The organism is Plantactinospora endophytica (assembly GCF_016862915.1).
Classification (GTDB): Bacteria; Actinomycetota; Actinomycetes; order Mycobacteriales; family Micromonosporaceae; genus Plantactinospora; species Plantactinospora endophytica.
This window is the reverse complement of the sequence record NZ_BONW01000021.1, coordinates 1-230,686: the sequence shown is the minus strand read 5'-3', so window position 1 is coordinate 230,686 and position 230,686 is coordinate 1. Positions and strand designations below refer to the sequence as shown.

The window sequence follows — 230,686 nt, the reverse complement described above, 5'->3', positions numbered from 1 at the left end:
GGTCGCCGCCCGATGAGTAACGTGGAACTGGCCGGGGTCTCCCGCTGGTACGGCAACGTGGTGGCCGTCAACGACGTGTCGATGAGCCTCGGCGCCGGGGTGACCGGGCTGCTCGGGCCGAACGGTGCCGGCAAGACCACCGTGCTGCACATGATGGCCGGGTTCCTGGCCCCCTCCAAGGGCACGGTGAGCCTGGACGGCGAACCCACCTGGGGCAATCCCGAGGTCTACCGTCGGCTCGGCCTGGTCACCGAGCGGGAGTCGGTCTACGACTTCCTCAGCGCGTACGAGTTCGCGCTGGCCAGCGCCCGGCTGCACCGGCTGCCCGACCCGGAGGCGGCGGCCCGGCGGGCGATCGAGCTGGTCGAGCTGACCGAGGCGCAGGACCGCCGGATCGGCACGTACTCCAAGGGCATGCGTCAGCGGGCCCGGGTCGCCGCCGCCCTGGTGCACGACCCGCAGGTGCTGCTGCTGGACGAGCCGTTCAACGGGATGGACCCGAGGCAGCGGCTGCACATGATGGAGCTGCTGCACTCGCTCGGCGCACAGGGCCGGACGATCCTGTTCAGCTCGCACATCCTGGAGGAGGTCGAGCAGGTCTCCGGCACCGTACAGGTGATCGTCTCGGGCCGGCTCGCCGCCTCCGGCGACTTCCGGACCATCCGGCGGCTGATGACCAACCGGCCGCACGTCTTCGCCGTGCAGTCCAGCGACGACCGGCGGCTGGCCGTCGAGCTGATCGGCCAGCCCTCGGTGAACGGGGTGGACGTCACCCGGGACGGGCTGACCGTCCGGGCCGGCGACTACGGCAGTTTCACCCGCGCCCTGCCGAAGATCGCGCTGGCCTCCGGCATCCGGGTACGCCGGCTGCTGCCCTCGGACGAGTCCCTGGAGAGCGTGTTCTCCTACCTGGTGGAGGCGTAGATCCCAATGACGACTGTTTCCTGGATCACCGCGCGCGGGCTGCTCGGGCGGCGCCGGTTCCTGCTGCTCTTCCCGCTGCCGGTGCTGCTGGTCGGGCTGGCGGTGCTGTCCCGGGCGGCCGGCGTCGCGTCGACCGAGTGGGGTCTGCCGGTCGTACACGGGCTGGGTCTCGGTGTGGTGTTGCCGGTGACCGCGCTGATCGTCGGCACGGCGGTACTCGGTTCCGAGATCGACGACGGGACGTTGCTGCACATCCTGACCAAGCCGCTGCCCCGGTGGCAGATCGTGCTGCCGAAGCTCCTCGTGGCGGCCGGGGTCACCGCGCTCACCGTCGCCCTGCCGCTCTACGTCGCCGGGGTGCTGGTCGAGTCGGTACGGTTCGGGCTCGGCCTGGCCGCCGCGGGTGCGGTCGGCGCACTGGCGTACTCGGCGTTCTTTCTGGCACTGAGCCTGCTGACCCGTCGTCCGGTGCTGCTCGGCCTGGTGTACGTGCTGATCTGGGAGGGCCTGCTCAACAACATCGTCAGCGGTACCCGGGTGCTGTCGGTGCAGCACTACGTGGTGACCCTGACCGATCGGATCGCGCCGACGGCACTGCTGGACGGCTCGGTGTCGCTGCCGGTGGCGATCGTGATGAGTGCGGTCTTCACGGTCGGCTTCACCCTGCTGGCGATCCGCCGGCTGGGTACCTTCAGCGTGGCCGGCGAGACGAGCTGACCGAGGGGCAGCGGCGGGGCCGGCTCACCGAGCCGGCCCCGCCGCCGTCGCGGCTACGCGAGGCCGAAGAAACGGGCGATGCCCCGGGCGTGCCCGACGGCGAGCGCCTGCCGGAAGTCCGCGCGGGCGAGCAGCGCCGCGTCGGCGGCCCGGTCGATGAAGAGGTTCTCGGTGAGCATCGCCGACATCGCGGTTTCCCGGAGTACCTGGAAGTTCGCCGTCTTCTGGCCACGGTCGGTGACCGCGCCGACGGTCCGCGCGTTGCTGAGCACGGCCGCGTGCACGTCGTCCTGTAGGCGCTGGGTCGCGGCGCCGGCGGTGGGGAAGATGTAGCTCTCGAAGCCGGTGCCGCCGCCGGCGTTGATGTGGATGCTCACGAAGACGTTGGCGCCCCAGGAGTTGGCGTCGCTGCTGCGCGAGCTGAGGCTGCGGGTGACGTCCGTGGTGCGGGACATCCGGATCGAGACGTCCCAGTTGGTCTGTAGGACGGTGCGGGTGCGCAGCGCGATGTCGAGGGTCAGGGCCTTCTCCTGGAGGCCGTTCCCGACGGCGCCGGGGTCGGTCCCGCCGTGGCCGGGGTCGAGGTAGATCTTCGGCGGTGCGGCCTGGGCGGGGCTGGCGAGCAGCGGCGCGGTCGCGATCCCGGCGACTGCGGCCAACAGGGTGCGTCTGCGCATGAGGGGTACGCCGGACATGGGTTCCTCCCGGGGGGTGGGTGGGCGGACGATGCCGAACCACGGGTGGTGGAGACGGTGGGGGTTGCCGTCTCGTCGCGCGTCCGGGTAGAAACGCCACGACCCCGTCACCGATGGGCGAGGGGCCGATAATTTTCACTGGGCGGCGCGATGGCGTAGATTTTCGACATCAGGTGCCGTCTATGTCAAGCCCCGACCTCTGCGATCTCGGTCCGGCTGTCGGAGGATCCGGCGGGCCGACGGCGATCGGGACGCGCGAACGGACCGGGGGCGGGATTCCGCCCCCGGAGGCGGGGACCACCCAAGCCGCCCGGTCCCCGCCCCAGCCCCCGTGCTACCCCTCCTCGGTCATCGGCGACTCGCCGGGCAGCGGAGTACGCCCGAACACGATGCGGGCGTACGACTTGAAGTTCAGCGGGATCCGGATGCCGACCGAGCAGTTGCCGTTCGCGGTGCAGTTGCCGGGCGACTCGATGGTCTCCACCTCCGCGTCCGGACCGGTTTCCATGAAGACCACCCGACCGACCCGCTCCGCCGGTACCGGGGCGACGGTGATCTCGATGTCGAGCCCGTACTTCTTCAGTTCGGCCTGGTAGCGGGCGGGATCGGCGATCGGGTCCACGATCGTGACGACGATGTACTCGGCCCCGGGGACGATCGAGAGCGCGACCGGCCGCAGCGACGGGGCCGGGCTCGCCGGCCCGTTCGACGCGGCGGTCGGCGGCCCGGACGGGGCGACCTGGGTCAGTTCCGGGCTGGCCGGGTCGCCGGGCAGGGCGAGGGCGACGACCGCGACCAGCGCACCGAGGGCGGCCACGGTCGGCACCGCGAAGGCGAACCGGCGACCCGCGAACCAGGACCCGGGCCGGCGGGGGATCCGGACCGGTGCCGGCTCGGCGGTCGACGTCGTCATGATTATCTGAAGCAGCTCCCGCGCGACCGGCCCGTCCGGTTCCCAGGCCGAGTCGGCGACGTGGTGCTCCGGGGCCAGCAGCCGGATCAGCCGGTCCTGCTCGTCGTGGTCCGTCATGGTGTTCTCCCCGGTCATCTCGTCAGCGACGGCTGGCGCAGTGCGGCGGCGAACCGTCGCCGGGCGCGGTGCAGCCGGATTCGGGCGGCGTTCGCCGAGCAGTCGAGGACCACGGCCAGCTCGTCGGCGGCCAGCCCCTCCCAGGCCACCAGCCGCAGCAGTTCCTGGTCGGCCTCGGACAGGGACCGGAACGCCCGTCCGACGTCGTCGGGCACCTCCGGCGCGACGACCTCGGTCCGGGCGAGTTCCTGGCGCAGCCGCGCCGCGAGGTCGGCCCGGCGCCGTACGCTCCGGTGGTGGTTCGCCAGCATGTTGCGGGCCACCCCGAACAGCCACAACCGGCCCTGGTCCGTCGGGATCTCGTCGATCCGCCGCCAGGCGACGAGGAAGGTGTCCGCCACCACGTCGGCCGCGGCCTCCGGACGGTCGCACCGGCGCAGCGCGAAGGCGAGCAGGTCCTGGTAGCAGGCCCGGTAGAGGGTTTCGAACCTGGCGGCGGCGACGTGCGCGTCGTCGGTGGACGGAGTGGGTGCGGCGCGGGCCAACGGAACTCCCTCGGACGGTCCGGCGCCGGGCGGGGATGCCCGACACCGGAAACATGTCCGCGTGTCGTCGGCTATTTCAGCCGATTCTCTTCCGCGTCGTCACCGAACGCCCGCGCCGTCGGCTCAGCCGGTGTTGCGCATCCCGGCGGCGATGCCGTTGACGGTGGTGAGCAGGGCCCGCTCCAGGGCCGTACCGTCGCCGGGGGCCCGCCGGCCGCCCGGTGCGGTGGCCACGGCCCGCCCGGCGGCACCCGAGTCGCGGTACTGCCGCAGCAGCGCCACCTGGAGGTGGTGCAGCGGCTCCAGGTAGGTGTCCCGGACGGCGAGGGTGCGTTGCAGCACCGGGGAGTTCTCCAGCAGCGCGGGGGAGGCGGTGATGGCCAGCACCTCCTGCTTGGTCAGCTCGTACTCCGCCTCGATCATCTGGAAGATCGGGTGCAGCGGCTCCGGGACCAGCGTCTCGACGTACCGACGGGCGATGTTGAGGTCGGTCTTGCTCAGCATCATCTCGACGTTGGACAGGAACGTGCCGAAGAAGTGCCAGGCGCGGTGCATCTCGGCGAGGATGTCGCCCATCCCGGCCTCCCGGGCGGCGGCCAGTCCCGTCCCGACCCCGAACCAGCCGGGGACGATCTGCCGGGTCTGGGTCCAGCCGAAGACCCACGGGATAGCACGCAGTCCGGACAGCCCGGCCCCGGTGTTCGGCCGCTTCGCCGGGCGGGAGCCGATGTTGAGCGCGCCGAGCAGTTCGGTCGGGGTGGAGGCCCAGAAGTACGCCGGCAGGTCCGGGTTCTCCACCAGCGAGCGGTACCGCCGGTAGGCGGCGCCGGAGACCACGTCCATGGTGGCGTCCCAGCGGTCCAGCGCCTCGGCGGGCTGCCGGGGCGTGGTGTGCAGCAGGGTGCTCTGCAACACCGCCGCCAGGGTCAGCTCCAGGTTCTCCCGGGCCAGCGACGGCAGCGTGTACTTGTCGGAGATGACCTCGCCCTGCTCGGTCACCTTGATCTCGCCGTCCAGCGTGCCGTACGGCTGGGCGAGGATCGCCTCGTGGGTGGGGCCGCCGCCCCGGCCGACCGTACCGCCCCGGCCGTGGAAGAGCCGCAGCCGTACGTTGTGCCGGGCGGCCACGTCCCGCAGCGCCCGCTGCGCCCGGTGGATGGACCACTGCGAGGTGGTGATCCCGGCCTCCTTGTTGGAGTCGGAGTAGCCGAGCATCACCTCCTGCACGTCGCCCCGGGCCGCCACGATCGCCCGGTACGCCGGCAGCGACAGCATCTCGTCGAGCAGTTCGCCCCCGGCGTCCAGTTCGGCCGGGGTCTCCAGCAGCGGCACGAAACCGACCCGGGCCCGCCCGGTGTGCACGTCGACCAGCCCGGCCTCCCGGGCCAGCACCACGGCGGCGAGTACGTCGTCCACGCCGAGCGTCATCGAGATGATGTACGACTCGATCACCTCGACGCCGAACCGTTCCTGCACCTCGCGGATGGTGCCGAAGACGTCGAAGGTCTTCCGGGCCGGCTCGGTCAGCGGAGTGTCCATGGTGGAGAGCGGGCGGCGGCCGGTCAGCTCCTCGGCCAGCAGCTTCGTCCGCTCGGTCCGGCTCAGCGCCGCGTAGTCCGGCACCTCGCCGACCTGGTGGTAGAACTGGGATAGCACCACGTGGTGCGCCTCGGCGTGCTCGCGGATGTCCATCGTCGCCAGGTGCGGCCCGAACGCGGCGACGGTGCGGATCGCCGAGGCGAGCCGGCCGACGGCGGTGAGCTGGCCGGAGTTGCGGGCCAGCGAGGCGCGCATCAGTTCCAGGTCGGCGAGCAGGTCGGCGGAGCCCCGGTAGTCCCGCCCCGGCACGTGCGCGGTGCCCTGGTTGAGCCGACGCCGGGTGTTGGCCAGCTTGGCGCGTACGCAGCGGGCCTTGAGTCGGTATGGCTCCTCGGCGTTGACCCGGCGGAACCGGGGGGCCACCTCGGGCAGCGCGTCCAGGTCCTTGGCGAGGCTGGCGGAGAGGTCGAGGCTGACCCCGCGCAGCCGGCGGGAGACCGAGATCTCGTTGATCAGCGCCTCCATCGCCGCCTCGGTCGCCTGGATGCCGTGCTCGTACTGGATGAGCAGCACGTCCCGGGTGACCTGCGGGGTGACGAACGGGTTGCCGTCCCGGTCGCCGCCGATCCAGGTGCCGAAGGTCAGCGGCCGGGCGGTCGGCGCTGTCTCCACGCCCAGTCCGCGCAGCGTGTCGGCGAGGTCGTCGAGCACCTGCGGGGCCGCCTCGGCGAAGAGGTCGCGCAGGTAGTAGATGGCGTTGCGGGCCTCGTCGGTCGGGTCCGGCCGGTCCAGCCGGAGTTCGTCGGTCTGCCAGAGCAGGTCGAGCAGTTCGGCGAGGCGGCGGCTGGCCGGGCCCTCGTCGCTGGCGCCGTAGAGGATGGCGGCGGCGGCCTCGGCGTCGAGTTCGTCGGCGACGGCGCGCAGCTTGGAGAGGATCGACCGGCGGGCCGCCTCGGTGGGGTGGGCGGTGAAGACCGGCCGGACGGAGAGCCGGCGGGCGACCGAGGCGATCTCCTCCGGCGGCACCCCGCGCTCCCGGATCAGCCGGGCCGCCTGGTCCAGCCAGCCGCCGTGCGTGGCGCGCTGCCGGCGCAGGTCGCGGGAGCGGTGCACCTGCTCCGTGATGTTGGCCAGGTGGAAGTAGGTGGAGAAGGCGCGGGCCAGTTTGGTGCCGGTGGTGACGTCCATCGCGCCGAGCCGCCGGGCCGCCGCCTCCGCGTCGTGCCGGACCAGGGCGCGGACCTCCTCGACCAGGTCGAGCAGGGGCGGGCCCTCCTGGCGGGCGAGGGTCTGGCCGAGGAGCTTGCCGAGCCGACGGATGTCGGCGCGCAGCGCGGCGTCGGGGCCGTCGTGATCATGCTGGTCGGTCACCGTGCGCTCCTTGGTCGAGTACGGAGGACAGCGTTGTCCGACACAGTGGATGTTATCGGCGGGCGGTCCCGGAACGCTAACGAGGCCCGTGCCGAACTGGCGGGCGGCGGTACTGCTTAGAGCCTATCCCGTACCGGCAAAACGTGCGTTATGTCGAGTTTCGGACGCTGCCGCGGATGATCGTTAGTTTGCTCACGCCCCACCCCCGCGCCCGCTCCCGGCTAGCCTGACCCGCATGTCCGCGCCGTCACCCGGTCCGACCCCGCACTACCCGCCGAAGCCCCGCCCCGGGGACCGGGTCGCGGTGGTCTCCCCGTCCGCCGGTCTGCCGGGCCTCTTCCCCGAGGTGTACGAGCTGGGCCTGCGCCGACTGCGCGCCGAGTTCGACCTGGTCCCGGTCGAGTACCCGACCACCCGGGCGACGGACGCCGGCCCCCGGGACCGGGCCAGGGACCTGACCGCCGCCTTCGCCGACCCGTCGGTCACGGCGGTGCTGGCCACCATCGGCGGCGAGGACCAGATCACCGTCGTCCCGCATCTCGACGACGCCGTGCTGCGGGCCAACCCGAAGCCGTTCTTCGGCTACTCGGACAACACCAACCTGCTGGCCCACCTCTTCGACCTGGGCATCGTCGCCTATCACGGCGGCTCGGTGATGGTGCACCTCGGCCGGGGCGGCGCGGCCCATCCGGTGACCGTCTCCTCGCTGCGTACGGCGCTGTTCGGCACCGGCTGGCACGAGCTGACCGAGGTGGCCGAATACACCGACGAGTCCGGCGACTGGCGTGACCCGGCCGGGCTGGACCGGGCCCCGACGATGTTCCCGGCCTCCGGCTGGTCCTGGTACGGCCCCGAGCGGCTGGTCGAGGGACGGATCTGGGGCGGCAACCTGGAGGTGCTCTCCTGGCTGCTCCGGGCCGGCCGGATCGGCCCGAGCGGGGCGTACGCCGGCTGTGTGCTGGTGGTCGAGACCTCCGAGGAGCTGCCCCCGGACGTCGAGGTGTACCGGATCCTGCGGGACATGGGCGAGCGCGGACTGCTCGGCGGCTTTCCCGCCGTACTGGTCGGCCGGGCCAAGGCGTGGGACCTCGCCCGCCGGCACACCCCGGCCGAGAAGCGGGAGTACGCCGACGCGCAACGGGCCGCCGTGCGCCGGGCCTGCGCCGAGTACGCCCCGGACGCCGTACTCGTCTTCGACCTGGAGATCGGGCACACCGACCCGCAGTTGATCGTCCCGTACGGCGGCGAGGCCCGGGTCGACGCGGCGGCGAGACGGATCAGCGTCCGCTACTGACCGACGATGTACTCCCGCGACTCCGGAAAGAGCGCGGCGAGCCGGGGCAGCCGAAGGTCGCTGCTGGACGGCCCCGCCGGGTCGTCGGACGACGGGTCCTCCCGCTCGTCCGCCTCCTCGACGGCATCCCAGAAGTCGTCGTCGCCGGTGACCTGCTTGTACGCCCGGTATGCGGAGGCCTGGAAGAACTCCATCAGCAGCGCGTGATGGTCGACGAGGCCGTCGACGATGCCCCGCACCAGCGGATGGTCGGCGAGGTTGTCCGGATCCGCCACGACCCGCTCGTGCCAGCTCCGCCCGAGCCCCACCATGCCGGCGCAGAAGTCGGTGAACGAGTCGTCGCCGCAACCGTTGAAGATCAGGCAGGCGGCCGTCAGGGTGCGGTCGGCGGAGACCTGGTCCTGGAGTTCGCTGAACCGCAGCTCGAAGGCGACGATCTCGTCCGGGGGGAGTTCGGCCAGTCGTGCGGTCAGCGCTGCCCCGAGAACGTCGTCGAGTTCCTCCCAGGACGTGTCGACGCCGGCCCGCACCGACTCGATCAGCTCCCAGCATCGATCCATCTCCATCGGCGGATTATGGCAATCCGGTCCGACATCCGGGGTACCGGCGCGCGGCGGGCGGATCAGCGGTCGGCGGCCTCGACGGTGCGCTGGATGCCGTCGAGCAGCAGCCGCAGCCCGAACCGGTAGGCGTCGGCCATCGCGTCGGGGGTGTCGACGAACCCGTCGGCCAGCCAGATCCGGTTCATCGCCGGGTGGCGCGCGACGTCGAAGTGCTCCGACCAGAACGAGTCCCGGTCCGACCACCACTCGTCGGTCGACTGCCCGGTGACCCGTTCGAGCTGGTCGGTCTCGGCCCGTTGCCGGGCGGACGCGTCGACGAAGGTGACGATCGCGTTCGCGGCGGCGACCGTCTGCCGGGCCGGCAGGCCGAGGCCGGCCAGGGCCGCCAGCAGGTACTCCTGCTGGGCCAGCAGCCCCGGTCCGAGCGGCGGTCGCACGGTGGAGACCTCCCGCAGCCACGGGTGGCGCAGGTACGTCGCCCGGGTCCGGTCGGCGTACAGCTCGATCCGGGCCCGCCAGTCCGGCGGAGGCGCGTCGTCCGGGCCGGGCAGCTCGCGCTCGGCCAGTACACCGTCCACCATCAGGTCGATCAGTTCGGCCTTGCCCGGGACGTAGGTGTAGAGCGACATCGTGCCGACGCCCAGTCCGTCGGCGACCCGGGCCATCGACATGGCGGCCAGCCCGTCCCGGTCGGCCACCGCGATCGCGGCCTGCCGGATCTGCCGTACGGTCAGCCGGGGCGGCCGGCCCCGGGCGGGTCTTCCGGTGGTGCCGGCGGCGGCCGGCGCCGGCTCGGCGGTCCAGAGCAACGCCAGGGTCCGGCGCGGATCCCCGCCGCCGCTGCGCTCCACCGTCATCGTCCGCCTTCCGTCGGGTACGGTCCGAATGCTACTTCCCGTACTCGATACGCGAATGACTGGACGCCTGCCGCGAACGACCGGACGGCTGGCCGCCGGGCGGATCCCGGCGCGGATCTCCCCCGTCGGAGCGCTGGTCGGAGCCGCTCCGTGAGATCCGTGCCGGGATCCGCCGACTGCGGGGGGTCAGGTCGCCGACCCGAGCAGGAACCGCCGGACGGCCTGGTCACCCTCGGGATGCCGGCCCTGGATCGAGTGGCCCATCCCGGCGATCACCACCAGTTCGCCCCGGGGCGTACGCGCCGCCTGCTCGATCGCCCACTCCACCGGGGTCGACAGGTCGCGATCGCCGTTCAGCAGCAGTACCGGCATGGTCAGGGTGCGTCGCGGCGGTGGCCGGTTCGGCCGGGACGGCGGCCAGTGCAGGCAGGTCGAGATAACTGCCTGCTCGGCCGCGACCTCGCGGGGAAACGGCCAGACCTGGCTGGCCGGAATCCGCCGGATCGCCCGGTCCAGCGCCTTCGCCCGCCTGCCCAGCGGGGCCGTCGAGTCGCCCCACGGGGCGTCGGTCTGGTCGGCGCAGATCGTGGCCGCGTGCAGACCGGCGCTGTACTCGGCGAACGGGATGTTCTCGCCGCCCTGGAGGTCGTCGATCGCCGACATCAGCGGCTCCGGGGTGCCCTGGGCGGCCAGGCGCAGGAAGAGCAGCACCGGATAGAAGGTCTCCCCGGTCAGCTTCGGATCGACGATGCTGGCGATGACCAGGAAGTCGAAGATGCCGACGGCGTTGCCGTACCGGCGGATCGTCTCGGCGACGTCGGCCGCCGGATCGTAGCCGCAGGACTGCTCCTGGCACGCCGTACGCAGCACCTGGGCGACCCGGTGCAGGCTCGGCAGGTACAGCCCGTCCAGGGTGTCCTGCGGCACCACCGAGTCCAGCACCATCCGGACCACCCGATCCGGGTACGTCAGGCCGTACTGCTGGGCGACGAAGGAGCCGTACGAGACGCCGTCGAGGGTCCACCGGGCCACGCCCAGGGCCCGCCGCAGGTCCTCCAGGTCGGCCACGGTGTCGGCGGTGGTGTAGAAGTGGCGGGTCTCGCCGAGCAGATCCGCGCACTTCCGCACCGCCTCCGGGGTGGCCGGGGTGATGTCGGAGGAGCCCACCTCGGCCTGGAGTTCGGGGCAGTCGATCCCCGCCGGTCCGGTACCGCGCTGGTCGATCATCACCAGCCGGTAGTCGTCCATCAGGTAGCGGAACCGGGGGACGAGCCGGGGCAGCAGGCCCGGCCCGGGTTGTCCCGGACCGCCGGAGAGCAGCAGCAGAGTGCCCCGGGGAGCCTCGGCGTTGTCCGCCGCCGCCACCCGCAGCCGCAACTTCCCGGGGGTACGCCCCCGGCGGTCCAGCGGCACCGTCAGGTCGGCGCAGGTGAACCCGGCCGCCTCGGCGCACGGGCGCGGATCGGTCAAGCCCGGACGGTCTCCGCCGACGGCCGCATTGACGACTGCCGCATCGACGACCGGCGCACTGACGACCGGCGTACCGGCGGCCGGCGGGCCGGTGTGGGAGGCCGCCGCGACGGGCGACCCGGTGACCAGTACCGCGAGCAGTCCGAGCAGGGCGACGCCGGATCGCGCACGCCGTCGGACGAGATGTCGGTCTCGCATTGGTGCCTCCTATCGGGGTCGCCCCATGCTCGCGCCGGCACCGGTCAGTCACGTTGAAGATCTGTGCTCACTTGCCGCCGACCTCGGTGGTGGCGAGGATCCGCCGGAGCTGTGTCGGAGAGTGGCCGAGTTGTTGCCGGAGGGTGCGGGTCAGGTGGGACTGGTCGGCGAAGCCGTGTTCGGCCGCCAGGCGGCGCAGGCTCTCCACCTCCCCGCCGGCCAACGCGGTCAGCACCGCCCGGGTCCGGACCTGGTTGCGGTACGCGGTCAGGCTCTGCCCGGTGGTCCGGTGGAACACCCGGCTCAGGTGGTGGGGCGAGCAGTTGACCTCCCGGGCCAGCTCGGTGAGGCCCAGGGTGTAGCCGCCGCCGCTGATCACCTCGCGTACCCGGTCGGTCAGCCGGCCGTGGGCGGCGAGGGTGGCCGGACGCCGCCCCACCGCCCGGCCCAGGTCGTCCCCGGGCCGGGTCGGACCGTCGGCGAGCAGGCTGCCGAGCAGCCCGTGCACCCGCTCGGTCAGCTCGAAGCCGTCCACGCCGCGCAGGGAATCCGCGACCAGGGCGCGGTGCCGGAGGTCGACCTCGACGGGGAGCCGTCCCTCCCAGCCGGCGCTGGTCAGCCACCGTTCGCCGTCCGGCCGTTCGGCCAGTACCTCGGTGTCGATCTCGATCGCTGAGTAGCTGTCGCCGCAGCCCAGCGGGTGCGAGATGGTGAGATCGTCGGAGGGCTTCAGGAAGAGCGCCGAGGTCGGATCGACGAAGCGTTCCCGCCCGTTGAGCCGGCGCAGGTAGCCGCCGGAGCGGGCGAGGTGCAGGGTGAAGCTGTCGCACGGCCGGGCGACCGCCCAGCGGGGCTCGGTGTTGAGGCACCGGACCTCGTAGAAGCCCATTCCGTCCGGGCAGCCCAACCAGCGCATCCGGGCCTGCACCCGGCCGTCGGCGGCCCGCACGTCCCTGAAACCGGACATGGCGTCTCCTCCCGAGCGGAAACGCCCGAGCCTCGCCGGCCGGTTGTCGCCCGGCGGCTGCCGGAAACGGCACTTCCGGGATGCTCGGCGAGCTGACGCAGCGGGTTGGTGTCGACGGGGCAGGTCAGGCGTCCAACCGGGGAAGGCGCGGACCGGAAAGCCGCCCATCCCTCGACCGGTGGCGGTACGGCGGTGAACCGGAACCCCGCTACGCCGGCCGTCGGGCCCGGGGTTGTCGGGCCCAGGAGATAGGCTTGGCTCCGGTGTTGCGAAGGGGCCCTTCCACCACCAGCGGCGGTACGCGGCAGCGGCGGCAAGAAGGGGCCTTTCCCCACCTCCCGAACCCCCCACCCGAGTCGGGCGCGGGGCGATTTCCGTGTGCCCATCTGCTGCATTCCGCAAGGTTGTGATCTGCGTGCTCACCGGTCTGCTCACTGCCGCGCTCCGCGACCCCGCACTGGCCCGGGCCCGCTCGTTGGCTCGCACCGGCGGGGCGGACGCAGACGGCCTCGATCTCACCGCCCCGCCCGCGCTGCGACCGTTCCTGGTCGCCGCCGTGGCGGCCGGCGACGAGGCGGGCGGCGCCGGGCGCCCCGTGCTCGCCGTCACCGCCACCACCCGGGAGGCCGACGACCTGGCCGCCGCGCTGGGCAGCCTGCTGTCGCCGGAGCAGGTGGTGGTCTACCCGGCCTGGGAGACCCTGCCGCACGAGCGGCTCTCGCCCCGGTCCGACACCGTCGGCCGGCGACTCGGCGTACTCCGCCGGCTGGCCCACCCCGACCTCGACGAGCACGCCGGTCCGGTACGGGTGGTCGTCGCCCCGGTCCGCTCGGTGTTGCAGCCGCAGCTCAAGGGGCTCGGCGACCTGGAGCCGGTACGGCTGGCCGTCGGCGCCGAGGCGGAGCTGGAGGAGACCGCCCGCCGCCTCACCGACCTGGCGTACGCCCGGGTCGACCTGGTCACCAAGCGCGGGGAGTACGCCGTCCGGGGCGGCATCCTGGACGTCTTCCCGCCCACCGACGAGCACCCGTCCCGGGTCGAGTTCTGGGGCGACGAGGTTGAGGAGATCCGCACCTTCGCCGTCGCCGACCAACGGACCATCGAGGCGGTACCGGCGCTCTGGGCACCACCGTGCCGGGAACTGCTGCTCACCGGCCCGGTCCGGCGCCGCGCCGCCGAGCTGGCCGAGCAGCACCCGGAGCTGGCCGAGATCCTGGACAAGCTGGCCGAGGGGATCCCGGTCGAGGGGATGGAGTCGCTGGCTCCGGCGCTGATCGGCGCGGACTCGCTCGAACTTCTGCTGCACTGCATGCCGGCCGGCAGCCACGTGCTGCTCTGCGACCCGGAGCGGATCCGGACCCGGGCGCACGACCTGGTGCGTACCTCGGCCGAGTTCCTGGAGGCGAGCTGGGCGGCAGCCGCCAACGGCGGCCAGGCTCCGGTCGATCTCGGCGCCGCCGCCTTCAAGACCCTGGCCGAGGTACGCGGCACCGCCGCGACCCTCGACCAGCCCTGGTGGTCGGCATCGCCGTTCGGCCTGGTGGAGGCCGCCCCTGGGCCGGGCGTGACCGTCGAGCCGTGGGCGGTGGAGCCGGAGCCCGAGGTGACCGTCGTGCCGGACACCGGCGAGTCGGTGGCGCTGGCCGCCCAGCCGGTGCCGCTCTACCACGGCGAGACGGCCCGGGTGGTCGACGACCTGAAGCGCTGGGTCGGCGACGGCTGGGGCGTGGCGCTGGTCTTCGAGGGGCACGGGCCGGCGCAGCGCGCCGTCGAGGTGCTCCGGGACGCCGGGCTCGGCGCCGCGCTGACCGAGGACGTGCCGGCACCGCCCGGCGTCGGCGAGCTGGTCGTCACCTGCGGCTCGCTCAACCACGGCTTCCTGGACACCGCCTCCCGGATCGCGGTCGTCACCGGCAACGACATCACCGGCGGCCGGGGCTCGTCGACCCGGGACATGCGCAGGATGCCGAGCCGGCGGCGCAACACCATCGACCCGCTGGAGCTGCGGGCCGGCGACTACGTCGTGCACGAGCAGCACGGCATCGGCCGGTACGTCGAGCTGGTGCAGCGCACCGTCAACGGCGCCGACCGGGAATACCTGGTCATCGAGTACGCGGCCAGCAAGCGCGGCCAGCCCGGTGACCGGCTCTTCGTCCCCACCGACCAGCTCGACCAGCTCTCCCGTTACGTGGGAGGCGAGGCGCCCACGCTGCACAAGATGGGCGGCGCCGAGTGGCAGAAGGCGAAGGCGCGGGCCCGCAAGGCGGTCAAGGAGATCGCCGCCCAGCTCGTCCAGCTCTACGCCGCCCGGAAGGCGTCCAAGGGGCACGCGTTCGCCCCGGACACCCCGTGGCAGCGGGAGCTGGAGGACGCCTTCCCGTACACCGAGACGCCGGACCAGCTCGCGGCGATCGAGGAGGTCAAGCGGGACATGGAGCAGTCGATCCCGATGGACCGGCTGATCTGCGGCGACGTCGGGTACGGCAAGACCGAGATCGCGGTCCGGGCCGCGTTCAAGGCGGTGCAGGACGGCAAGCAGGTGGCGGTGCTGGTGCCGACGACCCTGCTGGCGCAGCAGCACTACAACACCTTCGCCGAGCGGATGGGGCAGTTCCCGATCCAGATCCGGCAGCTCTCCCGGTTCCAGACGCCGAAGGAGGCGGAGCGGACCCTGGAGGCCGCCGCCGACGGCAGCGCGGACATCGTGATCGGGACCCACCGGCTGCTCCAGGCGGCGACCCGGTTCAAGCAGCTCGGCATGGTGGTGGTGGACGAGGAGCAGCGCTTCGGGGTGGAGCACAAGGAGCACCTGAAGACGCTGCGTACCGCCGTGGACGTGTTGACCATGTCGGCGACCCCGATCCCGCGCACCCTGGAGATGGCGATCACCGGCATCCGGGAGATGTCCACCATCGCCACCCCGCCGGAGGAGCGGCACCCGGTGTTGACCTTCGTCGGGGCGTACGACGACAAGCAGGTCGCCGCCGCGATCCACCGTGAGCTGCTCCGCGACGGCCAGGTCTTCTACCTGCACAACCGGGTCGAGTCGATCGACAAGGCGGCCCGGCGGATCCGCGAACTCGTCCCGGAGGCCCGGGTCGCGGTGGCGCACGGCCAGATGGGCGAGGACGCCCTGGAGAAGGTCATGGTCGGCTTCTGGGAGAAGGAGTACGACGTCCTGGTCTGCACCACGATCGTCGAGTCCGGCATCGACATCCCGAACGCCAACACGCTGATCGTGGAGCGCGCCGACCTGCTCGGCCTGGCCCAGTTGCACCAGATCCGGGGCCGGGTCGGCCGGGGCCGGGAGCGGGCGTACGCCTACTTCCTCTATCCGCCGGAGAAGCCGTTGACCGAGCACGCGCACGAGCGGCTGGCCACCATCGCCCAGCACACCGAGCTGGGCGCGGGCATGTACGTGGCGATGAAGGACCTGGAGATCCGGGGCGCCGGCAACCTGCTCGGCGGCGAGCAGTCCGGGCACATCGAGGGGGTCGGGTTCGACCTGTACGTCCGGATGGTCGGCGAGGCGGTGCAGGCGTTCAAGGGCGAGCGGCCGGAGGAGGAGGTCGACATCAAGATCGACCTGCCGGTCGACGCGCACCTGCCGCACGACTACATCGGGGTGGAGCGGCTGCGCCTGGAGATGTACCGCAAGCTCGCCGAGGCCCGGGACGCCGCCCGGCTGGCCGAGGTGGTCGCCGAGATGACCGACCGGTACGGCGAGCCGCCGGAGCAGGTCGGCAACCTGGTGGCGGTGGCCCGGTTCCGGCTGCTGGCCCGGTCGTACGGGCTGAGCGACGTCTCCGCCCAGGGCAAACATGTCCGGTTCGGGCCGCTGCCGCTGCCGGACTCGAAGCAACTCCGGCTCAAGCGCTACCACCCGGACGCGGTCTACAAGTCGGCCACAGACCAGGTGAGCGTGCCCCGCCCGACGACCCGGCGGATCGGCGGCGAGCCGCTGCGCGACCAGGCGCTGTTGGAGTGGTGCGCCCAGCTCCTCCGCGACGTACTGGGTGACCCCGTGCCGGCGGCCGGAAGCGGTGCGTGAGAGAGTGTCGAGCATGCAGCGTGCCCGTCGTCTGGCGTCGATCGCGGTCATTGCCGTCCTCGGCACCACCGCCCTCTCCGCCTGCCGGTCCGACTCCAGCGTCGCCGTCTACCTGGGTGACAAGAAGATCACCGAGGACGAGGTGACCTCGGTGCTGGACGACGTCCGGAGCAAGGTGCCGCCGGGTGGTCACGAGCCGGGCGCGACGCCCGCGCCGGACGCACCCGAGCTGAAGGCGCCGACCCGGGTCCAGGTGGTCGGCACCCTGGTGATGCGGGAGGTCTGCCTCAAGCTCGCCGCCGACAAGGGCTTCAAGCCGTCGGAGCAGGCCCCGGTCGAGCAGGTCGCCCAGGCGACCGGGCTGCCGGCGGACTCCCGCTACGTGCGGCTCTTCTCCGAGCTGGACGCCTGCCGGGCCGGCATTCCGGTGACCCAGCCGGTGGCGCCGACCCAGGAGGAGCTGATGGACGTGGTGGCCCGGGGCCGGGTCGCCGGGGTGATCCCGCCGGACGCCAAGGACGGCGAGGCCGGCCAGCAGCTCGACGGGGACGTCCTGCGCCGGGCGCTGGCCATGCGGAACACCCTGGTCGAGGCGCTGGACCAGGCCGACGTCACGGTCAACCCGCGTTACCGTCCGTTGGAATACCCGGTGCTGACCTTCTCGGACAGCAGCCCGGCGCTGGTCATCCCGATCGGTCCGAGCGGCTCGGACACCGTGGTCGACGCCCGCTGACCGGCGCACCTGTGATCAGTCCGTGTTGACCTTGCCGTCGACCAGTCCCGCCGGCCGATGAACGAGACCCTGCCCGGCCCGGCCGGCCGGATCGTGCTGCTGGTCACCTCGCCCCGGCTGCCGGCCGGGCTGCTGACCGCGCCGGCCTGGGACGCCGTACGGAACCATCCGGTGCTGGCCGGCGCGGAGAGCGAGCTGGCCACGGCGGTACGCGCGGCCGGCGCCGAGGTGAGCGTCACCGCCACTCCGACCGCCGACCTGCTGGCCACGGTCGCCGCTCACGGTACGGCGATCTGGCTCGCCGGCCCGGCCGGTGACGAGGACCTGGCCCGGGAGTTGGGGCTGCGGCTGGCCCGGCAACCAGGGCTGGCCGAGCTGGAGCTGATGTACGGCTCCTGGGATCCGCCCGGCGCCCGGCTGCTCGACGCGGTCGCGGTGATGGACCGGCTCGCCTCGCCCGGCGGCGACCCGTGGAAGCGGGCCCAGACTCACGCCTCACTGGCGCAGTACCTGCTCGAAGAGTGTTACGAGGCGTACGACGCGATCGTGGCGGACGATCTCGGCGCGCTCCGCGAGGAGCTGGGGGACGTGCTGTTGCAGGTGGTGCTGCACGCCCGGCTGGCCGAGAACCTGCCGGAGGACGAGCGCTGGTCGGTCGACGACGTGGCCGGTGGGCTGGTGGCGAAGATGGTCCGGCGTAACCCGCACGTCTTCGCGGACACCGAGGTCGGCGGCATCGACGAGATCATCGAGAACTGGGAGCGGATCAAGCGGGAGGAGAAGCCCCGGGTCTCGGTACTCGACGGGGTCGCGCTCTCCCAGCCGGCGCTGGCGCTGGCGGCGAAGGTGCTCCAGCGGGTCGCCCGGTCCGGGCTCGACCTGCCGCCGCCGGAGCCGCCGGCCGGGTCGGACGAGTCGACCCGGCTGGGTGCCGGCCTGCTGGCGACGGTGGCCCGGGCCCGGGTGGCGGGGCTGGACGCCGAGGCAGCGCTCCGGCGGGCGACGCTGGACTACGCGGCCACGGTCCGCGCCGCCGAGCGGGATTCCACGCCGCCGTCCTGAGGACGACGTACGGCTCCGGCGCTCTTCCACCCCGACGCGGGTCGATGACCTCGCCGACCGCGCGGTTCGTCGTACGAGACCGGGGCGCTGCCGGGCCGGCTCGTCGAGTTCGACCATGGCGTCGATCCGGTCGGCCCGGAACAGCCGCATCGCCGGCCGCTCCGCGAGTGGTTTCCGGCGCACTTCCGGCAGTTGCTGGCCAACGCCTGGCCGCCACTGTGCCGGCTGCGCGACCAGCTCGACGCCGGCTGGGTCAGCGCTTCGGCCGGAGGCTGTCGACGCGGGCGACCGACTGGTCGATCCGCTGTTCGGTGAGCCGACCGGAGCGGACCAGCCGGACGACGCTGTCGACGGTCCGGCTGACGACGTTCTGGTCGTACTCCTGCTGGTTGCCGAAGACCAGCAGGTCGACGCCGGCCTCCAGGGCCAGCGCCACCGCCTCGTCCCGGCCGAACCGGCTGGTGACCGCCACCGCCTGCATGTCGTCGCTGACCACCGGGCCCCGCCAGCCGAGCCGACCGCGCAGCAGGTCGGTGACGACCGCCCGGGAGAGCGAGGCCGGCCGGTCCGGGTCGAGCTTCCGGTTGAGTACGTGGCCGACCAGTATCGAATCGGCCGTGCCCTTGGCGATCAGCTTCTGGAACGGTTCGAGTTCGGTTTCCCGCCAGGTGTCGGTGACGTCGACGGCGGTGAAGTCGGTGTTGCCGGTGGCGCTGCCGAGCCCGGGGAAGTGCTTGAGCGAGGTGCGGACCCCGGCGACCCGGTGCACCCGGACCTCCTCGGCCGCGTTCCGGACCACCACGTCCGGGTTGGCGGAGAAGCTGCGTTCGAGCTTGCCGACGGCGGGACTGTCCGGTCGTACGTCGAGGTCGACGACCGGTGCGTAGTTGAGGTTGACGCCGATCGAGGTGAGGCTGTGCACCAGGCCCTCCGCCCAGGCGCGGGTGGTCGGGACTGAGTCCGCCCGGCCGATCTCGGCCTCGGACTTCGTGGCCGGGAACCCGTTCTCGGGGTTGAGTCGGGCGACCCGGCCACCCTCCTGGTCGATCGAGACGAGCAGCCGGCCGGGCGACGCCTGCTTCAGCGCCTTCACCAGTGCGGTGACCTGGCCCGGCGAGCTGATGTTGCGTACGGCGTCGGTCTTCAGGTCGCGGTCGAAGAGGATGACGCCGCCGAGCCCGTCCCGGATCGCCTGAACGACCCAGTCCGCCTCGGCGGCCTGCTGACCCCGGAACCCGACCACCAGCAGGCTGGCGATCCTGCGGCGCAGCGCGGCCTCGTCGCGCCGGGCCGGTCCGGCCGGCCGGGACGGGGTGGCCGCGAGCCGGGCCGGGGTCCGGCTCGAACCGCAGCCGGTGGTACCCGCCGCGACCGCGGCCGAGCCGAGGCCGGCGAGCAGCAGTCGGCGGGTGAGGTACGCGTCCGTCACCCGATCCACGCTACGGTCGGTGACCAGCCCTGCGCGGCACAATGCCGGCACCGGGGCGGGGACCGTCGCCACCGCCGTCACCGTCACCGCCGCCACCGCCACCGCCGCCACCGGCACCGCCGCCGATCCGGCCCGGTGGCTCCCGCTGTCCGGTCCGGGCAGCGGGGGCGTCCCCGGCCGGGGCGCGGTCCCGACGACGGCCGGCGCCGAGGCCGACCGCGATGCCGACCGCCGCCACCAGTACTCCGGCGGTCTGCCCGGGGTCCGGCAGCCGGCCGGCCTGGACCGCCGCCGTGAGCAGGGTGGCGATCGGCATCACCCCGACGAGTACGCCGGCCCGCTCCACGCCGAGTTTGCGCAGTCCGGTGAACCAGGCGAGGAAGGCGACCACGGTCATCATCGCCGCCAGATAGCCGAACGCGGCGGTCTCGGTGCCGGTGGGCAGCCGCAGTCGGCCCAGTTCACCGGCCGGGATCGCCGCCACCAGCAGCAGCGGTACGGCCAGCGCGCAACTCCACGCCGCGACGCGTACCGGCCCGAGCCGGGGGAGTACGGCGGCGGCCAGCAGCGAGAAGGCGATCTCGCCGCCGAACGCCCCGAGCGAGGCGACGATCCCGATCGCGTCGGCCCGGCCGCTGCCCTGCACCAGCGCGGTTCCGGCGACGACGATTCCGGCCGCCGCGACCAGCCGGACCGCCGGACGGCGTCCACCGGTGAGCGGACCGAGCAGGGCGAGTCCGAGCGGCGCGGCGCCGATGAAGGTCCCGACCACGGCCGCGTCGGCGTGCGGCAGCGCGACCAGGATGCAGGCGTTGAACCCGGCCATCCCGGTGAGCGCGAGTGCGGTCAGCATCACCAACTCGCGCCGGTTCGGTCGGCCGGGTGGGGGCGTGCCGCCGGCCAGCAGTCCGGGGAAGCGCCGGACCAGCGCGAAGAGTACGGCGGCGGCCAGCGCGTACCGGGCCGCCTGCCCGGTGAGGTGCGGATAGTCGAGGACGAGTTGGCTGATCGAGACGGAGCTGCCGACCAGCACCATCCCGCCGAGGCAGAGCAGCACCGCGACCGGGTTCGAGACGTTCACCGGACCGACGCTAGGGCGCTATTGGTCCGGATCACAGGGCCAAACAAGTGGCCGATGACAGGGCCATAGTGTGCCGCGCCGCCGGTTCGGTCGGTGGTTCGAGCCGATGTGCCGGCCGACGGATCGGAACTGATCGTCTAGGTTTGCCCCATGCCACCATTCGTCCCACTCGCCGAACGGATCGTCGACGCGCTGCTGGCGAGCGACCCCGAGCTGGCCTCGTCGGTCGGCGAGCACGGTTTCGACGACCAGTTGCCGGACCGCTCGGCGGGCGCGGTGGCCGGCCGGGTGGCGATGCTGCGGGACGCCGCGCACGCACTCTCCGAGGTGGACGCCGAGGAGTTGGCGACACCCGAACGGGTCGACCACGCCGTCCTCACCGCGCTTGTCGACCGGGGCATCTTCGAACTGACCGAGGTGCGGGCGCACGAGTGGAACCCGCTGGTGCACAACCCGGCGCCGCTGCTGCACGCGCTGCTGGCCCGGCCGTTCGCCCCGGCGGAGGTACGGCTGGCCAGCCTCGCCGGGCGGCTGGCCGCCGTACCGGACGCGTTGGCGACCGCCCGGGCCGTGCTCGGCGACGTGCCCCGGGTGCACGCCGAGACCGCCGTCGGGCAGTTCGAGGGTGCCGCGACCCTGGTCCGGACGCAGGTACCGGTTCTGCTGGCCGAGGCACCCGGGTTGCGGGACACCGTCGAGCCGGTTGCCAAGGCGGCGATCCGGGAGCTGACCGGGTTCGCCGAACGGCTCCGGGCCGGCCTGCGCGACGACTCCGGGCCGGGCCGCGATCCACGGCTGGGCCGGCGACTCTGGGAGGCGCGGCTCTGGCACACCCTGGACACCGAACTCGGCGCCCGGCAGGTGCTGGAATCGGCCTGGGCGAACCTGGACCGGGTGACCGAGGAGATCCGGGCGGCGGCGGTCGAGCTGGTCGGTGGTCCGGCCTCCGACGAGACGGTACGCCAGGCGCTGGCCCTGCTCGCCGACGAGCACCCGGACAACTCCTCGGTGGTGCCGCTGGCCCGGGCCACCCTGGACGAGGTACTCGACTTCGTCGCCGACGCCGACCTGGTGTCGCTGGTGGACGACGCCTGCGTGATCAGGGAGATGCCCGAGCACGACCGAGGCGTCGCGGTGGCGTACTGCGACGCGCCGGGGCCGCTGGAGTTCGCCGCCGTGCCGACGTACTACTGCATCGCGCCGACCCCGGCCGACTGGTCGGCGACCCGGGTCGAGTCGTTCTTCCGGGAATACAACGACCACATGATCCGCAACCTCACGGTGCACGAGGCGGTGCCGGGGCACTTCCTCCAGTTGGCGCACGCCCGGCGCTACCGGGGCAGCAGCCGGGCCCGCGCGCTCGGCCACTCCGGACCGTTCATCGAGGGCTGGGCGGTCTACGCCGAGCAGGCGATGGCGCAGCGCGGGTACGGCGGCCTGGCGGTGCGGTTGCAGCAGCTCAAGATGCAGCTCCGGATGACCATCAACGCGATCCTCGACCAGTTGACGCACTGCGAGGAGCTGTCCGAGGCCGACGGGCTCGCCCTGATGACCGGGCGGGGTTTCCAGGAGGAGGGCGAGGCGGCCGGAAAGTGGCGCCGGGCCCTGCTCACCTCGACCCAGCTCTCCACCTACTTCGTCGGCTACCACCAGGTCGCGGAGATCGCCGCGCGCCGGCCGGACGGGGTGCCGGTACGCCAGTGGCACGACGCGATGCTGGCGCACGGCTCCCCGGCGCCGCGTCACCTGCCGGCCCTGCTCGGCCTCGACGACGAGTACGACCTGGCGTAGCGGAAGCCTCGGCCGTGCCGACCGTACGGCCACGAGGAGCCCTCCGAGTCCGTCCAGCCGGCGCCGGCCCCGGGTTCCGGGATCGGGCGCCGTGGCTCCGGGACCGGCTGTCGGGCCGTCAGGCGGGAGGCTGGCCCTCTGCGGCGCGCCGGTCGACCAGCCCGGCGCCGGCCGGCAGGTCGAAGGCGCTGCTCTCGACCGCGTCGCGGTAGCGGCTCAGCGCCATCTCCAGTTCGGTGCCGTCGAGGGTGCCGGTGAAGCTGCCGAGGGCGCCCTCGCTGGTGATGCAGGCGTCGAAGTTGACCGCGGGCGCGTCGCTGAGCTGGTTGACCTCCACGCAGGTGGCGTGCCGGCCGGCGACGGTGGTGTCGTACTGCCGGATCGCCGCGTCCGGGTCCAGCGCGGCGGCGGTGAGCAGGCCGATCACCACCGGCGGGGTGACCAGGCCGCGCTTGTTGACCTCGGTGAAGATGGTGACCGACGGCTTGGCGTTCGCCGCCGGTGGCGCGGTGAGCGTGCAGGTGGGTTTCTTCGTGCTGGTGTCGCAGGCCGTGGTGGCGTCGGCGGTGACCGTCAACTTCCCGCCCGGATAGGTGTACGCCGCCCGCAGCGGGTCCTGGGTCTGCGAGATCGACGCGTTCTGCCCGCCCGGAAGCTGGTAGTCGGCCGAGTAGGTCAGCTCGTTGGACCGGTCGAGCCGGGCGGCGAGGTCGTTGACCAGATCGGCCCGGCCGATCACCCGGCCGGCGTCGTCGAGGGTCTGGCACCCGGAGATCGTCAGTACGGAAATGATCGCCCCCGCGAGTACCCGGAGTGAGATCGACACAGCCGGCATGGCCCACAGCCTTCACGATCGGGTCAAGCGCGCGCAAACCGGTTCCCACGTACTGTGAAAGTGATCCGCAAATGTCGGATAGCCGGACGGTCGGGCGCCTTGCCCGGAGGTGCCGCCCGGAGGTAGCGCCCGGAGCCCCGGGCCCGCCCGATAGGCTGCCGTGCGGGAGCCTGCGCCGCACCGTCGCGACGGGGACGGACCGCCATCGGCTATCCGATGGATCGACTTCACACTCTGAGGAGCAGGACAGTGGCCACCATCGAGGGAATCGTCGCCCGGGAGATTCTCGACTCGCGCGGCAACCCGACCGTCGAGGTCGAGATCGGGCTGGACGACGGTACGGTCGCCCGTGCCGCGGTGCCGTCCGGCGCCTCCACCGGAGCCTTCGAGGCGATCGAGCTGCGCGACGGCGACAAGGACCGCTACAACGGCAAGGGTGTCGAGAAGGCGGTCGCCAACATCGAGGACCGGATCGTCGACCAGCTCGTCGGCTACGAGGCCAGCGAGCAGCGGCTGATCGACCAGAAGATGCTGGACATCGACGGCACCGACGACAAGTCGGAGCTGGGCGCCAACGCCATCCTCGGGGTCTCGCTGGCGGTGGCCAAGGCGGCGGCGTCCAGCGCGGAGCTGAGCCTCTTCCGCTACCTGGGCGGCCCGCACGCGCACCTGCTGCCGGTGCCGATGATGAACATTCTCAACGGTGGCGCGCACGCCGACTCCAACGTCGACGTGCAGGAGTTCATGATCGCCCCGATCGGCGCGCCCTCGTTCCGCGAGGCGCTGCGCTCCGGCGCCGAGGTCTACCACGCGCTCAAGTCGGTGCTGAAGAAGAAGGGCCTGAGCACCGGCCTCGGCGACGAGGGCGGCTTCGCTCCCGACCTGCCGACCAACTCCACCGCGCTGGACCTGATCGCCGAGGCGGTCGAGAAGGCCGGCTACCGGCTCGGCACCGACATCGTCTTCGCGCTGGACGTGGCCGCGACCGAGTTCTTCGACGACGGGGTCTACACCTTCGAGGGCGGCACCAAGACGGCGGACGAGATGACCGCCTACTACCACAAGCTGGCCGACGACTACCCGATCGTCTCCATCGAGGACCCGCTCTCCGAGGACGACTGGTCCGGCTGGGCCGGGCTGACCGCCTCGGTCGGCGACCGGGTCCAGATCGTCGGCGACGACCTGTTCGTCACCAACCCGCAGCGGATCGCCCGGGGCATCGCGGAGCAGACCGCGAACGCCGTACTCGTGAAGGTGAACCAGATCGGTTCGCTGACCGAGACCTTCGAGGCGGTCGACATGGCACACCGGGCCGGCTTCAAGTGCATGATGAGCCACCGTTCCGGCGAGACCGAGGACACCACCATCGCCGACCTGGCGGTGGCCACCGGCTGCGGCCAGATCAAGACCGGTGCGCCGGCCCGCTCCGACCGGGTGGCGAAGTACAACCAGCTCCTGCGGATCGAGGAGGAGCTGGCCGACGCGGCGCGGTACGCGGGTACCAGCGCGTTCCCGCGTTACCGTTCGAACTGACGGGTCAGCCTTCGGGGGAGGGGTGCGACGGCGATGACGCAACGCCGTACGCCGAGCGGGCAGGGCCCGGCTCGACGGCCGGACCGTGGTGGCCGGGCCGGGACGTCCCGGACCGGCCGGACCTCGGGTCGGGACTCCGGGTCCCGGGCCGAGCCACGGCAGGGCCAGGCCCGCTCCTCCGGAGCTTCCCGGACGACCGGTGCGACCCGGGCGTCCGGCATCGGGCGGGGCGCCGACGGGGCCCGGTCGGGCAGTCGGCCCGCGGCGGCCCGCCGGACCGTCGCCGCCCGGACGGTCAAGCGGACGTACGCCCAGCACCCCCGGCGCTACACCGGCCGGGTGACCGTACTCGTCGGGGTGCTGATCGCGTTGGCGCTGGCGTACACCTATCCGGTCCGGGTCTATCTCAACCAGCAGTCCGACATCGCCCGGATCGAGGCGGCCCAGCAGGCGCAGCGGGAACTCATCGGTGACCTGACCGAGGAGGCGGCGCTCTGGGACGACCCCGAATACGTGAAGATCCAGGCGAGGGAGCGGTTCTACATGGTGTTGCCCGGCGAGGCGCCGCTGGTGGTGCTCACCGACCAGAAGGGCGCGGCGCGGGACGCCGGAGTCGACCCCAGCGCCGCCGAACGGGCCCCGGTGCCCTGGTACGACACCCTCTGGTCCAGCGTGCAGGCGGCCAACGAGCCGGATCGGGCCGCCCGGTGAGCCGTTCCGACGCGGTCGGCGTACCCGCTGCGGGTGATCGTGCAGGTGCGGAGCCGGCGGCGGCCGGCGTGCCGGCACCGGTGCGGGAGCCGGCCACCGAGGCGGACCTGGCGGCGGTCGCGGCCCAGCTCGGCCGGACTCCGCGCGGCACCCGGGCGGTGGCGCACCGTTGCCCGTGCGGCCGGCCCGACGTGGTGGAGACCACCCCACGGCTCGCGGACGGCACACCGTTCCCGACGCTGTTCTACCTCACCTGTCCCCGGGCGGTCGGCGGGTGCAGCCGGCTGGAGTCCGCCGGGGTGATGCGCGAGATGCAGGAGCGGCTGGCCACCGATCCGGAGCTTGCCGAGCACTATCTCGCGGCGCACCGGGACTACCTGGCCCGGCGAGAGGCGATCGGCACCGTACCGGAGATCGACGGGATCTCGGCCGGCGGGATGCCGGGCCGGGTGAAGTGCCTGCACGTGCACCTCGGGCACGCGCTGGCCGCCGGCCCCGGCGTCAACCCGTTCGGCGACGAGGTGCTCGAACTGCTCGAACAGTGGTGGGCCGACGGCCCGTGCGTCGAGCCGGTCGAGTCAGCCAGGTCAGGCGAGCCGGCCTCCTCGGCCACGTCGGGCGAGCCGGTCGAGTCAGCCAGGTCGGGGGAGCCGGCTCCGTGACCGGCGACGACGTGCCGGCCCCCGACGACGTGCCGGCGCCGGTGCCGGGCGAGTTGGTGATCCGGCGGGCCCGGACCGCAGACGTACGCGGCATCCGGGACCTGATCGACACCTACAGCCCGGAGCGGCGGCTGCTCAGCAAGGCCACCGTCACGCTCTACGAGGACGTCCAGGAGTTCTGGGTCGCGGTCGACCCGGCCGACGGCACGGTGGTCGGCTGCGGTGCCCTGCACGTGATGTGGGAGGACCTGGCCGAGATCCGGACCGTGGCCGTACACCCGGCGCACCGGGGTCGCAAGATCGGTCAGCGGATCGTGGCGGAGCTGCTGACCACCGCGCGCGAGCTGGGCGTCGCCCGGGTCTTCGTACTCACCTTCGAGACCCGGTTCTTCGCCGCCTTCGGCTTCGTCGAGATCGACGGGGCGCCGGTGCCGCAGCCGGTCTTCGAACAGTTGCTCCGCTCGTACGACGAGGGTGTCGCCGAGTTCCTCGGCCTGGAACGGGTCAAGCCGAACACCCTCGGCAACATCCGGATGCTGCTCCGGCTCTGAGCTGCTTCCGGGGCCGCCCCGACGCTGGGTAACTTCCGCGCCCGCGCCGAGTCCGACGGCGTATGGCGACCACTCCGACGACGTAGGGTGAAGATCGTGACGAACCGGGTGGCCGCGATCGACTGCGGCACGAACTCGATCCGGCTGCTCGTGGCCGACCTGCCGGATCCGTCCGCCGGGCCGGAGGCCGAGCTGGTCGAGGTGGTCCGGCGGATGGAGATCGTCCGGCTCGGCCAGGACCTCGACCGGACCGGCCGGCTGGCGCCGGAGGCGCTGGAGCGGACCCGGCTGGCCCTGGTGAGGTACGCGACCTCGATCGAGTCGCTGGGCGTGGCCCGGGTACGCATGTGTGCCACCTCCGCCTCCCGGGACGCCTCCAACGCGGGCGAGTTCCGGTCGATGGTGGTGGACACGCTCGGCGTCGAGCCGGAGGTGGTGACCGGCGACGAGGAGGCCCGGCTCTCCTTCACAGGTGCCGTACGCGGGCTGGGCGCGGACGTCCGGGCGCCGTACCTGGTGGTCGACATCGGCGGCGGGTCGACCGAGTTCGTGGTCGGCGGGCAGCCGGCCGGCGGCGGTGCGGCGACGGTGGACGCGGCGGTGTCGATGGACATCGGCTGTGTCCGGATGACGGAACGGCACCTGCACGGCGACCCGCCGACGCCGGACCAGTTGGCGGCGGCCGAGGCGGACATCACGGCGGTGGTGGACCGGGCGCTGTCGATGGTGCCGGGACGGGAGGCGGCCACCCTGATCGGGCTGGCCGGCTCGGTGACCACGGTCGCCGGGATCGCACTGGGCCTGCCGGAGTACCGCCCCGAGCGGATCCACCACGCCCGCATCCCGTACGCCGACGTGGTCAAGGTGACCGGCGACCTGTTGGCCCGGTCGTCCGCCGAGCGGCTGACCATCCCGGTGATGCATCCGGGTCGGGCCGACGTGATCGGTGCCGGTGCCCTGGTGCTGAAGATCATCATGGAGCGGGCCGGGATGACCTCGGTGATCGCCAGCGAACGCGACATCCTCGACGGCATCGCCTACAGCCTCGTGGGCGCCTCGGGTTAGCCGTTTGCGCTGCACGGCGCCGGTATGATTTCCATATGGTCACCACGGTCAATCTTCCGGACGAACTGCACGAGCGGCTCAAGCAGCTCGCCGAGCAGGAGCACCGCTCGATGAACGCCACCATCGTGGTGGCGCTGGAGGAGTACGTCTCGGCGCACCACCGCCGCGCCCGGGTGCGGGATCTCGCCCGGGACGTCGCCGAGCGCGATGCCGAGTTGCTGCGGCGGCTGGCGGAGTGATCGTCTACCTCGACGTCGACGACCTGATGGAGATCGCCTCGGTCGTGCTGGCCGAGCCGCCGCAGGTGCGTGACCCGGGTCTGCTCTCGTCGGCGGTGGTCCGCCCGGCCACGGTGGCGTTCGGGCAGGAGGCGTACCCGGACCTGTGGGCGAAGGCCGCCGCGCTGCTGCACTCGATCTGCATGAACCACGCGCTCATCGACGGGAACAAGCGGCTCGCCTGGGCCGGCGCCCGGATCTTCCTCGCGCTCAACGACGTACCGTTGCGGGACGTCGACGTGGACCAGGCCGAAGCTCTGGTGATGTCGGTGGCGAGCGGCGCGACGACCGAGGTCGGCGACATCGCCCGAGAGCTTCGGAAGCTGTACCTCTGACCCTGCCGGCCTGATCTCTGGCGCAGCACGGCGTCTGCTCTGATGTTGCCGGCATCGTCTCTGGCACTGCCCGCGTCGTCTCTGGCACTGCCGGCGTCGTCTCTGGCACTGCCGGCGTGGCGAATCCGGCCATCGGAACCGCCACGCCGGCAGCCGGCTATCGCGCCCGCAGGACGACGATCTCCGGGTGGCTGCCCGAGAGGCTGATCGGGTGGCGCCCCCGCACCGTCAGTCCGGCCGCCGCAGCATCGGGCACCTGACCGTCCACATCGGAGACGAGCAGCACCGCCCGGCCACCCGGCCGCAACACCCGGCGCAGTTCCACCCAGAACCGGTACCGCCGCTGACGCAGGATCCCGGCGAACGGCACCTGCCGGTTCCACGGCGGGTTGGTGACCACCAGGTCGACCATCCCGTCAGGCAGCGGAATCCGGCCGGCATCCGCCACCAGCCAGTCGATCGGGGTGTCCCCGCCGTTGTCGGCGGCGATCGCCACCACCCGCCGGTCGATGTCACTGCCCACGATGGACAGTGTGCGACCGGAGGCCGCCTCCATGGGGATCGTCCCGGCCCCGCAGCACGGGTCGAGGAGCAGATCGCGGTCGCGCGGCCCGGCGAGCCGGACCAGCGCGGCGGCCACCGGCGGGTGCAGGCTGCCCGGCCGGGACATCCGACGGTACGCCCGGCGGTGCAGCGGCCGGTCGGCGATCCGTAACGCCACCAGGGCCCGGTCGTCGACGACGGTGACCCGCCAGGACAGTCCACCCGGCGGTGGCGCCACCCCGTCCCGCCGACTGTGGTACGGCAACCCGAGCGCGGCGGCGAGCGGCTCGCCGACCACGTCCTCCAGGTCGTACCGGGTGTAGTTGCGCCGCCCGAGGAACGACGCCGACACGTCGACACCGGAGATCGGGCGGTCACCACCGCAGCGGCGCCACCCGGCCAGCAGTTCCGACAGCGGCAGTGCCGTGGCGGCCTTGCCCAGCATCCGCAGGTCGGCCCGACCCCGGCCGATCCCGTACACCACCGTGCCGACCAGGAACACGTCGTCGGCGCAGCGCAGCTCCAATATCTCCGGGCCGGGATCGTCGGCATCGAACCACACCTCGCGGTGCCCGACACCACCGATCCGACCCAGTCCCAGTGTTGCAATCTCGTCGGCCACCACCGGCTCGATGCCCCGCACCGTACGCGCCAGCAGGCGCGCGGCCGTCACGACGCGACGACGGTGCCAGGACGCGGTGTGGCCCCGGCGCGCGTACGCACCGGCAACCGAAAGATCATCCGATCTTCTCCCACGTCGCGACTCGGGGCGACGCGTCGCCGCCCCGCATCGCTGGCGAGGGGTTGTCCGCAACCCGCCAGCGGTCGCGTCAGGCGAGGAAGAAGAAGTTCATGGGGCGCAGCTTAGCAACACCGCCGGTCGCCACGCGTCCGGGATCCTCACCACGGGGACGGGTCGCCGGAACATCGCCAGGTCGGGCTCGCGGACCGGGCGCAGTCGTACCGATGGGGCCATCGTCTCCTCCTGCTCTCCCGCCGCTCGATCCTCGGCTCAGTCGGCCGATCGCGGATCCGGATAGGTCACCCCGCTGAGCCGCTCCGACACCTCCCAGAACCGGGCCGCGTCCGCCTCGTCCAGGGCTCGGGCGGGAACGCTCGCCGGGGCGGGTCCGCCGTGGAGTTCGCCGAAGCCGTCCGGGCCGTAGTAGCCGGCCCCTTCCGCCGCCGGGCTGGTCGCGGCATAGACCGTGGGCAGGGCGCCGGCCGGGATTTCCTGCCACACCCACGGTACGAGGTAGAGCAGCCGGTTGCGGATTCGGTTGAGTCGCAGTGAGCGCCCGCCGTGCGTCGGCCCGGTGACCTGGAGGTTGGTGATGGTGGCACCCGGATGCGCGGCGTTGCTGAGGATTCCCCACCCGCCGGCCGTACTGCGCCGCTGGAGTTCCCGGGCGAAGACCAGCATGGCGAGCTTGGACAGCCCGTAGGCGAGTACGCCCTGGTAGCGGCGTTCACCCTGGAGGTTGTCGAAGTCGAACCGGCCGAACCGGCTCATCATGCTGCTGACCGACACCACCCGGGCGGCACCGGCGGCGCGCAGCAGCGGCAGCAGGTGACCGGTCAGCGCGAAGTGCCCGAGATAGTTGGTGGCGAACTGGAGTTCGAGCCCGTCCTCGGTGAGCGCCCGGCGGCGCGGCGCCATGATCCCGGCGTTGTTGACCAGGATGTGCACCGGCCGACCCTCCTCGACCAACCGCGCGCCGAGCGCCGCGACGCTCGCCAGCGAGGCCAGGTCCAGGTGCCGGAGGCTGACTCTCGCGTCGGGTACCTCGGCCCGGATCTCGGCGAGTGCCTTGTTGCCCCTGGCCTCGTCGCGTACCGCGAGGATCACCTCCGCACCGGCCCGGGCGAGCCGGGAACTGGCGCCGAACCCTATCCCGCTGTTGGCCCCGGTCACCACCGCGAGTTTGCCGGCAAGATCTGGTACGTCGATGTCAGGGCTGCGATGCGGCATCCGACCAGTATCGACGGTAGCCGGTGTCCACGGGAGAACCCGCGCGCGGCGGAGCCGCACTACCTCCCGCGCAGACTGTCGAGCTGGGTGCACAGACGGGGCGCCGAGGTGGCCGGGCGCGTGGGCGCACAGGCGGGGCAGCTCGACAGTCTCGCGGAGAGGGTGTGTCTACTCCGGCGGTCGCTCCGGTTCAGGCTCGTCCGGGCACCCCGACAAGAAACCCCCGCCACCCGGCAGGACGAAACGTCAACGTGGCACCGTCCCGATCCTTGCTGTCCCGCACCAGCACCGCGCCGGGCAGGTTGACCGCCACCTCGACACAAGCGCTCTGGTTGCTGCTGCGGGTGCTCTTCCGCCAGGTCAGGATCGTCGGCTCAGTCGTCGACAGCCTCCCTGATGACGACGGCGAGCAGGTCCTCGGAGGCTTCCTGACTGAGCGCCAGCTCCACGAGCCCCTGCCAGCCGCCGATTCAGCGGCAGCGGTGGTCGCTACTCGAAATCCGGCCGGGACGCCACGCGGGACAATTCCCCGTCCGTCGGTGACTACGCCGACGGGACGCCGAACCCGACGCAGCCGCTCGTGGGCGGCTCCGGATCGTTGACGACGGCGTTCACCAGCAGCGCGTGACAGTGCGCGACGGTACGCAGGTCGTCGTCGGAGAGCCGGTCGAGAATCCGACGCATCTTCTCCGCACCGGCCGTGACGAACCGGTCGATCAGATCGCGTCCCGGCCCGCTCAGCTCGATCCGGCGTACCCGGCGGTCGTGCGGGTCCTCGTGCCGGGTGACCAGACCCTGCGCGACCAGCCGGTCCACCATGCCGGTCATGGTGGCCAGGCTCACACCCATTGCCGCGCTGAGTTCCTGGCCGGCGATGCTGCCGTGGGCCGAGAGTAGGAGCAGCGTCTTGAGCTGCGGCAACGTCAGGTGGAGCGTGAACAGCGGATTCGCCGGGTCGTTGGCGAAATGGTGCTGCATCTCTCGTTGCGTCTCCATGATCTGGGCGATGAGATCGTCACGGCCACTCATCGGTTCCTCCAGCGCACGGGGACGGCGGCAACGGTTGGCCGCGACGCGGCGGCCACGCCTCCAGGGTCAGCGGAGGCTATCAGGCGGGCACCAGCCCCAGAATACTTCGCTACATACGAACTGTTAGTGTCGACCTAACTTAATCTACGGGGAGAAGGAGCGAGCCGCATGTCCGTGGCCGTCCAACCTGACGCCGAGAGCGACAAGCTTGATCCAGGCGTCCTGAAAGTCGCCGGCGTGGTGGTGCTCGGCGTCATCATGTCCATCCTCGACGTCACCGTTGTCAGCGTCGCGCTGCCGACCTTCCAGCGCGATTTCGACGCCAGCTACGCCACCGTCGCCTGGACGATGACGGCGTACACGTTGGCGCTGGCCACCGTGATCCCGATCACCGGCTGGGCCGCCGACCGGTTCGGCACCAAACGCCTCTACCTGCTGTCCGTGGTGCTGTTCCTCGGTGGTTCGGTGCTGTGCAGCATGGCCTGGGACATCGGCCCACTGATCGTCTTCCGGGCTCTCCAGGGGCTCGGCGGCGGCATGCTGATGCCGCTCGGCATGACGATCATGACCCGCGCCGCCGGCCCGCACCGGGTCGGCCGGGTGATGGCCGTGCTCGGCGTACCGATGCTGCTCGGCCCGATCGGCGGTCCGATCCTCGGCGGCTGGCTGATCGAGGCGGTCTCCTGGCACTGGATCTTCCTGATCAACGTGCCGATCGGCGTCGTCGCCTTCGTCCTCGCGCTGCGGGTGCTGCCCAAGGACGAGCCGCACCCCTCCGAGTCGTTCGACTTCCTCGGCATGCTGCTGCTCTCGCCGGGTCTCGCGCTCTTCCTCTACGGCGTCTCCTCCATCCCGGAGGCCGGCACCGTCGCCGCCGCCAAGGTGCTGGTCCCGGCGATCGTCGGCCTGGGCCTGATCGTCGCGTTCGTCTTCCACGCGCTGCGCAAGGACCATCCGCTGATCGACCTCGGGTTGTTCAAGAACCGCAACCTCACCATCTCGGTCATCACGATGACGCTGTTCACCGTGGCGTTCATGGGCGCGATGCTGCTGCTGCCGAGCTACTTCCTCCAGGTGCGCGGCGAGGGCACCCTGAACGCCGGACTGCTGCTCGCCCCGCAGGGCATCGGCGCGATGCTCACCATGCCGATCGCCGGCCGGCTGACCGACCGGATCGGTCCCGGCAAGCTGGTGCTCGGCGGCATGGTGCTGATCGCCCTCGGCCTCGCCCCGTTCACCCAGATCACCGCCGGCAGTTCGTACCCGCTGCTGCTCGGTGGGCTGTTCGTGATGGGCATGGGGATGGGGATGACCATGATGCCGATGATGTCGGCGGCGATGGCCAGCCTCACCCACGCGCAGGTCGCCCGGGGCTCCACGATGATGAACATCGTCCAGCAGACCGCCGGCTCGATCGGTACCGCCGTGATGTCCGTGATCCTCACCAACCGGGTGCTGGAGAGCCAGGCCGCCACGGCGTACAGCGCGGTGACGCAGGGACAGGTGCCGCGTGACCAGGTGCCGCCGGAGGTGCTGGTGCAGGGGCAGTCGGCGCTGGCCGACGCGTTCGGCCAGACGTACGTGATCGCGCTGGTGCTGATCGTGCTCTGCGTCGTCCCGGCACTGCTGCTGCCGCGCAAGCGGATCGAGGCCGCGACGCCGGAGTCCGGCGAGGTGCCGGTACCGGTGCCGATGCACTGATCCCGACCCCTGCGGTTCCGCGACGCCCTTCCGCCCGACGACGGCGGGAGGGCGTCGCGGCTTTTCAGTACATCGTTCACTGAGTTCAGCGTTTGCTGTATCGTCGTGGACGTGGCGACGTTGACGTACGGGCAGGTTCTCGCGCGGTTCGGCCACGCGCTCTCCGACCAGACCCGGGCCCGGCTGCTGCTGGCGCTGCGCGACGGGCCGGGCTATCCGGCCGAGCTGGCCGACCTGCTCGGGGTGACCCGGCAGAACCTCTCCAACCACCTCGCCTGCCTGCGCGGCTGCGGCCTGGTGGTGGCCGTGCCGGAGGGCCGCCGGACCCGCTACGAACTCGCCGACGCACGGCTCGGGCACGCCCTCGGCGACCTGCTCGGCGTCGTACTCGCCGTCGACCCGGCCGCCTGCCCGGACAGTGCCGACCGGGGCTGCTGCTGATGACCACCCCGATCCTGCTCGGCCCGGTCGGGCCTCCGCCGGCCCGCCGGGCGGTGCTGGTCCGGCGGGTACGCCTGCTCGTCGCCGGCACCATCGCCTACAACGTGGTCGAGGCGGTGGTGGCGATCGGCGCGGGTACCGTCGCCTCGTCGACCGCGCTTGTCGGATTCGGGCTCGACTCGGTGATCGAGGTCTCCTCGGCGGCAGCGGTGGCCTGGCAGTTCAGCCGCCCCGACCACGAGCGCTGGGAGCGGCCCACCCTGCGGGTCATCGCCGGCTCGTTCTTCCTGCTCGCCGGCTATCTGACCGTCGAGTCGACACTGGCGCTGCTCGGCGCGCACGAGCCGGACCACTCGACCGTCGGGCTCGTGTTGGCCGCGCTCTCCCTGCTGGTCATGCCGGTGCTGTCGCTGGCGCAGCGGCGTACCGGTCGGGAACTCGGCTCGGCCACGGCGGTCGCCGACTCGAAACAGACCCTGCTCTGCACCTACCTGTCGGCGGTGCTGCTGGTCGGCCTGGCGCTGAACTCGCTGTTCGGCTGGGGCTGGGCCGACCCGGTCGCCGCGCTGGTCATCGCCGCCGTCGCGGTACGGGAGGGCCGGGCCGCCTGGCGCGGCGACGCCTGCTGCGCGACCCCGGCCACCGGCCTCGCCACGAGCGGCTGCACGCCCCCGGCCACCGGCGTCGCCGGGAGCGGCTGCGCCGACGACGACTGTGACTGTGGAACCGTTTCCGGGAAGGAGTCCTGATGGCCTGGCTGGCGTTCGTCGTCTATCTGGTGGGGCTGGTGACCGCGTTCGGGGTACGCACCTGGCTGCACCGTCGGGCCACCGGGGACAGCGGATTCCGGCGCCCACCGGTGCCGTTCGGCGGTACGCAGTGGTGGGCGCAAGAGCTGTTCGGTGCCGCCCTGCTGCTCGGTCTGGTCGCCCCGGTGCTGACCGCCACCGGGCTGCTCGGCCCGGTCGGCTGGCTGGACCGGCCCGCCGTGGCGGCGGTCGGGCTGGTGGCGGCGCTGGCCGGCTGGCTCGGAGTGCTGGCGGCGCAGTCGGCGATGAGCGGCTCGTGGCGGATCGGGGTGGATCCGGAGGAGCGGACCGCGCTGGTCACCGGGGGGATCTTCGGACTGGTCCGGAACCCGATCTTCACCGCGATGGTGGCGATGGTGGCCGGGCTGACCGCGATGGTGCCGAACTGGGTCCAACTCGCCGCGCTCGGCTGCCTGGTCGGCGCGGTCCAGTTGCAGGTGCGGGTGGTCGAGGAGCCGTACCTGCGCCGGACGCACGGTACGGCGTACGCCGACTACTCCGCGCGGGTCGGCCGGTTCCTGCCACGGGTCGGCTGAGCCGCTGCCGGGCGGAGGTCAGGCGGTGCGGAACAGGTCGGCCCGGGACTGCTCGCGGGGTTCGTGCTCGTCGCGGGACCACCACCACGCGTAGCTGATCGCCCCCGGCCGGGGCGTGGCCAGCACGATCCGGGCCACCAACGGCCCCTCGTACGCGGTGAAGTGCCCCGGCGACCGCTGGGTGAAGCGGACCATCCCGGGTAGTTCGAGGCTGGCGACGTGCAGTTCGAGTCGACCGTCGGCACCGAGGACCAGCACGCTGTGCTCGACGTGCCGCAGTCCGTCGCTGTCGTTGGTCGCCTCGTAGTCCAGAATGGCGGCACGCCCGTCGAGGCCGGCGCTGACCAGCATCCGCGCCACGAACGGCCCGCTCTCCGGGCCGTCGCCCCGGCCACGGTAGACCCCGGTCGCGGCGGTCAGGCGGCGCAGTACGTCGGTCTCGGCGGGCACGGCGACACCGTACCGCCGCCCCGCCAGGCCAGCGCCCGGCCGTCGACGGGTGCTGCGCTCGCGCCGCGCTACTGCCTCGTTGACGGTACTACGCATTGAACAGTAGTATCGGTGACGTGGACACGACCCAGTTGCTCAAAGGCGTGCTGGATCTCGCCGTGCTGGCCGTGCTGAAGGACGAGGACGGCTACGGCTACGACATCATGCGCCGGCTCCGTTCCGCCGGTCTCGACGAGATCGGCGACGCCTCCGTCTACGGCACGCTGCGCCGGCTCTTCCAGGCCGGCCTGCTGACCACCTACGTGGTGCCCAGCGAGTCCGGCCCACACCGCAAGTACTACGCGCTCAACCCGGCCGGGCGGGACCAACTCCTCCGCTCCGGCAAGATCTGGCGGTCCTTCGCCACCACCATGGACACGCTGCTCGACGACAAGGGGATGGCGGCATGACCGTGACCGAGCAGGAGATCGCCCGGTACGTCGGGCAGGTCCGCGAGGCGCTGGCCGACCTGCCACCCGCAGTCCGCGACGACCTGCTCGAAGACCTGCCCGAGCACCTGACCGAGGTGGCCGCCGAGGCGGACGGGTCGCTGCACGAACGGCTCGGCCCACCCGAGGCGTACGCGATGGAGCTGCGCACCGCCGCCGGGGTCAGCGCGCCGTCCGCCACGCCCAACCTCGACCAGCGGATCAGCGCGGCGGTACGCGAGGGCTGGGCGCGGATCCGGGTCGCCGACGACCGGCTCGGCCCCGTGCTTGGATACACCCGGCTCAGCGACTTCCTCCGGCTGCTCCGCCCGGCCTGGTGGATCCTGCGCGGCTACCTGGTCGCGATGCTGTTCACCGTCGTGCTGACCGGTACCTCGTTCGGGCTGCTGCCCCGGCTCGGCGGTAGCGGCCTGGCCGCGCTGCTGCTGCTCGCCGTGACCGTCACCGGGTCGATCTGGCTCGGCCGCCGCACCGAGCGGCTGGGCAGGCGGCCGAGGCTGGTGCTCAACGTGACCGCCGCCCTGCTGGTCCTGTTCGGCCTGGCCGGCTTCGCCGAGTTGGACGGCCGGGCCGGCGGTGGCGGCAACCCCGTCCCCTACGAGCAGGTCTACACCGACCAATACTCCGGGGTGCAGGACGTCTACGTCTACGACAGCCAGGGCCGGCTGCTGGAGGGCGTACGCCTCTTCGACCAGAACGGCCAGCCGATCCGGCTCGGCCACCCGTGGTGCAGCGAGGCGCAGGAGCGCTACCAGACCATGCCGGAATACAGCGACCCGACGCGGCTGCCGTACCCGTTCTGCCCGGAGGGTGCGCCGTTCCGGTTCGGTCCGACGACTCCGCCGACCCCGGAGCCGGCCGCCCCGACGGCCACGCCCGGAGAGTTCGGGCCGTCGGCCACCCCGGGCGGTGCGGCGCCGACCGCGACCCCGAGCGCCGTCCAGGGGCGCGGGCCGGCTCCCACCCCCACCCCGACCGACTAGACCGCGAACCCCGCTCCCCCGGGGGCGGTCGACGACGTGGCGTACACCTCCGCAACAGGAGGTGTACGCCACGTCGCTGTTGGCTTCCGTCGCTCCGTCGGGCGTGGCAGGCTACCCGCACACCCGGCACGCAAGACCCGACCATCGGACTTGGGTCGGAAAAACTGTGCGACCAGCCAACGATGACTGACCGACAGGAGGGCCACCGATGGGCGAGATGGTGAGTTACCGGAGTAACGGGGGGACCAGCGAGGGCTATCTGGCGCTGCCGGCCGGCGGCGCCACCGGTCCGGCCGTCATCGTCATCCAGGAGTGGTGGGGACTGGTGCCGCACATCACGTCGGTCGCCGACCGGTTCGCCGAGGCCGGTTTCGTGGCGCTCGCCCCCGACCTCTACCACGGTGCCTCCACCACCGAGCCCGACCAGGCCGGCAAGCTGCTGATGGGGCTGGCCATGGACCAGGCCGCCCGGGACATCGCCGGTGCCGCCGACTACCTGGTGGAGCGGCCCGAGGTGACCGGCGACACGGTCGGCTGCGTCGGCTTCTGTGCCGGCGGCAGCCTGGCGCTCTGGTCGGCGACGCTCTCCGACCGGATCGTCGCGACCGCCGGCTTCTACCCGGTACTGCCCTGGGAGCGGATGCGTCCCGAGTGGTCGGACTACGCCGGCAAGGCCGCCGTCATCCACTGCTCCGAGGAGGACGGCACCTCGGCGGCGGACGGGGTCAAGGCGGCCCGCGCGGCGATCGAGGCGGCCGGCGGCGACTGCGTCACCCACGACTACCCGGGTACCCGGCACGCGTTCTTCAACGACGACCGGCCGGAGGTCTTCGACCAGCGTGCGGCGGCCAGCGCCTGGGCCCGGACCCTCGAACTCTTCCGGTCCCGACTTGGCTGAACCGGCCCGACCGGACGACCCGGCCCGGCAGCCGCACGGCGGACCGGGCCGGGTTTCGCGTACCGCCGGAGAGGTGGCCGGCCGCGCGGCGCGGGCGGCCGACCTGGCCGAGATGGACGGCGCGGTCGCCCAGTGCTTCGCCTGCCCCCGGCTGGTCGCCTGGCGGGAGGAGGTCGCCACCGTGCGCCGGGCCGCCTTCCGCGACCAGGAGTACTGGGGACGACCGGTACCCGGCTTCGGCGTCGCCGACGCCCGGATCGCCATCCTCGGACTGGCCCCGGCCGCACACGGCGGCAACCGGACCGGCCGGATCTTCACCGGCGACCGGTCCGGGGACGTCCTCTTCGCCGCGCTGCACCGGGCCGGCCTGGCCAACCAGCCGACCAGCGTGGCCGCCGACGACGGGCTCGCCCTGCGGCACACCCGGATCGCCGCCGCCGTGCGCTGCGCGCCGCCGGACAACAAGCCGACCCCGGTCGAGCGGGACACCTGCGCGCCCTGGCTGCACCGGGAGATCGACCTGATCAGACCCACCCTGCGCGTCGTGGTCACCCTCGGCGCGTTCGCCTGGGCGGCGTGGTGGCCGGTGCTCCGCCAGGCGTACGGTGTGCGCCCGCCCACCCCGCGACCCGGCTTCGGTCATGGGGCACACTGGTCCGGGAACGACGCCGTACCGCAGGTGCTCGGCTGTTACCACGTCAGCCAGCAGAACACCTTTACCGGGCGGCTCACACCGACAATGCTGGACGACGTGTTCGCCCAGGCCCGGCGCCTGGCCGGGTTGGACGACTCCCGCTAGACGGCTCAGGGGGGCGGTGCGATGACCGACGGGCGCTCCGACCGTGCCCGCCCGGCACCGCAGCCACCCCGGTCCAGCCTCACCGCCGGCCTGCTGCGCACACTGTGGCCACTGGCCGCCGTCGCCGGGCTGCTGGCGCTGGCCGCGCTCGCCGCCGGACACTCCTCGATCGGGTTCACCCGGGTCGACCCGCCGGCCGACATCGTGCCAACCTTCGAACCGCCGGAACAGCCTGTCCCGGCGGAGTCGCTGGCCAGCGCCGAGCCGGGGCCGTCCGGCAGCTACCTGCCCGAGTGGGTCCCGTACGTCGGCACCGTGCTCTGCACCGCCGTGGTGCTGGCGGTGGTGGTCGCGCTGCTCTGGGCACTGGCCCGGGACCTGCTGCGCCGCCGCCGGGGACTGGCCCGCCCCGGTGCCCGCAAACTCCGCTCCGCCGAACAGACGGCGGAGGAGGTGGTCGCCGCGCTCGACGCCGGCCTGGTCGAACTCTCCGACACCGACGCCGACCCGCGCAAGGCGGTGATCGCCTGCTGGGTACGCCTGGAACAGGCCGCCGCTGCGGCGGGCGTCGAACGCCGGCCCGGCGACACCCCGACCGACCTGGTCACCCGGCTGCTGGGCGCCGGCCGGCCGGTCAGTGCCGACGTGCTGGCCGCGTTCGCCGACGTCTACCGCGAGGCCCGGTACGCCACGCACACCGTCGACGAGCGGATGCGTACCCAGGCCCGGTCGGCGCTGCACCGGCTGCGTACCGAACTGACGGCGGGGGTGACCGGGTGAGCGGCTCCAGCGCCAGCATCTTCGACCTGCTCGAAGACGAGGAGGAGCAGGCGCCCACGGACGCTCCCCGGCGCGGTGGCGTACGCGGCTGGCTGCGCATCGGGTTCGCCGCGGCCGGGTTCGCCGCTGCGGTCGTACTCGGGCTGCGCATGGTCGGGATCGGCGTCTCGGCCCCGGCGGTCTTCGCCGGCTTCCTCGCCCTGCTGCTGTTGCGCCGGCTCGCCCGGAGCCTCGCCCCGCCGCCACCGGTGCCGATCCGGCTCCAGCGACCCGCCGATCGGGGCGAGGAGGACGGCAGCTACGACTGGACCGTCCGGGACGCCCTGGGCAGTTCGGTCAGCCGCTGGGAGACCAAGCTGGCCTGGTCGCAGGGGGAGCCGGAGCGGTTCTCCCGGGCGGTGCAGCCGGTGCTCGGCGAACTCGTCGACGAGGTGCTGCGGCAGCGGCACGGCGTCGACCGGGCCACCGATCCGGAGCGGGCCCGGGCGTTGCTCGGCGAGCCACTGTGGAACTTCATCGACACGCCTCCCAAGCGCACTCCGGCGCCGCGCGACATCGCGGCGATCGTCGCCCAATTGGAGAAGCTATGACAGACGCGGAGCAGGTCAGCACGTTCGACGTGGGTCGGCTGGCGCAGGCCGTGCTGGACCAGGTCGGCACGGTGGTGGTGGGTAAGCGGGACGCCCTGGAGCTGGTACTCGCCGGCATCCTGGCCGGCGGGCACGTGCTGCTGGAGGACCTGCCGGGGCTGGGCAAGACGCTGACCGCGCGCTCCTTCGCCCAGGCGCTCGGGCTCGACTTCCGGCGCCTCCAGTTCACCCCCGACCTGCTGCCCGCCGACGTCACCGGCTCCTTCCTCTACGACCAGCGCACCGCCGACTTCAGCTTCCGGGCCGGGCCGGTCTTCACCAACCTGCTGCTCGCCGACGAGATCAACCGGACGCCGCCGAAGACCCAGGCGGCGCTGCTGGAGGCGATGCAGGAGAAGCAGGTCTCGGTGGAGGGCGTCACCTACCGGCTCGACCCGCCGTTCCACGTGATCGCCACCGCCAACCCGATCGAATACGAAGGGACCTATCCGCTGCCGGAGGCGCAGCTCGACCGGTTCCTGCTCCGGGTCTCGTTCGGCTATCCGGGCGCCGAGGAGGAGTGGGACGTGCTCCGCCGCCGGATGGCCCGCCGCCAGGAGGAGGCGGAGCTGAAACCGGTGGTGAACGCCGGAGTACTCCGGGGCATGCAGGCGGCCCTGGAGAACGTGGTGGTGGAGGACTCGATCGGCCGCTACATCGTCGCGCTGACCGCCGCCACCCGGGAGCACGCTTCCGTGCTGGTCGGCGCCTCGCCGCGTGGCTCGCTCGCGCTGCTGCTGCTGGCCCGGGCGATCGCCGCGTTCGCCAACCGCGACTACGTGATCCCCGAGGACGTCAAGGCGGTGGCGGTGCCGGTGCTGGCGCACCGGATCACGCTCCGCCCGGAGATGTGGCTGCGCCGGGTCGACCCGTCGTTCGTGGTCAACGAGGTGCTGGAGACCACTCCCGCCCCGGCCAGCGGCGCCCTGCCCAGCTACGCCGCCGGGCCTGCCGGGGCACGCTGACCGTGGGCACCTCCGGACCGACCCTGCGACCCGCCGTACCCGGGCAGCGCACCGCCGCGCCCCCGGCCGGGCAGTCCTGGGCGGGGCCGGTGCCGGACTGGGTGTCCACCCGGGCCCTCGGCCGAGCGGTGCTGCTCACCGGGCTGTTCCTGGTGGCCGGTGCGCTGCTCGGCCGGGCCGACCTCGTCGTGCTGGCCGCCCCCTTCGCGCTCGGCACCGCGTACGCGCTGCGGCGCCGGCCGGAGCATCCGCCGGAGATCGCGATCGGGGTCGACGACACCAACCTTGTCGAGGGAGCCGGGCTGGTCGGCGGGATCAGCGTCGGCAACCGCGACGACGTCGGGTACGACCTGGTGCTGGTCCGTACCGTGGTGTCGTCCTGGCTGCGGATCGACGAGGTGCTGTTCGCGCCCGGCGGTGCCGGGGCCGACGGCGCCGTACCGGCCGGCGGGGACGGACGGCGGGACGCCACCGACCGCCCGTACGGCTTCACCGTGCCGGCCGGCACCATAGCCGACCTGGAGTTGCGCGGTGCGACGCTGCGCTGGGGCCGGCACGCGATCGGGCCGGCGGCGGTCCGGGCGATCGCCTGCGACGGCCTGCTGGCCAGCCAGACGGTGCTCACCGACGCCCGCGCGGTGCCGGTCTACCCGGTGACCGAGCCGTTCGACGCGGACGAGGCGATGCCCCGGGCCGCCGGCCTGGTCGGCGGGCACCGGTCGCGGCGCCCGGGCGAGGGCGGCGAACTGGCCGGGGTACGCATCTTCGGGCCGGGGGACCGGCTGCGCCGGATCGACTGGCGGGTGTCGCTGCGAGCCCGGCAACTGCACGTGGCGGCGATGCTCTCCGACCGGGACGCCGAGGTGGTGCTGCTGCTCGACGTACTCGCCGAGGCGGGCCGGTCGGGCGGGATCCGGGGCAGCGCCTCGGTGCTGGACACCTGCGTCCGGGCCGCCGCCGCGATCGCCGAGCACTACCTGCACCGGGGCGACCGGGTCTCGCTGCTCGAATACGGCCCGTCGGCCCGCCGGCTCCGGCCGGCCACCGGCCGGCGGCAGTACCTGACCCTGCTGGAGTGGCTGCTCGACGTCCGGGTCGAACAGTCTCCGCACGAGCCGTACGACCAGGTCTTCGGTCCGCAACTGCTCTCCTCGAACGCCCTGGTGGTGGTGCTCACCCCGCTGGTGGACGCCCGGTCGGCGGCGATGCTGGCTCGGCTGGCCCGGTCCGGCCGGTTCGTGGTGGCGGTGGACACCCTGCCGCCGTCGGCGGTGCCGCCGAAGCGGGGGCAGTGGACCGAGATCGCGCACCGGCTCTGGCGGCTGGACCGGGAGATGACGATCGGGCAGCTCCGCGAGCACGGGGTACCGGTGGTCACCTGGGCCGGGGCGGGCAGCCTCGACCTGGTACTCCGGGACGTCGCCCGGCTCGCCTCCGCGCCCCGCCCGGCGCTGCGGTGAGGGCCGCCGTGTCGAACGGAGAGACGCCGTGCTGAACCGGGTCAAGGAGATGTACGCGGCGATCGGCCGGATCACCCTGGTGCCGCTGCTGGTCCGGGGCGGCGTCTTCGGCTGCGCGCTGGTGGCGCTGCTGCTGGCGTACCCGGAACGGCCGTCCGACCCCCGGCTGCTCGGCCTGCTGGTGGTGGCGGCGATGGCGCCCGCGGTCGCGCCCCGGCGGAACTGGCCCACCTTTATCCTGCTGGCCGCGGCCGGCGCCTGGGTGGCGGCCACCGGCTGGTACGACCAGCGGGTCGAGCTGTGGCGGCTGCTCGCCCTGGCCACCTTCCTCTACCTGACGCACAGCCTCGCCGCGCTCGCCGCCCTGCTGTCGTACGACGCGGTGATCGCCCCCGAGGTGCTGGCCCGGTGGGTGGCCCGGGCGCTGGGGGTGGCGCTCGCCTCGGCGGTGCTCGCCGTGCCGCTGCTCGCCCTGGACGGCCGGTGGGGCGACGAGAACTTCGTCGTCGTACTGCTCGGCGGGCTGGCCCTGGCCGTCGCCGCCGCCGCACTGCTCGGCTGGCTGTTCCGACGCAGGTAGCGCCCGACGTTCCGGCGGGGAACCGGCCGGTGTTCCGGCGCAGGTAGCGGTCGCTGCGGCGCCGGGAACCGGTCGGAGTTCCGGCGTTCGGCGGCGCCGCTCGGCAAGATCGGTGCAAACTGGGGTAACGCGGCTCACCTGGCGTCCTCAGTCACAGAAGGGGGCATCTGGCCCGCATCCCGGGGCGGCGGGGGGAAAGATGGAGACGTGAATCCGCAGCGGATCCTTGTGGTGGGCGCCGGTCACGTCGGCCTGTACGCGGCCCTGCGCCTGTCGAAGAAGCTCCGGTCGTGGGAGGCCGAGGTCATCGTCGTCGACCCTCAGCCCCACATGACGTACCAACCCTTCCTGCCCGAGGCGGCGGCCGGCAACATCTCCCCCCGGCACTCCGTGGTGCCGCTCCGGCGCGAACTGCGCCGCTGCACCATCGTCGCCGGTACGGTCACCCGGGTCGAGCACGACCGGAAGACCGCGACCGTGCAGCCGATCATCGGCCCGGCCCGGGAGATCGCGTACGACCACATCGTGGTGGCGCCCGGCTCGGTCTCCCGTACCCTGCCGATCCCCGGGCTGGCCGAGCAGGGCATCGGGTTCAAGACCATCGGTGAGGCGATCTTCCTGCGCAACCACGTGCTGGACCGGTTGGACGTGGCCGCCGCCACCACCGACCCGGACGTCCGGCGCTGTGCGCTGACCTTCGTCTTCGTCGGCGGTGGCTACGCCGGCATCGAGGCGCTGGCCGAGATGGAGGACATGGCCCGGGACGCGCTCAAGTACTACCCGGAGCTGAAGCCCGGCGACATGCGCTGGGTACTCGTCGAGGCGACCCTGCGGGTGCTGCCCGAGGTCGACCGGGACATGGGCGCGTACACGGTGGCGCAGTTGCTGAAGCGGAAGATGGACATCCGGCTGGAGACCCGGCTGGAGTCCTGTGTGGACGGACTGGTCCGGCTCTCCGACGGGGACAGCTTCCGGGCCGACACCATCGTCTGGACGGCCGGGGTGAAGCCGTCGCCGATGTTGGCCCAGACCGACCTGCCCCGGGACGAGCGGGGCCGGGTGACCTGCCTGCCGACCCTCCAGGTGGTCGACGGCGACCAGGTGGTCGAGGGGGCGTGGAGCGCCGGTGACTGCGCGGCGGTGCCGGACCTGACCGGCCCGCCCGGTGCGTACTGCTCGCCGAGTGCCCAGCACGCGGTGCGGCAGGCGGCCCGGATGGCCGACAACATCCGGGCGGTGCTCCGGGGCCGGGCGCCGGTCAACTACAAGCACAAGCACGCCGGCAGCGTGGCCAGCCTCGGTCTGCACAAGGGCGTCGCCCAGGTCTACGGGATCAAGCTCAAAGGGCTGCCGGCCTGGTTCATGCACCGGACGTACCACATGAGCCGGATCCCCTCGCTCAACCGCAAGGTGCGGGTGATCGTGGACTGGAGTCTCGCCTTCATCCTCCGCCGCGAGGTGGTCGCGCTCGGCCAGTTGCACGACCCCCGGGAGGAGTTCATCGAGGCGTCCTCGGCGGCGGGCAGCCGGCCGGGCGACCGCAAGCCGGTCTGATCGCCCAGCAGTGGTGCCCGGCCCGATCCGGACCGGGCACCGCAGCGTCCGCCGCTGGTGGCGTCGTGCCGCGTCGGCGTTCTCAGACCCGCCAGGTCCAGGCGTCGGCGACCCGGGTACCCGGGCCGAGCAGCGCCTCCAGGGTGGTTCGCAGGCTGGTCGCGTTCGGGGCGTCGTCGGCGACCACGACGCAGGAGGCGCCCCAGAACTGGATGTCCCTGCGGGCCTGGTCGCGCTGTTCCGGGCCGATCGCCGGGATCGCGCCGTTCTTCGACACGTCGGTCAGCAGTTGCGAGGTCGGCTGCTTGTAGGTGCCCATCGACGCCTGCCCGCCGGCCGCGTACGGGCCGATGAAGAAGCCCTCGGGCAGCGCGAACGACGCGTCGGCGGCGGCTGCCCAACGCATCGCCCACGGCTCCTGCGGGGTCGGCAGCGGCACCGGCACCAGTACGCCGTTCGGCTTGACGCAGTCGCGCCAGTGCCCGTCCGCGATGAACTTCGGCAGCGGCGGCCGGGCGGCGGTCGGGATCTGGGCCGGGAAGATCGGCAGCAGCGCGATGACCGCCGCCAGCGGCACCATCAGGCGTACCGGCTTCTCCGGCGCGGCCAGCCCGTGGTCGACGGCGAGCGCAAGCACCGTGGCGATCAGCGGGAGCAGCGCCAGCGCGAAGCGCATCGGCAGCGCCCCGTCCACCACCGGGATGCCCAGCAGCAGTGAATAGGGTCCGGTGATCCCGGTCTGCTCCTTGTCGACGATGATCGTCGGCCCGAGCGACAGCGCCGCCATCACGATCCCGGAGGTGACGCAGGCGATCACGACCGGCCGCCGGATCAGCCAGCCGGCGGCGAGTACGGCGGCCAGGATCAGCGGCCAGCCGAGGAAGGTGTTGTACTCGGCCGGCCCGGTGGTCAGCCGGGCGGCCTCCGGCGAGCCGGCGATCGACATCGGCGAGATCGCCGACCAGCTTGCCAGATCGGCGTAGAAGTAGTGCGGGCTGAACATGCCGTTCGGCACACTCTGCGCCCCGGCGAACTGGAACCAGAGCGGGTACGCCAGCACCGGCAGGGCCAGCACGACCGCCAATACCATGCCGGCGAGGAACCCGGGCGCCACCCGCCGGGCCAGCGACCAGTTCGCGGCGGCGTACGCCAGGGTGAAGACGACCAGGGCCACGGCGGCCAGGAAGAGCGTCTCCTCGCCGATGAACACCTGCACCGACACTCCGGCGGCGAGCCCGGCCGCCGAGGTGACCACCCGCCGCCAGGCGATCCCCGGCCTGTCGGGTCGGGCCTGCGGGTCGGCCGCCCGGACCATCCGGACGACCAACCAGATCAGCACCGGCACCAGCCACTGGGCGGTCATGTGCAGGTGGCTGTTGGACTGGGAGATGATCCCCGGCCCGAAGCCGCAGAGCCCGGCACCGAGCCCGGCGGCCAGCCGACGGACGCCGAGCAGCCGGGTGAAGAGCAGGTACCAGGCGATCGCGGTACCGGCGAGACCGGCGGCGGCGAGCAGCGCGAAGGTGACCGGTGCGCCGAAGGCCAGGGTGACCGGCGCGAACAGGAAGCCGAGGGCGATGACCGTGGTGTTGGCCATCAGGTTCACCCCGTCGGGGGCGTTGAGCCGGTCGCTCAACAGGGTGAAATCACCGTGCAGGACGCGGGAGTCCATCGCCAGGAACCACTCGTAGAGGGCCTGGTCCTCCGGGTTGAGCGCCAGCACCCGGGCACCCGGGTCCGGCCAGAGCCCGGCGGTGAGCCAGCCGGCCAGCACCACGAAGAGCAGGCACACCGCGAGGTCCGGCCCGTGCCGGTGCAGCGCGCCGGGCCAACGCCCCCAGCGGGACCTGGTCGGGCCGGAGACGGTCTCGGTCGTGGCCGGGCCGGGATCGGCGTCCTGCGCCGCGCGGGCAGTGCTGGTCACGACGATGACCCTAGTGCCGATCCGAGAACGGGGTGCGCCCGGTGGGGCTGCACCCGCTACCGTGGCAGGCACCAGGGCCGAGCGGATTCGGCACCTGCCCGGGTGGTGGAAAGGCAGACACGGCCGCCTTAAAAGCGGCTGCCGCAAGGCGTGCGGGTTCGACCCCCGCCCCGGGCACAGTTCGATTCGCGGTGCGTCCGGACCACCTGCCAGGTGGTCGAGTGACGTGGATCTCCACAACCTCGCCGGGGAGCATTACCCTGGATAGGGCACGGGCATTGTGCACCGACCTTTTCAGGAGGCTTGACAAAGTGAAGACGTCCAACCCGGTGCTGGCCCGACTCGGCCAGGCGGCCGAGCGGGAGCGGGCCTCGGGGTACGCCCCGGCCGGCGCATACGGACAGCCCGGCTACGGGCAGCCGTACCCGACGGACGCGGGCTACCCGGCCGCGCCGCCCACCGTACAGCCGATGTCCATCGACGACGTCGTCGTCAAGACGGTCACCCTGCTCGGCATCACCGGGCTCTCCGCCGCGCTGGCCTGGGTGCTGGTGCCGGACGCGCTGGTCGGCGCGGCCTGGATCGGTGCCGCCGTCGTCGGGCTGGTGCTCGGCCTGGTGATCTCGTTCATGCGGATCGCCAACCCGGCGCTGGTCGTCACGTACGCCGTCGTCGAGGGCGTCTTCGTCGGCATGGTCAGCAAGTTCTTCGAGTCCATCGCCGGCTACGACGGCATCGTCCTCCAGGCGGTGATCGCCACCTTCGGGGTCTTCTTCCTGATGGCCGGCCTCTACAAGGCCAAGGTCATCCGGGCGACGCCGAAGTTCATCCGGGGCGTCATCGCGGCGACGGTCGGCATCTTCGCGGTCATTCTGATCAACTTCGTGCTGACCCTCTTCGGCATCGAGACCGGGCTGCGCAGCGGTGGCCCGATCGCCATCGGGTTCAGCCTGATCTGCATCGTGATCGCCTCGCTCAGCTTCATCCTCAGCTTCCACGAGGTGGAGGAGGGGGTGCGGATGGGCCTGCCGCGCAAGTACTCCTGGACCGCCGCCTTCGGCATTCTGGTCAGCCTGGTCTGGCTCTACATCGAGATCCTGCGGTTGCTGAGCTACTTCCAGGGCGACGACTGAGCACGGTCAGAACCGAGTCGGGCACCGGCGACCGCTGACCTGACGGTCTGCCGGATCGGTCCAGACGCCCGTCCCCGCTCGTCGGGGGCGGGCGTCGGCGCAGGGGGAGGCGGACATGGCCGAGGGCGACGTGTCGATGAACTCGGCAACGCTGCGCGGCGGCAGTAACGAACTGCTCGGACTCGCCGGCTCGTTGCAGGCCAGACGGCCGGAGCCGGAGGTGGTCGCGGTGCCCAGGCCGGCTGCGCACGAGGAGGTCGCCGCCAGGAGCCGGAGCTTCGCCGAGCACGCCAGCGACCAGTTCCGGGACGCGGTGGCCCTGCTCGCCGCGCTGTCGAGCAAGGTCAGAGGGGCCGCGGTGCTGCACGAGCAGGCCGACGTCGGCCTCGTTCGGGCGGTCGACCAAATCCTGACCGGCACGACGTACCGGCCCGGACGCTGAGCGGACCGGCCCGATGGCGTTCCGGGACGAGATCAACTACATCGAGCGGATGACACCGGCCCGGGTCGAGTTGTCGGCCGAGGACTGTGCCCGGGCGGTACGGGTCCTCGGCACGGTGCTGCCGGGCCTGCCCGACCTGCGCCGCAGGGTCGACTGGGTGGGTACCGGCCGGCCGCTCTTCGACGAGCGGCTCAAGGAGATCGACCGCCTGCTGGAGGGGTTGCGCAACGGGTACGACAAGGTGGGGAAGGCGTACGGCGTACACGCTCGGGACCTGAAGCGGGCACAGGGTCTCGTCGAGGACGGCATCGGGGCGGAGGCGAGGCTCCGCCGGGAGATCCAGGAGCTGTTCGACGGTCTGGGCGACATCGGCTGGATCCTGGGTACGGCGCAGCCGATGCGGATCTGGGAGACGATCCGGGCCAGCGAGGAGCTGGCCACCTGGTTCCGTCAGCACGGCCTGGGCGCCCGGTTCGAACAGGCGAAGGTCGACGCGGATCGGCTGTTCGGCGAGGCCGGACACAACTACGACCGGGCCCGGGAGATCGAGCAGGAGTCCAGGGCCGTCCTGACGACGGCGCTCGACCACGCGCTGCGGGACCTGCCGGAGTTCCAGACCGACGCCACGCAGGTGCGGATCGTCCTCGACCGGACCCCCGGCCTGGCCGAGCTGGTGCAGCAGGGCGGTTCCCTTCCCGACGCACACCGGACGGGCCCGCAACTCCGCGCCAACCAGGTCGCGGACAGTCTCGAACCCAAGCCGACCGGGTTGCTCGGCGGCTACATCAAGACCGCCGAGGAGGAGCGGCTGCTGCGTTCGCGCGGTCCTGCCGGCGTACAGGTGCTCCTGTACGCGCTGGACGCCAGGACCCTGGCCGATTCCCGCTTTCCGCTCACCGGTGCGGACGACGGTCACAACGACGCCTTCCGGCACGCGTACTGGAGCGCCCGGGTGGCCCAGGAGTTCGGCGAGGACTTCGCCGAGCGGTACGGCACGGCGCACGAGGCGGAGCGGCTCAACGCGCCGGACCGCGAGGCGATGGATCTGCACAACAACGCCCTCGGCCGTGCGATCGGGGTGGCACACCCGAACGCGACGCCGGGCGAGGTGGCCGGGCTGGTCGAGGAGGCGATCCGGGACGGCCGGGCCGTCGTGGTGAACAGCCAACGTGAACTCGATTTCAGCGATCGGGTCCGTCCCGGGGACACGGGTAGGGCCCAGCCACCCTCGCTGCGGCAGATGCGGTAACCCGAGCCGGGGTCGAAGCACGTTTCGCCGGGGACTGGGTCGGCTATGCGCGGAATGTCTGGTTCACTGTTGCTGAGATGGAAAGTTCGAACCCGGTACTGACCCGGCTGGACGACACCGTCCGGGTGGAACGCCAGGTCCTCGGCGCCGGGGTCGTCCGGCCGATGACCGTCGACGACGTGGTGGTGCGTACCGTCGGCCTGCTGCTGCTGACCGGCGCCACCGGAGCGGTCGCCTGGACGTACGTCACCGACGGCTGGGCCGCACCGGCCGCCCTCGGCTCGGCACTGGCCGGGCTGGTACTCGCCCTGGTGATCTCGTTCCGCCGGATCACCAACCCGATCCTGGTCGGCGGGTACGCGGTGCTCCAGGGCGTACTGCTCGGCGTCGCCAGCCGGGGCTTCGAGGCGGTCTACCCCGGCATCGTGGTGCAGGCCGTGGTCGGCACCTTCGGAGTCTTCGTCGGGATGGCGGTGCTCTACGGGCTGCGGGTGCTCCGCGCCACGCCCCGGTTCGCCCGGCTGGTGGTCGGCGCGCTGATCGGCGTGGTGGTGCTGGGCCTGGTCAACCTCGCCGTCTACCTGATCGCCGGCCGGCAGACCCTGGTGGTCTACAGCACCGGCAGCGAGGTCGGCTGGCTGCCGTACGTCTTCGCGCTGGTCTGCATCACGGTCGGCGCGCTGACCTTCGTCCTCGACTTCGACCTGGTGGAGCGGTGGGTCCGGGACGGCCTGCCGGTCCGGTACGCCTGGTTCTGCGCGTTCGGACTACTCGCCGGCCTGATCTTCCTCTACTGGCAGATCCTCCGTTTGCTCAGCTACGTCCGGCGCTGACCCGACCGTAGACTCGCCGCGTGAACGCGCCCGAAGCCGCCCGACCGGCCGAGCCGCTGGTCCGCCAGCTCGACCTGCTCGTCCGGCAGGTGGGCCACTGGACGCCGCCACGCTGGGCGGCGCCGGGTCCGGCCGGCGGTCCGGTTCGGGCCGACCTGGTGCACCGGCTCGTCCAGCAGCTCGCCGACCTGGCCGCCGACGCGGCCGGGGAACCGCGGCGGCGCGTACCCCGGTTGGAGAACGCGCTGGCCCTGCCGGACCAGCTCCGGGTGATGGTGGCGGACCTGGTCGACGCGGACCCGCCGGCCTCGGTGCTGGCCGGCGCCGCCGCCGAGATGGCGACCGTCCGACAGTCCCTCTGACCGTCCGACAGTCCCCCTGACCGACCGCCTACCGCCGACGAGCCCGTCCGCCCGCCCGGCCGCAGGGCCGACCCGCCGCGCGACAGGATCGGAGGGCCGCCCGACCCCGGCCGGGTAAGGGCGGCCCGGAAACTCAGCTCAGCCGCTCCAGCACCATCGCCATGCCCTGGCCGCCGCCCACGCACATGGTCTCCAGCCCGACCGTCCGGTCGTGCCAGTCCAGCGCGTTCAGCAGGGTGCCGGTGATCCGGGCGCCGGTCATCCCGAACGGGTGCCCGACCGCGATCGCCCCGCCCATCACGTTGAGCTTCTCCAGCGGGATGTCCAACTCGCGGTACGACGGGATCACCTGGGCCGCGAACGCCTCGTTGATCTCGACCAGGTCGACGTCGTCGATGGTCATCCCGGCCCGGCGCAGGGCCTGCCGGGACGCCTCGACCGGGCCGAGTCCCATGATCTCCGGGGAGAGCCCGGTGACCCCGGTGGAGACGATCCGGGCCAGCGGAGTGATCTCCAGCTCGCGGGCGCGCTCGGCACTCATGATGATCACGGCCGCCGCGCCGTCGTTGAGCGGGCAGCAGTTGCCGGCGGTGATCCGACCGTCCGGCCGGAAGACCGGCTTCAGCCCGGCCACCCCGTCCAGGGTCACCCCGGCACGGGGCCCGTCGTCGGAGTCGACCCACTCGCCGGACGGCAGGGTGACCGGGGTGATCTCCCGGGCCCAGAAGCCGTCGGCGATCGCCTTCTCCGCGAGGTTCTGGCTGCGTACGCCGAACTCGTCCATGTCGGCCCGGGACACGTCGTACGCCTGGGCGAGGTTCTCGGCGGTCTGCCCCATCGCCAGGTAGACGTCCGGCAGCCCGCCGTCGAGCCGGGGATCCGTCCAGACCGGTGCGCCGGCCTCGGTACGGGCGGCGGAGCGGGCCCGGGCCGCGTCGAACCTCGGGTTCTGCCAGCCGCCGCCGACCAGCGCCTGTGCGTCCGGCGGCAGGGCGTCGGAGTTGCCCCGGGCGTACCGGGAGACGCACTCCACGCCGGCCGAGACGAAGACGTCGCCCTCACCGGCCCGGATCGCGTGGAACGCCATCCGGGTGGTCTGCAACGAGGAGGCGCAGTACCGGGTGAGGGTGGCGCCGGGCACCGTGTCCAGGCCGAGCAGGGTGCCGACCACCCGGGCCATGTTGAAGCCCTGCTCGCCGCCGGGCAGCCCGCAGCCGAGGTAGAGGTCGTCGATCTGGACCGGGTCGAGCTGCGGCACCTTGTCGAGGGCGGCCTGGACGATGGTCGCGGCCAGGTCGTCCGGGCGCAGCTCGCGCAGCGAGCCCTTGTGTGCCCGGCCGATCGGGGAGCGGGCGGTGGCGACGATAACGGCTTCGCGGGGGGACGCGGTCGACATGAAGAAACGTTAACCCGATCCGGCCCCGGGGTCACCAGCGGGCGAGCCGCCCGGTCGGTCCGCCGGTTCGGCGGTCGGCGGGATCGACGGGTACGGCATGGCCGTGACCAGCTCCGCGACGAACCGGTCGGGATCGTGGTCGAGGAGTTGCGCGCGACCGGCCGGACCGAGGAAGGCGACCAGGAAGGCCCGGTAGAAACACGCCCCGAGGAAGAGGTTGGCCAGCGCGACCGGGTTCGCCGTCGGGGCGATCCGGCCCAGTTCCCGCTCCCGCCGGAGGTACTCGGCGAGGGCCGCGTTGGCGTGCTGCGGGCCGGCGCCGCTCTGCCGGAACAGCTCCCGCTGCCGGTCGAGCAGCACCGGTTCGGCGAAGAGGGCCATGGCGAGCTGCCCGGACTCCTCGTAGACCCGGAGCATCTCGTGGCCGAGTTCGGTCAGCCGGGCCGGCACGGTGCCGCTGCCGGCCCGGTCCGGCAACCGGACCATCAGCCCGATGAACGGCGCGAGCCGGATCTGCATCACGGCGAGGAACAGGTCCTCCTTACCGGTGAAGTGCTTGTAGAGGGTGGCTTCGGAGTAGCCGGCGACCCGCGCGATCTCCTTGGTCGTGGTGTGCGCCAGGCCCTGTTCCCGGATCACCGTGGCGGCGGCGGCCAGGACGCGTTCCCGGGTCGTCTCGCCCCGACCTCTCGTGCTCATCGCCCTCCTCGGCGCTTCCGAACCCGGCTCGGTATCGATGGCCGGCTCAGCTTGACAGGTGGTGAGTGCTCACTACCCTAATGGTAAGTGAACACTCACTAACCCTTCGGGAGGGTGGTGCGACATGAGACTCACGATCTTCGCCGCCAGCGGCGGGATCGGCCGGCACCTGCTCCGGCAGGCCGTCGCCGCCGGTCACGACGTGACGGCGGTGGTACGGAATCCGGCGAGCCTGGCCGACGAGCCGGACGGCGTACGGGTGGTCGCGGCCGACCTGGCCACCCCCGACCCGGCGGTACTGGCCGACGCCGTCGACAAGGCCGACGCGGTGCTCTCGGGACTCGGCCCCCGCTCGATGGCCGAGAGCGGAGTCGCCTCCCGGGGCACCCGCGAGATCGTCACCGCGATGCGGGCCCGGGGCGTACGCCGGATCGTCGTGGTCAGCGCCGCTCCGATCTCCACCGTCGCCGCACCGGGTCGCCCGAAACCGCCACCCGACCCGGGCGAGGGCCCGGTCATGCGATACCTGGCGAGCCCGCTGCTCAAGGCCGTACTGCGCAAGCCCTACGTCGACCTGGCGGTGATGGAGGAACTGCTCCGGGACGGCGGTGACCTGGACTGGACCGTGGTACGCCCGCCCCGGCTCACCGACAAGCCGCTGACCGGCACCTACCGCACGGCGTACGGGCGCAGCGTCCGGGGCGGAACCGTGGTGCCACGGGCCGACGTGGCGCACTGCATGCTGTCGGTGCTCCAGCAGCCGGAGACGATCCGGCAGGCGGTCGCCGTCGCCACCTGACCCGACGCGGCGGGGAGCCGGCCGGCAGGTCGGCGGGGAGGGGCGGCCGGGCTACCGCTGGCGGGTGCCGGCGGCGGCGCGGGCCACGGCCGGCAGCAGCGCGTGGGCCCAGACCCGGTAGCCGTCGGCCGACGGGTGGTAGCCGTCCGAACAGAGTGTCCCCGCGTCGGCCCGGAACACCGCGCCCGTCTCGGCGCCGAGATCCACCACCGTGCCGCCGGCCTCCAGCACGGCGACGGCCTGGGCGCGGGCGGTGTGCCGACCGAGCCAGCCGGCGACCTGCCGCAACGGCGGCGCGATGGCCCGGACCGCGCCGAGGTCGGGGCAGGTGCCGACCACCACCCGGACCTGGGCGCCGCGCAGCCGGCGTACCGCCGCGCCGAGGTACGCCGCCGCCTCGGCGGGCCGGCGCAGCGCCACCACGTCGTTCGCGCCGACCAGGATCACCGCGACGTCCGGCCGCTCGCCGAGCAGCGCCCTTGCCACCTGGGTGGCCAGGTCGGTGGAGCGGGAGCCGGAGACGCCGACGCTGGAGAGCGACACCTGGCGTTCACCGCCGCCGACCGGCCCGGCCCCCTCGGAGAGCAGCCGGGCGAGTTGGCCGCCGACGGTGTCGTCGGCCCGGTCCACCCCGACCCCGAGTGCGGCCGAGTCGCCGAGCAGGACCAGCCGGAGCGGGGGTGCGCCGGCCCGGCCGACCGTGGAGCGCAGGGCCAGCCCGAGTTCCGGCTGGGCGTACCGCCGGTTGCGGGCCACGAATGCCTCGCCGGCCAGTAGCGCGATGCCGCCGACCGCACCGGCGATCAGTGTGACCGCGGCGCCCCGGGCGATCCGGGTGGCCATCCCGTACGTCGCCGTGCCGCTCGTGTCGAGTCCCGTCATGCCCGTTCCTCTACTGTGGAGGTTGTCGCCTCGTCCAGCGATGCCGGTGTCTCCGGTGGGCCTCCAGTCTCTCCCGCGCGGGGGTGCCCGAACCAGGCCCCACGGCGGCGTAGCTGCGCCCACCGTCCGCCGGGGCCGTGCTCCCGGCCGCCGACCCGGACGCCCCGAACCTCCGTACCGGCATGTCGGGCCGCCTCCTGGGCCGCCACCGGCAGCGACCGTACGCCCTGGTCGCCGGTGAACCCGCGGCGGTCGGGGCCGGCGCCGAGCGCGGCCAGTACGGTCGGCAGCAGCGCGGCGGCGGCGATCGCGTACCCCTCGGCGGACGGGTGGAAGTGGTCCCAGGCGAACATCCGGGTCGGCTCGGCGGCGAACCGGGGACCGAGCAGGTCACCGAGGGAGACCGTCAGCCCACCGGCCTCCACCACCGCCACGGTCTGCGCGGCGGCGAGCTGTCGGCTCCAGCGCCGGGCCAGCCAGCGCAGCGGTGGCTTGATCGGCTGGATCGCACCGAGGTCGGGGCAGGTGCCGACCACCACCTGGGCGCCGGCCGCCCGCAGCTCGCGTACCGCCTCGACGAGGTAGCGGACCGCCACCGAGTGCGGCGTACGGTTCGTCACGTCGTTGCCGCCGATCAGGATCACCGCCAGGTCCGGCGCGCGTTCCAACGCCGCGTCGACCTGGGGACGCAGCCCGGCGGAGAGGCAGCCGACCACGGCGAACCGGTACAGCCGGACGGGTCGGCGCAACCGCCGGGAGGTGCCGGTGGCGAGCAGCGCCCCGGGCGTCTCCCGGGGCCGGTGCACCCCGTAACCGGCGGCGGACGAGTCGCCCAGCACCACCATGGTGATCGGCTCGCCGGGGAACTTCGCGCCGTAGACGCCGTCGCCACGCGGCGGCGGGGCCTCGGCCAGCGGGATCACCCGACGGGCCTGCCGGGCCTGCCCCAGCAGCAGCCCGTACCCGGCGGCGGTGGTGAGCGCGGTCAGTCCCACCCCCACGGCCGTCGCCCTCGCCACCCGACGGGCGGCCGGCCACGCCGACCGCCGTGTCGGGGACGACTCCCGCCGCGTCGTCCGGTGCTGCCGCACCGACGGCTGCGGCTGCCACCACGACGTCGGGTTGCGCTGCGGCGACCGTTGTCGCCGCGTCGATCCGGCCGGACTCATCAGGGCCCCCCGCCTGTCACGCCGTACGCCTCGCGACCTTCGAGATTAACCCGGTCGCCCCACCCAGCGCTGTCGGCGTCCCGTCCGCACGCCGGTGGCGGTCGGGTACCCGGCCAGCGCCGGTTAGCACCGACTTCCCGACGATTCCTCCGCCGGCCGAACTCCCGGTCTCCACCGGCCGAACTTCCGGTCCTCCGTCGGTCGAATTCCCGGCGAGCGGCAGGTTGCGTCCGGATGCATCATGAATCCAGAGGAGGGCGCGGACATGGCCACCAGCAAGACACTTCGACGAACTGCCGCCTTCAGGGCGTTGTTCCAGGCACTGACCGCCGGCTCGCGGGGCGGCCCGTCACTGGGCAAGCGGCTCGCCGCCCTGCCCCGCATGATCGCGGCGACCGCCCGGGGCGAGTACGACGGCGGACTGCGGCTCGCCCTGATGACCGCGGCGACCGCCTACGTGCTGTCCCCGGTCGACGTACTGCCGGAACTCACCCTGCTGATCTTCGGCCTTGCCGACGACGCGGTCATGGTGACCTGGCTGGCCGGTGCGGTGCTCGGCGAGACCGAGCGTTTCCTCGCCTGGGAGGCCCGCCGGGACTCCGTCATCCCGGGCGGGGTGGTGCGCTGACGCTGACGCCCCCGCCCGCAGCCGACCCGTACCGGGCCGCCGACGGTTCCCCCGTCCCGGCCGGGATCCCCGGCCACGGGTCGGCCCGCCGGCACGTACGCTGGCGGTAGAACCCACCATCCTTCGCCCCGACCGCACGCCACCAGCACCGACATCGTGCCCGGCCAGTGCCGTCCGGCCGGCGAGCACCGAGAAGGGCACAACGTCGTGCGCTACTACGACAACGTCATCGAGTTGATCGGCGACACCCCCCTGGTCCGGCTCCGGCAGGTGACCGCCGGCATCTCGGCGACCGTGCTCGCCAAGATCGAGTACTTCAACCCGGGCGGGTCGGTCAAGGACCGGATCGCGCTGCGGATGGTCGAGGAGGCGGAGCAGGCCGGTCTGCTGAGGCCGGGCGGCACCATCGTCGAGCCGACCAGCGGGAACACCGGCGTCGGGCTGGCCCTGGTGGCCCAGACCCGGGGTTACCGGTGCGTCTTCGTCTGCCCCGACAAGGTCAGCGAGGACAAGCAGAACGTGCTGCGGGCGTACGGGGCCGAGGTGGTGGTCTGCCCGACGGCGGTGGCGCCGGAGGACCCGCGCTCGTACTACAACGTGTCGGATCGGCTGACCCGGGAGATCCCCGGCGCATGGAAGCCGAACCAGTACGCCAACCCGGCGAACCCGCGCTCGCACTACGAGACCACCGGGCCGGAGCTGTGGGAGCAGACCGGCGGCCGGATCACGCACTTCGTGGCCGGGGTCGGCACCGGCGGCACCATCTCCGGCACCGGCCGCTACCTCAAGGAGGTCTCCGGCGGGGCGGTACGGATCGTCGGCGCCGACCCGGAGGGCTCGGTCTACTCCGGCGGCACCGGCCGGCCCTACCTGGTCGAGGGGGTGGGCGAGGACTTCTGGCCGGAGACGTACGACCGGGGCATCTGCGACGAGATCGTGAAGATCTCGGACAAGGACTCGTTCGAGTTGACCCGGCGACTCGCCCGCGAGGAGGGGCTGCTGGTCGGCGGCTCCTGCGGGATGGCGGTGGCCGCCGCCCTGGAGGTGGCCCGGCAGGCCGGCCCGGACGACGTGGTGGTGGTGCTGCTGCCGGACGGCGGCCGGGGCTACCTGTCGAAGATCTTCGACGACGAGTGGATGGCCCGGTACGGCTTCATGGACACCAGCGCCACCGAGCCGACCGTGGCCGACGCGCTGAACAGCAAGCCGAACGGCATTCCCGAGCTGATCCACGTGCACCCGACCGAGACGGTCCGGGACGCCGTCGACTACATGCGGGAGTACGCCGTCTCGCAGCTTCCGGTGCTGAAGGCCGAACCGCCGGTGGTGACCGGTGAGGTCGCCGGCTCGATCGCCGAACGGGACCTACTGGACGCGCTCTTCACCGGCCAGGCGAAGCTGCACGACACCATCGAGCGGCACATGGGCCCGCCGCTGCCGATGATCGGCGGTGGCCAGCCGGTGAGCGAGGCGGTCGGGCTGCTGGAGAAGTCCGACGCCGCACTGGTGCTGGTGGACGGCAAGCCGAAGGGCGTACTCACCCGGCAGGACCTGCTGGCCCACCTGGGCGCCTCGCCCCGCTGACCGTCGGCGGTCGCGGTGCCGACGGTTTTCCGTCGCGGTGCCGACGGTTTTCCGTCGCGGTGCCGACGGTTTTCCGTCGCGGTGCCGACGGTTTTCCGTCGCGGTGCTGACCGTTGTCCGCTGCGGTGTTGACTGTCGCGGTGCTGGCCGCTGCCCGGCTGCGGTGTTGACCGTCAGCGGACCAGTTCGGTCGGCACCGCGACCACGTCGACGAAGGCGCCCCGGCGCAGCAGGGTCATCGGCAACCGGCTGCCGATGGCCGGGCCGAGCATGAGCCGTTGCAGGCTCTGCCCGTTCGCCACCGGCCGGCCGCCGGCCGAGATGATCACGTCACCGAGGTAGATGCCGGCGATCCCGGCCGGGCTGTCCGGGACCACTTCGACCACCCGCAACCCGCGCTGCTGGCCGGTCCGCTCGGCGACGGCCGGCGGCAGCGGTACCGGCACTCCGGCGACGCCCAGCCAGGCCCGGCGGACCCGTCCGGAGTTCACCAGGTCACCGATGATCTGCCGGGTGGTGGAGTTGATCGGCACCGCCAGCCCGAGGCCGTACCCGGCGACGGCGGTGTTGATCCCGACCACCCGGCCGGCCGCGTCGGCGAGCGCGCCACCGGAGTTGCCCGGGTTGAGCGCGGCGTCGGTCTGGATCACGTCCTCGATCAGCCGGACGACCCGGCCGTCCCGGGCCGGCAGGGACCGGCCCAGCCCCGAGACCACCCCGGCGGTGACCGAGCCGGCCAGCCCCATCGGGTTGCCGACCGCCACCACGAGCTGCCCGATCCGCAGCGGGTCGGCGTCGCCGAGTTCGGCGGGCGGCGCGGTGGTCGCCCGGACCCGGAGTACGGCGAGGTCGGAGAGGGGGTCGGCACCGACCACGTCGAACCGGGCCTCGGCGCCGTCGGCGAAGGTGGCCAGCCCGCCGGACGCGTCCTGCACCACGTGCGCGCTGGTGAGCAGGAACCCGTCGTCGGTGAAGGTCACCGCCGAGCCGGCGCCGGCACCACGCGGTCCGCGTACGGCCAGCGCGGCCACGCTCGGCAGCACCCGCGCCGCCACTCCGGTCACCACCTGCGAATACGCGTCCAGAGCCGGCTGCTCGGCGCGCTCCGGTTCTCGTCGTTCGGTGCTCATGTGCCGGTCAACGCCGGCCCGCCGCCGGTCAGTACCCGGTGGCGCTGCGCCCAGAGCGAAATCCGGGCCGATCGGGGACCGGCGTCAGGTCCGTGGAGCGGTGTGAGGCCCGTGGAGCGGTGTCAGGCCCGTGGACCGGCGTCAGGTCAGGTCGCGGGCGTACCGGCACTGCCGGGTCAGCGCCGCGGCGATGGCGCCGTCCCGTTCGGTGCCGTCCGGGCGCCAGCCGCCCCGGGCGTAGAAGTCCCGGGCGTGCGCGTTGTCGACGAGTACCCAGAGCACCGCTCGTCGCCAGCCCTGGGCGCGCATCGTGGCCAACGCGTCGACCATCAGCGCCCGGCCCGTGCCGCGACCCTGCTCGGCCGGGTCCAGGTGGATCGCGTACAGCTCGCCGACGTCCGGGCCGGCCGAGTTCGGCTCCTCCGGGTCGTGCGGTCCGACGTAGCTGAAGCCGACCAGCCGGCCGTCCTGCTCCGCCACCGTCATCTGGTGGGTGTCCCGCTCGTACGACCAGCGTTCCGTCCAGTACCGGCCCATCATCTCGGCGGTCGTCGCGGCCAGCGAGTCCGCCGGGACGATGTCCCGGTATGCCGCACCCCGCGACCTGTAGTGGAGTTCACCGACGGCCATCAGGTCTCCGGCGACCGCCGGGCGCAGCGTGAGCGTCATAAGTTGATCGTAGTAACGTGGCCGATATGGTCACCTGGGACAGAGTGTGTGATCTGGTGTCGGTGCTACCCGAGGTGGAACAGGGGATCTCATACGGGACACCGGCGTGCAAGATCCGGGGCAAGTTGTTCGTCCGGCTGCTGGAGGACGGCGAGCGGGTCGCGATCTTCACGCACGAGCGGGAGGCGCTGCTCACGGCGGCGCCGGAGACGTACACGGTGCCGTCGCACTACACCAACTATCCGATGGTGGTGGTCGCGCTCGACACCGCCGACCCCGTCGAACTCAGCGAGCTGCTGACCGAGTCCTGGCGGATCAGGGCGCCGAAGCGGCTGGCGGCGACGTTGCCACGCTGACCGACCGGGCCGGTACCGGCACCCGGATCAGGTCCTCGGCCACCACGATCTCGCCGTCGAACTGCTCCCGGGCCTCAGCCGCGAAGCGCTCGGCGGCCGGCGGCACCCCGGCCCGGGACGTCGGACCGTAGCGCTGGGAGAAGTGGGTCAGCACGAGTCGGCGTACCCCGGACTCGGCCGCCACCCGGGCGGCCTGGGCCGCCGTCAGGTGCCCGACCTCGGCGGCCAGGGTTGCGTCCTCGGTCAGGAACGTCGACTCGATCACCAGCAGGTCGGCCCGGTCGGCCAGTTCGAAGACCGCGTCGCAGAGGCCGGTGTCCATCACGAAACCGAACCGCTGACCGGGGCGCGGCGTGCTCACCTCGGCGAGCGTCACCCGCCGCCCGGCGACGTCGACGTGCCCGGTCCGGATCAGCTCGCCGATCGCCGGGCCACGGATGCCGTACGCCGCCAGCCGGTCCGGCAGCATCCGGCGTTCGTCCGGCTCGACGAGCTGGTAGCCGTAGGTCTCCACCGGATGCCGGAGTCGGCGGGCCAGCAACGTGCCGGCGGTGGTCTCGAAACTCTGGCCGTCCCGGAGCACCGGCGACTCGCGCAGCTCGGCGGTCTCGTGGAAGGAGCTGGCGTACCGCAGCCGGGCGAAGTAGTGCGCGTCGCCACCCGGAAAGTGCGCGTCGACCGGATGCGGCACCCGGTCCAGCGAGAGCCGCTGTACCACGCCGGGCAGGCCCAGGCAGTGGTCGCCGTGGAAGTGCGTGACGCAGATCCGGGTCAGGTCGCCGGCCGGGATGCCGGCCAGCATCATCTGCCGCTGGGTGCCCTCGCCGGGGTCGAAGAGGATCACCTCGCGGTCCCAGCGCAGCACGTACCCGTTGTGGTTGCGGTGCCGGGTCGGCACCTGGCTGGCCGTGCCCAGCACCGCCAGCTCACGTACGGACACGGCGGACCTTTCGGGGGTACCCGTCGACGGTGGGTGGGCGCCGACGGTGGAAATGGTCGACCCCCGGGGTCCCGCGTGACGTTCGTCACGCGAGGGCCGGCTGGACTTTGGCCGGCACCCCCGGGGGTCGGGTGGCTGTCGTGGATTCGCCGCACCGCTGCCACACGGTCTCGACGACTTGCAACTGCCCGCCTGCGGCGGACACCGAAACTGTCAAGGACAGCGGCTAGCGGACAGCCACCTCACGAGTCCTATTGCTATACAAAGCTCGGACCACCTCCCTTCCCGTGTACGGCCACGCTATCCATCCCCGGTCGACCCCGGCAACGGTTTTTGGCCACACTCTTCGTGGTGGGAGCCGGTCCTCGCCCGGTCGCCACGCCCGGTCCGGGGCCGGTTGTCGCCAGGCCCCGGTCCGGTCGGTTGTTGCCAGGCCCCGGTCCGGGGGCCGGTTGTGGCTAGGCTCCGGTGCGGGCCACGCCGACCGGGCAGGTCATCCCGTTCGGGCCGTGGTTGCAGTAGCCGTTCGGGTTCTTGGTCGGCGCCAGATACTGCTGGTGGTAGTCCTCGGCGTAGTAGTAGTCGCCCAGCTTGCCGATCTCCGTGGTGATCTCGCCGTGCCCGGCCCGCGCCACGATCGGCGCGAACGCGTCCCGGGACGCCTGCGCGGTCGCCAACTGCTCGTCGGTGGTGGTGTAGATCGCAGACCGGTACTGGGTGCCGACGTCGTTGCCCTGCCGCATCCCCTGGGTCGGGTCGTGGTTCTCCCAGAAGACCTTGAGCAGGTCCTCGTAGCCGATCTTCGCGGGGTCGTAGACCACCTGGACCACCTCGGCGTGCGCGGTCCGGCCCGAGCAGACCTCCTCGTACGTCGGATTCCGGGTGTAACCGCCCGCATAGCCCGCAGAGGTGGAAATCACCCCGGGCAGGGTCCAGAACAGTCGCTCGGCTCCCCAGAAACAGCCCATCCCGAAGACGGCGACCTGGGCACCCTCGGGCCACGGTCCCCGTAGCGGGGAAGCGAGCACCTCGTGCCGGTCGGAGATCGGCATCGCGATCAGCCGGCCGGGCAGGGCCTGGTCGGGGGTGGGCAGCTCGGCATTGGTGCGCCGTAGGAACACGATGGAACTCCTTTCGTACCTCTGCCGGGTGTAACGCGGTACGTACGAGGATCCTTACCCGCTCAGCCCGTGCGCAGGCGCCGGCTCGTCGCGTACGGGGCTACTCGGCGAGCGCGGCGGCGATCCGGTCGGCGTACGACTGCGCCTCGGCGTCCGAGGCGTACCTCGTGCGGGGCCAGAAGAAGCCGCGCAACCCGTCGCCCTTCGTCCTCGGTACGACGTGGGTGTGCAGGTGTGGCACGGACTGGGACACCCGGTTGTTCATCGCCACGAACGTCCCACCGGCGTCGAGTCCGGCCTCCACCGCCAGGGCCAGCCGCTGGACCAGCCGGAAGTAGCCCGGCAGCGCCGTCTCGGGCAGCTCGCCCAGCGTCTCGACGTGCTCGCGCGGCACCACCAGCACGTGCCCCTTGAACACCGGCCGCACGTCGAGGAAGGCCACCCCGTCGGGGGAGTCGACCACCCGGAACGCCGTCGCCCCCGCCACGATTCCGCAAAAGACACACCCCGCCACGGGGCGAGCCTATCGGTGCCAGTCGCCGACGCCCGGCCACACCCTGAGGTACTTGGGTACTATGGCAAGGCAGCTTGAGAGGTGGTGTGGGGATGGCGGAGCCGAGGCGACAGTCGCCGCTCAAGGTCGATCCGGCGATCGACGAGTTGATCTCGCAGGGGGCGCACTTCCTCGGGCTCACCAAGAAGGATCTTGTGGCCGAGGCCGTCAAGGACTACCTCGCGGCCCGGCGCACCGAGATACACGACCGGATGACCGAGGCGATGCGGCTGCTGGACGGCAGCACGAGTTCCCGCCTGACCCTGCTGACCGGCGTACCGCCCGAGGAGATCGACCGACTCGGCGGGGTCCGGGAGTAGCCGCCGGCATGGAAGGCGCCCGCCCGACGCTGCGCTGTCTACAGGACGACCTGCAACTGCCGCTCCCGTCTCTCGACGAGCCACTCGACCGTGTCCAGCACCCGCTGCTGGGCAAGGCCAGTGCGCAGTTCGCTGCCCCCGACACGCCGCACGAGCGAGTCCGCACCCTCGACGACCAGGTTTTCTTCAAGGTCAAGATCCAGCGGTGGCGGGGTGCTGTGTGGGCGGAGCACGTGACGCCGTGGCTGGTCGCCGCCGGCCGACGCGAGTCCGGGAGCCCGGACGACTTCTACGCCGCCCTCGCCGCGACGGCCAGGACGGCGCGCGCCCGCTACAACGCCGGGCACCAGGCCGCACTTCCCACGGACACCTATTCCGCGTACCTGCTACCGAACCAGGACGACCGCCTGCGCTACCGGTTGGAGGCGGGACTGCGGTTCATCCGTACGCTGGAGGCCCTGATTCCGGATCTGGTGCGTGCCTCGCTCCACGACGGCCATGAGCACACCGCAGATCTGGAGACCTTCGTCCTCGGTGTCCAGGTCCGTGCCGACGCCGGTCACGAGACCTACGTCGCGATCCGGATCACCGGCTCCGTGCCGGAGAACATCACGCAGATCATCCTCGACATCGTTCCCGGGTGCGAGCACGGCGGGTGGTTTCCGGAGACCGCACTCCCGGACCGGGGCCTCCAGCCGAACGAGCAGGCCTGGTCGAACATCATGGATACGGCTGCCGCCGCTAAGTTGCTGGACCTGGCCGACGGATAGCCGGCGGAGACGCGGCCGCCCCCGCCACGATCGCACAGAAGACACACCCCGCCACCAGTGCAGGTTAGCCTTCTGCAAATGAGCCACGGCTTCGAGACACTTGCCATCCACGCCGGCCAGGAGCCGGAGCCCCGTACCGGGGCGGTGGTGCCACCGATATACCAGACCAGCACGTACGCCCAGGACGCCGTCGGCGCCCCTCGGCTCGGCTACGAGTACAGCAGGTCGGCCAACCCGACCCGGGACGCGTTGCAGGACTGCCTCGCGGCGCTGGAGGGCGGTCCGGTCGGACTGGCCTTCGCCAGCGGGCTGGCAGCCGAGGACACGTTGCTGCGTACCGTCTGCCGCCCCGGCGACCACGTGGTGATCCCGGACGACGCGTACGGCGGCACGTTCCGGCTCTTCGCCCGGGTGGCCGAACGCTGGGGGCTGACCTGGACGGCGGCCCGGATCTCCGACCCCGACGCGGTACGCGCGGCGGTCCGGCCCGGCCAGACGAAGGTGATCTGGGTGGAGACGCCCACCAACCCGCTGCTCGGGATCGCCGACATCGCCGGGCTGGCCGGACTGGCCAGCGACGTCGACGCGCTGCTGGTGGTCGACAACACGTTCGCCTCGCCGTACCTCCAGCAGCCGATCGCGCTCGGCGCGGACGTGGTGGTGCACTCCACCACCAAGTACGTCGGCGGACACTCCGACGTGGTCGGTGGCGCCCTGGTCGCGGCCAGCGCCGCGCTCGGCGAGGAGCTGCGCTACCACCAGAACGCGATGGGCGGGGTGAACGGGCCGTTCGACGCCTGGCTGACCCTGCGCGGGGTGAAGACCCTCGGGGTACGGATGGACCGGCACTGCGACAACGCCGAGCGGATCGCCGACTACCTGCACGGGCACCGGGCGGTGGCCCAGGTGCTCTACCCGGGCCTGCCCGAGCACCCGGGGCACGAGGTCGCGGCGAAGCAGATGCGCCGGTTCGGCGGCATGATCTCGTTCCGGGCGGCCGGCGGCGAGGAGCACGCCGTACAGATCTGTGACCGGGCGAAACTCTTCGTGCTCGCCGAGTCACTGGGTGGGGTCGAGTCCCTGATCGAACATCCGGGTCGGATGACACACGCAAGTGCCGCCGGCTCGCCGCTTGAAGTTCCCGCCGATCTCGTGCGACTGTCTGTCGGCATCGAGACCGCCGACGACCTACTCGCAGACCTGGAGCAGGCGCTCGGCTGACCGCCGTCCGGCCGCCCGGACGGCCTGCGGACGAGCCGATGGGGAGGTGGCCGTGCAGGACATCACGCCGAACTGGGTGGGCGCGACCGCGAAGCAGATCGCCCGGGCGGTCCGTCGTGGAGACGCCTCCGCCACCCAGGTGGTGGCGGACCACCTCGACCACATCGACCGGACCGACCGCGAGCTGTCCGCGTTCCGGGTGGTCCGGGGCGGTGAGGCGATCGTCGAGGCGGAGAAGGTCGACGAGCAGGACGACCTGGCGAACCTGCCGCTGGCCGGGGTGCCGGTCGCGGTGAAGGAGAACACCGCCGTGGCCGGGCTGCCGACCTGGAACGGCTCGGCCGCTGCGCGTACCGGGGTGGCCGAGGAGGACCACGAGGTGGTCCGGCGGCTGCGCGGCGCCGGTGCGGTGATCGTCGGGGTGACCCGGATGCCCGAGCTGGGGCTGTTCGGGTCCACCGACGACGAGACGGCGGTGACCCGGAACCCGTGGGCGACCGACCGCACCCCGGGTGGCTCGTCCGGCGGCTCGGCGGCTGCGGTCGCCGCCGGGATGGTGCCGATCGCGCACGGCAACGACGGGCTCGGCTCGATCCGGATCCCGGCCGCCTGCTGCGGGCTGGTCGGGCTCAAGCCGGGCCGGGGCGTGGTGCCGTGCCAGCTCGGCGCCAACGACTGGTTCGGCCTCGCCGAGCAGGGCATCCTGGCCACCACCGTGGCGGACGCCGCGGTCGGCTTCGCAGTGCTCGCAGGGCGGCGGCCGGACAAACTGACCCCGCCGGAGCGGTTGCGGGTCGCCGTCTCGCTCCGCTCGCCGGTCTCGGGGGTACGCCCGGACCAGCCGAACCGGGACGCGGTGGCCGCCGCCTCGAAACTGCTGGCGGTGGCCGGGCACGACACCGTCTCGGTCGATCCGGTCTATCCGACCTCGCTCGGGCTGCGCGGCATCGCCACCTGGCTGGCGTCGGCGGCCAACGAGGTCGAGGCGGCCGGCCTCGATCCGCGTACCCTGCAACGCCGCAATCGCCGGCACGCCGCCCTCGGCGCCTGGGCACAGCGGCGCGGCCTGGTACGCGAGCAGGACCGGACCCAGTGGCGGGAGCGGAGCATCGACTTCTTCGCCGACCACTCGGTCGACCTGCTGCTCACCCCGGCACTGGCCAGCGCACCGCCGCCGGCCGTCGGCTGGGCCAGCCGCTCCTGGCGGTCCAACCTGCTCACCTGCATCCGCTACGCCCCGTACGCCGGGCCGTGGAACTTCGCCGGGCTGCCGTCGCTGGTCGCACCGGTCGGGCTGCGCCCGGACGGGCTGCCGGTCGGGGTGCAACTGGTCGGCCCGCCCGGCTCGGAGCTGCTGCTCCTCGGGGTGGCCGGGCAGTTCGAGCTGGCCGGCCCGTGGCAGCGGCACGCACCCGACTGGCCCCGGGTACCGACCCCCACCGGCTGACCCCGCCGACCTCCGAACGACGCCGGCCGGACCGGTCAGAGGAGGACGGGCCGTGCCGGGCCGGTCAGAAGAGGATCAGTCCGGCGAGGAGTACGACGAGCAGGGCCGGCACCTGGAGTACGGCGGACGCCGCCAGGGGCAGCAGCCCGTCGTCCCGGATCCGGTCGTACCAACCGGCCGCCCCGGTCCGTCCGGCACCGCCCGGCCGGTCCCAGGTGCCGGCGGTGCCGCGTGGACGGATCCGGGCGGCGGCGGCCCGGCCGAGCCCCAGCGCACCCAGCCCGGCCAGTACGCCCAGGTAGAGCCGGCCCAGTTCGGGATAGGTCTCGCGCAGCGCGCCGTACCCCTCGTCGGGGAGCGCCACGCTGAGTCCGGCGGCCAGCACCGACACCGCAACGGCCGCGATCGCCAGCGCGAGCCGACTGCCGGCGGGCAGCACGGAGTAGGCGGCACCGAGCACCAGCAGCGGCAGCCCGACCACGGCCCAACCGACGGTCACCAGAGCGGCCGTCGAGCAGTCCTCGGCCGTGCAGACCGTGTCGGCCAGACGCCACAGCAGCGGCTCGCCGAACACGATGCCGGCGACGATCGCGCCGAGGACCAGCAGCACGAAGAGCGTGGTGCCGACCCAGGTCAGCTCGGGCCACCCCGATCGACGGCCAGCCCGCTCCGGCTTCCGGCCAGCCCGGGACGGCGGTACCGGCCGACCGGACCGGAGCAGCACCCCGACGCGGCGGCTCCGGGTCGTCAGGAAGGGAGCGGTCGGCTCGGGCAGCAGGACGGGACGGGCCGGCGAGAGGGTACGGCCGTCGACCGTCACCGTGCACCACTGCCCGGTCGCCGGCACGCCGTGCAGTATCGCCGGGCCGGGTTCCGCACCGGTCGTCGGTACCAGCCGCTCCCGTACCTCGATCTCGACCAGCGGCATCACCTCCGGACCCTCGCCCGCGTAGACGTACACCCGGTCGACGCCCTGGTGCACCCGCACGGCGCTGATCGGCTGCGGTCGCCGGAAGAACCGACGGCCGGCGCGTACCCGGGCGGTGCCCCGCCAGCCGACGCCGAGCCCGAGCAGGCCCAGTACCACCACCAGCGCCAGCCACGGCGTCAGGTCGTACGGCTCGCTGACGAGCTGCCGCAGGCCGGCGTCGTCCACGGCGACGTCGACCGTCGCACCGACCGGGTAGTCGGCCGCGTCGTAGACGGAGAGCCGTACGCCCGGCCGGCCGTCGGGGAAGTCGAGTTCGACCTCCGACCAGGACGGGTGGGAGCGCACGGTCGCGGGAACGACCGCCGCCCGGCGCTGCTGGTCGTCGACCTCGGCCTGGCGCAGGCCGGTCCAGCCGGCGACGGCAAGCGCGGCGGCGAGCAGCACCGTGGCGGCGACCGCCGTGCCGAGCGGCGGGCGGGGCGCCCGGGCCGGCGACGGCGGTACGGCCCGCTCGGCCCGGCCGTGCCAGTCGCGCAGGGCGGCCAGGTGCCGCCGTGGACCACGGGCCAGCCGGGCGACCAGCGCGCAGGCGACCGCGTACCCGAGGAGCAGCAGGTAGAACCAGAACGGCAGGTGCTCGGTCTGGGTCAGCTCGTAGCCGAGTGTGACGACCAGCATGGTGGCGGTCACCGCCGCGGCGAACTCCAGCCGTACCAGGGCGAGCAGCGGGATGCTGACGACCAGCCCGATGACGACGTTGCCGAACCGGTCCGGGCCGCAGGGCGCCGCCGCCGTGCACGGGCTGCCGGGGATGACCGCCCCGAACAGGAAGAGCAGCAGCACCCCGGCGCCGAAGGCGGGCCACCGGGCGTACCGGACCAGCGACTCCGCCCGGCCCTCCGGTTCGGCGGTCAGCCGCAGCCGGATGGCGTCCCGCCAGGGCAGCGGCGGCGGTTGCGTCCCGTCCACCGCCGCCGGACCGTCCCCGGGGATCCGCTCGGTACCGGCAGACATGTGCGGCTCCGTCCCGGTGCTCGATCAGGTCCGCCGGACGGCCGGTCGGGGCACCGGGCGGAGAGGATGCCGTCGGAGGAACGGCACGAGCGAGGGTAGAACGCGTCGACAAACCGTGGCCACGTGCACCGACGCGACGATCGCCGGGCGGCCGGTGCCGACGGGGTGACCTCCGGCACGCCGGTACCGCCGACGTGGGCGTTCCCGGGACGGGATGCGACGATCTGGGGCATGACGGAGCTGGTCGGACTCGCCGAGGTCACCGCCGCCCGCAAACTGCTCACCGGGGTCATCCGGGAAACGCCGCTGGAGCCGTCCCGGCCGCTCTCCGCCGCGCTGGGCGGACCGGTCTGGCTCAAGTGCGAGCACGTGCAGCGGGCGGGGTCGTACAAGGTCCGGGGCGCGTACGTCCGGATCGCCCGGCTCTCGGCGGCGGAGCGCGACCGGGGGGTGGTGGCGGCGAGCGCCGGCAACCACGCCCAGGGGGTGGCGTTGGCCGCCGGACTGCTCGGTGCCGCCGCCACGGTCTTCATGCCGGTCGGCGCGCCGCTGCCGAAGGTGGCGGCGACCAAGGGGTACGGCGCCCGGGTGGAGCTGGTCGGCAACACCGTCGACGAGTCACTTGTCGCGGCGGAGGACTTCGCGAACCGGACCGGTGCGGTCTTCATCCACCCGTTCGACCATCCGGACGTGATCGCCGGGCAGGGCACCGTGGCGCTGGAGATCCTGGAGCAGTGTCCCGAGGTGCGGACCATCGTCGCCGGGGTCGGCGGCGGAGGGCTGATCTCCGGGATCGCGGTGGCGGCCAAGGCGCTGCGCCCGGAGGTACGGGTGATCGGGGTGCAGGCGGCCGGTGCCGCCGCCTTCCCCGCCTCGCTGAAGGCCGGCGAGCCGGTCCGGCTGCCCGCGTTCGCGACGATCGCCGACGGCATCGCGGTCGGCCGTCCCGGCGAGGTCACCTTCGCGCACGTCAGCAAGCTGGTCGACGAGATCGTCACGGTGTCGGACGAGGACATCTCCCGGGCCCTGCTGATGCTGCTGGAGCGGGGCAAGCAGGTGGTGGAGCCGGCCGGGGCGGCCGGGGTGGCCGCGCTGATGTCCGGGGCGGTGTCGGTCGAGGCGCCGGTGGTGGCGGTGCTCTCCGGCGGCAACATCGACCCGCTGCTGATGTTGCGGGTGATCGAGCACGGGCTTGCCTCGGCGGGCCGCTTCCTGCGGATCACCGTGCGCTGCGCGGACCGGCCCGGCCAGTTGGCCTCGCTGCTGGGCCTGATTGCCGAGCACCGGGGCAACGTGGTGGACGTGGTGCACCAGCGGCAGAACCCCCATCTGCGGCTCGGCGAGGTCGAGGTGGCGCTCTCGGTGGAGACCCGGGGGGCCGAACACTCCGATCGCCTGATCAGCGCGTTGCGGGGCTGCGGCTACCAGGTCGACATCGCCCAGCCGGGCTGAGCCGGCTGGGACTCGACGTCGGATGCGTGGTCGGCTCCGGTCAGGTGCTCCGGTCAGCCGCCGTACGCCTCGAACCGGACCACCGTCACCTTGATCTCGGCGCCGCTCGGCGCGGTGTAGGTGACGGTCTGGCCCGGCCGGGCCCCGAGGATCGACTTGCCGAGGGCCGACTCCGGGCTGTAGACGGTCAGGTCGGTGGTCGCGGCGATCTCCCGGGAACCGAGCAGGAAGGTCTCGGTGTCGTCGGTGTCGTCGTCGAAGTGGATCGTGACGACGCAGCCCGGCGCCACCACGTCGGCGGCCGGCGCCTCGCCCACCTGGGCGGTACGGAGCAGTTCCTGTAGCTGACGGATCCGGAACTCCTGCTTGCCCTGTTCCTCCCGGGCGGCGTGGTAACCGCCGTTCTCCCTGAGGTCACCCTCTTCGCGCCGGGCGTTGATCTCCGCGGCGATCACCGGTCGGCCGGCGATCAGCTCGTTGAGCTCCGCCTGCAGCCGGTCGTAGGCCTCCTGCGACAGCCAGGTGGCTGCCTCGCGGTCGGTCGTGGACACAGACGATCTCCTCGGGTAGTCGTGGACAGGGACGAATTACCAAGTTACCAGTGCGCTACACACCGGACGCCACGTCATTTATCGCTGCCCGTACTGGCCGGGGCGCTGCCGACGCCGGTCGAGCACGGTCGGCCGCTACCCGACCGGAGCCGCCGGCACGGTCCGGAGGTGGGTGCGGCACCCGGCGGTAAACCGGCGGGGGCTCGACGCCGCTGAGCCGGCTCTCAGTCGGCCGGACGGCAGCGGAGCACCTCGCCGAGGATCGGCCGGGCGGTGGTGGCCAGCCGGTGCCGGGCGGTCAGGTGCCGCTGTCCCGGCTCGGCGGCCACCCGTACCTCCTCGCGGGCGACCTCGGCGCCGTCCCGGGAGCGCGCCCGCAGGACGCAGGTCGCCGAGCCGCCGGCCGGTACGGTCACCCGGAAGTCGAGCACGAGCTGACTGTCGGTGATCTCGGTGTAGGTGATCACCTGGGCGTCGTAGTTCGGGTCGCCGTACTGCCGGTAGAGCCGGTAGGAGACCGCGGCCATGACCGCCAGCAGGACCACCACCAGCAGCGCCGGAACCCAGGGCCGACGGCGGCGGGGCGCGCGGCGGTGGCCGTACCGGCCGGGTGGGAATACCGGGGCGGTCGGTACGGGTGTGGCGGGCGTCTCGGGCACCGGCGGGGATCTCCTGGGACTGTTGTCGGTGGTATCGGCAAGAATGGGTACGCCCATCTTCTCAGCCGACGACCGGGCCGGGTGTGGCAGGTCGTCATCACCGGCTCGCCGCCTTTCCGGGGCCGGCGGAGGGCGGGCGGTTCAGCGGACGGGGGGCCGGGCCCGGCCCGGGCATCACGAGGGAGCACCGAAGTTGGCAGAGCAGCTACGTCTGATGGCCGTGCACGCCCATCCCGACGACGAGTCGAGCAAGGGCGCCGCCACCATGGCGAAATACGTCGCCGAAGGCGTGCAGGTCCTCGTCGTCACCTGCACCGGCGGCGAGCGGGGCAGCGTGCTCAACCCCAAGCTCGACCGGCCGGACGTCTGGGCCAACATCGCCGAGATCCGCCGGGCCGAGATGGATTCGGCGCGGGCCATCCTCGGCATCGACCAGGCCTGGCTCGGCTTCGTCGACTCGGGGCTGCCAGAGGGCGACCCGCTGCCGCCGCTGCCGGAGGGCTGCTTCGCGCTCCAGGACGTGGCGGTCGCGGCGGCACCGCTGGTCAAGCTGATGCGCGAGTTCCGTCCGCACGTCGTGACCACCTACGACGAGGACGGCGGCTACCCGCACCCCGACCACATCATGTGCCACAAGGTCAGCGTGGCGGCGTTCGACGCGGCCGGCGACCCGGAGCGCTTCCCGGAGCTGGGTGCCCCGTGGCAGCCGCTGAAGCTCTACTACGACATCGGCTTCTCCAAGGCCAAGATCCTGGCGCTGCACGAGGGGATGCTGGCGCTGGGCAAGGAGTCGCCGTACGCGGAGTGGCTGGAGCGCTGGGAGGACCGCCCCGACAAGGGCCCCCGGATCACCACCCGGGTGGAGTGCGCGAGCTACTTTCCGGTCCGCGACGACGCGTTGCGGGCCCACGCCACCCAGGTCGACCCGGACGGCTTCTGGTTCCACGTGCCGATGGAGTTGCAGCAGCAGGCGTGGCCGACCGAGGACTTCGAGCTGGTCCGCTCGGTGGTCGACAGCCCGATGCCCGAGTCCGACCTCTTCGCCGGGGTACGCGAGACCGCGCATGTCCGGTGAGCGCGGCTAGGCGTACCGTAGGGGTGGTAGACCGCCACATCGGAGGATTCCAGCCATGTTGACCACTGCGGTGCTCGCGCAGAACAACTTCGGTGACACCCGGACGGGTGGCCTGGCCGGACCGATGGGTCTCTTCCTGATCACCGTACTGGCTATCGCCACGGTCCTGTTGATCCGTAACATGAACGCCCGGTTGCGCCGGCTGCCCGACCGCTTCCCGCACCAGCAGGACGACGAGCCGTCGGCGACCGACACGACCTCCGTCGACGCCGTTCCGACCGAGGAATCTGGTGGAAGCGCTCCCAATACCCCTCACCAGGACCGGAACAGTCCGTCCGCGACATGATTCACGCTAATCCGGCCAGGCGCCCCCTGTTGCGCTCAATCGGATTGGCTTAGCCTTCCGCCGGGGACCAAAAGTCCCCGCACCGTGCGCGGGAGGGGGCGCCGACATGACCAGACCCGACGCCCAGCGCCGGTTGTGGCACGGCCATGTCGCGCAACGGCCGCCGGCGAACGGCGGCGATCCGTGACCTCGGAACGCCGGCCCGGGCGCTTCCTCGCGCTGGTCGGCATCGTGTCGGCACCCCGTCGGGTGCGCGTGCTCACCTTCACCGTCCTGCCCGTCGCGGTGATACTCGCCGCTGCCGGCCTGCTGATCCCCACCGACCTGCCGGCCGACGACCCGCTGCCGGCGGCGGCCCGGCTCGGCATCGTCGCCGGGGTGATGACGGTCGCGCAGCTCTTCCGGCTGCGGTTTCGGGTCGGCACGGGTCGGGTCAGTGTCACCTGGGGCGAGGCGTCGTTCATCATCGGCCTCTCGCTGGTGCCGCCCGGCTGGCTGCCGGCCGCCGCCCTGCTGGGCGCGGTACTGGCCTGGACGCTGCTGACGATCTTCGTGGACCGGCGCTCCGCACTGGACGTCGTGCACACCGCCGCCTCGCTGGCCCTCTCGGTCGCCCTGGCGGTCGCCGTCGCGCTGACCGTCGCCCGGACACTCGGCACGGCGCCGCCGGACGTGCTGGGCACGGTCTTCGTCACCGACCTGACGCCGCCGCTGATCGCCGCGCTGGCCGTCGGCTCGATGACCTACCTGCTGGCCACCGCCTCACTGGTCGGGCTCACCCTCTCGCTGCGGCACGGCGAGCGGCTGTGGCCGGCACTGCTGCGCGCCCTCCAGGGCAAGCTGCTGATGTTCGTCGGCAACGTCTTCGTCGGGCTGGCCGTGGTGGCCGTTGTCGAGTACGACCCGCGTTGGCTGCTCTTCCTGCCGCCGGTGCTCTGGCTGCTCCAGCAGACGTACAGTCACCGGCTCCGGGCCGACGACGAGCGCCGCGCCTGGCGGGCCCTTGCCGAGGCCACCGGCGCACTCAACCAGCTCGACGAGCACGGCGTCGCCACCGCCGGGGTCGCCGGCCCGCTCGCGCTGTTCGGCGCGGACTGGGTCGAAGTCGACGTACGCCGTGGCGACGGACGGTGGCGGCGCTACCGTGGCGAACCGGGCCGCCCGGTGGTGTACCGCGACCTGAGTACGGCCGAGCGGGGCGACACCGGCGAGCCGGGTGGGCCGGCCGGTCACCCCGCGTCCGGTGGTCGGCTTCCGCTCACCAGTCGGCTCGGCCTCGACCTGGCCGGCAGCCAGGTCGGTGACGACCTGGTGGAGACCCGTGCCGCCACCGGCCCGGCCGGCGGTCGTGCCGGCGCCGATCCGGACCCGGCAACGGGTGGGCGTACCGACCAGGAACTCGTCCGGCCGCTGGTGGTGGGCACGTCCCCGGTCGGTGAACTGCGGGTCCGGTTCCCCCGTTCGGCCCCGCCCGGGCAGCGGGAGCAGGACGCGCTCTCGGCGTTCGGCGACGCGCTGGCCGCCGCGCTGCACGACGCGGCGACGCACCGTCAGCTCCGGCTGGTGACGGCTCAGTCGTCGTACGAGGCGGTGCACGACGCGCTGACCAACCTGATCAACCGGGCGGCGCTGCTGAGCAAGGGTGACGTGGCGTTGCACCAGCTCGGCCACGACCATCCGGTGGCGCTGCTGCTGCTCGACATCAACCACTTCAAAGAGGTCAACGACACCCTGGGGCACGCGGCCGGTGACGAGCTGCTCCAGGTGACGGCGGACCGGCTGGACGCGCTGGTCCGTCCCGGCGAGTTGCTGGGCCGGCTCGGCGGCGACGAGTTCGCCCTGCTGATCCCGTCCCCGGCGGTGCTGGCCGGGCCGGCCACCGACCGGCCGCCGATGCCGAACGTGCTGCGCCGGGCCCGGGAGATCGTCGAGCTGCTGGCCACCCCGATCGAGGTGGCCGGGGTGCGGATGTCGGTGGAGGTCTCCGTCGGGGTGGTGGTCGCCGGGGCCGGCACGGCCGACATGACCGAGCTGCTGCGCCGGGCCGACATCGCGATGTACCAGGCGAAGCAGGGCGGCGGCAGCGTGGCGTCGTACGACAGCGCCCGGGACGCGGCCAGCACCGACAAGCTCGCCCTGCTGGCCGAGTTGCGCGAGGCGCTGGACGTCGACGACCAGCTCGAACTCGCGCTCCAGCCGGCGGTGGACCTCTGCACCGGGGAGCCGACCGGGGTGGAGGCGCTGATCCGCTGGCGACACCCCCGGCGGGGCCGGCTCACCCCGGCGGACTTCGTCCGGACCATCGAGGGCAGCGAACTGCTCGGTGCCTTCACCCGCTACGTCGTGGACAAGGCGCTCGGGGTGGCCGCGGACTGGGCCCGGCACGGTCTCGACGTACCGATCTCGATCAACCTCTCCGCGCGCAGCCTGCTCGACCCCCGGCTGCCGGCCGAGTCGCTGCGCCGGCACCAGGTACCGGCACACCGGCTCGTCCTGGAGATCACCGAGACGGTGGTGATGAGCGAGCTGGAGGTCATCGACGAGGTGCTCTCCGCACTGCGGTCGATGGGCGTGCAGTTGGCCGTCGACGACTTCGGCACCGGCTTCTCGTCGCTGACCTTCCTGACCCGGATCTCGGTGGACGAGTTGAAGGTCGACCGGTCGTTCGTGATGAAGATGGCGGAGTCGCCGGAGGCGGCGGCGATCGTCCGGACCACCGTGGACCTCGGCCGGGAGCTGGGGTTGCGGGTGGTGGCGGAGGGGGTGGAGACCGCCGACCAGCGGGCCGCGCTCGCCGAGCTGGGTTGCACGGCCGCCCAGGGGTACCACTTCTTCCGGCCGATGCCGTCGGACAAGATCGTCGCCGTGCTGCGGTCGCTGCTCGACTCCGCCCAGGCGCGGATCCTGCCGCTGCGCGCCGACGGCGCATCCTGACGGCGCTTCCCCGCACCCGGTACGCCCAGCGGCTCCCCGGTACAGCGGTTATGGTCGTCGGGTGAATCGACTGGCCGACGCGACCAGCCCGTACCTGCTCCAGCACAAGGACAATCCGGTCGACTGGTGGCCCTGGACCGCCGAGGCGTTCGCCGAGGCGCGCCGTCGGGACGTACCGGTGCTGATCTCGGTGGGCTACGCGGCCTGCCACTGGTGCCACGTGATGGCGCACGAGTCGTTCGAGGACGAAGCCGTCGGCAAGCTGATGAACGACAACTTCGTCTCGATCAAGGTGGACCGGGAGGAGCGGCCGGACGTCGACGCGGTCTACATGACCGCCACCCAGGCGATGACCGGGCAGGGCGGCTGGCCGATGACGGTCTTCGCCGCCCCGGACGGTACCCCGTTCTTCTGCGGCACCTACTTCCCGAAAGCCAACTTCGTCCGGCTGCTCCAGTCGGTCACCGAAGCGTGGACCGGGCAGCGCGAGGCGGTACTCCAGCAGGGCGCCGCCGTGGTCGAGGCGCTGGCCGGCGCCCAGGCCGTGGGTGGGCCGACCGCGCCGCTCACCGCCGAGACGCTGGACGCCGCAGCCGAACAGCTCGCCCGGGAGTACGACGAGACCAACGGCGGCTTCGGTGGCGCGCCCAAGTTCCCGCCGCAGATGAACCTGCTCTTCCTGCTCCGGCACCACCAGCGCACCGGCGCGACCCGGGACCTGGAGATCGCCCGGCACACCTGCGAGGCGATGGCCCGGGGCGGCATCTACGACCAGCTTGCCGGCGGCTTCGCCCGGTACTCGGTGGACGGGCACTGGACGGTGCCGCACTTCGAGAAGATGCTCTACGACAACGCGCTGCTGCTCCGGGTCTACACGCAGCTCTGGCGGCTGACCGGGGACGCGCTGGCCGGTCGGGTCGCCGCCGAGACCGTGGCGTTCCTGCTCGACGACCTCGGCACCCCGGCCGGCGGGCTGGCCTCGGCGCTGGACGCCGACACCGAGGGTCTCGAGGGCGCCACCTACGCCTGGACCCCGGCGCAGCTCGTCGAGGCGCTCGGCCCCGACGACGGCCGCTGGGCGGCCGACCTCTTCGCGGTCACCGAGGCCGGCAGTTTTGAGCACGGCACCTCCGTGCTGCGGCTGGCCCGGGACATCGACGACGCCGACCCGGAGATCCAGGAACGCTGGCAGCGGGTCCGGGTGGCGCTTCGGGAGGTACGCGACCGCCGGCCCCAGCCGGCCCGGGACGACAAGGTCGTCGCGGCCTGGAACGGGCTGGCCGTCACCGCCCTGGTCGAGTACGCCACCCTCACCGCCGACCCGGTCGCCGGGGCGGCGGCGGTGCGGATCGCCGAGGTGCTGGCCGAGCGGCATCTCGTCGACGGGCGACTGCGCCGGGTCTCCCGGGACGGCCGGGTCGGCGAGCCGGCCGGGGTGCTGGAGGACTACGGCTGCGTTGCCGAGGCGTTCTGCGCGGTGCACCAGTTCACCGGCGACGGGCGCTGGCTGGAACTGGCCGGGCAACTTCTCGACGTCGCGCTGGAGCGGTTCGGCACCGGGCAGGGCGGCTTCTACGACACCGCCGACGACGCCGAGCAACTCGTCAGCCGGCCGGCCGACCCGACCGACAACGCCACCCCGGCCGGGCTGTCGGCGGTGGCTGCGGCGCTGGTGGCGTACTCGGCGCTGGGCGGGCAGGTGCGCTACCGGGAGGCGGCGGTGGCCGCCCTGGAGACCGTGGCGCCGATCGTCGCCCGGCACGCCCGGTTCACCGGGTACGCGGCCACGGCCGGCGAGGCGCTGCTCTCCGGCCCGTACGAGATCGCGGTGGTCACCGCCGAGCCGGCCGGTGACCCGCTGCTCGCACTGGCGCACCGGCACGCCCCGCCCGGCGCGGTGGTGGTGGCAGGGGAGCCGGACCGGCCCGGCGTACCGCTGCTGGCCGACCGGCCCATGATCGACGGCGGCCCGACCGTCTACGTCTGCCGCGGCTTTGTCTGCGACCGCCCGGTCACCACCCCGGACGCCCTGCTCGCGGCGCTCGGGGTCGCCGGGAGTTAGGCTTGCGCCCGCTATGGATTCCCGCACGGGTCTGCCCGTTGTCGGCATGGTGGGTGGCGGCCAACTGGCCCGGATGACCCACCAGGCCGCGATCGCCCTCGGCCAGTCGCTCCGCGTCCTCGCCCTCGACCCCTCGGACGGTGCCGCGCTGGTCGCCGCCGACGTCCGGTACGGCCAGCACACCGATCTCGCCGCGCTGCGCGACTTCGCGGACGGCTGTGACGTGGTCACCTTCGACCACGAGCACGTGCCGACCGGGCACGTCCGGGCGCTCGCCGACGCCGGGGTGGCCGTCTACCCGCCCGCCGACGCGCTGCTGTACGCCCAGGACAAGCGGGCCATGCGGGAGCGGCTGACCGAGCTGGCCGCGCCCGTGCCGCGCTGGCGACCGGTCACCGAACCGGACGACCTGGTCGATTTCGGCGCCGAGCTGGGCTGGCCGGTGATCCTGAAGGCGGCCCGGGGCGGCTACGACGGCCGGGGTGTCTGGGTCGTCTCCGACGCCGACGAGGCCGCCGAGCTGGTCGGCCGGCTGCGCGCCGCCGGGACGGAGCTGATCGCCGAGGAGCGGGTCGCGCTGCGCCGGGAGCTGGCGGTGCAGGTGGCCCGGTCGCCGTTCGGGCAGGTCGCGGCGTACCCGGTGGTGGAGACCGTGCAGCGGGACGGCATCTGTGTCGAGGTGCTGGCCCCGGCACCGAGGTTGCCGGAGCAGGTGGCCGTACGCGCGCAGCAGCTCGCGATCGACCTGGCCACCGCTCTCGGCGTGGTCGGGCTGCTGGCGGTGGAGCTGTTCGAGGTGACCGGCCCGGACGGCGAGCCGGCGCTGGTGGTCAACGAACTGGCGATGCGACCGCACAACTCCGGGCACTGGACGATCGAGGGCGCCCGGACCTCGCAGTTCGAGCAGCACCTGCGGGCGGTGCTCGACTATCCGATGGGGGACACCGCGCTGACCGCCCCGGTGGTGGTGATGGCGAACGTGCTCGGCGGCCCGGACGGCGGCATGTCGATCGACGAGCGGCTGCACCACCTCTTCGCCGAGGACCCGGGCGCCAAGGTGCACCTCTACGGCAAGCAGGTCCGGCCCGGCCGCAAGATCGGGCACGTCACGGTGCTCGGTGACGATCTGGAGAAGGTACGCGCCCGGGCCGCGCGGGCGGCCTGGTGGCTACGGGAGGGACACGCGTGAGCGAGCGCTGCGAGGTGCCGGCGTGACGGAGTCGGCGCCGCCGGTCGGCTTGATCATGGGTAGTGACTCGGACTGGCCGGTGATGAGCGCGGCGGCCGAGGCGCTGGCCGAGTTCGACGTCGAGTACGAGGTCGGGGTCGTCTCCGCGCACCGCACCCCGGTCAAGATGATCGACTACGCCCAGGCCGCCGCCGGCCGGGGCATCCGGGTGATCATCGCCGGTGCGGGCGGGGCGGCGGCGCTGCCCGGCATGGTGGCCTCGGCCACCCCGCTGCCGGTGATCGGGGTACCGGTGCCGCTCAAGCACCTGGACGGGCTGGACTCGCTGCTCTCGATCGTGCAGATGCCGGCCGGCATCCCGGTGGCGACGGTGTCGATCGGCAACGGCCGCAACGCCGGCCTGCTGGCCGTACGCATCCTGGCCGCCTCGGACGAGCGGCTCCGGGACCGGATGGCGGCGTACCAGGTCGAGTTGGAGAAGATGGTCGCCAAGAAGGAGACCGCACTGCGCGCCACCCTGGAGCGGCAGGCCTCCTGACGGGGCGGCGACGCGTGCCGGCCCGGGTCAGCCGACACCGACGCGGGCCAACACGTCCCGAGTCTGCGACAGCGACCCGGCCTGCCCCTCGCGGGGCAGGACGTCCAGCAGGTAGACCGTGCCGGGCACCTCCCAGCGGAGCCGGAACCGGCCCTCCCCGTACGGGTGGATCGTGCCCCGGGCGCCGGCCACCTCGACCGTGCCGACCGGATCGGTGTCGGGCGCGGCGGCCAGGGCGTGGCCGGACGGATAGCCGCGAATCCTGATGTCGGGACCGCCGGACCGGGTGTACGACAGGGCCCAGGCGCCGGGCGGCTCGTAGTCGCCCGGGCGTGGCGCGGTGAACGTGGTCGGCACCTCGGACCAGCCGTCGCTGCCGTCGGGCACCACCGGCAGGTCCGCTTCCCGGTAGACCGGGCGACGTCCGTCGTCGTACCCGTCGCGCACGGTCCGACCGGCCAGCGGCTCCGGAAGGTCGATCCTCAGTTCGGCCAGCTTGTCGTCGCTGGCACAGCCGATGCCGGTCGCGGAGTCGTCGTGCACCGTCACGGTCACCGTGGCGGTGTCGACCGTGACCGTCGCCCGGGGAAGCCACGCCCCTGCGCACGGCGGGCCGCCGGGTGCGCGCGACACGTAGACGGAGAGGCTGCCGGCCCGGTCCACCCGGCCCATCCACCAGGTCAGCCCGGTCTTCTCCGCCGCCAGGCCGGCCGGGGCGGGCGGCGTGCGTGTCGGCCCGTCGCGGGTGGCGACGTACCACCAGGCGGTGCCGAGCAGCAGCACCAGCGTCACCACGGCCGCCGCGACCACGGTGCGGCGCTGCCGGGCCGGGGTAGGTGGATCTGCCGGGCCGCCGGGATCGGCCGGGTGTGCGCCGCGCGCGTCGCTCATCGACTGTGGCCTCCTCGTGCGGCGGGACTCGCGGCGCGGACGGGTGTCCGGCGCGGCGAGCCCGGGACGGTGTCGGAAGTGGGGAAGGTCCGGGGCCGGCGACGCGGCGGTCAGCGCATGCCGCGTACCGCCCGGAACCGCTCCTGGGTGCGGCGCCGGTTCTCGTTGCTCGCCCCGAAGGCCAGCAACAGCAGACCGACCGGGATCAGCACCAGCCACGGGCCGAAGCTGAACAGGGCACGCAGCGCGGCGAGCGCGGTGACCACCGCCCCGATGATCACCGGGGCCTGCTGCCGCCGGTAGGAGCCCCAGATCAGCGTGGCCACCCCGCCGAGCAGCAGCAACACCTGCCGGACGGCGCTGTCGTTGCCGGCGAACACGATCACCAGACTGGGCAGGAACGCCGCCACCAGCGCGGGAGCGTACGCGACCCAACTGCTCAGGTCGGAACGGTGCCGCAGTTCCAGCAGGCCGACCAGCAGCGCCAGCGCGGCGAACGGCAGCGTGTACGCCTCCGGCAGGGCCACGTCGGCCAGCGCCATCAGCATCCACCAGGCGACGATCTCGCAGCCGACCGCCGCCCAGAAGAGCGTCCGCCGCTCGACCGGACTGCGGTACGGGCGTACCGCCGCCATGCCGAGCACGGCCCCCCAGGCGGCGAGCAGCGCGGCGATGTGCCGGGGCGAGTCGTAGGCGAGCGCGGCGGCGAGCAGCGCGGCGGCGTACCCGGACCATTCGACAGTGGCCGCCTCGCGCATCGCCTCCGGTCGGCGCAGCCGGGGCAGCATCGCCGCCACCAGCAGCAGGACCGCACCCACCGCCAGTACCCCGAAGGCGGACCAGGCGTTGTCGAGCCCGAACACCAGGCCGGCGGTGAAGACGAAGGTCTGCGCCATCACCGAGGCGAAGAGCCAGCCGAGGATGCGGGCGTTCTGGGTCTGGCCGCCGAGCGCGGCGACCGCGCCGACCACCACCGCCGCACCCAGGGTGAACAGGGTCAGTTCCCGGGTGGCCAGCGCGCCGGCCAGCCCGGCACCGCCGGCCGCCAGCCCGATGCCGAAGCCCAGGATCCGGGTCAGCCGCAGCGAGCGGGCGACCTCCGCGTCCGGCGGCGGCGGGGTCAGCGCCAGCCCGACCATCGCGATCGCGAACACCGCGAGCGCGGCCAGGGTGCCGTTCGGCCAGTCCAGGTTGAGCGAGATCGGGGTGATCAGCAGGGTGATCGCGGCACCGGGCAGTACCACCGGCACCGCCCGGGCCAGCCGCCCGCCGCTGAACCCGGTGGCGGCCAGCCCGGCCGCGATGGTCAGCAGCAGCGCCGCCAACACGTTGCCGCCGTCGACGTAACCGACCTCCGGATCGGTGAGCGCGGCCGGCGGCCCGTCCCAGATCTGGGTGAGCGTCTGGTACGGCTCGACCAGCGCCGCGACCAGGGCCGGCGCGAGCGCCGCCACGGCCAGTACGGTCGGCAGGGCGGCGGCGAGCATCGCCCCGACGGCGGGACTGACCGACCAGCGGCCGGCCCGGGCCGGCTCGGGCAGCCGCCGGAACGCGCCGCCGAGCATCACCGACCAGCGCCGGATCGGTTCCCGCAGTGGGGTCGGGGCCGGGGTGACCGCCCGGACCAGCTCGGCGAGCACCCCGAGCAGTACGGCCGCCGCCGCGTACACGCCCCAGGGCAGGCCGGTGAAGAGGGCCGCCACCGCCGTCGCGGTCGCGCCGCCGACGATGCCCATCGTGGCGTACGGGAGGTATTGCGGTACCTGCCGGCGGGCCAGCCCGACCACCGCGACGCCGAGGCTCGCCGCCGCGAGGGTGGCCAGCACCACGACCTCGGCCGACCAGCCCAGTGCGGCGGACAGTGCGGCGAGCGCACCGCTGAGCGCGAACAGCGCGCCACCGGCGCCGAGTCCACCGATCTGCGCGGTCTGCGGCGTCATCGACCAGGAGTCGGCCTCCTCGGCCGGCCCGGAGAGGGTGCCGACCACCCGGGCGAGTACGGCGACGACGGCGCCGATCAGCGCGACGATGCCGAGCGCGGCGGCGGTCGTCCACGGGCGCACCAAGCTGGCCCCGACGGCGTGCAGGGCGACCGCTCCGGCGACGGTGGCCCGGGACAGCCCGGCCCGGGGATCGGCGGCGACGACGGAGGTCACCCCGTACACGGTGGCGACGGCACCGCCGACCACGATCGGGGACCACCACGGCAGCCCGAACGCCGCAGGGGTGCCGATGGTGGCCAGCCCGACGCAGACCCCGGAGACGTCGTACGACCAGGGGCGGGGAAGGGCGATCGCGGCGGCCCCGGCCAGCAGTACCAGGGCGATCGGGGACTGCCAGCCGGTGCCGGCCTCGCTGACGTGCCACTGTGTGAGGTCGGCCGCCCAGAGCGGGCCGGGGGTGGCCAGCACCTGGAGACCGCCGCTCAGCGCCGTCCAGCCGGCGATCAGCGCGACGATGCTGCCGGCCAGCGAGATGCCGAGGATCGGGCCGCGCCGCCACTCCACCGGCATGGCCCGGATTCCGGCCGCCACGACCAGGATGAGGAACGCGGCGGCGGCCAGTTCGGCGCCGTCGCCGAGGATGCCGGCGATCCGGGCCAGGGTGCCGACCAGGGCGGCGGTCACCGCGGCGGCGGCGATGTCCGATCCGTCGAGCAGCCGGTCCGCCCGCCGGCCGTTGTCGATCGACGGCGCCAGCACGATCAGCACGGCGCTGACCAGCAGCAGCAGCCCGACCCAGGTGTCCGGGAAGGTGGCGCCGGGCGCGGCGAAGGCCGCCACGGCGACCGCGAGCGCGCCGAGCCCGGTGCCGGCGGTCAGCGGCACGCTGATCTGCCGCTGCGCCACCTGGGTCACCGCCGCGTAGCAGAGCACCGCGCAGACGGCCAGGAAGCTGGCGGCGAGCACCGGTTCGGTGGCCGCCCGGACCGACAGTACGGTCGGGGTCGGGTCGACCGGTACCGCCGAGGCGACGAAGGACGCCACCGCGCCGGGGAAGGCGAACGCCGCCCCGCCGGCCGCCCAGTCGGCGACCAGCCCGGACCAGCGGCCGACCGGTACGGACCGGGCGGTCGGCACCAGTGCGACCACGGCTCCGCCGAGAGCGAGTACGAACAGGACGGCGGCGGTCAGGCCGGGTCGGACCACCGAGGACGCCGCCCCGGCGAGTCCCACCACGGCGGCGGCGACGGCGTGGGCCAGCGCGGCCCGGCGGGTCTCGGCGGTCAGCCCGACCAGCCCGATGCCGATGGCGACGAGTATCGGCGGCCACGGGGCGGCCACCCAGCCGAGCCCGAACGAGGCGGGCGCGGCGAGCGCGGTCAGCGCGGCGCCGACCACGGCGAACTCGCGGCGTACCTCGGGGGGTGAGGAGAGTACGGCGGCGATGGTGAGCAGCAGTGCGGTGACGGCGAGCTGCCAGGAGGTGTCGCCGACCCCTTCGGCGAGCTTGCCGGGGTATTCGGCGAGGTCGGCCTCCCAGACCGGCAGGGCGGCCCGGATCGGGGCCAGCGCGGCCCGCAGCGCGCCGCCGGCCACCACGATGCCGAGGACGATCAGGGCGGCGGCGGAGGCCAACTGCGGCCCGCGCCGGGCCGCTTCGGGCACCGCCCGTACGCCGAGACCGGTCAGCGCGATGACGGCGGCGATCACCACCAGGGCCCGCCCCGGCAGGGCCACCGCGGCGACCCGGCCGGCGGCACCGATCACGGCCAGCGTCAGGATCCCGGCGGCGATCTCCGGCAGCGGCGGCCGACGGAGCACCAGCGCACCGACCATGCCGACCCCGGCGGCCAGCAGCAGCGCCAGACCGGCCCGGGCGGCGGCGGGTACGGTCTCGGCGTCCACCAGGGCGACGACGCCGCAGATCACGGCGACGGCGAAGGCGACCCCGTGCAGCGTCAGCGCCAGTTCCTTCACCCACGGGGTGCTGGCCGTCGGTCGCCCGGTGCCGGGAGCGCGGACTCGCCGGCCCGGTCCGGTCTGGGCCGGATCGCCCTGGACGACCGCGTCCGCCTCCTCGGGGAAGGTCTCCGGCCGGTCCGGGCCGGCCGGTCCCGCCTCGGTGTCGTCCCGGTCCGGGTCGGCCGGGTCGTCGGAGGTCCGGTGCGGACGGTCGTCGGGGCGGCCCCTGGTCGGCGTGGTCCGGTCGGACCCGGGGGGCCGGAGGTCCACGGGCAGGTCGGGAGCGGCCCGGAACCGGGCCGGCCAGCCGGTCAACCGTCCGTCGTCGCCGAAGAGCCGACTCAGGTAGAGGTTGCCGAGGGCCACCACGACCAGTACGACGGTCCAGCCGGCCGGCCCGGTGATCCAGGCGTACGTGGCCAGCGGCAGGATCGGCTGTACGGCGAGTACGGCCGCGTAGCGGGGTGCGTTCAGCCCGGTCGCCACGGCGTACCCGGCCGCCACCACGGCGGTGAACAGCAGGGTCAGCCCGGCGAAGAACGACGCGGGCACACCGCTCCCGCCGAACCGGTTGACGGTCCAGAGCGAGTACCCGGTCAGCGGCACCAGCAGCAGTCCGACCGCCGCGACGGTCTCGGCGGTGGCGCTCAACCCGCGCCGGGCCATCCGGGGCGGTACGGCCAGCAGCAGCACGGTGGCCAGTACGAGGATCGCCACCCGGCTGAAGTCGTCAAGCGAGCTGAGCGCGACCGCGACGAAGACCACCGCCGCGATGCCGAGCAGCAGCGCCCCGAGCCCGAGCAGGATGTTCTGCACCTCGCGGGTGGAGGCTTCGGGGCGGGACTTTCCGTCGTCCCAGGCCGGCTCGGCGCCGGGCGGTGGCGGCGGCGGTGGGGGCGGTGCGGCCGACGGCATCCGGTCCGTGCCGCCGCTCCTCGGCTGTCGGGGTACCCGGGGCGGCGGCCCGCCCGGTGCGGTGCCTGGTGCGGTGCCCGGCGCGGCGGTCGGCGGGCGCCGGTTGGCCTTGCGCCGGATCACCCGGCGCGGCTTGGTGTTCTGCTTGCGGCGCTGGTCGGCGGCGTGCGACAGGATGTCCCGTTGGAAGAGCGCCGCCTGCATCTGCGAGGCGATGTTCTTCTGCTCCTTGGCGAGCGCCGCCTCGCGGATCTTCATGTCGGCGATCGAGCGTTCGATCCGGGCGACGTCGTCCGCCCACTGGAGCTGCTCCGCCCCGCAGTTCGGGCAGTTCGGCGCCGGCTCGATCTCCCGACCGCACGAGGAGCACTGGTACGTCGTACTCACGGCACCCCCTCCAGCCGGCGTTGACGCCGCATCACGGGCCTACACCGAAGCATGCCCGCGCCGGGTAACCGTTGAACAGCCCCCGATCGCGTGCGAACCCGGCTGAGGAGATCCTAAAAGGCCGGCCGTGGACCTCGACGGGTCCACGGCCGGCAAGTCGGCGTCGAATTCACGATTGTCGCCGTCCGGCCGGTCCGCTATCGGCTTTGCGGCGGCGGCACCGGCGGCGGTTGTGGGGTTACGGCCGGCCCATCCCCCGGTAGTCCCAGCCGGCCTGGGTCCACAGTCCAGAGTCGAGGCAGTTGCGACCGTCCACGACCCGCCGGCCGGCGGCAAGCTCGCCCAGCGCCACCGGGTCGGCGTTGCGGAAGTCGGCCCACTCGGTGAGTACGCAGACCAGGTCGGCGCCGCGTACGGCGTCGTTCATGCTGGCCTCGTAGTTCAGTTCGGGGCGCTCGCGGCGGGCGTTCTCCATGCCCTGCGGGTCGTGGACGTGCACGTCGGCGCCGGCCTTGGCGAGCGCGGCGGCGACGGCCAGCGACGGGGCGTCCCGGACGTCGTCGGAGTTCGGCTTGAAGGTGGCGCCGAGCACGGCGATCCGGGTGCCGGACAGGTCCGGTCCGGCCGGCCCGTACCGGCGGCCGAGCAGTTCGGCGGCGAGCTGGAGCACCCGGCTGCGGCGGCGCAGGTTGATCAGGTCGACCTCGTGCAGGAAGCGCAGCGCCTCGCCGGCACCCAGCTCCTGGGCCCGGGCCTGGAACGCCCGGATGTCCTTGGGCAGGCAGCCGCCGCCGAAGCCGACGCCGGCCTGGAGGAAGCGGTTGCCGATCCGGGGGTCGTAGCCGATCGCCCGGGCGAGCTGGGTGACGTCGCCGCCGGCCACCTCGCAGACCTCGGCCATCGCGTTGATGAACGATATCTTGGTGGCCAGGAAGGCGTTCGCGGCCACCTTGACCAGTTCGGCGGTGGCGAAATCGGTCACCACCAGCGGAACCTCCCGGTCCTCGGTGGCGGCCAGGTCGAAGACGCCCTTGTGCGCGGCGTACAGCATGCCGTTGGCCCACTCGCTCTTGACGCCGACCACGATTCGGTTGGGCCGGAGCACGTCCTCGACGGCGAAGCCCTCCTGGAGGAACTCGGGGCTCCAGGCGACCTCGACGCCGAGGTCGGCCTCGGCGTGCTTGCCGACGAGCTGCTCGATCCACTCGGCGGTGCCGACCGGCACGGTGGACTTGCCGACGATCAGGGCCTTGCGGGGCAGGTGCTGGGAGAGCCCGGTGACGGCGGCCTCGACGTACGACAGGTCGGCGCCCATCCCGTCGGCCCGCTGCGGGGTGCCGACGCAGATGAAGTGCACGTCGCCGAAGGCGGCGGTCTCGGCGATGTCAGTGGAGAACCGGAGTCGCCCGGCCGCCAGGTTGCGCTTGAGCAGCTCGTCCAGGCCCGGCTCGTGGAACGGCACGTCCCCGCCGGCCAGCTTGGCGATCTTCTCCGCGTCGACGTCGAACCCGATCACCTCGTAGCCGAGTTCGGCGAAGCAGATGGCGTACGTCGCGCCGAGGTAGCCGGTGCCGAGGAAGGTGAGTCGCGGGCGGGCGGAGCCGGAGGGCGGGGTCACCGCCGGGATCGTCGGCATGGGCTGGGTGCTCGGGTACGGGATCGTCACGCCTGTGTTCTCCGCTCGCAGTGGCGGCGCTTCATTGCGTCGCGGTGGGAGGTCGGCGCCGGAGGAGAGCGCCGATGTCGGACATTGTGGGCCTTGTTCACCTGGTGTCGACGGGTGCGCGGCCGGCGAGTCGGCCGCCCGCGCCGGGACGACAAGCGCTGAGCCTACGCGGACCGTCCTTCCCGGTGCACCTTCGGTCGGCATCTTCACAGCGTGCCGGCCGGTCCGGCCGGTCGATTCCTGACCGTCCGGCCCGCCCCCTCTCGGGGCTATTCCCCTGATTTCTGCTGGTAGGCGTGTTTCGCAGCCGGCGGGTGAACGCCGCGCCAAGAAGATCTTGACCGCCGGAAATCGCTGCTCATAGGCTCCGAGCCACCTTCAGGCCGATCTCACGAGACGCGCCCGTAACCCCCGAGAAGGGAATCTGAACTTCAGATGACGGTTTCGAAGTTACCCCCGACGATCCCGCTGAAGCCTGCCAGAACGATCTCCCGGCGACTCGGCGGGGCCGCGGTCGCCCTGCTGCTCGCCCCGCTGCCGCTGCTTCCCGGCGCCCCGGCCGGCGCCCAACCGAGCAAGCCGCCGACCCCGGCCGGGTGCAGCCAGGACCCGACCGCCCGGCTGGCCGGCGTACCGAGTCCGGAGAGTCACCTCGGCTTTCCGCTCGGCGTCGGCCAGGAACGGGTGGTCACCGACGACGAGATCCGCTCGTATCTCGGTGCCGTGGACGCCGCCTCGGACCGGGTGGTCACCGGCAACGTCGGCGACAGCGTGCTCGGCCAGTCGATGCCGTACGCGATCGTCTCCGACGCCGACCACCTGCGCCGGGGTGAGCTGGAGAAGATCGCCGAGAACATCCGCGACCTGCGGGACCCGCGCACGATGTCGGACCGGAAGGCGGCGGAGATCGCCGCGAAGGGCCCGGCGATCGTCTGGGTGACCGGCAACGTGCACGGCGGCGAGAAGTCCGGCGGCGACGCCGCGCTGAAGACCCTCTACGAGCTGGCCGCCGGCCTCTCCTGCGAGGTACGCGAGCGCAACGACAACCTCGTCACGATCATCATGCCGACGCAGAACCCGGACGGCCGGGACGCCAGCCGGCGGCAGAACGAGTACGGCTTCGACCTGAACCGGGACTGGTTCGCGCGTACCCAGCCGGAGACCGACGCCAAGATCGAACTGCTCCGGAAGTACCCGGGACAGGTGTTCGTCGACGCGCACGAGATGGGCGGCCGGGAGTACTTCTTCCCGCCGAACGCCGACCCGATCCACCACGAGATCTCCGACGAGGTGGTCGACTGGATCAACCGGATCGGCGAGGCCAACAAGGCCGGCTTCGGCTACAACGGCGCCTGCACCGAGACGGTCACCACCGAGTGCTACTTCAACTACGACACCTACGACATGTTCTTCATGGGGTACGGCGACACGGTGCCGGCCACCGGCTTCGGCGCCGCCGGCATGACCTTCGAGAAGGGCAGCTCGTCGGCGGTCCCGGACCGGGTGCAGCAGCAGTTCAACACCCAGTGGGCCACCGTCGGCTGGGCCTCGGAGAACCGGCGCGAGATCCTGTCCAGCTACTACCGGATCTGGAAGGACGCCCTGGCCGAGGGGCGGGCCGGCACGCTCCAGCCGAACGAGGTCGTGCAGCCCACCAACGAGGTGCAGTTCCCGGTACCGGAGCAGACGGTCCGGTCGTACTTCCTGCTGCCGAATCGGCAGCTCGGCGACGTACGCCAGCTCGTCGAGCGGCTGCGCCGGATGGACGTCGAGGTGTACAAGCTGACGAAGCCGGTCAAGGTGCCGAACGCGAAGATCTTCGGCGGCCGGTCGGCCCGGAACCACACCGTGCCGGCGGGCGCGTACTGGATCCCGATGGAGCAGCCGCAGAAGCACTGGATCCAGGCGGTCATGGGCGAGGACCCGTACGTCCCGTTCCCGTACTTCTACGACGTGTCGTCCTGGAGCAACCCGCTGCTGATGGGTGTGGAGACGATCTACACCGGTGACAAGCTCTCGCCGAAGGCGGAACGGGTCCGGGAGATCGACGGCGGGCGGGAGGCGGGCGCACCGAGGCACGGCTCGTACGCGTACCCGCTGGATTCGGCGGCGGCGGCCGAGCTGACCTTCAAGCTGCTCGGCGCGGGCGTCGAACTGCACCGCGACCAGCGCACCGGCGTCGTCACCCTGCCGGCGACGGCCCTGACCGGCGCCCACGAGCGGCTGGCCCGCTCCCTCGGGGTGACCCTGACCGCGAGCCGGCACCCCGTCACCGGCACCGCCCTGACCCGCCCCGACGTCGGCCTGTACGCCGGCACCGGCATCTCCACCACCTCCGGCTCGCACGGCGAGGCCCGGTACGTCCTCGGCAACCAGTGGGGGCTCGACCTCAAGCCGGTCAGCACGGCGGACATCAACGACAACACCGCCGCCTTCACCGGCCGGACCGTCCTGCTGGTGCCGGACGGCAGCAACGCCACCGGTGGCCTCACCGCCGCCGGTCAGGCCAACCTGCGGGCCTGGGTGGCGGCCGGCGGCACCTACGTCGGGCTGCGCAACCAGGGCACCCGGATGGCCCGGGCGGCCGGGCTCACCTCCACGGTCGAACTGCCGAAGCCGACCGACTACACGGTGATCGGCTCGCACCTGCGGGTCGACGTCGACCGGAGCAGCCCGGTCGGGCTGGGCCGGCCGGCCGAGGACTTCGAGTTCAACAACAACGACTCGATCCTGTCGGCCAGCACGACGGGCAAGAACGTGTTGACGTACCCGACCGACGGGCGGTTCTGGCTCAACGGCTTCACCGAGCACGCGGACGCGCTCAAGGGCACGGTCGCGCTGGTCGACGAGCCGACCGGAGCCGGCCGGGCGGTGCTGTTCGCGTTCAACCCGCTGTTCCGGGCGTACAACGAGAGCGGGTTGCACCTGGTCGCCAACGCACTGCTGGCGCCGCGTACCGCCCCGGCGGCTGCGGCGTCGCCGAGTGCGCGGTCGGCGGCTCCGGCCGTACCGTCCGAGCGGGCCTCCGCCGCCGCCTCGGCGGCACCGGAGAACCTGGGTGGTGAGTGGCGGCCGATCTCCATCCGGGTCGCCGCCGCCGACCTGGACCGGACCCGGGCGATCGTCGCCCGGCACACCGGCGACGTGCAGGTGGGTACGGCGAACGGCACGGCGTACCTGACCATCCCCAACCCGGCGGGCCTGTCCTCGGACGAGCACCCGTTCCTGCGTGAACTCGTACGCGAGATCCGCGCGGCCGGCATTCCGCTGCGCTCCGTCGTCGGATAGCACGAACACGGTTACCGGTGCGGGGTGGGAGGCGACTCCCACCCCGCACTTTTCTGTGGGTTGCGCAATGCCGCAGCCTGTTCGAGGGCGATCCTTCTCCCCGACCGTCATGCCTGCCTACGGTGACCGCCAGTTCATTCGAACAGGAAGGTGTGCGATGAGGTTTCTGCGTTTCCTGCTGGCCGCTGTCGCCGTTCTCGGCGCCCTGTCGGTGCTATCGCCCGGAACGGCTCAGGCGAATCCGTCCGGCCGGAGTGCCGGCTCCGAGGCGCCGACCTCGGCCCTGACCGGAGTGGCGGACGTCGAGGAGATCGCGCCCGGTGTCTACAGCGGACGGACCGTGGCGGCCTGGGGATGCGCCTCCGGCGCCGTCTGCTTCTACAGCCAGCCGAACGGCAACGGAACCGTCTGCTGGTCGAGCGGAAACGTCCCCTCGTCGAGTTGCGGGTACCGGGCGTCCTATTTCAACAACGGCGTACCCTGCACTGGATGCGACCACGTCCGGGTGTACGAGGCGACGAACTACCGCGGCCTGGAATTGGCGTGCGTGCACTACGGCTGGGCCGAGGGCCGAGGCAACTTCTACATTTCGCTGCCGGTGAGTTCCTTCCGCTGGGGCGGCGAGTGTTGACGGTCGGCCCGCCGGGATGACCGGGACCGCCGACGACTACACCGCCACGCTGCCGCGCAAGCGGATGGGCGCGGGGCTGCTGTTCACCGATCCGGCGGGCCGGGTGCTGCTGGTCGAGCCGACCTACAAGGAGCACTGGGAGATTCCGGGCGGCTGCGTCGAGGCGGACGAGTCGCCGTACGTGGCCGCTCGGCGGGAGGTGGCCGAGGAGTTGGGACTCGTCGTGTCGCCGGGGCGGCTGCTGGTGGTCGACTGGGTTCCGCCGGGCGGCGGGCGTACCGAAGGGGTCATGTTCGTCTTCGACGGCGGACCGCTCCGGCCCGACCAGCAGGCCGCGATTCGGCTGCCGGCGGCCGAACTGCGCGGCTGGGCCTGGTGCACGCCGGCCGAGGCGGATGCCCGGCTGCTGCCGCTGTTGGCCCGCCGGGTGCGCGCTGCCAGGCAGGCGCTCTCGACCGGCGGGACCGGTTACCTGGAGGACGGCCACCCCACCGCCTGACCGGACCACCCCTGCGCGGCTGACTGTCGAGCTGCCCCGCTCGTGCACCCGCCTGCGGGAACGCGGCGCGTTCCAAGAATCACGAGGGTTGTTCCACATCGTGGGCGCGGCGCCCACCCAGCGCCGCCGCCCCGGTTGTGCACCCAGCTCTACAGTGAACCTTTTTCAACCTCCCCTTGCGGTCCGACCGACCGCGAGGTCAGACGCGGAGCGTGAGCCGCGCGCGGTTCAGGTTGAAAAAGGTTCAGTCTCCGGGCCGGCGCTTCTCGGGTTAGCCCGACCATGAGGTTTGCGCCCAGCCCTACCCGAGATCGGGCAGGTGGCCGGCGTGTTCGGCGGCACCGTCGGGCCGAGGCTGATGGGCATGAACGGAAACCTTCTCAAGCTGAGCGGCGTCGCGACGCTCACCGCGCTGGCGGTGCTCGCGTCCGCCACCATGAGCGCCGCGTCGACCACGACCGGCACGATGACCACGACCGGCACGATGACCAGCACCACCGCGTCGACCGGTGCCGCCGGGTGGCGTGGCACGGTGGTGTCGATGCCGGAGGATCCGGTACTGAGCATGGATCAGGTCAAGGAATTCCTCGAACCCCTCGGGGTGTACGTGCCGGAGGCGCGGCACGGCGTCGACGCGTACCAGGTCGTCTACCGCACGGTCGACGTGCACGGCCGGGCGACCACCGCCAGCGCGCTCGTCGCGCTGCCCCGCACCGACGACCGTCGGCTGCGGCCGGCGGTCTGGCTGCACGGGACGCAGTCGTACCGGCACGGCGCGCCCTCGGTCGGCGAGTGCTGCGACCGGGCGGCGGCGGTGCTCTTCGCCTCGCTCGGCTACGCGGCCACCGCGCCCGACTACCTCGGGCTCGGCGCGGGTCCCGGCACCCACCCCTACTTCCACGCGGAGACGGCGGTGAGCGCGTCGGTCGACGCGTTGCGGGCCACCCGGCACTTCGCGGCCCGGTACGGGCGCACCGTCGCCGGCCCGGTGGCGGTCGCCGGCTTCTCGCAGGGCGCCAACAACTCGTTCCTGCTGGCCAGGGCACTGCAACGGGGAGCCGACCGGAATTTCACCCTCGGCGCGCTGGCCCCGATCAGCGGCGCGTACCACCTCTTCGACGTCGAGTGGCCGGCCGCGATCGGCGGGGACGTCGACCCGAAGGCGGCGACCTACTACCTGGCGTACCTGACGGTGGCGTGGAACCGGATCTACCACCTCTACCGGGACGAGTCGGAGGTGTTCGTGGACCCGTACGCGGGGCACGTCGCCACCCTCTTCGACGGTGAGCACACCATCGAGGAGAGCATGGCCGGGCTGCCGGCGAAGCCGGCGGAGCTGCTGCAACCGGAGTACTCCGACCTGCTGCTCCACCCGACCGGCCAGCTCCGCCTGGCGGCCCGCGCCAACGACGACGCCTGCCTCGGCTGGAAGCCGGCCGTCCCGGTCCGGATGTACGCCGCACACGGCGACCCGGAGGCCGTCTACGCCAACAGCGAGCGGTGCCGGCGAGAGCTGCGCGGCGCGGACGTGACGCTGACCGACGTCGGCGACGTCGACCACATCACCTCGCTGGTGCTCTCCGTCCCGCAGGTGGCGACCTGGTTCGCCGAGCTGAACCAGCCGCGCCCCGCGAAGTGATCCAGCCCCGCCCCGCGAGCTGCACCAGCGGCGCCCCGCGAGCTGAACCAGCGGCCCCCGGCGAGCTGAATCGGCGGTGCCCCGTGAGCTGAATCGGCGGCGACCCGTCTCCGAGCGCCCTCCCCGGTCAGCGGGCCGGGGAGGGCTGTCGGGGCGTGGTTACTGGCGGGTATCGTTCGGGTATCCGGGGCGCGGTGCCGCCGGGGACGAGTGCTGGGAGGGCTGCGGTGGGCAGTGAGCCGTCGTTCGACGCGTACCAGTTGCCGGAGGAGCACCAGGCGGTCCGGGAGGCCGTCCGGGAGATCTGCGACGCCAAGGTCGCGCCGAACGCCGCCGAGGCGGACGAGACCGGCGAGTTCCCCAAGGCGTCGTACGACGCGCTGAAGGCCGCCGACTTCCACGCCCCGCACATCCCCGAGGAGTACGGCGGAGCCGGCGCCGACGCGCTGGCCACCGCGATCGTGATCGAGGAGGTGGCCCGGGCCTGCGCCGCCTCCTCGCTGATCCCGGCGGTGAACAAGCTCGGCACCATGCCACTGCTGCTGGCCGCCTCGGACGAGCTGAAGCGGCGCTACCTGCCGCCGGTGGCCCGGGGCGAGGCGATGTTCTCGTACTGCCTCTCCGAGCCGGAGGCGGGCAGCGACGCCGCCTCGATGCTCACCCGGGCCGTACGCGACGGCGACGACTACGTGCTCAACGGCGTCAAGCGGTGGATCACCAACGCCGGAGTGTCGGAGTACTACACCGTCTTCGCGGCGACCGATCCGGCGGCGCGCTCGCGCGGCATCTCCGCGTTCGTGGTGGAGAAGTCGGATCCCGGGGTCAGCTTCGGGGCGCCGGAGAAGAAGCTCGGCATCAAGGGCTCGCCGACCCGGGAGGTCTACCTCGACAACGTGCGGATCCCGGCGGACCGGATGATCGGCGAGCCGGGCAGCGGCTTCGGTACCGCGATGCGGACCCTGGACCACACCCGGGTCACCATCGCCGCCCAGGCGGTCGGGATCGCCCAGGGCGCGCTGGACTACGCCAAGGCGTACGTCCAGGAGCGCCGGCAGTTCGGCAAGGCGGTCGCCGAGTTCCAGGGGATCCAGTTCATGCTCGCCGACATGGGCATGAAGCTGGAGGCGGCCCGGCAGCTGACGTACGCGGCGGCCGGCAAGTCGGAGCGCGGCGACGCCGATCTGACGTACTTTGGCGCGGCGGCGAAGTGCTTCGCCTCGGACGCCGCCATGGAGATCACCACCGACGCGGTGCAGCTCCTCGGCGGGTACGGCTACACCCGGGACTACCCGGTCGAGCGGATGATGCGGGACGCCAAGATCACTCAGATCTACGAGGGCACCAACCAGGTCCAGCGGATCGTGGTGGCCCGGCAACTCCTCAAGGACTGACCCCCTGCTCCGGGCACGGGCCGGCGCCACGCCACGGCTGCGCAACGCTCATCGGCGCCGATGGCCTGCGGATAGGATGACCGGATGAGTGCGGAGGCGTTCGGCAGGCACCTGCCCGCCGTCGTCACGCTGGACGACCTGGCGGCCATGATCGCTGCTGACCAGCACGGCCATCGGTATGAGCTGAGCCCCGAGGGAGCCCTGTCGATCATGCCGCCGCCGGACTCCGAGCATGCCGCGATCGCCAGCCGACTCCTCGTCTGGCTCGCCATGGCGGGCTGGCCGGCCGAGCAGGTGCTACAGGCCGCCGGCATCCGGATACCGGGCCCGGACGGTGACGGTGGACGGATCCCGGATCTCACCCTCTGGGCCCGTCCCCAGCCGCGAAGCGTGTGGCTCGCCCTCACCGACCTGCTGCTCGTGATCGAGATCGTGTCACCCGGCTCGGCGGCGATGGACGAGGTCGTCAAGCGTCGTGAGTACGCACAGGTCGGCATTCCGCGGTACTGGATGGTCGAGCGGGACGCGGCACAGACGGTGACCCTGCACGTCCTCGGTCCGGACCGGACGTACGAGGTGGCCGCGAAGATGCCGCTGGCGTGGCTGTTGCAGACCGCGCCGGGCGACCACCAGATCGCCTGACTCGTCGGGCTACCCCGTCGGCCGACCGACCTGTCGGCCGACCGAATCGTCACCCTGGTCAACTCGGAACTGCGCGGCGGGCTACCCCGTCAGCCGGCCAACCCGTCGGCCGACCGAATCGTCAGCGGTCGCCGAGGCGGCGGGTGATCCCGTCCATGCCGTCGTCGTCCGGGCCGCCGGTGAACTGCGTCGTCTCGTCCGAGCGCCCGCTGAACTGGGTGGTCTCGTCGCTCCTCGGCCGACCCGGTGGAGCGGCCGGCGGTGCCGGCGGCGTCAGCGGACTGTAGGTGGGTTGCGCCGGAGGGGCGCTCGGCACCACCGGCGGAGCGTAGTGCGGGGCGCCGGTCGGCGCGTTGTACGGCGGTGCCGACGGCGGATGGTGTGCCGGCGCGGTCGGGCCGTAGTTCGGCGGTACGGCCGGACCGAAGTTCGGCGGGGCGGACTGGGCGTAGCTCGGGGCGGCCGACGGGCCGTAGTTCGGCGGATGCGGCAGGCCCGGCGCGCCGGGCGCGAACTGCCCCGGCACGACCTGACCGCCGGGCGGCGCCGGAGCGGGCGGGTACGGGCTGCCGGACGGCGGCGGGGTACCGGGCGGGTACTGGCCGCCGGGCGCCGGGTAGGACGGGTATCCGGGCTGGCCGACGGCGCCCGGGAGGCCGGCCGCCGGGCGGGGCGAGCGCCAGCGGTGCGGCACCAGCACGGTGGCGCCGAGCAGTACCGCGAGCAGCGTGGCGAGGGCCCCGGCCGGGGCGGTGAGCGCGAAGTCGACGCCGAGGAAGGACCGGGGCATCACCTCGGTCATCGACCCGAAGTCGACCATCGACCAGAGCGCCATGGCCATGAAGAGCAGACCGGCGGCTGCCGGGCCGATCGGGGACCACCGGGGCAGCAGCAGCACGGCGAGCAGCCCGCCGACGAGCAGGATGACGACGAACCCCAGGATCATGTCGCCGGTCCGGTCCTGGGTGATGCCACCGTTGAACCTGATCAACCCGATTCCGGCCAGCACCCAGACGATCGGCGCGATGACCAGCCCGAACAGCAGCGATCCAAGGTGTCGCACTGCAACCTCCCCGCCGGAGTGCCTTTCGGCACCGTACCCGGACCGGGCAATTCCGGCCTCGGCGTGTCGGTCCGGGGCGGGTCGACCGAACGACCCGCCCCGGGGCGGATCAACTCGTCGTACTGCCCGCGTCGTCGCGCTTGGCCGTCGTCCGGGGCGGTGCCGACCACGGCGAGCCGGCCTCGCGGCGCGGCAGCGGCGGCAGCGGCTCGGTGTCCGGCTCCGGGTAGCCCAACGTCGGCGGCTTGATGTCGGTGTCCGGCGGGTTGTTCAGCAGGGACCAGTCGGTCGGGGTCGGCTCCTCCACATCGGACGGCGACGGCGTGGGGCCGGCGGCGGCCGTACGGGGCCAGCGGCGCCACCGCTGCACGCTGAACGTCGCCATCAGCAGCAGTACGCCGATCAGGAACGTCGTGCCGTTGTCCAGCACCTGCTCCAGCGGCAGCGGGTCGCCGAACACCTTCCAGCCCGACGGCACCGCGTCCCGGACCGCGAACGGGTCGACGAACAGCCCGACGTACGGGACGACCAGCAGCAGGCCGGCGACGAGCGGACCGGCCGGGGAGAGTCGCAGCGTGCCGAGCAGCCCGAGCAGGATGCCCGCGACTCCGAGGTAGACGGCCCCCTGGATCAGGTTGGCCGTGTTGAACGTACCGAGTTCCACCCAACGGGTGACGGTGCGGGCCGACCCGTCCTGACCGAGCGCGATCATGGCCCAGGTCAGTGGCGCCGCCACCACTCCGGCGAGGAAGCTCCAGAGATGTCGCATCCGCGCACCGTACCGCCTTGGCGGCCGTTGAGCAGCCTGCACTGGCGCGTCTGAATCGATCTTGCTGACTGTCACTGTCAGGTGACCGGGGTGTCCGGGGTAACCAGCGTCACCGGCGGGGGCGCCGGCAGGGGGTCCGGCCGTACCGTTGCCGGCATGACCGAGCAGTTCTCGCCTCCGCCGGCCGGCAAGCCGACCTCGTACTCGCGGGTGACGCTGAGCCGGATCATGACAGCCGTCGACGTGAACCTCTACGGCACGGTGCACGGCGGCGTGCTGATGAAGTTCGTCGACGACGTGGCCGGCGCCTCGGCGGCCCGGCACTCCGGCGGTACGGCGGTGACCGCCGCCATCGACGAGATCGTCTTCGCCGAGCCGGTCCGGGTCGGCGACCTGGTGCACGCGCACGCCCAGGTCAACTGGACCGGGCAGACCTCGATGGAGGTCGGGGTCCGGGTGGTCGCCGAGCGCTGGGACAGCGCCGAGGACGACCCGATCCTGGTGGCCACCGCCTATCTGGTCTTCGTCGGGGTGGACGTGGCCGGCAACCCCCGCCCGGTACGCCCGGTGCTGCCGCAGACCGCCGAGGACGAGCGGCGGTTCCGCGAGGCGGAGATCCGCCGGGCACACCGGCTGGCCAAGCGGAAGGCGATCCAGGCCCACCGGAGCACCGCCGACCCTTCCGTCACCGGCTGACCCGACCGGCCACCCCGACCTGCCGCCCCGCCACGACACCGCCCGGGGCCGTCCCACATGATCCGGCGCCGGTCAGTGTGGGTCGGGCACGCGTACCGGCGGCGGGCTCCGGGCGCAGAATTGCGGGTCGGGGTACGGCAGTATGGCGACCGGGCCCAGCACATCGGCGTGCGGGCGCTAGGGGAGGAGCAGGACCATGGACGGCGAGGTGCTCTGGACGCCGCCACCGGCCGACGACGACCGGTCCCGGATCGGCGACTACCTGCGCTGGCTGAGCCGCCACCGGGGCCTCGACTTCGACGACTACGCCGCGCTGTGGCGCTGGTCGGTCACCGACCTCGCCGGGTTCTGGCGCTCGATCTGGGACTACTTCGAGGTCAAGGCGTACACCGAGCCGACCGCGACGCTTGTCGACACCTCGATGCCCGGTACCCGATGGTTCCCCGGCGCCACCCTCAACTACGCCGAGCACGTACTCCGGATGCCCGGCCTCGCCGACGACGAGCCGGTGGTGATCGCGTACAGCCAGACCCGCGCCCCGGTCACCCTGACCGCCGCCGAACTGCGTGAGCAGGTGCGCCGGGTGCGGGCCGGACTGGTCCGCCTCGGCGTCGGCCCGGGCGACCGGGTGGCGGCGTACGCCCCGAACATCCCCGAGACGTTCGTGCTGATGCTGGCCACCGCCAGCCTCGGGGCGATCTTCTCCTCCTGCGCCCCCGAGTTCGGCACCCGGAGTGTGCTCGACCGCTGGCGGCAGATCGCCCCGACCGTGCTGGTGGCGGTCGACGGCTACCGGTACGGCGACAGGCCCGTCGACCGCCGCGCCGAGCTGGCGACGATCCGGGCCGAGCTGCCGTCGCTCGTACACACGGTGGTGTTGCCCTATCTGGAGCCGGACGCCGCGCCGCCGGACGGGGCGCTGACCTGGGCGGACCTGGCGGCCGAGACCGACGAGCCGCTGACCTTCGCGGCGGTGCCCTTCGACCACCCGCTCTACGTGCTCTACTCCTCCGGCACCACCGGGCTGCCGAAGCCGATCGTGCACGGGCACGGCGGCATCCTGCTCGAACACCTGAAGATGCTGGCGCTGCACCACGACCTCGGCCCGGCCGACCGGTTCCTCTGGTTCACCACCACCGGCTGGATGATGTGGAACTTCCTGGTCTCCGGCCCGGCGGTGGGCGCGGCGATCGTGCTCTTCGACGGCAACCCGGCGGTCCGGGCCGAGCCGGGCCGGCCGGCCGAGCCCGACCTGGGCACGCTGTGGCGGCTCGCCGCCGAAACCGGCACCACCTACTTCGGCACCTCGGCACCGTTCCTGCTGGCCTGCCGCAAGGCCGGGCTGCGCCCGGCGGAACTGACCGGCCTGTCCGCCGTGCGCGGGGTCGGTTCGACCGGTGCGCCGCTGCCGGCCGAGGGCTTCCGCTGGGTGTACGACTCCGTCGGCGCCGACCTGCGGCTCGACTCGATCTCCGGCGGCACCGACGTCTGTACCGGTTTCGTCGGCGGCGTGCCGCTGCTGCCGGTCGTCGCCGGTGAGATCACCTGCCGCTGCCTGGGCGCCCGGGTGGAGGCGCGCTCGGCCGACGGCGACCCGGTGATCGGCCAGCTCGGCGAACTGGTGATCACCGCGCCGATGCCGAGCATGCCGGTCGGGTTCTGGAACGACCCGGACGGCAGCCGCTACCGGGAGGCGTACTTCGACGTCTATCCCGGGGTGTGGCGGCACGGTGACTGGATCACCGTCACCGAGCGGGGCAGTTGTGTGATCACGGGCCGCTCCGACGCCACCCTGAACCGGGGCGGCGTACGCCTCGGCACCGCCGAGTTCTACTCCGTGGTGGAGGGGCTGCCGGAGGTGACCGACTCGCTGGTGGTGCACCTGGAGGACGACGAGGGCGGCGCGGGGGAGCTGCTGCTCTTCGTCGTACTCGCCGAGGGGGTGACGCTGGACACGGCGCTGACCGGGCGGATCACCCGGGAACTGCGTACCGGGCTGTCGCCCCGGCACGTACCGGACGAGATCCACCAGGTCGGCGCGGTGCCGAGGACGCTGTCGGCGAAGAAGCTGGAGGTGCCGGTGAAGAAGATCCTCACCGGTGCGGCGGTGGACTCGGCCGCCGCCACCGGCGCACTGGTCAACCCGGAGTCGCTGGTCGCCTTCGAACGGTTCGCCCGGCAACGGGCCGCCGACCGCTCCTAGGACCGCTGGCGGAGTCGATCACCAGCCCGCTTCGGGGACCGCTGGAGTGTGACGTGGGTTACGTCAACCGGACCGTTACCTTCTCCGTCTCGGCCCGGTCGGCGAGCCGGGCCGGGTCGAGATTTCCGCAGAGCACCACGCTGGCCCGGGCGGCCAGCGGGGCGAGCAGCCAGTCGACCGGATCCGGGTGCCGGGCGGCGTCGACGAGTACCCGCTCACCGGCTCCGATGCCCAGCTCGGCGGCACGGTCGGCGGCCAGGTCGGCGAGTACCGGATCCTGCGGCCCGGCCCCCGGGTACGGCCTGAAGTGGTCGCCGTGCCCGCGTACCTCGACCACATAGTCGGCCCAGCCGGAGGGGAGCTGCCGGACCGGGGCGGCGAGCGGTGCGAGCGCGAGGGCGTACCGGTCACCGGCCGGCCAGTCGGTCGCCTCGTCGACCCGGTCGGCGGCGGCGAAGAGCACGTCGACCGGCTGCCCGTCCGTGTCGTCGGGCCGGGCGCCGAAGACGGACAGGCCGGTCGACCAGCAGCCGAGCAGGACGGCGGCGGTCTGCCAGTGCGGCGGCAACAGCACCCCGGCGGAGTCGCCCGGGGCGAGTCCGGCCGAGTCGACCAGCAGGTTGGCGGTCTTGGCCACCCAGTTGGCCAGGGTCGCGCCGGAGAGTTCGGTGCGGTCTCCGGTCGCGTCGTCGTACCAGGTCAGCAGCGGTCGGGTCGGATCGGCGGCGATGGCGGCGGCGAACAGCCCGGCAATCTTCTCGGTCATCGCCCGCGACGATACCGACCCGGACGGCCCGCGCCGGTGATCTCCGGGGCCGACGCGACAGTGCTCTCCGGGGCCGACGCGACAGTGCTCGCCGAGGCCGGGACGGTCGTGATCTCGGACCGGTTCGCGGTGCTGCCGGCACCCACCGTCACAGCCCCGTCGCGTACCTGTCGGAGTCACCGGAAAGACAGTTGCCCGACGGGTCGCAGTCGACGCGTCCGGTCCGGCGCGGCGTAGGCTTGGCGTCAGTGTTGTTCCCCACATCACACCCAGTCGAGGAGTTGCCCAGTGACCGCCGGTCGTCCGCCCCGCGTGCTCATTGACGCCACCAGTGTCCCCGGCGACCGGGGCGGCGTCGGTAGATACGTCGACGGCCTGCTCGGCGCCCTGGGCAAGGTGATCGGGCCGGGCCTGGAACTGGCCGTGGTCGGCCTGCGCACCGACGCCGAGCGATACTCCCGGATGCTGCCGGCCGCCGAGGTGATCCCGGCACCGGCGGCGGTGGCGCACCGGCCGGCCCGGCTCGCCTGGGAGCAGACCGGGCTCCCGCTGCTGGCCCAGCAGGTCGGCGCGCAGGTGCTGCACTCGCCGTTCTACACCTGTCCGCTCCGGGCCGGCTGCCCGGTGACGGTCACCGTCCACGACGCGACCTTCTTCACCGAGCCGGAGCACTACGACAAGTCGCGCCGGACCTTCTTCCGCAGCGCGATCAAGACCTCGCTGCGCCGGGCCGACCGGGTGATCGTGCCGAGCAAGGCGACCCGGGACGAGCTGATCCGGCTGCTGGACGCCGACCCGACCCGGATCGACGTCGCCTACCACGGGGTCGACCAGGCGGCGTTCCACGCGCCGAGCGACGAGGAGAAGGCCCGGGTACGCGCCCGGCTCGGCCTGGGCGGGCACAACTACGTGGCGTTCCTCGGCTCCAAGGAGCCGCGCAAGAACGTGCCGAACCTGATCCGGGGCTGGGTGCTGGCGGTCAAGGACCGGCCGGAGCCGCCGGCCCTGGTGATCGCCGGTGGCCAGGGGCACGACGACGACATCGACCAGGCGGTCGCCGACGTACCGGCGCACCTGCGGCTGCTCCGCCCGGGCTACCTGCGCTACGCCGACCTGCCGGGCTTCCTCGGCGGTGCGCTGGTCGCCGCCTACCCGTCGTACGGCGAGGGCTTCGGCCTGCCGATCCTGGAGGCGATGGCCTGCGCCGCCCCGGTGCTGACCACGCCCCGGCTGTCGCTGCCGGAGGTGGGCGGCGACGCGGTCGCGTACACCAGCGAGGATCCGCAGCAGATCGCGACCGACCTCGGCGCGCTGCTGGACGACGAGGCGCGGCGGCTCTCGCTGGCCAAGGCGGGCTTCGACCGGGCCAAGGAGTTCACCTGGGAGTCCAGCGCCGAGGTGCACCTGGCGGCCTGGGGCCGGGCCCGCGCGTGAGCCGTGATTCCGGAGCGTGCGGCGGAAATCGGGTGGTATCAGACGGTGTGTGCGCCCGGCACCTGACCTCTCGGGCATGATGTGGCGATGTTCTACGCCGTGATCCCGGCCGGCGGCAGTGGCACGCGTCTGTGGCCACTCTCGCGCGCCGGCCGCCCCAAATTTCTCCTCCCGCTGACCGGATCGGACGAATCACTGCTCCAGGCGACCGTACGCCGGGTGCGCCCACTGGCCGGCCCGGACACCACGTACGTGGTCACCGGTGCCGCGCACGCGGTCGCGGTGGCCCGGCAACTGCCGGACGTACCCGAGGAGAACGTCCTGGTCGAGCCGTCCCGGCGGGAGTCGTGCGCGGCCATCGGGCTGGCCGCCGCGATCATCGCGCAGCGGGACCCGGACGCCGTGATGGGCGCCTTCTCCGCCGACCACGTGGTCGGTGACCAGACGCGCTTCCTGGAGGTGCTCGGGGCGGCGATCGCGACCGCCGAGGACGGGCTGATGGTGGCGGTCGGCATCACGCCGACGCACCCGGAGACCGGCTACGGCTACCTCGAGTCGGGCGAGCCGATCGGCGGCGGCCCGGCCCGCCAGGTCGTCCGGTTCAAGGAGAAGCCGGAGTACGACCTCGCGGTCAAGTACGTCGAGTCCGGCCGGTTCTACTGGAACGCGTCGATGTTCGTCTGGCGGGTCGACGTCTTCCTCGGCGAGCTGGCCCGGCAGCAGCCGGAGCTGTACGCCGGGCTGACCGAGATCGCCGCCGCCTGGCACACCCCGGAGCAGCAGGCGGTGCTGGACCGGATCTGGCCGCGACTGACCAAGATCTCGGTGGACTTCGCGGTGATGGAGGGGGCGGCGGAGCGCGGCCTGGTCGCCACCGTGCCGGCCGACTTCCGCTGGAACGACGTCGGCGACTTCCACACCCTCGGCGAGGCACTGACCGGCGACGACGCGAGCAACGTGGTACTCCGGGAGGGGCCCGACGGCGGTCCGCCGGCCGGCGAGGTCGTGCTCCGGGACACCGAGCGCACCGTGGTGGTGACCCAGTCCGGCCGGCTGGTGGTGACCCTGGGAGTCCAGGACACGGTGGTGGTCGACATGCCGGACGCACTCTTCGTCTGTGCCCGGTCCCGGGCCCAGGAGGTCAAGGAGATCGTCGCGGCGCTGGAGGCCCAGGAGGCACACCCCTACCTGTAACACGCCCTTCCGCCCGCGCCCTCCCAGCGGGGTCAGCGACCGACGGTGGACGTCACCGGCCGGTGGTGGGCGCCAGCGGCCGGCAGCGGAGGACGTCAGCGGCCGACGGTGGACGTCTCGGACGCGGGTGCGGGTGCGGGTGCGGCGCGGCGGGCGAAGGCGGCGAGTGCCGGTGCCACCAGTTGCGCGGTGGCGCCGGCCAGCGGCGCCGGCAGGGCGTCCGGCGGGAACCAGCCGAGTTCCACCGACTCCGGGCTGACCCGCTCGACCGCGCCGGCCGGGGCGACCGCGGCGAACCGTACGTCGTAGTGCAGCGAGCCGCCCTGGCAGGAGACCTCGTGGATGTCCAGGTCGATCGGGGTCGGGTCGAGCCACAGCCCGGAGATCCCGGACTCCTCGGTCGCCTCCCGCAGCGCCGCCCCGGCCAGCGTCCCGTCGCCGGGCTCGCAGTGCCCGCCGAGCTGCACCCAACGGCGGAACCGGCCGTGCAGGCAGAGCAGCACCCGGGTTCCGGTCGCGTCCAGCACCAGCGCGCTGGCCGTGACGTGGCCGGCCCGGTGTGCGCGGGTCATCGCCGCCGGACCGGCCTCGCGGAGCAGCCGCAGCGTCCGGTCCAGGGCGGCAGCCGCCTCGGCGGTCGGCGGTCGCCAGCCGGTGAGCAGGGCCGTCGCGTCGTCGTACAGGGCATCGGGCACAGCGTCACCCTAGTCAGTGGCTCGTAGCATGATCGGTATGACGTGCCTTCCGCAGACGGTCGAGTTGGCGGTCGCCGGTAACGAGGCGAGCGACCTGCTGCCGGTACACGCCCCCGAGGTGCTCGCCGCGTACGGCGCCCGGCGGGCGTTCTGGACCGTACTCGACGAGGGGCCGGTCGAGCACTGCCTGGCCCTGCTGGTCGAGCGGTACGACGGCGGGTGGTCGACCGTGCACCTGCCGATGGACGCCGGGGCGGAGAACGGCCGGACCGGGGACGGCGAGGCGCTGGCCCGGCACGACGGCTGGATCTACGTCTTCGGCTCGCACTTCGGCTCGAAGCGTGGGCCGCTGCGGCCGAGGCGGGCCTTCGTGGCCCGGTTCCGGGAGGCCGAGGCGGCCGGCCCGCTGCCCCGGCTGCACGTGGTACGCAACCAGTTCCGGCTGCACCGCGCGGTGAACGACGCACTGGTGGCCGCCGGCATCGGGGTGCTGCCGGCGGGCGAGCAGGTACGGCACCTGTTCATCGCCGCGACCCGGGACCGGGGTACCGCCCGGGCCAAGAGCTGGGCCGGCCGGCTGGCCGAGGACGACCTGCCGGTCAACGTGGAGGCGGCGGCCTTCACCCCGGCCGGTACCGTGCTGCTCGGGCTGCGGTTTCCGGTGACCGGGCGGGGCGAACCGATCCTGGTCGAGTTGGCGGACCTGGCCGGGATGTTCGACCGGCGGAGCTGGCCCCGGGTCGTCGGGGCGTACGCGTTGACCGGGGTGACCCGGCCCGGCGAACTGACCGGGTTCCGGGCGCTGTCGGCCCGGTACGACGGCGGGTTCGACGCGGTGGTCGGCTCGATCGACGCGCTGGGCAAGCGTTCGGTGCTGCTCGACGACCATCCGACCGGCGGGGACGTGACCAGCCGGCACGTCCGGTTCGGCTGGCCGGCCGACGCGGTTGCCGGGTCCACGGTTGCCGGGTCCTTTGCCCGGTCCACGGTTGCCGGGTCCGTTGCCGGGTCTGCGGTTGCCGGGTCCACGGTGCCCGGCGAACTGGTGGCGGACCTCGCACCGCTGCACAACGTCGAAGGGCTGACCGAACTGGACGGTGCCCGCTACTACGTCACCGACGAGGACCATCGGGTCGCGCTGCTGATCGCGGCGGGAGGCTGATCGCGTCGGGGCGACTGATTGCGGCAGGCGGCTGATCGCCTCGCGGCAGGCGGACTGATCGCGGCGGGGCGGCCGGGAAAGCGACAACCCGGACAGCACCCTCCGCGGATGAGTGATCCGCGAACCCTCGTGGCGGCTGTCCGGGTGCCGCGTTCCTCCCCTGCCCCCGGCATGCCGTAGGGTCGTCCAGCGTCCAGGACGCCAGTGACCCCGATGTCGGCGCACTGAGCATGCCCGGTGGCTCTGTCGGCCGTCGAGGAATTTCAGCTCATGCTGAAAGACGCTGGTGGATGGCGCCCGGTAGAGTGCGAATGGTTGCCGGGCAACCCCTCCCGGCGATCGGGGAGTGCGTGCCATGCTGCGGATCTTTTTCTCCAGCGAGGACATTGCCCGGACCCGTGTCGCACCCGGCGCAGACGAGGTCTGGGAACTGGTCCTCAGCCTGCACCTGTTGCAGGGCCGCAGCCGGGACCCGATGATGGCGGGCTGGCGCCGGGGCGTGTCGGGCGGGCTGCGCCGGGACACCGTACCGGGCCAGTTGCGGCTGCTGCTCGCGCTCAATCCGCCCCGGGGCTACTTCCCCGACTTCCTGACCCCCTACCACAGCATGTACGGCCTGGCGGCGGGGCTCGACGCCGTACGCTCCACGCCGGTCGCCGCGCTGGAGCGGGACCTGAACGTACTGGCCGGCGAGAGCCCGCTGCCGCTGCCCAGTTCGGCGAGCGCGATGGCCAGGGGCGACGTCGACGTGCTGGAGCACCTGACCGACTCGATGCGGGTCTACCAGGCGACCGCGATCGAGCCGTACTGGGACCGGATCCAGGCGGCGGTGGAGGCCGACCGGCTACGTCGGGCCCGCGCGCTGCTCGACGGCGGTACCGAAGGGCTGCTGGCCAGCCTGCGCCCGGCGATGCGCTGGGAGTCGGGACTGCTGGAGGTGCCGGACTATCCGGCCGACCGGGAACTGCACCTCGACGGGCGGGGACTGCTGCTGGTGCCGTCGTTCTTCTGTGCCCGTATCCCGGTGACCCTGCTCGACCCCGAACTGCCGCCGGTGCTGGTCTACCCGGTCGACCGGCTCGGCGGGCTGACCCCGGCGCCCGGCGAGGGCGGCGGTCCGGAACTGGCGATCGGCCGCAAGGACACCCGCAACGCGCTCGCCGCGCTGATCGGCCGGACCCGGGCCCGGGTACTGGAGGTGGTCGGTGACGGCTGCTCCACCGGCGAGGTGGCCCGCCGGCTGCACATCTCGGCGGCGGCGGCCAGCCAGCACACCACCGTGTTGCGCAACGCCGGACTGCTGGTCAGTCACCGGGACCGCAACACCGTGCTGCACAGCCTCACGCCCCTCGGCCGGACGATCCTCACCTCCTGACCGGCGCCGCCCAAGGGGCAGCCGCTGCCGGTGTCAGTGCCCGGGGGCGGTGTGCGGTGCGGCGGTGAGCAGCAGGGTCACCCCGACAACGCCCGAGCCCGCCGGCAGTACGGCGGAGCCGATGCCCTCGGCGGCCAGCGCGGCCCGCAGCCGGTGCAGGTCGGCCCCGAACCGGATCAGCACGCCGGGGTCGATGCCGGCCGGACCGGGCGGAGCACAGTCGAGCAGTGCGCGGTGTGCGTACCCGTGCGACGGGACGGTGCCGCCGAGCCGGGCGCGTACCCGGGCGTCGTCGGTGACCAGTGTGCAGAGCGTGCCGGGCGCGATCACCCCGGCCACCGTACGCAGTGCCCGGTCCACTGCCGCCCGGTCCGGCCCGGCCTCCGTGTCGCCCCGCACGGGCACCGGCACCGGCCCGCCGACCGTCGACTCGGACAGGGTGGCGGCGGCACGCAGCCCCTCCGCCCGCGCCTCGGCGGTACCCAGGGCGAACAGGTCGTGCTCGGCATCCCTGACCAGCGCCGCCGCGCCCGGCCCGTCGTCCGGGTCGGCCGCGCCGAGATAGCCCCGGACCACCGCCACCGGCACCTGGTCGCACTTGCCCTTCACGAGTTCGCCCGCTCCGGCCAACTCGTCGACCACGGCCATCTGGGTGATGTTCAGCTTGTTGCCGTACGGGTCGACCTCGCCCCGGTGGTCGCGGACCGCCGGCATCCCGGCGACCCCGAGCGCGACGTCGGTGAGGCCGTTGCGCCACGGCCGGCCCATCGTGTCCGAGACGATGACCGCCACGTCGGCACCGTGCCGCTCCCGGATCGCGGCCCGGAGCGCCCGGGCCGAGGCGTCCGGGTCCTTCGGCAGCAGGACCAGTCGGGAACGGTCCACGTTGGAGGCGTCGATCCCGGCGGAGGCCATCACGAAACCGTGGTGCGTCTGGACGATCCGGGTGCCGCCGCGCCGGGCCACCGGCCGGGCGGTCTCCCCGGCGAGGATCTCCGCGCGGGCCGCCTCCCGCTCCGGCCCGTCGACCGGTACGTCGACCAGCCGGCCCTCCGCCTTGGAGACGATTTTGCTGGTCACCACGAGCACGTCGCCGTCCCGCAGCCAGGGCGCGGCGGTCGCGATCAGCGCCGACAGGTCGTCGCCCTCGGTAACGTCGCCGATGCCGAGCACCGGCAACACCTCAAGTCTCATCCCAGCTCCACGACCTCGCTGCTCGGCCGGATTCCCGGCACAGGTCACACGCCCAGCTTCGCAACGCCGCGCACAGCGGCTCCACGGTGTCTCTCACGCCAACTCCACGGCCGTCCGGACCATGGTCGCGGTGGCCGCCTCGTCGGTCATCCAGAGCGGGGCCGCCCGCACGGTCACCCCCTCGACCTCGGTCCCGGCGTCGGTGGTGTCCACCAGCCAGGCATCCAGGATGCCACCGGTCGGCCGGGCGCCGTACAACCCGCCCACCCCGGCCGCGGTGCAGGGCACGCCCAGCACCGCCAGGCAGCGGTCGGCCATTCCGCGTACCGGGGCGCCGCCGATGATCGGCGACACTCCGACCACCGGTGCACGGCCGGCGACCAGCGCGTCCCGCAGTTCGGCCACGGCGAGCACGGGTGCGATGCTCACCACCGGGTTGCTCGGGGCGAGCAGCACCACGTCCGCCTCGGCGAGCGCGTCGAGCACCCCGGGTGCCGGCTTGGCCGCCTCGGCGCCGACGAAGACGAACCGCGAGGTGGGCAGTGCGCCCCGGTGGCGTACCCACCACTCCTGGAAGTGGATCGCCCGCTGGGCGTCCGGGGTGTCCGCGTCGGGATCGGTCACCACCGCGTGGGTCTCCAGGCGGTCGTCGGTGGCGGGCAGCAGGCGTACGCCGGGCTGCCAGCGGGCGCAGAGCGCCTCGGTGACCGCCGAGAGGGGGTAGCCGGCGTTCAGCATGCTGGTCCGGACCAGGTGCGTCGCCACGTCCCGGTCACCGAGGCCGAACCAGGTCGGCTCGGCGCCGTAGCGGGCGAGTTCCTCCTTGACCGTCCAGGTCTCGTCGGCCCGCCCCCAGCCCCGCTCCCGGTCCGCCCCGCCGCCGAGCGTGTAGAGCACGCTGTCCAGGTCCGGGCAGATCTTCAGGCCGTGCAGGACGACGTCGTCACCGACGTTCACGATCGCGGTCACCTCGGCGCCGACCTCCCGGGCGTACGCGCGGACGCCGGTCAGGAAGCGGGCACCGCCGATGCCCCCGGTCAATACTGCGATGTGCATGGCCTCCATCCTCGCCCATCCGCGCCGGACGGGCGGCGGACGGGCCGGCCGACTAGGCTCAGGCGACGCAGGAGTCCGTCACCGCCTGAGGGGGAGTCTTGACCAGCCAGCCCGGGCCCGCGCCGAGCGACGCGCCGCAGGCCAGTTCGATAACCAAGCCGCTGCGCGACCTGATCGCGCTGGCGCTCGTCGGGGCGAATGCCCTCTTCCTGTTCAGCGGGCTGATCGAGCTGTTCTTCGGCGGCTGGGAGAACTCCGACTTCGGGGACCGCTCGCTGGGTTCCTTCTACGCCTTCGTGGGTCTGGAGCAGGTCGTGCTGCCGGTGCTGGCGGTGCTGCTCGCCACGCACGTCCTGCCGGTGGTCGGGCAGGCCCGGCTGATCACGCGGGTGGCGCTCGTCGAGTACGCCGTCTCGGTGCTGTTCGGCGGCATCACCCTGCTCGCCGGGATCTTCGGTCTGCTGGCCGAGGCGCAGTTCCGGCAGGCGTTCACCCGGACCCTGGTCTTCGTCGGCGCGTTCGCGCTGCTGCTGGTGGCGGCCTTCCTGGTCTTCCGGGTGTGGCGGGTGCTCTTCCACGTGCCGAAGCCGAAACCGCAGCCGGGCCTCTACGGCCAGCCCCAGCAGCCGTACGGCCAGCCCTCGCCCTACGGCCAGCAGGCGCCGTACGGCCAGCCGGGCGCGTACGGGCAGCCCGGTGTTCCGTACCAGGGCTATCCGCCGGCCGGACCGGGTGACCCGCACGTCTACGGCCAGCCCACCGTCTACGGCCAGCCGACCGCTCACGGCCAGTCCGGGTACGCCCCGCCGGTACCGTCGTCCGCCCCGCCGGCCCCGTCCTCCGCGCCGCCGGCTCCCACGTCTGCGGTGCCGTCCTCGGCGCCGCCGGCACCGCGCCCCGGGTCGGCCGCCCCGTCGGTCGGTGCGACCCCGTCGGTCGGGCCGGTGCCGTCGGTCGGCACCACCCCGTCCGGTGTCACCCCGTCCGGCGGTGCGTCGGCGGAACCGGCCGAGGAGGAGACCGGGCGGACCCAGGTGATCCCGCAGCGGGGCGGGCCGGCGGTCGCCGACCGTACCCAGCGGATCAACCCGGCCAGCCAGCAGCCGTCGGCCGGCGGCCAGCCCCCGCCCGCGGACCGGGACGACGACCCGACCCAGCCACGCTGAGCCGCCCGGCGGGTGTGACAGTTGCCACCCCGGCTCCGGCGCCTGCGCGGTGTCGGCGGGCGCGGTCCCGTCGCGGTACGGCCTAGGCTGCACGAGTGGCTGATGGGACTGACCAACCGACCGTCGCGAGTCTGCGCAGGGCGCTGCGGCGGGCGGCGGAGGGCCGGGCCCTCGACCCGGACGAGGCGACCGCGCTGCTCGCCGCGCGCGGCGAGTTCCTCGACGAACTGTTGGCGGTCGCCGGCCGGATCCGGGACGCCGGACTTGCCGACGCCGGCCGGCCCGGCGTGGTCACCTTCTCCAAGAAGGTCTTCGTCCCGCTGACCCGGCTGTGTCAGGACCGCTGCCACTACTGCACCTTCGCCACCGTGCCGCACCGGCTGCCCGCCGCCTACCTCGAACGGGACGAGGTGCTGGCGATCGCGGCGGCCGGCGCCGCGCAGGGCTGCAAGGAGGCGCTGTTCACCCTGGGCGACCGGCCCGAGGAGCGCTGGCCGCAGGCCCGGCAGTGGCTGACCGAGCGGGGCTTCGACTCGACTCTGGACTACCTCCGGGCGTGCGCGATCGCGGTGCTGGAGGAGACCGGCCTGCTGCCGCACCTCAACCCCGGGGTGCTCTCCTGGGCCGAGCTGCAACGGCTCAAGCCGGTGGCGCCGAGCATGGGGATGATGCTGGAGACCACCGCCACCCGGCTCTGGTCCGAGCCGGGCGGGCCGCACTACGGCTCGCCGGACAAGGAGCCGGCGGTCCGGCTGCGGGTGCTGGCCGACGCCGGGCGGGTGGCCGTACCGTTCACCACCGGCATCCTGATCGGGATCGGCGAGACGCCGGCCGAACGGGTCGACTCGCTCTTCGCCATCCGGCGTACCGCCCGGGAGTACGGGCACATCCAGGAAGTGATCGTGCAGAACTTCCGGGCCAAGCCGGACACCGCGATGCGCGGGATGCCCGACGCCGAGTTGCACGACCTGGCCGCCACCGTGGCGGTGGCCCGAATCCTGCTCGGGCCGGGCGCGCGGGTCCAGGCACCCCCGAACCTCATCGAGGGGGAGTACGACCTGCTGCTGCGGGCCGGCATCGACGACTGGGGCGGGGTGTCGCCGGTGACCCCGGACCACGTCAACCCGGAACGGCCCTGGCCACACCTGGACGAGCTGGCCGCGCGTACCGCCGCCGCCGGGTTCACCCTGCGGGAACGGCTGACGATCTACCCGGAGTACGTCCGGCGTGGCGACCCGTGGCTGGACCCCCGGCTGGCCGCGCACGTCGCCGCGCTCGCCGACCCGGCCACCGGGCTGGCGGTCGAGTCGGCCCGTCCGGTCGGCCGCCCCTGGCAGGAGCCGGACGACGCCTTCGTGCCGGGCGGCCGGACCGACCTGCACGCCACCATCGACACCACCGGCCGGACCGGTGACCGGCGCGGCGACTTCGACTCCGTCTACGGCGACTGGGCGGAGGTCGGCGCCCGGGTCCCGGCGACTTCCGCCCCGGTTCCGGCGCAGGCTCCCCGGGCCGACGCCGGGGTGGTGCCGAGCACGCCGGCCGGTGATCCCGACCTGCGGGCGGGGCTGCGGCTGGCCGCCGCCGACCCGGCCGCGCTGCTGGAGCCCCGGCACGAGTCGGCGGCACTGGCCCTGTTCGGCGCCGACGGTGCGGCGCTGGACCGGCTCTGTCGGATCGCCGACGACGTACGTCGGACCGCCGTCGGCGACGACGTGACGTACGTCGTCAACCGCAACATCAACTTCTCGAACGTCTGCTACGTGGGCTGCCGGTTCTGCGCGTTCGCCCAGCGGGAGCGGGACGCCGACGCGTACCGGCTCTCGGTCGAGCAGGTCGCCGACCGGGCCGAGCAGGCGTGGGCGGCCGGCGCCACCGAGGTCTGCATGCAGGGCGGCATCGACCCGAAGCTGCCGGTCACCGCGTACGCCGACCTGGTGCGGGCGATCAAGGCCCGGGTGCCGGGCATGCACGTGCACGCCTTCTCGCCGATGGAGATCGTCACCGGGGCGGCCAAGGCCGGCGTACCGGTCCGGGAGTGGCTGACCGAGTTGCGCGACGCGGGGCTGGACACCATCCCGGGTACCGCTGCCGAGATCCTGGACGACGAGGTGCGCTGGGTGCTCACCAAGGGCAAACTGCCGGCCGCCACCTGGGTCGAGGTGGTCGGCACCGCGCACGAGCTGGGCATCCGGTCCAGCTCCACGATGATGTACGGCCACGTCGACCACCCTCGGCAGTGGCTCGGCCACTTCCGGGTACTGGCCGGGTTGCAGGACCGTACCGGCGGGTTCACCGAGTTCGTGGCGCTGCCGTTCGTACACACCAACGCGCCGATCTATCTTGCCGGCATCGCCCGACCCGGTCCCACCTGGCGGGAAAATCGGGTCGTGCACGCGATGGCCCGGCTGCTGCTGCACGGCCGGATCGACAACATCCAGTGTTCCTGGGTCAAACTCGGCGACTCCGGTACGGCCGAGCTGCTGCGCAGCGGCTGCAACGATCTCGGCGGCACGCTGATGGAGGAGACGATCTCCCGGATGGCCGGCTCGGACCACGGCTCCGCGCGTACGGTGGCCCAACTGATGCGGATCGCGGCGGCGGCCGGCCGGCGGGCCCGGCCCCGGACGACCGTCTACGGGTACGCCGGCTGACCGCGCGGCCCGTCCCGCCGGCCCCGGCACCGCCGGGCTGACCACCGGTGGTGGGACGGTTCGGGCCGGGCGCGCCGGCCGCGCCACGCCGGATATCCGACGCAACTCGCCGAGCGGGCGTTACCCGCACCGGGTCTGAATCGATAGGGCAGGTGTTGCGAGACCCGATGACTCCACAGTCGTCCGGGCACGCGGCAGGGGTGTCTCCACTTAGCAGGTTCGGCTTGACGACGCACGTATAACACACGTGTAATTTCAGTGGGGTCGTTCGTACGGAGCGCATCAAATCGCTACCGGGCGGACAAACACGCCTTCCGCGTGGGGGGTTGCGCCGGCTGCCGCGCCGGTGCGCGATAAGGAGGCAACTGGATGGACGGCCGACTCGAGGTGGCCGACCTGCTCGGAAATGCTCCGGAGTGGCAAGAGCGGGCGCTGTGCTCGCAGACCGATCCGGAGGCTTTCTTTCCCGAGAAGGGCGGCTCGACCCGCGAGGCGAAGCGGATCTGCTCCCGGTGTGAGGTCAAGGCCGAGTGTCTGGAATACGCACTCGGGCACGACGAACGGTTCGGGATCTGGGGCGGGTTGTCCGAACGCGAACGGCGCAAGTTGAAGCGTCGCGTCGCCTGACCGGCTGCGCCCGGGTGGTGGGGGCCGCCCGGGTCAGGCCAGCCGACCGTTTCGTGCGGGGGTCGGCGGCGGTCTGTCGGGATCGACGGGGCCGACGTCGGGGGGACGTCAGGCCAGTTCGTCGGGATCGACGCCGAGCAGGTTCGCGACCTGCTCGATGATCACATCGTGCACCAGGTCGGCGAGGTCCTCGCGGTCTATCGCCCGGAACTCCAGGGGGCGGCGGTAGAGCACGATCCGGGGTGGCACCTCCTGCCGACCGGGGCGCCCGGGCAGCAGTCGGGCCAGCGGCACCTCGCCGTCCTCCAGTACGTCCGAGTCGTAGACGTTGAGGTCCGGCGGCACGTCCTCGACCGCGAACTCGACCCCGGCCAGTTCCTTGGCGAACCGGCGCTCCAGGGTCTCCACGGTGTCCAGGACGAGGTCGTCGAAGATCTCCGATTTGGTCCGGGCCAGCGGGACGGTGGCCGGAACGAGTCGGCCGCGTAGTCCGCGCCCGTGCCGGTCGCGGTGCGACCGGCGCCCGGAACCCGGCCGGCGGTTCTCCGGACTGGTCATCTGCACCCCGCTTCACTCGTCGTGGACGACCGCCCACGACGACAGGGTAGACCCGGTCAGATCAAGATCGGCTCGGGGATTCGGCCGTGTCGGAAGCGGGCCGCCCGGAATGTGATCACCGATACCGGCGTGTCGCATGCCCAAGCGTGGTGGCGGAGCCGGTAATGGAGATACCGTGCCGCCGTGAGGTCACCACGGCGTTGCTCCCGCAACGGCTGCCCCCGACAGGCCGTAGCCACGCTGACCTATGTCTACAACGAGTCCACAGCCGTGGTGGGTCCGCTCGCGGCCTTCGCCGAGCCGCACACCTACGACCTCTGTGAGCCGCACGCCCGGAGCCTGACCGCACCCCGGGGCTGGGACGTGGTCCGGCACGAGGGCGAGTTCGAGCCGCCACCGCCCACCACCGACGACCTGGTGGCGCTCGCCGAGGCGGTCCGCGAGGCGGCCCGACCGGCACCGCCCCGCCCGGACGAGATCGAGCACGACCCGCACTCCGGGCCGCAGACCGGACGGCGCGGCCATCTCCGGGTCATCCCGCCCAGCCACTGACCCCTGCCCGGCCGGTCGGCTGTCGCCTCCCGACAGCTTCCGACTGTCTCTCCCGACCGCTTCATACTGTCTCGCCGGACAGCTACCGGCTGTCTTTCCCGACCGCTACCGGCTGTCTCGCCGGACAGCTAACGGCTGTCTCTTCCGACGGCTACCGGCTGTCTCGCCGGACAGTTACCGATTGCCGACGGCTAGCGGTGGTCAGGTGCCACGGCTTCGAGGTCGTCGACACTGCCGGACATGATCGTCCGGACGTGCGCCGTGATGTGCGCGAGCGGCCAGTTCCACCAGGCCAGCGCCAGCAGCCGGGCGATCTCGTCGGCGCCGTACCGGCGGCGGATCAGTCGGGCCGGGTTGCCGCCGACGATGCCGTAGTCGGGTACGTCGTCGACGACCACGGAACCGGAGGCGACGATCGCGCCGCTGCCGATCCGTACCCCGGGCATCACCATCGCCTGGTAGCCGAACCAGACGTCGTGGCCGACCACGGTGTCGCCCCGGCCGGGCAGGCCGGTGATCAGGTCGAAGTGCTCGGCCCAGGAGCCGCCCATGATCGGGAACGGGAAGGTCGACGGGCCGTCCATCCGGTGGTTGGCGCCGTTCATGACGAACCGGGTGCCCTCGCCCAGCGCGCAGAACTTCCCGATGACCAGCCGCTCCGGCCCGTAGTGGTAGAGCACGTTGCGGGTCTCGAAGGCGGTCGGGTCGTCCGGGTCGTCGTAGTAGGTGAACTCCCCGACCTCGATCAGCGGCGACGTGACCAGCGGTTTCAGCAGTACCACCCGGGGCTGCCCGGGCATCGGGTGCAGCACGGTCGGGTCGGCGGGTATCCCCGGCATCACGATCGCCTCCTCGGTCACGTACCGATGATCGCAAAGCGCGCGCCGTGCGGCAGCGATGCCACTACCTCTTGGCGGACCGTGCCGCAGAGGCACGAACGTGAGTCTGCGGCACACCGCTGATTCCGGTACTGCCTCCGGGGGCGCGCCGGCCAGACCTCGGGACGTCCCGGGACGTCCGGGTGACCTCTTGGGCGCGGACGAGGTCCGGATATCCGGGACGGAGGCTGTGTCGCCCCGACGTGAGCCCGGCGGCTCTCCGGCATCCCGAGCGGGCGGCCGTACCGTCGCATGTCAGGATCTCCAACTGATCGGAACTCCCGCGACGCCTCCGGCCAGCGGGCCGACTCCCACACCCCCACCGTCGGCACGACCCCCGGAGGAGCCGCCCCATGCGCCACCGCCCGCGACCCCTGCCGCGAGCCCTGCCCCGAGCCCTGCCCCGACTGCCCCGGCGGACGCTGCTGCGCGGCGTGGCCGGCTCGGCGGCGCTGCTGGCGACGGCCGCGCTGGCCGGCTGCGGCACCCGGGGGGCCAGGCAGACCGAGGCGAGCTGCGTCAGCGAGGACCTCTCCGGCACCGAGAAGACGCTGGTCTTCTCCAACTGGCCGCAGTACCTGGACGTGGCCGAGGACGACGGGTCGAGGCGGCCCACCCTGGAGGCGTTCCAGCGGCGCAGCGGCATCCAGGTCAGCTACACCGAGGACATCAACGACAACAACGAGTTCTTCGGCAAGATCCGTAATCAGCTCGCCGCCTGCCAACCCATCGGCCGGGACATCATCGTGCTGAGCGACTGGATGGCCGCCCGGGTGATCGACCTCGGCTGGGTACAGCGGCTCGACGCCGCCCGGCTGCCCAACGTCGCACGGAACCTGCTGCCCTCGCTGCGCGGTCGGTCCTACGACCCCGAGAACGTACTGGCCATCCCGTGGCAGTCCGGCCTGGCCGGGCTGGCCTACAACGGCCGGGTCACCGGGGAGGTGCGTACCGTCGACGAGTTGCTGACCCGGCCGGACCTGAAGGGCCGGGTGACCGCGCTCGCCGAGATGCGGGACACCATGGGGCTGCTGTTACAGGCCGGCGGACACGACCCGACGAACTTCACCCCGGCCCAGTTCGACGAGGCGCTGGAGAAGCTGCGCCGAGCCGTCGAGAGCGGCCAGATCCGCCGGTTCACCGGCAACGACTACACCGCCGAGCTGGCCAGGGGCGACATCGCGGCCTGCGTCGCCTGGTCCGGCGACGTCATCCAGCTCGCCGCCGAGGACGAGCGGGTACGCTTCGTCGCCCCGGACTCCGGCGCGATGCTCTACTCCGACAACATGCTGGTGCCGAACCGGGCGACCCACCGGGCGAACGCCGAGGCGCTGATCGACCACTACTACGACCCGACGGTGGCGGCCCAACTCGCCGCGTACGTGAACTACATCTGCCCGGTGCAGGGCGCCCAGGCCGAGATGGAGAAGCTCGATCCGGAACTGGCCGGCAATCCGCTGATCTTCCCCGATCCGGCGCTGCTGGCCCGGTCGAAGGTCTTCATGACCCTCGACGAGGCCCGGGAGCGCGAGTACGAGTCGAAGTTCCAGCAGGTCGTCGGAGGTTAGCGGGATGGCCACCGAGGAGCCCTTCCACGGGCCGGGGCCGGGGGAGCCGGCCGGTGCGCTGCGGCTGGTCGACCTGACCATGCGGTACGGCGACGTCACCGCCGTCGACCGGCTCGACCTGACCGTCCCGGCCGGCTCCTTTTTCGCCCTGCTCGGACCCTCCGGCTGCGGCAAGACCAGCACGCTGCGGATGGTGGCCGGGCTGGCGGAGCCGACCGGCGGCCGGATCCTGCTCGACGACGAGGACATCACCCGGCTGCGGCCGTACCGCCGGCCGGTCAACACGGTGTTCCAGAACTACGCGCTCTTCCCGCACCTGGACGTCTTCGAGAACGTCGCGTTCGGACTGCGGCGGCGCCGGCAACCGGACGTGGCCGGGCAGGTGCGCCGGATGCTGTCGCTGGTGGCGCTCGACGGGTACGAGCGGCAGCGGCCGAGCCAGCTCTCCGGCGGGCAGCAGCAGCGGGTGGCGTTGGCCCGGGCGCTGGTGAACCGGCCCCGGGTACTGCTGCTGGACGAGCCGCTGGGCGCACTCGACCTGGCGCTGCGCCGCCGGATGCAGCTCGAACTGAAGCGGCTGCGGGCCGAGGTCGGCGGCACCTTCGTGCACGTCACGCACGACCAGGAAGAGGCGATGACCCTGGCCGACACGGTGGCGGTGATGAACGCCGGCCGGATCGAGCAGCTCGGTACCCCGGCCGAGCTGTACGAGTTCCCGGCCACCGCCTTCGTCGCCACCTTCCTCGGCCGGTCCAACCTTTTGGCCGGCAGGGTGTACGGCCGCGACGGGGACGACCTGCTGGTGCAGGCGTACGGGCGGCGGTTCTCGGTGCCGTCGGCCCGGGCGAGGGCCGACTCCGGCGAGGTGCTGCTCGGGGTACGCCCGGAGAAGGTGCGCCTGGTCGACACGCCGGAGCAGGTGCCGGCCGGGCACCAGTGGCTGGACGGGACGGTCGGCGAGGTCGGCTACCTCGGGGTCAGCACCGAGTACTCGGTGCGGACCGGCGCCGGGGTGGAGCTGTCGGTCTTTGCCGCCGCCGACGGGGAGGCGCCCCGGATCCCGCCCGGTACTCCGGTCGTCGCCCACTGGCATCCCCGGCACGCCTTCCTGCTGCACGGCGGCAGCACGTTCCGCGACGCCGGCACCGCCGCGCCCCCACCAGTGCCGCCCCCACCGGTGCCGCTGTCGGCAGGGCCGGAGTGATGCGGCGCGGCCGGGCGCTGCCGTACCTCCTGTTGCTGCCCGGGCTGCTCTGGCTGGTGCTCTTCTTCCTGGCCCCGGCGGTGCAGCTTGCGGCGACCAGCCTCTACGACCCGGCCGGCTCGCTGACCACCGGCTACGCCATGACCTGGTCGTTCGGCAACTACCCCGACGCGGTGGCGGCGTACGGGGCACAGCTCGGCCGCTCCTTCGGGTACGCCGGACTGGCCACCCTGGCGGCGCTGCTGCTCGGCTACCCGCTGGCGTACGTCATCGCGCTGCGCGCCGGACGTTGGCAGAACCTGCTGCTGGTCTGCGTGGTGGCGCCGATGTTCACCAGTTTCCTGGTCCGGACGCTGGCCTGGAAGACCGTCCTCTCCGACAGCGGTGCCGTGGTCGGGCTGCTGCGCGACCTGCACCTGCTCGCCCCGGACGGTCGGCTGCTGGCCACCCCGGTCGCGGTGGTGACCAGCCTGACCTACTGCTACCTGCCGTTCATGGTGCTGCCGCTCTACGCCAGCCTCCAGCGGCTCGATCCCCGGCTGCTGGACGCCGCTGGTGACCTGTTCGCCCGACCGGGCCAGGTCTTCCGGCGGGTCACCCTGCCGTTGTCGATGCCGGGGGTGGTGGCCGGCACGCTGCTGACCTTCATCCCGGCCACCGGCGACTACGTCAGCGCCGAACTGCTCGGCACCCCCAACGAGTACATGGTCGGGAACGTGATCGACGCGGCGTTCCTGGTCCGGCTGGACTATCCGCAGGGTGCGGCGCTGTCCGTGCTGCTGATGGCGGCGATCCTGGTGCTGGTCGTCGGCTGGCTGCGCCGGTCCGGCCCGACGGAGCTGGGGTAGCGGTGGCCGGCAGGTGCGTACTCGCGGAGGTGAACTAGCGGTGGGGAGCAGGTTCGGGCGGTTCGTCGCCGACCACTGGGTGCTGGCCGTGGCCGCGCTGGTGCTCGGCTACCTGCTGCTGCCGGTGGCGGTGGTGGCCGGACTGTCGTTCAACCAGCCGTCGAGCCGGCTGTCGTACGACTTCGCCGAGTTCACCCTGGACAACTGGCGGGACCCGTGCGCCGGCCCCGGGATGTGCGCGGCGGTGCTGCGCAGCGTACAGATCGGGTTCGTGGCCACGGCGGTCTCCACCGTGCTCGGCACGCTTATGGCGTTCGCGCTGGTCCGGCACCGGTTCCGGGGCCGGGCCGTGGTCGACCTGCTGGTGCTGGCCCCGGTCGCCACCCCGGAGGTGGTACTCGGCACCTCGCTGCTCGCCCTGCTGGTGGCGGCCGGAATTCCGCAGGGCTTCTGGACCGTGGTGATCGCACACGTGATGTTCTGCGTCTCGTTCGTGGTGGTCACCGTCCGGGCCCGGCTGTCCGGAATGGACACCCGGCTGGAGGAGGCGGCGGTGGACCTGTACGCCAGCGAGTGGCAGGCGTTCCGCCGGATCACGCTGCCGCTGGTGCTGCCCGGCATCGTCGCCGCCGCGCTGCTCGCCTTCTCGCTCTCCTTCGACGACTTCGTGGTCACCAACTTCAATTCCGGCACCACCGTCACCTTCCCGATGTACGTCTGGGGCGCCAGCCAGCGCGGCATCCCGCCCCAGGTCAACGTGGTCGGCACCGCGATGTTCGCGGTCGCGCTGCTGATGCTGGCGGCGACCCGCCGGGCCCGGCCGGCAGGGGCGAGGCGCGGAGGTAAGGCCCGGTAAGGCCCGCCCAGGGCAGACGGCAGTTACGTTTCTGGTTAGGCTGGGCCGCCATGGAGCATCGACACCTCGGCCGCAGCGGCCTGCTGGTCAGCGAGATCACCTATGGGAACTGGCTCACCCACGGCGAGCTGGTGGCCAGGGAAGCGGCGCTGAGCTGCGTACGGGCCGCGCTCGACGCCGGGATCACCACCTTCGACACCGCCGACGTCTACGCCCGGGGCGCCGCCGAGGAACTGCTCGGCGAGGCGCTGCGCGGCACCCGCCGCGAGTCGGTGGAGATCGCGACGAAGGTCTGCCTGCCCACCGGGGACGGACCCAACGACCGTGGCCTGTCCCGCAAGCACGTCCTGGAGTCCTGCCACGCCTCGCTGCGCCGGCTCGGCACCGACTACGTCGACCTGTACCAGGCACACCGGTTCGACGACCGGACGCCGCTGGCGGAGACGCTGATCGCCTTCGACGACCTGGTCCGGCAGGGGAAGGTGTTGTATCTCGGTGTCTCGGAGTGGACGGCGGCACAGATTCGGGCCGCGCTCGACATCGCCGGCCAACTCGGGCTGCGTGACCGGATCGTCGCCAACCAGCCGCAGTACAACATGCTCTGGCGGGTCGTCGAGCCCGAGGTGGTGCCGCTGTGCGAGGCGGAGGGGATCGGGCAGATCGCCTTCCAGCCGCTCGCCCAGGGCGTGCTGACCGGCAAGTACCGGCCCGGCGAGGCTCCGCCGGAGGGCTCCAGGGCGGCCAGCGGCGGCCGGGCGCCGACCTTCATCCGGCGGGTACTCGGTGACCGGCTGCTCCACCAGGTGCAGGAACTCCGCCCGATCGCCGACGAGGCCGGCCTCTCCATGGCCCAGCTCGCGATCGCCTGGACGTTGCGCCGGCCCACCGTCAGCACCGCGCTGATCGGCGCCTCCCGCCCGGAACAGGTCACCGAGAACGCGACGGCGGCCGGCGTACGCCTCGACGACGCGCTGATGCGCCGGATCGACGAGACGCTGGGTGACCTGGTCGAGCGGGACGCCACCAAGACCGCGCAGATGATGGCGGTCAAGGCCGACTGGGCCGCCCCGGCGCCGGTCGCCGCCGGATAACCCGCCCCGACACACCGCCTGCCGCCGGCCGGGCCCGTGGGATACGGTCCCGGCCGGCGTCGGCGTACGCTGCGCAGAAGCGCCCCGGCCCAGCCCGGCCCGGCGCCGACCCGACGGCCCGGAGAGGCGCGGTATGAAGGTCATCCTGTTCGGTGCGACCGGCATGGTGGGGCAGGGCGTGCTCCGGGAGTGCCTGCGCGATCCCCGGGTGGCGAGCGTGCTCGCGGTCGTCCGTGCCCCGACCGGGCGATCGGATCCGAAACTGCGCGAGCTGGTCTGGCCGGACTTCCTCGACTTCAGCGGCGCGGCCGACGAGTTCGCCGGGGCCGACGCCTGCTTCTTCTGCCTCGGCGTCTCCTCGGTGCGGATGAGCGAGGCCGACTACACCCGGGTCACCCACGACGTCACGATGGCCGCCGCCCGGGTACTGGCGGAGGTGAGTCCCGAGCTGACCTTCGTCTACGTCTCCGGTCAGGGCACCGACGGCACCGAGCAGAGCCGCACCATGTGGGCCCGGGTCAAGGGCCGGACCGAGAACGAGCTGATCGCGCTGCTGCCGAACGCGTACGCCTTCCGGCCCGGGTTCATCCAGCCGCTGCACGGCATCCGGTCGAAGACCGGGTTGTACCGGGTGCTCTACGCGCTGATCGGACCGCTCGCCCCGGTGCTGCGGCGGGCGTTCCCGCGTGCCGTCACCACCACCGAGCAGATCGGGCTGGCGATGCTCGACGTCGCCGAGCGCGGCTATCCCCGGCGGGTACTGGAGAACCGGGACCTGACCACCTTCGGCGACCGGCCCGGCGACACGCGGGGATAGCGGCACCGCGAATCGGGCTGCCTGCTCGCCCGACGGTCGCCGGCACAGCGGCACGCCGCCGGGGCGGGCCGGTCGGCGCGCTCAGTCGAACCAGTCGGGTTCGGCCGACCGGATCAGCTCGGCCAGCTTGGCGCGGTCGTGGAAGGCGCCCTGGAGCAGGCCGCCCAGTTGCCGCAGCGCGGCCGGATCGGTGCCGTACGCGACGAAGGTGCCGGCCTCCGGGTCGTAGCCGAACCGGTCGGCGAGGTCGGGGGCGTCGCTGCGGACCACCGAACGGGCCACCCCCGTCCAGTCGTACCCGTTGCCGAGGTGCCCGGCCGCCTCGAAGACGTCGGAGACGTCGACCATCCGCATGTCGCTGAGCATCAGGCAGTAGTTGCCGGGATCGTGGTCGTACTCGAAGAACCTGAGCGGACTGAACGAGTTGTCGGTGTCGGTCACGCCGGAATCCTAGGTGGACTCACCGACACCCGGATCAGGCGAAGACCTTCCGGAACGCGGCCAGGGTCGGGGCGTCGCGCTGCCGGTCGAGCACGGCGAAGACCACCAGCGTGAACCACGGGCTCTCGGGCAGCGCCTCGGCGAACGCCTCCGCCACGACCGTCGGGTCGTTGCCGAAGACCCCGCACCCCCAGGCGCCGAGGACGAGCTGGCGGTGCCCGTACGCGGCGGCCACCGCCAGCACCCGGGCGGCCCGGCGGCGCAGCACGGCCGGTACGTCGCCGGTCCGGTCCGGCTGGTTGCGGCGCATCGCGGCGAGGTTCGGCGCGGCCGAGGTCAGGAACGAGACCGGGTACGGCGCCGCCAGCAGGTCGCCCCGGTCGTCCCGGAACACGGGTACCGCAGGTGAGTGCACGATCCGGTCGCTGTAGCCGAGGTCGGGGTCGGCCCGGTGGGCGAGGTAGAAGTCCCAGGCTTCCCGGAGGCACGGGTACAGCGCCGAGGCGCGGGCGATGCTCTCCTCCTGGGCCTGCGCCCCGTTGAGGAACCCGCCGCCGGGATTACGGGCCGAGGCGAAGACCAGGCAGGCCCGGTCGCCGTCGAGTCGGCGGCACGCCGCCAGGCTCGACTCGTCCGTCACCTCGACAGTGGCCGGCCCGGCGACCGGCTGCGGGGCGGGCAGCACCTCGTCGGGCAGGTGCAGGCGGGTGCCGGCCACCGCCCGGGCCACCTCGTCCCGGAGAACCACCTCCGTGCCCTGCCCGGTCCGGTAGCCGCCCCGGTCCAGGACCGCCACCGTCTCCTGGGCGATCGCCCGCAGCCGCCTGCTCATCCCGCCATCCTGCGCGATCGTCGGCCTGGCTTCGACCAATTTCCGGCCGGCCTCGACCGGTACCCGCCGGCACGGTTCCGACCGGTTTCCCGGCCACCTGATCTCGTCCGGTTTCCGCCCGCGCGACCGGCCGGCCCGGCTCCGCCCGATATCGTCGATCCATGTTTGACCCGGTGTTGCTCGGCGCGGGTCGGGACGCGGACGTCTTCGCCCTCGACGAGGGGCGGGTGCTGCGCCGCTACCGCAACGGTGCGGACGTGACGGGCGAGGCCGCGATCATGCGCTACGTGGCGGACCGGGGATTCCCCGTGCCCCGGGTCGACCGGGCCGAGGGTGCCGACCTGGTGATGGAGCGGATCGACGGCCCGACCCTGCGCGCGGCGATGGCCGCCGGGGATCTCGACCTGCCGGCCGGTGCCGAGATCCTGGCCGACCTGCACCGCCGGTTGCACGACCTGCCGGCCCGGCCGGGCAGCGGGCTCCGCACCCGGGTGGTGCATCTGGACCTGCATCCGGAGAACGTCATGCTCGGCTCCCGGGGGCCGGTCGTCATCGACTGGCGCAACGCCCGGGACGACCAGCCCGACCTGGACGTCGGGATGACCGCGCTGATCCTGGCCGAGGTGGTGGTCGGCGACATGTTCGGGCTGGGCGCCCTGGCCGACGCGGTGCTGACCGCGTTCCTCGACCGCGCCCCCGGCGACCCGGTACGGCTGCTGACGTCGGCGGTGGCGATGCGCCGGGGCAATCCCACGCTGAGCGCCGAGGAGAAGGGCCGGCTCGCCTCGGCGGCCACCCTGGTCCGGGCGGGCTACACCGGACTCCGCTGACCCGTCCGTGGGGTGGACGGCGGGACGTCGCCCGCCGTCCACCCCGGCACGGTCAGGGCTGGCTGCGCGGCCCCTCCGGGTCGAGACTGTCGACGAACTCGTGCGGCTCGTTCGCCTCGACACTGGTCCGGGCGGCCTTCGCCTCCGCCGTCATCTGCGCGGCGACCTTCCCGGTCGGCACACCCGCCTGGCGGGCACCGTCGACCACCACGGTGTACGCCTGGTCGGCGTACGCGTGCGCGGTGGCGTACTGGTGGTCGGCGAGGGCCGCCTTGGCCCTGCCGAGCAGCCGGTCCGCCGCCGCCAGCTCGTCCCGGGCCCGGTGCGACCGGGGCGAGTCGAGTACGTCCGCGGCGAGCCGGTTCGCCGCCTCGTTGTACGCCGCCGTCAGGAACCGGTCGCTGTTGTCGTGGTCGAACTGGCTGAAGTCCCAGTTCAGGTCGATGTAGCTCATCATCGAGTTGGTCTGGTCACCGGCGCCCACGAAGTAGAACTCGTCGGCGGGGAAGTAGTCCACGCCGGACGCGCTGTCGTAGCCGTCGTGCGGGTGGCTCATCCCGATGTGGTGGCCCACCTCGTGGATCAGGGTCGTGGTCAGGCCGTACCCGGCTTCGACGATCTCCGGCGAGACGAACGCGAAGACGTACGACTGGGTGCCGTCGACCCAGTTGTCGTCGGCGAAGCCCAGGGCCGGGACCGGGGTACCCGCCGGCACCGCGTAACTGAACATCGGCATCTCGTAGTCGACCCGGCCCTGGTCGTCCTGGGTACGCGCCAGCTCACGCTGGTTCTGGAGGTAGAAGTTGGCGAACCCCGGGTAGCCGGTCTCCGGGTAGCACGACGCGTCCTCCAGTGCCAGCCGGTAGCAGCGTTCGGCGTCCCCGGTGAACGGCAGGTCCTGGCTGTCGTAGTCCAGCCTGTTGCGCCAGCGCAGCTCGCGCAGCTCGGACAGCAGCAGGTCGGGCTTCACGTACGTCTTCGAGGCGTCCACGCCCGGCCAGCCCTCGTAGACGTTGCTGTCCAGGTTGATCGAGCGCGGCGGCTCGGCGGTGGGCAGCTCCGTCGGGTAGAGCGGCGACGTGGTGAAGAGCAGGTTCAGTGCGACGTACCGGGTGATCAGGCCGAGGTCACCGGCGAGCTTGCCCGGCGCCCGGTAGCCACCGGCGGTGTATTCCCAGGTCGGCGGCATCCGGTAGTCCTCGACGCCGTTGCCGTCGAGATCCGGCTCGTCCACGTTCCAGTTGTTGGTCCAGGACTCCGGGCCGGCGGACAGGTCGTGGAACCAGATCCGGTGGGTGGAGCCGAGGCCGTCCTCCTCGTCCTTCGCGGTGGTACCGCCCCAAGCGATGATCTTGCGGCTGTCCCGCTCGACGCCGAAGTTGTACCCGGTGTCCGGGTCCGGCTCGTTGGTCTTGGTGTAGACGTGGAACCGGAAGTCGGACCGCCCGTACCAGTTGATGAAGAAGATCGTGTTCCGTCGGGTGTCCACCCCGGCCGGCGGGTTCTTGGCCAGCCAGCGCTCCACGCTCGGCGCGTCGATGTGGTGGTTGCCGGTGATGTCGAGAACGTTGCGCTGCTGCGCGTTGTACTCCGTCTGGAGCGAGGTCAGCGGGGCCGGCCGGGACAGCCGGGTGAGTTCGCCGAAGAACCGGTCCTCGTACCGCCGGTCGGTGTAGCTGATCCGGTAGTCGTACGTGTAGTGCAGGCCCAGCTTCTCCTCGGTCATGTACAGCAGCCGGGATCGGACCACCGGGTCGTAGCTGTCGGGTAGCCCGGCCTGGAACGCCGAGCGGGACACCTGGTTCGACTCGTAGCCGAGGAAGACCACGTTGACCGGTACCCGCTCGGTCAGCCGGGGCTGCCCGCCGGGGTTGAGGTGGGGGTAGCGGGTGTTCGCCGCCTGGCTCGCCGGCGCCAGCGACAGCGACAACACGGTGAGCACCGCCGTGGCGGCTGCCACTGCGATGGTGCGTCTCGTTCTCATTCCTGACCTTCCGCCGTCCGAGGGATCGACGGCCCGCACCGGCTCGGGGACGCACCGGAACGCCGCGCGGTGACCCGGTCCGTCCCCCGACCCGGCGGGCTCGTCATGGAACTTGCGTCGCCCGAGCGTACGTCCCCTGTGGAGGGCAAGTCATCCGTCGGCGTCAGTTTCTTCCGGCTGCGGGGTCAGTTCGGGCTGCGGGGCGCGAGCATCGCCGCGACCGGGGTCTTGGCGAAGTCGGTGGTGTTGTCGTAGTCGGTGCTCCGGCTGACGTCGGCCCAGGCGGTCATCTCCTGGGCGCGGAACCGCGCCGACTCCTCGGCGAGGTGCAGTGCGTCGGAGCCGAGCAGCAGCCGCAGCGGCGGTACGGCGAGCCCGACGAGATCGGCGATCACCCGGGCCGCCCGCTCGGGGTCGCCGGCCTGCTGACCGTCCATGTCGCCGCGGATCGCGTGCAGCCGCCCGACGGTCTGCTGGTAGTCCTCGCCCACCTCGGCCATCCGCATCGACGCGCCGCCCCAGTCGGTGCGGAAGGCGCCCGGCTCGATGATGGTGACCCGTACGCCGAACGGCTTCACCTCGTTGCACAGCACCTCGGAGAAGCCCTCCACGGCGAACTTCGCGGCCTGGTACGCGCCCAGCCCCGGCGTGCCGCCGACCCGGCCGCCGACCGAGGAGAACTGGAGGAAGTGCCCCGACCGGCGGGTACGCATGATCGGCAGCGCCGCCCGGGTCACGTTGACCACGCCGAACAGGTTCGTCTCGACCTGCGCCCGGAAGTCCTCCTCCGTGGTCTCCTCGATCGGCGCGCTGTTGGCGTAACCGGCGTTGTTGGCCACCACGTCGAGGCCGCCGAAGGTGTCCACGGCCGCCTGCACCGCCGCCCGCGCGCCGGCCGGGTCGGTGACGTCGAGGGCGTACGGCCGGATCTGGTCGCCGTACCGGTCGACGAAGTCGGCGAGCTGCTCGGGCTGCCGGGCGGTGGCGAGCAGGTTGTCGCCCCGGTCCAGCACCTCCTGGCTGAGCGCCCGGCCCAGTCCTCGGGAACTACCGGTGATCAGCCACGTCTTGGCCATGCTGTCGATCCCTTCGGCGCGGGTCGTCCGGTGCTGTTGACGTCTCCGGGCTGGAGAACCGGGCGGCGGGACGGCCGTCCCCGGGCTCGACTCTGCTATGTCCGGGCCCCGCCGTGCGGCAAAGCGGGCCCCGGCCACCCGTCCGGCTGATCGCCCGACCGCCGGCCCAGCCCGGCCCGAGGTCGAGCCCGAGGCGCCCGCCCGCCTTCACCGACCCGGCCGCCGCCAGCCGCCTACGACCGCCACCAGCGCTGCCGCCGCCGGCTGAGTCCGCCGACCCAGCCCGATCCGGTGCACGCCCGGACGTTCACCAGGCCCACGCCTCGGGGCCAGGCCCCCCGGAGCCGACCGGCGGGAACAGTTCGTCGAGCCGACCCAGCGTCTCCTGGTCCAGCGGGGTGTGCAGCGCCCGTACCGGCAGGTCGAGCTGGGCGGCCGATCTCGGCCCGACGACCGGGGCGGTCACCCCGGGGCGGGACAGCAGCCAGGCCAGCGCGACAGTGGTCGGCTCCTCGCCGAGTTCGGCGCAGAGCTTCTCGTAGCCGGCCAGGGCGGTCCGGTGCGGCTCGACCCGCTCGGCGGCGTGCAGCGCGGTCCGCCCCGGTACCCCGTCGCGCATCTTCCGGAGCGCACCGGAGAGCGCGCCGAAGTGCAGCGGCGAGTACGGCAGGATGCCGATGCCGAGGTCGATCGCGGCCGGCAGCACCTCCAGCTCTACGTGCCGGGTGAGCAGGTTGTACTTGCACTGCTCGGAGACCAGGCCGAGGAAGTTGCGCCGATCGGCGGCGGCCTGCGCCCGGGCCAGGTGCCAGCCCGCGAAGTTGGACGAGCCGACGTACCGGATCTTGCCCTGGTGGGTGAGGGTCTCCATCGCCTGCCAGATCTCCTCCCACGGCGTCTCCCGCTGCACGTGGTGCATCTGGAAGACGTCGATCCAGTCGGTGCCGAGCCGGCGCAGCGAGGCGTCGCAGGAGGCGATGATGTGCCGGGCGGAGAGGCCGCCGTCGTTGGGCCAGTCGCTCATCGGTACGTAGACCTTGGTGCCGAGGATGATCCGGTCCCGCCGGCCGGTCCTGGCGAACCACCGGCCGATGAACTGCTCGCTCATGCCGTCGCCGTCCTCCCGGCCGTACATGTTGGCGGTGTCGACGAAGTTGATCCCCTCGTCGTACGCCCGGTCCAGCACGAGGTGGCTCTCCGCCTCGTCGATCTGCCAGGCGAAGTTCATGGTGCCGACGCAGATCCGGCTCACGGTCAGGCCGGTGCGGCCGAGGTGGGTGTATTCCATGTGCCGGACGGTAGGCCCGGGTATCGGCTGGTCGGAAAGCGTTCGAGCGTGCTCGAATGGCAGCATGCTGCGGATCGAGTTCGCCCCGGCCGACCTGGTGCGGCTGAGGTTCGCACACTCGCCGATGGTCGAGGTGGTGACGAGCCTCTTTGTGCTGAACCGGCCGGACAGGTTCTGGATGTACGACGGCTGGCGACGAAGCGTCGGCCCGGCCCTCGCCGGTACCCCGCTGCCGACGCTGCGGGCGCTGGCCGCCGCGCCCAGCTGCGAGGTGCCGGACTTCCTCACCCCGGTACCCTCCGGCGCCCGCCCCACCCTGGACGAGGAACTGCGGGTGATCGCCGACACCCCGCTGGAGCTGGTCGCCGAGGAGGCGTACCGGTCCTGGGCGGGCTGGCCGGCGCCGCCCGAGGTCGCCCGGTTCGACACCGACCCGGCCGGGGCGCTGGCCGAGCTGGTCCGGGAGATCCGGCAGTACTTCACGCTGGCGATCGCGCCGTTCTGGCCCCGGTTGCGGGCGGCTGCCGAGGGCGAGATCGCGCGGCGCGCGCTGACCGCCGCCGAGCGGGGCCCCCGGGCACTGGTACGCGGCCTGCACCCGGGACTCGACTGGGACGGTACGGCGCTGCTGCTCGGCTCAGCCAAGGAGCGGCGGGGCAGCCTTGACGGGCATCCGTTGGCCCTGCTGCCGGCCGCGTTCGCCGGTTCGAGGGTCTACTCGATGACCGAGGCGCCTACCGGCCGGGCGCTCTGGTACGCGCCCCGGGGGTACGGCCGGCTCTGGGACAGCCCGGTCCCGCGCGGATCGGCGGCCGATCCGGCGACGCCTGTCGGGTCGTTGTCCGGGCCGCTTCCGGTCGAGCCGCCGCCGGCCCTGGCCGCGCTGCTCGGTCCGACCCGGGCGGCGGTGCTGACCCTGCTGGCCGTGCCGCACAGCACCGGTGAGGTGGCCGACACCCTGCGGCTCGCCCCGGCGACCGCCTCGCACCACCTGACCACGCTGCGGGACGCCGGCCTGGTGGTCGGCGAGCGGTTCGGCCGGCGACTGCGCTACCTGCGCACCGGGCTCGGGGAACAGCTCGGGGTCGGGATCGGGGCGCCGCCGGCCCGCCGGCCGTGACGTCGAGCGGTCGGCTCCGGCCTCGTCACGTCGGCCGGCCGGCCGTGACGTCGACCGCTCGGCTCCGGCCCCGTCACGTCGGCCGGGAGGTGTCGGCGGCCAGCTCCAGCAGTTCGTCGACGGACCACTGGTCGTAGCCGGCACATCTGGGCTCGCTCGCCGGACCGGGCACCGAGACGATCGCGGAGCTGCCCCGGCCGAGTTCCCGCACCTGGCCGAGACCGCCCGGCACGCCCGGCGGATCGGACCGGGCGAGGAATTCGACGGCGGGCTCGACATCGTGCTGCGCGGGTTGGTGGAGCCGGACTGATCCGGCGTACCCGGTCAGGTCAGGGTGGCCCGGACCGCCGCCCCCGGCTCGGGTCCCGCCTCGGCCACCACCCGGCCGGCCGGGTCCCAGATCCTCGACCGGCCGGCGGCGTCGGCGTACCCACCGCCGGTCGAGCCGGCGAAACTGGCGATCGCCACCCAGACCCCGTGTGCGGCGGCGATCCGCCGGGCCCGCTCGTCCTGTACGCCCCACTCGGCGGCCGAGTCCAGCGCACCGGCGACGTACGCGTCGATGCCGAGCGCGGCGGTGTCGGCCGCGTGCCGGGGTACGCCGGTGTCCTTGCAGACCGCGAGCCCGAGCCGCCAGCCGGCGACCTCGACCACCGCCGGGGTGTCGCCGGGAGCGAAGTGCTCCGGCTCCGCCCCGCCCAGCCACATCTTCCGGTACGCCACCCGGGCCCCGTCGCCGTCGATTGCCAGCACGCCGATCTGCGGCCGTCCGGCGTCGCCCGGCACCGGGGCGCCGACCAGGGCCAGCGAGCCGGCCTCGGCACACGCCGCCACGATCGGGGCGAGGCGCGGATCGTCGGCGTCGACCGGGGGAGCGTCGAGTTCGTACCCGGTGAGCGACAGCTCGGGGAAGACCACCACCCGGGCCCGGACCGCCCGGACCGCCTCGGCGTGCGCGTAGGCGTTCGCCGCCACGTCGTACGCCTTGCAGCGCGGTTGGGCGACGGCGATGGTCAACGGCTCACGCACGCGCCCGATCGTAGTCCTCGACCGGGCGGCGGCTCGGCGGTCCGGTTGGCGCGGCTCAGACCCGGGTGGACCTCGGAACCTCGGTGGTGGCCGGTGCTGCCGGGGTGGTCGGGCCGGGGCGTTCCAGGGCGACCCGGGGCAGCCAGCGGTCCAGCCAGGACGGCAGCCACCAGGCACGGGTACCGAAGAGCTGCATGACCGCGGGCAGGATCAGGCAGCGGATGACGAAGCCGTCGACGAAGATCGCCACCGCCAGGCCGAGCCCGAACTGTTGCAGCATCCGGCCCGGGTCGAAGAGGAAGGCGCTGAAGACCACGATCATGATCGCGGCGGCGGCGGTCACCACCCGTCCGGTGGTGGCCAGCCCCTCCCGGATCGCGCCCGGCGCGTCGTGGTGCCGTTCCCAGTGCTCGTGCATCCGGGAGACCAGGAAGACCTCGTAGTCCATGGATAGTCCGAAGACGATGGCGAAGATCAGTACCGGCACGAACGCCTCGACCGGACCGGGCTGGACCCCCAGGTTGCCGTACTGGAACACGTAGGTGATCACGCCGAGGGCGCTGGCCACGCTGAGCAGGTTGAGCACCGCCGCCTTGACCGGGACGAGCAGTGAACGGAAGACCGCCACCAGCAGCAGCGCGGAGAGACCGACCACGACGACCACGAAGAGCGGCAGCCGGTCCGCGATCCCGTCGGCGAAGTCGACGGCTGCCGCCGTACCGCCGCCGACCAGTACCCGCGCGTCGGTGTCCCGTTCGACCGGCGGCAGCACCTCGGTGCGGAGCCGGTCGACCAACTCCATCGTCGCCGCGTCCTGCGGTGCGGAGCGGGGGAAGAGCAGCAGGGTGTGCAGTTGCCCGTCGGGCGAAGGGAACGGCGGGGTGACCGTGGCGACGCCCTCGGCCCCGGACAGTGCCGACCCGACCTCGGTCGCGGCCGGTTGTCCGCCCTCGACGACCACCACCAGCGGACCGTTCTGGCCCGGACCGAACCCGGTCGAGATCAGGTCGTACGCCTGCCGGCTGGTCGAGGTCGGCGCGTCGCTGCCGGCGTCGGCGAAGCCCAGCCGCATGTCCAGCGCCGGCACCGCGAGCAGCACCAGCAGCGCGGTGGGCAGCAGGACGGCCAGCCACGGCCGGCGCTGCACGCCCGTCGTCCAGCGGCGCCAGAGCGTACCCTCGGCGCGCTTGGCCCGCTCGGCCCGGCGGCGGACCGTACGCTCGACCCGGCCTCCGACGACGGCCAGCAGCGCGGGCAGCAGGGTCAGCGTGGCGAGCATCGTGACCAGGACCGTCAACGCCACCGCCACGGCCACGCCCTGGAGCGAGCCCAGGCCGAGGACGACGAGCCCGAGCAGGGCGATCACCACCGTGCAGGCGGCGAAGAAGACGGTACGACCGGCGCTGTCCAGTGCCGTCCGGGTGGCGGTGGCCCGGTCGGCGTCGCGCAGCAGCTCGGACCGGAAACGCGCGAAGACCAGCAGTGCGTAGTCGATGCCGACGCCGAGCCCGACCAGCGCCATCAGCGGGGCGGTGTAGTCGGCGACGGTGGCGACGTGCGAGGCGAGTACGACGAGACCGAGCGTGCTGCCCACGGCGAAGATCGCGATCCCGATCGGCAGTGTGGCGGCCAGCAGGGAACCGAACAGGATCACCAGGATGACCAGGGCCGCCAGCATGCCCGCGCCCTCCGCCGCGCCGCCCTCGCTCTCCTCGGCGCCCCTGACCGGGTCACCGGCCAACTCCACCCGCAGCCCGTCCCCGGCGACCGCCTGCGCAACCTCGATCACGGCCCGTACGTCCTCGGCCGGCACCTCCTCGCTCGGCCTGTCGAGGGTGACCGTCGCGTACCCGATGGTGCCGTCGCCGGAGACCGCCCGGGGATCCTCGTACGGGCTGGTCAGCTCGGCCACCGAGGCCATCCCGCGTACCCGGTCGAGCATCGGCTCGACGCGCTGCCGTACGTCTGCCGTGCCGACGCCGCCCGCGTCGTGCAGGACGATCTGGACACTGCCCGCCGTCTGCCGGGAGCCGTGCTCGTCGAGCATGTCGCTGGCGGCCTGTGACTCGGTACCGGGCAGCGAGTGGTCGTTGTGGTAGTCGGCGCCGACCGCCTGGGCGGCCACGGTGACTCCGACGAGGACGACGACCCAGCTCAGCAGGGCCAGCCACCGTCGCCGGTACGACCAGCCGGCGATCCGGGCGAAGACGCCGGGCGTCGGCGGCCCGGCCCTGCCCGTCCGGTCCGGCGCGTCGCCGTCGGGACGCTCGGCAGAAGTTGATTCGGTCGACACTGTCGGATCTCCCTCGCGTTCTCGGGTCCGCCCGGCCGTCCGCGCGGCGGCCCACTCGCTCGATAGGTTAGGGCTCTACATGTAGCATAGCTACATAAGCGGCGACGACCTACCGGGGTGCGTGCGCGTGCGGATCTCGGTCAATGCGGTCAGGGGGGGCGAGGTCGGTGGTGTAGCGAGGTCGACGCAGTGGCCAGGCACGTCGGACGGCGCCGGCAAAGGTGCCGGGCGGACGGCGTCCGGGGCGTCCGGGGCGTCGGGACCACAAGGGACGGTGTCGTTGCGGGATCGAGCGTCAGCGTGGGAGGGCGACGGTCGGCGGGGCAGGACCGACGGTCGGCGGCAGGGGGCCGAGGATCAGCGGGGCGTCGTCGCCGCGCGTGCCGTCGCGAGGCAGCGCGCTCCGTTCACCGCCACCAGCAGCATCGGCAGGATCAGCACCACCAGTGCGATCGGGAGCCGGGCGAGGGCGACCGGCTCGGTGATTGGGCTGCTGAGCGCGAGCAGCAGGCCGATCGTGCTGAACATGGTCGACACGGTGAAGGCGAAGAACCCGGTGAGGCGGATGCGCCGGACTCCGGCGCCGAGCCGGCGTACCCCACTGCCGGTGGCCCAGACCGCCACCAGGGCGACGACAAGGGCCAGCATGCCCAGCCAGCTCACCATCAGGTCGAGGAACCCGGCCAGCCCCGGCAGCCGGTCCGGCTCGTCCAGGCGCCAGGCCACCAGGCGCCAGACCGGCGGCTGCGCGATGAGGATGGCGAACGCCAGCAACGCGGTCCGCCGGCCCTGGGCCAGCGCGAGTTCCGCCTGGTAGCCGGGGGCGATCCGGGAGACCTCGCCGAACTCGTCGACCGCGCGCCGCCCGGCCTCCTCGGAGGTCAGCCCGGATTCCGCGTACGCCTCGGTCGCGTCGACCAGGCTGTCCCGGGCCTCCCGGAGCAGGCCGGCCTTGACCCGCCGTGGCCCTCGCAGGGCACGGTCGAGTTCGGCGACGTATCCGTCGATCGCAGCGGCCACGGCTCACTTTCCTTCGGGCACCGGTGCCCCAGTATGCCGGCCTTCGCCCGCCGCGCGGCGCCTGCACGACCCCGAGATTCCCCTGAAACTCCGCCACCGGCGGCGGTCCGGGGGAGCTGTGCAGGCTAGGGCAGGTCGCTGTCGCCGTCGAGGTTGTCGATGAAGCGCCGCAGTACGTTCAGCGTGGCGACGTACTCGGTGCTGCTGATGCCCCGGTGCATCTGCTCGTGCGCGCGCCCGACCCGCTCCTTGGCACGGAGCCGACCCGCCTCGCCGGCCTCGGTCAGCGACAGCTTCCCGTCCTCCTCGACCAGCCAGCCCCGACCGGCCAGGTCGTCGAGCATCTCCGCGAAGTCGATGCCGAGATCGTCGAAGGGCTGGAGCCGTTCGGTGAGCGCGGTGCGGCTCCACGTACCGGGCGCTCCGGCGACGTGGTTCAGCGTCCACCAGTGCGGTTGGCTGAGCTGTTCCACCGCCAGTTCCGCGCGAATCCGACCGACCACGGTCCGGTACGCCGCACCGCTCCAGTACCCGATCGGCTGTGCGGCGAGTTCCGCCTCGGAGTACTGCTTGACCACCATGACACCGGCTCCCCTCCGCCTGACTGGCTGGACAGGGCAACGGTAGGAACTCAATCGCGGTTGAGGTCAACGGCTGCGGTCGACGGTAACTGCGTCGGGCGGGGGAACCAGCCGGAAAACGACTACGAGCCCCGGCGAATAATCGACGAGGCTCGTGCGAAGAATTGATCTGTGCCCCCGGCAGGATTCGAACCTGCGCCCCCGCCTCCGGAGGGCGGTGCTCTATCCCCTGAGCTACGGGGGCTCAGCGACCCAGGAAGAATAGCAGGGACGGGTCCCGAGGCACGAATCGGTATCCGTCGTGTCGGTTCCACCGCCCCTACCAGGGGCGATGGCGTTACCGGCCGCAGCTCGGCAACGGATGCGGCACGATCCGGGGCGGAAGTCGGCGCGGCCACTCGGCCCGGGTCCAGGAGCCGTCCACCACGACGTGTACGGCATTCCCCTCCGGTCCACTCAGTCGGAGCAGGAAGTCCCGGGGCAGTGCCGGGTCGACGTTCGGGGTGGCGATGACGAACCGCACCCGTCCGCGTACGGAGACCGCGGAGAGGACGTCGGCGGCGGGTACCACCCCGTGCAGCCGGGTACGCCCGATCCAGACGAGTTCGGCCCGGTGCTGCTCGGCGGAGCGGACGATCGCCGGGTACTCCCGCTCCACCCACAGGGCCACCGCGTCGACGCAGAGCCCGCAGGCCCGGTCGGTCGGCTGTCGGGGACCGAGTCCCCAGGCACGCAGGTAGCCGCCGACCTCGGTGCTCTCGACGGGCAGGCCGTACCGGTGGTGTACGAGGCTGGCGACGCTCTGCCGGGTCCAGAGTTCGTCGTCCAGCCCGAACTGGTCGGGGTAGCTGCCGCGCAGCGTCTCGATCAATTCCAGTTCCTGGTCGCGGCTGAGCGTCCCCGCGTCGCCGGACCGCTGTCCCCGTCGGACGGCCGCGACCGCGCCGTCCCCGCCGATGGTGTGCCGACGGCACCAGCTGGTGACCGACCGACGTCCGTCCCGGAGAGCAACCGTCATGTCTAGGACAACGACGGCAGATCCTGACTGGTCACGTTATGTGTGGAGAAAGCTCGTCAAACCGGGCAAGTACTCCAACCCGGACCTATCGGAAGTGATTCGCAACCCGGACGGGCCGACAACGGATCCGGCGACCGCCCAGGAGGACGGCCGCCGGATCCGACGCTGTGCGAAGCGGACTAGCGCGAGTTGATCCTGCCCTGGAGGGTCTGGATCAACTCGATCTCCTTCTTCTGCCCCGCGACCATCGACTCGGCCAGCGCGGACACCTGCTCGTCGTCGGAGAGATCCAGGATGCCCTCCGCCATGTGGATGCCGCCCAGGTGGTGGTTCAGCATCAACCGCAGGAAGAGCAGGTCGAAGTCGGAGCCGGTGGCGGCGCGCAACTCGGCCCGCTCGGCGTCGGTGGCCATTCCCGGCATCAGCCCGTCCTTGAGCGCACCGGCACCGTCCGGCATCCAGGCCATCCGGGGCTGCCGGCCGGTCGGGCTCAGGCCCCAGTTCTTCAGCCAGGTCTGCATGACGCCGATCTGGCCCTGCTGGGTGAGCGCGATGTCGGCGGCCAGCGTCTGGATGTCCGGGTTGGTGCTCTTCCCGTGGGCGAGGATCGCCATCTCGACCGCCTGGGCGTGGTGCGACGACATGTCCCGGGCGAACCCGGCCTCGGCCGAGGTGTCACCCGGCCGGAACAGGCCGGGGGCGAGCAGGCCGGAGGTGAACCCGAGCAGCAGGCCCAGCAGGATGGCGAGGGACAGCGCGGCGGTGCCGGCGGCCCATCTGCCCGACCCCCGGCCCGCGACCTCGTCCTCCTCCGGCGCGCTGGCGGTCGTCACCACACCCGTCTCGGCGGCCACTGTCGATCAGCCGCCCGCCGGAGGAACCGGCTGCTGCTGCTGGTCACCGGGGACGTTGTCCCGAGGGGTCGTACCGGTGGCGGTGATGCCGCCGGAGCAGGTCGCCTGTGGCTCCATGGTCGCGTTCTGCCGCAGCGCCGTGATGAAGTCGTCGATCCGGCCGTCGGTGGCGCTGTCGAGCTTGAGCTGGTAGCCCCAGGCCTGGAGCGAGATCGGCTTGTCGAGGTTCTGCACCGGGCTCATCATCATGAACTCGTTGCCCCGCACCTTGCTGGCCAACTGCTCCACCTGGTCGGCCGGCAGGTCGGACTTGTAGGTGACCCAGACCGCCCCGTGCTCCAGGCTGTGCACCGCGTGCTCGTTGGCGATCGGTGCGTCGTAGACGTCGCCCATGCAGTTCTGCCAGGCGTCGTTGTGCGAGCTGCCGACCGGCGGGTTGATCTTGTAGGTCAACGGGCCGGCCTCGTGCGACTTCTTGCCGGCCATCGGCTCCACCGCGGAGGGGTCGCTCTCCCGGAAGTTCACGATCCCGTCGATCGCGGCGGCCTTGTCCTCCCACTTCTTGCCGTTCTGGACCACGGCGTACGCGCCGTACCCGATGATGGCGGCGGTGACCACGCCGACGGCGACGAAGAGGCTGATCGAGCCCCACGACCGGCCCTGGCTGACCTTGACCGGCGTGATCGGCCGGCGCTGCTGCGGCTTCTTGCCGCCGCCCCCGCCGCCGCGCCCGGCGGGCACCCGGGCACCGGAACCGGACTTTCCGGCGGACTTGGTGGCGGAACCGGGCTTGGCGGCCGTCCCCGCGGGCTTTGCCCCGGCCCCCTTTTCGCCCTCGGCGGGCTTACCGCCGGCCGGCGCCTTTTTGCCGGTGCTGACCACGGACGGACGGCGTTGTTCGCCGCCCGAGGTGCTGATGCTCATGGTCCCTCGTCAGGTCGGTCGGTCAGGGGATGGTGGGTCACACGCGCAGGGTCGCCACCGAGTGACTGAGTCTACCCCCGCTAGCATGGTTCGGTGACTCCCGCCAACCTCGCCGAGGCCGTTCTCGCCGCCGCACACGCCGTCTTCGACCGGCGTGGTCTGGATCACTCGGTGCTGCCCGAGTCCGTGACGCTGGAGCGACCCCGGAACCCCGAGCACGGCGACTACGCCTCCACCGTCGCACTCCAGTTGAGCAAGCGGGTCGGGGTGCCGCCCCGGGAACTGGCCGCCGCCCTCGCCGAGGAACTGGCCCGGACCCCGGGGGTCAAGTCCGTCGATATCGCCGGACCGGGCTTCCTCAACCTGCGGCTCGACCCGGCCGCCGCCGGGCAGCTCGCCCGCGAGGTGGTCCAGGCCGGTCAGGCGTACGGGCGGAGCGACCGGCTCACCGGGCAGCGGGTGAACCTGGAGTTCGTCTCGGCCAACCCGACCGGCCCGATCCACCTCGGGCACACCCGCTGGGCGGCGGTCGGCGACTCGCTGCGCCGGATCCTCGCCGCCGCCGGTGCCGAGGTGACCAGCGAGCACTACGTCAACGACGCGGGCGCCCAGATCGAGCGGTTCGGCCAGTCGCTGTACGCGGCGGCCACCGGGCAGCCGGCCCCCGAGGAGGGCTACGCCGGCGAGTACGTCACGGAGATCGCTGAGCGGATCGTCGCCGAGCGCCCCGAGCTGCGCGACCTGCCCGCCGAGGAGGCCGTGCCGGTCTTCCGGGACCGGGGCTACCAGTTGATGCTGGACGAGATGCGGACCAGCCTGGAGCGGTTCGGTGTGCACTTCGACGTCTGGTTCTCCGAGCGCACCCTGCACTCCAGCGGTGCGATCGAGCATGCCCTGGGCCGGCTGCGCGAGCAGGGCCACGTCTACGACGCCGACGGCGCGATCTGGCTGCGTACCACCGACTTCGGTGACGACAAGGACCGGGTACTGATTCGCAGCAACGGCGAGCTGACCTACTTCGCCGCCGACTCGGCGTACTACATCGACAAGCGGGAGCGCGGCTTCGACAAGTGCGTCTACCTGCTCGGTGCCGACCACCACGGCTACGTCAACCGGCTCCGGGCGATCGCCGCCTGTGCCGGGGACGACCCGGACTTCAACATCGAGATCCTGATCGGCCAACTGGTCAACCTGGTCCGGGACGGCGCCCCGGTCCGGCTCTCCAAGCGGGCCGGCAACATCATCACGCTGGACGAGATCGTCGACGCGGTCGGCGTGGACGCGGCCCGCTACTCGCTGGCCCGGTCCTCGACCGACTCGCCGCTGACCCTCGACATCGACGTGATCACCCGGAACTCCAACGACAACCCGGTCTACTACGTGCAGTACGCGCACGCCCGGATCGCCTCGCTGCTGCGCCGCGCCGCCGACCTCGGGATCAGCCGGACCGACGACTTCGACCCGGGGCTGCTCAGCCACGAGCGGGAGAACGACCTCCTCAAGGCGCTCGGCGAGTTCCCCGGGGTGGTGGCGACCGCCGCCGAACTCCGCGAGCCGCACCGGATCGCCCGCTACCTTGAGGTGTTGGCCGGGTCGTACCACCGGTTCAACGACGCCTGCCAGGTGCTGCCGCTCGGCCGGACGCCGGTGCCGGCGGAGCTGACCCAGGCCCGGCTCTGGCTGGTCGAGGCGACCCGGGTCGTGCTGGCCAACGGTCTGGCGCTGCTCGGCGTCTCCGCACCCGAGCAGATGTGAGCTGGGAGCGGCGGTGACTCGTAACCGGCCCCCGGCGTAGCGGGCCGGTCGGAAACACGCGCGTGGCGAAGGGAAAGACGAATGCGCGCTCACGAAGCGGGGGCACTGCACGGCGACCTCGGAGTCCGAGGCCCAGCCTGGCTGCGTACCCCGGAGGACGTCAACGCCCTGGTACCGCAGCTCTGGCCGCGCAACGTGACCCGGGACGCCGACGGCGCGCTCGTGGTCGCCGGCCTCGGCGTACGCGAGCTGGCGGCGGAGTTCGGCACCCCGGTCTACGTACTCGACGAGGATGACCTGCGGTCCCGGTGCCGGGACTTCCGGGCGGCCTTCCCGGACGAGGACATCTACTACGCCGGTAAGGCGTTCACCTGCCGGGCGGTGGTGCGAATCATCGCCGAGGAGGGGCTGTTCCTGGACGTCTGCTCCGGCGGGGAGCTGGCGGTGGCGCTGGCCGCCGGCATGCCGGCCGAGCGGATCGGCTTCCACGGCAACAACAAGTCCCCGGCCGAACTGGCCCGGGCCGTCGACGCCGGGGTGGGCCGGATCGTCGTCGACTCGTTCCACGAGATCGACCGGCTGTCCGCGCTGGCCCGGGACCGGGGCGTACGCCCCAAGGTGCTGATCCGGGTCACCGTGGGCGTCGAGGCGCACACCCACGAGTTCATCGCCACCGCGCACGAGGACCAGAAGTTCGGCTTCTCACTGAGCGGCGGGGCGGCGGCGGAGGCCGCGTTCCGGATCCTCGACGAGGACGTACTCGAACTGCGCGGCCTGCACTCGCACATCGGCTCGCAGATCTTCGACACCAGCGGTTTCGAGGTGGCCGCCCGACGGATCCTCGGTTTGCAGGCGCAGATCCGGGACGCACGCGGGGTGGAGCTGCCGGAGCTGGACCTCGGCGGCGGCTTCGGCATCGCGTACACCACCCAGGACGACCCGTCGCCGCCGCACGACCTGGCGAAGCGGATCAACAAGATCGTCGACGGGGAGTGCGAGGCGATGCGGCTGGCGGTGCCCCGGCTCTCGATCGAGCCCGGCCGGGCGATCATCGGTCCGGCCGTCTTCACGCTCTACGAGATCGGCACGGTCAAGGACGTGGACGGGATCCGGACCTACGTCTCCGTCGACGGGGGGATGAGCGACAACATCCGGACCGCGCTCTACGGTGCGTCGTACTCGGCGACGATCGCCTCCCGGGCCTCGACCGCCGAGCCGATTCTCGCCCGGGTGGTGGGAAAGCATTGCGAGGCCGGGGATGTGGTGGTGAAGGATGAATTCCTGCCCGCCGACGTGCAGCCCGGAGATCTTCTCGCCGTGCCCGGTACGGGCGCCTACTGCCGGAGCATGGCCAGCAACTACAACCATGTTCCCCGGCCGCCCGTGGTGGCGGTCCGGGACGGCCGCGCGCGGTTGATCGTCCGGCGGGAGACCGAAGACGATCTGCTGGCATTGGATGTGGGATGACGAAACCGGTCCGTCTGGCCCTGCTCGGCTGCGGCACCGTCGGCGCGGAGGTGGTACGCCTGCTGCGCGAGCAGGCCCCCGACCTGACCGCCCGGGTCGGTGCACCGCTCGAACTCGCCGGGATCGCCGTACGCCGGCTCGGCCGGGACCGTGGCGGCGTGCCGGTCGATCCGGCGCTGTTCACCACCGACGCGCTCGGTCTGGTGAAGCGGGACGACGTCGACCTGGTGATCGAGGTCGTCGGCGGGATCGAGCCGGCCCGGGGCTGGCTGGTCGAGGCGCTGCGGGCCGGCAAGAGCGTGGTGACCGCCAACAAGGCGCTGCTCGCCGAGGACGGCGGTACCCTGCACGACGCCGCCGCCGAGGGTGGTGCCGACCTCTACTACGAGGCTGCGGTGGCCGGGGCCATCCCGCTGCTCCGCCCGCTGCGCGAGTCGCTGCACGGCGACACGATCACCCGGGTCACCGGCATCGTCAACGGCACCACCAACTTCATCCTCTCCGCGATGGACGCCACCGGCGCCGGCTTCACCGAGGCGCTGGACGAGGCGACCGAGCTGGGCTACGCGGAGGCCGACCCGACCGCCGACGTGGAGGGCTTCGACGCGGCCGCCAAGGCCGCCATCCTGGCCTCGCTGGCCTTCCACACCCGGGTCACCGCCGCGGACGTGCACCGGGAGGGCATCACCGAGGTCACCGCCGCCGACATGGCCAGCGCCAAGGCGATGGGCTGCACCATCAAGCTGCTCTGCATCGCCTCCCGGGGGCCGGACTCGGCCGGCACCGAGTCGGTGAGCGTCCGGGTGCATCCGGCGATGATCCCGGTCAGCCATCCGCTGGCCAGCGTCGGCGACGCGTTCAACGCGGTATTCGTCGAGGCCGCCGCCGCCGGTGAGCTGATGTTCTACGGGCGGGGCGCGGGCGGGGCGCCGACCGCGAGCGCGGTGCTCGGCGACATCGTCGGGGCGGCCCGCAACCACCTGGCCGGGGTACGCGCACCGAGCGAGTCCGCGTACGCGGCGCTGCCGATCCGGCCGATGGGGGAGGCGGTCACCCGCTACCACATCAGCCTGGACGTGGCCGACCGCCCGGGCGTACTCGCCGCCGTCGCCGGGGTCTTCGCCCGGCACGACGTGTCGATCGCCACCGTACGGCAGGCTGCGGCGCCGGCCGGCCCGGCGGACGGGGCGACCGGACCGGCGGCCCGGGGCGGCGACGCGATCCTGGTGATCGTCACGCACGCCGCACCGGACGCCGCGCTGGCCGCCACCGTCGAGGAACTGCGCCGGCTGGACATCGTCCGGTCGATCGCCAGCGTGCTCCGGGTCGAGGGCGGCGCCCGGTAGCCGACGCGCCCGGCGCCGGGCGGGGGGAGGTTCCGGCCGATCGGCCCCGTCCCGCCAGATGGTTAGCGGGTGGTGCGGGTGCAGCGGATCCGCGACCCTGGGTCACCGTGGGAGCAGTGCGGGTGCCCGTCGCGGAGGCCGGCGGGACCAAGGCGAGGAGAGCGACATGTGGCGGGGCTTGATCGAGGCGTACCGGGACCGGCTGCCGGTCAGCGAGGCCACGCCGGTGATCACTCTGCACGAGGGGAACACCCCGTTGCTGCCCGCCCCGGTGCTCTCCGCGCGGCTCGGCTGTGACGTCTACCTCAAGGTCGAGGGCGCCAACCCGACCGGTTCGTTCAAGGACCGGGGTATGACGCTGGCGGTCTCCAAGGCGGTCGAGGCCGGCAACAAGGCGATCATCTGCGCCTCCACCGGCAACACCAGCGCCTCGGCGGCGGCGTACGCGGCGCGGGCCGGGCTCACCTGCGCCGTGCTGGTGCCGCAGGGCAAGATCGCGCTCGGCAAGATGGCCCAGGCGCTGGTGCACGGCGCCCGGCTGCTCCAGATCAACGGCAACTTCGACGACTGCCTGTCGCTCGCCGCCAAGCTGGCCATGGACTACCCGGTGGCGCTGGTCAACTCGGTGAACATCGACCGGCTGCACGGGCAGAAGACGGCCGCGTTCGAGGTCGTCGAGGCGCTCGGCGACGCCCCGGACATCCACTGCCTGCCGGTCGGCAACGCCGGCAACATCACCGCGTACTGGATGGGCTACTCGGAGGAGTCCGAGGCCGGCAACACCACCCGCCGCCCGAGGATGTACGGCTTCCAGGCATCCGGCGCCGCCCCGATCGTCACCGGCGAGGCGGTCCGCGAACCGTCCACCATCGCCACCGCGATCCGGATCGGCAACCCGGCGAGCTGGACCAAGGCCGTCGACGCCCGGGACGAATCCGGCGGGCTGATCGCGGCGGTGACCGACCGGGAGATCCTGTCGGCGTACCGGCTGCTCGCCCGTGAGGTGGGTGTCTTCGTCGAGCTGGCCAGCGCGGCCAGTGTCGCCGGGCTGTTGCAGCAGGCCGCCGAGGGGCGGGTGCCGAGCGGCTCCACCGTGGTCTGCACGGTCACCGGGCACGGCCTGAAGGACCCGGAGTGGGCGATCTCCACCGCCCCCTCGCCGATCACCATCCGTAACGACGTACCGACCGCAGCCCGCGCCCTCGACCTGGTCTGAGCGGGGCCGGGAACGCTTCCCAGCCGGGCGTCGGACGTGGCGGACCGGCTGAGAGGCGGCTGAGCCGGAGTTGTCGGCGGGGCCGGTCGGCGGGCACGCTGCGCCCAGCGCCCCGACTCCGGGGCGGTGTTCCGGGTCAGGCAGACTCTCCCCTGCCGCGCCGAGTCGGAACTCGCGCGATCGCATTCTCGCGCCAACTCGATAACAGGAGTGAGCCGCTGATGTCGTTCCTCGCCAGACTCAGTCTCGCCAACCGAGGGCTTGTCGCGCTCATCGCGATCGTGATCACAGCATTCGGCGTGTACGCCGTACCGTCGCTGAAGCAGCAGCTTCTGCCCTCGCTGGAGTTTCCGGCGGCCTTCATCATCGCGCCGTACCCGGGTGCCGGGCCGGAGGTCGTCGAGGAGCAGGTCGCCGAGCCGATCGAGAACGGCATCCAGGGGATCGCCGGGCTGTCCAAGGTCACCTCGACCTCGCAGGAGGGCAGCGCGACCCTCCAGGTCGAGTACGAGTTCGGCACCGACCTGGACGACGCGGTCAACAAGATGCAGACCGCGCTGAACCGGCTCTCCCTGCCGGAGAACGTCGAGCCGCAGGTGATCGCCGGCAGCACCGACGACCTGCCGGCGGTGGTGCTGGCGGCGTCCGGCAACGGAGACGAGCGGGCCCTGGCGGACAAGCTCGCCGACACCGTCGTACCGGAGCTGGAGTCGATCGACGGGGTCCGCACCGTCGAGGTGACCGGCGCCCGCGAGGAGCAGGTGGTGATCGCCCCCGACCCGGTCAAGCTGGCCGGCGCCGGGGTCGCGCCGACCGCGATCGCCGAGGCGCTGCGGGCGAACGGCGTGACGATTCCGGCCGGGGCGCTGACCGAGGCCGACCAGACCCGAACTGTGCAGGTCGGCGGCCGGATCGCCTCGGTCGAGGAACTCGCCGGAATCTTCGTACCCGGTCGCGCCGGTGGCCGGCCGGTCCGGCTCGGTGACGTGGCCACCGTGCAGCAGCAGCTCGCCGCGCCGACCTCGTTCACCCGGACCGACGGTGCGGACAGCCTCGGCATCATGGTCACCGCCACCCCGGACGGCAACGCGGTGCGGATCTCGCACGACATCCGGGACCGGCTCGCCGACCTCGGTTCCGCCTCCGGCGCCACCCTCACCGTGGTCTTCGACCAGGCGCCGTTCGTGGAGAAGTCGATCGAGAGCCTGACCACCGAGGGCCTGCTGGGCCTGGTGATGGCCGTACTCGTGATCCTGGTCTTCCTGCTCTCGATCCGGTCCACCCTGGTCACCGCGGTCTCCATCCCGCTGTCGGTGCTGGTGGCGCTGATCGCGCTCTGGATCGGCGACTACTCGCTCAACCTGCTCACCCTCGGCGCGCTGACCATCGCGGTCGGCCGGGTCGTCGACGACTCCATCGTGGTGCTGGAGAACATCAAGCGACATCTCGGGTACGGCGAGCACAAGCGCACCGCCATCCTCGGCGGCGTACGCGAGGTGGCCGGCGCGGTCGTCGCGTCCACCCTCACCACGGTCGCCGTCTTCACCCCGATCGTGCTGGTCGGCGGCTTCGTCGGGCAGCTCTTCGCGCCGTTCGCGATCACCGTCACGGTGGCGCTGCTCGCCTCGCTGCTGGTGTCGCTGACCATCATCCCGGTGCTGGCGTACTGGTTCCTGCGGCCGGCGAACGGCGGTGCGACCGAGGAGGCGGTCCGGCAGGCGGCCGAGGAGAAGGAGCTGCGCAGTCCGCTGCAACGCGGGTACCTGCCGGTGATCCGGTTCGCGACCCAGCGGCGCTGGCTCACCGTCGGCCTCGGCCTGGTGGTGCTGCTCGGCACGTTCGGCCTGGCCACCCGGCTGGAGACCAACTTCCTGGACGACTCCGGGCAGGACACCCTGAGCATCAGCCAGGAGTTGCCGATCGGCAGCAGCCTGGCCGCCACCGACGCCGCCGCGAAGCAGGTCGAGCGGGTGCTCGGCGAGACCGACGGGGTGGAGTCGTACCAGGTGACCGTCGGCGGGGGCGGGGGCAACCCGTTCGGCGGCGGTGGCAGCGCCAACGAGGCCAGTTTCTCGGTCGCGTTGACCGAGGAGACCGAGGCGGGCGAGGTCGAGGACGCCCTCCGGGCGGAGTTCGACAAGCTGACCAACGCCGGTGAGATCAGCTTCGGCGGCGGCGGCGGTGGACCGGGCGGCGGCGCGGTCAACGAGATCCAGGTGATCGTCCGGGCTGCCGATTCCGAGGTGCTGGACCGGGCCAACGAGCAGGTCAGCAAGGCGATGTCGGAGACGCCGGACGTCACCGACGTACGCAGCAGCCTGGCGGAGAGCGCCCCCCGGATCGACGTCAAGGTGGACCGGGCCGCCGCCGCCCGGGTCGGGCTCTCCGAGGCCGCCGTCGGGCAGCTCGTCGCGCAGCAGTTCCGGGGCAGCCCGCTCGGCCAGGTGTCGCTGGACGGCAAGCAGCAGGACGTGGTGCTGCGTACCGGGCAGCCGCCGGCCGGCATCGAGGCGCTCCGGGCGCTGCCGGTCGGGCCGCCCGGCCCGGCGGGTGTGGTGAAGCTGGGCGACATCGCCGAGGTGCGCGAGGTACAGGGGCCGCTCGCGGTGACCCGGATCGACGGCGAGCGCAGCGTGACGATCAGCGGTACGTCGACCGGCTCCAACCTGGGCGCGACCACCGCCGCGCTGCGGGAGAAGCTGGACGGCATCGAGGTGCCGGGGGCGACCTTCGAGGTCGGTGGCGTCAGCGCCGAGCAGCAGGAGGCCTTCGCCGACCTGGGGCTGGCGGTGCTGGCCGCGATCGCGATCGTCTTCGTGATCATGGTCGCCACCTTCGGCAGCCTGATCCAGCCGCTGATCCTGCTGGTCTCCATCCCGTTCGCGGCGACCGGTGCGATCGGCCTGCTGCTGGCCACCGGCACGCCGCTGGGTGTACCGGCGCTGATCGGGGTGCTGATGCTGGTCGGCATCGTGGTGACCAACGCGATCGTGCTGATGGACCTGATCAACCAGTACCGGGCCCAGGGGATGGGGGTGGTCGAGGCGGTGGTCGAGGGCGGCCGGCGCCGGCTGCGGCCGATCCTGATGACCGCGATCGCGACCATCTTCGCGCTGCTGCCGATGGCGCTCGGGCTGACCGGCGAGGGCGGGTTCATCTCGCAGCCGCTGGCCATCGTGGTGATCGGCGGCCTGATCAGCTCGACGCTGCTCACCCTGGTGCTGGTGCCGACCCTCTACACGATGGTGGAGAACACCAAGGAGCGGATCCGGCGGCGGCGTTCCGGCGCCGCGCCGGCCGGTGCCGACGAGCGCGCCGGGTCGGGGGAGTCGGCCGGCGAGCCGGTGCCGGTCGGTGCCGGAGTCGGGGTACGCCAGGCGGGCGCTGCGGGTAACACGTCCCCGGGACCGGTGCCGGCCCGTCCCTCCGGTGCGCTGGTGGAGGGCACCGACCAGTTCGAGGTGCTCCGGCTGCCGAAGAGCCGGAAGTCCCCACTGCCGCCGACCGAGGACTGACCCTCCGGACCGCACCGACGCCGGTCGGTTCCAGCGCTCCCCACAGCGGGGGTGCCCGGAGCCGGCCGGCGTCGGCCGTTGGAGGGCCGGACGGCGGCCGGGTAGGGTCCCGGTACGTGTCGTCTGCCGTTTCAGTCCTTACCCGGAACCGGGACTTCCGCCGCCTCTTCAGCGCCGAACTCGTGGTCTTCGGGGCCGACTGGTTCATCATGGTGCCGCTGCTGGTGCTCCTTCCGGAGCTGACCGGCAGCGGGGTGTGGGGAGCCCTGGTGCTCGCCGTCGACAACGGCATCCTGGCCCTGCTGCTGCCGTACGCCGGCACGGTCGCGGACCGGCTGGACCGCAAGCGGATCCTGATCGCCTCGAACCTCGTCGCGCTGGCCGCGATCGTGCTGCTGCTCGGGGTACGCAGCCCGGGTACCGCCTGGCTGGCCCTGCTGGCGGTCGGCACGGTGGCGGTGGCCAAGGCGTTCTACTCGCCGGCCGCCTCGGCAGCGCTGCCGAACGTCGTGGACCCGGCGGACCTGGCCGGAGCGAACGCGATCGCCGGTTCGGCGTGGGGCACGATGAGCATCGTCGGCGCCTCCCTCGGCGGCGTGCTGACCGCTGCCGTGGGCCCGTACGCCTGCTTCTGGGTGGCCCTGGTCGGCCTGGCGGTGGCCGCGGGCCTGACCCTGCTGATCCGCCGCCCGATGCAGCAGCCGCGCGACCACGACCTGCCGGTGCCGAATCCGTGGGCGGCGCTCGGCGAGGCGCTGCGGTACATCGGCCAGCGTCCCCGGGTGCTGGCTCTGGTCACCGTGAAGAGCGCGGTCGGTCTCGGCAACGGTGTGCTGACCGTCTTCCCGCTGCTGGCCACGCTGTACGGCGCCGGTCCGATCGGCACCGGCCTGCTCTTCGCGGTACGCGGTGCCGGCGCGCTGGTCGGCCCGCTGCTGATGCGTCGGGTGTTGCAGCACCGCTCCTGGCTCTTCCCCGGCCTCGCCCTGTCGATGTCCCTGTACGGCCTCGGCTATCTCGGTGTCTCGGTCGCCCAGTGGTTCCCGCTGGTGCTGCTGCTGGTCTTCGTGGCGCATTTCGCCGGGGGCAGCAACTGGGTGATGTCCAACTTCGCGTTGCAGGCCGAGGTGCCGGACCGGCTGCGCGGCCGGGTCTTCGCCACCGACATGATGCTGGCGACCGTGGCCATCGCGTTCAGCCAGCTCGTGGTGGCCGGCGTGGTGGACCACGTCGACCAGCGGGTGGTGCTGGCCGGCTGCGGCCTGACCACCCTGCTGTACGCGCTCGGCTGGTGGGTGGCGACCCGCCGCCTCGACCCCTCCGACGACCAGGACCCCCGCCCGGTCCACCCCGCCACCCCACCCGCCTGACCCGCCGCCCGCCGCTCGGCGTCCGCCGGGCCATGATCGTGCTCGTTGCCCGAAAGAGTGCCCTCGGTTCGAGACGGAAGGCACTCTCTCCCTGAGACAGCACGATCTCCCCCGCGCGGGTCTATTCGGGGGGTGGGTGGGTAGGACGGGGCATCGACACGGTGCCGGAGGTGCGGGCGACCAGCCGCGTCGCGCGGTGGCGCGGCGGGCGGACGCTGCATCCGCGCGGGCTCTCCTTCGGCGGCGAGGTCGAGCTGTCGGGGCCGCTCGCCGACCGTCTGGTCGGCGGTCCCGGCCGGTACGCCGCCACTTTGCGGCTCTCCCGGGGCGTACCGACCCCGGACGGCTGGCCGGACCTGATGGGGCTGGCCGTCCGGCTGCACGGTGTCGACGGCCCCTTCGACCTGCTCCTCTCGAACACCGGCCGGCTGCCGCTGCTCCGGCACCTGCCGCTGCCCCGCCTCGACTTCGCCGGACCGTACGGAAGTCTGCTGGCGTACCGGATCGACGGGCGTCGGCGCTATCTGTTGGCGTGTGCCGACCGTCCGCTCGGGCGTTCGCTGACCGAGGTGGCCGAGGTCGCGGCCCGGAACGAGGCCCGGTTCACGCTGCTGGCCGCCGGGGTGCGCGACCCGTGGCGTGTCTTCGGCCGGATCACCTTCGGGGTGCGGCTGCCCGCCGAGGTGGACGCCGCGCTCGCCTTCGACCCGGACGGCCGGCGCGGTTCGGCGCTGCGGCCGAGAGGCGTGCTCCAGCGGCTGCGGGTGGTCAGCTACGCCGCCTCGCAGCGGGGCCGGGGCGCCGCCGAGGACCAGACCCGGCTGCCCTGAGGCCGTCTCACCTTCCGACCCGGTACGGGGTCGACGTGGTGGTGCTCGTTGGATATCCTCGTGATATCACATCGCTAGCAGGGAGATGTCATGGAACGAGCCGCCTTCCGGATCTCCGGGTTCATTCCGACCCTGGCCTTGCTGGTCCTGGCCGGCGTCGGGATCGCCATCGTCGTGCCGGTGCTCGACGAGCCGGGGGTGGACCTCCGGATCGCCGTGGTCGCCGTCGGCTACGCCCTCCTCGCCGCGCTGGCGGCCACCGGATACACCGTGGTCAACCCGAACGAGGCCCAGGTGGTGCAGTTCTTCGGCCGCTATGTCGGCACCATCCGGGAGGCCGGCCTGCACTGGACCTGGCCGCTCACCGCCCGGGAGAAGGTCACGCTGCGGGTGCGTAACTTCGAGACCGCCCGGCTCAAGGTCTCCGACGCGGACGGCAACCCGGTGGAGATCGCGGCGGTCGTCGTGTGGCAGGTGGTCGACACCGCCAAGGCCGCGTTCGCGGTCGACGACCACGTCGAGTACGTCGCCGTGCAGTCCGAGGCGGCGGTCCGGCACCTCGCCACCAGCTACCCGTACGAGGCGCACGACTCCGGTCGGGCCAGCCTGCGGGACAGCGCGGTGGTCAGCGACGAGTTGACCTCCGAACTGCGCGAACGGGTCGAGTTGGCCGGCGTGGAGGTGCTCGAATCCCGCACCACCCACCTGGCGTACGCCCCGGAGATCGCCCAGGCGATGCTGGCCCGGCAACAGGCGAACGCGATCGTGGCGGCCCGGTTCAAGATCGTGGAGGGTGCGGTCGGCATGGTCTCGAACGCGCTGGACCGGCTGCGCGAGGAGGACGTGGTGGAGTTGGACGAGGAGCGCAAGGCGCAGATGGTTTCCAACCTCCTGGTCGTACTCTGCGGTGACCGGGCCGCCCAGCCGGTGGTGAACACCGGCTCCCTCTACGGCTAGGACCTCCGCACCGATGGCCGAACGCAAGAAACTCCTGCTCCGGCTCGACCCGCAGGTCTACGACGCGATCGCGAGATGGGCCGCGGACGACATCCGCAGCGTCAACGCCCAGATCGAGTACGCCCTGCGGCTGGCCCTGCGTTCGGCCGGCCGGACCGCCAGGCCACCCCGGGGCGGCACCCCGGGAGAGCCCACCCCGGAGCCGGAGAGCGCGGGGTCGGAGGACTCGGAGCCGGCCTAGCCGGTACCCCCGGGCACCTGGGACGGATCGGCGGCGGACCCTGCGACGGATCAGCGGCGGGCCCTGGGATCGATCGGCGACGTCCCAGGGCCCGGGCGGCCGCCCCGGCACCGGTCGGGGCCGCCTAGCATGAGCCGATGCGGCCGACCTTCGTTTCCGAGCCGGTCCGGGTCCGGGTGCCGGCGACCAGCGCCAACCTCGGTCCGGGCTTCGACGCGCTCGGGCTGGCGCTGGCGCTCTACGACGACGTCAGCGCCCGGACGACTCCGACCGGTTGTCGGGTGGAGATCACCGGACAGGGTGCCGGTGAGCTGCCGACCGGCGAGGAACATCTGGTCGTCCGGGCCATCCGGGCCGGTTTCGACGCGCTCGGCGGTCAGCCGACCGGGCTGGCCGTCGAATGCGTCAACCGGATCCCGCAGGCACGCGGGCTCGGCTCCTCGTCGGCGGCGATCGTCGCCGGCATCCAACTGGCCCGGGCCCTGGTCGTGGACGGTACGCACCGGCTCGACGACGCGGCGGCGCTGCGGTTGGCGGCCGAGTTGGAAGGGCATCCGGACAATGTCGCGCCGTGCCTGCTCGGCGGGTTCACCATCGCCTGGACGGAGTCGGGCGGTCCGGCCCGTGCGGTCCGGTTGCCGGTCGCGCCGCAGGTCAGGGCCACGGTGTTCGTACCCGAGGAACGCGGGCTGACGGCGACGGCCCGGGCGGCGCTGCCGGCGACGGTGCCGCACGCGGACGCCGCCCGCAACGCCGGCCGGGCCGCCCTGCTGGTGCACGCGCTGACCGTCGACCCGACACTGCTCTTCGAGGCGACGGAGGACCGGCTGCACCAGCACTACCGCGCGCCCGGAATGCCGGGAACGGCCGCGCGGTTGGCTGAGTTGCGTGCGGCTGGTGTGCCGGCTGTGGTCAGTGGGGCGGGGCCGTCGATTCTCGCGCTCACCAGCACGGACGAGGAATTCGACGCGGGAATGGGTTGGACCGCGCAAAGGTTGCCGATAGACGTAGCCGGGGCCCGGGTCGATGGGGGTAGACTGGGACACGCCGAGCGGGACCCTGTTGCCGCAGGTCGGAAGAGTTGATTACGCTCTAGACTTAGCACAGCCGCGAAGCAATGCGACTCCTGCGGGTCGGTGCACCCCCGAAGCTCTCGGCGGTCAGCCCGTCTCACCCCTGCCTAGGTCTACGCCGCACCGCAGTTTCCACAGGTCGCCGCAGACGGCGAGACCTGCCCACCGATGTTGGTGGGTCGGGAAACCACCGGCTGCTGTGTTACAGACTCCCGTGACGCGTCAAGCGAGACGGGTGTACCGAGGCCGCCCGGCCAGCCAGCACTTTCGGGCCACGGGCAGCCCCGGCCTTATCGAGGGAAGGAATCCATTGAGCGACACCACCGACGTGACGTCGGATGTTTCCAACGTCGCTGGCGAAGCCACCGCAGGCGCCACCCGCCGTCGGCGGACCGGCACCGGGCTGTCGGCGATGCTGCTGCCGGAGTTGCAGAGCCTGGCCGCGTCGCTCGGCATCTCCGGTACGGCCCGGATGCGCAAGGGCGAGCTGATCGCCGCCATCTCGGAACGGCAGGCTGGTGCCACCAACTCCGCGGGTGCTGGTACCCCGCGTCCGCGCGCCGAGGTATCGGCCGCGTCCGCGCCGGCTCGCGAAGAGGTTCGGGCCGAGGTGCGGGAAAGCGCAGACCGACCGGACGGTGAGCGCCGGGGCGCCGAGCAGGTGCCGGCCGCCACCGCCGCCTCCGGCGGCGAAGGCCGGACCCGGACGTCCCGCCGGTCCAGCCGGACCGCTGTCGCCACCGCCGAGGCGGAGACCGAGGCGGCTCCGGCGGAGCGTTCCGAGCGGGCCGAGCGCGGTGACCGCGCGGAGCGTACCGAGCGTGGCGACCGCGCGGAGCGGGCCGAGGGTGCCGAGCGGACCGACGGTGGCGAGCGCGGTGACCGCGCCGACCGGGCCGAGTCGCGCAACGGCCGGGACCGCAACGAGCGGGGTGACCGGGGCGAGCGCGGCGAGTCGCGCAACGACCGGGGACAGCGTTCGGCGGACCGGGACAACGACGACGACGACGGTGAGGGCGGCGGCCGGCGCAGCCGGCGGAGCCGGTTCCGGGACCGTCGGCGTGGCCGTGGCGACCGGGCGGAGAACGGTGAGGGCGGTGGCGGCGGCGGTGGCGGCCGGGAGCCGCAGGTCAACGAGGACGACGTACTCGTACCCGTGGCCGGCATCATCGACGTGCTGGACAACTACGCCTTCGTCCGGACCACCGGGTACCTCTCCGGCCCGAACGACGTCTACGTCTCGATGTCCCAGGTCAAGAAGTACGGCCTGCGCCGAGGTGACGCGGTCACCGGTGCGGTCCGGGCGGCCCGGGAGGGCGAGCAGCGGCGGGACAAGTACAACCCGCTGGTCCGGCTGGACACCATCAACGGGATGGACCCGGACGAGGCGAAGCGGCGTCCCGAGTTCTACAAGCTGACCCCGCTCTACCCGCAGGAGCGGCTCCGGCTGGAGACCGAGCCGCACATCCTGACCACCCGGGTCATCGACCTGGTGACGCCGATCGGCAAGGGTCAGCGGGCGCTCATCATGTCGCCGCCGAAGGCCGGTAAGACCATGGTGTTGCAGGCGATCGCCAACGCGATCACCCACAACAACCCCGAGTGCCACCTGATGGTCGTGCTCGTCGACGAGCGGCCCGAAGAGGTCACCGACATGCAGCGCTCGGTCAAGGGCGAGGTTGTCGCGGCCACCTTCGACCGCCCGCCGCAGGACCACACCACGGTCGCCGAGCTGGCGATCGAGCGGGCCAAGCGCCTGGTCGAGCTGGGCCACGACGTGGTCGTACTGCTCGACTCGGTGACCCGGCTCGGTCGGTCGTACAACCTGGCCGCGCCGGCCAGTGGTCGGATCATGTCCGGCGGTATCGACTCCACCGCGCTGTACCCGCCGAAGCGGTTCCTGGGCGCGGCTCGGAACATCGAGAACGGCGGCTCGCTGACCATCCTCGCCACCGCGCTGGTGGAGACCGGTTCGGTGATGGACACGGTCATCTTCGAGGAGTTCAAGGGCACCGGTAACGCCGAGCTGAAGCTGGACCGGAAGATCGCCGACAAGCGGGTCTTCCCGGCCATCGACATCCACACCTCCGGTACCCGTAAGGAGGAGATCCTGCTGGCCCCGGAGGAGCTGGCCATCACGCACAAGCTGCGCAAGGTGCTGCACTCGCTCGACTCGCAGGCCGCGCTGGATCTGCTGCTGGACCGGCTCAAGCAGTCCCGGACCAACATCGAGTTCCTGATGCAGATCGCGAAGTCGACACCGGGCGAGTAGCACGCTCTTCCGTAGCGACGGCACGTTCGTGGGGCCCGGCCGAGTTCGGTCGGGCCCCACGCCGCGTTCCGGGCCGGTTCAGTGGAGCAGCAGGTCGACCACTCCGGTGTCGCTCTCCGCGCCGTGGCCGTCGGCGAGCCGGCGTGCCATCAACTCCAGGTACGGCGTCAGCAGTTCCGGGCTGACCCCCTGCTCCCGCGCCGTGTCCAGCAGGGTGGCGTTGGCGGCCACCATCATCGCGAGGTTGGACTCGGTACCGGTGACGTAGTCGCCGCTGCCCAGTTGGGCCGCCATCAGGTGCACGTACGGGGCCATTCCGGTGAGCCAGCCCTCGACCAGCGGGGCGAACTCCTTCGGCGGGATCTCCTCGCGGCGGAGCAGGGCGAAGGCGTGCGCGACACCGGAGAACATCCCGGTCATCGCGCTGAGCAGTGCCACGTCGTGCAGGGCGGCGAAGCCGGGATCGCTGCCGACGTACCGGGTGTCGGCCGGTACGGCAAGCGTGTCGCGGTGCGCGTCGAACAGTTCCCGGGAGCCGCTGTAGAAGACGTACCCGCCGGAGTCCGGTACGCCGATCATCCGGGGTACCGCCATGATCCCGGCGTCCAGGAACCGGGCCCCCCGCTGCCCGGCCCACTCGGCGAGGGCTCGGGCCTGTCCGGGGGTGCTGGTGGTGAGGTTGACCAGGTCCCGGCCGTCGAGGTCGGCGTCGGCCAGCGCCTCCCGCACCGAGGCGTCGTCGAGCAGGCAGGTCAGTACGAGTCCGTTCGCGGCGACCGCCCCGGCGGCGGTACCGGCGACGGCGGCGCCCTCGGCGGCGAGTGGTTCGGTCCGGGCGGCGGTGCGGTTCCAGACGGTCAGCGGGTGCCCGGCGGCGAGCCAGGCGCGGGCCAGCGCGGTGCCCATCGCGCCGAGTCCGAGCAGGGTGAGCGGAGTTCCTCCGGAATTGTTCTGTGCCATGCTCGTAGACTTGCCGCCGCACTCCGGGTCGCTCAAGTACGCACTTCGAAGTGGGTGGTTACCCCGGGGTTAGCGAGCTGGCGGGGAGGGGTGGCCATGCCGACGGTACGAAGGCCGGGCGCGCCGGGGGCGTACGTCTGCGGTATCGACGCGGCGATGGCCGTGGTCGGCGGGAAGTGGAAGGTGCTGATCCTCTGGGCGCTCGGCGAGCAGCCGTGCCGGTTCGGCGAGCTGCGCCGGCTGGTGCCCGGGGTGACCGAGAAGGTGCTCGCCTCGCACCTGCGCGAGCTGGAGGCGGACGGGATCGTGCACCGCGAGGTCTACGACGAGGTGCCGCCCCGGGTCGAGTACTCGCTGACCCCGCTCGGCGTCGCGCTCAACGCGGCGCTGGAGCCGCTCGGCGCCTGGGGGCGGGAGCATGTCCTCGGCGATGGATACCGGACCGCCCGGACCGGGACGCCGGCCTCCGGCGGGATCCGGTAGCTGTCGATCTCGGCGGCCCTGTTTCGACCTGGAGGTGCCAGCGCCCGCCCAGGCGCGGCGCCGGCTGATGGAATTTTCCTTCAGTTCAGTCGTCAACTATTGAAACTTCTGTACGCCGTCCGGTTGACTACCCGGCATGGTGACCCGCCGCCGTTCCGCCCGCCTCGCCGGGCTGCTGCTCCTGGTGCCGTCCCTCACCGTCGTCGGCCCGGTCCCGGCGCTGGCCGACCCGGCACGGTCGACGGCACTGCCGGTCCCGGCCGCCGCGACCGCCCCGGAGGAGGCGCCGGCCGCGTCGTCGTACCCGTCGGCCTCGGTCGCGCCGGTGCCGGCCGCGCCCACTGCCGACCGGGTCGAGACCGACACCCGGTCCCGGCCGGTCGCGCCCGGCCTCGACCTGACCTCCTTCGACCGGTACGACGCCAACGGCTGGATCCGGGCCGACGCGCTCACCGCCGACCTGACCGGCGGGCTCACCGTCGACTACGTCAACTCCGGCGAGGTGGCCAAGGCCGAGCCGCTGCGCCGGGCGGTCGACCGGGCCGGCGCGGTCGCCGCGGTCAACGGGGACTTCTTCGACATCAACAACTCCGGCGCCGCCCAGGGCATCGGGATCCGGAGGGGTGAACTGGTCCAGTCGCCGGTCGCCGGGCACCACGAGGCGGTCGGGGTGACCGCCGAGGGAGTGGGCCGGGTGATCCAGGTGCACTTCGACGGCACTGCCACCCTGCCGGCCGGCCCGGTCACGCTTACCCAGTTCAACAACATGGTCGTGGCGGGTGGCGTCGGCGTCTTCACCCCGCTCTGGGGGTCGTACCCCCGGACCCGGGCGGTCGAGGGCGCCGGTCGGGTCACCGAGGTCACCCTGGTCGGCGGCCGGGTCGGCACGGTTGCCCCGACCGCCGGCAGCGGCCCGATCCCGGCCGGCACCACCGTGCTGCTCGGCCGGGAGGCCGGCGCCGACGCGCTCGCCGCACTGCGCCCCGGTGACCCGGTCGACCTGCGGTACGTGCCGAAGGCGTCCGACGGCAGCACGTTGCGCGCCGCGATCGGCGGCAACCGGGTACTGGTCCGGGACGGTGTGCCGCAGGAGATCGGCGACGTCAACCCCGAACCCCGGACGGCGGTCGGGTTCTCCGCCGACGGCCGGAAGATGTATCTGCTCACAGTGGACGGACGGCAGGCGGACAGCCGAGGCGTGACGCTCACCGAACTCGGCCGGATGATGGCCCAACTCGGCGCGCACGACGCGCTCAACCTCGACGGCGGCGGCTCGTCCACGTTGCTCGCCCGCGAACCCGGCCAGTCGGCCGTCCGGGTCGAGAACAGCCCGTCCGACGGCTCGGAACGGCCGGTGCCGAACGGGCTCGCCCTGTTCGCGCCGCAGGGGAGTGGACGGCTGCGGGCGTACTGGGTGAAGACCCTGCTCGACCCGGTGGCGGCGCCCGGCGTCGGGCCGGTACGCGGCGGGCGCCCGGACCGGGTCTTTCCCGGGCTGACCCGGCGACTGGCGGCGGCCGGCTACGACGAGACGTACGGGCCGGCGGCCGGTACGCCGAGTTGGCGGGCCGAGCCGGCGTCCCGGGGCACCGTCGACGCAGCCGGGGTGTTCCGGGCCCGGAACGCGGGCGAGGTCACCGTCACCGCGTCCCGGGGCGGGGCCAGGGGTGCACTGCCGCTGACCGTGCTCGGGCCGCTGGCCCGGATCGACGGCACCGTCGACAAGGTCGGGCTGGCCGGGGCGGGCGGCACCGGGGCGTTCGGCGTGGTCGGCTACGACGCCGAGGGCAACACCGCGCCGGTCGAGCCGGCCGACCTGCGCCTGGAGTACGACCGGGAACTGCTGGAGATCACCCCAGCCGGCGACGGCACCCTGTCGGTGAAGGCCAAAGTGGACAGTGGCGCCGGGCTGGTCACGGTACGGGTCGGCGCGGCCAGCACGGTGCTGCCGGTGACGGTCGGGCTCACCGACGTACCGGTGGCGATGTTCGACGACGCGGCGAGTTGGCGGTTCAGCGCCGCCCGGGCCACCGGCTCGGCCACCCCGGTGCCGGGCCGCACCGGCACCGGGCTGAGGCTGGCGTACGACTTCGGCCAGTCCACCGGCACCCGCGCCGCGTACGCCGACCCGCCCGCCTACGTCCCGGTCGCCGGCCAGCCGCAGGCGTTCGGAATGTGGATCTACGCCAACGGGCACGGCGAGTGGCCCAGCCTGCACCTGCACGACGCGCTCGACCAGCAGCACGTGCTGCGCGGCCCCTACCTCGACTGGACCGGCTGGCGGTACGTCGAGATGGCCGTACCGGCCGGGGTGGCGTACCCGGTGCGGATCCGCCGGTTCTACGTCGCCGAGACCGACGCGGCGGCGGCGTACACCGGGGAGGTGGTGATCGACGACATCGTCGCCCGGGTACCCGCCGAGGTGACCGCGCCGGCCGAGCCGCTGCGCACCGACCGGGTGGTGCTGACCGACGGCACCGTGGACCAGGCACCCTGGCGCTTCGCGGTGCTCTCCGACGCCCAGTTCGTCGCCGCCGCACCGGACAGTGACCTGGTCGCCCAGGCCCGCCGTACGCTCCGCGAGGTGAGGGCGGCCCGGCCGGACTTCCTGGTCATCAACGGGGACTTCGTGGACACCGCCTATCCCGAGGACTTCGCGCTGGCCAAGCGGATCCTGGACGAGGAGTTGGCCGGCACGGTGCCGTACCACTACGTGCCGGGCAACCACGAGATCATGGGCGCCCCGATCGCCAACTTCCGGTCGGTCTTCGGCCAGACGTCCCGGGTCTTCGACCACAGCCCGCCCCGGGGCGGCACCCGGACCCGGTTCGTCACCCTGGACACCTCCACCGGCAGCCTGCGCGGCGGTGGCTTCGGGCAGGTGCTGGCGCTGCGTACCGCCCTGGACGACGCGGCCCGGAACCCGGCGATCGGCTCGGTGGTGGTGCTGGAACACCACGCGCCGCGCGATCCCACCCCGGCGAAGGCGAGCCAGCTCGGCGACCGCAAGGAGGCGGCACTGCTGGAGCGGTGGCTCGCCGAGTTCCAGCGGGGAACCGGCAAGGGTGCGCTCTTCGTCGGCGCGCACGTCGGCAGCTTCTCCGCCGACCGGGTCGACGGGGTGCCGTACCTGGTCAACGGCAACACCGGCAAGAACCCGTCCACCGCACCGCACCTGGGCGGGTTCAGCGGCTGGACGATGTTCGGGGTCGACCCGGTGTCGCCGGCCGAGTCGGCGGCGGCCCGGCGCGACCCGTTGGCCGAGGGGCCGGAGTGGGTGACCGCGCAGACCCGGGCCCACGTGGACGGGCTGGCCCTGGCCGCCCCGCCCAGCCTGTCGGCCGGCACCGCCGCGCCGGTCACCGCCACGGTGACCCAGCCCGGTGGCCGGCAGGTACCGGTCGCCGCTCCGCTGTCGGCCGACTGGTCCGGCTCGGCGGACCTGCACGTCGGACCGTCCCGGGGCCTGCGACCGTGGCACGCCGCCTGGTTCGACCCGGCCACCGGCCGGCTCACCGCCCTGCGCTCCCGGGGCGCCGTCCAACTCGCCGTCACCGTCAATGGCGTCACCGCCCGGACCACCGTCGCACTCACCCGCCGCTGACGGGCCGGAGCGGGCTCGACCTGGACGCCAGATGCGTTATCCGAGCGTGGTAGCGCCACTGGCGTCCAGGTCGGCGATGCGGGTCGACGGCGACGTGCTCAGAAGTCGCCCTCGGCGACCTGGAAGACGGTCAGGCCGAGGGCACGCCACATCCTGACCACCTGCATCCGGTCGTCGAAGACGCCGACCACCCGGTAGCGGTCCCGGATCTCCCGGTCGAAGATCTCCCGCTTGACCACCGAGTCGCGCCGCTGGTCGCCGACCGCCCGCATGTGCAGTTCGAGGTACGGCACCCCGACGTGCTCGGCCAGCCACGACTCGGTCTGCTCGCGGCAGGACGCGTCCCGGCCGGTGCAGAAGACCACGCCGTACCCGGCCGCGTGCATCGCCCGGACCGCCGCGATGACGGCCGGATTCGGCAGGTCCTCGCCGACCCGGGTCATGTCGTACGGGCTCCGGTCCGCCATCAGCGCCACGGTGCCGTCGATGTCGACCAGTACGATCTCCGGTGCCGTCTCGTCCGACGGCGGGGTGTAGACGGCGGCCGGCCCGCCCGGCTCGACGGTCGGTACCGGCAGCGGCAGTCGACGCCCGGCCAGGTAGCGCTCGTGCAGCCGCCGGATCGCCTCCTCGCCGACCTGGTCCTGCTCGGGCCGCTCGGCGTCGCGCCGGACGCACTCGTCCACCGGTACGTCGGTGAAGTCGTGCACCTCGAAGTCGGCGCCGAACCGGGCGGCGAGCTGTGCCCAGTCCCGCACCGTCCGGGACCGCAGGTTGGTGTCGTCGATACAGACGTCCGCCCGGGCCCGCAGCAGCGCCTCGACCTGGGCCCGCTGCACGACGGTGACCTGGCCCTCGGCCCACTGGGTGAAGAGCCGCTCGCCGTGCAGCATCCGGCGCAGGTCGTCGCGGTTCACCCGGACCACCCCGGGTTGCAGCTTCCGGGCGAAGGTGGTCTTCCCGGAGGCGGGCAGCCCACGGGTGACGATCAGTCGGGTCATGCCTACTCCTCACTCCGCTCGGTGTCGGTTCATTCAAGCTGGTGCGGGGTCCAGTCCGCCGACGGCCGGACCCGCTGCCAGAGCAGGGGGCGGTAGTCGCGACCGTCGAGGCGCAGGAAAAGGTAGCCGCGCTCCGGGTGCCGGGAGGCCCGCTCGGCGAAGTCGCGTCGGGTCCAGCCGGCGGGCAGCTCGGCCACGATCTCACGGTACGCCTGCTCGATCTTCGCGGCCCGGCCCTCGACGGTGGCGGTCAGCTCGGCCACCACGGAGTCGACCCAGCGGTGGAACTCGTCCGGCAGCGGTGCGACCCGGGCGGCGAGATCCTGCCCGGTGACCAGGAACTCCCAGACCAGCCGGGCGTTGAGCCCGAAGGTCAGCCGGTGCAGCCGGACGTACTCCGGGTATTTGATCTTCACTCGGTGGTCGGTGTCCGGCCAGTGCACCACCAGCCCCTCCCGGCCGTTCCGAACCGGCGCGGCCATCGCCTCGGCCAGGGTGCGGTAGGGCAGCCGCTCGACCACCGGGCCGGGCCAGTCCGGCACCGCCTCCGGGCCGGAACTGCGCCCGGTGGCGATCTCCACCGTGCCGAGCAGCACCAGGTCGTCCAGGCCGCCGTAGTCCAGCACGATCCGGTTCGCCGGGTAGACGATCTCGACCAGCACGGTGTGCCCAGGCGGCGGGGTGAAGTCCGGGTAGCGGGTCCGGAGCACGGCGGTGGCGTGCCGAGCCTGGTCGGAGGCGAACGAGCCCCGGGTGGCCACGGCGAGGTCGTCGCCGTCCGGGTACAGCACGCCGAGGCTTCCGTCCGCCTTGTCCGTTATCGTCGCCGGTGCGGTCAACCGGAGTTCCGGCGCGCCGGGCTGGTCGTGGTTGAAGAACTTCGGGTACGGCCGGGCCAGCACCGTTCCGGTCGAGTCGTCCACCACCAGCCCCCGGCAGGCCAACGTCACCGGCGTCCAGTTTCCGCCGTAGGTGCACGCCTCGGTGTAGTTGTAGATCGACAGCGGGCGGTGCGGATGCCGCTGGACCCGGACGTGACCCTCGGCGATCGCCACGGCCAGCGCCGCCGGGTCGAGGATGTCGGCCAGTCGGGTGGCCGGAGCCAGCAGGGTCGGATCGGACGCGGGGGTGACCACGGGTGTGCCTTCCGGCGGGAGGGGAATGCGGGAGGGAGGAGTGACGTTATCCGTCACGGACCACGTGTGCAGCCCGATATAGGGCCGGCCCGGCCGGCATGGCACACTGGTCAGTCGGCCACCGGTTCCGGTTCACGCCCGAGTCCGTTCCCGCCCGGCGAGACGCCGCCGAGGACGGATGCCCAGGGCGACCCGGCGACCACCCACGAAAGGACCGAGGCGACATGAAGCCCAACATCCACCCCGAGTACGTGACCACCGAGGTCACCTGCTCGTGCGGCAACACCTTCACGACCCGCAGCACCGCCAAGGGCGGCTCGATCCACGTCGAGACCTGCAGCGCCTGCCACCCGTTCTACACCGGTAAGCAGCGCGTGCTCGACACCGCCGGCCGGGTCGCCAAGTTCCAGCAGAAGTACGCCAAGGTTCAGGCCAAGAAGGCCAAGTAGCCGAGTCGACGGCGCCCGCCTCCGGCCCTCCGCCGGGGGCGGGCGCCGTCGTGCCGTTTCCCCGGCCTCCGTCCACACCACCCGCGTTCCCGCAGAGACCACCCGCGTTCTCACCGAGACCACCCGCGTTTCCGCAGCGACCACCCGCGGTCCAGGAAGACCACCCGCGTTCGTTCCAGCAGAGGGAGTACGAGCATGAGCGGCGATCGGCTGGCCGGTCTCCTCGACGAGTACGCGGAGCTGGAACGACGGCTCGCCGATCCGGCGATCCACGCCGACCAGGCCACCGCCCGCCGGGTGGGCCGGCGGTTCGCCGAGCTGACCCCGCTGCACAAGGCCGCCGGTGAGCTGGAACAGGCCCGGGCCGACCTGGTCGCGGCCCGGGAACTGGCCGCCGAGGACCCGTCGTTCGCGGCCGAGGCGGAGTCGCTGGCCGAGGCGCTGCCCGCGCTGGAGGGCCGGCTCGCCGAGCTGCTCATCCCGCGCGACCCGCACGACGCCAAGGACGTGATCCTGGAGATCAAGGCCGGTGAGGGCGGCGAGGAGTCCGCGCTCTTCGCCGGCGACCTGCTCCGGATGTACCTGCGCTACGCCGAGCGACACGGCTGGGCGACCGAGGTACTCGACGCGCAGGACTCCGACCTGGGCGGCGTGAAGGACGTCTCGCTCGCGGTCAAGGCGAAGGGCGTGCCCGAGGGCGGCAACGGGGTCTGGTCCCGACTCAAGTGGGAGGGCGGCGTGCACCGGGTACAGCGGGTGCCGGTCACCGAGTCCCAGGGGCGGATCCACACCAGCGCGGCCGGCGTACTGGTGCTGCCGGAGGCGGAGGACGTGGACGTCACCGTCGACCCGAACGAGCTGCGGATCGACGTGTTCCGGTCGTCCGGGCCGGGCGGCCAGTCGGTGAACACCACCGACTCGGCGGTGCGGATCACCCACTTGCCGACCGGGATCGTGGTCTCCTGCCAGAACGAGAAGTCCCAGTTGCAGAACCGGGAGCAGGCGATGCGGATCCTCCGGGCCCGGCTGCTCGCCAACGCCCAGGAGCAGGCCGACGCCGCCGCCTCGGACGCCCGCCGCTCCCAGGTGCGTACCGTCGACCGGTCGGAGCGGATCCGGACGTACAACTTCCCGCAGAACCGGATCACCGACCACCGGATCGGCTACACGGCGTACAACCTCGACCTGGCGCTCGCCGGTGAGCTGGACGGGGTGCTCGACGCGCTGGCCGAGGCCGACCGCTCGGCCCGGCTGGCCGGCGAGACGGAGTTGTCCCGCCGCTGACCGCGTCGCCACCCGCCGGCCGGCCGCGTGGCCCGCTACCTGGCCCGCCGCGTCGCCGGCTACCCGGCCCGCCCGCAGTCCCACACTCACCGCACGGACGCCGCCGCCCTGGCCCGGAGCATCTCCCGGTCGGCCAGCTCGAAGGCGACGCCGAGCGCGTCCCGCAGCCCGGCCCCCGAGCCACGCACCTCGGCGAAGCCGACGCTCACCCCGACCGGGGTGCCGGGGACGACCGACTCCCAGTCCTCGGCGCCGACCGCCGCGCTGATCCGCCGGCCCACCTCGGCGGCCTCGGCCATCCCGGCGCCGGGCAGCACCACCACGAACTCGTCGCCGCCGTACCGGGCCACGAAGTCGCCCCGGCGCATCACCCGGTTGATCACCCCGGCAATCCGTTGCAGCACCAGGTCACCGGAGTGGTGGCCGTGCCGGGTGTTCACCGCCGCGAACCCGTCGAGGTCGCAGACCCCGATCACCGCCCGCTCGCCCCGCCCGACCATCCCGGACACGTGGCGTTCGAGCCGGCGCCGGTTGGGCAGCCCGGTGAGCGGGTCGGTCAACGCCTCGCCCTCGTACCGGGCCGCCTCCCGGCGCATCTCCTCGTGTTCGATCCGGGCCGCGATGCCGTCGACGTAGACGTCCCGGAGCCGGTCGTTGCGCTGGGTGGCCAGCCGGAACGCGTACCGGTCGGCCCGGTGCGCCGCCGCGTGGTCGCCGACCCCGGCGTACGCCAGGCTGGACAGTCGAGCGTGCTCGGCCGCGCCCAGCGTCTCGGCGGAGACCTGCACCGTCTCCAGCCGGGCCAGTGCCTCGGCGGGTCGGCCGGCGGCGATGGCCAGGCACGCCCCGCCGAGTTGCCGCATGTCCCGGGTACGCGAACTGTCGCCACCGTTGCCGAGCAGCCAGTCCGGATCGAGTTCGGGTACGGCCGGCCGGCCGGTCGCGGTGCCGAGGGCGGCCTGCCGGGCCAGCGCGTACCCGTACGCCGCCCGGCTGCTCGGCCGTACCTGACCGGCGGTGCCGGCCTCGACGAACCGTTCCAGGTCGCCGCCGACGTCCCGGAGCACCCGCAGGCAGCCGTCGCTGTCCCCGTGGTGGTCCAGCGCGACCGCGTTGCGCAGTCGGATGCCGGGCGCGGCGAAGGTCTCCTCCGGGATGCCGACGGCGAGCCCGAGCCGGCGGGCCCGCTCGATCGCGCCGAGGGCGTAGCCGTGGAAGCTGAGGTAGGAGTAGGCCATCGCCAGGTCGTGCCAGCCCCAGGCGGTCTCCCGGTCCGGGTCGTCCACCGAGCCGAGCGCCCGGGCGCCCCGGACCAGGTGGGTGACGCAGCGGTCCAGCGCGCCCTGGTTGTGCGCGGCCAGCGCCGCCAACGCGTGCAGGTGCCCGTGCAGGTACGGCTCCGGCAGATCCCGAGCGGCGTCGAAGGCCCGCTCCACCGCCCTGGTGTACTCGGCGGTACGGCCCAGGTTGAGGATGGCCGAGAGCCGCTGGAGCGACGCGTCGGCCCGCGAGTAGGGGTCGTCGGTGGTGTCGAGGATCCGTTCGAAGATCAGGCAAGCCTCGGCGGATCGACTGCTCTCCATCAGGGAACGGGCGTGCCTCAACTCCTCGGCCCGGTCACCGACCCGGTCGAGCCAACTCACGCGCAACCTCCATCGCTCGCCAGCGGAGTCCCCGTGAAGTCGAGGAGCCGACCGGTCGACCGGAGGCAGGTGCCCTCCGGGCTGCTCGACCGGTCTGAGCATCCCGTCGATCCGGGGCGGAAACGCGCCCGCAACACGATGATTCCCGGCCGACGTTTCATGATTATGTCGTGACGCGTATTCCCGGGCACCCCTGTGGTGCGACAGAACCGACCCGACCGTCGGCTGCGGTCGCAGCGGCGACGTCCGCGCTGGCCGAGGCGGGTGTCGGCCCGGCCCGGACCGAGGCGGAACTCCTGCTGGCGTACGTCCTCGGCGTGTCGCGCGGTGCGCTGGCCCTGGCCGCCCCGCTCACCCCGGAGCAGCGGGACCGGCTGTCGGACCTGGTCGAGCGGCGTACCCGGCACGAGCCGCTCCAGCACCTGCTCGGCTCGGCGGCGTTCCGGTACCTCGAATTGGCGGTCGGCCCGGGGGTCTTCGTCCCGCGCCCGGAGACCGAGTTGCTGGCCGGCTGGGGCATCGAGCAGGCGCGACTCCTCGGGTCGGAGTCGGAGCCGCTGGTCGTCGACCTGTGCAGCGGCAGTGGGGCGATCGCGCTCTCCGTCGCCGAGGAGGTGCCCGGGGCCCGGGTGGTCGCGGTGGAGCGGGCGGCGTCGGCGCTGCACTGGTTGCGCCGCAACGCCGCCGACCGGGCCGCCGCCGGGGACCGGCCGATCGAGGTGGTGGCCGGGGACGTGACCGACCCGGAACTGCTGACCGGGTACGCCGGCCGGGTGGACGTGCTGCTCTGCAACCCGCCGTACGTGCCGGACGGCACCGCCGTACCGGTCGAGGTGGCCGAGCACGACCCGGCGGAGGCGGTCTTCGGCGGCCCGGACGGGCTCGCGGTGATCCGGCCGCTGCTGGACCGGGCGGCCCGGCTGCTCCGCCCCGGCGGGGTGTTCGGCGTCGAGCACGACGACACGCACGGCAGCGCCGTTCCCGACCTGCTCCGGGACGACGGCCGGTTCGTCGACGTCACCGACCATCCGGACCTGGTCGGCCGGCCCAGGTTCGCCACCGCCCGGCGGGCCGACCCCGCCCCGTAACAGGCCGGAAGTCCCCGTCGACCGGCCCGGACTCGCCACGGGCGCGGCAGGCCGACCCCGCCCCGTAACGGGCCGGAAGTCCCCGTGCCACGGCAGGCGCTTCGGCGTGGCAGACTGGCTCCTCGTGATGCTCTACGACTGCCGGTCACTGGCGGACCGTGACCGAGGCGTCGCCGCCGCCGTCGAGGCGGTCAAGAACGGCGAACTGGTCGTGATTCCGACCGACACGGTCTACGGGATCGGTGCGGACGCCTTCACTCCGTACGCGGTCAAGGCGCTGCTCAACGCGAAGGGCCGGGACCGGCAGCATCCGCCGCCGGTGCTGGTCGGCTCCCGGCGCACCCTGGACGGGCTGGTCTTCATGCTGCCCAGCGCCGCCCGCGACCTGGCCGACGCGTTCTGGCCCGGTGCGCTGACGATCGTGGTCGAGCACTCGCCCAGCCTGCAATGGGACATCGGCGACACCGGCGGCACCGTGGCGGTACGCATGCCGCTGCACCCGGTGGCCCTGGAGGTGCTCCGGGAGACCGGGCCGATGGCCGTCTCCTCGGCCAACAAGACGGGCCAGCCGCCGGCGGTCACCGCCGAGGAGGCCCGTGAGCACCTCGGCTACAGCGTCCGGGCCTACCTGGAGGCCGGGCCGTGTCCGGAGCCGGTGCCGAGCACGATCGTCGACGTCACCGGCGAGGTGCCCCGGGTGCTGCGCCAGGGCGCGATCCCGCTGGAGAAGCTCCGCGACGTGGTACCGGACATCCAGGGCCAGGTGTTCTGAGGTGCCGCCGTTCACCGTCCTGCACGTCTGCCTCGGCAACATCTGCCGGTCGCCGATGGCCGAGCGGCTGCTCGCGCTCGCCGTACGCGAACGGCTGGCCGGCCGGGCGGCGGGGCCGGGCGGGGCGGACGCCGTCGACCACCTGGTGCACAGCCACAGCGCCGGCACCGGCGGCTGGCACGCGGGCGAGGAGATGAACCCACCGGCCGCCCGCCAGGTGCGCTCCCGGGGCGGGAACGTGGCCGACTTCGGCGCCCGCAAGCTCCGCTCGGAGCACATCGACGCGGCCGACCTGGTGCTGACCGCAACCGCCGACCAGCAGGAATACGTCGTGGCGCTGCGCCCCGACGCCGCCGACCGCACCTTCGTGCTCGGCGAGTTCGGCCGGTTGCTGCCGACGGTGGACGCCTCGGCCCTGCCGCCGGCCGATCCCGGCGACCCGGACGCCGTCTTCACCCGGGGGACCGCCCTGGTCGCTGCGGTGGCGGCGGCCCGCAGCGGCGCGTCGCCGCTGCCCGGCGACGACCTCGACGACCCGTGGGGCCGGGGCGACCAGTGTTTCAGCCGGGTCGCCGACGAGATCGAGGACGCGGTCCGACCGCTCGCGGCCGTCCTGCTCCCCTGACCGCCGCGACGCCGCAACGCCGGGAGGCTCTGACCGCGACGCTCTGACCGGCGGGTTCTGCCCGGTGGACCGTCCCGGGCGTCACTCCGCATCGTGAATCTGAGGCGGTTTGCCGTGAAACGGGTGCGGCGCCCGGAATATGCCGTCAGGCTGACGGAGTCCCCGAGCCCGGCCGAATGTCCGGGTCGCGTCGCGCTGTCCCGCCCGGGAGGTACACGGCATGCTCCGGCTGCGGCTGAGTCAGCTCTGGACCCTGACCCTGGCCGGGATACTCGCCGGCACGATCCTGGCCGCTGCCGCGCTGCCGGCGTCGGTACTGGCGGTGGTGGGGCTGAGATCGGTCGGCGCCCGCTACGAGGACCTGCCGCAGGAGCTGCGTACCCCGCCGACCGCGCAGCGCTCCTACCTCTTCGCCAACGACGGCCGTACCCTGATCACCTCGTTCTACGACGAGAACCGGACGAACGTGCCGTTGGCCCAGGTGGCCGAGGTGATGCGGCAGGCCACGGTGGCGGCCGAGGACGCCCGCTTCTACTCGCACGGTGGCGTCGACGTGCGGGGCGTACTGCGGGCTCTGGTGGCGAACAAGGTGGGTGGCGAGGTGCGACAGGGCGCCTCGACGCTGACCATGCAGTACGTCCGCAACGTGCTGAAGAGCGACCCCGACCTGACGCCGGAGCAGCGGGCCGAGGCCACCGAGACCAGCGCCGGCCGCAAGATCCAGGAGATGCGGTACGCGCTCGCGCTGGAGCGCCGGCTCAGCAAGGACGACATCCTCGGCCGCTACCTGAACATCGCCTACTTCGGCGCCGGGGCGTACGGCGTCGCCGCCGCCAGCCACCGGTACTTCTCCAAGCCGGCGGCGAAGCTGACCCTGGCCGAGGCGGCCCTGCTGGCCGGGCTGGTCCGTTCGCCGGAGACGGACAGCCCGCTCGGCGGCGACACCGACGCCGCGCTGGTCCGCCGGGGGTACGTGCTGCGCCAGATGGTCGAGTCGGGAACGATCTCCACCGAGACCGCCACCCGTACCCAGGCGGAGCCGATCAGGTTGCGCCCCGGTGCCGAGCCGAACGACTGCGCGGGGATACCGGACGGGCGCTCCGACTGGGGTTTCTTCTGCGACTACTTCCAACGGTGGTGGAACGCGAACCCGGCGTTCGGGCTCACCGTCGACGAGCGGCAGCAGACGCTGCGCCGGGGCGGCTATCGGATCACCACCTCGCTCGACCCGGCCATCCAGGCCACCGCGCTGCGGCAGACCCTGACCGTGTACGACCACTCCGACCGCCGGGTCGCGCCGATGGCGGTGGTGCAGCCCGGCACCGGCCGGGTGCTGGCGCTCGCGGTGAACCGGTTCTACCGGCTCGACCCGAACCCGCCCGGCCAGCGCAACTATCCGAACACGGTCAACCAGTTGGTCGCCGGTGGTGGCGGCATCGACGGGTACCAGGCCGGCTCGACCTTCAAGATCTTCACGCTGCTGGCCGCGCTGGAGTCCGGGATGCCGCTCAGCTCGGGCTACGTCGCGCCGTCCCGGCTGCTGACCAGCTATCCGATCAGCGGGCCGAACTCCTGCGACGGCTACTGGTGCCCGGCCAACGCCAACCCGGCGTGGATGAACGGCTACCGCACCATGTGGACCGGGTTCGGGCGGTCGGTCAACACCTACTTCGTGGCTCTGCAACAGCGGATCGGCGCGGACGAGGCGGTGCGGATGGCCGAGCGGCTGGGCATCGTGTTCCGGGCCGACAGCGACGCCCGGCTGGCCACGTACGGGGCGAAGGGCTGGGGGGCGTTCACTCTCGGCGTGGCCGCGACCACCCCGCTGGACCTGGCGAACGCGTACGCCACGTTGGCCGCCGAGGGGACGTACTGCAAGCCGCTGCCGGTGCTCTCGATCGTCGACTCCACCGGTCGGGCGCTGCCGGCCGCCGCACCGAGCTGCGGGAAGATGCTCAGGGCGGAGGTGGCCCGGGCGGCGACCGACGCGGCCCGGTGCCCGGTCGGCGCGCAGTCGGCGTACGCCCAGTGCGACGGCGGCAACGCGCCGGAGGTGAGCAGGATCCTCGGCGACCAGCCGGTGGCCGGCAAGACCGGCAGCACGGAGGGGTACGCCACGGAGACCTTCGTCGGCTTCACCCCGCAGATCGCAGCGGCGGCCATCGCCGCCAACCCGGACGACCCGAGCGATCCGGTCGGCGAGCCGGTGCAGCGGAAGGTCATCGCGGCGGTCGCCACCACCATGGCCAGCGCGTTGCAGGGCAAGCCGCGCCGGGAGTTCACGCCGCCCGGTCGCGAGATCGCCTTCGGCGACGGCGACCTCGGCCCCCGCCCGGTCGGGCCGGGCCCGGACCCGTTCGTCCCGGAGCCCCCGGCTCCGGCCCCGCCGGTCCCGGCACCCACCGCCGTCGTCCCGCCGCCGACGCCACCGGTACCGACGCCACCTCGGCCGACCGCCACGGTGCCCCGCCCGGTACGTCCGGTGCCGACACCGTCCCGCCCGGCGGTGGTGTCGCCCCGGCCGACGCCACCGGTGCCGCCCGTGCCGCGCTGACCGGCGGGCTAGCCGCCCCGGCCGGCGGTGTCGTCCCGCCGGCAGGTCGTGGGGCGGCGTCCGGGGTACGCCCATAGACTCGGACCCGGCCCAATGCCGAGCCGACGAGAAGGTGCCCTGGTGAGCGAGCTGAGCGAGCGGACGAGTCAGCCCGGGGCCGGGGAGCCGCCCTTCTGGGGGCCGGACTTCGACGAGCTGGCCGGGACCGATCCGGAGATCGCCGAGGTGCTGCTGGGCGAGCTGGACCGGCTGCGCGGCGGGCTCCAGTTGATCGCCAGCGAGAACCTGACCTCCCCGGCGGTGCTGGCCGCGCTCGGCTCCACGCTGACCAACAAGTACGCGGAGGGCTATCCGGGCCGGCGCTACTACGGCGGCTGCGCCGAGGTGGACCGGGCCGAGCAGCTCGGCATCGACCGGGCCAAGGCGCTGTTCGGGGCCGACCACGCCAACCTCCAGCCGCACTCCGGGGCGAGCGCGAACCTGGCCGCGTACGCCGCGCTGGTGCAGCCCGGCGACACGGTGCTGGCGATGGACCTGCCGCACGGCGGCCACCTGACCCATGGCAGCCGGGTCAACTTCTCCGGCAAGTGGTTCGCCACCGTCGGCTACCAGGTACGCCGGGACACCGAGTTGATCGACTACGACGAGGTACGCGAACTCGCCCTGGCGCACCGGCCAAAGATGATCATCTGTGGTGCCACCGCGTACCCCCGACTGATCGACTTCGCCCGGTTCCGGGAGATCGCCGACGAGGTCGACGCCTACCTGATGGTGGACGCCGCACACTTCGTCGGGCTGGTCGCCGGCCGGGCGATCCCGTCCCCGGTGCCGTACGCCGACGTCGTCTGCGCCACCACGCACAAGGTGCTGCGCGGGCCACGGGGCGGGATGATCCTGTGCCGGGAGTCACTCGCCGAGCGGATCGACAAGGCGGTCTTCCCGTTCACCCAGGGCGGCCCGTTGATGCACGCGGTGGCGGCCAAGGCGGTCGCACTGCGCGAAGCGGCGTCCCCGGCCTTCCAGGCGTACGCTGCCCAGGTGGTTTCCAACGCACAGGCGCTGGCCGCCGCCCTCGCGGCGGAGGGGATGCGCCCCGTCTCCGGCGGCACCGACACCCATCTCGCACTGATCGACCTGCGCGAGGTCGGGATCACCGGTCGGGACGCCGAGGCGCGCTGTGACGCCGCCGGGATCACCCTGAACAAGAACGCGATCCCGTACGACCCGCGCAAGCCGATGGTCGCCTCCGGCATCCGGGTCGGCACCCCGAGCGTCACCACCCAGGGCATGGGCGAGGCGGAGATGGGTCGGATCGCCGAGCTGATCTCCCGGGCCGTCCGGACCGACCCGACCGGGGTCGGCGGCACCGACACCCTCGCCGCGATCGGCGCCGACGTCGCCGACCTGGTGACCGCGTTCCCGGCGTACCCCCGTGGCTGACCGGGCGGAGCGGCCGGTCGAGGCGGCGGAGCGGCCGGCGGCGGACCCGGTCCGGACCGGCGCGGACCCGGCGGAGTTGGACAACCTCGGTGGGTCGACTTTCGCACCGGCGGGCAACCCCGGTGGATCGGCTCCCGAATCGGTGGCCGGCGCCGGTGGATCGGCTGCTGCGGCAACGGACCGGCCCGGTCGGGCGGAGCGGCACTGGCGGCTGGCGCATCTGCCGGTGGTGCTCGGTGCCTCGCTCGCCCTGCTGGTCGTCGCCACCGTGCTCGGTGCGGTAGTCGGCGGTGGTGCCGGTGCGGCCGGCGCGGCGACCGGGGTCGGTCTGGTCACGCTGAGTTATCTGGCCTCCACCCTGGTGATCGCCTGGGCCGACTCGGTCAACCCGAGCCTGGTACTCCCGTTCGGCGTGGCGATGTACGTGGCCAAGTTCAGCGTGATCGGTGTGGTGATGGCCGGGGTCGCCGGCCGGGGCTGGGACGGGCTGCCCGCGTTCGGCTGGGGCGTGGTCGCCGGTGTGGTGGCCTGGACCGGCGCGAACATCTGGTGGGTCAGCACCGTGCACGTCGCCCGGACACGCCGCACGGCCGGAGGGTGATCCGGATCACGCAGATCGGTTACGACCTGCGTGGAGTCCCGTCGACGGGACGGCTCAGGAAACTGTCAGTGATCGGTCATTTTCCCGGTGGCGGAACCGGAGTAGCGTGCCCACAGACGACGCGCCCGCCCAGAGGCCCACACAACTAGGTTGTGCGGGGGGTGAGGCACAGCCTCGTATCCCCGGCTGATATCGTTCGGCCGTCATGACCGGTGACCAAACCCCCCAACCCCCAGGCGGCTCGGGCACTCCCGAGGCCGGTGAGGGTTGGACCGCGCTGGCTTACCTCATCGGAGGTCTGGCGGTGTGGGGTTTCATCGGTTGGTTGGTCGACCAGTGGCTCGAAACCGATGGCCTGGCCACCGGAATCGGGTTCCTGCTCGGTGGGGCCGGGGGCGTTTACCTGGTCATCCGCCGACTCGGCACCCCTAGCTAGGGAAGGGACGCGGTGATCGGACAGTCGGTCGTCCTCGCGGAGGGCGAAGTTCCGTTTCCACCCAGCGTGGAAGACTTCTTTCTGCCGAGCATCGTGCCGTGGGGCGCGCACAACTCGTACTGGATCACCAAGTTCACCGCGCTGGTCTGGCTGGGCGTCGCGCTGACCATCATCTTCTTCCTGGTCACGTACCGGAAGCCGAAGCTGGTGCCGACGAAGGGCCAGTGGATCGCCGAGTCGATCTACGGTTTCGTCCGGAACAACATCGCGGTCGACATGATCGGGCACCGGGGCGTCGCCTTCGCGCCGTACCTGACGACGCTCTTCGTCTTCATCTTCGTCAACAACCTCTGGCAGATCATTCCGTTCGTGCAGATCTCGCCGATGGCACACATCGCGTTCCCGGCGATCCTGGCGATCATCAGTTACGTGATGTTCATCTGGGTGGGCATCCGGCACCACGGTTTCGCAAAGTTCTTCAAGCATTCACTTATGCCGCCGGCGCCGTGGTTCATGCAGCCGCTGCTGATCCCGATCGAACTCTTCTCCACGTTCGTCGCCCGGCCGGTGTCGCTGGCGCTGCGGTTGTTCGCCAACCTGTTCGCCGGACACATCATCCTGCTGGTCTTCACGCTCGGCGGCTTCGTACTGCTGAACGCGGACTCGTTCTTCCTGAAGCCGATCTCGGTGCTGTCCTGGGCGGTGTCCATCGCGATCACCTTCCTGGAGGCGCTGGTGATCGTCCTGCAGGCGTACATCTTCACCGTGCTGAGCGCCAGCTACGTCCAGGGCGCACTCGCGGACGAGCACTGACCCGCACCGACGAACACTGACCGCACACAACAGCACACCCGTTTGTCGTCCCGCGTGAACCGTCACGCGTGATTTCAGGAGGAACCAACCAATGTTGTCGTCGACCCTCGCCGCCGTCGAAATCACCGGCAGCCTCAGCGCCATCGGCTACGGCCTCGCGGCCATCGGCCCGGGCATCGGTGTGGGCCTGGTCTTCAGCGCCTACATCCAGTCGACCGCCCGGCAGCCGGAGTCGTCCCGGATCACGCTGCCCTACGTCTGGATCGGCTTCGCCGTCATCGAGCTGCTGGCCCTGCTGGGCATCGCCTTCGGTTACGCCTTCGGCGCATAGCCGTACCCCTCGAAACCCGGGAGGTTCCGATGTACGCCATCTTCGTCGCTGCGGAGGGCGGCACCGAGCACAACCCGATCATCCCGCTCTGGCAGGAGATCGTCATTGGCTCGATCGCCTTCGCCATTCTCTGCTTCATGCTGATGAAGTACGTCTTCCCGCGGATGGAGCAGACCTTCCAGGCGCGGGTGGACGCCATCGAGGGCGGGATCAAGCGCGCCGAGGCCGCCCAGGCCGAGGCCAACCAGCTCCTCGAGCAGTACCGCGCGCAGCTCGCCGAGGCGCGGACCGACGCGGCGAAGATCCGCGACGACGCCCGTGCCGACGCCGAGGGCATCCGGCAGGACGTCCTGGCCAAGGCGCGGGAGGAGTCCGACCGGATCATCGCGGCCGGCAAGGAGCAGCTCGCCGCCGAGCGGGCCACCATCGTGCGCGAACTGCGTACCGAGGTCGGCACGATCGCGGTCGACCTGGCCAGCCGGATCGTCGGTGAGTCGCTGGCCGACGAGGCGCGGCGCAGGGGCACCGTCGAGCGGTTCCTGACCGACCTGGAGACGGTCGGGGCCGGCAACGGCTCGGCCAACGGCTCCGCCGTACGGGCGAGCTGATGCAGGCCGCCAGTCGGGAGTCGTACGCCGCCGCGCGGCAGCGGCTCGACGCGTACGCCGGACAGGCCGGGGTGGAGCAGATCTCCGCCACCGGTGACGAGCTCGGGTCGGTCGCCGGCCTGCTGCGGCGCGAGCCGCGGTTGCGCCGGGCGCTCTCCGACCCGGCCCGGGCCGGCGAGGACCGGGCCGCGCTGCTGGAGTCGCTGCTCGGCGACAAGGTCGGGGCCGACGCCAAGGAACTGCTCGGCGTACTGGTCTCCGGCCGCTGGTCGGCGCCGTCCCAGTTGCTCGACGCGACCGAGCGGCTCGGGGTGGAGGCGCTGCTGGCCAGCGCCGACCGGGCCGGTGACCTGGGTGAGGTGGAGGACGAGCTGTTCCGCTTCGGTCAGGTGGTCGCCGCCGACGCGGAGCTGAGCAACACGCTCTCCGACCCGATCGCGCCGGTGGCCCAGCGGGCCGAGTTGACCGGCGCGCTGCTGTCCGGCAAGGCCAAGCCGGTGACGGTCAAGCTGGTCGAGGTGGCACTCGCCGGGTTCGGCGGGCGCTCCTTCACCGGTGCGCTGACCCGACTGGTCGAGCTGGCCGCCGACCGGCGGGACCGTCAGGTGGCGTACGTCACTGTCGCGGCTCCGCTGGCCGACGAGGAGGAGCAGCGGTTGGGGCGCAAGCTGGCCGAGCTATACGGTCGGGAGGTCAGCGTCAAGCAGACGGTGGACCCGGGCGTACTCGGTGGGCTGAGCGTCCGGATCGGTTCCGACCTCTACGACGGCACGATCCTGCGCCGCCTCACCGACACCCGAAACGCGCTCGCGCGGCGTTGAGCACCATCGACGTCCCCGCGCAGCGCTGAGAAAGACATCCACGCCGTTCCGGTTAACCGGGCCCTGAATAGAGGAAGAAGAGGATGGCCGAGCTGACCATCTCGTCGGAGGAGATCCGCGGCGCGCTGGAGCGCTACGTCTCCTCCTATTCGCCCGACGTCTCCCGTGAGGAGGTCGGCACCGTCGCCGACGCCGGTGACGGCATCGCCCACGTCGAGGGCCTGCCCTCGACCATGACCAACGAGCTGCTGGAGTTCGAGGACGGCACCCTCGGCCTGGCGCTCAACCTCGACGTCCGGGAGATCGGCGTCGTGGTGCTCGGCGACTACCGAGGCATCGAGGAGGGGCAGCGGGTCAAGCGGACCGGCCGCGTCCTCTCGGTGCCGGTCGGCGACGCGTTCCTCGGCCGGGTGGTCAACGCCCTCGCCGAGCCGATCGACGGCCTCGGTGACATCACCAACGAGGGCTACCGCGAGCTGGAGCTCCAGGCCCCGAACGTGATGGCCCGGCAGAGCGTCAGCGAGGCGCTGCAGACCGGTCTCAAGGCCGTCGACGCGATGACCGCGATCGGCCGGGGGCAGCGGCAGCTCATCATCGGTGACCGGCGTACCGGCAAGACCACCGTCGCGCTGGACACGATCCTGAACCAGCGGGACAACTGGCGCTCCGGCGACCCGGCCAAGCAGGTGCGCTGCATCTACGTGGCGATCGGCCAGAAGGGCTCCACCGTCGCCTCCGTGAAGGGGCTGCTGGAGGAGCACGGCGCGATGGAATACACCACCATCGTCTCCGCGCCCGCCTCCGACCCGGCCGGCTACAAGTACATCGCCCCGTACGCCGGCTCGGCCATCGGCCAGCACTGGATGTACGCCGGCAAGCACGTCCTGATCGTCTTCGACGACCTGACCAAGCAGGCCGAGGCGTACCGTGCGGTGTCGCTGCTGCTGCGTCGCCCGCCGGGCCGCGAGGCGTACCCGGGTGACGTCTTCTACCTGCACTCCCGGCTGCTGGAGCGCTGCGCGAAGCTCTCCGACGAGATGGGCGGCGGCTCGATGACCGGTCTGCCGATCATCGAGACCAAGGGCAACGACATCTCCGCGTTCATCCCGACCAACGTGATTTCTATCACCGACGGCCAGATCTTCCTGGAGACGGACCTCTTCAACCAGGGTGTCCGGCCGGCGATCAACGTCGGTACCTCGGTCTCCCGGGTCGGCGGTGCCGCCCAGGTGAAGCCGATGAAGAAGGTGGCCGGCCGGCTCCGGCTGGACCTGGCGCAGTACCGCGAGCTGGAGGCGTTCGCCGCGCTCGCCAGCGACCTGGACAAGGCGTCCCAGGACCAGCTCAGCCGGGGTGCCCGGCTGGTCGAGCTGCTCAAGCAGACCAACTACTCGCCGTTCCCGGTGCAGGAGCAGGTCGTCTCGGTCTGGATCGGCACCGAGGGCAAGCTGGACGACGTCCCGATCGGCGAGGTTCGGCGCTTCGAGTCCGAGTTCCTGGAGTTCCTCCGCCACCAGTACAAGCCGACGATGCAGTCGATCGCGGACAACAACTGGGACGACGACATCACCAACGCGTTGAACGAGGCCGTCACCCGGTTTAAGCAGATGTTCCTCGGCAAGGAGGACGAGGTGCGGATCAACGAGGCACCCGCCGAGGCGCTGGAGGGCGAGCAGGACCGCGAGACCGTCACCCGGTACCGCGACTCCGCGCCCCAGGCCGAGAAGCAGTAGGGCTGACCGGTGGCTGCCCAGGTACGCGTTCTTCGTCAACGGATCCGCTCGGCGAAGTCGATGAAGAAGATCACCAAGGCGATGGAGCTCGTCGCGACGAGCCGGCTGGCCAAGGCCCAGTCGCGGGTCGCGGCCTCGTTGCCGTACGCCCAGGCCATCACCGGCGTGCTCACCGCGCTGGCGTCCAACGCGGCCATCGACCACCCGCTGCTCACGGCCCGGCCGAAGGTCCGTCGGGCCGGGGTGGTCGTGATCACCAGCGACCGTGGCCTGGCCGGCGGTTACACCTCCAACTCGATCAAGGCCGCGGAGTCGCTGATCGCCCGGCTCAAGGCCGACGGCAAGGAGCCGGTGCTCTACGTCATCGGCCGCAAGGGCGTCGGCTACTACCGGTTCCGCCAGCGGAAGGTGGAGGCGAGCTGGACGGGCTTCTCCGAGCAGCCGACCTTCGCGGACGCCAAGCAGGTGGGCGAAACGCTGATCAAGGCGTTCGTCTCCGGCGCGGACGACCTGGAGGGCGGTGACCCGGGGATCGACGGTGTGCTCGGCGTCGACGAGCTGCACATCGTCTTCACCGAGTTCAAGTCGCTGATGTCGCAGACCCCGGTGGCCCGGATCCTCGGGCCGATGGAGGTCGAGGACCGGCCGCGCTCCGAGGGGCGGGACCTGCTTCCGGCGTACGAGTTCGAGCCGGAGGCGGACGCGCTGCTCGACGCGCTGCTACCGAAATACATCAACACGCGGATCTACGCGGCGTTGCTCGAGTCGGCGGCCAGCGAGTCGGCGGCCCGTCGTCGGGCGATGAAGAGCGCGACGGACAACGCCGAAGAGATGATCGAGAAGTACACGCGTGAGATGAACTCGGCCCGTCAGGCCGGGATCACCCAGGAGATCAGTGAGATCGTCGGCGGCGCGAACGCGCTGGCCGCGTCGGGAAGTGAAGTGTGATGACTGCTCCTTCAGAGACCAAGACCGCGACGGGCCGCGTGGTCCGGGTCATCGGCCCGGTCGTCGACGCCGAGTTCCCGCGCGACGCCATGCCGGACATCTTCAGCGCCATGCACGTCGACGTGACCCTCTCCGGGGGCACCAAGACCCTGACCCTGGAGGTCGCCCAGCACCTGGGCGACAACATGGTCCGGGCGATCTCGATGCAGCCGACCGACGGCCTGGTCCGGGGCACCGAGGTCCGGGACACCGGTTCGCCGATCACGGTGCCGGTCGGTGACGCGGTCAAGGGCCGGGTCTTCAACACCATCGGCGAGGTGCTCAACCTCAAGGAGGGCGAGACCTTCGAGGCGGCCGACCGGTGGCAGATCCACCGCAAGGCCCCGGCCTTCGCCGACCTGGAGCCGAAGACCGAGATGCTGGAGACCGGCATCAAGGTCATCGACCTGCTCGCCCCGTACGTCAAAGGTGGCAAGATCGGCCTGTTCGGCGGTGCCGGCGTGGGCAAGACGGTGCTCATCCAGGAGATGATCACCCGGGTCGCGAACAACTTCGGTGGTACCTCGGTCTTCGCCGGTGTGGGTGAGCGGACCCGTGAGGGCAACGACCTCATCCACGAGATGACCGAGTCCGGCGTCATCGACAAGACCGCGCTGGTCTACGGCCAGATGGACGAGCCGCCGGGCACCCGGCTCCGGGTGGCGCTCTCGGCGCTGACCATGGCGGAGTACTTCCGGGACGTGAACAAGCAGGAAGTGCTGCTCTTCATCGACAACATTTTCCGGTTCACCCAGGCCGGTTCGGAGGTCTCCACCCTGCTCGGCCGGATGCCGAGCGCGGTGGGCTACCAGCCGACCCTGGCGGACGAGATGGGCGAGCTCCAGGAGCGGATCACCTCGGTCCGGGGTCAGGCGATCACCTCGATGCAGGCGATCTACGTGCCGGCGGACGACTACACCGACCCGGCGCCGGCCACCACCTTCGCCCACCTGGACGCCACCACCAACCTGGAGCGGTCGATCTCCGACAAGGGCATCTACCCGGCGGTGGACCCGCTGGCGTCCTCGTCCCGGATCCTCGCCCCGGAGTTCGTCGGCGCCGAGCACTTCGCGGTCGCCTCCGAGGTGAAGCGGATCCTGCAGCGCTACAAGGACCTGCAGGACATCATCGCCATCCTCGGTATCGAGGAGCTCTCGGAAGAGGACAAGCTCACCGTCGGCCGGGCCCGCCGGATCGAGCGGTTCCTCTCCCAGAACACGTACGCGGCCGAGGTCTTCACCGGCATCAAGGGCTCGTACGTGCCGGTCAAGGACACCGTCGAGGCGTTCCGGAAGATCGCCGAGGGCGAGTACGACCACTTCCCCGAGCAGGCCTTCTTCATGTGCGGTGGGCTCGACGACCTCGAGCGCAACGCCCGTGAGCTGATGAAGGACTAGCTCGGCGGTCAGCACCAAACGACAGCCGCACCGGCAGCAGCCGGTGCGGCTTCGTCGTCTTCACCCGCTGTTCACTCGTACGCCCTGGTCGTTTTATCCGGTCTTTCGCTGGTTCCAGTGCTTTGGTAACCCGACTTTGCCGGGTACCGTCGTTGGCGGCCCGCAACCCCCCAGCGTTGACCAGCACGGTCTCTGACCCGTGGGCCCGCCCGGATGACGCGGCGCGCTAGGAACGGAGATGTCTGGTGGGTGAGAGCGGCACAGGCACCGGTCGGCAGCACCGGAAGAGGTCCCGGGTGCCGCGCTGGGCGCGGATCTGCACCATGCTCGGTGCGGTCCTGGTCTTCGTCAGCGGTGCCGGGCTGGTCGGCTTCGAGGCGGTGCTCGCCCGCTACGAGGGTGCGGTGCAGGAGGCCGACCTCTTCGGCGACGAGGCGGCCGGGGCGACGCCGGAGAAGACCTCCGACATCAAGGGCCCGCTGGACATCCTGCTCGTCGGGATCGACCCGCGGACCCCGGAGTGGTCGCCGCTGGCCGACTCGATCATGGTGCTGCACGTGAACGAGACGCTGGACTCGGCGTACCTCTTCTCGATGCCCCGGGACCTGCTGGTGAAGATTCCGGCCTTCCCCAAGGCCGACTTCAAGGGCGGGACGGAGAAGCTGAACGCCGCGATGGCGCACGGCAGCAAGGTGCCCGGCGGCAAGCTGCCGAGCGCGGCGCAGGGCTTCGAACTGCTCTCCAAGACCGTCTCCGAGGTGACCGGGATCGAACGGTTCGACGCGGGGGCGATCATCAACTTCAACGGCTTCCGGAAGATCGTCGACGCGATGGGCGGCGTCGACATGTACATCGACACCAACGTGAAGTCGGAGCACCGGCAACCGGACGGCACGATGCGTACGCTGAAGCCGGGCGGTGGCGGCTACACCGGGCCGCAGGCGCAGTACAAGAAGGGCGACGCCCACCTGAAGGGCTGGCAGGCGTTGGACTACGTCCGGCAGCGGTACGGCCTGCCGAACGGCGACTACGACCGGCAGCGGCACCAGCAGCAGTTCGTCCGTGCCATGGCCGACCAGGCGCTGAGCAAGGACGTGGTGACCAACCCGATCAAGCTGGACTCGGTGCTCCGGGCGGCCGGCGAGTCGCTGATCTTCAACGGTCGCGGCCACGACCTGGTCGACTTCGCGTTCGCGATGCGCGGCCTCCGCTCCGACTCGATTCAGATGATCAAGCTTCCGGGCGGCGGCGTAACCCAGGGCGGCTCGTACCGGGGCGAGAAGTTCCAGCCGATCGCCGAGGAGTTCTTCGCCGCCCTCAAGGCCGGCACCGTCGACAGTTTCGTCATCAACAACCCCGAACTGCTGAACAAGGCCAGGTGAGCGCGGTTCGGCGCCGGGTCCGCCCGGGGCCGGCCGGTCGCACCACGGGTACCGGCGTGGTGCCCGACATGTTCCGAAGCTAGTCTCTGCAACATTTCCGCCCCGTCGGTCCGTCTCTATTGACGGGCGCGAGATTCGCAGGGCGCGACGGATGGAGACGCAGTGAGCAAGGGCGGCAAGGGCGCTGGCCGGTCCACCGGCCGGGCGGGTCGGCCGGACGACGGTCGGGACGGCGGTGTCGGACTGGTCGACCTCGACCGGGTCGGCGACCTGTCCAGCGGCGGACGGCCGATCAGGGAGGGACGGCGCAAGAAGTCCCTGGTGCCGAGATGGGCCAAGCTCTGCACGATCTTCGGCACGGTGCTGGTCGTGCTCAGTGGCGGTGTGCTGGTCGGCCTGGAGACGGTGCTCGCCCGGTTCGAGGGCGCGGTGACCGAGGAGGACCTCTTCGGCGACCAGGCGGCCGGAGCACCGGCGGCGGAGAAGAAGTCGGACATCAAGGGCCCGCTGAACATCCTGCTGGTCGGCATCGACCCGCGGCAGCCGGAGACCCCGCCGCTGGCTGACTCGATCATGGTGCTGCACGTCAACGAGACGATGGACTCGGCGTACCTCTTCTCGCTGCCCCGGGACCTGCTGGTGGACATCCCACGGTTCCCCAAGGCCGACTTCCCCGGCGACAAGACGAAGCTGAACGCCGCGATGTCGTACGGCAGCAAGGTGCCCGGCGAGAAGCTGCCGAGCGCGGCACAGGGCTTCGAACTGCTCTCCATGACGGTTTCCAAGGTGACCGGGATCAAGCGGTTCGACGCCGGGGCGATCATCAACTTCGGCGGCTTCCTGAAGATCGTCGACGCCATGGGCGGTGTGACGATGTACATCGACCAGAACGTCAAGTCGGAGCACCGCCGCCCGGACGGTACGCACCGGACGCTCAAGCGCGGTGGCGGCGGCTACCTCGGGCCGCAGGCGCAGTACAAGAAGGGCACCCGGCACCTGGAGGGCTGGCAGGCGCTGGACTACGTCCGGCAGCGGTACCCGGAGAACGGCGTCACCGACGGCGACTACGGCCGCCAGCGGCACCAGCAGCAGTTCGTCCGGGCAATGGCCGACCAGGCGCTGAGCAAGGACGTGGTGACCAACCCGATCAAGCTGGACAAGGTGATCCGGGCGGCCGGGAAGTCGCTGATCTTCAGTGGCCGGGGGAACAAGCTGATCGACTTCGGCTTCGCGATGCGCAACCTGCGGTCGGACTCGATCCAGATGATCAAGCTGCCGGGCGGCGGCGTCGGCACCGGCAGCAACTACAAGGGCGAGAAGTTCCAGCCGATCGCCGACGAGTTCTTCGCCGCGATCAAGGCCGGTACCCTCGACAGCTTCGTGATCAACAACCCGGAGTTGCTGAACAAGGCCAAGTGAGCGTCCCGGAGAGAGGAGCCACCCGGCTGGGAGCGGCGGCGGGAGCCGGATTAGACTTTCCCCAATCCCGCCGCCGCAGCAAGGAGACAGCGTGGCACAGCTTCAGGTCGAACTCGTCGCCGTCGAGGAAAAGATCTGGACGGGCGAGGCCGAAATGGTCGTCGCACGGACGACCGAGGGCGAGCTCGGGGTTCTGCCGGGACACGCGCCGCTGCTCGGTCAGCTCGCCGAGCCCGGCCAGGTACGCATCAAGTTGGCCGGTGGCGAGCAGTTGACCTACGAGGTGAACGGCGGCTTCCTCTCGGTGACCGGCTCCGGTGTCACGGTGCTGGCCGAGAGCGCCAGCCCGGTGACCGAGTCCGCGAGCCACTGACCAGCCACGTCGATGCTGGTCTTGCGTTGGATCGGAATCGGCGTACTTGTGCTGCTCCTCGCGGTCGCGGCACTCTTCGTCCGGCGGGCCCTGATGACCCGGTCCGGCGGGATCATCCGGCTCAGCGTGCGGGTCTCGACGATCCTCGACGGCCGTGGCTGGTCGCCGGGCTTCGCCCGGTTCGCCGAGACCGAACTCCGTTGGTACCGGATGTTCAGCTTCGCGCTCCGGCCCAAACGGGTGCTGTCCCGGCGCGGCCTGGCGGTGGAGCGTCGACGGCTGCCCGAGGGCCAGGAGCGGCTGATCATGCCTGCGGACTGGGTGATCCTGCGATGTGTCAGTCACCAGGCACCCGTGGAGATCGCGATGGCGAAGTCCACGGTCACCGGCTTTCTCTCCTGGCTTGAGTCCGCCCCTCCGGGGGCGGTTTCTCATTTGGTCCTGCGCGACTGAGCCCCGACCGCTACACGACCAGCCCCGACCAGGGCACCATCCGGTGCGCGGGTCGGGGCGCGACGGCGTCGGGCCAGGGGCGACACGGTGGTCGACAGCGTCGATCCGGTGCGGCCGGCGCGTCTGGGGTGGCGGGTGCGGAAGCGGGCGGGGTGGCCGGTGCGGAAGCGGGCGGCGTCGGGTCAGGGGCGGCTCGGCTCCGGTCCGCGTTGCGCGGACCGGTTCCCCGGTCGGGCCGGCCCGGGGTGGCGGCCCGACGCGCCGCGTTCCTCGCCCGGCAGGTGCCGGATCGGTCGGCGGCAGTGGTAGACCATCGCCGGCGGCAGGTTGGCCCAGACCGTCGCCCCGACCACGACCTCCTCGAACAGCTCCCGCAGGTTGCGGTGCAGCCGGCGGGCCGGGGGCGACCAGCGGGCGTGCTGGTAGGCGAAGGTGGTGAAGACGCCGTCGTCGGCGAGGGCCTCGACGACCGAGCCGAGGATCTCCCGCTGCTTCTGCGCGCTGAACACGGCCCACGGTAGGCCGCTGACGATCACCTGGGCCGGCGGCAGGTCCCGCTCGGCGAGCAGCCCGGGCAGCGCTCCGGCGTCGGCCTCCAGCACGTCGACTCCGGGAAACTCCCGGGCCAGGCGCTCGGCGAAGGTCGGGTTGATCTCCAGCGCGAGATGCCGCCCCTGGCCGGCCAGCCGGCGCTGGATCACCCGGGTGAACGCCCCGGTACCCGGACCGAGCTCGACCACCAGCGGATCACCGCTGCGCGGGATCGACGCGGTTATCCGCTCGGCGAGCGGTACCCCGCTGGGCGCGATGGCGCCGGTCGCCAGGGGGGAGCGGGCGAACTGGGCCAAAAACGAGATCATCTCGGTGGGCACGGACCGAAGCTAGGCGACCTGATCATCCTTCGTTGTCGTCCGGCCGGTCGGTGTACCGGCCACTCGGAGGAGGTGTCGGGGCCGATGGCAGGAGTCGCCGCCTGACCTCCGGCTCCGTATCGTTGCCCAGGTGCGGGATCAGCGGAGGTGGTGGCCCGATGTGCTGATGGGCCTGGTCGGGGGCGCCTTCGGGCTGGCCAAGATCGGCTGGCCCGTGCTGGGGAGCGAGCCGCTGCCGATGGCGGTGACGGTGGCCGCCGGGCTGCTCCTGGTGGCGGCCCGCCGGTGGCCGTGGCCGGTACTGCTGGCCGAGTGCCTGCTGCTCGGCCTCGCCAACTGGACCACCCCGCTGAGCGGCGACGTCGCCCAGGTCGGCGCCATGATCGCGCTCGGGCTCATCGCGTACTCCGCCAGTTGGCCGGTGACGGCGGTGGCGCTGGGGCTGTCGTACGCGGCCTCGCTGGTGTACGTGATCGGCCCCGGCAGCGCCGGACTGCTTCCGGGGCAGCAGGGGCTCGTCCAGCTCGCCGGGTTCTTCGGGATCTGCGTCGCCCCGGTCTGGCTGGCCCGCTACCTCGGCGGGGTACGCCGGGTGGCCCAGTCGGCCGAGGAACGGGCCCGGGACGTCGAGGAGCAGCAGGAGATCCAGACCCGGGCGGCGCGGCTGGCCGAGCGGGCGGCGATCGCCCGTGACCTGCACGACATCGTCGCGCACCACGTGGGGGCGATCGCCCTCCAGGCCGGCGCGGCGCAGTACGCGGCCCGGCGTACCGGCCGGGTGGACGACGCGGTGCAGGCGTTGGGGGAGTTGCGGGTCACCGCCGGCCAGGTGCTCGACGAACTGCGGGCACTGTTGGAGGTGCTGCGCGACCCGGACGCGGTCGTGGCCGGTGGACCGCCGATCGAACCGGAGCAGTTGATCATGGATGCGGAGCAGCGGGTCCGGGCGGCCGGGGTGACGGTCCGGATGAACCTTGCCGACGACGTCGGCGAGGCGCCACTGGTGGTGCGTACCACCGCCGCCCGGGTGGTCCAGGAAGGGCTGACCAACACGCTCAAGCACGCCGGACCGGGGGCGACCGCCTCGGTCGACATCCGGCCGGACGGCACCGGGCTGCTGGTCGAGGTGGTCGACAGCGGCCCGGAACAGCCCCGGCCGTCACTGCTGCCACCCTCCGGACACGGGCTGGCCGGGATGCGGGAACGCGTCCGGCTGCTCGGCGGCACGCTGCTGGCCGGTCCCACCGGCGGTGGCGGCTGGCGGCTCGCCGTACACCTGCCGATCCGGGAGAAGACGCCGACCATCCGGGAGAAGACGTCGACCCGGACGGTCGACGCGGAACCGGCCGGGCGGTCCCGGTGACCGTACGAGTCCTCGTCGTCGACGACCAGGCCCTGGTCCGGGCCGGCGTGACGCTGCTGCTGCGTACCGCAGGCGGGTTCGACATCGTCGGCGAGGCCGGCGACGGGCGGGAGGCGGTACGGCTGGCCGAGCGGCTCCGCCCGGACGTGGTGCTGATGGACCTGCGGATGCCCCGGATGGACGGCATCGAGGCGACCCGTCGGATCCTCGACCAGCATCCGGCGACCCGGGTGCTGGTGCTGACCACCTTCGCCGACGACGCCAACATCTACGGGGCGCTCGGTGCCGGCGCGATCGGCTACCTGGTCAAGGACGGCGCCCCGGAGGACCTGGTGGACGCGGTCGGCCGGGCGGCCCGGGGTGAGCCGTTGCTCGCGCCGGCCGTGCTTTCCCGGATCGTGCACCGGGCGCTGCGGGCGCACACCGAGGACGCCGAACGCGGGGCGGACAGCCTGCGGCCGTCGGGCCGGCGACTGCTCAGCGGCCGGGAACGCGAGGTGTTGGCCCTGGTCGGCGCCGGGCTCTCCAACGCCGAGATCGCCGCGCGGATGCACCTGGGCGTGACCACGGTCAAGACGCACGTCTCGGCGGCGATGGAGAAGCTCGGGCTGCGCAACCGGGTGCAGGCGGCCGTGGTCGCGCACCGGCTCGGCCTGGTCGACGACGACTTCCGGCCGATCCCGGACGGCCCGGGCCGGGAGCCCGCCGGCCGCGGCGGCGGTCGGTGAACCGGACGGGGAGTTCCCCTAGGGGAGGAGAGCCTTCCGCCGGCCACTCGGCGGAGCCGGTACGACCGGCGGCACGACGCCGACCAGCGGTCCGGCCGGGCACCGTGTAGGGGTGGATCCCACTGGACTCGTCGACCGGCTCAGCACCCTGTCGCCGGGCTGGCTGTACCTGGTCGCCGGGGCGCTGCTCGCCGCCGAGGTGGGTGTGCTGGCCGGCATCCTGGTACCGGCCGCCAGCACGATGCTCGCGGTCGGGCTGCTGGCCCGAAGCGGATATCTCGACCTGTTCACCGCGCTGACCGTCTGCACCCTCGCCGCCTTCGCCGGTGACCAGCTCGGCTACCTGGAGGGGCGGCTGGTCGGCCCCCGGGTCCGGGCGGGTCGGCTGGCCCGGTGGATCGGGGCGGAGCGCTGGCGGCGGGCCGAGGCGATGGTCGTCGCGCGGGGCGGTCCGGCGATCCTCGTCGGCCGGTGGCTGGCGTTCGGGCGTACCCTCGTCGCCCGGGTGGCCGGGGCCGCCGGGGTGCCGTACCGGCGGTTCGTGCTCTTCAACGCGCTCGGGGTCGCGGTCTGGGTGCCGGGCACCATCCTGGCCGGTTACGGGGTCGGGGCCTCCTACACCCGGCTCACCGGGATGGTCGGCCCGGCCGCCGGACTGGTGCTGGTGGCCGCCGCCGTGGTGCTGGCCGGCTGGTGGCTGCACCGCCGGCTCCGTTCCGGCCCGACCGGGTACGCCGGCAGCACCCGACCGGCACCGCCAGCTCGCCGGGGCCGGGGCGATCCGGACCGCCGACCCGCCGACCAGGAGGCCGGCCCGGGACTGTCGACACCGCGTCGGCGACTCCGGTCGGTCCGCTTCTCGCCGCTGCGGCAGCCGCGCCGGCCGACCGGCCCCACGGGTCGGCGGCGCGCACCGGCGGGCCGGGAGGCGTCCGGCCGGTCAGATGCCGGGGACGGGACCTGACGAGGCGCAGAGTTCCACCTCGAACCCGGACTCGTCGGTGAGGTAGCCGGCGTAGTTCTCCGGCCCGCCGGCGTACGGGTGGCGGTCGGCGAAGAGCAACGTCCAGCCGTACCCGGGGGCCTGCGCGACGAGCCGGTCCACCTCGGCGGGCGGGCCGGCGTGGAAGGCCAGGTGGTTGAGTCCGGGCGCGAGCCGGTCGTGCCGCCGGGACGACAGCGCGGGCGAGCACTCCAGCACCAGATAGGTCGGGCCGAGCCGCCAGGAGCGGCCGGCCGGCCAGTTCTGGTACGCCGTCCAGCCCAGCTCGCCGAGCAGCCAGCCCCAGCTCGCCGTCGCCCGGTCGAGGTCCGGTACCCAGATCTCGACGTGGTGCAGTCCGCCAGGCGGGACGGATGACTGCTCGGGGGTCACACCGGGCAATACCGTCCCGGGGTCGGGCGGATCAGCGCTGGGCACCCGGGACCCATAGCACATCGCCGGCCGGATTTGCGGTTCTTGCCAGGATGAACAGCAGATCCGAGAGGCGGTTGAGATACTTTGCCGGAAGAGTGTTGGTTCGATCTGGTTCGTGGCTGACCAGGGCCCAGGCCGAGCGCTCGGCGCGCCGGGCGACGGTGCGCGCCACGTGCAGCAGCGCCGCTCCCGGAGTGCCGCCGGGCAGGACGAAGGAGTCGAGTTTGGCCAGTCGGGCGTTGTACCGGTCGCACCAGCCCTCCAGGCGCCGCACGTACTCCTCGGTGACCCGTAGCGGCGGGTACGCCGGCTCGGGCTCGACCGGGGTGGCCAGGTCGGCGCCGACGTCGAAGAGGTCGTTCTGGATCGTGCCGAGCACGCCCCGGACGTCCTCGTCGAGATGGCCGAGCGCCAGCGCCACCCCGATCGCCGCGTTGCACTCGTCGACGTCGGCGTACGCGCCGATCCGCGGGTCGGTCTTGGCGACCTCTTCGTTGTTGCTCAGCCTGGTCGTGCCGGCGTCGCCGGTCCTGGTGTAGATGCGGGTGAGGTGGACGGCCATGACGAACAGCGTACGGACGTCGACCCCGGCCACGGCCGCGCGGCCCGGGGCGGCGGCGGAGCCGGGCTGGCCGGACGGCTTCGGGCCGGGCGGGGCGGACGACTCTACGATTTGCGACGTGGACGTGATCAGAGTCAGTGGCGGTGCCCGGCTCGCCGGCCAGGTGCACGTCGTGGGGGCCAAGAACTCCGCGTTGAAGCTGATGGCGGCGGCACTGCTCGCCCCGGGGCGGAGCGTGATCACGAACGTACCCCGGATCACCGACATCGCGATCATGGCCGAGGTGCTGCGCCGGCTCGGCTGCCAGGTGTCGTTCGCCGACGACGACGGAGCCGACCCGGCGGGCGGCGACGGCGACGGCGGTGCTCCCCGGTCCTGCGCGGTGACCATCGAGGTGCCGCCGGATCCGGGTACCGAGGCCGACTACGACCTGGTACGCCGGCTCCGCGCCTCGATCTGCGTGCTCGGCCCGCTGCTGGCCCGGCGCGGGTACGTCCGGGTGGCCCATCCCGGCGGCGACGCGATCGGTTCGCGCGGCCTGGACATGCACGTGGCCGGGTTGGCCCGGATGGGCGCGGAGATCTCCGGTGAGCACGGTTTCGTGATCGCCTCGGCGCCCCGGGGGCTGCGCGGCGCGACGATCTGGCTCGACTTCCCCAGCGTCGGCGCCACGGAGAACCTGGTGATGGCGGCGGTACTGGCCAGGGGCGTCACCGAGATCGACAACGCCGCCCGGGAACCCGAGATCGTGGACATCTGCACCATGCTGACCCGGATGGGTGCCAAGATCGAGGGCGCCGGCACCTCGATGCTGCGCATCGAGGGGGTTCCTGAGCTGCGGCCCGTCCGGCACGCCACGGTCGGCGACCGGATCGTCGCCGGCACCTGGGCGTTCGCGGCGGCGATGACCCGGGGTGACGTCACGGTCACCGGTGCGAGCCCGGCCTTCCTGGAGATCGCGCTGGACAAGCTGGTCTCGGCCGGTTGCCTGGTCGAGACCCGGCCCGACGCGTTCCGGGTACGGCTGGACCGGCGACCCTCGGCGGTCGACGTGGTCACCCTGCCGTTCCCGGGCTTCGCCACCGACCTGCTGCCGATGGCGATCGGGCTGGCCTCGGTGAGCGAGGGTGCCTCGCTGGTCACCGAGAACATCTTCGACGGCCGGTTCATGTTCGTGAACGAGATGGCCCGGCTGGGCGCGGACATCAAGACCGACGGCCACCACGCGGTGGTCCGGGGGCGGGAGCGGCTGTCCAGCGCGCCGGTCCGGGCCACCGACATCCGGGCCGGCGCCGGACTGGTGATCGCCGGCCTCTGCGCCGACGGGGTGACCGAGGTGTCGCACGTGCACCACGTCGATCGGGGCTATCCGGACTTCATCGCCGACCTGCGGAGCCTGGGCGTCGAGGTGGAGCGGGCGACCGCGCCGGAAGAGCCGGCGTTCACGATATGACCGGTCGGCGGCCGGCTCGGTCAGGCGGCGGACCCGGGTGCCGGGTCCGAGTGCTCCGCGCAGGTCCCGGTCGTCGCGAAGCGGCGCAGCGCGTCCGCGAGTTGCCGGAGGTCCAGGCCGTCGAGATGGTCGACGACGTGTCGCCGTACGCTGGCGAGCTGGGTCGGGTACGCCTCCCGCAGCCGGGTCAGCCCGGCGTCGGTGAGCACGGCGTTCCAGCCCCGGGCGTCCTCGGGGCAGCGGATCCGCTGGATGAAGCCCTGCTGTTCGAGCCGGGTGACGATCCGGGTCATCCCGCTGAGCGAGAGGTCGCAGGCGGTGGCCAGCTCGTTCATCCGCATCAGCCGGTCGGGTGCCTCGGAGAGGTGCATAAGCGCGGCGTACTCGTTGATCGACAGGCGTTGCTCGCGGGTCAGGTCGGCGTCCAGCGCACGCGGCACGACGATGATCGCCCGGCCCAGGGCCCGGACCACCGCCTCCTCGTCGCTGCTCAACGGGCGCAACGGCGCTGTCATGGAGAACACACTAGCACGGCGATTGCTTGACAAAGCAAGTACTCGACTATTTGCTTGACGCGGCAAGCACATTTGTGTTGCCTACTTCGGAGGGGAAAGTACCGGAATGACTAGGATCGCGATTATTCTTGGCAGCACCCGTCCCGGGCGTAACGGCGAGGCGGTGGCCCGCTGGGTCCACGAGCTGGCCAGCCAGCGCACCGACGCGGAGTACGAGCTGGTCGACCTGCTCGACTACAAGCTCCCGCACCTCGACGAGGCCGTCCCGCCGAGCATGGGCCAGTACGCCAACCCGCACACCCTGGAGTGGGCCGCCAAGATCGCCTCGTTCGACGGGTTCGTGATGGTGACGCCGGAGTACAACCACTCCACCTCGGGCGCGCTCAAGAACGCCATCGACTTCCTCTTCGCCGAGTGGAACAACAAGGCGGTCGGCTTCGTCAGCTACGGCTCGGTCGGCGGCGCCCGGGCGGTCGAGCACCTGCGCCTGATCGCCGGCGAACTGATGATGGCCGACGTACGCGCCCAGGTGGCGCTCTCGCTGCACACCGACTTCGAGAACTACAGCGTCTTCAAGCCCGGCCCGCACCAGGCCGACGCCCTCGGTGTCGTACTGGACCAGACCGTGGCCTGGAGCAGGGCGCTCGCTCCGCTGCGCGCGAGCTGAACCGACCGCACCCGCGCGCCATCCGTCGGGCCGGCGGTACCCCGGACATGCCCCCGGGGTACCGCCGGCCCGAACCTGTTACCGACGGGTAGTAGTGACCGGGCCGACCGTTAAGGTGCTCTGCGAGGACACAAATCCAGCCGAAGGAGTGAGCAGATGGCGGGTCGACTCGCGGTCATCGGGGCCGGACTGATGGGTTCGGGCATCGCGCAGGTCGCGGCGCGGGCGGGTTGGCAGGTGACACTGCGCGACCTGGACGACGCCGCCACCCGTCGTGGCCTCTCCGGCATCCGTACGTCCCTGGAGAAGTTCGCGGCCAAGGGCACCATCGGAGCCGACGAGGTCGAGGCGACGCTGGGCCGGATCACCCCGACCACCGAGCTGGAGGCGGCGGCCGACGCCGACATCGTGGTCGAGGCGGTCTTCGAGCGGCTGGAGATCAAGCAGGAGGTGTTCCGGGCACTGGACAAGATCTGCGCGCCCGGCGCCGTGCTGGCCACCAACACCTCGGCGATCCCGGTCACCCAGATCGCGGCGGTGACCGGCCGGCCGGAGTCGGTCGTCGGCACCCACTTCTTCTCGCCGGTACCGATGATGAAGCTCTGCGAACTCGTCCGGGGCTTCAAGACCAGCGACGAAACCCTGGCCACCGTCCGGACGTTCGCCGAGGAGATCGGCAAGACCTGCGTGGTGGTCAACCGGGACATCGCCGGCTTCGTCACCACCCGCCTGATCACCGCCCTGGTGATGGAGGCGGTCAAGCTCGTCGAGTCCGGGGTGATCTCGCCGGAGGACCTGGACACCGCCTGCAAGCTCGGCTTCGGGCACGCCATGGGTCCGCTGGCCACCACCGACCTGACCGGCGCCGACGTGCTGCTGCACGCGACGAAGAACATCTACGCCGACACCGCCGACGAGAAGTTCTTCCCGCCGGAGCTGTTGCAGCGGATGGTCACCGCCGGTGACCTGGGTCGGAAGACCGGGAAGGGCTTCTACTCGTACTGACCGGTGCGCGCCGGCCGCTCCGGCGGCCGGCGGCTCAGCCGTCGCGGCGGCTGGTCCAGCGGAACGTGGTCAGGCAGAGCACCAGCCCGACGACGCACCAGGCGGCGAGGACCAGGGCGACCCGGCCCAGCTCGAACGAGCCGGCCGGCTCCTGGGCGCCGAACGACTCGGGCAGGAAGACCGCGCGCAGCCCCTGGCACATCCACTTCAACGGGAAGATCGCCGCGACCTGCTGCATCCAGGACGGCAGGCTGGTGAAGACGAAGAAGACCCCGGAGATGAACTGGAGGACCAGCGCCACCGGGGTCACCGTGGCCGACGCGCCGCGCCCGGTACGGGGCAGCGAGGAGAAGGCGATCCCGCAGAGGGTGCAGGCGGTGATGCCGAGTACCGAGACCCAGAGCAGGGTGAACCAGGCGCCGGCGGTCTGCGGCAGGGTGAGGTCGAAGAGCAGCGCGGCGACGGCGAGCAGCAGTACGGTCTCGGCGACGCCGATCACGGCGACCATTCCGATCTTGCCGACGAAGTAGACCCACTTCGGCATCGGAGTGCCGCGCAACCGCTTGAGCACGCCCCGGTCCCGCTCGATCGGGATCTGGATGGCCAGGCTCTGGAAGCCGACCGTCATCAGGCCGGTAGCGATCATGCCGGTCACGAAGTACTGCGTGAACCGGACCCCGCCGCCGATCTCACCTTTGAAGATCGACGCGAAGATCAGGATCATCACCACCGGGAAGAGCATGGTGAAGACCACGGACTCCCGGCTGCGCAGGAACTGGCGTACCTCCAGCCGGCCCTGCCGCAGGCCCAGCGCGACCGGCCCGACCCGCCGGGGCGGCGCGGGCGTCGACAGCCCGTTGGCGGTCTCCGGTGCGGTGGTCGAGGTGCTCATCGGTGCCCGATCATCCGTAGGTAGACGTCCTCCAGGGTGGGCCGGGTCACGGTCAGCCCCGGCACCTCGCCGCCGAACCGCGCGGCCAACTCGGCGACCAGCGCCGTCGGCGTCGCGCTCTCCACCCGTTCGACAGCACCCTCCGGGGTACGCCAGGAGACCGTGGCCAGCGCCTCGGCCCGGTTGCCGAGTCGGGCCGGCGCGGCCACCTCGACCAGCCGCCCGCCGGTGATCACCGCGACCCGGTCGGCCAGCGCCTCGGCCTCGTCCAGGTAGTGCGTGGTCAGCACGATGGTGGTGCCGGCGGCGGCCAGGTCCCGGATCAGCTCCCAGAACTCGCGCCGGGCCTCCGGGTCGAAGCCGGTGGTCGGCTCGTCCAGGAACAGCAGCTCGGGCCGGCCGACGATGCCCAACGCCACGTCCAGCCGGCGCTTCTGCCCGCCGGAGAGGGTGTGGGTACGCGCCTTCGCCTTGCCGGCCAACCCGACCCGCTCGATCACCTTGTCCGGATCGTCCGGGTCGGGATAGAAGCCGGCGAAGTGTCGTACCACCTCGGCCACGGTCAGGTCGTCGAACTCGCCGGTGCCCTGGAGCACGATGCCCACCCGGGCCCGCCACCGCCCGTCCGCGTGGTCCGGGTCGACGCCGAGCACGCTGACCTCGCCCGCGTCCCGGTGCCGGTAGCCCTCCAGGATCTCCACCGTGGTGGTCTTGCCGGCACCGTTCGGGCCGAGCAGGGCGAAGACCTCGCCACGGGACACCGCCAGGTCGACGCCGTCCACGGCGACGGTGCCGCCGTACGCCTTGCGCAACCCCCGTACGGAGATCGCGAGCTGCTCTGCCATGGGTCAACTATGCGTGACGGAGCGGGCGTACCGGTCACCGGGGCGGCCGGATCACCCGCCGGCCAGCACCTCCGACAACACCGCCGGACGCAGTCCCCGGTCGCGCAGCCCGGCCAGGATGTGCGGCAGCGCCTCGTCGGTCATCGCCGCGTTCTCCTCGGTGACGTGCAGCACGACGACCGAACCGGGCCGGACGGTGGAGAGCACCGCCTTCACGATCGGCCGCCATGACTTGGCGAACGGATCACCGCTGATCACGTCCCCGTCCACCACGGTCACGCCGAGCGGGGCGAGCGCGTCCAGCGCGGCGGCGTCGTGGCAGAGCCCGGGGAACCGGAAGTAGCGGGTCTGCCGGCCGCCGTACGGCTCGATCACCCGGAACGTCCGGGCCACGTCCTCGGTCAGCCGGGCGGCCGGCAGGGTGGGTAGACCGTGGCAGTTCCGGGTGAAGGCGTGGTGCCCGTACGTGTGGTTGGCCAGTTCGAAGCGCGGATTTCCGGCCAGCCGTCGGGTCAGCTCCGGATAGCGTTCGACCCACTTGCCGGTGAGGAAGAACGTCGCCGGGATCTCCTGCCGCTCCAGCAGCTCGACGATCCGCAGGTTGGCGTACGACCGGGCCCGGCCGTTGCGCAGGTTGCCGAGCATCGCGTCGGTCATGTCGGCGTCGAAGGTGAGCGCCACCAGGTTGCCCGAGCGGGGCCCGTGGTCGACCACCTGCGGACGGCTGCCCGGCCGGGTGGCGCCGGGGCGGTCGACACTGCCCGGCCGGGACGTGCGCGGGTCGGGCGACGGTGTCGGGCTGACCGGGCCGGACGTGGCTGGCGGCGGGCTGCCGGTGGCACCGCCGGTCGCCGGCACGGTGGCCTCGACCGGATCGAACCGGGGCGCCGAGTCCGCGGAGGTCGCCGAGGTGGTGCCGTCGCGGATCACGGTCACCACCAGGACGAGCGTGCCGGCCAGCGCGGCGGCGGTGACGGCGACCAGGGACATCCGAAGGATCTTCGCGAGCACCCGGTCGAGGATGCCAGCCCGAGCACGCCGCCGTGGCCCCGGGCGGTCAGTACTCCATCATCGACTCTTCCCGGGCGGCGACCCTGGCGGCCCGGCGTTCCGCCCGGCGGCGCCGACGGCGGCGCACCACCCAGACCACCAGCAGCGGTACGAGCAGCAGGAAGACGAGTACCAGCACCGGCAGCAGGATCGCGGTGAGCGAGAAGACCACGCTCGTCGCGTCCTCGGCGGTGCTGGCGACCGGGGCACCGAAGCCGGCCGTACCGGCGTTGATGACCGGCCGGGCCGCCGCCTTCACCCCGTGCACGCCGAGCGCGATCAGCACCCCGATCACCACTGGCACCCACTGGCTGGAGCCGAAGAACTGCCCCGGATCGCTGACCGTGACCGTCTCCGCCCCGGAGCCGGCGCCGAAGGCGAGTCCACCGGCGGTGGGCCGGACGACGGTCTGCACCACGTCGTTGACGTGGTCGACCACCGGCACCTTGTCGGCGACCGTCTCGACGGCGAGCAGCACCGCCAGGATCGCCAGCACCCAGCCGTTGGAGATCCACTGCCAGCCGCCGGGCAGGTTCACCACGTCGGTGTACCGGGCCAGCAGCCCCATGGTGAGCAACGGGATGTACGCGTTGAGTCCGGCCGATGCCGCGAGACCGGTTCCGGTGAGGGCTTCCAACACGGGTACCAGGATGGCACCGACTCGCCAGGACGGCGCGTCGGCCGGAGGTCGGCCGCTCCGCTACCCTCGTCGGGTGCGGTTGGTGATTGCGAAGTGTTCCGTGGACTACGTCGGACGGCTCTCGGCACACCTGCCGCTGGCGACCCGGTTGCTGATGGTGAAGGCGGACGGGTCGGTCTCGATCCACGCCGACGACCGGGCCTACAAGCCGCTCAACTGGATGAGCCCGCCGTGCCGGTTGGAAGAGGCGCCCGGGGTCTGGCGGGTGGTCAACAAGGCCGGCGAGGAGCTGCGGATCACCCTGGAGGAGATCTTCCAGGACACCTCCTACGAGCTGGGTGTCGACCCGGGGCTGCGCAAGGACGGCGTGGAGGCGCACCTCCAGGAGTTGCTGGCCGCCAGCCCGGTCGAGTTCGGCGAGGGGTTCACGCTGGTCCGTCGGGAGTACATGACCGCGATCGGCCCGGTCGACCTGCTCTGTCGGGACGGCGCCGGAGCCACCGTGGCGGTGGAGGTGAAGCGGCGCGGCGAGATCGACGGGGTGGAGCAGCTCACCCGCTATCTGGAGCTGCTCAACCGCGATCCGCTGCTGGCGCCGGTCAGCGGGATCTTCGCCGCTCAGGAGATCAAGCCGCAGGCCCGGGTGCTCGCCACCGACCGGGGCATCCGGTGCGTGGTGGTCAACTACGACCGGCTGCGCGGCATCGAGCGGGACGAACTGACCCTGTTCTGAGCCTGAACCGTGACCGGCCGGCCGTCGCCCGCTCGGGCGTCCGGGTCAGGCGTGCGGGCCGGGTTTCAGGCGTGCGGGCCGACGGTCACCTCGCCGAGGGTGAGCCGTGGAGTGCCCTCCAACACCTCGCCGATCCGCTGCACCTGCTCGTCGAGTTCGCGTAGCCGCGGGCCGGTGAGTTCCGCCAGCGACTCCACGGTGACGTCGATCCGCCGGCCGGAACGGCGCTGGTGCCAGACCCCGGCCACCACCCCGTCGACCAGCAGTACCGGATAGTTGCCGGCCTGCCCGCCGGCCAGCGCCCGGATGGCGGCCCGGCCGGGAAAGACGTCCGCGCGGGGAAAGCAGTTCACCGGGTACGCGTCGAAGTACGGCAACAGTCGCACCCCGCGCGGCGGATCGTCCGGCGCATCGGTGTCGCCGGCCAGCACCCAGGCCGGGGAACCCGCCACGTCGACCTGTTCCAACTCGTCGGCGAGCGAGTCGAACAGTTCCGTGGTCCACCGCTTCGGCGCTGCCAGCCACTGCGCGACCTGTCCCGGGGTGGCCGGCCCGTACGCGTACAGGTAGCGCCGGAGCACCTCGGCGGCGGCGGTACGCCCGTCGGCCGGCCGGAATCCGGGCAGCCACCGGGCCGGGCTGGTGTACGTCACCAGCCGTCCCCGGTTCGGTCCGAAGCACAGCGCGCCGCGCCGGGTGGCCAGCGACATCGCCTCGACCCACCGGGGCCACCAGCCCTGGAACGCCGCCATCGCCGGTTCTCCGGCCCACGGTCCGGTACGCGCCACCACCGCCTCGGTCAGCTCGTCGGTGGTCAGCTCCGCGTCCCGGAGCGCGTCGGCGATGGCCGCGATCACCTGCTCGGCCTGCTCCTCGGTGAGCAGTTCGAGCGGGCGTACCGGCAGGGCCGACAGCGCACCGGTCCAGATCGGCAGGTCGGCGGTGGCCAGCAGGTGCACGGTGAAGCGTGGACCACGGGTCTTGACCAGGCTGCGTTCCGTCCACAGTGCCTTGCGTACGTCGACCCGGGTGGCGCCGTCGAGACGTAGCCCGACGGCGAGTTCGGCGGCGGAGAGCACCTGGGCGTGTACCCCGCCGAGCCGGGCCGCGACGTCGGCCGGAGCGGCGCCGGGCAGCGGGCCGGCCAGCCCCTGCCGGGCCAGGCGCCGGGCGCACACCTGCGCGAACGTGAGCCGGCGCATCAGCGGAGCCTCGCGGGACGGCCGTGGGACGGGTCGGTGTCGGCGGTTGCCATGCGCACACGCTAGCGGCGATTCCGGTCAGTTCCTGGCCGTGATCGGCGCTGATCGGCCCTGATCGGCCGTGGTTGGCGGTGATCAGCCGTGATCAGTCGTGAATGGCTGGGCGCAGTTGAAGAAAAGTTTCATGTATATCTATTGACTCGGTGGGTTTCTGTCGTAACAATTGTCGTCAATATTGATCAACGTCGTTTCCCTTAACCCCCGAAGGGAGGACCGATCATGGCAGCTGTGACCGGAGAGGTGTCCTGGTTCTGTTGCGGCAGCGCCTGGGGTCCGTGCGCGTCGACCGGCCGGGGTGCCTGCGGCACCTGCACGTCCGGCAACTTCCAGCACGCCTGGCCGAACACCTCGGCCGCCTGTCTCGCGATCACCCGGCCCGACGTCTGCGGCACCAGCCTGTCCCGGCGGACCTGCGGCTTCACGCACTACACCACCAACCTCTGCAACGGCGCCCGGGTCGGCACCGCCATCGCCGACTGCGGACCGCAGACCGACCTGTTCTGCGGCGAGCGGGCCTGCTGCGGGTCGGCCTGCGGCACCAACCGGATCATCGACCTGACCCCGGCGGCGTACAGCGCCATCGCCAGCCTGTCCACCGGGCTCCGGCCCTGCTCCGTCGACACCGTGTAGGGAGGACTCCACGATGGCGAACACGATGGACCGTCGACGACTGCTCAGCACGGCCGTACTCGGCGGCGCCGGCATCGCCGGAGCCACCGCACTCGGCTCGCTCGCCCCGGAGGCCGCCTTCGCCGCCGAGCCGGTGAAGATCGCGCCCGGCGCACCCGACCCCAACTTCGCCGAGGGCCGGGTCACCTCGATCACCGGCAGCGTGGTGCTGCTGGCCGGCTCCGACGGCGCACTGCACCGGATCCAGGTCACCAACGGCACCAGCATCTGGAAGTTCCAGCCGACCACCTTCGACAAGCTGACCAAGGGCGACGGCATGTACGTCCGGGGCGTACGGCTGCCCGACGGCACTCTCGCCGCCGACTCGCTCTGGGCCAACATCGTCAACCTGACCGCGCACATCGCCTCGGTGGGGCGCAACGTGCTGTACCTCGACCACCACGGCAAGCGGCTGATCGGACACGTCGTACCCGGCACCACCGCCGCCGTCTACAACGGCACCCCGGCCATCTCGGACGTCTCGCTGCTCAAGGTCGGCGGGCACGTCCAGGTGATCGGCGCCTGGCACCCGGACACCAACGAGATCAGCATCGCCACCGTCTACGCCGCCAACTGACGGTGCGGGGCGGGCCCGTCCAGCGTCGACGGGCCCGCATCCGCACCCGGCACGAGAGAGGAGGGCATCATGCTCCAGTCCCTGGCGGCGCTCCAGTCCCTGCTGGTCGGCGTCGTGCTGATCTGGTCCGCCCGGATCAAGCTCCTCGACCGGCGGGTGGCCGGACAGGTCGGCAACTCGGCGCTCGGCACGCTGCTCGGCCCCGAGCGGGCGGTGCCGGCGTACCGGCTGCTCGGCGGGGTCGAACTGCTGCTCGGCGTCGCGCTGGTGCTGCCGCCGGCCCCGGTCGCCGAGCCGGTGGCGGCGACCGCGCTGGCCGCCGGCTTCGTCGGCTACCTCTGGTACGCCCGCCGCGTCGCACCCGGCGCGTCCTGCGGCTGCCTGAGCGCCAAGGCCACCCCGGTCACCGGGCGCAGCATCGGCCGGGCCGGCGTGCTGGCGCTGGCCGGGCTCTTCGGTGTCGCGGCCGGTGGCACGTACTGGCTGCCGGCGCTGACCGGCGCCCCGGCCGCCTCGGTCGGGCTGCTGCTGGCCGAGGCGGCGCTGATCGTCGCACTGTCGCCCGAGTTCGACTCGGGTTGGCTGCTGCCGCTGCGCCGGCTCCGGGTCCGGCTGACCTCGCCGCTGCGCGGCGGCTCCGGCGTACCGCTGCTGGCGAGTGTGCAGCAACTCCAGCTCAGTGCCGCGTACCGGCAGGTCGCCGCGCTGCTCACCTCGGACGTCCGGGAGCACTGGCTGGAGGAGTCCTGGCGGATGGTCTGCTATTCGGCCCGCTACCAGGGCCGGCCGGCGACTGCGGTGTTCGCCGTACCGGCCGCCGAGGTGGCACCGGACCGGGTCCGGGTCGCCCTGGTGGACGACTCGACCGGAGCCACCCTGGTCAGCCTGGCCGACCCGGCGTACGCGAGTTGACCCCGACCCCGGTCAGGCGCCGGTACGGACCGCGATCAGCGACTTGATCATCCCGGCCAGCCGTTCGGCCCGGATCTGCGAGTGCGGGAAGTAGTGCCGCATCTGGGACCGGTCCACCAACTCGGTCCAGAGCACCTGCTGGATCGCCAGTTCTCGGGAGTCCGGCCGGGTGTGCGCCAGCGGCCAGCGGCGGGCCAGTGCGACCCGCAGCCGGACCGGGGTGAACTGCATACCCGGGGCGATCCAGTGTGGCTCGATCGGGAAGTACCGGTACGGGGTCTGCACCCAGTGCGCGTCGGCGAGCGCGTGCACCGTCTCGGCGAACCGCAGCCGGCGCTCGTGCCCGCCAACGTGTTCCAGTACGGAGTTGGAGAAGACCAGGTCGTAGCGGCGGTTCGCGATGTGCCGGGGCAGCGCGCAGGCGTCGCCCCGGTCCACCTCGGCCCACTCCGGTACGTCGGCCGGGGACTCTTCGAGGTTCACCACGTGGACGTGTTTCGGGCGTACCCCGGCCTGGGCCCAGGTGCTGACCCGTCCGCCGAGGTCGACGACGGACATCTGGGCCAGGTCCGGGAACGTTTCCGCGAGCCATCCGGCCCGGCGCGCTCGCCGCCGGGCACCCCAGGAGTTCTCGCTGTCGACCAGGCGGAATCGCAACGCGTGCAGCCCCATTGGGCGAACGGTACCGATGCGGGAGGCGGCCAGGGATGTCCTAGTCGTCCTTTTGTCCCTACGATCGGTCAGTCTAGGGTCACCGCCCGTACAAAATTTTGACTGCCTTGACGATGCGGTCGACCTGTGCGGGGGTGCGTTCGAAGGTCATCGCGGGCAGCATGGACGGTCCACGCCGTCTGGTCACCGCCTTGCTGCGGGCGAACTCGCGCAGTCCGTCGGCGCCGTGGATCCGGCCGAAGCCCGAGTCGCCGACCCCGCCGAACGGCAGTGTCGGCATTCCGACGAAGGTGAGGGTGGAGTTGATCGCGGTCATCCCGGAGCGCATCCGGGCGGCGATCTCGGTGGCCCGGCGGCGGCCGAAGACGGCGCCGCCGAGCCCGTACCGGACCGCGTTGGTGCGGGTCAGGGCCTCGTCGACGTCGGCGACCCGGGTGATGGTGAGGGTGGGGCCGAAGGTCTCCTCGCGGACCGCGTCGGCATCCTCGGGTACGTCGACCAGCACCGTCGGGTGCACGTACGGCGGCTGGACCGCGTCGACCCCGCCGAGCACGGCCCGCCCGCCACGCGCGACGGCGTCCTCGATGTGCCGGCGGATCGTGCTGATCTGGTCGGGCATGGTGATCGGGCCGAGGTCGGTGCCGTCGGGGCCGACGGTGAGCCGACCGGCCCTGGTCACCACCTTGTCCACGAAGGCGTCGTAGACGGGCGCGGTGACGTAGGCCCGTTCGATGCCGATGCAGGTCTGCCCGGCGTTGGTGAGGGCGCCCCAGACACAGGCCTCGGCGGCGGCGTCCAGGTCGGCGTCGTCGTCGACGATCACGGCGTCCTTGCCGCCGGCCTCCACCACGAGCGGAGTGAGGTTCTCGGCGCAGGCGGCCATCACCTTCTTCGCGGTACGCGTGGAACCGGTGAACGCGATCTTGTCGACGCCGGACCGGCACAGTGCTGCCCCCACGTCACCGAGCCCGTGCACCGCCTGCAACACCGGCTGTTCCGGTACGACCTCCGCGAAGGTGTCGACCAGCCACTGCCCCACGGCCGGGGTGTACTCGCTCGGCTTGAGCACGACCGCGTTGCCGGCGGCCAGCGCGTAGCCGAAGGCGCCCAGCGGGGTCAGTACCGGATAGTTCCATGGCGCGATCATCCCGACCACGCCGAGCGGCCGGTATTCCAGCCGGGCGGAGAACTCGGCGACGACCAGCCGGGACCGCATCCGGCGGGGGCCGAGTACCCGCTTGGCGTTCCGGGCTGCCCAGTCGAGATGGTCGATGGCGCTGACCGCCTCGACCACGGCGTCGGCGATCGGCTTGCCGGTCTCCAGGTGCGACAGTGCGGCGAGTTCGGTGATCCGGTTGGCCAGCAGCGCCCGCCAACGCAACAGTCGACCCCGCCGACCAGTGAAGCCGAGCCCGGCCCACCAGTCGGCGGCCTCCCGGGCTCGGCCGACGGCCCGGCCGACGGCCTCGGCGTCGGCGACCGGGAACCGCCCCGCCAGCTCCCCGGTGGCCGGATTGGTGGAGATCAACTCGCCGTCCGAGATGCCGGGTACGCCGGGAGCGTTCACGGTCGTCATGGCGGAAGTCTAGACCCGAGGGCTACTCGCGGGTAGGTATACCGATCGCCGCGTCCCGACACCCTCTCGGCCGAACCGGCGAGCCCGATTCCTCTCCCTGGTCAGCGTGGTTCGACCCGGCGGGTTGTGGAATCCGGGGCGGGCCGGATGGGAAGCTGACCCGGGGGCCGACGTTGCCGCGTCGGTGGGGGGCGAAGCCGGATGGAGCAATCCATGTCCGACCAACTTGATCTGTTGCCGTTGCTGACCGTGACCAGCGGACCACTCCGAGGTGCCAGTTTCCGGCTGCGCCCCGGGGTACGCCGGATCGGTCGGGAGGACGGCGTCGACGTACTGCTGGACGATCCCAAGGTCAGTCGGTGCCATGCCACCGTCGAACTCGCCGCCGGTCGGGTGCTGCTGACCGACACCGGGTCGACGAACGGGACCTGGCTCAACGACGAGCGCCTCTCCGGGCACACCGAGCTGCGGGACGGCGACCGGATCCGGCTCGGCAACCTGGAGCTGCGGTTCTTCGACCCCGGCGCCGCCGCCACCGACCAGTTGGGCACCTACCGGGCCCGGCTGACGCCGCCCCCGCCCCTGCCCCCGCCCCGGCCCCCGACTTCGCCTCCGGCGGTGAACGCCTCGGCGGTCGGCGCGCTCGCCGCGCCCACCCAGTTGATGGGCACGCGCACCCGGCGCTCCGCCCGCCGCGTGATGCTGATGGTCGGTGGCTGCGTCGCCCTCGCCGGCGGAATGACCTGGGTGTACCTCGCCCTACAGTGACCGACCGCTCCTCCTCCGCCCCGCTGTTGCGCTGCGGCGGGCCGGGCCGGACATCATGTCGGGCGGATGTCCTGACCTGCGGTCAGGCCGGGCAGGGACACTGCGCCGCCCGGCCTGTCGAGCTGGGTGCACGAACGGGGCACCCAAGATCCGCATCGGCGTCTTGTCCGCCGGGCACCGCCCGCAGCCCACGCTGAGTCGACCCGGAGAGCATCGAGTGCACCCTCCGCGAATCGACGCCCAGGCGGGGCAGCTCGACAGTTGCCCGATCTCCACAGTTGCCCGGCCGGACTCAGGGCGGGCGCGGGCCCGGAACGTCAGAGGCACAGGCGGGGCAGCTCGACACTGGCCCAGTCGGGCGCATGGTGAACGTGTGCATTCGGAGGCGGGTGCACCAACGGGGCAGCTCGACAGTCGTTCGGTCGGACGCGAGATGGCAGGTCTGGAGTTGGACGCACAGGCGGGGCAGCTCGACTGCGAGCCGACTCGGCCTCATCTGGCGAGGGCTTGCGGCGCGAGGGTTCCGGCGGGTGGCGAGGTGGTCGCCGAGGCGGTGTCCGGCTCGGAATATGGCGAAGAGCCACATGTTCCCGGCTGCGGTCGGCTGGCATCATCGCTCGGATGGAGATCCGGCGACACGAGATCACGGCGAACGGCATCCGGCAGCGGGTGCTGGTGGCGGGCCCCGAGGACGGCCGGCCGGTACTGCTGATCCACGGCAACTGCTCGTCCGCCGACTTCTGGCAGCCGCTGATCCGGCACCTGCCGGCCGACCTGCGGCTGGTCGCCCCCGACCTGCGCGGGTACGGCGGTACCGAGGTCGCGCCGGTGGACGCCACCCGGGGGCTGGGCGTCTTCGCCGACGACGTCGCCGCGCTGCTCGACGAGCCGTCCCTGTTCGGCGCGGCCGGCGCCCGTCCGGTGCTGGTCGGGCACTCGCTGGGCGGGGGAGTGGCGATGCGGCTGCTGGTCGACCGGCCCGAGCGGGTGGCCGGGCTGCTGCTGGCGGCGCCCGTCTCGCCGTACGGGTTCGGCGGAACCCGGGACCTGGCCGGTACGCCGACCACGCCGGACTTCGCCGGCACCGGGGGCGGTACCGGAAATCGGGACTTCGTCGCCCGGCTGGCTGCCGGTGACCGGGATGCCGAGCAGCCGACCAGTCCGCGTACGGTGCTGCGGAGCGCGTACGTGGCCGACCCGGCGAGCCTCGGTGCGGACGAGGAACTACTGCTCGACTCGGTGCTCTCCACCGCGACCGGCGACGACAACTACCCGGGCACGATGCTGCCGAGCGACAACTGGCCGGGGATGGCGCCGGGAGACCGGGGCGTGCTGAACGCCCTGACGCCGAAGTACTTCCGGATCGCCGACGAGCTGGTCGCCGTACCGGTCAAGCCGCCGATCACCTGGGTACGCGGCGACGCCGACGTGATCGTCTCGGACACCTCCCTCTTCGACCTGGCCCAGCTCGGGGCGCTCGGCGTGCTGCCCGGCTGGCCGGGGGTCGAGGCGTGTCCGCCGCAGCCGATGATCGGGCAGACCCGTGCCGTGCTGGACCGGTACGCGGCGGCCGGCGGCAGCTACCGGGAGATCGTCCTCGCCGGCTGCGGTCATTCGCCCAACATCGAGCGTCCGACCGAGTTCGCCGCCGCCCTGCTGGATCTGCTCTAGCCGGTCGCGACGAGGCACCGGGCCGAGGCGTTCCGGCGGTCCGTGGCAGACTCGCCGCAAGTGACTTAGCGGCCGTTCAGTCGGCGGCCCGGAGCGGAGCGGGAGGCCAGGGGTGGCAGGCGGAACGACCGGTGCCGACGGCACCATCAGCACCGTCGGTGTCGTCGGGTTGGGCACCATGGGCGCCGGCATCGCCGAGGTCTTCGCCCGCAACGGGGTCGAGGTGGTCGCCGTCGAGATCACCGCCGAGGCCCTGGAACGCGGCCGGGCCACCCTCACCCGCTCCACCGACCGGGCGGTGGCCCGGGGCCGGTTGACCGGCGCCGACCGGGACGCACTGCTGGGCCGGATCACCTTCGCCGTCGGACTGCCGGCACTCGCCGAGGTCGACCTGGTGATCGAGGCGGTACCCGAGCGGCTCGACCTCAAGCGGCGGCTCTTCGCCGACCTGGACCGGATCTGCCGGCCGGCCGCGATCCTGGCCAGCAACACCTCCTCGCTGAGTGTCACCGAGATCGCCGTCGCGACCGGCCGGCCGGACCGGGTGGTCGGGATGCACTTCTTCAACCCGGCGCCGGTGATGAAGCTGGTCGAGGTGATCCGCACCGTCACCACCGCGACCGAGGTGGTCGGCGCGGTGCAGGACCTCTGCGCCCGGCTGGGCAAGGTCGCGGTGACCGTCGCCGACCGGGCCGGCTTCGTCGCCAACGCACTGCTCTTCGGGTACCTCAACCAGGCGGTCGCGATGGTCGAGTCGGGGTACGCCACCCGGGAGGAGATCGACGCCGCGATGCGGCTGGGCTGCGGGCTGCCGATGGGGCCGCTGACCCTGCTCGACCTGATCGGCCTGGACACGGCGTACGAGATCCTGGACACCATGTACCGGCGGGGTGGCCGGGACCGCCGGCACGCGCCGGTGCCGCTGCTGCGCCAGATGGTCACGGCGGGACTGCTGGGCCGCAAGTCCGGCCAGGGCTTCTACCGGTACGAGCGGCCCGGCTCGGGCACCGTGGCAGCCGACGACCAGGCAGTCGCGGCGCCGGTCGAGGGTGCCCGGCCGGTGCGCCGGGTCGGCGTGGTCGGGTCCGGCGACGTCGCCACCGGGCTCGCCGACCTCTTCGGGCAGGCCGGGTACGACGTGACCGTGCTGGACCCGGGCGGCGGGCTGGCCGGGTTGGCCGACGCCGACCTGGTGGTCGAGGCGGTGGCCGAGGACCTCGCCGCCAAGCAGGCGCTCTTCGCCGAGTTGGCCGAGGTCTGCAAGCCGGAGGCGGTGCTCGCCACCACCACCGGCATGCTGCCGGTGATCGAGATCGCGATGGCCGCCCGGTGGCCGGCCGAGGTGGTCGGGCTGCACCTGCTCGACCCGACGCCGGCCGGGGCGGTGGTGGAGATCGTGCGTACCGTCCGATCGTCGGCCGAGGCGGTCGCCACCGCCCGGGCGGTCTGCGCCGCGCTGGGCCGGACCGGGGTGGTCTGCGGGGACCGGGCCGGCCGGGTGGTGGACGCGCTGCTCTTCCCGTACCTGAACGACGCGGTCCGGATGCTGGAGGCGTCGTACGCGACGGCGCGCGACATCGACCACGCGATGACGCTGGGCTGCGGTTACCCCGCCGGCCCGTTCGAGGTGCTGGACGCCGTCGGCCCGGACGTGGCACTGCGGATCCAGCAGCGGCTCTACCGGGAGTCCCGCGAACCGGGGCTCGCCCCGGCGCCGCTGCTGGAGCAGGTGGTCACCGCCGGTCAGGGGTTCAGCGGGCGATCCGCAGGCTGACGGCGGCGTTGCTGGTCCGGCCGGCGTCGGTGAGCCGGTAGACGAACCGGTCGGTGCCGGCCTTGCGGTTCGGGTACGGCCGGTAGATGACCGTCCCGCCGGTGGTGACCTGTACGGTGCCGTGCGCCGGCCGGGTGACGATGGTGACCCGGGTGCCGTTGGTGGCGAAGTCGTTGGCCATGACCGGGATGCCGGTGGCCCGGACCGCGCTGACCCGTGGATTGTCCCGGATCGCCCTCGGGGCGGGGACGAAGGTGCCGCCCCCGGTGCCGATGAAGGCGCTCTGCCGCCCGGTCACGTCGCTGGTGGTGATCACGTCCAGGAATCCGTCCCGGTTCACGTCGGCCACCGCGACCGTCCAGAAGTCGTCGCCGTTGACGTCACCGTGCAGGTTGACCACGGTGCCGTCGTCCAGCACCACGACCACGCCGGTGAAGTAGCTGCCGCACCCCTCGGCGTACGCGATCGTCACGTCCATCGCGCCGTCGGCGTCGAAGTCGGCGAGCTGGTACTGCGGCCGGCCGGAGCAGTACCGCACCGGGCCGGGGGTGAGCGACCCGGTGCCGGTGTTGAGATAGGTGCGGAAGCCGGCGCCCTGGTCGGTCCACTCGTAGACGTCCTGCCGGCCGTCGCCGTTGAAGTCGGCGGTGCCGATGTAGCTGGGCTGGTCGATGGTGTCGAAGCCACCGGAGACGGCGAAGCTGTCCAGCACCAGCAGGGTGCTGCCGACCGACGGCGGCGGGCCGGCGAACCAGGTGACCGCGAGTTCGTTCGCGGCGTCGGCGTCGAGGTTGACGCCCACGCCCATGTCCGGGCAGTACGCCGTTGACGGCAGGTACGCGTAGGACCGCGCCGGGCCGTAGCCGCCGGCCGGCAGGCCGAGTTCGACCCGTACGGCGCAGGAGGTGGTGCCGGGCAGCGTGCCGAGGGTGTTCCGGTCCGGGCGGCCGTCTCCGTTGACGTCCGCGATGATCGGTTCGTCCTGCCAGCCGGCCCGGGCGGGCGGTGCGGCCAAACCGACGGTGGCCGCTGTCGCCGCGGCGACGACAATTGCGATGCGTCGTCCCCACATGGTGCCTCCTATGCCTGGTCAGCCATTGTCGATGGCTGGTTCTCAGCAGGAGACTAGAGGGCACGCACCGTTACGTATCATGCGCTGACGGTGATCTGACAGGTTGGTTTACCGAGGCGTCGTCGGGGTACGGGCGGCCGGCTCAGGGTGTGATCCTGACCAGCACCGACGCTTCGCTGATCCGGCCGTCCTGGGTGATCCGATAGTCGAACCGGTCGATGGACCCGGCCGTCGGGTTCGGGCGGTAGACGATTGTCCGGCCGTCGGCGACGGTGGCACTGCCCTCGGTCGGCGGCGTGCCGATGCTGACCACGGCCCGTCGACTGGCCCAGTCGTTGGCCAGCACCGGGATCCGGACCGAGCCGGTGAGGCCGACCGTGACGACGTCCGGCCTCGCCGCCGGTGACCTGACGAACGTGCCGTTCCCGATCCCGAGGAAGGTCCAGCGCCGGCCGCTCGGCTGCTGGTAGGCCACGATGTCGGGGAAGGCGTTGCTGTCCGCGTTGAGCACGTGGATCGTCCAGCTCGTCCGGCTGTCGAAGCCCACCTGGAGGTCGACCACGCTGCCGTCGTCGAGCACCACGGCGACCCCGTCCGCGCGGTCGCCGCACCGGTTCGCGTACGCGACCGCGAGGTCCGTCGCGCCGTCCCGGTCGAAGTCGGCGAGCCGGTACTGGACCCGGTCGGCGCAGTACCGGACCGGCCCGGCGGCCAGCCTTCCGGTGCCCAGGTTGAGATAGCTGGCGAACCCCTCGCCCTGGTCGGTCCAGAGGTAGACGTCCAGCCGCCGGTCGCCGTCGAAGTCGGTCAGTCCCAGATGGTTCGGGCGGTCGATCGCCGGGACGCGGGCCGCGACGGCGAGGTTCCGCAGGACCAACAGGTCGTATCCGGCCCGGCGCGGCGGACCGTCGTACCAGCCGAGCACCAGTTCGGCCGGACCGGGCTGCGACGGTGGGGCGGGGGGATCCAGGTCGACGGCCGCGCCGAGTTCCGGGCAGGCGAGCGTTCCGGGACTTCCGGGTACCCGGTAGACGTACTGCCGTGGCGGGAGGAAGCCGCCGCCGGGCCGGGCGTACCGCACCTCGACGGCGCAGGCCCGGGGCAGCTTCCTCAGCATGACCCAGTCGGGCAGCCGGTCCCCGTCCAGGTCGCCGAGAAAGGGCTCGTTGGGTCCGGCGGCCCGGGCCGCCGACGGCAGTACGCCGATGGTGGCGATCGGCAGTACGCCGGTGGTGGCGATCGGCAGTACGCCGGTGGTGACGATCGTCGCCGTGGCGGTCAGCACCGCCGTCGCTCTTCTCCACATGGCGCTCCTCCATGCCGTGGCCGCCGGACCGCGCGGGCGCCGGCCCGGTCAGTCGATGATCCTGAGGCTGACCGAGGCGTTGCTGGTCCGGCCGTCCTGGCTGAGCCGGTACACGAACGTGTCGGTCCCGCCGTGCACCGGATGTGGGGTGTAGATGATGGTCCGGTTGGTGGTGACCCGGACCGTGCCGTGCCGAGGAGGCGTCCAGATGCTGACCCTGGCCCGGTCGCTGGCGAAGTCGTTGGCGAGCACCACGAGGCCGGTGGCCCTGACCCCGCTGACCGTCAGGTAGTCACGGACCGCGACGGGCGACCGGGCGAAGTTGCCGTTGCCCACGCCGACGAAGGTGTCGATCGCGTTGGTGAGCTGGTTGTAGGTGGTCACGTCGACCACACCGTCGTGGTTGGCGTCGACCGTCTCGACGGTCCAGCTCGCGAACCCGTCCACGTCGGCTTGCAGGTGGACCAACCTGCCGTCGTCGAGCACCACCACCACTCCGCTGAAGTACGGACCACAGCCCTCGATGTACGCGATCACCACGTCCATCGCCCCGTTGCGGTTGAAGTCGGCGAGCCGGTTGGTGAGCGGCCCGGAACAGTGGTGCACGGGCCCGGGTACCAGCAGGCCGGTACTAGTGGCCAGATAGCTGGCGAACCCGCCACCCTGGTCGGTCCACTCGTAGATGTCCTGCCGCCGGTCCCCGTCGAAGTCGGCGGTACCGATGAAGCTGGGTTGGTAGATGGTGTTGAAGCCCCGGGTCACCCGGAAGTTGTCCAGCACCAGCAGGCTGTTCGGCACCCTCGGCGGCGGCCCGGCGAACCAGGCCACGGCCAGTTCGGCCGCGACGTCCAGGTCGAGGTTGAGCCCGACACCCATGTCCGGGCAGTTCGGCTCGTCGGCCGGCAGCGAGAGGAAGGAGTACGGCTGCGCCGCCCCGAGCCGCCCGTCGGCCAGCCCGAGGCTGACCACCGCACGGCAGGCGGTCGCGGCGGCCCCCACGACCAGGTCCAGCACCACCCGGTCGGGCCGGCCGTCCCCGTTCACGTCCGCGACGATCGGCTCGGCCGGTCCGCCCACGGCGCCGGACGCACCCGCCGGCACCCAGCCGGTCGTCGTGATGGTCACCGCCATGGCAACGGCCGCGATCCGTCTACCCCTCATGGCCTGCCTCCTCAGGCTCGCCAACCCGCCCGGGTTGGGCTATCCGGTCCAGCGGAGGTACACCACCGCACTGCTGCGGCGAGCGCCCTCGGTGAGCTGGTACGTGAACCGGTCGGTCGCGCCATGGTTCGGCCGGGGCGTGTAGACGATCCGGCCGCCGCTGATCACCCGGGCGGTGCCGTATCGGGGTGGAACGGTGACGGCGATGGTGGCCGCGCTGCTGACCAGGTCGTTCGCGCGCACGTTGATCGTCACCGCCCGGTTGCCGGTGAGCTGGACGGAGTCGGTGTTCGCCTTCGGCGACCGCACGAACTGCCCGCTGGCGGTGCCGATGAAGTGTTCGGTCACGCCGGTCAGCCGGGACACCGTACGGATGTCGGGGATCCGGTCGCCGTTGGCGTTGACCACCCGGGTGACCCAGGTGTCCAGGCCGACCGGATCGTGCTGGAGTTCCTGCGTCACACCGTCGTCGAGTACCACCGCGACACCGCTGACCACGGTGTGGGAGAGGCACCGTTCGGTGTAGCTGTTGACCAGGTCGGTCGCGCCGTTGAGGTCGAAGTCCCGCAGGTCGTACTCGAGCGGGCGGGCGCACCACTCCTCCGGCCCCTGCACCAGCGTGCCGTTGCCCAGGTTGAGGTACGTCTCGATGCCCTGGCCCTGGTCGGTCACCGCGTAGACGTCCTCCCGCCCGTCGCCGTCGAAGTCGGCGGTGCCGAGGAAGTACGGCGCGAAGATCGCCGAGACCAGTCCGGACGACGGCTGGAACGCGTTGTCCAGCACCATCAGGTTGTACGGCACGGTCGGCGGCGGTCCCGGGTACCAGGCCACCACCAGTTCCTCCCGCCGGTCGCCGTTCAGGTCCACCGCCACGCCCAGTTCCGGGCAGCGGGTGCCGGTCCCGGAGCCGCCGGGCCGGAGGTATACGTACGCCACCGGGAGGCGGTAGTCGCCGGTCGAGGTGCCGTACTCCACGATGACGGAGCAGAAGTCGGGCTGGACCAGGCCGAGGGTGACCCGGTCGGTGAAGGTGTCGCCGTTCGTGTCGCCGAACACCTGCTCGCCCCGGCCGGCGCCCCAGGCGGGGCTCGGGGCCGGTCCGGCGATGCCGCCCGTCGCGACCAGGACCACGGTCACCACGACCATCGCGGTACGTCTGCGCCACATGGCCCCTCCCTCGTACCTCGTCGACGTGGACAGCCCGGTCAGTCCGGGAACCGGAGGTGGACGGTGGCGCTGGAGCGCCGCCCCTCCTCGACCACCTGGTAGGTGAACCGGTCGGTGCGGCCGTGCCGCGGATCCGGCCGGTAGACGATCCGGCGGTCGGAGCGCACCTGGACGGTCCCGTACCTGGGCGCCCCGGTCACCGTCACGATCCCGGCGCCGCTGACGTGGTCGTTGCCGAGCACGTCGACGGCGACCGCCTTGACGCTGGTCAGGGTGACCCGGTCGGTGTTCGCGTCGGGCGCCCGGACCAGGAAGTACATCCCGCCGAGCCCGGTGTTGACGAAGTAGCTGACCTGGCCGGTGTCCTGCCGGACGGTGCGGACGTCGGGGAACCGGTCGCCGTCGGCGTCCACGACCCGGGCGGTCCAGCGGGTCACCCCGGCCGGATCGAGTTCCAGTTGGGCGACCGAGCCGTCCGGGCGGATCCGTACCACCCCGCTGCTGCCGTCGGCGCAGGCGTCGGTGTAGGTGAGCAGGACACCGTCGACCCCGGTGTCGGTCCAGTCGGCGAGTTGGGCGGTCGGGGTGTCGACGGTGCAGAACCGGATCGGGCCCGGGCCGATCGTGTTGCCCCGGATGACGGCGTTGACGATCCCGCCGGGGCCGATCTCGTACGGGCTCGGTGCGGCGCCCGGGAAGAAGACGCCGGCGCCGAAGTAGCTGGGGTTGATGATCGTCGAAAGGTAGCGGAACGAGGGTTGGAAGGTCGGCGGGTAGAGGATGAGGCGGTTGTAACTCAACCCGGCCGGCGGGTGGCTCCAGCCGACGCCGAGGTCGTCGATCCCGTCCTCGTTGAAGTCGGCCGCGACGCCCATGTCCGGGCAGTTCGGCATGGTGCCGCCGCCGGGGTTGAGGTAGACGAACGCCACGGGCGGCAGGAAGACGCCGGGGGCCGAGCCGTACTGGACGATCGTCGAGCAGTAGTTGGGGCTGACCGCACCCAACTGGACGGCGTCGGGCAACTCGTCGTCGTTGAAGTCGCCGTAGATCGTCTCGTGGAGTCCACCGGCCAGGGCGGGCGGCACCGGGTTCAGCGCGCCGACCCCGATCACCAGGGCTGCGGCGGCGACGCGTGCGCTCCACATAGCGCTCCCCCTATGTAGTGCTTTGGCGGGTCAGTCGGACGGGCCCATGTTTGGGACGCTAGACCGATTCTGCGGATATCTACCGATGCTGACCGTGATCCGACAGCCGGTCGAAGCGATGAATTCGCAGGTCAGAGGTTGGGGCGAGGGGAGGTCCCGGGCTTGCGGTCGCCGACGGGTCAGTGCGGGAAGGTCAGGTAGACCGTGGCGGTACTGCGCTCGCCGTTGCGCTGGAGCTGGTAGCTGAACCGGTCGGTCCGGCCGTGGTGCGCCCGGGGGGAGTAGAGGATCCGCTTGTCGGAGAGGACCTGTGCGGTGCCGTACCGGGGCGGGGTGACCACGACGACCTGGCCGGAGACGGCGACGTAGTCGTTGGCGAGTACGTCGATCGCCACCGGTCTGTCGCTGGTCAACTGGACCCGGTCGGTGTTCGCGTCCGGTCCGCGTACGAAGGTGCCGGCGCCGGTCGAGTGGTAGTTGGTGATCTCGCCGGTGACCAGGTTCGTGGTCTGCACGTCCGGGAACCGGTCCGAGCCGACGAACCGTACCTGGGCCCGCCAGGTGGTCTGGCCGGTGAGGTCGATCTCCAGTTGCCGGGTTTCGCCGTCGGCGAAGACCACCACCACCCCGTTGCTCTGGTCCGTGCAGCCGTCCGTGTACGCCAGCACGGCGTCCGCTCTCCGATCCTCGTTGAAGTCGCTGTGCTGGAAGGTCGGCGTGTCCACCGAACACCACCGACCGGGGCCGACACCGGCGACGCCGTCGACCACCACGCTCGTGTAGTAGCCGCCCGGCCCGACGGAGAACGGCGTGCCCACACCGTTGCCGGTGAAGTCCTCGGTGCCGAGGTAGACCGGATTGGCCAACGGCGAGCTGAACGTCGTGATCGACTGGAAGTCCTGGTCGATGGCGAGCCGGTTGTACGGGACGCCCTGTGGCACCGCGTCGCTCCAGGCGAGCCAGAGTTCCTCGAAGCGGTCGCTGTCCCCGTTGAACGCGGTGCCGATGTCCGGGCAGTTGGTGCCGATGTGCCCGCCGGGACGCTCGTAGGCGTACGCGATCGGCGGCAGGTAGACGCCGGGTGCGGAGCCGTACTGGATCACCAGCGAGCAGAGGTTGGGGTGGATGGCCCCGAGGACGGCCCGGTCGACGGTGCCGTCGTCGTTGAAGTCCGCCAGGATCGGCTCACCCGGCCCGCCGGCCCGGGCGGCGGGAGGTGCCGCGGTGGTGGCGACGACCGCCGTCGCCAACAGGACGGTGACGATGCGCCTGCGCCACATGGCATCCTCCTCTCTTCGGGTCCGGATCGCGGACGGAGGGGTTGTTCGTGGACATTAACCCCTGTTCAGGGCGGCGACTTGTGGGCTGACCGTGATCCGACAGCCACCCCCGGCGACGTAACAGCAGCTCAGCGGCCTTGATCGGATGGGCCGGGAACTGCGTACCCTGGAGGACGTGAGTCCCCGTCGTAACCGTCCGCGTCCCGAGGACGCCCCGCCGCTGGACCGTGCCCGGTTGGAGCGCGGGGTCGGCTCGGTGCAGACCTGGCGGGACGGCGAGTGGCAGGTACGCGACATTCCGGGCAGTGCGGCGGTCAAGACGTACCGCTGTCCCGGTTGCGCCCAGGAGATCCGCCCCGGTGTCGCCCACCTGGTCGCCTGGCCGGCCGACGGACAGGGCGACCTGACCGACCGCCGGCACTGGCACACCGGCTGCTGGCGGGCCCGGGACCGGCGCGGCCCCGGCGTGGAACGCTCGCGCAGCGCCCCCCGCTACGGCTGACCCCGGCCAACCACGCCCGCGCGCTCGGGCCACGGGAGTCCCGGCCCCGGCCGAGTCCCGGCCCCGGCTGAGCCGGGCCACGGCCGGTCCACTGCCGATCCGAGGGATCTTCGTCACGCTGTGCCGGGTTCGCTGCCCTGCCCGGCCGTCCGGGGTAACACTGATCCCTGTGAGTACAGCCATCCGCGCCGCCAGCATCCTGCCCGCCCGCCGGGAGGAGATCGAGCTGCACACCGCCGACGGCCTGCGCCTGGTCGGCGAGCTGGCGCTCCCCGCCGACCGGGACCCGGTCGCCACCCTGGTCTGCCTGCACCCGCTGCCCACGCACGGCGGGATGATGGACAGTCACGTGTTCCGCAAGGCCGCCTGGCGGCTGCCCGCGCTGGCCGACCTCGCGGTGCTGCGGTTCAACACCCGGGGCACCAGCAGCGTGCGCGGCACCAGCGAGGGCACCTTCGACGGCGGTGACGCCGAACGGTACGACGTCGCCGCCGCGATCGAGTACGCGGAGTTCGCCGAGCTGCCGAACATCTGGCTGCTGGGCTGGTCCTTCGGCACCGACCTGACCCTGCGGCACGGCTGCGACCCGGGAGTCGTCGGGGCGATCCTGCTCTCCCCGCCGCTGCGCAGCAGCACCGACGCCGACCTGGCCACCTGGGCCGAGTCCGGCAGGCCGCTGACCGCCCTGGTCCCCGAGTTCGACGACTACCTGCGGCCGGACGAGGCCCGTACGCGGTTCGCGGTCGTACCCCAGGCCGAGGTGGTCGGGGTGCCGGGGGCGAAGCACCTCTGGGTCGGCGACGCCGAGACCGTACTCGACGAGGTGGTCCGACGGGTCAATCCGGCGGTGCCGGTACCGCTGCCGACCACCTGGGACGGGCCGATGGAGACCGGCGACGCCAGCGCGTACGCCGACCGGACCGTCGCCGCCTTCGCCGACCTTCCCGTACCGGGCGAGGAGCGGGGCTGAACCGGGCGGCTCAGCCGTCGCCCTCCGGGGTGCCGCGCGGGCCGGGCGGTACCGGCTCGGTGACCTCCACCGGGGCGAGCCCGGCCGCCGGTGGCCAACCCGCCAGCCAGGTACGCCGCTGCCGCCAGACCTCCCGCCAGTAGCCGGCCCGCCCGGTCAGCCGGGCGCCGGCCGCCCGGGCGGCGATACCGATCCCGAGCAGCGCCCGGCCCAGCGCCGCCCGGGTCGGGGACCAGCGCAGCCGCAGGAAGGTGACCTGGCCACGGAAGAGCATCACCCGTTTGCCCGCACTGGTCGAGGCGGCCCCGCCGACGTGCAGCACCTGGGCCGTCGGCACCAGCACCGGGCGGGCGCCGAGCGCGGTCGCCCGCAGGCAGAGGTCGAGATCCTCGCAGTACATGAAGTAGTCCGGGGTGAAGCCGTCGAGCTGCGCGAAGAGCGACCGCCGGACCAGCAGCAGGCAGCCGGAGGCGGCCGGTACCCGCACCGGGGCCGACCGGTCCAGCCAGGGCAGCGCCTCCCGGTTGAACAGCCGGGACCGGGGGAACACCTTGGACAGTCCGGTGGCGAAACAGGTGAGCGTCCAGAGCGAGGGCGGGCCGAAGACCGAGTGCCCGTCGTCGCTGCCGTCCGGAGTGAGGGTACGGCCGACGTAGATGCCGTGCCCGGGGCGGGCCCGGGTGAACGCCAGCAACTCGCCGATGACGTTGCCGACCGGTTCGGTGTCCGGGTTCAGCAGCAGCAGCCAGTCGCCCCGGGCGTGGGCCGCGCCGACGTTGACCGCCCGACCGAAGCCGACGTTGCGGGCCAGCCGTACCACCCGGGCGTCCGGGAAGGCCGCCCCGATCGCCGCCGCCGAGCCGTCGGTCGAGGCGTTGTCGACCACGACCACCTCGTACGGCTCGGTGGGGCAGGCGCTGCGCAGCGTGGCCAGCGCGGTCAGGATCAGCTCGCGGGTCTCGTAGGAGACCACGAGCACGCTCACCACCGGGGTCACGGCGTCGCTCCGGGTACACCGTCGGCGTCGGCCGGGCCCGGCACCCGGCTGGACTCGTCGCGTCCCCAGCGGTTCCGTACCGCCGGCCGCCGGGCCGCCGTCGCGGCCAGCAGGGTCAGCCCGGCGTAGCAGACCCCGGCCGGCAGCAGCCACGGCCGGGGCAGCACCACGTCGACCAGCCAGGAGGCGCGGCGAGCCCGGCGTACCTGGTCGTCGGCGGCACGCAGGCTGGCGTTGCCGGCCCGGACCCGGCCGAGCCGGCGCAGCAGGTCGGCGGTGCGCCGGGGCGTGGCCACCACCGTCGACACCTCGGCGACCTCCCGCTTCTCCGCCTCGGTGAACTGCGTGTCCAGGAACAGGTCGTCGGCCACCACGTCGGGGAACGGGCCGAACCGGTCCCGACCGGCCGCCGACAGCGCGATCGCGCCCCGGCCGAAGAGCGCGTTCCGGTACGCCGGGTGCCGCCGGTTGATCGCGTAGTAGCCGCGTACCAGCAGGGGGCGCCCGGTGGTGTCCAGTCGGCGGCGCGGCGCGGCGGCCAGCACCCCCGGTGCGGTGACCGCCGCCGCCAGTGCGCGGGCCCCGGCGGTGGGAAGCGGAATGTCGGCATCCAGGTAGATCCGGGGAAAGGTGGCGACCACCGCGTCACCGGCGTTCAGCGCGGCGGGCTTGCCCGGCTCGGGCAACTCCAGCACGGTCACCCCGGACACCGACCGGGCCACCGCCGCCGTCGCGTCCGTGCAGCCGTTCGCCACCACGACCACCTCGAACTCCGCGGGCGCCGCGGTGGCCAGCAGGGTACGCAGGGTCCGGCCGAGCACCGCCGCCTCGTTGTGTGCGGCCACCACCACACTGAGCCGCTTGCCACCCGAACCGCGCGGCGGCTGCGCCCCGACGTCCACCCGGGGCGACGACGGACCGCCCGGGGAGGTCGGAGCAGGTTCACCGGTCACCACGGCGCCCGCCCGGTCAACGCGAGCCGGAGCCGTCGGGTGGCGTTGCGCCGCCGCAGCCGCCAGCCCTGGTATTCCCGCAGGTCGAGCGGGGCGGCCTGGACCACCCGGGCCGAGTGCCGCATCTGCTCGGTCCACTCCGCCACCGTGGTCACCCCGGTACGCCGGGCCGACAGCGGCCGGCGGGCCAGGAAGTCCGCGTCGGTGCGGTAGATGGTGTGCGGACTGCGCGGATCGTCCATGTGGTCCTCGGGCAGGAACGGGTGGTACCAGCCGTTGAGCCAGCCGAGCCGGGCGGCCCGCAGGCACCAGGCGGTGAACGTCTCGTCGCCGGCCAGCGGGCCGACCTGGGTCAGCGTCTCGCGTTTGAGCAGGTAGCCGCTGCCCTGCACCCAGTGGTTGCGGAACAGTTGGTGTCCGCCCGGATAGTCGGCCAGCTTGGCCGCCACCAGTGCCCGGTCGACGTCCTCGGCGGGGAACCGCCAGGTGCCGATCACGCCGAACCCGGGTACGTCCTGGTGCGCCTGGCGCAGGATGGTGAGCCAGTCCGGATCGGGCAGGCAGTCGTCGTCCACCTTGCTCAGGTACGAGCCGGTCGACTCCGACCACAGCCAGTTGGTGGGCTCGGTCAGCCCGGCGTTGACCGGGCTCTGCCGGAACCGGTGCACCCGGGGATGGTGCCGGAGTTCCTCGACCGCCTCCAGGGTCGGCTGGTCGGTGCCGTTGTGCCAGAGCCACACCCGGGCGTCCGCCGGACAGGTGTCGAGCAGGTGCGGCAGCGACAGCCGGACGTACTCCGGCCGGTCGTACGTGATCATGAGAATGTCGATGCCACCGTCGCCGGTCATCCGACCGCCCACCTCCGCTCGGGTCCGCCGGAGGGGGCTGCTGCCGCACGCCGCTCCGTCATGCCTGTGCCGCCGCCGGCACCGGCCCGGGTTCGCCGGACGGCCGGACCGGTCGGCCCGACTCGATCCGGTTGGTGCGTTCCGCCCTGGTCAGCCGCCACAGCGCCCCGGTCAGGCCGAGCAGCACGTGCACCGTGATGAAGAACGTCGTGAAGTACATCGAGTCGAAGGTGAACCCGGAGACGCCGGCCACCCCGATCGCCACCGCGAGCACCGCCGCGAGGTCGCGGTCCCGGTCGGTCCGGGCGAACCGGCGTACCCGACCGGCGACCAGCACGCCGGAGAGGAAGAAGACGGCGAGCCCGGCCACCCCGACGATGCCGCCCTGGACCAGCGTGGTCAGCCACTGGTTGTCCAACAGTTGGTACAGCTCCGGCAGGAAGGTGCCGATCCCGCGCCCCAGCCACGGGCGCTCCCGGATGAACGGGGTGACGTAGTCGTAGTCCTCCACCCGGGCCTGCACGCTCGGATCGTTCTCCCCGGCCAGCAGCAGCGACTTGATCGCGGCCAGCAGGCCGGGCCGGGCGACCTGGATCAGCGCGGTCAGGAAGCAGCCGACCACCAGCACGTTGAAGGTGGTCCGCAGCGGCCAGACCAGGATGAAGAGCAGGATCGCGGCGCCGAGGGCGAGCACCCCGGTCCGGGACAGCGAGATCGGGATGACCGCGGCCTGGAACATCGCGAGCGCGCCGTAGATCTGCCGGTCCCGCCGGGTCGACGAGAACCGGGCGAAGTGAATCGCCACCACCAGGCTGATCACCATCAGTACGCTGAACTCGATGTAGTGCCCGGCGGTGCCGGCGACCCGGACCAGGCCGTCGCCGCCCCGGTCCCGGAACCCGACCACCTCCTTGTGGAAGGTCAGCAGCGGCGGCAGCTTCATGTACGTCGTCAGGTCGATCCGGGTCACGAACTGCACCAGCGCGACGAAGGCCATGAAGCTGGCGCCCCAGCAGAACCAGCGGAGCACCTTGTCGATGCGTTCCCGGGTGAGTACCCCGTCGGCGGCGGCGAGCAGGATCCCGGCCCCGGCCAGCGCCATCAGCAGGGTCCGTTCGGCGCCGTTCGCCTCCAGCGTCGGCATCCCGCGCCCCTGCCCGGCCACGTAGGACAGGAAGAGGGTGACCAGGTAGATCGCCATCGCCCAACGCATCGGCTGCTGGCCCCGGGTGACCAGGGTGGGGTGCAGCCGGCTCAGCGCCCACCAGACCAGCAGGCCGAACCCGACCATCAGGCCCGGCTTGCCCAGGTCGCTCAGCGGCGGGAAGACCAGCCGGAAGGGGAGCAGGTAGGCGAGCATGATCGACGCGATGACCGCGGCGGTGGCGTCCGGGAAGTGGCGTACGGCGGGGGTGATGCCGTCGTACACCGTGTCGGACCGCCGCGCGGATAGGTAGGTCGGCACGTCGCTCGTCTCGTCCGTGCGCCGTCAGCCGGCGCTGCTGGGCTTCCCGGGGCTCATCGGCCCGGATCGTCGAGGACGTTCCGGGCGGTACTGGTCAGCAGGATCGTCTCCTCGCCCGGCTGCGCGGCGGCCCGCCCGTTGCCGCCCTGGCCGGCCGCCCGGTCGTGCGGCAGGTGCCCACCCGTCCGCTCGTTCCCGACCGACCCGGCGTACCGGTCGTCGGGGTAGCGGTCCTCGACGGCCGGTCCGGCGTGCTGGTCGTCGGTACCGGGTCGGCGGTAGTGGTCGTCGGCACCGGCGTACCGGTCGTCGGCGGGGTACCTGGGCCGCCGGTCGTCCGGCGGGTGCACCCCGGCGGCGACCCGGGACAGCGGCTGGGTGGCCTCGCGGCCTGGGCCGCCGGAGACCGGCGCGGAGCGCGCGACCGGGGCAGGTGCGCCCGCCGGTGCCGGTCGCGGCGGCGGCCCGACCGGCGCCTGGCCGGCGTTCCAGGCCATCGGGTTCGGTCCGTCGCGGCGCTGGCCGAGCCGGGCACTCGCCCGACGCCGGGCCACCGCGTCCCAGACGACGGCGGCGACGGCGGCGAGCAGCGCGCCGATGGCGGCGATCACGACCTGGGCCCGGAGCACGTTCGACCGGGACTGCACGATGTTCAGCCCGGGATCGAGTACCTCGGTGGTGATCTGCTCGCCCGGGTTCGGCCGGTACTGCGCCTGCTGCCCGGCGACCTCGTCGTGGATCAGTTGGGTGATCGCCTCGACGGTCTTGCGGGCGCTCTCCTCGGTCGCCGCCGTCACCGCGACGGTCAGGATCGAGCTGCGGGTGACCAGGCCGACCTCGTAGTCGGGGTCGCCGCCGGCCGCCGCGATCCGCTTCCGGGCGTCGTGCGCGGAGGTCGAGATCTGCACGGCCTGGGCCATCGCGTTCTCGCCGATCCGCAGCCACGGGTTGCCCGGCCGGGGCGTCGCGTTCGGCGCCGGTGCCGCCGCGCTGGTGGTCGGCGGCACGAGCAGAATGGCCACCTCGGTCTTGTACTCGGGCTGGATCGCCAGTCCGAACGCGAGAGCCGCGCCGAGCGTCACGACGACGACCGGAGCCGAGACGTACCACCGCCGAAACATGAGCTTCAGCAGGTCGAGAAGGTCCATCGGGCGGCCCTTTCGAAAGGTGCGGAGATGCGGTGCAGATGGTCAGATAGGTAGACGCGCAGCATCGGCCCCGTTACCGTGTGAAACTTCGTTGTAGCCGGCCGGCGACGGGCGGAGCAATCGATCCCACAGTCGGATGTACGACTTGACCTGGTGGTCCCAGGCGAGTTCATCGACGAACCGCTGTCTTCCGGTCGCACTCATCGCCGCCCGGGCCGGCCCGTCACTGAGTAGCTGGTCAATCGCCTTGGCGAACTCGTCCGGGCTGCCGGTCTCGACATAGCTCGCCGCCGAGTCGGCGGTACGCCGGGTCTCCAGTAGGTCCACCGCGACCACCGGTACGCCCCGGGCGACGTACTCCACCGTCTTCGCCATGGTGTACATCTCGGACATCGGGCTCGGCCGGTCCGGCTGGATGGCGATCGACGCCGAGCAGAGCAGCGCGTCGACCTCGTCGGCCTCCAACCAGCCGGTGAACCGTACGACGTCGTCCACCCCCCGCTCGGTGGCCAGCCGGCGCAGCTCCGGCATGCTCTCGCCGTCCCCGGCGACGACCATCTCCCAGTCGTCGGTGCCGCGCAGCCCGGCCAGCCGCTCGGCGGCGAGTACCGTCGCCTCCACGTTGTCCTGCGGGTTGATCACCCCGACGTAGACCACCTTCTGCCGGGGATCCGCCGGCTCCGTACCCTCGCCGCGCTGGACCTCGGCCAGTGCCGGACCGTTGCGGACCACCACCACCTTCTCCGGCGGGCAGCCGCCCCGGCGCAGCGCCAGCTCGCGGAACGACTCGTTGGTGGCGACCACGGCGGTGGCGGTCTTCCAGGAGAGCCGTTCGAAGAGCCGGAGCAGCCGGAGTACGGCCGGTCGGGGCTCGCCGGCCTTGCACTCGTAGAGTTCCGGGCTCAGGTCGTGGTGGTCGAAGACGAAGGGCCGGCCCAGGGCCCGCATCAGCAGCCCGACCACCCAGAAGACATCCGGCGGGTTGCACGCCTGCACGGCGTCCACCCGGGTCCGGAGCATCAGGCCGAGCAGCCGGCCGGCGACGGCGATCAGCGCCCAGGCGAACTCGGCGGCGAAGGAGAGCACTCCCTTGCCGGCCAACGGCTGGGGGAACGAGTAGATCCTGGTGGCGGCGGTGCCGGGGAGCACCGCCAGGCGTTTCGGTCCCCGAGGGCAGATCACCGATGCCCGGTAGCCGGCGGCCTCCAGGGCCTGGCATTCCCGGATCACCCGGCGGTCCCGCTCGGCCGGCAGATTTACCACCACGATGACGACGTGGGGGCGTGGATCGGCCATCTCTAACTCCTCATCCGCGCAGCTCGGACGACGTTTTCGATGGAAGGTCGCGGCGTAGGTAATTACGCCGCGACCCGAATGAACGTTGCTCGCGCACCGGGCTATCCCGCTACCCGCCCGGCACTTACAAGACATTGCTCTACGAGCCCTCTCCGGGCAAGGACCGGGCTTTGGCGGATGTGTCGAGTTACTTACAAGGTCACGACCGATCGGACGATTGTTCCTTCACTCGCTCATCCGCGTACCGGGGGTGGAATGGCAGGTCCGCGCCCTGATCAACACCAATTCGGCGGCATCGGGGACGAACGGTCGGGGACGCGGGGATTCATCGATCTTCGTCCGGATTCGCGATTAGACGCGACTCCGTCTCAAGTGTTGCGCCGAAAACTACTCTGTGCCGACAAAGGTGAGCCGGCGTTCGCGTCGGGCTTCGTGGCGCCCGCTCGCCCTGTGGGGAGGAGAGCGCCATGCGGCTGCGGCGGGGCGTGGGGTCGGGTCTGGTACTGGCGTTGCTGGCCGGTGTCCTGGCACCGATCCAGGGAACTGCGGCGTCGGCGGTGACGCTGCCGACCGGGTTCCAGGAGCAGGTGGTGTTCAGCGGGCTGAGCCAGCCGACGAACATCGAGTTCGCCCCGGACGGCCGGGTCTTCGTCGCCGAGAAGGGCGGCCGGATCAAGGTCTACGCCGACCTGGCCGATCCGACCCCGACGGTCTTCGCCGACCTGTCGACCAACGTGCACAACCAGTGGGACCGCGGCCTGCTCGGCCTGGCGCTGCCGGCCGACTTCCCGGCCAACCCCTGGGTCTACGTGCTCTACAGCTACGACGCGCCACCCGGCCAGACCGCCCCGGTCTGGAACGACACCTGCGGCGATGCCAACAACGGGCGCTGCCTGGTCACCGGCCGGCTCTCCCGGCTGCGGGCCGGCGGCGACGTGATGACCGGCGCCGAGCAGGTGCTGATCTCCGACTGGTGCCAGCAGTACCCCAGCCACTCGGTCGGTGACCTGCGGTTCGGCGCGGACGGCATGCTCTACGCCACGGCCGGCGACGGGGCCAGCTTCAGCGCCACCGACTACGGCCAGTTGGGCAACCCGGTCAACCCGTGCGCCGACCCGCCCGGCGGGCGCATGACGCCGCCCTCGGCCGAGGGTGGGGCGCTGCGCTCCCAGGACGTCCGGACCGGCGCCGACCCGACCGGGCTGGACGGCGCGGTGCTGCGGCTCGACCCGACGACCGGGGCCGCCGCGCCCGGCAACCCGTCGATCGGCGCCGCCGACCCGAACACCCGGCGCATCGTCGGGTACGGCGCCCGCAACCCGTTCCGGTTCACCATCCGGCCGGGTACCAACGAGGTGTGGTTCGGCGACGTCGGCTGGAACACCTGGGAGGAGCTCAACCGGGTGACCGACCCGACCGCCGGGGTGACCAACTTCGGCTGGCCCTGCTACGAGGGCGCGGCGCGGATGGGCAGCTACGACAACGCCAACCTGAACCTCTGCGAGACGCTGTACTCCGGAGCCGGACAGACCGCGCCCTACTACACCTACCACCACAGCGCGGCCGTGGTGCCGGGGGAGAACTGCGGCTCGGGCGGGGACGCCGTCTCCGGGCTCGCGTTCTATCCCGGCAGCGGCGGCAGCTATCCGGCGGCGTACGCGGGGGCGCTCTTCTTCGCCGACTACTCGCGCGGCTGCATCTGGGCGATGCGGGCCAGCACCCCCGGCGGGTTGCCGGACCCGGCCAACCTCCAGGCGTTCGGGCAGGCCGCCGCCGGCCCGGTCGACCTGGCGATCGGCCCCGGTGCCGAGCTGTACTACGCCGACCTGGGCGGCGGCACCGTACGCCGGATCCGGTACTTCCCCGGCAACCAGCCGCCGACCGCGGTGATCAGCGCGACTCCGACCAGCGGACCGGCCCCGCTCGACGTCACCTTCGACGGCACCGCCTCCACCGACCCGGACCCGGCCGACGCCGGCCGGCTCGGCTACCGGTGGGACTTCACCAGCGACGGTACGGTCGACGCCACCACCCCCACCGCCACCTTCCGCTATCCGACCGGCGGCAGCTACACCGCGACGCTGACCGTCACCGACACCCTGGGCGTCTCCGCCAGCAGCACCGTTCCGATCCAGCCCGGCAACGGCGTCCCGACCGCCCTGCTGGACGGCCCGGCCCTCGGCACCACCTGGCAGGTCGGCGAAACGCTGACCTTCGCCGGCCGGGGCACCGACCCGCAGCAGGGCGACCTGCCGGCCGCCGCGCTGCACTGGAAGCTGCGGATGGAGCACTGCGAGTCGGTTGGCAACTGCCACACCCACCAGCTCCAGGAGTGGACCGGAGTCGCCTCGGGCTCCTTCGTGGCACCGGACCACGAATATCCGTCGTACCTGGAACTGGAGTTGACCGCCACCGACGCCCAGGGCCTGTCGAACACCGTGGTACGCCGACTCGACCCGCGTACCGTCGACCTGACCTTTGCCAGCACCCCGCCCGGACTGCTGCTGACCGTCGGCGCGACCACCGGGACGGCCCCGTTCACCCGTACGGTGATCGTCGGCTCGACGAACACGGTCAGCGCGCCGAGCCCGCAGGTGGTGGGCGGACTGTCGTACTCGTTGACCGGCTGGTCCGACGGCGGCGCGGCGACCCACGTGCTCACCGCCCCGGCCACCGCGACCAGCTACACCGCGACGTACGCCGGCTCGGCCGGCTGCCGGACCGTGCCCGGGTACACCTGCGCCACCGAGACCGGCCGGCCCTGGGTGTCGGCGGACACCACCGTGTTGCCGCTGACCGGCGACGACGCCGTGACCCCGGTGCCGCTGCCGTTCCCGGTGCCGTTCTTCGGCCAGCAGTACGGCACCGCCTGGGTCTCCGGAAACGGTTTCGTCTCCTTCGTCGACCCGGGCGGCCCGCAGCCGGTCAACACGGTGCTGCCGGCGGCCGGCCAGCCGAACGCGGCGATCTACCCGTTCTGGGACGACCTCTACGTACGGGCGGACTCCAGCGTCCGTACCGCGACGACCGGTACCGCGCCGGACCGCCGGTTCGTGGTGGAGTGGCGCAACATCGGGCTGTACGGCTCCACCTCGGCACGGATCAGCTTCGCGGCGGTGCTCGCGGAGAACGGCGAGATCGTCTTCAACTACGCGGACCTGAACACCAGCGGGCGGGAACGGGGCGACTCGGCGACGGTCGGCATCGAGAACGCGGCCGGCAACGTCGGGCTGGCGTACTCGGTGAACCAGCCGGCGCTCGCGAACGGCATTGCGATCATCCTCCGCCCGAGCACTTCGCAACCCTTCGTAGCCGCCCGGGACGGCTCACGCCGACCGCCGATTATTGACCGACAACCCCGATAACCGGTGTGCGAACGGTTGACCAGGGAAGATGATCGGTCGTTTAGTAGGGCCCGGTCAGTTAACCGCGCTGGTCAACCTCGTGACAGTTCGCTCCGCTACGGACGGTGATCCTGAAATGCGGCAGCCGCCGAACGGTTCGGCGGTGCCGCAGAGGGAGGACCGCCATGTCGCGAGCGGTGCGACGCATCTGGGCCCTGACCCTGGCACTCGTGCTGGGCGTACCGGTCGTGGTCGGGCTGCCCCCGCTCGAACCCGAACCCGCGGCGGCGATCCCGCCCGGCTTCACCCAGCAGGTGGTGTTCACCGGGTTGACCCGGCCCACCAAGCTGGTCTTCGCGACGGACGGCCGGGTCTTCGTCGCGGAGAAGAGCGGCATCGTCAAGGTCTTCGACAGCCTGGCCGACAACACCGCCACCGTCTTCGCCGACCTGCGGCCCAAGGTGTACGACTACGAGGACCTCGGACTGATCGGCCTGGCCCTGCCGCCGAACTTCCCCACCGACCCGTACGTCTACGTCAGCTACACCTACGACGGGGTGGTCGGCGGCGGCGCGCCGACGTACAACGACACCTGTCCGGTGATCGGGAACTGCAAGGCCAGCGCCCGGGTCTCCCGACTGCGGGCCAGCGGCGACGTGATGAGCGGCAGCGAGCAGGTGCTGCTGCACGACTGGTGCCACCAGATCGAGAGCCACTCGATCGGGGACCTCGCGTTCGGGCCGGACGGCGCGCTCTACGTCACCGGCGGCGACGGGGCGTCGGCGACCTTCACCGACTACGGGCAGGCCGGCAACCCGTCGAACCCCTGCGCCGACCCGCCCGTCCCGGCCGGTGGGTCGATGACGCCGCCGAGCGCCGAGGGCGGAGGGCTGCGGTCCCAGGACATCCGTACCCCGGCCGATCCGACCGGGCTCTCCGGCACGCTGATCCGGATCTCCCCGACCACCGGGGCGGCGCTGCCGGACAACCCGCTGGCGGCGAGCAGCGACCCGAACAACCGGCGGATCCTCGCGTACGGGCTGCGCAACCCGTACCGGTGGACGTTCCGGCCGGGCAGCAGCGAGGTCTGGATCGGTGACGTCGGCTGGCGTACCTGGGAGGAGATCGACCGGATCGTCGACCCGGCGGTCGGGCCGGTCCGCAACTACGGCTGGCCCTGCTACGAGGGGAACGCGCCGCAGGGCGGCTACAACGCGGCGAACCTGTCGCTCTGCGAGACGCTCTATCCGCAGCCGGCCGGCACGGTCACCCCGCCGTACTACACCTACCAGCACAGTCAGCAGGTGGCGACCGGCGACGGCTGCCCGACCGGCGGCTCGTCCCCGGCCGGGGTGGCGTTCTATCCGGGCGGCGGCGGGAGTTATCCGGCGACGTACGCCGGGGCGCTCTTCTTCGCCGACTACTCCCGGGGCTGCATCTGGGCGATGCGTACCGGCACCAACGGGCTGCCGGACCCGGCCCGGATCGTGCCGTTCGCGGTCGCCCCCGGCGTGGTCGACCTGCGGATCGGACCGGAGAACGACCTGTACTACGTCGACCTGCTCGGCGGCACGGTCCGGCGGTTCCACTACAGTTCCGGCAACCAGTACCCGAGGGCGGTCATCGACGCGACCCCGACCAGCGGGCGGGCACCGCTGACCGTCTCCTTCGACGCCGTCAACTCCAGCGACCCCGACCCGGGCGACATCCTCGAATACCGCTGGGACTTCACCAACGACGGGACGATCGACGCGACCGGGCTGACCGCCAGCTACCGGTACCCGGCGGTCGGCACCTACACCGCCCGGTTGCAGGTGGTCGACTTCGGCGGGCTCACCCACAACGCGACGGTGCAGATCAGGGTCGGCACCGCCGCTCCGGTACCCGTGATCGACACGCCGACGGCGGCGCTGCGCTGGTCGACCGGGCAGACGGTCACCTTCAGCGGGCGGGCCACCGATCCGCAGCAGGGTGACCTGCCGGCCTCGGCGCTGTCCTGGAACCTGGTCAACATGCACTGCAGCACGCCGGACAACTGCCACAGCCATCCGGTACGCGAGCTGGTCGGGGCGGCCTCCGGGACGTTCGTCGCCCCGGACCACGAGTATCCGTCCTATCTGGAGCTGACGTTGACCGCCACGGACAGCGGCGGACTGACCGGCAGCACGACGCTCCGGCTCGACCCGAAGACCATGCAGCTCAACCTGGCGACCAAGCCCGCCGGACTGCGGGTCAACCTGAACGGCCGCACCCTGACCACGCCGAACGTGGTGCAGGTGATCGTCGGCTCGACCAACACGGTCAGCGCGCCGGGGCCGCAGCGGCTCGGGCCGGGGACGTACACCTTCCAGAACTGGTCGGACGGGGGTGCCGCGACCCACGTGATCACCGCGCCGGCCACCAACCGGACCTACACGGCCAGCTATGACGGCGCCCCGGGTAGCTGCGCGGACGGCTTCGGCTACGCGTGCACGACGCACACCGGCCGGGCGTACCTGACGGCGGGGCCGACGGTGCTGCCGCTGACCGGGGACAACGACCACGCCTCGGTGACGTTGCCGTTCCCGTTCCCGTACTACGGGCAGAACCACTCCCGGGCCTGGGTGGACGTGAACGGCGTACTCTCCTTCGTCGACCCGCGCGGCTCGTGGCCGGCGAACCGGGCGCTGCCGTACCCGGCCGCACCGAACGCCGCGCTCTACCCGTTCTGGGACGACCTGGTGATGCAGCCGGAGTCCCGGATCCGGACCGCCGTACTCGGCACCGCACCGGACCGGCAGTTCGTGGTGGAGTGGAAGGACGTCGGGCTCTCCGGCGCACCGACGGCGCGGATCAGCTTCCAGGTGGTGCTCTCCGAGTGGGGCCAGATCGTGTTCAACTACACCGCGCTGAACGCCGGACGGGAGTTGGGCAACTCGGCGACGATCGGCATCGAGAACCCCACCGGCACCGACGCGGTGCAGTACGCGGTCAACCAGTTGGTACTTGCCAACGGTCGGGCGATCGTCTTCACCCCGCCGGCCGCGATCGGCGGCGCCGTACCCGTTGCCGGTACCACGTTCCGTTGATTAACTAACTACGCTCAGGCATCGGCGACGTGGTGTGCGTACTGGGAGGATCGATGGGCAACCCGTTCAACGAATTCCTGCTGCGGGAACTGCGCCGGATACGGCACACCGCTGGGCTGAACCAGGACGAGATGGGCAAGCTGATCAACTTTTCCGGATCGCACGTCAGTGCGGTGGAGGTCGGCACCCGACCGGCGAAGCTCGACTACCTGCGCGCGGTAGACAAGACATTTCACACCGGCGGGATCCTCGAACGGATGTGGAAGGAGTTGGCCGAACTCGACGACGAGCCGCCCTGGGTCCGGGAGCGGACGGCGATGGAACGCGACGCGGTGCTGCTCCGCTGGTACGAGCACGCCTACGTCCCGGGCCTGCTCCAGACCGAGGAGTACGCCCGCGCGGTCTTCTCCAGCAATCCCCGGCTGCGGTCGGCAGAGGTCAAGAAGCGGGTGACCGCCCGGCTGGAACGTCGCAACATCCTGGATGTCGAGGACCCGCCCCAGGTGGTGGCAGTGCTGGACGAGGAGGCGCTCCGGCGGCCCGTCGGCGGGGCGAAGGTGATGCGCGAGCAGTGCCTTGAACTGGCCCGGGTCGCGGCCGAGCATCCCCGGCTCCGACTACACGTGGTGCCGGTCGGCGTCGGGGCCTATGCGGGGCTGGACGGGCAGTTCACCATCGCCACCATGCCGGACGACGAGGAAATCGCCTACCTCGACAACCCGTTGCGCGGGCAGGTCACGGTTCGTCGGGTGGATGTGGAACTGCTCCGGCGGCAATGGGAGGCGATACTGAGCGAAGCGCTGACTCCGCAGCAGTCGGTGGAGAAGCTTCGGGAGGTGGCGGACCGATGGGCATGACGGGCGCCGGGTGGCGTACCAGCAGTCGCAGCAATTCCAATCAGGGCACCTGTGTCGAGGTAGCGGACAACCTGCCCGGCCGGGTACTGGTCCGGGACAGCAAGGACCGCGACGGCGGGGTCCTGCGCTTCGGCCCGGTCGCCTGGCGGGCCTTCGTGGCCGGTCTCAGGGGCTGACCGCAGACGTACCCGTGGCCCGGTCCGACACCCTGTGAGGGCGGGCCGGGCCACGTACGTTCGGTGTTGCGGACCTGGGCGACCGTCAGCCGGCGGTGGCGACCTGCGGCAGGTGGTCGCCGAGCAGGAGTTGGTGCAGCTCGGCGGAGGCGGCGGCGACCTCCTCCATGTGCGCGTTGTGCCCGAACGTCCGGGGCCGGGGGATGGCGATGTCGACCAGCTCGCGCAGTCGGCCGGGGCGGGCACTGAGTACGGCCACCCGGTCGGCGAGCAGCACCGCCTCCTGGATCGAGTGGGTCACGAAGACGACAGTGGTGCCGAGTTCCATGTGGATGCGTTGGAGCTCGACGGCGAGTTCCTCGCGGGTCAGCGCGTCCAGCGCGGAGAACGGCTCGTCCATCAGCAGCACCTTGGGCCGCTGGATGAGGGCCCGGCAGAGCGAGACCCGCTGTTGCATACCGCCGGAGAGTTCGTGCGGCAGCCGGTCGGCGAAGCTCTCCAGACCGGTCATCTCCAGCAGTCGCTGTACGTGGTCGCGGTGCTTGGCCCGCTGCCAGCGGAAGATCTCGACCGGCAGCATCACGTTCTCCCGTACGCTGCGCCAGGGCAGCAGCGCGGGGCGCTGGAACACCATCGCCACGTCGCGGCGCGGTCGGGCGACCCGGTCACCGGCGACCAGCACCTCGCCCTGGCTCGGCGGGATCAGCCCGGCGATGATCCGCAACAGGGTGGACTTGCCGCAGCCGGACCGGCCGATCACCGCCAGGAACTCGCCGTCGGCGACGTCGAGGTTGATGTCGCGCAGCGCCTCGACGGTCCCGGATTTTCCCCGGAACGTCCGGGAGAGTCCGGCGATCTTGATCATTGGGTTCTCCTTGCGGGAGTCTGTCCCGGTCACGACGAGATCGCCCGGGCCCACGGTACGAGGAGTCGTTCCAGCGCCGTGACCAGGTAGAACAGCCCGGCGCCCATCAGCGCGAGCAGGGTCAGCGCGGCGAAGGCGAGCGGCGTGTCGGCGGACTGGCTGGAACTGACGACGACCGAGCCGAGCCCGCGCTCGGGGTTGGTGAGTTCCGCGATGACCGCGCCGATGATGGCCAGCGAGGAGGCCACCTTCAGACCGACGAAGATCTGCGGCAGCGCCCAGGCCATCCGGATCTTCAGGAAGGTCTGCCACCAGGAGGCGGAGAGCGAGTGGGCCACCTCGCGCAGGTCGTTGGGGACCGAGGTCAGGCCGGCCATGGTGGAGACCAGGACCGGGAAGAAGCAGAGCAGTACGACCATGACGATCTTGGCCTGGGTGTTCAGCCCGATCCAGACGATGAGCAGCGGGGCGAGCGCGGCCTTCGGTACGGCGTTGACCGCCGCGATCAGCGGCATGGTCATCCGCTCGATCGTCCGGGACGCGGCGAACAGGACCGCGACGGCGGCTCCGCCGACGGCGCCGATGGCGAAGCCGACGGTCGTCGTCATCAGGGTCACCCCGGCCTGCTCGATCAGGTGTCCGGGCAGCCGCTGGAACGCCTCCAGCACGTCCGGGGGCGCGGGAAGCCAGAACGAGTCGATGCCGAAGGCGATGATGATCAGCCACCAGATGCCGAGCGCCAGCGCGACGCCCAGGGTGGGCAGCCCGGCGTTGAACCACAGACGTCGCGGCCCGGCGTCGGTCGTCTTGTCAGTCATGGTGAATCCCGTGGGTCCTTTCGGGCGGCGAGCGGGAGGCCGGGCGGCGCGGAACGTCGCGTCCGGAGGTACCGGGCCGGGCGGTGGGCGCCCGGCGGTGGGGCGGGGAAGGGACGGCGGCCGGTCCGACCACCGTCCCGTCTTCCCGGTCGAGCGCTCCCGACCGCCGACGGGACGTCCGGACGGCGGTCGAGTTCGTGCTGGTTGCCGAGACCGGTGTCGTCAGCTCTTCTTCATGAAGCTGAAGTCGACCACATCGGCCGGGGTGAGTCCGGCGGGCATCAGGCCGGAGCCCTGGAGGATGGCGATGGTCCGGGCCACCCGCTGCTCGTCCATGTATCCGATCCGCGCGTCACCCGCCGGCGGGACGTACGGCTTCATCGCGGTGATCTCGCCGACCCCGGAGGCCACCGGGTAGGTCGGCTCCGCCTTGTTCAGGATCGCCGCCGCCTCGTCCGGGTGGTCGATCGTGTACTGGAGGCCCTTGAGCAGGGCGTCGGTGAACCGGGTGACCAGGTCCTTGTCCTTCTGGATCAGCGCCGGGGTGGTGATGATGGCGTTGCCGAACAGGTCCCGCAGGTAGTCGCTGTACGGCAGTACCACGACCTCCTTCTTGGAGGCCGCCGCGAGTGCGCCCCGGCTGAGCAGGAAGGTGCCGAGGGCGTCCACCTGCCGGCTCGTCATCAGACCGTTGAGCGCGGTGGTCTGCACACCCTCGATCTTGACGCTCTTCGGGTCCAGCCCGGCGAGCTGGGCGTACGCCGGGAAGAGCAGTTCGGTGACCGAGCCCTTGCCGGTGGCCATGGTCTTGCCGGCCAGGCCCTGCGGGCTGGTGATGTTGGTGTCCTTGGTGGTCATCACCGCGACCAGCGTCTGCTGGTGCACGGCGGCGATGGCCCGCCAGTCGGTGAACTCGCCCTTGCCGGCCTGGATCACCGCACCGGTGAAGTCGAGCGAGGCGAACTGGACCTGCCCCGACTTGAGCGCGGTGAGGTTCGGGGCGTTGCCGGCACCCTTCTTGATGTCGACCTCGATGCCGGCCTCGGCGAAGTAGCCCTTCTCCTTCGCCACCCAGACGAAGGAGTCCCGGCCCACGGCGCCGAAGGCTGTGATGTAGGCGACCTTGTCGGTCTCCTTGCTGGACGACGCCTCCCCGGCGTCGCCACCGCTGCACCCGCTCGCGGCGAGTGCCGTTGCCAGCAACGCTGCCGCGAACACGCGAGAGCGTCTGAACATGTTTGCCTCCAGCTTTAGCTTGTCGAGAGCGGACGTCAGCAGACCCGCTGAGGGGCCCTCGCCCGGTCGAAGCTCGATCGGCCCGGGGCCCTCGCCCGGTCGAGAATCGTAGATGACTCGTGTCCGGCTTGTCACCGACGAGGACTGGTCAAGTGTTGCGACCAAAACCGACCGCTTCGGTGCTGTTGCAAGGACTTTCGGCTGTTCAACGCGTTGTTGACAACTGGCTTCCTGAGCACAATCCTGTCCACAAGATTGTTGATAATCTAGGAGACAATGTTGCGGGCTGGCAAGATCGACCGGGGGACGCCGGCAGCCGGCGACGAGCAACCGCCACCGGCCGCCGGACAGCAGGCGACAACAACACCCCGCCGCCGGGCGGCCAGCTCCGCCGACGAGGCGTACGAGGAACTCCGCCAGGCGATCCACCGGGGTGACCTGATGCCCAACGAGCGGCTGATCGAGGTCGAGTTGGCAAGCCGGCTACAGGTCAGCCGGGGAGTCGTGCGTACCGCACTGGTCCGGCTCGGTCAGGACGGCCTGGTGGTGCTCACTCCGAACCGGGGCGCGCACGTCCGGTTGGTCAGCGAGGAGGAGGCGGTCGAGATCCTCCAGGTGCGGGCCGTGCTGGAGGCGCTAACCGCCCGGCAGGCGGCGTCGAACGCGACCGCCCGGGAGGTCACCGAGATCCGCGCGGTGCTCGACCGGATGGCCCAGCGGTTGGACTCCGACGACCTGCTCGGCTACTCGGAGGGCAACGCCAACCTGCATGCCGCGATCATCGCGGCGGCCCGGCACGACACCGCCGCCAAGCTGATCGCCGGACTGCGCGGCCAACTCGTCCGGTTCCAGTACCGCACCATCCTGGTACCCGGCCGAGCGGCACAGTCGCTCGACGAACACGCCGCGATCGTCGAGGCGATCGCCGCCCGGGACCCGGACGCCGCCGAGGTGGCGATGCGACGGCACCTCGGGCACGTCGAGTCCACCCTGGCCGACACCGCCACGGCGATCCGCCACCGCGCCGACCCGTCCGACGGAACCCACCCGGCCTGAACGCGGCCGGCCACCCCAACCCTCCTGTTAGGAGCGATATGTCAGC

At 72.4% G+C, this 230,686-nt stretch carries 207 protein-coding genes, 2 tRNA genes and 1 pseudogene (1 of these 210 cut by a window edge); 126 read left to right on the top strand and 84 right to left on the bottom strand.

Translation table 11 applies throughout. The features are described from left to right. The 3 genes in view from Pen02_RS22055 to Pen02_RS22045 are tightly spaced (at most 6 nt apart) and all read left to right on the top strand, a layout consistent with a single transcriptional unit that may run on beyond the window. Positions 1-16, top strand: partial view of an ABC transporter permease gene (locus Pen02_RS22055; RefSeq protein ID WP_203867985.1) — the 3' portion only. Its footprint begins 869 nt before the window's first position; 16 of the gene's 885 nt are visible here — the last part of the coding sequence; its start codon lies beyond the left edge, outside the window; the stop codon is at positions 14-16. Next, entirely contained in the window at positions 13-924 is a 912-nt protein-coding gene (locus Pen02_RS22050; protein ID WP_203867984.1) for an ABC transporter ATP-binding protein, read from the top strand. Before Pen02_RS22055 ends, Pen02_RS22050 begins: the two co-directional genes overlap by 4 nt. Positions 925-930: 6 nt before the next feature. Continuing rightward, entirely contained in the window at positions 931-1,641 is a 711-nt protein-coding gene (locus Pen02_RS22045; protein ID WP_203867983.1) for an ABC transporter permease, read from the top strand. A gap of 53 nt (positions 1,642-1,694) precedes the next feature. Here Pen02_RS22045 and Pen02_RS22040 read toward each other — a convergent pair whose 3' ends face one another. The 4 genes from Pen02_RS22040 to ppc form a co-directional block, all read right to left on the bottom strand. Beyond that, positions 1,695-2,336, bottom strand: coding sequence for an N-acetylmuramoyl-L-alanine amidase family protein (locus Pen02_RS22040; protein WP_203867982.1), 642 nt, complete (start codon positions 2,334-2,336; stop codon positions 1,695-1,697). A 334-nt stretch (positions 2,337-2,670) separates the two neighbouring features. Further along, positions 2,671-3,366 (bottom strand): hypothetical protein, encoded by a 696-nt coding sequence (locus Pen02_RS22035; RefSeq protein ID WP_203867981.1) that lies wholly within the window; start codon positions 3,364-3,366, stop codon positions 2,671-2,673. A 14-nt stretch (positions 3,367-3,380) separates the two neighbouring features. Continuing rightward, positions 3,381-3,911: an RNA polymerase sigma factor gene (locus Pen02_RS22030; RefSeq protein ID WP_203867980.1), complete on the bottom strand. Its 531-nt coding sequence runs from the start codon at positions 3,909-3,911 to the stop codon at positions 3,381-3,383. A 123-nt stretch (positions 3,912-4,034) separates the two neighbouring features. Next, on the bottom strand, positions 4,035-6,821 hold the full coding sequence (gene ppc / locus Pen02_RS22025) for a phosphoenolpyruvate carboxylase (protein WP_203867979.1): 2,787 nt from the start codon (positions 6,819-6,821) through the stop codon (positions 4,035-4,037). A 235-nt stretch (positions 6,822-7,056) separates the two neighbouring features. Here ppc and Pen02_RS22020 point away from each other — a divergent pair, with 235 nt between their 5' ends. Beyond that, positions 7,057-8,115 carry a S66 family peptidase gene (locus Pen02_RS22020; RefSeq protein WP_203867978.1) on the top strand — a complete coding sequence of 353 codons (1,059 nt, stop codon included), beginning with the start codon at positions 7,057-7,059 and terminating at the stop codon, positions 8,113-8,115. Here the strand turns inward: Pen02_RS22020 and Pen02_RS22015 are convergent. From Pen02_RS22015 to Pen02_RS22000, 4 genes are all read right to left on the bottom strand, one after another. After that, positions 8,109-8,681: a DUF4240 domain-containing protein gene (locus tag Pen02_RS22015; RefSeq protein WP_203867977.1), complete on the bottom strand. Its 573-nt coding sequence runs from the start codon at positions 8,679-8,681 to the stop codon at positions 8,109-8,111. The genes Pen02_RS22020 and Pen02_RS22015 overlap by 7 nt on opposite strands. A gap of 56 nt (positions 8,682-8,737) precedes the next feature. Further along, positions 8,738-9,535: a TetR/AcrR family transcriptional regulator gene (locus Pen02_RS22010; RefSeq protein ID WP_203867976.1), complete on the bottom strand. Its 798-nt coding sequence runs from the start codon at positions 9,533-9,535 to the stop codon at positions 8,738-8,740. 186 nt (positions 9,536-9,721) lie between these two features. Next, positions 9,722-11,203: an alpha/beta hydrolase gene (locus Pen02_RS22005; RefSeq protein ID WP_203867975.1), complete on the bottom strand. Its 1,482-nt coding sequence runs from the start codon at positions 11,201-11,203 to the stop codon at positions 9,722-9,724. Positions 11,204-11,270: 67 nt separating this feature from the next. Further along, positions 11,271-12,170: a helix-turn-helix domain-containing protein gene (locus tag Pen02_RS22000; protein WP_203867974.1), complete on the bottom strand. Its 900-nt coding sequence runs from the start codon at positions 12,168-12,170 to the stop codon at positions 11,271-11,273. A gap of 415 nt (positions 12,171-12,585) precedes the next feature. Here Pen02_RS22000 and mfd point away from each other — a divergent pair, with 415 nt between their 5' ends. The 3 genes from mfd to Pen02_RS21985 are packed head-to-tail and all read left to right on the top strand — an operon-like array spanning position 12,586 to position 18,016. Then, positions 12,586-16,221 (top strand): transcription-repair coupling factor, encoded by a 3,636-nt coding sequence (gene mfd, locus Pen02_RS21995; protein WP_203867973.1) that lies wholly within the window; start codon positions 12,586-12,588, stop codon positions 16,219-16,221. A gap of 13 nt (positions 16,222-16,234) precedes the next feature. Further along, positions 16,235-16,954 (top strand): hypothetical protein, encoded by a 720-nt coding sequence (locus Pen02_RS21990; protein ID WP_203867972.1) that lies wholly within the window; start codon positions 16,235-16,237, stop codon positions 16,952-16,954. A gap of 57 nt (positions 16,955-17,011) precedes the next feature. Beyond that, entirely contained in the window at positions 17,012-18,016 is a 1,005-nt protein-coding gene (locus Pen02_RS21985; protein ID WP_203867971.1) for a nucleoside triphosphate pyrophosphohydrolase, read from the top strand. A gap of 253 nt (positions 18,017-18,269) precedes the next feature. Here the strand turns inward: Pen02_RS21985 and Pen02_RS21980 are convergent, their stop codons facing one another. Together Pen02_RS21980 and Pen02_RS21975 are read right to left on the bottom strand one after the other, a co-directional pair. Further along, positions 18,270-19,445 (bottom strand): glycoside hydrolase family 3 N-terminal domain-containing protein, encoded by a 1,176-nt coding sequence (locus tag Pen02_RS21980; protein WP_239141075.1) that lies wholly within the window; start codon positions 19,443-19,445, stop codon positions 18,270-18,272. 10 nt (positions 19,446-19,455) lie between these two features. Then, a complete protein-coding gene (locus Pen02_RS21975; protein WP_203867970.1) occupies positions 19,456-20,526 on the bottom strand; it encodes a DMT family transporter in 1,071 nt (356 codons plus the stop codon). A 150-nt stretch (positions 20,527-20,676) separates the two neighbouring features. Here Pen02_RS21975 and Pen02_RS21970 point away from each other — a divergent pair, with 150 nt between their 5' ends. Further along, positions 20,677-22,317, top strand: coding sequence for a DUF885 domain-containing protein (locus tag Pen02_RS21970; protein ID WP_203867969.1), 1,641 nt, complete (start codon positions 20,677-20,679; stop codon positions 22,315-22,317). A gap of 118 nt (positions 22,318-22,435) precedes the next feature. Here the strand turns inward: Pen02_RS21970 and Pen02_RS21965 are convergent, their stop codons facing one another. Beyond that, on the bottom strand, positions 22,436-23,152 hold the full coding sequence (locus Pen02_RS21965) for a hypothetical protein (RefSeq protein WP_203867968.1): 717 nt from the start codon (positions 23,150-23,152) through the stop codon (positions 22,436-22,438). Positions 23,153-23,401: 249 nt separating this feature from the next. Here Pen02_RS21965 and eno point away from each other — a divergent pair, with 249 nt between their 5' ends. The 7 genes and pseudogenes from eno (at position 23,402) to Pen02_RS21930 (ending at position 28,287) form a co-directional block, all read left to right on the top strand. Further along, positions 23,402-24,685, top strand: coding sequence for a phosphopyruvate hydratase (eno, locus tag Pen02_RS21960; RefSeq protein ID WP_203867967.1), 1,284 nt, complete (start codon positions 23,402-23,404; stop codon positions 24,683-24,685). A 33-nt stretch (positions 24,686-24,718) separates the two neighbouring features. Then, on the top strand, positions 24,719-25,396 hold the full coding sequence (locus tag Pen02_RS21955; protein WP_203867966.1) for an FtsB family cell division protein: 678 nt from the start codon (positions 24,719-24,721) through the stop codon (positions 25,394-25,396). Then, positions 25,393-25,962 (top strand): annotated as a pseudogene (locus tag Pen02_RS21950) (DUF501 domain-containing protein); the annotation flags it as partial. The gene Pen02_RS21955 and the pseudogene Pen02_RS21950, both read left to right, overlap by 4 nt. Before the next feature lie 137 nt (positions 25,963-26,099). Then, positions 26,100-26,609, top strand: coding sequence for an amino-acid N-acetyltransferase (locus Pen02_RS21945; protein ID WP_239141140.1), 510 nt, complete (start codon positions 26,100-26,102; stop codon positions 26,607-26,609). A gap of 108 nt (positions 26,610-26,717) precedes the next feature. Then, on the top strand, positions 26,718-27,674 hold the full coding sequence (locus Pen02_RS21940; RefSeq protein WP_203868249.1) for a Ppx/GppA phosphatase family protein: 957 nt from the start codon (positions 26,718-26,720) through the stop codon (positions 27,672-27,674). Positions 27,675-27,709: 35 nt separating this feature from the next. Beyond that, on the top strand, positions 27,710-27,913 hold the full coding sequence (locus Pen02_RS21935; protein ID WP_203867964.1) for a FitA-like ribbon-helix-helix domain-containing protein: 204 nt from the start codon (positions 27,710-27,712) through the stop codon (positions 27,911-27,913). After that, complete coding sequence (locus tag Pen02_RS21930) at positions 27,910-28,287, top strand: type II toxin-antitoxin system death-on-curing family toxin (RefSeq protein ID WP_203867963.1); 378 nt, start codon at positions 27,910-27,912, stop codon at positions 28,285-28,287. The genes Pen02_RS21935 and Pen02_RS21930 overlap by 4 nt, the downstream gene beginning before the upstream one ends. Before the next feature lie 157 nt (positions 28,288-28,444). On the opposite strand, the gene Pen02_RS21925 is transcribed toward Pen02_RS21930, so the two are convergent. From Pen02_RS21925 to Pen02_RS21910, 4 genes are all read right to left on the bottom strand, one after another. Next, on the bottom strand, positions 28,445-29,503 hold the full coding sequence (locus Pen02_RS21925) for a methyltransferase domain-containing protein (protein ID WP_203867962.1): 1,059 nt from the start codon (positions 29,501-29,503) through the stop codon (positions 28,445-28,447). A gap of 339 nt (positions 29,504-29,842) precedes the next feature. Beyond that, complete coding sequence (locus Pen02_RS21920) at positions 29,843-30,802, bottom strand: SDR family oxidoreductase (protein WP_203867961.1); 960 nt, start codon at positions 30,800-30,802, stop codon at positions 29,843-29,845. A 190-nt stretch (positions 30,803-30,992) separates the two neighbouring features. Next, on the bottom strand, positions 30,993-31,169 hold the full coding sequence (locus Pen02_RS21915; protein WP_203868248.1) for a DUF397 domain-containing protein: 177 nt from the start codon (positions 31,167-31,169) through the stop codon (positions 30,993-30,995). 176 nt (positions 31,170-31,345) lie between these two features. Continuing rightward, positions 31,346-31,831, bottom strand: a complete 486-nt coding sequence (locus Pen02_RS21910; RefSeq protein WP_203867960.1) for a MarR family winged helix-turn-helix transcriptional regulator — start codon at positions 31,829-31,831, stop codon at positions 31,346-31,348. 168 nt (positions 31,832-31,999) lie between these two features. On the opposite strand from Pen02_RS21910, the gene Pen02_RS21905 reads away from it, so the two are divergent. The 4 genes from Pen02_RS21905 (at position 32,000) to Pen02_RS21890 (ending at position 35,318) form a co-directional block, all read left to right on the top strand. Further along, positions 32,000-33,532: a DHA2 family efflux MFS transporter permease subunit gene (locus Pen02_RS21905; RefSeq protein ID WP_203867959.1), complete on the top strand. Its 1,533-nt coding sequence runs from the start codon at positions 32,000-32,002 to the stop codon at positions 33,530-33,532. Positions 33,533-33,637: 105 nt separating this feature from the next. Next, positions 33,638-33,973, top strand: coding sequence for an ArsR/SmtB family transcription factor (locus Pen02_RS21900; RefSeq protein ID WP_203867958.1), 336 nt, complete (start codon positions 33,638-33,640; stop codon positions 33,971-33,973). Beyond that, entirely contained in the window at positions 33,973-34,722 is a 750-nt protein-coding gene (locus Pen02_RS21895) for a cation efflux transmembrane domain-containing protein (RefSeq protein WP_203867957.1), read from the top strand. The genes Pen02_RS21900 and Pen02_RS21895 overlap by 1 nt, the downstream gene beginning before the upstream one ends. Then, entirely contained in the window at positions 34,722-35,318 is a 597-nt protein-coding gene (locus tag Pen02_RS21890) for a methyltransferase family protein (protein ID WP_203867956.1), read from the top strand. Before Pen02_RS21895 ends, Pen02_RS21890 begins: the two co-directional genes overlap by 1 nt. 18 nt (positions 35,319-35,336) lie before the next feature. Here the strand turns inward: Pen02_RS21890 and Pen02_RS21885 are convergent, their stop codons facing one another. After that, complete coding sequence (locus Pen02_RS21885; protein ID WP_203867955.1) at positions 35,337-35,768, bottom strand: hypothetical protein; 432 nt, start codon at positions 35,766-35,768, stop codon at positions 35,337-35,339. A gap of 116 nt (positions 35,769-35,884) precedes the next feature. Here Pen02_RS21885 and Pen02_RS21880 point away from each other — a divergent pair, with 116 nt between their 5' ends. From Pen02_RS21880 to Pen02_RS21835, 10 genes are all read left to right on the top strand, one after another. Then, entirely contained in the window at positions 35,885-36,217 is a 333-nt protein-coding gene (locus Pen02_RS21880; protein ID WP_203860209.1) for a PadR family transcriptional regulator, read from the top strand. Beyond that, a complete protein-coding gene (locus Pen02_RS21875; protein WP_203867954.1) occupies positions 36,214-37,239 on the top strand; it encodes an HAAS signaling domain-containing protein in 1,026 nt (341 codons plus the stop codon). The genes Pen02_RS21880 and Pen02_RS21875 overlap by 4 nt, the downstream gene beginning before the upstream one ends. A 208-nt stretch (positions 37,240-37,447) precedes the next feature. Further along, on the top strand, positions 37,448-38,137 hold the full coding sequence (locus tag Pen02_RS21870; protein ID WP_203867953.1) for a dienelactone hydrolase family protein: 690 nt from the start codon (positions 37,448-37,450) through the stop codon (positions 38,135-38,137). 112 nt (positions 38,138-38,249) lie between these two features. Further along, on the top strand, positions 38,250-38,936 hold the full coding sequence (locus tag Pen02_RS21865; protein ID WP_203868247.1) for a uracil-DNA glycosylase: 687 nt from the start codon (positions 38,250-38,252) through the stop codon (positions 38,934-38,936). A gap of 21 nt (positions 38,937-38,957) precedes the next feature. Then, entirely contained in the window at positions 38,958-39,716 is a 759-nt protein-coding gene (locus tag Pen02_RS21860; RefSeq protein ID WP_203867952.1) for a DUF4129 domain-containing protein, read from the top strand. Then, positions 39,713-40,306, top strand: a complete 594-nt coding sequence (locus Pen02_RS21855; protein ID WP_203867951.1) for a hypothetical protein — start codon at positions 39,713-39,715, stop codon at positions 40,304-40,306. The genes Pen02_RS21860 and Pen02_RS21855 overlap by 4 nt, the downstream gene beginning before the upstream one ends. Then, on the top strand, positions 40,303-41,310 hold the full coding sequence (locus Pen02_RS21850) for an AAA family ATPase (protein WP_203867950.1): 1,008 nt from the start codon (positions 40,303-40,305) through the stop codon (positions 41,308-41,310). Before Pen02_RS21855 ends, Pen02_RS21850 begins: the two co-directional genes overlap by 4 nt. An 89-nt stretch (positions 41,311-41,399) precedes the next feature. Continuing rightward, on the top strand, positions 41,400-42,770 hold the full coding sequence (locus Pen02_RS21845) for a DUF58 domain-containing protein (RefSeq protein ID WP_203868246.1): 1,371 nt from the start codon (positions 41,400-41,402) through the stop codon (positions 42,768-42,770). A gap of 49 nt (positions 42,771-42,819) precedes the next feature. After that, positions 42,820-43,350 carry a hypothetical protein gene (locus Pen02_RS21840; protein ID WP_203868245.1) on the top strand — a complete coding sequence of 177 codons (531 nt, stop codon included), beginning with the start codon at positions 42,820-42,822 and terminating at the stop codon, positions 43,348-43,350. A 207-nt stretch (positions 43,351-43,557) separates the two neighbouring features. After that, the gene (locus Pen02_RS21835; protein ID WP_203867949.1) at positions 43,558-44,904 is read left to right on the top strand and encodes an NAD(P)/FAD-dependent oxidoreductase; all 1,347 of its coding nucleotides are present in this window, start codon (positions 43,558-43,560) and stop codon (positions 44,902-44,904) included. A gap of 82 nt (positions 44,905-44,986) precedes the next feature. On the opposite strand, the gene Pen02_RS21830 is transcribed toward Pen02_RS21835, so the two are convergent. Then, positions 44,987-46,828: a hypothetical protein gene (locus tag Pen02_RS21830; protein ID WP_239141073.1), complete on the bottom strand. Its 1,842-nt coding sequence runs from the start codon at positions 46,826-46,828 to the stop codon at positions 44,987-44,989. A 96-nt stretch (positions 46,829-46,924) separates the two neighbouring features. On the opposite strand from Pen02_RS21830, the gene Pen02_RS21825 reads away from it, so the two are divergent. From Pen02_RS21825 to Pen02_RS21800, 6 genes are all read left to right on the top strand, one after another. After that, positions 46,925-47,005 (top strand) — tRNA-Leu (locus Pen02_RS21825). Positions 47,006-47,139: 134 nt separating this feature from the next. After that, on the top strand, positions 47,140-47,961 hold the full coding sequence (locus Pen02_RS21820) for a Bax inhibitor-1/YccA family protein (RefSeq protein ID WP_203867948.1): 822 nt from the start codon (positions 47,140-47,142) through the stop codon (positions 47,959-47,961). Between the two features lie 115 nt (positions 47,962-48,076). Further along, on the top strand, positions 48,077-48,403 hold the full coding sequence (locus Pen02_RS21815) for a hypothetical protein (protein ID WP_203867947.1): 327 nt from the start codon (positions 48,077-48,079) through the stop codon (positions 48,401-48,403). Between the two features lie 13 nt (positions 48,404-48,416). Further along, a complete protein-coding gene (locus Pen02_RS21810) occupies positions 48,417-49,652 on the top strand; it encodes a DUF6973 domain-containing protein (RefSeq protein WP_203867946.1) in 1,236 nt (411 codons plus the stop codon). A 77-nt stretch (positions 49,653-49,729) separates the two neighbouring features. Then, positions 49,730-50,485, top strand: coding sequence for a Bax inhibitor-1/YccA family protein (locus Pen02_RS21805; protein ID WP_203867945.1), 756 nt, complete (start codon positions 49,730-49,732; stop codon positions 50,483-50,485). Positions 50,486-50,505: 20 nt separating this feature from the next. Continuing rightward, positions 50,506-50,847, top strand: coding sequence for a hypothetical protein (locus Pen02_RS21800; RefSeq protein ID WP_239141071.1), 342 nt, complete (start codon positions 50,506-50,508; stop codon positions 50,845-50,847). 133 nt (positions 50,848-50,980) lie between these two features. On the opposite strand, the gene Pen02_RS21795 is transcribed toward Pen02_RS21800, so the two are convergent. Then, on the bottom strand, positions 50,981-52,243 hold the full coding sequence (locus tag Pen02_RS21795) for an acetyl-CoA C-acetyltransferase (RefSeq protein WP_203867944.1): 1,263 nt from the start codon (positions 52,241-52,243) through the stop codon (positions 50,981-50,983). A gap of 9 nt (positions 52,244-52,252) precedes the next feature. Further along, on the bottom strand, positions 52,253-52,942 hold the full coding sequence (locus tag Pen02_RS21790) for a TetR/AcrR family transcriptional regulator (protein WP_203867943.1): 690 nt from the start codon (positions 52,940-52,942) through the stop codon (positions 52,253-52,255). Positions 52,943-53,066: 124 nt separating this feature from the next. Between Pen02_RS21790 and Pen02_RS21785 the strand changes: the two genes are divergently transcribed. After that, positions 53,067-53,741, top strand: a complete 675-nt coding sequence (locus tag Pen02_RS21785) for an NAD(P)-dependent oxidoreductase (protein WP_203867942.1) — start codon at positions 53,067-53,069, stop codon at positions 53,739-53,741. Between the two features lie 51 nt (positions 53,742-53,792). Here Pen02_RS21785 and Pen02_RS21780 read toward each other — a convergent pair whose 3' ends face one another. Both Pen02_RS21780 and Pen02_RS21775 read right to left on the bottom strand, forming a co-directional pair. After that, positions 53,793-54,584 carry an SGNH/GDSL hydrolase family protein gene (locus Pen02_RS21780; protein ID WP_203868242.1) on the bottom strand — a complete coding sequence of 264 codons (792 nt, stop codon included), beginning with the start codon at positions 54,582-54,584 and terminating at the stop codon, positions 53,793-53,795. Between the two features lie 35 nt (positions 54,585-54,619). Continuing rightward, entirely contained in the window at positions 54,620-55,714 is a 1,095-nt protein-coding gene (locus Pen02_RS21775; RefSeq protein ID WP_372445652.1) for an SGNH/GDSL hydrolase family protein, read from the bottom strand. Between the two features lie 319 nt (positions 55,715-56,033). On the opposite strand from Pen02_RS21775, the gene Pen02_RS21770 reads away from it, so the two are divergent. Continuing rightward, positions 56,034-56,420 carry a YkvA family protein gene (locus tag Pen02_RS21770; protein WP_239141067.1) on the top strand — a complete coding sequence of 129 codons (387 nt, stop codon included), beginning with the start codon at positions 56,034-56,036 and terminating at the stop codon, positions 56,418-56,420. A gap of 207 nt (positions 56,421-56,627) precedes the next feature. Next, entirely contained in the window at positions 56,628-58,004 is a 1,377-nt protein-coding gene (locus tag Pen02_RS21765) for a cystathionine beta-synthase (RefSeq protein ID WP_203867940.1), read from the top strand. Positions 58,005-58,177: 173 nt separating this feature from the next. Here Pen02_RS21765 and Pen02_RS21760 read toward each other — a convergent pair whose 3' ends face one another. Then, positions 58,178-59,134, bottom strand: coding sequence for a S1C family serine protease (locus tag Pen02_RS21760; protein ID WP_203867939.1), 957 nt, complete (start codon positions 59,132-59,134; stop codon positions 58,178-58,180). 141 nt (positions 59,135-59,275) lie between these two features. Further along, entirely contained in the window at positions 59,276-59,803 is a 528-nt protein-coding gene (locus tag Pen02_RS21755) for a GNAT family N-acetyltransferase (RefSeq protein ID WP_203867938.1), read from the bottom strand. A gap of 26 nt (positions 59,804-59,829) precedes the next feature. Here Pen02_RS21755 and Pen02_RS21750 point away from each other — a divergent pair, with 26 nt between their 5' ends. Then, positions 59,830-60,159, top strand: coding sequence for an MmcQ/YjbR family DNA-binding protein (locus Pen02_RS21750; protein WP_239141138.1), 330 nt, complete (start codon positions 59,830-59,832; stop codon positions 60,157-60,159). On the opposite strand, the gene Pen02_RS21745 is transcribed toward Pen02_RS21750, so the two are convergent. The 3 genes from Pen02_RS21745 to Pen02_RS21735 form a co-directional block, all read right to left on the bottom strand. After that, positions 60,119-61,099 (bottom strand): ribonuclease Z, encoded by a 981-nt coding sequence (locus tag Pen02_RS21745; protein WP_203867936.1) that lies wholly within the window; start codon positions 61,097-61,099, stop codon positions 60,119-60,121. The two genes, Pen02_RS21750 and Pen02_RS21745, sit on opposite strands and share 41 nt — an antisense overlap. A gap of 458 nt (positions 61,100-61,557) precedes the next feature. Then, positions 61,558-62,220: a peptide-methionine (S)-S-oxide reductase MsrA gene (gene msrA / locus Pen02_RS21740; protein WP_203867935.1), complete on the bottom strand. Its 663-nt coding sequence runs from the start codon at positions 62,218-62,220 to the stop codon at positions 61,558-61,560. A gap of 100 nt (positions 62,221-62,320) precedes the next feature. Next, complete coding sequence (locus Pen02_RS21735) at positions 62,321-62,734, bottom strand: HIT family protein (RefSeq protein ID WP_203867934.1); 414 nt, start codon at positions 62,732-62,734, stop codon at positions 62,321-62,323. 92 nt (positions 62,735-62,826) lie between these two features. On the opposite strand from Pen02_RS21735, the gene Pen02_RS21730 reads away from it, so the two are divergent. From Pen02_RS21730 to Pen02_RS21715, 4 genes are all read left to right on the top strand, one after another. Next, positions 62,827-63,093, top strand: a complete 267-nt coding sequence (locus Pen02_RS21730; RefSeq protein ID WP_203867933.1) for a hypothetical protein — start codon at positions 62,827-62,829, stop codon at positions 63,091-63,093. Between the two features lie 8 nt (positions 63,094-63,101). After that, the gene (locus tag Pen02_RS21725; protein WP_203867932.1) at positions 63,102-63,863 is read left to right on the top strand and encodes a hypothetical protein; all 762 of its coding nucleotides are present in this window, start codon (positions 63,102-63,104) and stop codon (positions 63,861-63,863) included. 78 nt (positions 63,864-63,941) lie between these two features. After that, positions 63,942-65,084, top strand: a complete 1,143-nt coding sequence (locus Pen02_RS21720) for a cystathionine gamma-synthase (RefSeq protein WP_203867931.1) — start codon at positions 63,942-63,944, stop codon at positions 65,082-65,084. Positions 65,085-65,130: 46 nt separating this feature from the next. Beyond that, positions 65,131-66,531 (top strand): amidase, encoded by a 1,401-nt coding sequence (locus Pen02_RS21715; RefSeq protein ID WP_203867930.1) that lies wholly within the window; start codon positions 65,131-65,133, stop codon positions 66,529-66,531. A gap of 64 nt (positions 66,532-66,595) precedes the next feature. Here Pen02_RS21715 and Pen02_RS21710 read toward each other — a convergent pair whose 3' ends face one another. Next, entirely contained in the window at positions 66,596-68,476 is a 1,881-nt protein-coding gene (locus Pen02_RS21710; RefSeq protein ID WP_203867929.1) for a hypothetical protein, read from the bottom strand. A gap of 231 nt (positions 68,477-68,707) precedes the next feature. Here Pen02_RS21710 and ilvA point away from each other — a divergent pair, with 231 nt between their 5' ends. Then, the gene (ilvA, locus tag Pen02_RS21705) at positions 68,708-69,928 is read left to right on the top strand and encodes a threonine ammonia-lyase (RefSeq protein WP_203867928.1); all 1,221 of its coding nucleotides are present in this window, start codon (positions 68,708-68,710) and stop codon (positions 69,926-69,928) included. Positions 69,929-69,981: 53 nt separating this feature from the next. Here the strand turns inward: ilvA and greA are convergent, their stop codons facing one another. Together greA and Pen02_RS21695 are read right to left on the bottom strand one after the other, a co-directional pair. After that, complete coding sequence (gene greA / locus Pen02_RS21700; protein WP_203867927.1) at positions 69,982-70,479, bottom strand: transcription elongation factor GreA; 498 nt, start codon at positions 70,477-70,479, stop codon at positions 69,982-69,984. Between the two features lie 224 nt (positions 70,480-70,703). Next, on the bottom strand, positions 70,704-71,138 hold the full coding sequence (locus Pen02_RS21695; protein ID WP_239141066.1) for a DUF4307 domain-containing protein: 435 nt from the start codon (positions 71,136-71,138) through the stop codon (positions 70,704-70,706). Positions 71,139-71,331: 193 nt separating this feature from the next. Here Pen02_RS21695 and mca point away from each other — a divergent pair, with 193 nt between their 5' ends. The 6 genes from mca (at position 71,332) to purE (ending at position 79,282) form a co-directional block, all read left to right on the top strand. After that, a complete protein-coding gene (gene mca / locus Pen02_RS21690) occupies positions 71,332-72,213 on the top strand; it encodes a mycothiol conjugate amidase Mca (protein WP_203867925.1) in 882 nt (293 codons plus the stop codon). 55 nt (positions 72,214-72,268) lie between these two features. Further along, positions 72,269-72,559, top strand: coding sequence for a hypothetical protein (locus Pen02_RS21685; RefSeq protein ID WP_203867924.1), 291 nt, complete (start codon positions 72,269-72,271; stop codon positions 72,557-72,559). A gap of 183 nt (positions 72,560-72,742) precedes the next feature. Next, positions 72,743-75,493, top strand: coding sequence for an EAL domain-containing protein (locus tag Pen02_RS42835; RefSeq protein ID WP_307837726.1), 2,751 nt, complete (start codon positions 72,743-72,745; stop codon positions 75,491-75,493). A gap of 61 nt (positions 75,494-75,554) precedes the next feature. Further along, entirely contained in the window at positions 75,555-77,555 is a 2,001-nt protein-coding gene (locus tag Pen02_RS21675; protein WP_203867923.1) for a thioredoxin domain-containing protein, read from the top strand. Positions 77,556-77,568: 13 nt separating this feature from the next. Further along, on the top strand, positions 77,569-78,744 hold the full coding sequence (locus Pen02_RS21670; RefSeq protein ID WP_203867922.1) for a 5-(carboxyamino)imidazole ribonucleotide synthase: 1,176 nt from the start codon (positions 77,569-77,571) through the stop codon (positions 78,742-78,744). A 55-nt stretch (positions 78,745-78,799) separates the two neighbouring features. Continuing rightward, a complete protein-coding gene (purE, locus tag Pen02_RS21665; RefSeq protein ID WP_203868240.1) occupies positions 78,800-79,282 on the top strand; it encodes a 5-(carboxyamino)imidazole ribonucleotide mutase in 483 nt (160 codons plus the stop codon). A 27-nt stretch (positions 79,283-79,309) separates the two neighbouring features. On the opposite strand, the gene Pen02_RS21660 is transcribed toward purE, so the two are convergent. The 3 genes from Pen02_RS21660 to Pen02_RS21650 all read right to left on the bottom strand — a co-directional run bounded on the left by Pen02_RS21660 (position 79,310) and on the right by Pen02_RS21650 (position 87,046). After that, positions 79,310-80,173 (bottom strand): hypothetical protein, encoded by an 864-nt coding sequence (locus Pen02_RS21660; RefSeq protein WP_203867921.1) that lies wholly within the window; start codon positions 80,171-80,173, stop codon positions 79,310-79,312. Between the two features lie 110 nt (positions 80,174-80,283). Beyond that, entirely contained in the window at positions 80,284-85,380 is a 5,097-nt protein-coding gene (locus Pen02_RS21655; RefSeq protein WP_203867920.1) for an SCO7613 C-terminal domain-containing membrane protein, read from the bottom strand. A gap of 238 nt (positions 85,381-85,618) precedes the next feature. Next, positions 85,619-87,046 carry a UDP-glucose dehydrogenase family protein gene (locus Pen02_RS21650; RefSeq protein WP_203867919.1) on the bottom strand — a complete coding sequence of 476 codons (1,428 nt, stop codon included), beginning with the start codon at positions 87,044-87,046 and terminating at the stop codon, positions 85,619-85,621. A 435-nt stretch (positions 87,047-87,481) separates the two neighbouring features. On the opposite strand from Pen02_RS21650, the gene Pen02_RS21645 reads away from it, so the two are divergent. The 6 genes from Pen02_RS21645 (at position 87,482) to Pen02_RS21620 (ending at position 95,136) form a co-directional block, all read left to right on the top strand. Beyond that, complete coding sequence (locus Pen02_RS21645) at positions 87,482-90,334, top strand: M14 family zinc carboxypeptidase (protein WP_203867918.1); 2,853 nt, start codon at positions 87,482-87,484, stop codon at positions 90,332-90,334. A 157-nt stretch (positions 90,335-90,491) separates the two neighbouring features. Beyond that, positions 90,492-90,965, top strand: coding sequence for a peptidase inhibitor family I36 protein (locus Pen02_RS21640; RefSeq protein WP_203867917.1), 474 nt, complete (start codon positions 90,492-90,494; stop codon positions 90,963-90,965). Positions 90,966-90,981: 16 nt separating this feature from the next. Further along, positions 90,982-91,464 carry an NUDIX domain-containing protein gene (locus tag Pen02_RS21635; RefSeq protein WP_239141064.1) on the top strand — a complete coding sequence of 161 codons (483 nt, stop codon included), beginning with the start codon at positions 90,982-90,984 and terminating at the stop codon, positions 91,462-91,464. A gap of 364 nt (positions 91,465-91,828) precedes the next feature. Continuing rightward, positions 91,829-93,103, top strand: coding sequence for an alpha/beta hydrolase family protein (locus Pen02_RS21630; RefSeq protein ID WP_203867916.1), 1,275 nt, complete (start codon positions 91,829-91,831; stop codon positions 93,101-93,103). 227 nt (positions 93,104-93,330) lie between these two features. Further along, on the top strand, positions 93,331-94,494 hold the full coding sequence (locus Pen02_RS21625) for an acyl-CoA dehydrogenase family protein (protein WP_203867915.1): 1,164 nt from the start codon (positions 93,331-93,333) through the stop codon (positions 94,492-94,494). Positions 94,495-94,578: 84 nt separating this feature from the next. Further along, positions 94,579-95,136 (top strand): Uma2 family endonuclease, encoded by a 558-nt coding sequence (locus tag Pen02_RS21620; RefSeq protein ID WP_203867914.1) that lies wholly within the window; start codon positions 94,579-94,581, stop codon positions 95,134-95,136. A gap of 121 nt (positions 95,137-95,257) precedes the next feature. On the opposite strand, the gene Pen02_RS21615 is transcribed toward Pen02_RS21620, so the two are convergent. After that, positions 95,258-96,199 (bottom strand): hypothetical protein, encoded by a 942-nt coding sequence (locus Pen02_RS21615; protein ID WP_203867913.1) that lies wholly within the window; start codon positions 96,197-96,199, stop codon positions 95,258-95,260. A 109-nt stretch (positions 96,200-96,308) separates the two neighbouring features. Continuing rightward, positions 96,309-96,968 (bottom strand): hypothetical protein, encoded by a 660-nt coding sequence (locus tag Pen02_RS21610; RefSeq protein WP_203867912.1) that lies wholly within the window; start codon positions 96,966-96,968, stop codon positions 96,309-96,311. 156 nt (positions 96,969-97,124) lie between these two features. On the opposite strand from Pen02_RS21610, the gene Pen02_RS21605 reads away from it, so the two are divergent. Further along, complete coding sequence (locus tag Pen02_RS21605) at positions 97,125-97,664, top strand: acyl-CoA thioesterase (RefSeq protein ID WP_203867911.1); 540 nt, start codon at positions 97,125-97,127, stop codon at positions 97,662-97,664. 196 nt (positions 97,665-97,860) lie between these two features. Beyond that, positions 97,861-99,867: an acetoacetate--CoA ligase gene (locus Pen02_RS21600; RefSeq protein ID WP_203867910.1), complete on the top strand. Its 2,007-nt coding sequence runs from the start codon at positions 97,861-97,863 to the stop codon at positions 99,865-99,867. Between the two features lie 58 nt (positions 99,868-99,925). On the opposite strand, the gene Pen02_RS21595 is transcribed toward Pen02_RS21600, so the two are convergent. After that, the gene (locus Pen02_RS21595) at positions 99,926-100,633 is read right to left on the bottom strand and encodes a TIGR03089 family protein (protein ID WP_203867909.1); all 708 of its coding nucleotides are present in this window, start codon (positions 100,631-100,633) and stop codon (positions 99,926-99,928) included. A gap of 288 nt (positions 100,634-100,921) precedes the next feature. On the opposite strand from Pen02_RS21595, the gene Pen02_RS21590 reads away from it, so the two are divergent. After that, positions 100,922-102,067 (top strand): glycosyltransferase family 4 protein, encoded by a 1,146-nt coding sequence (locus Pen02_RS21590; RefSeq protein ID WP_203867908.1) that lies wholly within the window; start codon positions 100,922-100,924, stop codon positions 102,065-102,067. 87 nt (positions 102,068-102,154) lie between these two features. Next, positions 102,155-103,261: a mannose-1-phosphate guanylyltransferase gene (locus Pen02_RS21585; RefSeq protein ID WP_203867907.1), complete on the top strand. Its 1,107-nt coding sequence runs from the start codon at positions 102,155-102,157 to the stop codon at positions 103,259-103,261. A 95-nt stretch (positions 103,262-103,356) separates the two neighbouring features. Here the strand turns inward: Pen02_RS21585 and Pen02_RS21580 are convergent, their stop codons facing one another. Continuing rightward, positions 103,357-103,956, bottom strand: a complete 600-nt coding sequence (locus tag Pen02_RS21580) for an NUDIX hydrolase (protein ID WP_239141062.1) — start codon at positions 103,954-103,956, stop codon at positions 103,357-103,359. A gap of 37 nt (positions 103,957-103,993) precedes the next feature. Here Pen02_RS21580 and Pen02_RS21575 point away from each other — a divergent pair, with 37 nt between their 5' ends. Together Pen02_RS21575 and Pen02_RS21570 are read left to right on the top strand one after the other, a co-directional pair. Next, a complete protein-coding gene (locus tag Pen02_RS21575) occupies positions 103,994-105,118 on the top strand; it encodes a hypothetical protein (protein ID WP_203867906.1) in 1,125 nt (374 codons plus the stop codon). Positions 105,119-105,473: 355 nt separating this feature from the next. After that, complete coding sequence (locus Pen02_RS21570; protein WP_203867905.1) at positions 105,474-106,493, top strand: ArsR/SmtB family transcription factor; 1,020 nt, start codon at positions 105,474-105,476, stop codon at positions 106,491-106,493. Positions 106,494-106,526: 33 nt separating this feature from the next. Here the strand turns inward: Pen02_RS21570 and Pen02_RS21565 are convergent, their stop codons facing one another. Both Pen02_RS21565 and cofD read right to left on the bottom strand, forming a co-directional pair. Continuing rightward, the gene (locus Pen02_RS21565) at positions 106,527-107,687 is read right to left on the bottom strand and encodes a coenzyme F420-0:L-glutamate ligase (RefSeq protein WP_203867904.1); all 1,161 of its coding nucleotides are present in this window, start codon (positions 107,685-107,687) and stop codon (positions 106,527-106,529) included. Positions 107,688-107,780: 93 nt separating this feature from the next. After that, on the bottom strand, positions 107,781-108,743 hold the full coding sequence (gene cofD / locus Pen02_RS21560) for a 2-phospho-L-lactate transferase (RefSeq protein ID WP_203867903.1): 963 nt from the start codon (positions 108,741-108,743) through the stop codon (positions 107,781-107,783). A 98-nt stretch (positions 108,744-108,841) separates the two neighbouring features. On the opposite strand from cofD, the gene Pen02_RS21555 reads away from it, so the two are divergent. The 3 genes from Pen02_RS21555 to Pen02_RS21545 all read left to right on the top strand — a co-directional run bounded on the left by Pen02_RS21555 (position 108,842) and on the right by Pen02_RS21545 (position 113,190). Then, entirely contained in the window at positions 108,842-109,909 is a 1,068-nt protein-coding gene (locus Pen02_RS21555; protein ID WP_203867902.1) for a hypothetical protein, read from the top strand. A gap of 95 nt (positions 109,910-110,004) precedes the next feature. Further along, a complete protein-coding gene (locus Pen02_RS21550; protein WP_203867901.1) occupies positions 110,005-112,563 on the top strand; it encodes a bifunctional FO biosynthesis protein CofGH in 2,559 nt (852 codons plus the stop codon). 369 nt (positions 112,564-112,932) lie between these two features. Next, positions 112,933-113,190: a WhiB family transcriptional regulator gene (locus Pen02_RS21545; RefSeq protein ID WP_101367926.1), complete on the top strand. Its 258-nt coding sequence runs from the start codon at positions 112,933-112,935 to the stop codon at positions 113,188-113,190. 108 nt (positions 113,191-113,298) lie between these two features. Here Pen02_RS21545 and Pen02_RS21540 read toward each other — a convergent pair whose 3' ends face one another. After that, entirely contained in the window at positions 113,299-113,748 is a 450-nt protein-coding gene (locus tag Pen02_RS21540) for a metallopeptidase family protein (RefSeq protein ID WP_101367925.1), read from the bottom strand. 183 nt (positions 113,749-113,931) lie between these two features. On the opposite strand from Pen02_RS21540, the gene Pen02_RS21535 reads away from it, so the two are divergent. Further along, entirely contained in the window at positions 113,932-114,300 is a 369-nt protein-coding gene (locus Pen02_RS21535) for a DUF3499 domain-containing protein (protein ID WP_203867900.1), read from the top strand. Positions 114,301-114,491: 191 nt separating this feature from the next. On the opposite strand, the gene Pen02_RS21530 is transcribed toward Pen02_RS21535, so the two are convergent. Further along, positions 114,492-115,139, bottom strand: coding sequence for a CatB-related O-acetyltransferase (locus Pen02_RS21530; protein WP_203868237.1), 648 nt, complete (start codon positions 115,137-115,139; stop codon positions 114,492-114,494). A gap of 392 nt (positions 115,140-115,531) precedes the next feature. Here Pen02_RS21530 and Pen02_RS21525 point away from each other — a divergent pair, with 392 nt between their 5' ends. From Pen02_RS21525 to Pen02_RS21500, 6 genes are all read left to right on the top strand, one after another. Further along, positions 115,532-116,746, top strand: a complete 1,215-nt coding sequence (locus tag Pen02_RS21525; RefSeq protein WP_203867899.1) for a polyamine ABC transporter substrate-binding protein — start codon at positions 115,532-115,534, stop codon at positions 116,744-116,746. 4 nt (positions 116,747-116,750) lie between these two features. Next, positions 116,751-117,950, top strand: coding sequence for an ABC transporter ATP-binding protein (locus tag Pen02_RS21520; RefSeq protein ID WP_203867898.1), 1,200 nt, complete (start codon positions 116,751-116,753; stop codon positions 117,948-117,950). Continuing rightward, positions 117,950-118,798: an ABC transporter permease gene (locus Pen02_RS21515; protein WP_203867897.1), complete on the top strand. Its 849-nt coding sequence runs from the start codon at positions 117,950-117,952 to the stop codon at positions 118,796-118,798. The genes Pen02_RS21520 and Pen02_RS21515 overlap by 1 nt, the downstream gene beginning before the upstream one ends. Before the next feature lie 40 nt (positions 118,799-118,838). Next, positions 118,839-119,654, top strand: a complete 816-nt coding sequence (locus Pen02_RS21510; RefSeq protein WP_239141061.1) for an ABC transporter permease — start codon at positions 118,839-118,841, stop codon at positions 119,652-119,654. A gap of 50 nt (positions 119,655-119,704) precedes the next feature. Further along, the gene (locus tag Pen02_RS21505) at positions 119,705-120,745 is read left to right on the top strand and encodes an aldo/keto reductase family protein (protein WP_203867896.1); all 1,041 of its coding nucleotides are present in this window, start codon (positions 119,705-119,707) and stop codon (positions 120,743-120,745) included. A 133-nt stretch (positions 120,746-120,878) separates the two neighbouring features. After that, entirely contained in the window at positions 120,879-121,562 is a 684-nt protein-coding gene (locus Pen02_RS21500) for an NAD-dependent epimerase/dehydratase family protein (protein ID WP_203867895.1), read from the top strand. An 81-nt stretch (positions 121,563-121,643) separates the two neighbouring features. On the opposite strand, the gene Pen02_RS21495 is transcribed toward Pen02_RS21500, so the two are convergent. After that, positions 121,644-122,003, bottom strand: coding sequence for an immunity 51 family protein (locus tag Pen02_RS21495; RefSeq protein WP_239141059.1), 360 nt, complete (start codon positions 122,001-122,003; stop codon positions 121,644-121,646). A gap of 34 nt (positions 122,004-122,037) precedes the next feature. After that, positions 122,038-122,835 carry a TIGR02452 family protein gene (locus Pen02_RS21490; protein WP_203867894.1) on the bottom strand — a complete coding sequence of 266 codons (798 nt, stop codon included), beginning with the start codon at positions 122,833-122,835 and terminating at the stop codon, positions 122,038-122,040. A gap of 161 nt (positions 122,836-122,996) precedes the next feature. Here Pen02_RS21490 and Pen02_RS21485 point away from each other — a divergent pair, with 161 nt between their 5' ends. Next, positions 122,997-123,665, top strand: coding sequence for a phosphotransferase (locus Pen02_RS21485; RefSeq protein WP_203867893.1), 669 nt, complete (start codon positions 122,997-122,999; stop codon positions 123,663-123,665). 52 nt (positions 123,666-123,717) lie between these two features. Here Pen02_RS21485 and Pen02_RS21480 read toward each other — a convergent pair whose 3' ends face one another. From Pen02_RS21480 to Pen02_RS21470, 3 genes are all read right to left on the bottom strand, one after another. Then, a complete protein-coding gene (locus Pen02_RS21480) occupies positions 123,718-125,649 on the bottom strand; it encodes a DUF4398 domain-containing protein (RefSeq protein WP_203867892.1) in 1,932 nt (643 codons plus the stop codon). 185 nt (positions 125,650-125,834) lie between these two features. Further along, positions 125,835-126,725 (bottom strand): oxidoreductase, encoded by an 891-nt coding sequence (locus Pen02_RS21475; RefSeq protein WP_203867891.1) that lies wholly within the window; start codon positions 126,723-126,725, stop codon positions 125,835-125,837. 307 nt (positions 126,726-127,032) lie between these two features. Beyond that, on the bottom strand, positions 127,033-128,013 hold the full coding sequence (locus Pen02_RS21470) for an aldo/keto reductase (protein WP_203867890.1): 981 nt from the start codon (positions 128,011-128,013) through the stop codon (positions 127,033-127,035). Between the two features lie 64 nt (positions 128,014-128,077). Here Pen02_RS21470 and Pen02_RS21465 point away from each other — a divergent pair, with 64 nt between their 5' ends. After that, on the top strand, positions 128,078-129,133 hold the full coding sequence (locus Pen02_RS21465; RefSeq protein WP_203867889.1) for an ArsR/SmtB family transcription factor: 1,056 nt from the start codon (positions 128,078-128,080) through the stop codon (positions 129,131-129,133). A gap of 73 nt (positions 129,134-129,206) precedes the next feature. On the opposite strand, the gene Pen02_RS21460 is transcribed toward Pen02_RS21465, so the two are convergent. The 9 genes from Pen02_RS21460 to Pen02_RS21420 form a co-directional block, all read right to left on the bottom strand. Continuing rightward, positions 129,207-129,365 (bottom strand): hypothetical protein, encoded by a 159-nt coding sequence (locus Pen02_RS21460; RefSeq protein WP_203867888.1) that lies wholly within the window; start codon positions 129,363-129,365, stop codon positions 129,207-129,209. Between the two features lie 92 nt (positions 129,366-129,457). Further along, positions 129,458-130,162, bottom strand: a complete 705-nt coding sequence (locus tag Pen02_RS21455) for a carbon-nitrogen hydrolase family protein (RefSeq protein ID WP_203867887.1) — start codon at positions 130,160-130,162, stop codon at positions 129,458-129,460. Positions 130,163-130,217: 55 nt separating this feature from the next. Beyond that, the gene (locus Pen02_RS21450) at positions 130,218-132,455 is read right to left on the bottom strand and encodes an MMPL family transporter (protein ID WP_203867886.1); all 2,238 of its coding nucleotides are present in this window, start codon (positions 132,453-132,455) and stop codon (positions 130,218-130,220) included. Between the two features lie 357 nt (positions 132,456-132,812). Further along, the gene (locus Pen02_RS21445; protein ID WP_203867885.1) at positions 132,813-133,475 is read right to left on the bottom strand and encodes a permease prefix domain 1-containing protein; all 663 of its coding nucleotides are present in this window, start codon (positions 133,473-133,475) and stop codon (positions 132,813-132,815) included. A gap of 125 nt (positions 133,476-133,600) precedes the next feature. Then, a complete protein-coding gene (locus Pen02_RS21440) occupies positions 133,601-134,056 on the bottom strand; it encodes a MarR family winged helix-turn-helix transcriptional regulator (protein WP_203867884.1) in 456 nt (151 codons plus the stop codon). Positions 134,057-134,228: 172 nt separating this feature from the next. Then, positions 134,229-134,300: transfer RNA gene (locus Pen02_RS21435), tRNA-Arg, on the bottom strand. 93 nt (positions 134,301-134,393) lie between these two features. Next, on the bottom strand, positions 134,394-135,074 hold the full coding sequence (locus Pen02_RS21430; RefSeq protein WP_203867883.1) for a winged helix-turn-helix domain-containing protein: 681 nt from the start codon (positions 135,072-135,074) through the stop codon (positions 134,394-134,396). Positions 135,075-135,253: 179 nt separating this feature from the next. Next, positions 135,254-135,928, bottom strand: coding sequence for a DUF305 domain-containing protein (locus Pen02_RS21425; RefSeq protein WP_203867882.1), 675 nt, complete (start codon positions 135,926-135,928; stop codon positions 135,254-135,256). A 6-nt stretch (positions 135,929-135,934) separates the two neighbouring features. Continuing rightward, positions 135,935-136,852, bottom strand: coding sequence for a thioredoxin-like domain-containing protein (locus tag Pen02_RS21420; protein ID WP_203867881.1), 918 nt, complete (start codon positions 136,850-136,852; stop codon positions 135,935-135,937). Positions 136,853-136,945: 93 nt separating this feature from the next. Here Pen02_RS21420 and argS point away from each other — a divergent pair, with 93 nt between their 5' ends. The 11 genes from argS to rho all read left to right on the top strand — a co-directional run bounded on the left by argS (position 136,946) and on the right by rho (position 152,894). Next, the gene (gene argS / locus Pen02_RS21415) at positions 136,946-138,607 is read left to right on the top strand and encodes an arginine--tRNA ligase (protein WP_203867880.1); all 1,662 of its coding nucleotides are present in this window, start codon (positions 136,946-136,948) and stop codon (positions 138,605-138,607) included. Between the two features lie 81 nt (positions 138,608-138,688). After that, entirely contained in the window at positions 138,689-140,074 is a 1,386-nt protein-coding gene (gene lysA, locus Pen02_RS21410; protein ID WP_203867879.1) for a diaminopimelate decarboxylase, read from the top strand. Continuing rightward, complete coding sequence (locus Pen02_RS21405) at positions 140,071-141,420, top strand: homoserine dehydrogenase (protein ID WP_203867878.1); 1,350 nt, start codon at positions 140,071-140,073, stop codon at positions 141,418-141,420. Before lysA ends, Pen02_RS21405 begins: the two co-directional genes overlap by 4 nt. A gap of 166 nt (positions 141,421-141,586) precedes the next feature. After that, positions 141,587-142,636, top strand: coding sequence for a threonine synthase (gene thrC, locus Pen02_RS21400; protein ID WP_203867877.1), 1,050 nt, complete (start codon positions 141,587-141,589; stop codon positions 142,634-142,636). Between the two features lie 221 nt (positions 142,637-142,857). Continuing rightward, positions 142,858-146,151 (top strand): efflux RND transporter permease subunit, encoded by a 3,294-nt coding sequence (locus tag Pen02_RS21395; protein ID WP_203867876.1) that lies wholly within the window; start codon positions 142,858-142,860, stop codon positions 146,149-146,151. Between the two features lie 116 nt (positions 146,152-146,267). Then, positions 146,268-147,521, top strand: coding sequence for an MFS transporter (locus Pen02_RS21390; protein ID WP_203867875.1), 1,254 nt, complete (start codon positions 146,268-146,270; stop codon positions 147,519-147,521). 170 nt (positions 147,522-147,691) lie between these two features. Beyond that, positions 147,692-148,351, top strand: a complete 660-nt coding sequence (locus Pen02_RS21385) for a phosphodiesterase (protein ID WP_203867874.1) — start codon at positions 147,692-147,694, stop codon at positions 148,349-148,351. 90 nt (positions 148,352-148,441) lie between these two features. Then, positions 148,442-149,308 carry an SPFH domain-containing protein gene (locus Pen02_RS21380; RefSeq protein ID WP_203867873.1) on the top strand — a complete coding sequence of 289 codons (867 nt, stop codon included), beginning with the start codon at positions 148,442-148,444 and terminating at the stop codon, positions 149,306-149,308. 13 nt (positions 149,309-149,321) lie between these two features. Next, on the top strand, positions 149,322-149,549 hold the full coding sequence (locus Pen02_RS21375; protein WP_203868292.1) for a type II toxin-antitoxin system antitoxin: 228 nt from the start codon (positions 149,322-149,324) through the stop codon (positions 149,547-149,549). 137 nt (positions 149,550-149,686) lie between these two features. After that, the gene (thrB, locus tag Pen02_RS21370; RefSeq protein WP_203867872.1) at positions 149,687-150,634 is read left to right on the top strand and encodes a homoserine kinase; all 948 of its coding nucleotides are present in this window, start codon (positions 149,687-149,689) and stop codon (positions 150,632-150,634) included. Positions 150,635-150,932: 298 nt separating this feature from the next. Continuing rightward, the gene (gene rho / locus Pen02_RS21365) at positions 150,933-152,894 is read left to right on the top strand and encodes a transcription termination factor Rho (protein WP_203867871.1); all 1,962 of its coding nucleotides are present in this window, start codon (positions 150,933-150,935) and stop codon (positions 152,892-152,894) included. Between the two features lie 78 nt (positions 152,895-152,972). On the opposite strand, the gene Pen02_RS21360 is transcribed toward rho, so the two are convergent. Then, on the bottom strand, positions 152,973-153,854 hold the full coding sequence (locus tag Pen02_RS21360; protein ID WP_203867870.1) for an NAD(P)-dependent oxidoreductase: 882 nt from the start codon (positions 153,852-153,854) through the stop codon (positions 152,973-152,975). Positions 153,855-153,950: 96 nt separating this feature from the next. On the opposite strand from Pen02_RS21360, the gene Pen02_RS21355 reads away from it, so the two are divergent. Beyond that, the gene (locus tag Pen02_RS21355) at positions 153,951-154,337 is read left to right on the top strand and encodes a winged helix-turn-helix transcriptional regulator (protein WP_203867869.1); all 387 of its coding nucleotides are present in this window, start codon (positions 153,951-153,953) and stop codon (positions 154,335-154,337) included. Positions 154,338-154,473: 136 nt separating this feature from the next. Next, positions 154,474-157,941 (top strand): phosphodiester glycosidase family protein, encoded by a 3,468-nt coding sequence (locus Pen02_RS42590; protein ID WP_203867868.1) that lies wholly within the window; start codon positions 154,474-154,476, stop codon positions 157,939-157,941. 98 nt (positions 157,942-158,039) lie between these two features. Here the strand turns inward: Pen02_RS42590 and Pen02_RS21345 are convergent, their stop codons facing one another. Together Pen02_RS21345 and Pen02_RS21340 are read right to left on the bottom strand one after the other, a co-directional pair. Continuing rightward, positions 158,040-158,942 carry a phosphatase domain-containing protein gene (locus Pen02_RS21345; RefSeq protein WP_203867867.1) on the bottom strand — a complete coding sequence of 301 codons (903 nt, stop codon included), beginning with the start codon at positions 158,940-158,942 and terminating at the stop codon, positions 158,040-158,042. A gap of 29 nt (positions 158,943-158,971) precedes the next feature. Then, positions 158,972-160,078 carry an RNA ligase gene (locus tag Pen02_RS21340; RefSeq protein ID WP_239141057.1) on the bottom strand — a complete coding sequence of 369 codons (1,107 nt, stop codon included), beginning with the start codon at positions 160,076-160,078 and terminating at the stop codon, positions 158,972-158,974. Positions 160,079-160,302: 224 nt separating this feature from the next. On the opposite strand from Pen02_RS21340, the gene rpmE reads away from it, so the two are divergent. Beyond that, on the top strand, positions 160,303-160,527 hold the full coding sequence (gene rpmE / locus Pen02_RS21335; RefSeq protein ID WP_203867866.1) for a 50S ribosomal protein L31: 225 nt from the start codon (positions 160,303-160,305) through the stop codon (positions 160,525-160,527). A gap of 195 nt (positions 160,528-160,722) precedes the next feature. Beyond that, positions 160,723-161,811: a peptide chain release factor 1 gene (prfA, locus tag Pen02_RS21330; RefSeq protein WP_203867865.1), complete on the top strand. Its 1,089-nt coding sequence runs from the start codon at positions 160,723-160,725 to the stop codon at positions 161,809-161,811. A gap of 86 nt (positions 161,812-161,897) precedes the next feature. On the opposite strand, the gene Pen02_RS21325 is transcribed toward prfA, so the two are convergent. Then, entirely contained in the window at positions 161,898-163,454 is a 1,557-nt protein-coding gene (locus Pen02_RS21325) for a GGDEF domain-containing protein (protein ID WP_203867864.1), read from the bottom strand. Between the two features lie 170 nt (positions 163,455-163,624). On the opposite strand from Pen02_RS21325, the gene prmC reads away from it, so the two are divergent. The 17 genes from prmC to Pen02_RS21235 all read left to right on the top strand — a co-directional run bounded on the left by prmC (position 163,625) and on the right by Pen02_RS21235 (position 181,287). Next, positions 163,625-164,542 (top strand): peptide chain release factor N(5)-glutamine methyltransferase, encoded by a 918-nt coding sequence (gene prmC / locus Pen02_RS21320; protein ID WP_203867863.1) that lies wholly within the window; start codon positions 163,625-163,627, stop codon positions 164,540-164,542. Positions 164,543-164,669: 127 nt separating this feature from the next. Continuing rightward, on the top strand, positions 164,670-165,314 hold the full coding sequence (locus tag Pen02_RS21315) for an L-threonylcarbamoyladenylate synthase (protein ID WP_203868233.1): 645 nt from the start codon (positions 164,670-164,672) through the stop codon (positions 165,312-165,314). Position 165,315: 1 nt separating this feature from the next. Beyond that, complete coding sequence (locus tag Pen02_RS21310; RefSeq protein WP_203867862.1) at positions 165,316-165,939, top strand: arsenate reductase/protein-tyrosine-phosphatase family protein; 624 nt, start codon at positions 165,316-165,318, stop codon at positions 165,937-165,939. 220 nt (positions 165,940-166,159) lie between these two features. Then, complete coding sequence (locus Pen02_RS21305; RefSeq protein ID WP_203867861.1) at positions 166,160-168,493, top strand: transglycosylase domain-containing protein; 2,334 nt, start codon at positions 166,160-166,162, stop codon at positions 168,491-168,493. A 120-nt stretch (positions 168,494-168,613) separates the two neighbouring features. Beyond that, positions 168,614-169,933 (top strand): serine hydroxymethyltransferase, encoded by a 1,320-nt coding sequence (gene glyA / locus Pen02_RS21300; protein ID WP_275413595.1) that lies wholly within the window; start codon positions 168,614-168,616, stop codon positions 169,931-169,933. Beyond that, a complete protein-coding gene (locus Pen02_RS21295; RefSeq protein WP_239141055.1) occupies positions 169,926-170,534 on the top strand; it encodes a hypothetical protein in 609 nt (202 codons plus the stop codon). Before glyA ends, Pen02_RS21295 begins: the two co-directional genes overlap by 8 nt. 448 nt (positions 170,535-170,982) lie before the next feature. After that, positions 170,983-171,783, top strand: a complete 801-nt coding sequence (atpB, locus tag Pen02_RS21285) for a F0F1 ATP synthase subunit A (RefSeq protein WP_203867858.1) — start codon at positions 170,983-170,985, stop codon at positions 171,781-171,783. Positions 171,784-171,874: 91 nt separating this feature from the next. Continuing rightward, positions 171,875-172,114 (top strand): ATP synthase subunit C-like protein, encoded by a 240-nt coding sequence (locus Pen02_RS21280; RefSeq protein WP_107268707.1) that lies wholly within the window; start codon positions 171,875-171,877, stop codon positions 172,112-172,114. A 29-nt stretch (positions 172,115-172,143) separates the two neighbouring features. After that, entirely contained in the window at positions 172,144-172,722 is a 579-nt protein-coding gene (locus Pen02_RS21275) for a F0F1 ATP synthase subunit B (protein WP_203867857.1), read from the top strand. Next, entirely contained in the window at positions 172,722-173,543 is an 822-nt protein-coding gene (locus tag Pen02_RS21270; RefSeq protein WP_203867856.1) for a F0F1 ATP synthase subunit delta, read from the top strand. The genes Pen02_RS21275 and Pen02_RS21270 overlap by 1 nt, the downstream gene beginning before the upstream one ends. Before the next feature lie 83 nt (positions 173,544-173,626). Next, complete coding sequence (gene atpA, locus Pen02_RS21265) at positions 173,627-175,276, top strand: F0F1 ATP synthase subunit alpha (RefSeq protein WP_203867855.1); 1,650 nt, start codon at positions 173,627-173,629, stop codon at positions 175,274-175,276. Positions 175,277-175,285: 9 nt separating this feature from the next. Then, positions 175,286-176,224, top strand: coding sequence for a F0F1 ATP synthase subunit gamma (locus Pen02_RS21260; protein WP_203867854.1), 939 nt, complete (start codon positions 175,286-175,288; stop codon positions 176,222-176,224). Then, positions 176,224-177,660 (top strand): F0F1 ATP synthase subunit beta, encoded by a 1,437-nt coding sequence (gene atpD / locus Pen02_RS21255; RefSeq protein WP_203867853.1) that lies wholly within the window; start codon positions 176,224-176,226, stop codon positions 177,658-177,660. Before Pen02_RS21260 ends, atpD begins: the two co-directional genes overlap by 1 nt. A 242-nt stretch (positions 177,661-177,902) precedes the next feature. After that, complete coding sequence (locus tag Pen02_RS21250; protein ID WP_372445649.1) at positions 177,903-179,042, top strand: LCP family protein; 1,140 nt, start codon at positions 177,903-177,905, stop codon at positions 179,040-179,042. Between the two features lie 270 nt (positions 179,043-179,312). Next, complete coding sequence (locus Pen02_RS21245) at positions 179,313-180,461, top strand: LCP family protein (protein ID WP_203868230.1); 1,149 nt, start codon at positions 179,313-179,315, stop codon at positions 180,459-180,461. 91 nt (positions 180,462-180,552) lie between these two features. Further along, a complete protein-coding gene (locus tag Pen02_RS21240; RefSeq protein ID WP_203867852.1) occupies positions 180,553-180,834 on the top strand; it encodes a F0F1 ATP synthase subunit epsilon in 282 nt (93 codons plus the stop codon). A gap of 12 nt (positions 180,835-180,846) precedes the next feature. Beyond that, complete coding sequence (locus tag Pen02_RS21235) at positions 180,847-181,287, top strand: DUF2550 domain-containing protein (protein ID WP_107260442.1); 441 nt, start codon at positions 180,847-180,849, stop codon at positions 181,285-181,287. 182 nt (positions 181,288-181,469) lie between these two features. Here Pen02_RS21235 and Pen02_RS21230 read toward each other — a convergent pair whose 3' ends face one another. Continuing rightward, the gene (locus Pen02_RS21230; RefSeq protein WP_203867851.1) at positions 181,470-182,159 is read right to left on the bottom strand and encodes a class I SAM-dependent methyltransferase; all 690 of its coding nucleotides are present in this window, start codon (positions 182,157-182,159) and stop codon (positions 181,470-181,472) included. Between the two features lie 130 nt (positions 182,160-182,289). Between Pen02_RS21230 and Pen02_RS21225 the strand changes: the two genes are divergently transcribed. The 3 genes from Pen02_RS21225 to Pen02_RS21215 all read left to right on the top strand — a co-directional run bounded on the left by Pen02_RS21225 (position 182,290) and on the right by Pen02_RS21215 (position 185,214). Further along, positions 182,290-183,522, top strand: coding sequence for a sensor histidine kinase (locus Pen02_RS21225; RefSeq protein ID WP_203867850.1), 1,233 nt, complete (start codon positions 182,290-182,292; stop codon positions 183,520-183,522). After that, complete coding sequence (locus Pen02_RS21220) at positions 183,519-184,250, top strand: response regulator (protein ID WP_203867849.1); 732 nt, start codon at positions 183,519-183,521, stop codon at positions 184,248-184,250. The genes Pen02_RS21225 and Pen02_RS21220 overlap by 4 nt, the downstream gene beginning before the upstream one ends. Before the next feature lie 112 nt (positions 184,251-184,362). Then, positions 184,363-185,214, top strand: a complete 852-nt coding sequence (locus tag Pen02_RS21215; RefSeq protein WP_203867848.1) for a DedA family protein — start codon at positions 184,363-184,365, stop codon at positions 185,212-185,214. On the opposite strand, the gene Pen02_RS21210 is transcribed toward Pen02_RS21215, so the two are convergent. Together Pen02_RS21210 and Pen02_RS21205 are read right to left on the bottom strand one after the other, a co-directional pair. Beyond that, complete coding sequence (locus Pen02_RS21210; RefSeq protein ID WP_372445648.1) at positions 185,191-185,634, bottom strand: VOC family protein; 444 nt, start codon at positions 185,632-185,634, stop codon at positions 185,191-185,193. The genes Pen02_RS21215 and Pen02_RS21210 overlap by 24 nt on opposite strands. Positions 185,635-185,656: 22 nt before the next feature. Beyond that, entirely contained in the window at positions 185,657-186,229 is a 573-nt protein-coding gene (locus Pen02_RS21205) for a cob(I)yrinic acid a,c-diamide adenosyltransferase (RefSeq protein WP_203867846.1), read from the bottom strand. On the opposite strand from Pen02_RS21205, the gene murA reads away from it, so the two are divergent. Beyond that, positions 186,228-187,682: a UDP-N-acetylglucosamine 1-carboxyvinyltransferase gene (gene murA, locus Pen02_RS21200; RefSeq protein ID WP_203867845.1), complete on the top strand. Its 1,455-nt coding sequence runs from the start codon at positions 186,228-186,230 to the stop codon at positions 187,680-187,682. The two genes, Pen02_RS21205 and murA, sit on opposite strands and share 2 nt — an antisense overlap. A 20-nt stretch (positions 187,683-187,702) precedes the next feature. Here murA and Pen02_RS21195 read toward each other — a convergent pair whose 3' ends face one another. Beyond that, positions 187,703-188,197, bottom strand: coding sequence for a MarR family winged helix-turn-helix transcriptional regulator (locus tag Pen02_RS21195; protein ID WP_203867844.1), 495 nt, complete (start codon positions 188,195-188,197; stop codon positions 187,703-187,705). Positions 188,198-188,303: 106 nt separating this feature from the next. Here Pen02_RS21195 and Pen02_RS21190 point away from each other — a divergent pair, with 106 nt between their 5' ends. Beyond that, positions 188,304-188,864, top strand: coding sequence for an NADPH-dependent FMN reductase (locus Pen02_RS21190; protein WP_203867843.1), 561 nt, complete (start codon positions 188,304-188,306; stop codon positions 188,862-188,864). Positions 188,865-189,020: 156 nt separating this feature from the next. Continuing rightward, positions 189,021-189,869, top strand: a complete 849-nt coding sequence (locus Pen02_RS21185; RefSeq protein ID WP_203867842.1) for a 3-hydroxyacyl-CoA dehydrogenase family protein — start codon at positions 189,021-189,023, stop codon at positions 189,867-189,869. 34 nt (positions 189,870-189,903) lie between these two features. On the opposite strand, the gene Pen02_RS21180 is transcribed toward Pen02_RS21185, so the two are convergent. From Pen02_RS21180 to Pen02_RS21165, 4 genes are read right to left on the bottom strand one after another with little or no spacing between them, the layout of a single operon-like run. Then, complete coding sequence (locus Pen02_RS21180; protein WP_203867841.1) at positions 189,904-190,761, bottom strand: ABC transporter permease; 858 nt, start codon at positions 190,759-190,761, stop codon at positions 189,904-189,906. Further along, positions 190,758-191,606, bottom strand: coding sequence for an ABC transporter ATP-binding protein (locus Pen02_RS21175; RefSeq protein ID WP_203867840.1), 849 nt, complete (start codon positions 191,604-191,606; stop codon positions 190,758-190,760). Before Pen02_RS21175 ends, Pen02_RS21180 begins: the two co-directional genes overlap by 4 nt. Positions 191,607-191,657: 51 nt before the next feature. Beyond that, entirely contained in the window at positions 191,658-192,617 is a 960-nt protein-coding gene (locus Pen02_RS21170) for a polysaccharide deacetylase family protein (RefSeq protein ID WP_239141049.1), read from the bottom strand. Between the two features lie 46 nt (positions 192,618-192,663). Continuing rightward, on the bottom strand, positions 192,664-193,296 hold the full coding sequence (locus Pen02_RS21165; protein WP_203867839.1) for a DUF4126 domain-containing protein: 633 nt from the start codon (positions 193,294-193,296) through the stop codon (positions 192,664-192,666). 73 nt (positions 193,297-193,369) lie between these two features. On the opposite strand from Pen02_RS21165, the gene nucS reads away from it, so the two are divergent. Continuing rightward, the gene (gene nucS / locus Pen02_RS21160; protein ID WP_203867838.1) at positions 193,370-194,029 is read left to right on the top strand and encodes an endonuclease NucS; all 660 of its coding nucleotides are present in this window, start codon (positions 193,370-193,372) and stop codon (positions 194,027-194,029) included. A 65-nt stretch (positions 194,030-194,094) separates the two neighbouring features. Here the strand turns inward: nucS and Pen02_RS21155 are convergent, their stop codons facing one another. After that, positions 194,095-195,231: a winged helix DNA-binding domain-containing protein gene (locus tag Pen02_RS21155; protein ID WP_203867837.1), complete on the bottom strand. Its 1,137-nt coding sequence runs from the start codon at positions 195,229-195,231 to the stop codon at positions 194,095-194,097. 279 nt (positions 195,232-195,510) lie between these two features. Between Pen02_RS21155 and Pen02_RS21150 the strand changes: the two genes are divergently transcribed. The 3 genes from Pen02_RS21150 (at position 195,511) to Pen02_RS21140 (ending at position 197,449) form a co-directional block, all read left to right on the top strand. Beyond that, positions 195,511-195,921, top strand: coding sequence for an RlpA-like double-psi beta-barrel domain-containing protein (locus tag Pen02_RS21150; protein ID WP_203867836.1), 411 nt, complete (start codon positions 195,511-195,513; stop codon positions 195,919-195,921). A gap of 13 nt (positions 195,922-195,934) precedes the next feature. After that, entirely contained in the window at positions 195,935-196,537 is a 603-nt protein-coding gene (locus Pen02_RS21145; RefSeq protein ID WP_203867835.1) for a cell wall protein, read from the top strand. Between the two features lie 69 nt (positions 196,538-196,606). Further along, complete coding sequence (locus tag Pen02_RS21140; protein ID WP_203867834.1) at positions 196,607-197,449, top strand: MauE/DoxX family redox-associated membrane protein; 843 nt, start codon at positions 196,607-196,609, stop codon at positions 197,447-197,449. Positions 197,450-197,461: 12 nt separating this feature from the next. On the opposite strand, the gene Pen02_RS21135 is transcribed toward Pen02_RS21140, so the two are convergent. Together Pen02_RS21135 and Pen02_RS21130 are read right to left on the bottom strand one after the other, a co-directional pair. After that, positions 197,462-198,121, bottom strand: coding sequence for a class I SAM-dependent methyltransferase (locus tag Pen02_RS21135; protein ID WP_203867833.1), 660 nt, complete (start codon positions 198,119-198,121; stop codon positions 197,462-197,464). A gap of 79 nt (positions 198,122-198,200) precedes the next feature. Further along, positions 198,201-199,697: an aldehyde dehydrogenase family protein gene (locus tag Pen02_RS21130; protein ID WP_203867832.1), complete on the bottom strand. Its 1,497-nt coding sequence runs from the start codon at positions 199,695-199,697 to the stop codon at positions 198,201-198,203. A 213-nt stretch (positions 199,698-199,910) separates the two neighbouring features. On the opposite strand from Pen02_RS21130, the gene Pen02_RS21125 reads away from it, so the two are divergent. The 3 genes from Pen02_RS21125 (at position 199,911) to Pen02_RS21115 (ending at position 203,910) form a co-directional block, all read left to right on the top strand. Then, positions 199,911-200,465 carry an FHA domain-containing protein gene (locus Pen02_RS21125; RefSeq protein ID WP_203867831.1) on the top strand — a complete coding sequence of 185 codons (555 nt, stop codon included), beginning with the start codon at positions 199,911-199,913 and terminating at the stop codon, positions 200,463-200,465. 621 nt (positions 200,466-201,086) lie between these two features. Beyond that, on the top strand, positions 201,087-202,136 hold the full coding sequence (locus Pen02_RS21120) for an alpha/beta fold hydrolase (RefSeq protein ID WP_203867830.1): 1,050 nt from the start codon (positions 201,087-201,089) through the stop codon (positions 202,134-202,136). Positions 202,137-202,314: 178 nt separating this feature from the next. Beyond that, entirely contained in the window at positions 202,315-203,910 is a 1,596-nt protein-coding gene (locus Pen02_RS21115; RefSeq protein WP_203868228.1) for a 3-hydroxyacyl-CoA dehydrogenase family protein, read from the top strand. Here Pen02_RS21115 and Pen02_RS21110 read toward each other — a convergent pair. The 6 genes from Pen02_RS21110 to Pen02_RS21085 form a co-directional block, all read right to left on the bottom strand. Further along, positions 203,888-204,982 (bottom strand): FG-GAP-like repeat-containing protein, encoded by a 1,095-nt coding sequence (locus tag Pen02_RS21110; RefSeq protein WP_203867829.1) that lies wholly within the window; start codon positions 204,980-204,982, stop codon positions 203,888-203,890. The genes Pen02_RS21115 and Pen02_RS21110 overlap by 23 nt on opposite strands. 142 nt (positions 204,983-205,124) lie before the next feature. Further along, on the bottom strand, positions 205,125-206,288 hold the full coding sequence (locus Pen02_RS21105; protein WP_203867828.1) for an Ig-like domain-containing protein: 1,164 nt from the start codon (positions 206,286-206,288) through the stop codon (positions 205,125-205,127). Positions 206,289-206,336: 48 nt separating this feature from the next. Beyond that, positions 206,337-207,449 carry an Ig-like domain-containing protein gene (locus Pen02_RS21100; protein WP_203867827.1) on the bottom strand — a complete coding sequence of 371 codons (1,113 nt, stop codon included), beginning with the start codon at positions 207,447-207,449 and terminating at the stop codon, positions 206,337-206,339. A 39-nt stretch (positions 207,450-207,488) separates the two neighbouring features. Continuing rightward, a complete protein-coding gene (locus Pen02_RS21095) occupies positions 207,489-208,616 on the bottom strand; it encodes an Ig-like domain-containing protein (protein ID WP_203867826.1) in 1,128 nt (375 codons plus the stop codon). Between the two features lie 38 nt (positions 208,617-208,654). Further along, positions 208,655-209,761 carry an Ig-like domain-containing protein gene (locus Pen02_RS21090; RefSeq protein ID WP_203867825.1) on the bottom strand — a complete coding sequence of 369 codons (1,107 nt, stop codon included), beginning with the start codon at positions 209,759-209,761 and terminating at the stop codon, positions 208,655-208,657. Positions 209,762-209,940: 179 nt separating this feature from the next. Beyond that, positions 209,941-211,041, bottom strand: coding sequence for an Ig-like domain-containing protein (locus Pen02_RS21085; protein WP_203867824.1), 1,101 nt, complete (start codon positions 211,039-211,041; stop codon positions 209,941-209,943). 175 nt (positions 211,042-211,216) lie between these two features. On the opposite strand from Pen02_RS21085, the gene Pen02_RS21080 reads away from it, so the two are divergent. Continuing rightward, positions 211,217-211,543 carry an Rv1322 family protein gene (locus tag Pen02_RS21080; RefSeq protein WP_203867823.1) on the top strand — a complete coding sequence of 109 codons (327 nt, stop codon included), beginning with the start codon at positions 211,217-211,219 and terminating at the stop codon, positions 211,541-211,543. A gap of 169 nt (positions 211,544-211,712) precedes the next feature. After that, entirely contained in the window at positions 211,713-212,513 is an 801-nt protein-coding gene (locus Pen02_RS21075; protein ID WP_203867822.1) for an alpha/beta hydrolase, read from the top strand. Positions 212,514-212,523: 10 nt separating this feature from the next. On the opposite strand, the gene Pen02_RS21070 is transcribed toward Pen02_RS21075, so the two are convergent. The 6 genes from Pen02_RS21070 to Pen02_RS21045 are packed head-to-tail and all read right to left on the bottom strand — an operon-like array spanning position 212,524 to position 219,220. Beyond that, entirely contained in the window at positions 212,524-213,510 is a 987-nt protein-coding gene (locus tag Pen02_RS21070) for a glycosyltransferase family 2 protein (RefSeq protein WP_203867821.1), read from the bottom strand. Next, a complete protein-coding gene (locus tag Pen02_RS21065; RefSeq protein WP_239141047.1) occupies positions 213,507-214,463 on the bottom strand; it encodes a glycosyltransferase family 2 protein in 957 nt (318 codons plus the stop codon). Before Pen02_RS21065 ends, Pen02_RS21070 begins: the two co-directional genes overlap by 4 nt. Continuing rightward, positions 214,460-215,311 (bottom strand): glycosyltransferase family 2 protein, encoded by an 852-nt coding sequence (locus Pen02_RS21060; RefSeq protein ID WP_203867820.1) that lies wholly within the window; start codon positions 215,309-215,311, stop codon positions 214,460-214,462. Before Pen02_RS21060 ends, Pen02_RS21065 begins: the two co-directional genes overlap by 4 nt. A gap of 58 nt (positions 215,312-215,369) precedes the next feature. Continuing rightward, positions 215,370-216,776, bottom strand: coding sequence for an O-antigen ligase family protein (locus Pen02_RS21055; RefSeq protein WP_203867819.1), 1,407 nt, complete (start codon positions 216,774-216,776; stop codon positions 215,370-215,372). Between the two features lie 53 nt (positions 216,777-216,829). Beyond that, a complete protein-coding gene (locus Pen02_RS21050) occupies positions 216,830-217,924 on the bottom strand; it encodes a hypothetical protein (RefSeq protein WP_203867818.1) in 1,095 nt (364 codons plus the stop codon). Between the two features lie 42 nt (positions 217,925-217,966). After that, positions 217,967-219,220 carry a glycosyltransferase family 4 protein gene (locus Pen02_RS21045; protein ID WP_203867817.1) on the bottom strand — a complete coding sequence of 418 codons (1,254 nt, stop codon included), beginning with the start codon at positions 219,218-219,220 and terminating at the stop codon, positions 217,967-217,969. Positions 219,221-219,687: 467 nt separating this feature from the next. On the opposite strand from Pen02_RS21045, the gene Pen02_RS21040 reads away from it, so the two are divergent. The 4 genes from Pen02_RS21040 to Pen02_RS21025 all read left to right on the top strand — a co-directional run bounded on the left by Pen02_RS21040 (position 219,688) and on the right by Pen02_RS21025 (position 226,665). Then, the gene (locus Pen02_RS21040) at positions 219,688-222,585 is read left to right on the top strand and encodes an NIDO-like domain-containing protein (protein WP_203867816.1); all 2,898 of its coding nucleotides are present in this window, start codon (positions 219,688-219,690) and stop codon (positions 222,583-222,585) included. A gap of 164 nt (positions 222,586-222,749) precedes the next feature. Next, positions 222,750-225,632 (top strand): PQQ-dependent sugar dehydrogenase, encoded by a 2,883-nt coding sequence (locus Pen02_RS21035; RefSeq protein ID WP_203867815.1) that lies wholly within the window; start codon positions 222,750-222,752, stop codon positions 225,630-225,632. A gap of 53 nt (positions 225,633-225,685) precedes the next feature. Continuing rightward, the gene (locus tag Pen02_RS21030; RefSeq protein ID WP_239141046.1) at positions 225,686-226,489 is read left to right on the top strand and encodes a helix-turn-helix domain-containing protein; all 804 of its coding nucleotides are present in this window, start codon (positions 225,686-225,688) and stop codon (positions 226,487-226,489) included. Beyond that, complete coding sequence (locus tag Pen02_RS21025) at positions 226,480-226,665, top strand: DUF397 domain-containing protein (protein ID WP_203867814.1); 186 nt, start codon at positions 226,480-226,482, stop codon at positions 226,663-226,665. Before Pen02_RS21030 ends, Pen02_RS21025 begins: the two co-directional genes overlap by 10 nt. 85 nt (positions 226,666-226,750) lie before the next feature. Here Pen02_RS21025 and Pen02_RS21020 read toward each other — a convergent pair whose 3' ends face one another. The 3 genes from Pen02_RS21020 to Pen02_RS21010 form a co-directional block, all read right to left on the bottom strand. After that, positions 226,751-227,530, bottom strand: a complete 780-nt coding sequence (locus tag Pen02_RS21020; RefSeq protein WP_203867813.1) for an ABC transporter ATP-binding protein — start codon at positions 227,528-227,530, stop codon at positions 226,751-226,753. 29 nt (positions 227,531-227,559) lie between these two features. Continuing rightward, a complete protein-coding gene (locus Pen02_RS21015; RefSeq protein ID WP_203867812.1) occupies positions 227,560-228,348 on the bottom strand; it encodes an ABC transporter permease in 789 nt (262 codons plus the stop codon). Positions 228,349-228,570: 222 nt separating this feature from the next. Further along, entirely contained in the window at positions 228,571-229,584 is a 1,014-nt protein-coding gene (locus tag Pen02_RS21010; RefSeq protein WP_203867811.1) for an ABC transporter substrate-binding protein, read from the bottom strand. 276 nt (positions 229,585-229,860) lie between these two features. Here Pen02_RS21010 and Pen02_RS21005 point away from each other — a divergent pair, with 276 nt between their 5' ends. Beyond that, on the top strand, positions 229,861-230,640 hold the full coding sequence (locus Pen02_RS21005; protein WP_203867810.1) for a GntR family transcriptional regulator: 780 nt from the start codon (positions 229,861-229,863) through the stop codon (positions 230,638-230,640). Positions 230,641-230,686: the final 46 nt, after the last annotated feature.

Coding starts and splice junctions, on each gene's coding strand:
- Pen02_RS21050 (WP_203867818.1), bottom strand. CDS start 217,924: ATGGACCTTCTCGACCTGCTGAAGCTCATGTTTCGGCGGTGGTACGTC.
- Pen02_RS21110 (WP_203867829.1), bottom strand. CDS start 204,982: ATGTGGGGACGACGCATCGCAATTGTCGTCGCCGCGGCGACAGCGGCC.
- Pen02_RS21480 (WP_203867892.1), bottom strand. CDS start 125,649: ATGAGAACGAGACGCACCATCGCAGTGGCAGCCGCCACGGCGGTGCTC.
- Pen02_RS22010 (WP_203867976.1), bottom strand. CDS start 9,535: ATGACGGTGGAGCGCAGCGGCGGCGGGGATCCGCGCCGGACCCTGGCG.
- Pen02_RS22050 (WP_203867984.1), top strand. CDS start 13: ATGAGTAACGTGGAACTGGCCGGGGTCTCCCGCTGGTACGGCAACGTG.
- Pen02_RS21490 (WP_203867894.1), bottom strand. CDS start 122,835: ATGAGCAGGCGGCTGCGGGCGATCGCCCAGGAGACGGTGGCGGTCCTG.
- Pen02_RS21315 (WP_203868233.1), top strand. CDS start 164,670: ATGCTCTACGACTGCCGGTCACTGGCGGACCGTGACCGAGGCGTCGCC.
- Pen02_RS42590 (WP_203867868.1), top strand. CDS start 154,474: ATGGTGACCCGCCGCCGTTCCGCCCGCCTCGCCGGGCTGCTGCTCCTG.
- purE (WP_203868240.1), top strand. CDS start 78,800: ATGGGTAGTGACTCGGACTGGCCGGTGATGAGCGCGGCGGCCGAGGCG.
- Pen02_RS21760 (WP_203867939.1), bottom strand. CDS start 59,134: ATGAGCACCGAACGACGAGAACCGGAGCGCGCCGAGCAGCCGGCTCTG.
- Pen02_RS21515 (WP_203867897.1), top strand. CDS start 117,950: ATGCGGCGCGGCCGGGCGCTGCCGTACCTCCTGTTGCTGCCCGGGCTG.
- Pen02_RS21895 (WP_203867957.1), top strand. CDS start 33,973: ATGACCACCCCGATCCTGCTCGGCCCGGTCGGGCCTCCGCCGGCCCGC.
- Pen02_RS21355 (WP_203867869.1), top strand. CDS start 153,951: ATGCCGACGGTACGAAGGCCGGGCGCGCCGGGGGCGTACGTCTGCGGT.
- Pen02_RS21010 (WP_203867811.1), bottom strand. CDS start 229,584: ATGTTCAGACGCTCTCGCGTGTTCGCGGCAGCGTTGCTGGCAACGGCA.
- Pen02_RS21545 (WP_101367926.1), top strand. CDS start 112,933: ATGGACGGCCGACTCGAGGTGGCCGACCTGCTCGGAAATGCTCCGGAG.
- Pen02_RS21505 (WP_203867896.1), top strand. CDS start 119,705: ATGGAGCATCGACACCTCGGCCGCAGCGGCCTGCTGGTCAGCGAGATC.
- Pen02_RS21470 (WP_203867890.1), bottom strand. CDS start 128,013: ATGGAATACACCCACCTCGGCCGCACCGGCCTGACCGTGAGCCGGATC.
- Pen02_RS21150 (WP_203867836.1), top strand. CDS start 195,511: ATGGCAGCTGTGACCGGAGAGGTGTCCTGGTTCTGTTGCGGCAGCGCC.
- Pen02_RS21145 (WP_203867835.1), top strand. CDS start 195,935: ATGGCGAACACGATGGACCGTCGACGACTGCTCAGCACGGCCGTACTC.
- Pen02_RS21965 (WP_203867968.1), bottom strand. CDS start 23,152: ATGCCGGCTGTGTCGATCTCACTCCGGGTACTCGCGGGGGCGATCATT.
- Pen02_RS21395 (WP_203867876.1), top strand. CDS start 142,858: ATGTCGTTCCTCGCCAGACTCAGTCTCGCCAACCGAGGGCTTGTCGCG.
- Pen02_RS21205 (WP_203867846.1), bottom strand. CDS start 186,229: ATGGCCGTCCACCTCACCCGCATCTACACCAGGACCGGCGACGCCGGC.
- Pen02_RS21270 (WP_203867856.1), top strand. CDS start 172,722: ATGCAGGCCGCCAGTCGGGAGTCGTACGCCGCCGCGCGGCAGCGGCTC.
- Pen02_RS21185 (WP_203867842.1), top strand. CDS start 189,021: ATGGCGGGTCGACTCGCGGTCATCGGGGCCGGACTGATGGGTTCGGGC.
- Pen02_RS21985 (WP_203867971.1), top strand. CDS start 17,012: ATGAACGAGACCCTGCCCGGCCCGGCCGGCCGGATCGTGCTGCTGGTC.
- Pen02_RS21105 (WP_203867828.1), bottom strand. CDS start 206,288: ATGTGGAGAAGAGCGACGGCGGTGCTGACCGCCACGGCGACGATCGTC.
- Pen02_RS22045 (WP_203867983.1), top strand. CDS start 931: ATGACGACTGTTTCCTGGATCACCGCGCGCGGGCTGCTCGGGCGGCGC.
- Pen02_RS21790 (WP_203867943.1), bottom strand. CDS start 52,942: ATGAGCACGAGAGGTCGGGGCGAGACGACCCGGGAACGCGTCCTGGCC.
- Pen02_RS21725 (WP_203867932.1), top strand. CDS start 63,102: ATGGAAGGCGCCCGCCCGACGCTGCGCTGTCTACAGGACGACCTGCAA.
- Pen02_RS21180 (WP_203867841.1), bottom strand. CDS start 190,761: ATGAGCACCTCGACCACCGCACCGGAGACCGCCAACGGGCTGTCGACG.
- Pen02_RS21565 (WP_203867904.1), bottom strand. CDS start 107,687: ATGAGACTTGAGGTGTTGCCGGTGCTCGGCATCGGCGACGTTACCGAG.
- Pen02_RS21575 (WP_203867906.1), top strand. CDS start 103,994: ATGACGTGCCTTCCGCAGACGGTCGAGTTGGCGGTCGCCGGTAACGAG.
- Pen02_RS21810 (WP_203867946.1), top strand. CDS start 48,417: ATGGCGTTCCGGGACGAGATCAACTACATCGAGCGGATGACACCGGCC.
- Pen02_RS21840 (WP_203868245.1), top strand. CDS start 42,820: ATGTACGCGGCGATCGGCCGGATCACCCTGGTGCCGCTGCTGGTCCGG.
- Pen02_RS21500 (WP_203867895.1), top strand. CDS start 120,879: ATGAAGGTCATCCTGTTCGGTGCGACCGGCATGGTGGGGCAGGGCGTG.
- Pen02_RS21305 (WP_203867861.1), top strand. CDS start 166,160: ATGCTCCGGCTGCGGCTGAGTCAGCTCTGGACCCTGACCCTGGCCGGG.
- Pen02_RS21865 (WP_203868247.1), top strand. CDS start 38,250: ATGGACGGCGCGGTCGCCCAGTGCTTCGCCTGCCCCCGGCTGGTCGCC.
- Pen02_RS21755 (WP_203867938.1), bottom strand. CDS start 59,803: ATGACGCTCACGCTGCGCCCGGCGGTCGCCGGAGACCTGATGGCCGTC.
- Pen02_RS21175 (WP_203867840.1), bottom strand. CDS start 191,606: ATGGCAGAGCAGCTCGCGATCTCCGTACGGGGGTTGCGCAAGGCGTAC.
- Pen02_RS21195 (WP_203867844.1), bottom strand. CDS start 188,197: ATGACAGCGCCGTTGCGCCCGTTGAGCAGCGACGAGGAGGCGGTGGTC.
- Pen02_RS21645 (WP_203867918.1), top strand. CDS start 87,482: ATGACGGTTTCGAAGTTACCCCCGACGATCCCGCTGAAGCCTGCCAGA.
- Pen02_RS22000 (WP_203867974.1), bottom strand. CDS start 12,170: ATGTCCGGTTTCAGGGACGTGCGGGCCGCCGACGGCCGGGTGCAGGCC.
- Pen02_RS21375 (WP_203868292.1), top strand. CDS start 149,322: ATGGCCGAACGCAAGAAACTCCTGCTCCGGCTCGACCCGCAGGTCTAC.
- Pen02_RS21805 (WP_203867945.1), top strand. CDS start 49,730: ATGGAAAGTTCGAACCCGGTACTGACCCGGCTGGACGACACCGTCCGG.
- Pen02_RS22015 (WP_203867977.1), bottom strand. CDS start 8,681: ATGGAGATGGATCGATGCTGGGAGCTGATCGAGTCGGTGCGGGCCGGC.
- Pen02_RS21795 (WP_203867944.1), bottom strand. CDS start 52,243: ATGTCGACCGCGTCCCCCCGCGAAGCCGTTATCGTCGCCACCGCCCGC.
- prfA (WP_203867865.1), top strand. CDS start 160,723: ATGAGCGGCGATCGGCTGGCCGGTCTCCTCGACGAGTACGCGGAGCTG.
- Pen02_RS21685 (WP_203867924.1), top strand. CDS start 72,269: ATGTTGACCACTGCGGTGCTCGCGCAGAACAACTTCGGTGACACCCGG.
- Pen02_RS21360 (WP_203867870.1), bottom strand. CDS start 153,854: ATGGCACAGAACAATTCCGGAGGAACTCCGCTCACCCTGCTCGGACTC.
- Pen02_RS21125 (WP_203867831.1), top strand. CDS start 199,911: ATGTCCGACCAACTTGATCTGTTGCCGTTGCTGACCGTGACCAGCGGA.
- Pen02_RS21015 (WP_203867812.1), bottom strand. CDS start 228,348: ATGACTGACAAGACGACCGACGCCGGGCCGCGACGTCTGTGGTTCAAC.
- Pen02_RS21620 (WP_203867914.1), top strand. CDS start 94,579: ATGAGTGCGGAGGCGTTCGGCAGGCACCTGCCCGCCGTCGTCACGCTG.
- Pen02_RS21635 (WP_239141064.1), top strand. CDS start 90,982: ATGACCGGGACCGCCGACGACTACACCGCCACGCTGCCGCGCAAGCGG.
- Pen02_RS21600 (WP_203867910.1), top strand. CDS start 97,861: ATGGACGGCGAGGTGCTCTGGACGCCGCCACCGGCCGACGACGACCGG.
- Pen02_RS21035 (WP_203867815.1), top strand. CDS start 222,750: ATGTCGCGAGCGGTGCGACGCATCTGGGCCCTGACCCTGGCACTCGTG.
- Pen02_RS21135 (WP_203867833.1), bottom strand. CDS start 198,121: ATGGGGCTGCACGCGTTGCGATTCCGCCTGGTCGACAGCGAGAACTCC.
- Pen02_RS21140 (WP_203867834.1), top strand. CDS start 196,607: ATGCTCCAGTCCCTGGCGGCGCTCCAGTCCCTGCTGGTCGGCGTCGTG.
- Pen02_RS21130 (WP_203867832.1), bottom strand. CDS start 199,697: ATGACGACCGTGAACGCTCCCGGCGTACCCGGCATCTCGGACGGCGAG.
- Pen02_RS21380 (WP_203867873.1), top strand. CDS start 148,442: ATGGAACGAGCCGCCTTCCGGATCTCCGGGTTCATTCCGACCCTGGCC.
- Pen02_RS21030 (WP_239141046.1), top strand. CDS start 225,686: ATGGGCAACCCGTTCAACGAATTCCTGCTGCGGGAACTGCGCCGGATA.
- Pen02_RS21750 (WP_239141138.1), top strand. CDS start 59,830: ATGGTCACCTGGGACAGAGTGTGTGATCTGGTGTCGGTGCTACCCGAG.
- thrB (WP_203867872.1), top strand. CDS start 149,687: ATGCGGCCGACCTTCGTTTCCGAGCCGGTCCGGGTCCGGGTGCCGGCG.
- Pen02_RS21720 (WP_203867931.1), top strand. CDS start 63,942: ATGAGCCACGGCTTCGAGACACTTGCCATCCACGCCGGCCAGGAGCCG.
- Pen02_RS21155 (WP_203867837.1), bottom strand. CDS start 195,231: ATGCGCCGGCTCACGTTCGCGCAGGTGTGCGCCCGGCGCCTGGCCCGG.
- Pen02_RS21780 (WP_203868242.1), bottom strand. CDS start 54,584: ATGGCCACCCGGATCGCCCGGGGCGCCGCGGTCACACTGATCGCCGGT.
- Pen02_RS21280 (WP_107268707.1), top strand. CDS start 171,875: ATGTTGTCGTCGACCCTCGCCGCCGTCGAAATCACCGGCAGCCTCAGC.
- Pen02_RS21520 (WP_203867898.1), top strand. CDS start 116,751: ATGGCCACCGAGGAGCCCTTCCACGGGCCGGGGCCGGGGGAGCCGGCC.
- Pen02_RS21970 (WP_203867969.1), top strand. CDS start 20,677: ATGCCACCATTCGTCCCACTCGCCGAACGGATCGTCGACGCGCTGCTG.
- Pen02_RS21860 (WP_203867952.1), top strand. CDS start 38,958: ATGACCGACGGGCGCTCCGACCGTGCCCGCCCGGCACCGCAGCCACCC.
- Pen02_RS21610 (WP_203867912.1), bottom strand. CDS start 96,968: ATGCGACATCTCTGGAGCTTCCTCGCCGGAGTGGTGGCGGCGCCACTG.
- atpA (WP_203867855.1), top strand. CDS start 173,627: ATGGCCGAGCTGACCATCTCGTCGGAGGAGATCCGCGGCGCGCTGGAG.
- murA (WP_203867845.1), top strand. CDS start 186,228: ATGACGAACAGCGTACGGACGTCGACCCCGGCCACGGCCGCGCGGCCC.
- Pen02_RS21100 (WP_203867827.1), bottom strand. CDS start 207,449: ATGAGGGGTAGACGGATCGCGGCCGTTGCCATGGCGGTGACCATCACG.
- Pen02_RS21850 (WP_203867950.1), top strand. CDS start 40,303: ATGACAGACGCGGAGCAGGTCAGCACGTTCGACGTGGGTCGGCTGGCG.
- Pen02_RS21190 (WP_203867843.1), top strand. CDS start 188,304: ATGACTAGGATCGCGATTATTCTTGGCAGCACCCGTCCCGGGCGTAAC.
- Pen02_RS21025 (WP_203867814.1), top strand. CDS start 226,480: ATGGGCATGACGGGCGCCGGGTGGCGTACCAGCAGTCGCAGCAATTCC.
- Pen02_RS21955 (WP_203867966.1), top strand. CDS start 24,719: ATGACGCAACGCCGTACGCCGAGCGGGCAGGGCCCGGCTCGACGGCCG.
- Pen02_RS22035 (WP_203867981.1), bottom strand. CDS start 3,366: ATGACGGACCACGACGAGCAGGACCGGCTGATCCGGCTGCTGGCCCCG.
- Pen02_RS21990 (WP_203867972.1), top strand. CDS start 16,235: ATGCAGCGTGCCCGTCGTCTGGCGTCGATCGCGGTCATTGCCGTCCTC.
- Pen02_RS21905 (WP_203867959.1), top strand. CDS start 32,000: ATGTCCGTGGCCGTCCAACCTGACGCCGAGAGCGACAAGCTTGATCCA.
- Pen02_RS21120 (WP_203867830.1), top strand. CDS start 201,087: ATGGAGATCCGGCGACACGAGATCACGGCGAACGGCATCCGGCAGCGG.
- Pen02_RS21485 (WP_203867893.1), top strand. CDS start 122,997: ATGTTTGACCCGGTGTTGCTCGGCGCGGGTCGGGACGCGGACGTCTTC.
- Pen02_RS21585 (WP_203867907.1), top strand. CDS start 102,155: ATGTTCTACGCCGTGATCCCGGCCGGCGGCAGTGGCACGCGTCTGTGG.
- Pen02_RS22020 (WP_203867978.1), top strand. CDS start 7,057: ATGTCCGCGCCGTCACCCGGTCCGACCCCGCACTACCCGCCGAAGCCC.
- ilvA (WP_203867928.1), top strand. CDS start 68,708: ATGACGGAGCTGGTCGGACTCGCCGAGGTCACCGCCGCCCGCAAACTG.
- Pen02_RS21420 (WP_203867881.1), bottom strand. CDS start 136,852: ATGAGCATCAGCACCTCGGGCGGCGAACAACGCCGTCCGTCCGTGGTC.
- Pen02_RS21870 (WP_203867953.1), top strand. CDS start 37,448: ATGGGCGAGATGGTGAGTTACCGGAGTAACGGGGGGACCAGCGAGGGC.
- Pen02_RS21405 (WP_203867878.1), top strand. CDS start 140,071: ATGACGAAACCGGTCCGTCTGGCCCTGCTCGGCTGCGGCACCGTCGGC.
- Pen02_RS21095 (WP_203867826.1), bottom strand. CDS start 208,616: ATGTGGCGCAGACGTACCGCGATGGTCGTGGTGACCGTGGTCCTGGTC.
- thrC (WP_203867877.1), top strand. CDS start 141,587: ATGTGGCGGGGCTTGATCGAGGCGTACCGGGACCGGCTGCCGGTCAGC.
- Pen02_RS21815 (WP_203867947.1), top strand. CDS start 48,077: ATGGCCGAGGGCGACGTGTCGATGAACTCGGCAACGCTGCGCGGCGGC.
- Pen02_RS21875 (WP_203867954.1), top strand. CDS start 36,214: ATGACCGTGACCGAGCAGGAGATCGCCCGGTACGTCGGGCAGGTCCGC.
- Pen02_RS21040 (WP_203867816.1), top strand. CDS start 219,688: ATGCGGCTGCGGCGGGGCGTGGGGTCGGGTCTGGTACTGGCGTTGCTG.
- Pen02_RS21090 (WP_203867825.1), bottom strand. CDS start 209,761: ATGTGGAGCGCACGCGTCGCCGCCGCAGCCCTGGTGATCGGGGTCGGC.
- Pen02_RS21465 (WP_203867889.1), top strand. CDS start 128,078: ATGCTGCGGATCGAGTTCGCCCCGGCCGACCTGGTGCGGCTGAGGTTC.
- Pen02_RS21475 (WP_203867891.1), bottom strand. CDS start 126,725: ATGGCCAAGACGTGGCTGATCACCGGTAGTTCCCGAGGACTGGGCCGG.
- Pen02_RS21525 (WP_203867899.1), top strand. CDS start 115,532: ATGCGCCACCGCCCGCGACCCCTGCCGCGAGCCCTGCCCCGAGCCCTG.
- Pen02_RS21595 (WP_203867909.1), bottom strand. CDS start 100,633: ATGACCGAGAAGATTGCCGGGCTGTTCGCCGCCGCCATCGCCGCCGAT.
- Pen02_RS21920 (WP_203867961.1), bottom strand. CDS start 30,802: ATGCCGCATCGCAGCCCTGACATCGACGTACCAGATCTTGCCGGCAAA.
- atpD (WP_203867853.1), top strand. CDS start 176,224: ATGACTGCTCCTTCAGAGACCAAGACCGCGACGGGCCGCGTGGTCCGG.
- Pen02_RS21730 (WP_203867933.1), top strand. CDS start 62,827: ATGGCGGAGCCGAGGCGACAGTCGCCGCTCAAGGTCGATCCGGCGATC.
- Pen02_RS21530 (WP_203868237.1), bottom strand. CDS start 115,139: ATGCCGGGGATACCCGCCGACCCGACCGTGCTGCACCCGATGCCCGGG.
- Pen02_RS21085 (WP_203867824.1), bottom strand. CDS start 211,041: ATGTGGCGCAGGCGCATCGTCACCGTCCTGTTGGCGACGGCGGTCGTC.
- Pen02_RS21440 (WP_203867884.1), bottom strand. CDS start 134,056: ATGGTGGTCAAGCAGTACTCCGAGGCGGAACTCGCCGCACAGCCGATC.
- Pen02_RS21540 (WP_101367925.1), bottom strand. CDS start 113,748: ATGACCAGTCCGGAGAACCGCCGGCCGGGTTCCGGGCGCCGGTCGCAC.
- lysA (WP_203867879.1), top strand. CDS start 138,689: ATGCGCGCTCACGAAGCGGGGGCACTGCACGGCGACCTCGGAGTCCGA.
- Pen02_RS21570 (WP_203867905.1), top strand. CDS start 105,474: ATGCTGCGGATCTTTTTCTCCAGCGAGGACATTGCCCGGACCCGTGTC.
- Pen02_RS21060 (WP_203867820.1), bottom strand. CDS start 215,311: ATGACCGGCGACGGTGGCATCGACATTCTCATGATCACGTACGACCGG.
- Pen02_RS21045 (WP_203867817.1), bottom strand. CDS start 219,220: ATGGCCGATCCACGCCCCCACGTCGTCATCGTGGTGGTAAATCTGCCG.
- Pen02_RS21640 (WP_203867917.1), top strand. CDS start 90,492: ATGAGGTTTCTGCGTTTCCTGCTGGCCGCTGTCGCCGTTCTCGGCGCC.
- Pen02_RS21020 (WP_203867813.1), bottom strand. CDS start 227,530: ATGATCAAGATCGCCGGACTCTCCCGGACGTTCCGGGGAAAATCCGGG.
- Pen02_RS21630 (WP_203867916.1), top strand. CDS start 91,829: ATGAACGGAAACCTTCTCAAGCTGAGCGGCGTCGCGACGCTCACCGCG.
- cofD (WP_203867903.1), bottom strand. CDS start 108,743: ATGCACATCGCAGTATTGACCGGGGGCATCGGCGGTGCCCGCTTCCTG.
- Pen02_RS21275 (WP_203867857.1), top strand. CDS start 172,144: ATGTACGCCATCTTCGTCGCTGCGGAGGGCGGCACCGAGCACAACCCG.
- Pen02_RS22040 (WP_203867982.1), bottom strand. CDS start 2,336: ATGTCCGGCGTACCCCTCATGCGCAGACGCACCCTGTTGGCCGCAGTC.
- Pen02_RS21005 (WP_203867810.1), top strand. CDS start 229,861: ATGTTGCGGGCTGGCAAGATCGACCGGGGGACGCCGGCAGCCGGCGAC.
- Pen02_RS21235 (WP_107260442.1), top strand. CDS start 180,847: ATGCTGGTCTTGCGTTGGATCGGAATCGGCGTACTTGTGCTGCTCCTC.
- Pen02_RS21710 (WP_203867929.1), bottom strand. CDS start 68,476: ATGTCTGCCGGTACCGAGCGGATCCCCGGGGACGGTCCGGCGGCGGTG.
- Pen02_RS21605 (WP_203867911.1), top strand. CDS start 97,125: ATGACCGAGCAGTTCTCGCCTCCGCCGGCCGGCAAGCCGACCTCGTAC.
- Pen02_RS21785 (WP_203867942.1), top strand. CDS start 53,067: ATGAGACTCACGATCTTCGCCGCCAGCGGCGGGATCGGCCGGCACCTG.
- Pen02_RS21935 (WP_203867964.1), top strand. CDS start 27,710: ATGGTCACCACGGTCAATCTTCCGGACGAACTGCACGAGCGGCTCAAG.
- Pen02_RS21430 (WP_203867883.1), bottom strand. CDS start 135,074: ATGACGGTTGCTCTCCGGGACGGACGTCGGTCGGTCACCAGCTGGTGC.
- Pen02_RS21910 (WP_203867960.1), bottom strand. CDS start 31,831: ATGAGTGGCCGTGACGATCTCATCGCCCAGATCATGGAGACGCAACGA.
- Pen02_RS21345 (WP_203867867.1), bottom strand. CDS start 158,942: ATGACCCGACTGATCGTCACCCGTGGGCTGCCCGCCTCCGGGAAGACC.
- Pen02_RS21770 (WP_239141067.1), top strand. CDS start 56,034: ATGAATCCAGAGGAGGGCGCGGACATGGCCACCAGCAAGACACTTCGA.
- Pen02_RS21890 (WP_203867956.1), top strand. CDS start 34,722: ATGGCCTGGCTGGCGTTCGTCGTCTATCTGGTGGGGCTGGTGACCGCG.
- Pen02_RS21115 (WP_203868228.1), top strand. CDS start 202,315: ATGGGCGCCGGCATCGCCGAGGTCTTCGCCCGCAACGGGGTCGAGGTG.
- rpmE (WP_203867866.1), top strand. CDS start 160,303: ATGAAGCCCAACATCCACCCCGAGTACGTGACCACCGAGGTCACCTGC.
- Pen02_RS22005 (WP_203867975.1), bottom strand. CDS start 11,203: ATGCGAGACCGACATCTCGTCCGACGGCGTGCGCGATCCGGCGTCGCC.
- Pen02_RS21670 (WP_203867922.1), top strand. CDS start 77,569: ATGGATTCCCGCACGGGTCTGCCCGTTGTCGGCATGGTGGGTGGCGGC.
- Pen02_RS21660 (WP_203867921.1), bottom strand. CDS start 80,173: ATGAGCGACGCGCGCGGCGCACACCCGGCCGATCCCGGCGGCCCGGCA.